Genomic DNA, 230,686 nt, shown 5'->3' on the forward strand with positions numbered 1-230,686 from the left:
TGGCCGCACAGCAGCTGGGTTACGTCTGCCGGATAACTGACACGGACGAGGTGGCGGAATTCATCGGTCCGCGTGGCGACGGCCCGCACTACCTGTGGTTGGACGACCTACGCCGTAGCCTGAACGAACACCCTGCCGACCAGTGGCCGGCGCTCGTCGCGGACTACGTCGGCACGTTTCTCCACGAAGTGGACATGGAATACACAGATCCGCTGGACACCAATGACTTTGCCACGGTGCGGTGCCTGCTCAGGACGCGCCTCGCGCCGGCAGGCGCCGACGCGGGCATCGAAGTCGTCCGCCGGGAGGTCGCACCGGGCATCGTGCAGGTGGCGGTGCTGGGTCAATTCCACACCGCCGTGGCCGTCACGCCCGAGATGCTCGCCGACTGGGACGTAGACCTCGACGAACTCTTCGACCTCGCCGAGGCGAATACGCGCGCCGATAGCAGCCTCGCGGTCGAATGGAAGGGCTACAACGACGCGTACTTCGCTGTGCTGAGCGGCTCGGACTTCGCGAGCGCCCACACACGGTGGCTCGACGACTACCCGGTAGTCGGAATGTACGGTGCGCTTTTCGTCACCTCACACGAGGGAAACGTGTATGTACACCCCATTACCGGACCGGACGCGATGACGGCCGTGATCCTGCTCGGCAAGGTAGCGGCCAACACCTATCGCAGCGAACCGCGACCGGTCAGTCCGGCGGTCTATTGGTGGAGGGACTCACAGATCAGCCTCGCGGCAGGCACCGAGATCGACAAGGACGGCAACGTCGCGGTGCACCAGACACCGGAATTCGACTCGCTGCTGACCAGCCTGGCGGTCACGTGTGATTTCGGAGTGATCCCGGAAGGCGAAGTCGATACCGCTCTCGACGCGCTGGCACGGTACGAGCAGATGTGCGCCTTTTCGGACAACAGCACGGCGCCGCCCGCCGTCCTCGACCTCCTGGCCGAGATCGAGAGCAAGGGCGCGGCCGTCGGATTGATCACGGCCGTCGCGGATGTCCGCGGAGCCGTGTTGCGCACCTGGGGGCCGAGCCGGGGCCGGCATCTGCTTGCCGTTCTGAAGCTGACCAAGGACCGCAGCCTCGCCGTGCTCGACGTCGCGACCGGGCACCTCTACGACCCGCGCGACCGGGTCGATGTCCACGTCACCGTCGGCGCATACGACCACGACAGGAGGTCACTGCCCTACCTCACCGCCGCGCTGCTCGAGGACTTCGTGGTCGGTGCCGCCGACCCCGACGATCCGTTCTTGGTCGTCGCGCACGACGACGGGACCTACATCCGCACGCGCCGCCACGAATGGGTCTATGAGATCGAACATCGGACCGGCTCCGCCTCGGAGCGTTTCCGCGTGTACACGATGCTGCATACTGTGGTCCGCGCCGTCATCTGGGCGTGGGCATGCGGCGACCCATTGTGGACGCGCGCCGTGCAGTGGCGGCGGGTCGATCCCGAAACGCCGGGGATCGAGGCGGCGCATCGGCAGGAAGTCCTGCAGGACGAGCTGTCGTCCACGGCGTCCGGCATGACTGTCGACCAATTGGCCCTCCTCGAAGCGTTTCTGGCGATTCGAGACACATCGCTGCCCGCAACCGAGTCACTCGATCTTTCGATCGATCCGTCCGGGCCGCGCGAGCTGGGGTCGGCCCGCGCCGAGTTCCACACACCAACCACCGAGACAGGCGGGACCGCCGAGCTGATCGACGGGCACGACGACGACCAGGAACCTCCGGAGCAGCACTTCCCGAATCGCAAGGGATAACCAACCGTCTCGGCGACCGTTGGGTCGCCGGCGGTCGCCGCCTGGGCGAGCGTCGATCTCACCGGTGCAAAGACACGCTGTAAAGTCGTTTGGTGACCTGGACCGTCGGCTTCGACCTGGATATGACCTTGATCGACTCCCGTCCCGGCGTCACACGGGCGATCGACACCATCGCGACCGAGTTCGATCTCCCGCTGCGTGGCGTCGAGCTCGCCGACCGACTCGGACCCCCGCTCGACCAGCTATTAGCCGATGCGGGCGCCCCCGCCGATCTCATTCCGGCCCTGGTGGCCCGCTATCGCGCGCTGTATCCGACCGTGGTGCCGTACATTCCGGCCATGCCCGGCGCCGACGCGGCGTTGGCCGCAGTGGCCGAGCGCGGCGGGCGAGTAGTGATCGTCACGGGCAAGCACGAGCCGTTGGCACGGCTGCACCTGGTCGAACTCGGTTGGCAGATAGATCATTTGGCAGGTGATCTCTGGTCGGCGGGCAAGGCCGGTGTGCTGCGCGAACAGCAGGCCGATGTCTTTGTCGGCGATCACTCCGGTGATATGCGCGGCGCGCGGGCCGCCGAAGTGGCGGCTGTCGGCGTCACCACCGGACCATGCGACGCCGACGAACTCCGAGCGGCGGGCGCGGACGTCGTACTGGAGGACCTCACCGAGTTTCCGGACTGGTTCACCGAATTCGAAGCCCGCGCGGTGAGTTGACCACCGGCGATCAATCGCCGGGCGCGGCCGAGGACAGTGCCTGGAATCGCAGGGTGAGACCATCCAGTAACGCGCGCAGGCCGGTTTCGAACGCCGCATCGTCGATTTCGCGTTGCCGCCCCGACAGCAGGTGTGCTTCGTCGAGGTGCGGGTAGTTGCCGCGATACACCGCCGCATCCTCGGGGAAGCCGCCCGCGAAAGACCCCAGGGTGGAACCGGTGACGAAGAACCGCATGAGTGCGCCCACCTGAGTTGCCTCACGTCGCGGCCAGCCCGCCGATACCAGCCCACCGAAGACTGCATCCGCTTGGCGCAGCGCGTTCGGCCGCCTGCCCATCCCCTGATGCAACGCGGGCACCAGGTTCGGATGATCTGCCAATGCCGCGCGATACGACCGGGCCCAGGCTTCGAGCGCGGCGCGCCAGTCGGTGTTGTCACTGAACATCGACAGGTCCACCTGGCCGAGCACCGCATCGACCATCGCGTCGAGCAGGTCGTCCTTGGTGGCGAGGTGGTTGTACAGCGAGGGCCCCCGCACTCCGAGTTCGGTGGCCAGCCTGCGGATGGATACAGCTTCGAGGCCGTCGGCGTCGACCAGGGCCAACGCGGCGGACACTATGCGCTCCCGGCTCAGCAATGGTCGGCGCGGTCTTCCCACGAAAACCTCCTGGTCGATCGGCCCTCAGTGTCGCATGCGAGCCCACAAACTTGCGTTGTTAGTTTATGCCGGGCTAGCCTACAAGAAACTTTCATCGTTAGTTTTATTGGAGTTGCGGTGAACCTGGAACTGTCCGACGAACAGGCCGCGGCACAGCGCATGGCCGCCGACTTCGTCGACCGCGAGATCGCCCCGCACGCAATGCAATGGGATCGCGCCGAATCGGTCGATCCAGCGATCGTGCCGCGGCTCGGCGAGCTCGGATTTCTCGGCCTTACCATTCCGGAGGAATACGGCGGCAGTGGCGGCGACCACCTCGCCTACTGCCTCGTGCTGGAGGAGCTGGGTCGCGGCGACTCCGCGATACGCGGCATCGTCTCGGTCTCCCTCGGCCTCGTCGCCAAATCCATCCACTACTACGGGACCGACGAACAGAAGCGCACCTGGCTGCCCCGGCTGACCACGGGGGCGGCGCTCGGCTGTTTCGCGCTCACCGAACCTGGAACTGGTTCGGATGCAGCACAATTGAGTACACGCGCGGTCCGCGACGGCAGCGACTGGGTGATCTCGGGCCGCAAGATGTTCATCACCAACGGGACCTGGGCCGAGGTCGCGCTCGTCTTCGCGCGCACCGGCGGCGACGGGCACCGTGGCATTACGGCCTTCCTCGTTCCGACCGACTCCCCCGGCTTCACCGCGCGCCCCGTGCACGGCAAGCTCGGGCTGCGTGGGCAGGCGACCGCGGAACTCGTGCTCGATGACGTTCGCATCCCCGACAGCGCGCGACTGCACGCCGAGGGAGAAGGGTTCACTGTCGCGATGGCGGCTCTCGCCAAGGGCCGGATGTCGGTCGCCGCGGGTTGTGTCGGGATCGCGCAGGCGTGCCTCGACGCCGCGGTCGGGTACGCCACCCAGCGGACACAATTCGGCAAGCCGATCGCTGGGCACCAACTGGTGCAGGAACTGCTCGCCGACATCGCACTCGACGTGGACGCCGCCCGGCTGCTGGTGTGGCGGGTGGCAGATCTGATCGACCGCGGCGCCGAGTTCGCCATCGCGTCGTCCAAGGCGAAGCTGTTCGCGAGTGAGGCCGCGGTACGCGCCGCCGATCGCGCCCTGCAGGTGTTCGGCGGTTACGGCTATGTCGACGAGTTCCCGGTCGGCAAGTATCTGCGCGACGCCAAGGTGATGACCCTCTACGAGGGCACCAGCCAGATCCAGAAACTGCTGATCGGCCGAGACCTGACCGGAATCAGCGCATTCTGACGACGTCGGATCCGGCCTCGTCGAAGCACAGAAAGGACCATCGATGAACAGGTTTACCGGCAAAGTGGCCGTTGTGACCGGCGCGGCACAGGGCATCGGCGCGGCCACCGCGGTGCAGCTGGCCGCCGAGGGCGCGGCGGTGGCGGCGCTCGACCGCAACGCCCCCGACAAGACCGTCGAGCAGATCATCGCGGCGGGCGCCACGGCCCGCAGTTATGTCTGCGATGTCACCGATCGCGCCTCGGTGCAGTCCGTATTCGACCAGGTGGCAACGGATCTCGGGCAACCACACATCCTGATCAACAATGCCGGGATCACCCGCGACGACATGTTCTTCCGACTGTCCGAGGACGACTGGAACGCGGTCCTCTCGGTCAACCTGACCGGGGCCTACCACTGCGCGCAGGTCGCACAGAAGTTCATGGTCGCGCAGCGCTACGGCAAGATCGTCTCGCTCTCCAGCCGCTCCGCACTCGGCAACCGCGGCCAGGCGAACTACGCCGCCGCCAAGGCAGGCATCCAGGGCTTGACCGCGACGCTGGCCATCGAACTCGGCCCCTACAACATCAACGTCAACGCGGTCGCCCCCGGCTACATCGCCACCGCAATGACCGCCGCGACCGCCAACCGGGTCGGGCTGACCGCCGAGGAGCACCAGCAGACCGTTGCCGAGCGCACCCCACTCGGGCGAGTCGGGCAGCCCGAGGAGGTCGCCGCTGTCATTGCGTTCCTGGCCAGCGACGAAGCCTCCTATGTCAGTGGCCAAACGCTCTATGTCAACGGTGGAGCCCGCTGAGCAGGCCCGAGTGCGCTATAGCGACCGCCCGGTATGACGAGGATAATGAGCACTTCGATCGACCACGTCGATAGGAAGGAGCCACGGCAATGAGAGCTAAGCCGAACCGCTCACTCACCATCCTCCTCGCGGGTCTGGCAACCGTCGGCAGCATGGCACTGTCCGGTGCCGCGGCAGCTGCCGCAAGGCAGCAGGACCCGACCCCGGCGCCGGAGTGCACAGTAGGCCAGACCCAGGAACAGGGCCCCTACCTCTGCGAGTGCGGACCCGACGGCAAGTGGGTCTGCCTCGAAAGAGGGCACTGAGATAGGTCGCGGCACCCAGCCACGACGTTTCCATTCAAGCCCGATTTGCGGATGCGTGCTCGGCATCCCACTGTTGCCGGGCGGCGGCGATGACGCCTCTGTGCTCTCGCGACCAGTCGGCGAGCACCAGCACCGTCTCGGCGAGACTCCGGCCGGTCGCGGTGAGCCGGTATTCGACCTGCGGCGGGATGGTCGGGTAGGCGATCCGATCGAGGATCCCGTCCCGCCACAGCCTTTTGGTGGTCAACGTCAGCATGCGCTGGAAAATGCCCGGAATCGCTCGCTCCAGTTCGCGGAAGCGACGCACTCCCTTGCTCAACTCCACGATCACCAGCACCGCCCACCGATCCCCCAGCCTGTCGAGGACATCGCGAATCCCACAGTCGTCATCGCCACAGGGTCCTTCGGGAATAGGGCCCGCCGCCTGCGTGCTAACCGCCGTGTTCGTGACTGACATCAGAGTGCCTCCTTATGCCGCCGCCCGTGATTGCGGATGCTGGGTTGTGTTCAGCAACTGCAACATTCGGGAGTGCACCAATGATCCTCGTCACCGGTATTTCCGGTTCGCTCGGCAGCCTGGTCTTCGACGGGCTGTCCGCACTCGACGATCTCACCGTCGCGGCGGGCAGCCGCTCCGGTGATGGCGCCGGCGTACGACACATCGATTTCGACGTCCCTGCCACCCTGGTCGAAGGATTCCGGGAGGTGGACGTGCTGGTGTTCGTCTCGGCCGGTTACGCGGAAGACGACGTGGTGCTGGCCAGACATGACGCAGTGGTCGCCGCCGCGACGACGGCCGGCGTCCGGCACGTCATCTACACCAGCCTCGCGGGTTCCGGTGATCTGATGACCATCGCGCTCCCACACCGATGGACCGAGAAACGTCTGGCTTCGGCACCGTTCGATGTGACGATTCTGCGCAACGGCCTCTATGCCGAGGTTCCGATCGGGTTGGCGGCCGCGGGCGCCGTCTCGGCCGCCGAAACAGGTTTCTACACAGCCGCATTCGGTGATGGACGGGTATCGGTTGTCGCTCGCGACGACCTCGCCGACGCGGCGGTGGGGGTGGCCACCGAAACCAGCCGTGACCTTACGGCAGGTGGTCGCAGCCGACACGCGGGCAAGGTCTACGAACTCGAAGGTGTCGCGACGATCAGCGGGTCCGACATCGCGGCGGTGCTGGCCGAATCGCTCGACCGGCCGGTGAGCTACCGATCCATGTCACTGTTCGATACCCGAATCGCACTGCAGGACTTAGGAATGGAGCCCTACCAGGTCACGAATGCCGTCTCCATGTTCGCCAACATAGGCGCGGGTGCACTCGAGGCAAGCCGGACCGACCTGCTCGACCTACTGCCCGGCGCGCCGCGCGATGTCCGGGCGCTGCTCACCGCGGCCGTGCGAGCTGGCGGATACCAGTCGATTTCGATCACAACGACCCGCTGAGCATCGCTCTCATCGACGAGTCACCGCACCGTCGAGCCGGTCGAACTCACCGCGCGCCCGGCTGGTCACTGCTCGAACGTGGTCACCAGGGCACCGGGCCGAAGCGATCGAAGAATCCACCGGTCGGCCCGTCCGGTTCGATCGACGCCAGGCGGACGATCGCGTCGGTGCCCTCGGTCACCGTTTGGTGGCCTGAGTTGTTGTTCAGATCCGTTGCGGTATAACCGGGGTCGGCGGCGTTGATTCGGATGTCGGGGAGCGCGCGGGAGTACATCGAGGTGATCATGTTCAGGGCGGTCTTCGAAGACGGGTAGGGCAGTCCGAGAAGGGTGGACTCGATGCGGGCCGGGTCGGAGGTACGAGCCAGCGAGCCGATGCCGCTCGACACCATCACGATGCGAGGCCGGGTGGCCGCGCGCAACAGCGGCAGGAATGCGTTGGTCACCGCTACCGCGCCGAAGACGTTGGTCTCGAATACTTCTCGCAGATCGGCCGCCGTGGTCTCGGGCGGGAGTTTGCGGGTGCCGCCGATACCGGCGTTGTTCACCAACACATCCAGCTGTCCGGTTCGTTGTCCGACTGCCTCGACGGCTGCGGCGATCGAGTCGACGGACGTGACGTCCAGGTGAACGAACTCGACGTTCAGCCCGGCGTCGGTGAGGTCGGCCACCGCGGTCTTGCCGCGATCGGCGTCGCGGGCGGCGAGGAACACCCGCCAGCCGAGGCCCGCCAATCTGCTAACGGTCTCACGACCGAGTCCTTTGTTCGCTCCGGTGACCAACGCTGTCGTGGTGGTGGAATTGTCCATGACCCGAGCGTCGCCGCCGCACAGCGGGCCCACCAGGACCGCAGCCTCCTGGGACCAGCGGTACCACCCCGACGTGTGCACGCTGCGGCATGATCGAGGATATGGATCGCACGGAACTCGCCGAATTGCTTCGGCAGGCCCGCGGCCGCATCCGGCCCAGCGATGTCGGGCTCCCCGCGGGCTCGCGCAGACAGGTACCCGGACTGCGCCGCGAAGAGGTCGCACAACTGGCCGGCGTCAGCGTCGACTACGTGGTTCGACTCGAACAATGCCGCGGCCCACGCCCCTCGACCGCTGTACTGGCGGCTCTGGCCAGGGCGCTGCGCCTGAACGACGAAGATCGCGATCTGCTCTTCCAGTTCGCCGGGTCCGTGCCACCACAGGCAGGCCGGATCGCCATGCTGGTCCGGCCGAGCGTGCTGCGACTGCTGGACCGGATGGTCGACCTGCCCACCCTGGTCATGTCAGCTAAAGGCGATGTGCTGGCGTGGAATCCGATGGCGGCGGCACTGCTCGGCGACTTCACCGAGTGGCCGCACGCGCAACGCAACATCATCTGGCAGCAGTTCCTGGGCACCGGGCCACGTCGGGTCGCACCGACCCCCGCCGAGACGCAGGCCGCCGCCGTCCTCTCGGTCAGCAGCCTGCGCAGCGCGCGGGCCCGCTACCCCGACGACCCCGACCTGCTGCGCCTGATCAGCGAACTTTGTTCGCGCAGTCAACGATTCGAGCAGCTGTGGAATGCACGGCCGTCCGAACCATGGCGCAGCGCCACCAAATCGGTCGACCATCCCGAACTCGGGCATCTGGTCCTGGAATGCGACACCCTGCTCGTCCCCGACTCCGACCAGACCGTCATCGTCTACTCCGCCGCACCGGGCACCGCCGCCGCCTCCGCACTGGACCTGCTCCGCATCACCGGCACCCAGCAGTTCACCAGCGGCTGAACTCCTCCCGGTTCCTCGCTGTCCGAGACGGACGCCGATGCCTTCCTCGATACGCGCACCGACGACGCCGAACACGATGTCGTCGGCGATCCGACCGGACTGTTGCGCGACCGAACGGCGATTGCCCAGCGCTACCACGACCTCTTCGACTCGATCGACGAGGGCCAGTTCGAAACCCTGCACCGGTTCCACGGCGCAAACTTCCTCGTCGACGAATCCCACCGATACGGCAGGGCCACCGGAATGTCCCTCGGGATCCCCGGTGGAAATCGGCCGGTGAACTTCCGCGTCCTGCCCGTAGGCAAAGTTCGGCGACGGACGGATCAGCCGGGCGAACGTGTGGGCTCGACGACGCCGCGATCGTGCAGCAGCCGGCCGCCTGGGCATCGGGCGGGCGCGCTGTGGCCGGCTGCCGGCTGCCGGCTGCCGACCACAGCACAGCCGCTTACGCCGCCTTGTACTTGCGCAAGTACTCGCCGGTCAACGAGGTCGGATGCTCGAGCAATGCCGCCGGCGTGCCGGTGAAGACCACTTCACCGCCGTCCTTGCCGCCGTCTGGCCCGAGATCGATCACCCAGTCCGAGTGCGCGACCACATCGAGGTTGTGCTCGATCACCACCACCGTGTTGCCTCGCTCGACCAGCCCGTCCATCAGCGCGAGCAGCGTGTCCACATCCGACATGTGCAGCCCGGTGGTCGGCTCGTCGAGAACATAGACGCTGCCGGTGTTCTGGAGTTGGGTGGCCAGTTTGATGCGTTGGCGCTCGCCGCCGGAGAGGGTGCTCATCGCCTGGCCGAGACTCAAGTAATCCAGACCGACCTCGTTCATGGTGCGCAGCTTGGTATGCAGCGCCTTCTCGGGGAAGAACCGGACGGCCTCTTCGGCCGACATCTCCAGCACGTCCGCGATCGAACTGCCGCGGAAGGTATGTGCCAGCACCTCTTCGGAGAATCGCCGTCCATCACAGGCGTCGCAATGGGTGGTCACCGGATCCATGTAGGCGACCTCGGTGATGATCACGCCGCGCCCTTCACACTGTTTGCACGCGCCCGCGGAATTGAAGCTGAACAGCCCGGGTGATTCACCGGTGGCCTTGGCGAACAGTTTGCGAATGGGGTCCATGAGCCCCAGGTAGGTGGCAGGCGTAGAGCGCGAGGAAGCCGCGATCGCGGATTGGTCCACGAAGATGGCCTCGGGATGGTTGCGCACGAACACATCACGAATGAGGCTGCTCTTACCGGATCCGGCGACGCCGGTGATCGAGGTGAGCACGCCGGTGGGGATCGCGACGGTGACATCCTTGAGGTTGTGCACAGTGGCGTGCTCGATCAGCAACGCACCGTTCGACTTCCGAAACACCTCCTTCACCGTGAACGGCCTACGCAGCCCGGCACCGGTCGGGGTATCGGCCGTACGCAGCTCGGCGAAGCTGCCCTCGAACACAACCTGTCCGCCGTGCACCCCGGCACGCGGCCCGACATCTACGATATGGTCGGCGATCTGGATGACATCGGGATCGTGCTCGACGACCAGCACCGTATTGCCCTTGTCCCGCAACGCCTTCAGCAGATTGTTCAACCGGCCGACATCGCGCGGGTGCAAGCCGACGCTCGGCTCGTCGAAGATGTAGGTCATGCCGATCAGCGTGCTGGCCAGATGCTTGATCATCTTCAGCCGCTGCCCCTCACCGCCGGACAGGCTCGACGTCGCCCGGTCCAGGCTCAGGTAGCCGAGACCGATATCGGCCACCCGCTGCACTGCGGTGCGAATCGCGGCGGCCAGCCCGAGTGCGGCCGGATCGGTGATCTCGTCGAGCACTGCGATCAGATCGGTGATCTGCAAGCCCGACCAGTCGGCGATATTGCGTCCGTTGATCTTCGTCGCGAGCGCCTCGGCATTGAGCCGAGCGCCGTTGCACGTCGGACACACACCCTCGGTGAGGAACTTTTGTATCTGCTCGCGAGTCTTCTCGCTGAGCGCGGAGGTGTCGCGCTGCAACCGGGTGCGGGTGAACTTCGCCGCCACGCCTTCGTAATTCGCCTTCCATGTGCCTTTACTGAAGGTCAGCTCCACCTTGCCGCCGGTGCCGTACAACAGATCCTGGAATTCCTCGGCGCTGTAGTCGGCGAGCTTCTTGTCCGGATCGAACCGGCCGGAGTTGCCGTACAGCTGCCAGTCACCGCTGCCCACCCCATAGCCGGGCAGCAGGATGGCGCCCTCGTTGAGCGACTTGCTCCGATCGACCAGCCGGTCGGGATCAGCGCGCACCGCCTGCCCGAGTCCGTCGCAATCCGGGCACATGCCCTGCGGCACATTGAAGGAGTAGTTGTAGACGAATCCGGCCGAGGGCGTACCGAATCGGGCGAACATGGCTCGCACCATCGAGTAGATGTCGGTCATCGTGCCGACGGTGGAACGCGGCCCGCCACCGACCGGCTGCTGATCGATGATCACCGGCGCGGTCAGGTTTTCGATCGCCTCTGCGTGCGGGCGCTCGTAGCGGGGCAGAAAGTTGAGGATGAACGCGGGAAACGTTGCGTAGAGCTGGCGCTGGGATTCCACGGCAATGGTGTCGAAGACGATGGAGGACTTTCCGGAACCGGAGACACCGGTGAACACCGTGATCTTGTTCTTCGGGATCTCCAGCGACACATTGCGCAGGTTGTGCTCGCTGGCCCCCAACACTCGGATGACATCGGTGGCGGCAACGGAATTGGTCAATGGCATACCGACCACCATGCCATCTGACACCGACAAATTGCCCGGGTCGAAGTGATGAAAATCACAATCATACGGTAAATGAATAACCGGTCACAGTTCTTCACATGGTCCGCGAGCGTGCTGCGCCGACCAGCCGCAAACAGTCGCACCCAGGCACCAGTCCGGAATGTCTTGCCTCGATAGCGATTTCCCCTTCGTGCCGCACCCGTCCGCAGCGGCCGGCGCGGATCGTGATCGACGAGCAGTCGCCGGAGTTACACATCCTTATCGAGGGTTTGCGCAGAATTAACCTGCCGAGAACGTGATCGCGACCGATAGCGCTCGGTCGACAACTAGACTCGCTGACGCGTCTTCGAAACAGACACCGGCTTCACCGGACGAGCGGAGCGGCTCGAACGGCTCTCAGCGCCCGCAGATACCGACAGATCGTCCATGCGTCGCGGCACCATCACGCCGCCGCCCCTGAATTCGGTCGGCAGTCTGTCCTGACCCAGCGACATCGCGGAGACCTCATGTTTCACACCGACCTGAAACCCGCCAGCCACTTGGACATCCGCATCACGACACCCGGCCAACTCGCCTGCGGCACACACGCGAACCCGGCAGCGCCATCGCAAAAGATTCCGCTATCGAGCGATCGCGGGCCGTCCCGCCAGCTCAGCTCGCTCGACGTCCTGCTGCTCAATGCCGAATCGCCCACCATGCTGCTGCACGTCGGATCGGTCACGTTGCTCGAGCCGACCGCCGAAGACAGTGTGTTGACCGTCACCGCATTGCGGGAGTTGATCGCGAGCCGCCTGCACCTGATCGCACCGCTGCGGTGGCGATTGCGCACCATTCCTTGGGGTCTCGATCTCCCCTATTGGGACGACTGCGACACCATCGACCTCGGATATCACGTACGCGATACGCGCCTGCCCGAAGGCTCGACCGACGCGGCACTGGCAGACCTCGCGGCCCGCTTGCACGCGCAGCCGCTGGACCGAAACCGACCGCTGTGGGAATGTCACCTGATCTCGGGACTGGCCGGAGGTCGCCGAGCCATCTACACCAAGGTGCACCACGCACTGATCGATGGTGTGTCGGGTGCCGAAGTGATGGCCGCGGTCTTCGACGTCGTCCCGCAGTCGCAGCCGGTGCCGCCGCCGGCCGACGGGGTCACGCTGGGTCGAACGCCCAACCCTGCCGAAATGCTCGGTCGCGGCATCGCGAACACGATGACCCGCCAGGCCGACCGGATGCGCCTGCCGTTGCGCCTCGGACCGATGCTGCCGAGCGCGCTCGACGATATGCGCAAGGTGAATCCCCGATTGCCCGGCACCGGCCCCAACAGCACCGACCGTTCCTTTGCCTTCGTGTCCCTGCCCCTCGATACCGTCAAGCACATCAAGAACAGCTTCGACGGCACCGTCAACGACGTCGTGATGACGTTGTGCGCCTCAGCATTTCGCCGCTGGTTGATCGACCACGACATACCCGCCGACGACCCCGCCGTTGCCGCGATACCTGTATCGGTCCGTACCCCCGAGCAGTGCGGCACCGCGGGCAATCAGTTCTCCATCATGCTGTGTGAACTTCCGATCGGCGAAGCGAACCCGCAGCACCGCATGAAACTCACCCACGCCGCCATGCTCGCCGCCAAGGAACACTTCCACGCCACTCCACCGGCCCTGCTGCACTACGCCACCGCAGTCCTCCCCCAGATCTTGCACGGTCTGGCAACCCGAATGCTGCTCCGCGCCGCCGCACCCGCACTCCCCTTGGCCAACCTGGTTGTCTCCAACGTGCCAGGCCCTCAGATGCCGTTGTACGCCGCGGGAATTCGCGTGGCAGGTACCTATCCCATCTCCGTACTCACCGACCTGTCGGGCCCGCTCAACATCACCGTCATGTCCTACAACGGCCACCTCGACTTCGGCATCCTCGCCTGCACCGACACCATTCCGGACGTGTGGAAGTTCGCCACCTACTTGAACGATTCGCTCGCCGAACTAGTTCATTAGCCGCGCCCGCGGCAACCGCCATGCGTCAGTCCCAGATCCACAACTGCCAGAACGGCATCGGCGCAGACCCGACCGAATCGACATCCACTGTGACCGTGTAGTCGATGTCCCACTCCCGCAACGCCTGCACGAATCGGATGATTACATCCGGCGGCGCAAGCATAGGATGCGACAGGCTGACGCGGCCCGACACCGAAGTCGAGCCGAATACGTCGCGGCAAACTCTGATCGGCGGTCATCACACCCACGTCTGCACAGCTTGCATGGCGGCAATGATCTCGGAGAGCTTCGGCAACACAACAGGTTTCGCCGGTTCTCGAATCCACCGGAATCCGCCGCGGTCGCAGGGCAATGGAAGGACGACACGGTCACCCCGGACCGTCATCGACACACAGGACCGACTCATCGCTCGTTCGGCAACATCGTCCGGCAAGCAGTTCGGGTAGACGAGTATCGTCCAGCGTTTCCGATGCGGGTGCTCGATCACCGGAATCAGCGACTCGTTCAGATGGCCCAACACTTTCCGCGCGAGTTCCCGTGGGAAGATGACACCGCCCACGAAGTCACACACCTGGAGCAGCACCCAGTTCGACATGACCACAACGGGCAGGTCGTACACGCGCTCGTACAACCAACGCACCTCGTCCAAGGTCCGGTGTTCCTCGAACATCAAAACCCCCTATCACTTGGTATTAGCCGTGCAAGTACGATCGCAAGCGGCCCGGCTTCACCGCACCTCAGAGGCAGGGCATCGATGACCGGGTCTGTGGGCGGGGCGGCCTGCAGTTTCGTCGATCACGGTCACGATTGCCCATCGGAATGGGTAAGTTGCTTTTGCCGGTGGATTCCGTGAGGGGGGCAATGACTACTCAGCGATTAGGGATGAGCCCGCAGGCACGCGGACGCGAGATGGCGCGCGTAGGGCGGCAACTCTGGCAGGAAATCGGGTCCGTCAAAGACGCGGCTGTCGAGTTGATGAACCGCCATCCGAATACGTCCAGCCTGCAGGCGCATCGGTATGCGTGCGGCATCTCTCAAGATCAAGCCGCTGCCCGGTACAACGAGATCACAGACCACCAGACCAGCCTCGGTGGTACCACTATCAACGCATGGGAGACCTGGGCTCGCGGCCGTGGGGGTTCCGGCTCGCCTCCGACTTTCTCCGGCCTCTTGATTCTCGCTGCTGCCTACGGCCGGGGACCACTGGGGGTGGCTGACGAAGACATCTCCCCCATCGACCTAGTCGCCGAGACGTATGAGCGGCTCGCGCCGGAGGATCAGATCTCGCTCAAGAAGCTCACAGGCGTTACCACCTCATCGCCCATTGCTTCCCGATCAGCTGCGAGGCTTGTCGCGGAAGGCAACATAATCGGCACCGACTTCGAACTTGCCGTGCCCACCGTCGAATACGGCAATCCGGCGATTCGGCTGTTCTCGTTGCCGAATCCGCAGCCTGGCCAGTTGTTGAACCTGACATGGGCGACATTTGGTTTCGGGCTCGAACGGCTGATCCACCAGATCAAGAATCTCGGGCGACGGCTCGATGCCGATGCATGTTTCGGCATCAACGAGGCCGGGCTGGTCATGGCGACTTTTCTCGCCTCGGCCCAGTTCAGCCGCTGCCCGATCGGGTACCTCAAGTGCAACAAGAGCCGCGACGACATCACTCTTGATTCGGCATCCGTCTATCCCCAACTACCGAATGTACCGACAATTGTATTGTGCGACTTCGAAGTTAAGCATGCGAACGTAGTCGGACTCATCAGCCGTGAGATCCGCAGTCGCTATCCCGAAGCTGAGATCTACTTCGCGGTGTTCGGAGCAATGACCAAAGCACGTGATCTCGAGGTGGCAAGCTTCGATCACTTGACCGGTGCCGGGATCATGAGAGCTGCTGACTTCGCAGCGGTGTTCATCGCTGCGACCATGAGCCCTCCCGGCATCGAACCGCCCCTGGAACTACGCTGATTCGAGAGGTGATGCACTGTGACGCCCACCCTGCCTCAGCTCGAGCCCGAGCTCGCGCAACACCTTACGAGCATGGTTTCGACGGTGATCGGTGAAATCCGCCCCCGGTTGGTCGAGGGGGCGCTCTCCGGCGAACATGCACAGAGTGCGAACCTTCGGCACAGTGACAACTTTCTGTCCGCTCACGATCTGTGGATGCACGAACGGTATCGTCAGCTGCTCACCGAATTTCTTCCGTCGTTCGTCTACGCGTCCGAAGAAGCGGACCCGCAGATCATCGGTGATGATCCCGATCCGGACCTGTGCGTCTTGGTCGATCCACTCGACACCAGCGAGCTCGCGGTCCGCGCCCTGCACGGCTACACCCACGTCATGGTCTACTCGCGCGCGCTCAGGCGTCCGATCGCGGCAGTGGTCGGCGATATCTTCCACCATCTCCAGCTCTACCTCGCGGTGCGCGATCACACCGGGCGCGATCAGGCTTCGGTCATCACGACCGACGGTATCCTGCATCCACTCCGCCTGGAAGGATCCCCTGCCCTGTCGGAGTCGCTGGTCACCAACTACCTCATGAAGCCGGCGGAACGCTTTCTTCCATTGGCTGAACAGACCGGACTCATCCAAGCCCTGAGCCGACCATCACCAGACGGGAGCAAGCGCGGACGTCTCGGCCTCGACTTCGGGTCCATCGGACTCTGTCATGTTGCTGCCGGATTCACCGATGCGATGATCGAGTTCGCGAAGGGATTCGCGATATGGGATCTCGCTCCAGGCCATTACATCCTCACTGCTGCCGGCGGATCCGTCCTTGACCTGCACGGTGATCTTCTGCCGCTCGACTGCGATTTCGGTACGTTGGCCGATATCGCAAAGGCGATGGGCCATCGACAAAAATTCATCGCCGCCGCAGACATGCCGCTGGCTCGAGACATCGTCGATGCCATCACGAAAGCAGGCGTCGGAAACTCCGAAGCACGCTAACGAAGTAGCTGAATCACCGGCGCGAAGTTCTCCATGCTGTCCTCGAGCACGGTGATATAGCTGATGCCGTACCGCTCGCGGCGATCGCGTAGCCGCTGCGCCATCTCCTCAGGCGTGCCGATCAGTAGGATCGGCAGGTCTTCCGGGCTCTCGGCGACATCCGGCGGCAGTGCGGGACCGAATACCTCCAGCACAGCCGCCCGTTCATGCGGCGGAACGACGCGCTGGACCAGGATATTCAGTTCCACCTGATCTACTCGCGCGCCGAGCAGATTCCGCACGTAATCGATCCGCTCCGCGGTTTCCTCGAGCCCCGCCATCTGCAGCGGCCCACCGTTGCGGGCGGCCGCAGCGCCGGTGAACCCGATGATGTCGGCATGCTTCGCCGCCACGCCGAGCAGCCGGTCGCCCCAGCCCGCAATGAGCATCGGCGGCCCGGACGGCTGTGCGGGGCGCGGCTGATATTCCGGATCGGAGAAGAGCGCACGTAGCGTGGTGACCGTCTTCTCCAGGTGCTCGACACGCTTGCCGCCGCTGGCGAACGGGATGCCCGCCGCCTCGAATTCGGCCTGCACATAGCCCGCACCCAACCCGAGCTCCACTCGACCATCCGTGAACTGGTCCGCGCCCGCTACATCGCGAGCAAGCAGCACCGGGTTGTAGAACGGCGTGTTCAGCACGAAGGTGTTCAGCCGGACTCGCTCGGTCGCCTCGGCCGCCAGAATCATCGCGGGAAAAGGCGCGGGCAACCCGAGATGATCGGCCACTCCGATCACGTCGTAGCCGAATTTCTCTGCCCTACGGCACTTTTCGATCCAATTCGCGCGGGAATCGGGAACCACCATGTTGACGCCGAACCGGAACGGACGTGGCACAGTCATGAGGTCTGTCTACCATCACGATTCGACCGCAGGGCACCGGCGGCTTCCGAATCGCTGTCGGTCCGTGCTGGCAGAGTGTGCACCACTGATTCAGGAGGTGCTCGACAAACATGGGTGACTACTTCGAACGGATCGTCGACATCGAGGTGACCGCTACGGAGGCGAACGCGGTGGCGGCCCGGATGCTGGACTGGATGATTTCCCGACGGCTGCTCACTCGGGAGATGTCCGGTGACGCGATGTACAGCCTCGGGGTGGACAAAGGTTATGTGCCAGGACCGGATTGGGCGCAGGTCACCCAGGAATGGGGCGACTGGATCCCCGGCCCGGTAGCCGTGATCGTCGGGCGCGCCGGCCACTACGGCGGGCAGGGCGAGATCGAGCCGGACTCGGCGGTGTGCCCGCGCTGCCACGCTACGACGGTGATCATCGACTACCCACAGCAGTGGGAAGCCGATCCCGAGATCTGGCGACCATTCCGGAACGGCATCGACGCGTGGGAAAAGACCGGCGTCGGCGCTGCCGCCTGTAACTCCTGCAGTGACGCCATCCCGGTCACCGATTGGCAATGGCCGTCGGGATTCGCTCTCGGCGCACTCGCCTTCGACTTCTGGGGTTGGCCACCACTCACCGACACCTTCATCACCGAGTTCGGCGCACAACTGGGACACCGCATCGAGCACCACACGGGCAAATTCTGACGTATCCATGCCTTCCACAGCACACCTCAGCACGCCACGACGGCCGGTCAACATTGCGCGAGCATGCCTGCCGCAATAGCGATTCCGACGAACGTCACAGCCGCGGCGAACACTCCCAACAGCCGCCGTATGGTGTTCCTTCGCGAACGAGTCAGCGTTCCGACTGTCGATGTCGTGGCGGTGCGCCGCCCCGACCAGCGCCTGACCAGCGTGACAACGGTGACGATCACTGTCGCAATCAGCACGACCGAACCCCTACGCGCCGACAGCGTTTGCCGGCAGAGACCGACGCACCGGCGTTGCGGAGCCTCGTGGCGTCGCGACAACACCGTATTCGATCAGACTCTCCGCGGTGTCCAGCAGTGTTTCCCGGACCGGACGCAGGCTCGGATAGTGACGCGGACGAGTTATCACCACGGCGCACTGCGCGACACCCTGCTTGCCGCCTGTCTCCGGTTGATCGAAACCGAGGGCATCGGCGCGGTGAGCCTGCGCCGAGTGGCCAGGGAGGCGGGCGTGAACACCGGCGCGCCCTATCACCACTTCGTCGACCGCGCCGCGCTGCTCGCCGCACTGTCCACCCAGGGCTTCCAACTACTCGGCAACGAAGTGACGGCCGCCCGCGCGGCCGCGGACACCCCACTGCACGCGCTGACCGCGCTCGCCGAGACCTACGTGCGGTTCTCCCGCGAACATCCCGGACACTTCCGGCTGATGTTTCGCCCTGAACTCTCACAACCCGACAAGCATCCCGACGCCATGGACGCGGGCGACGACGCGTTCACCGTGCTGGCCGACACCGTCGCCGATTGTGTCGCCGCAGGCTTGCTGCCTGCCGACAAAGCCGACACTATCGCCGTCGCCTGGTGGGGCTCGCCCACGGTCTCGCCTCGCTGTGGCTCGACGGGCAATTGGAAAAGCGCTCGGTCCAGCTCGGCACCGAGGCCCCCTGCGCTGGTCGACGACATCCTGCGCACCTTCACCGCACCCATCGCACTCATCGCGTAACGCGCTTGGCAACGTCACACGCCCGAGGACCGAACTGACCTAGAGTGAGTGCCGGATATTTGCTGTTTCGCCCTACGCTCCCCACCTGATTCGAGAGGGAAGACCGGATGACCGCACAGCAGCTCGATCCAGTGGTTCAAGAATTCGTCGACGCGCTCAACCAGAATGACCAGGACCGGTTTTTCGCGGTCCTGACCGATGACGCGTCGATGTCCGACGACGGTGTCGAACGCAACCTCGCGCAGTGGACCGACTCCGAGGTCTTCGGCAGCAGCGGTCGCATGGAGATCGAGACGATCGGGGACGGCGGCATCGAGCTGGTGGCCAACTACACCAACTCGCGCTGGGGATCGATGCGCACCAATTGGCGCTTCACCCTTCGCGACGGCAAGGTCAGCCGATTCGAGACCGGGCAGGCCTGAAAACTCTTGCGGATACAGCCCCGATATTGACAGGCTGACGCTCGTGTTCGTCGCGCCCCGTTACGGTACGGGCTCCCTCGCAGATCTGTTTCCTTCGCTCCTCGCCGGGCTCGGTGTGCCCGGCGAGGTCGACCGGCTCGGTCTCGGCTGCACCGCCGACCGCATCTGCGTGCTCTTGGTGGATGGTCTCGGCGCCGAGGCGCTCGCGGCGAATGCCGACGTGGCGCCGTTCCTGTCGAGTCTCGTCCCGGCCGAGCTCGCGGCGGGCTTCCCCAGCACCACCGCGACCAGCCTCAGCTCGCTCGGCGTCGGTGTCCCACCCGGCGAGCACGGGATCGTCGGCTACCTGATCAACGTTCCCGGCTACGACCGGTTGGTGAACTCATTGCGCTGGCGCTTGCACGGCGAGGGGCCGAAGGTCGACCTGCTCCGCGAGCTCATCCCGGAACAATTCCAGCCCAGCGCAACGGTTTTCGAACGCGCGGCAGCCAACGGCATCACCGTCACACAGGTCGCCCCGCACTATCAGGCCGGCTCCGGGCTCACCCGAGCGGTGCTACGCGGCTGCGAGTTTCGCCCCAACGTCTCGACCGGAGATCTCGTCGCGGGCGTCGCCGACGCGATGCGCGCAGGTGACCGCACATTGGTATATGCCTATCACGGCGACCTCGATACCACCGGCCACGTCCGCGGGCCGTTCTCGGATGCGTGGCTGCTGGAATTGGCGCACGTCGACCGCCTCGCCGCCGCCATCGCCGAACACCTACCCCCGAACGCCGCGCTGGTCGTCACCGCCGACCACGGCATGGTGGAACTCGATGCCCGCATAGATTTCGATAACACCCCACCACTCCAGGACGGTGTCGCCCGCCTCGGCGGTGAACCCCGGGCCCGCCACGTCTACACCACCGCAGGCGCCGCCGCCGACGTCGCCGCGACCTGGCAGGAATTCCTCGGCGCCGACTTCCATGTGCTGTCCCGCGCCGATATCATCGCCCGCGGGTGGTTCGGCCCCACCGTCTCCCCTCCCATCGCCGACCGCATCGGCGATCTGGTCGTCGTCGCCGCAGGTTCCCGCGGCATCATCCGCACCGGCGCCGAACCACTGCAAGCGATGCTGATCGGCCATCACGGATCCCTCACATCTGCGGAAATGAATGTGCCACTGCGCGTTTATCGCACGTGATCGCGCAGTACGGCGCGGTATGCAGCGAACTCGCGGGGCACCACAGCGAACGACCGGCCCGCTTGGCCCTACGCTGGGAGCGATCGACGCGGACATGGCCGCGCGACCAGCTGCCAGGAGGAATAGATGAATGCCACGCTGTCACGGACCGGCCGGACCGGCCTCGGGATCGCGGCGGTCGCGTTACTGCTGGCGGGGTGCAGTGATATCGAGCGAGTGCTCAATCGCGGTGGCGACACGCCCTGCAACGAATACGTCAAGCAGGACCAGGACACCAAGCGGGTGACGATCACCAAGTTCATCAAGGAGCAGACCAAGGATGATCACGAGCCTGCCGGCACCGTGGTCGATGCGACGATCATCTCCGTCGACCTGCTGTGCGGCACGCAGCGCAATGCGGATACGCCGATCAAGAAAGCCGATGTGGCAGGCATTTTCATCACGAAGTGAGTGTGGGACGGGCAGCGTTGCGCCCGACGGCGGACAGGCGCAACGCTGCCCGCGGCCCAACCGGGGTACCGCGTTCCAGCCGTCCTTTGAAGCGCTGGGCCGCGCTCAACCCGCCGTCGATCGTCACGATCGTGCCGCTGGTGTTCGCGGCACGGTCGCAGGCCAGAGACGCAATCATGTCGGCGATCTCCCGTGACCGCGCGGGTCAGCACCGATGCCGACGAGATCGACCCGCAGGCGGCACCGTCGATCCAGGAAATTATCCGCCGATGCTTCCTGACACATGGCTTCGAGCAGCACATCAGCAGCGCGTCGGCGAGCCCGATATTCGTTCGACGCAAGCGTTCTGCATGAATACCGTTCGGGGCTATGCCACCCGCCACTGGATCGACGAGCGCGATCGACACGATACGCCTGCGACCGCTGCGGGCGTCGGATGAACGAGCTATCCGGACCGCGCATCAGGCGATGGCCGACCAAGACGACTTCGGTTTCGCCCTCGGCCTGACATCGACTATGACCTGGCCGCAGTACCTCTCCGCGTTGGACGACTATCGCCGCGGAGTCAACCTGCCCCAGGGCATCGTCGCAAGCACTTTCTTGGCTGCCACCTTCGACGATCAAGTGGTCGGGCGCACGGCGATCCGACACACCCTCAACGCGGCTTTGCGACGTCGAGGTGGCCACGTCGGATACGCCGTCCTCGCTCAGCATCGGCGCCGCGGTTATGGGACCGCCATCCTCGTGCACAGCATCACCATCGCCCGCGCGCTCGGCATCGAGCGCATCCTCGTCACCTGCGACGACACGAACGCCGGCTCACAGCGGATCGTCGAATCCTGCGGCGGAGTCCTGGAATCGGTCGAACCGTGGACTGATGGCACCTTGTTCCGGCGGTACTGGATCGACTGAGGAACGAGTACAGGTTCACCGCATCACGCAATCTCGGTGGTCGGCTGCCGGCGGTCAGAACATGTCGACAACCCACACCTCAAAGTCGACCAGGGGATTGCTCGGATTCGCGGGATCGGCGATCCGGTGCTGCTGGATCACCGTGCCCAGGCTCAGGATGTCGGCACGGGGCGTCTTGAACAACTCCTGGTTCGAGCCGTAGGTGAAGCGGCATCCACCGACCAGAGCCGATTGGGCGATCCGCCGGATCTCGTTCAACGTCACCTCGCTGAGCGGCGAACTACGTACACAGATATCGCTGGCGCATCCGTTGACCAATGTTGAGGTCATCGGTCGACCGCTCGCATGCTCGGGTTCGGTCGCGAAGTCTGTGAAGCCGAGGTAATCGGTCTCTCCCTCGCCGTAGATGTTGATCTTCATTGCGGTACCGATGGGATTGATCGGGCTGCCTAGATGCTGGGCGCGCCCGTCTGGCCCCGGGTTGACCACTCGCGGTGGGGTCGGACACAGTTGGTGAGCATGCGGCAGACCCGCCTCTGTCGGCGAGACGAAGCTGGTGGGCAGTGGGGTCGACTTCTCGAGGACGTCGATTTCGTCGTCGAGACTCTTGATCGTGCCCTTGCCGACGATGCGATCAGCTGAGTCCTGGCCGGGGGCCAAAATACCGCGCGCGTTCTTGTAGTCCTCGACCGCGTCGCCGGTGTCTTGTCCGAAGCGGCCGTCGACATCGAGACCGGCATCGTCGAGCTCGTTGAGCGCGATCTGGATCCGCCGTACGTGCTCGCCGATACCGTTGATTCCCGCACCGATATGCGCGGGATCGGAGACCAGGCAGTTCTCGAGCTGTTGGTCGCGGTCCGGGGAGGTGAACAGCATGCTCTTCAGGCCCATGGTTCGTATCCTTTCGATGCGCTGGTCAGCAGTGAACCCGCGGTGTCAGTGAGAATCCGTTGCGGATTGATCACGGCAAAGTGGCTGGTCGCCCGATTTGGCGTCAAGGCGAAGGGTCACGGTGGTTCACGATCATCGGGACCTCCCACTGGCGTGCGGCGAGGGCCGATGCGATCGAACGCTAGCGCGCTCAGCCCGGTGGAACCCGAGTAGTCCGCTACGCGAATTCAGGGTCCATGAGCGTCGTGCACCGCGTCGGCGAACTTCGCCGTACCAGCAGAGACCACTTGTCGGACTACGTATCTTCGCTGGTGCTGTGATTGAGCTTGCTCTAGTCGCGAGCACGGAGGGAAGAGGCCGGAAAGCCGGTTGCCAGGGCGAGTACGGCGAGTATCTGCGTCACACCGCGCACCGGCTGCCAGTCGCCCGCAGCCGGCGGGCTTGCTGACCGGACGCGATCTCTTGCCTTGTGCGGCTGGAGGTTGAGCGGTCCGAACTCATCGACGCATATGACCCGGCCGTCCATCGGCGGGTTGTCGTACAAGGCCAGGACGCGGTGCATCTCGGCGATGAGGTCAGGATCGGTGGCGGCCAGGCGGGGCTCGAATGCGACGAAAGCCGCTGAGGGAAGCGGTATTCGGGCATACCAGCCCGTGCGCGGGGTCCTGCGGCGTTGCCGTTGTGCGCATGCGAGACTCGTCGCGATGCTCACCTATTTTCAAGCGACTGTCATCGGTGCCGTGCAGGGAGTCACCGAACTGTTCCCGATCTCGAGCCTCGGGCATTCGGTGTTGGTTGCGGCATGGCTCGGAGGTGATTGGCAGAACTTGGTCAGCCCGGGCGAGTCAGCCACGGGCACACCGTATCTGGCGTTCGTGGTGGCCTTGCACGTAGCGACAGCTGTGGCACTGGTCGGCTACTACTGGCGGGACTGGTGTGCCATCGTGACGGGTTTCATCACCACGTTGCGGACCGGGCGCCGCGACACTGTCGCGCAGCGGTTGGCGTTGCTGATCGTGATCGCCACCATTCCTGTCGGTGTCCTCGGGCCGTTGCTGGAACATCCACTGCACGCACTCTTCGCGGCACCGCTCTGCGCCGGCATCTTTCTGATGCTGAATGGTGTCGTGCTGATCGTCGGTGAGGGATTGCGCCGCCGCAATGAGCCGTCGCTGGCGGAATACGGGCGACGGTTCGCCCGACGGGAGGCCCTCATGAGGGTCCTCACCGCGCAAGCGCAAACCCGCCGCCAATCCGACCGGCCACTGGCCGCCCTCGGCATCCGAGATGCCGTCGGTATCGGCTTCGCTCAAGTCGGCGCGTTGCTGACCGGGTTCAGTCGGGCGGGTCTGACCATGGTCGGCGGTCTGTGGCGCGGTCTCGAATACAAGCATGCGGCCAAATTCGCTTTCCTGCTTGCGACTCCGGCGATCCTGGGTGCGGGGGTACTGGAGATACCGGAGCTGATCGGACCGGAGACCGACGGCATCCGAGGGCAGGTGCTGGTCGGTGCCGTTGTATCCGGCTTGTCATCGTGGCTGGCCGTGCGGTTCCTGGAGCGGTACTTCCAGACGCGCACTCTGCTGCCGTTCGCGGTTTACTGCGTGGTCGCCGGGTTGCTCTCGATCGTCCGCTTCAGCTGAAGTCTCGAGCTCCGCCCGCTCCCGTCCATCTATCGCTGTGGTACGACCGAGCCTCAGCCGAGCCGCCTCGCGAGGCATATCGACGCCCCGATCCGGTGTCACAACTAGCTACCGACGTTTGCTCATGCCGCGATAGGGTCGCGATGTGTTTTCGTCACCGCGTCAACCGATTCAGGTGCGCTCAGCGGACGTAGGGAGCGAGGAACCAGGCGACGGGTATGGGCATAGACGACGGCGTTCATGGCCCTGAACACCTGGCCGCCGTCGCCACCGCCGAGCTCAACGGCCCGGCCCACACAAAACGCTCGGCTGGGAAACCCCAGCCGAGCGTTTCGCTGATCTCGTTGCCACCAACAACTAGCGGCGGTGTCGCAACAACCCCTCGAATCCGCCCGATGGGCTCCGGGGTGTCTCTGGTGATGCTCGTCTATCAGCGGCACCGGCCTCGCGGCCGGGCAATCGGAATGACGAACTGGAAGGTGCGAGTCAGAACGAGCAGTCCGCTGGACGTCCTGCCCAGCCGCCCTTCAGGAATCGGATCACGGCACAGAATATGTCCTCCGACAACGATCCGATGGGCGCCGCGGTCGACGCCGCGGACGACGCCGCGACGTTCGGTGCCGCAGCGGGTTCCGCGGTTGCCAGCCCTGCCGGTGTGAGGAGTCCGGCCGTCACAGCGGCAACAACGATGAGCTTCTTCATCTGGTGTCCTGTTCTTAGGGGGTGTCGATCGCGAGCCATGGTTTCATATTCGACCGATCACAGCGCGCGGATCGGAGATGGCCGGAACTCACCCACCCCGGTCGGTGACGCAGGCGGCGGGTCAGGTCAGGGTGTGATGGCGCCGACGCGAGAGCGGCGGGAAGGCATCTCCCGCACCGGCATTCGCCTGGATGAGCGATTGCCTCCACGCACTGGCGGTCATCGTCAGCCACTCCCGCACCAGACTTCAGGGCAGTCCTCACTTGGCGTCCCAATAGCACTCCACCACCGCTGTCGTGAACGGAAACCGCACGGGTGTCGACCCAAAAGCGATCCGGCCCGCGGTCTCTGCCGCCATTGCGATCGTTTCGGCGACCGTCGTGGCCTCCTCCGTCGGGCAGTGCACGATTACCTCGTCGTGCTGAAAGAAGACCAGTTCGGCATGGAGCCCGGCGCTGGTCATCGCATGACGCACGCCCGCCAGCACCAGCAGGGCCCAGTCGGCGGCGCTGCCCTGCACCACGAAGTTACGGGTGAAGCGGCCACGAGCGCGCGCCGCGGAGGTGCTGCCATACCCGCTGAAATCCTGCTCCTGCTGTGTTGGGTCCGCCTCGTCGGGTGATGCGACCGACGGCGGCGGGCAGGTGCGCCCCAGCCAGGTGCGCACCAGGCGGCCCTCTTCGCCGGCGCGAGCCGCGTCGTCGACATACGCCACTGCGGCCGGATAGCGGCGGCGCAGTCCGGCCATGTGCGTGCGGGCGTCGCCGGAGGTCTGGCCGTAAATGGCGCCCAGTAGGGCGATTTTGGCCTGGGCGCGGTCGCCGCCGAAGGCGCGGACCGCCAGATCCGCGTACAGATCTTCGCCGCGACCGGCCACCTCCATCAGACCTGGGTCGCGGGAGACCGCAGCGAGTACTCGCGGCTCGATCTGGTCTGCGTCGGCGACTACCAGACACCATCCCGGGTCCGCGCGTATCGCTCGACGGATCACCTTGGGGATCTGCAGCGCGCCACCACCATTGGTGGTCCAGCGGCCCGAAACCGTTCCGCCGGGCAGATATTCGGGACGAAAGCGGCCGCCGTGTACCCACTGCTCGAGCCAGGACCAGCCGTGTGCGGTGTACAAGCGGTACAGCGATTTATAGGCCAGCAGCGGCGCCACCGCGGGGTGATCGATCTGCTGGAGCTCCCATTTCCGGGTGGAGGACAACGAGATCCCGACGCGGGCGAAGGCTCTGACGATGTCGTGGGGCAGGTCGGGTCGGACCCGCACACCTTCCCCGAAGGCCCGCGACACTTCGTCGGCCAACTCCGCCATCCGGCGCGGTTGCAGCCCACCGGGGAAGCGCTCACCCAGCAGTTCGTCCAGCAACTCGCGGTGGACGTCCGCCCGCCACGGGATCCCGGATCGCGACATCTCCGTGGCCACCAGCATGCCCGCCGATTCGGCGGCGAGCAGCAGCCGCATTCGCTCCGGATGTTCGGTCTTCGCCGTACGGGACAGCTGTCCCGCGTAGACCTCCAGTAGGGCATCGAATTCGTCCGTGCCGGGTGGCAGCGGTACCGGGCCCGACTCGAACAGCGACGGCTGGGTCTCGGCGGCCCGCGCGGGCGTATCCGGCGGGACGGGCAGGTTGTGCAGTCGTGCCCAAGCGGCCGCCAGCGATCGGGCCTGGCCCGACTGGCCCTCCTCATGGCCGATCAGCAAGGCCTCCGCGGCCTGCACGTCGTAGCACCGCTCGACCCGCACGCCTGCCACAACCAACGCGCGGTAGATCTCGGCCGTAGATCGCCAAACCCACCGCTCGACCTCCGGGCGTGAGCGCACCGCCTCGGCGAGCGAGGACTCACGCACTACTGGTCCGGCGGGCCGACCGTCCTGATCGAGTGGACACAGACGCGCACCTCCGTCGTCCGTTTCCGCCACCGCCCATCTCACGCCCCTGAGTCTTGCACCGGGGACATCGGCTTCGACATCTACCTCGGCGGCGGCCTCGAGCCGACCGAACAATCCTTTCGTTCGCCCGGGAGCCAGCGGGCGCACAGTGAACGGCCCGATGACGCGTGGCCGATCCGAAGCCAGTGAACCCGCGCATGAGCGTCGATCGGCCCGAGGGGCGGTGGCTTGGATGAAGGACAGGTGCGGCGGCCGTGGTGGGGCTCAGAATTCACGGGCCCGACCCACAGCCGGATTCGTGTTCCGCGTCCCCGATCGCGGACTCACATGGGCATGCCCGGGAACAACATGTTCCACATGCCCCTGAGCATGTTCATCATCTGCATAAACATCTCGGGCATTACACTCACCTCCTCACACACGGCCCGCTATTTGCTGGTCATGGTCGGCCTACCCGTGATCACCGGGAACATGCGCGCCACGGCGGTCCGGTGGCGATCCGGTCACACCGGCGACCTTCGCCACGCTTCGACGGCGTGTCAGAGTGCGACAGGCCAACCCTCTCGCCATCAGTAACCCTGCGGCAGTCGCCACTCCAGCGGCCCCTCTGGTGCGACACCACGGCATCATTGCCACGATGGGCATCGCTATAACGGGCCGGCGCAAACTCAGCTCGAATGTCTCGAGCCGGCAACCGGTCGCCACGGAACCCGCGCCCACAGCCATATAGGCCATAGTGGACGCAACGGGAAGGAGGAGTGATGACCGAGACCGACCCCGGCGACGGCACGGAACCGGAAGCGATCGCGATCGCGAAACCGATCACCTGGAAGGCGCTCAGAGCCCAGCCGCCCGGCGACGCCGAACGCGAAGCCCTGCAAACGAGCTTGGTCGGCCAGGCCCGCATGGTGCAGCGCAACGGCTGGGACGATTACCGCCGTGCGTGGTCCAGTGGGGAGGTGGCCGGCGTTGCCTACCTGCTCGGTGACGCCACATTGCTCGCCGAGCTCGACGAGACCGAGGGCACGGTGCTGAGCCGGTTCGCTGGAGACCTGTTCGGATTCAATGGTGCCGGCAAGGACATCAAGGCCGGGTTGCCCGCCACTCAGGCATGGTTCGCCGCTGCCCGCGCCCAATTGCGCGACTAGTCCCTCTGATCCGAAAACGACTGCGGTTCGCAGTGCCACGGGGTCCGTTGACGGATCGGCCAACGAAAAATAGCTCTTGCGGTCGCGCATCGCAGGCGACAGGAGGGTGGTGCGAACCAATCCCACAGCCACAACGAGGGGGCAGTATGGGGATCTTGCTAGCCGCGGCCCGCGTTGCGGGCCGTGCCGCGGTGGGCGGGCACCGTGGCGGGATCTTCCGGCCAGGCGTGTTTGGGGTAGCGGCCGCGCAGGTCGGCGCGGACTCGAGGCCAGCCGGTGCGCCAGAAGGATGCCAGATCCGCGGTGACTGCGATTGGGTGTTGCGCGGGCGAGAGCAGGTGCAGCACGATCGGGACGCGGCCATGGGCCAAGCGTGGTGCGTCTGTCCAACCGAAAACTTCCTGCACTTTGACCGCGAGTACCGGCGGGTCGGTCGAGTAGTCGAGGCGGAGGCGACTGCCGGAGGGGACCGCTAAGCGTTCCGGCGCCAGTTCGTCCATATGGGCAGCGTCCGGCCAGGGCAGCAGGCGGCGCAGTGCTGGTCCGGCGTCGATGCGTTCGAGGTCGGCGCGGCGACGGGCGGTGGCGAGTTCGGGGCCGAGCCAGGTGTCGGCGGCGGCGAGCAGTGACTCGTCATCGACCGGCGGCCAGGGGGCACCAAGGGTGCGGTGCAGGAAGTCGAGCCGCTGACGTAAGGCGATCGCATCGGAATCCCAGCGCAGCAGACCGAGTCCGGTCGAGCTCAGTCCACGACGCACCGCGGCGCCGAGCAATTGGCGATCGGGATCACGAATCAGCTTCTCCGACAACATGATCGCCCCCAATCGTTCAACCCGCCTGGCAACCACATCGCCGTCGATCCAATCCACCTCGTCCACGGTCGTCAGCAGACTTGATGCGGCACGGCGGGCCAGTTGTTCATCGGCGACCGCGGCCAACCGTATCCACCCGTCGGAACGACCGGGATCGCGCGTCGCGACACCGACCGCCAGCCACTCCGCGTCGCCTATTCCGGAGCCTGGCGGCAGCGTCACCGCGGTGCCGCCGACCATGAGATAGCTCGCCGACCCCGGGCCGCGGCGTCGCGCCAGCCGCTCCGGATGAGCCAGTGCGACCACGAAAGCCGGATCGTCGACCCCGTCCGGCGCCTCGACCAATCGGGCCAGCCGCTCGACCTCCCGCCGCCAGCGCACCGGCCGCTCGCGCCGCAGCACACGCAGACCGGCCGTGAGATCAACTCCAGAGGTAAGGGTGTCGTCGTCGAGGACGGCGGCGACTTCCGCGGCCGCCCGCCCACCGACCTCGGCCGCCCCGTCCAGCAACGCGCGCGCCAACCGAGGATGCAACCCGATCCGGGCGATACGCCGCCCACGGTCGGTCACCTCACCGTCTCGGTTCACGGCCCCCAACGCGCGCAATACATCCCGGCCTGCAGCCAACCCACCGGGTGGCGGAGCATCCCACCACGCGAGGCCATGGCCATCGACCGTGCCCCAACACGCCAGTTCCAACGCCAACCGCGTCAGATCCGCAGTCCGAATCTCCGGCTCCGGATAGGCAGGAAGCGTGCTGTGCTCATGTTCCGGCCAGCATCGCCACACCCGCCCAGGACCCTCACGTCCGGCGCGCCCGGCGCGCTGCTCGGCCACCGCCGCAGAAACTCGAACTGTCGCCAGCCCGGACAACCCCCGTCCCCGATCGATGCGTGGCACCCGAGCCAGTCCCGAATCCACCACCGCTCGCACCCCGGGCACTGTCAAACTGGACTCCGCCACCGCCGTGGACAACACCACTCGCCGCCGCTGCCCGGGCCGCAACGCATTGTCCTGCCCCGCAGCGGAAAGTCTGCCATGCAACGGAACAACGTCCACGCCATCCACACCGTCCAGAAGTGCTGTCGTCCGGCGGATTTCGGCTGCCCCGGGCAGGAAGACCAGCACATCACCGTCAGTTCCGGCGAGCGCGGACCGGGTGGCGCGGGCTACCTGCGCTTCGACCCGCTCGCGTGGCAACGACGGAACGTAGGTCATATCCACCGGATATGACCTACCCCGAACCGGCACCACCGGCGCCGCACGATCCTCACCCAGCAGCACCGAAAGCCGTTCAGCCGCAACAGTCGCTGACGTCGCAAGCACCCGCAGATCCGGCCGCAACCCAGCCCGAGCATCGAGCAGCAACGCCAACAACAGATCCGCGTCGAGATGCCGCTCATGACACTCGTCGAGCACAACCACATCAACCCCAGCCAACTCGGGATCGCCCTGCAACCTTCGCACCAGTAACCCTGACGTGACGACCTCGACCCGAGTCTCCCGCCCTACTCTCCGATCCCCTCGCACCGAGTACCCGACGGTCTCCCCCACCGACTCCCCCAGCAAAGCAGCCATCCACCCGGCTGCGGCGCGAGCCGCCAACCGTCGAGGCTCGGCCACCAGCACCCGCCCCGCAGTCCCCGACGCCAACGCCAACGGCACCAACGTCGTCTTTCCGGTCCCCGGTGGCGCGACCAGCACAGCAGTTCCGCGCTCGGCCAACGTCTCGACAATTCGATCGAGAACGCCACGGACCGGTAGATCAGGTAGCTCGGGCAGTTTCATTACCAACCAGTCTGCGGCCTCGGCTCCGATCAACGGCGCCCCACCCGCCGGACGGACTGCGATAGGACGCTCCGCATCGTCCGAACGCAGAGAAGCCCCGGTCAGGTTGTTACATCCCCTGAACACGGGATCTCCAGGTCAGGGCCGACACAATCGCGCCGAGAACCTTGATCTTCCAGCTATGGGAAATCACCAGCGACGGGCTGTCTTGGCAACCGCAGAGCCCGCCGGGCCGGGGCCGGGTGAAAATGCTGGGCTGACCGTCGGATCGGTGCGGATGTACGGCATCGATCCGGACACCGGCAAGGTGCGATGGACAACCGATGTCAGCGAACTCCTCGGCTGCCGTGAGCAGGTATTCGGCGGACAGCTCGCCTGCCACGGCACGCCGCGGGGACACCCGCGTCCCCGCGGCGGCCAACTCGGTGCGCCGGACACCACACCTGGCCGGTCTGATCGGCGCTCAGGCGTTGGCACCGCTACGCCCGGGAACGGCACGGGGAACGCTGGTCGAACTACTGCGGCTGCCGTAATGACCGCACCGACATCTGCGCTCCGCACACGCCGTGACCGTCGTGTTTCTGACAACTCGCACCGCCGGTGGCCGGCACATCCGCATGGATAACGATCCGCCGAAGCGCCTCGAGGCGGCTATACAATCCGCGGATACGGCAATATGCTGCCACTCGTGTCGGATTTGCGGATCAGTGAGGTTGCGGCGTTGATGGGTGTCAGCGATGACACCGTGCGGCGGTATATCGATCAGGGTCGACTGACCGCAATCCAGCTGGAGAGCGGCCGTAAGGGCGTGAGCGGCCGCGAGCTGGCGGAATTCCTGCAGGCCAACGCGGAGACCCCGGAGCCGGGAATCTCCGTGGCGGTCTCGGCGCGGAATCGGATGCGCGGGATCGTGACGCGAATCGTCAAAGACACGGTGATGGCGCAGGTCGAGATGCAGGCCGGGCCCTTCAGGCTGGTGTCGCTACTGAGCCGGGAATCGGTCGACGAACTCGGCCTCGAGGTCGGCAGTGTCGCGGTCGCGTCGGTCAAGTCCACCCATGTCGTTGTTGAAGTCCCAGAAAGTTGATGAGGATGAGGATGATTCGTTCCCTGAGTGCGATTGCCCTGACCGGCACCGTCGCGTTGACATTGATCGGCTGCGGATCGGATATATCGTCCGACCCAGCCCCCACCGACAAGATCTCCGGAACAGTGACCGTGTTCGCCGCCGCGTCGCTGACCGAGACCTTCACCGAGTTGGGCAAGCAGTTCGAAGCCGCGCACCCCGGCGTCAAGGTCGTCTACAGCTTCGGCGCGAGCTCGGCACTGGCCGAACAGATCAAGCAGGGCGCACCGGTCGACGTGTTCGCGTCGGCGTCGCCGAAGAACATGCAGCAGGTGGTCGACGCGGGCGACATCACCGCGAAGCCGGTAACGTTCGTGCGCAACCGCCTCGAAATCGCGGTCCCCAAGGGCAACCCCGGCCATATCACCGGACTCCCCGATTTCGGCAAGACCGAACCGAAGATCGCACTGTGCGCCGAACAGGTGCCCTGTGGTGCCGCCGCCAAGACTGTGTTCGAGGTCGCTGGTGTCACCCCACAACCCGACACCCGTGAGGCCGACGTCAAAGCAGTGCTGACCAAAGTCACCCTCGGCGAGGTCGATGCAGCACTCGTCTACCGCACCGACGTCAAGGCCGCCGGCGACAAGGTAGAGGGCATCGACTTCCCCGAGGCCGACAAAGCGATCAACGACTATCCGGTCGCGCCGCTGGCCGAAGCGCCGAACTCCGCGGCCGCCGCCGCATTCGTCACGTTCGTCGGGTCCGACCGAGCCCACGCGGTGTTCACCAAGGCGGGATTCGACAACCCGTGACCTCGACGTCGACGCGGCGACGGACAGCACGGGGGCGACGACCGCTCATTCTCCTGCTGCCCGCCGTCTGCGGCGTGGCGTTCCTGTTGCTGCCACTGGCCGGTCTGCTGCTGCGTGCGCCGTGGCACAGCATGCCCGATCGGCTTTTCAGCGCCGAAGTAGGTCAGGCACTACGTCTTTCGCTGGTGTGTGCGAGCGCTGCGACGGTTGTCTGCCTGGTGCTCGGCATCCCCTTGGCGTGGCTGCTCGCTCGCGGCGAGTTACCTGGGCTGAGGTTCGTGCGAGCTCTGGTGACAGTTCCGCTGGTGCTACCCCCGGTTGTCGGCGGCGTCGCATTGCTGCTGGTTTTGGGTCGACGCGGGATCATCGGCCGCCATCTGTACGAATGGTTCGGCGTCTCACTGCCTTTCACCACCGCCGGGGTGGTCGTGGCCGAGGCATTCGTGGCAATGCCATTCCTGGTCATCTCCGTCGAAGGTGCACTGCGCGGCGCCGACCCGCGCTACGAGGAAGCCGCCGCCACTCTCGGCGCATCGCGCTGGCTGACCTTCCGTCGGGTCACCCTTCCCTCGGTCATGCCAGGCGTGATCGCGGGCGCGGTGCTGTGCTGGGCCCGCGCTCTCGGTGAGTTCGGTGCCACGATCACCTTCGCGGGCAACTTCCCCGGCAAGACGACAACCATGCCGCTGGCGGTATACCTCGCCTTGGAGACCGATCCCGAGGACGCGATCGTGCTCAGCCTCGTCCTGCTCTTCGTGTCGGTGGCTGTGCTGGCGGCGCTGCGGGACCGGTGGACGCGAGGTGCGATATGACCCTCGATGCCGAAATCCGTGTCACCCGAGACAAATTCGAACTCGACGTCACCGTCACCGTGGCAGCCGGCGAAGTCGTCGCGCTGCTGGGGCCCAATGGAGCGGGCAAAACCACCGCGCTGCGAACGCTGGCCGGGCTCACCCCGCTCACCGGCGGCCGCATCCGGCTCGACGACAACGTCTGGGACACACCGCCGAAGCTGTTCATCCCCGCCGAGCGACGCGCGGTCGGCGTCGTTTTCCAGGACTACCTGCTGTTCGCGCACATGTCCGCCCAGGACAACGTCGCCTTCGGGCTGCTCGCCCGCGGGCAGCACCGCCGCGCGGCCCGCGACCGCGCCGAGTATTGGCTCGACCGTGTCGGCCTCGCCGAGCACCTACACGCCAAACCTCGCACGCTCTCCGGCGGTCAAGCTCAGCGGGTTGCGCTGGCCCGTGCACTGGCGACCGACCCGCAGTTGCTGCTGCTCGACGAACCACTCGCCGCGCTGGACGCGAGTACCCGTTTGCACGTTCGCTCCGACCTGGCCCACCATCTCGCCGAGTACACCGGGCATACGGTGCTGGTCACCCACGACCCGCTCGACGCGATGGTGCTCGCCGACCGCCTCGTCATACTGGACAAGGGCGCCATCGTCCAAGAAGGACCGCCCAGCGAAGTAGCGCGCCGACCACGCTCCGACTACGTCGCAAATCTGGTGGGCCTCAACCTTTATCGCGGCACCGCCCACGGCAATACAGTCGACCTCGACGATGGCGGCGCACTCACCGTGGCCGAACCAGCCCAGGGTGCGGTCCATGTCGCGTTCCCGCCCAGCGCAGTGAGTCTGCATCTCGAACAACCCGCGGGCAGCCCGCGAAACGCCTGGCCGGTCACCATAGTCGGGCTCGAACAACACGCCCACACCACCCGAGTCCGCCTCGACGGCTCGCCATCCGTTCTCGCCGACGTCACCCCCGCAACCGTCGCCGATCTGCGTCTGCAGACGGGAGCACCGTTGTGGGCCGCGCTCAAGGCCACCGAAGTCCACACCTATCCAGCGTGACGCACCCCCGCCACGTCGGATTGAATCGGAGACGAACCACGAACGGGTACAGAGGATTCCGGGTGCAAAAGCTAGCCACCGAAACTCCACAGCTGCGCGCCGATCGCCCAGCTGTGGAGTCCGGACCGATCATGTCCTCACCTGATCGCGGCCACCATTGCGTCGCTGATCGACCGCCACACCACACCCACTTCGAGGAACCCCGCTTCCTTCAACTGCAGGCAGTGCCACGCGGCTGGATGTTCCTCGCCCCCGCTGTGCCGGTCGAAAATCGATCGGCTGCCCTCGTGCTCCTCGGCCAAGGCATGGTCGCGAGCCACCGTTGCCCACCACTGATCCCAATCCAGCGCACCCGCGGCACGGGCGCGTTCCTGATGCGCGTCCTGAACAGCCGCATCTATGGCGTTGAGCATGGGAGTCTCCGGATCAGGCATGTGATCGGCATTGACGAATACCCCACCCGGCCGAACCAGCTTCGCCAGATCGGCATATAACCGCGTCACATGTTCACTCTTCATCCAATGTGTCGACGTCGTGGTCAGTACGGCATCGAATGGCTCGTCCTGCAAAAATTCCATCCAACCGGGCTCGGTCAGATCAGCCGTCAGAAACGTAATCCGTGGATCCCCCTGGAACGATCCCCGCGCAATCGCCAGCATCGTCGGATCCACATCGACCGCGACCGATCTCGCTGCTGGAAACCGCGCGAACAATCTCCGACTGATAGTGCCTGTCCCACAAGCCAAATCGAGAATATACGGTGTCGGCCCCACTGCGGCCGCTACCACATCCAGCATCACCCGGAACCGTTCCTCGCGTTCAGGTAGATACAGCTCCTGCTGCTGATCCCAACTACGCTGCCACAACTCCCAGTCCACAACGCCTCCGTATCCAGAATGAACGTCAGACTTGCCGAATAGTGGTATGGCACAAACTTCGAACTGGCCTTCGCCGTATCGCTCCGATTCGATCAGCGCCGCACGGGGCCAGGGTCGTGGCGGCCGAGTCGGCATCGTCGACCAGCACGCCCACTAACCCGCCCGCGCCAACGCCTGTTCGCCTCCAGCACATGGCGAGAGTGCGCTCAGGCCGCGCCCGCTGATACAGCGCGCGCGATCCAAGAACTGTTCATCGTCGAGACCTCTCCTTCACGGTGAGAGAGCAAACGCAACAGATGTTCGCCAACGAAGATATGCCACCCCCGACCCCGAACCGCGCATATCCGGTCACAGGTCGTGGCGGATTAGAGCATCGAGCGATAAACGCCGGCGATAAATTGCCCGTAGGTGGAGTCTCAACCGATTACAGAATCGGTACACGGCACACTGGGCACGCTCGATTCAGCCCGTAGGAGGCCGGGTGGGGCTCGGATGCGGCGGACCGTCGACCACTGCATAGTCGTACGGAACTCGACTGCCTTGAATGGCGGCTTTCGTTCAGGATTCGAGCGTCCGGGCCGGCCCGCGTGCGTTTCAAGTACTCCGGTACCCGCGCCGACGTCGGATCCGTGGCCCAGTATCGACTTACGACATCGTCGTAGCGTCGATGTCGCTTCCGAGTCACTCGGCCGTTGGTGGAGATGAGGTTCCTCGCGGCCGTGCGGACTCGTGCATCGAAGTCGTTGGCACGGCACAACTATCACCGATGGGCTTCATCCGAACATGACATGGGGCGCGCGATGGGCAATGCGAACGGATCCGGGCAACACCACAATTCGGCGCGCCGACAGCACGCAGCTGTTCGCCACACTCTTACGGGCGGCGCTCGCACTGCGCGCAGGAGACGTCGTATCGTGCTCGATCGCCTGCGATCGCGAGTCCGACAGCCGGAGTCGTCGGGAGGCAACACCACCCGACGTGTCACACGGAACTACCCGAAGAAAGTCGATCCATCATGGACACTGAGATCAAGATCAACATCGCAGGCGACTTCGAGCGGTCGCGTGAGATTCTGCGTCTACCGAAAGGCAAACCGCGACGTGTGCGGTTCCTGGAGATCACCAGTGGTCACAGATCATTCGTTCCGCTCCTGGACGCAGGGATCATCCTGCGGTTGCGCAGCGAGAAGAACTCCGACGAATCGAACGTCAAGCTGCGGCCGTGCGTACCGGATCAGCTGGTAGGGCGTTGGACCGCGAACTTCCACATCGATCCGGACTTCAGCTACAAGGTCGAAGGGGACTGGTCGGGTGCGAATCACGTGCTGGCTGCCTCTGCTGTAGCGAAACTCCAGCCAGGCCTCGCTGACCGCGTTGCCGACGGCAATGCCGATCCGACCACGGTCTTCGGCGACATTCAGCGTCAGTTCCTGGCACAGTGCGGCGAGATACCCGACGCACTCCAGCAAGAACTAACTGTGCTCGGCGCGATCGAGGCGACGAAATGGCGGGACGTACCACTCGAAGGATTCGACGTCGGCGACGTGAACGCCGAGCGGTGGATCGTCAACGGATTCGACTTCCTCGAGCTATCGATCCGTGTCGCCGATGGCAACGATCCGGAACCGGTACAGCGCAATTTCGAGGCGGCTGTAGGAGGTACCGGACTGTCGATCAGCGATGTCCGGGAGAGCAAGACCCGGATCATCCTCGAAAGCCTTGCGGAGTCCGCAAGCCGGGTCCACTAGAACGGTGTGGTGAAGCCGCGCCACGGCCGGCTCGACCGCGCAGACGTCGGCGAATGGGCAGCCCACCACGGGCTGACCTCGGCCGCATGGACCTCACACCGGTGCGTCCAGCGGGAGCTGATCCGCCGTTCGTTCGGCGCGGGAGGCGACTACAGCAACGAAGTCGCCGATGCGGTGTGCACTCTCCGCCATCGCATTCCGCCGAGAAGTCGAGTACCGACTACTCGTGTGCGGTCCGAGGTTCGAGCGCACGATCTACCTGACGCGAGAACAGTGCGAGCCCTCTGCCCATTGTTGGACATCCCGACAAGCGTCGACCTGGCACGCGAGCGTCCGGCGCGTGCTCAGGCAATGAGCGAATGCGAGGTGCGACATGGGCCTGAGATCGAATCGCTTCTCCGGCGATCCGGTGTTGGAGCTGTGTTCAACCGGTTCCCACCGGATGATGGAGCCCGAGGAAAACCTTTCCGTCATGCGGGTGCAGGAAGCTTTGCGCAGGTTGGGCAAGGACTCCGGGATACTCGACGGCATCTTCGGCGCCCAGACCGGCGCGGCGGTCACCGAATTCAAGCACGAACAGCACCTGTCGCCAGAAGATCCGGTCGTAGGTCAAGGCACGTCGGGCAAGCTGGATGAGTCGATGTTCAACGATCCCGTCGTCCGGGGTGACGCCGACGTCGGTGAGCTCGCTGGGTTCGTCGCCGAGCATCGAGTGGAACCCTTCGTAGGATTGGAACTCGCGCCACTGGTCCGGGCGCCGTTCAACAGCCAACAGCACGATCTCGGCTTCTCGATGCTCGACAACCTCACCTCCGGCAACTGCCTGGCCATCGTCGCGGCCAGCCGGGCCCGCGGTGTGAACGATCCTCGAATACCAACCGATTCCATCGATATTCTCGCCGGGCTACCCGAGCGAGCATCCGGTGTCACCGTGTCCTTCGCCGACTCCGATGGTCGGCAACGTAGCGCAATCTCCCTGAGCGACAGATTGATTCGTGGCCGCAAATTCTTGACCCACCACCCGGACGGACGGCGAGCGAAGGCCAGCTTCCGTGGCCAGCTCTGCCACGAGCTGACGCACATGCGCAACGAGGGCGCGAACGTGGAGTTCACGCCGACCTTCGATACCGACACCTTCCTCGATCCCCACCTCGCCGCGAGCCTGTCGGGGAACCCCGCGACCCGGACCGCCTTGGTACTCATGCACTTCGTGAACGAAATGAACGCCCGCCACGTTACCTGGATCATCGAGCAGGAGGACGCAGGCGATCCCTTCACCGCGAAGTTCCTGCCGCCGGCCGAACTGTGCGAAGCCGCATTCTTCTACTTCGCCGAGACCGACCCGGAATTGTTCTTCGACAACGGCTACATCGCAAAGATTGTGCAGAGCGGCCATGAGCCGACCTACCAGCAGATCGGCTTATGGCTCCGCCGAGCCGCCGAACTGACCTGCAGTAGCAAGCCGGAGCAGCAGGAAATCAGTGCGCAGCTGTTCCTCGACGCCGCCGACGCGGCAGAGTTCGTCGCCGCCAACCCGAACGAGCCCCGTCCTTACGGCAGGGGCCTGTTCCCCGGACCAGGCGACTTTCATTAAGTCCTGAACCATGAAAGGAACCGTCATGCTCGAGGCAGTGCAAATCTTCTGGTCACCCAGCGGGACCAGCATGCCGTCGCTCGATCCGAAGGCGTTGGTGGACATTCACGATGGCGACACACCGAGCATCCGGATGCCCGTTCGGATGCTATCGATCGACACACCGGAAATCACCGCCGGTTCACCACAAGGCGCGATGGCGGTGGACGAGAAGTTCACTCAGCTCGCAGAGTGGATCCAGCAACGGCCGACCGACGTACCGGTGTCGCGCCGGTTCGCCGATTTCCTGCTCCCCAAACTGTCCACCGGCAAGGCAGGAACCATACAGTTCGCCCAGGGCGCGCAGGCAGCGGATTTCGCCAAAGCCAATGCCGCCCAACGATTGACACGACCTGACGCGACCCTGCGAACACTGTTCGTGCACACCGCGGACACCCCCTTCGATGGCAACGGACGGCTACTCGCCTACCTTGCTCCGAACTACTCGAAGCAGGAACGGGCGACATTGACCCGCGAGCAGCGCTCGACGTTCAACCTCGACATGGTGCGCGCGGGCTGGGCCGCGACGTTCATCATCTATCCATCGATCCCCGGCGAGCTCGACTTGCCCCTGTTCCTCAGCGCCGCCGACGAAGCGGTCACCGCCAGACGCGGAATCTGGGACGAGCCGACAACTATGCCCGCGTACGAATACCGTTGCGTGGAGAGGCTGTACGCGATCACCAAATCGATCATCGTCGACAAGAAGCCGGTACCGGATCCTTTCGCCTGGCGCGACCGATACTGCGCCGACATGCGGACGCGAGTGCTGGTCGGCCCCGAGGACTACTTCGACATCGACCCCACCTACCGGCTCTTCTTCTGGCCGACCGACGTCCGCGCCGCCGTCAGCAGCCTGAACCTGACACCTTCCCCCAGGCTGGTCGGTATCCGATAGCCGGCGTCGCGTGCCCCGACCGTGGTCGTCGGGATCATCGAGATCGGCCATGACTCCGATCCCGCCTCGGCCTTGTCACGATCGCCGAAGAGGATGTGTCCCTTGCGTGACGTTGCCCGGGGAGTCCTACATTCTCCGCAAGTGATTCTGGAATCTCACGAAGATCGGACTCACCAACATTCCCGTGTAGCGTCCGGAAGGTACCCAATCCAGAGCCGTACGGGGGCGACACATGAAGGTCCGCACGTCCCATCCGATTGTGGACGCCGTACTGGATCGACATTGCCGAAAGCTCGGCGATGCGTTGCCGGTCTATCGCAATCATGTACTCCGCAGTCTGAACTATCAGCAGTTGCTGTTGGGCGAGCCGGTGCCCGACACGGCGGCACTGGCGTGGGCCGCGCACGACTTGGGCATCTGGACCGCCGGGACCTTCGACTACCTGAAGCCCTCGGCGGATCTGGTGACCGAACACGCCGCCGAGTTCGGAATCGACGACCTCGACAGCGCGCGACGGATGGTCCTCGACCACCATCGTCTGCGCCGCAACGACGACCGATTGACCGAAACATTCCGTATCGCCGACCGAATCGACGCAAGCGGTGGACTGTTGCGCCGCCCGGTGACTCGCGCGGATGTCAAAGCTGTCGTCGCGCAGTTGCCTTACCTCGGCTTCCATCAGTTCCTCGCCCGCCGTGTCATCACCTACGCGCTGACTCATCCCACCCGTCCGCTGCCCATGGTCCGCTGGTAGATCGACCCGAACGCCACCAAGGAATACCCGACGTGAGCACACGGGAATCCTTCAGCGACGGAGCAACTCACGCGTATTTCGCGCCGCCGGGGTACGGAAAGCCTCTCGAAGGGTGGCCGCCGATGGTTGGGGCCAATCGGTCGACAGCGTGAGGAGCCGGACCTACCCGCGCTGAGGTTCCGAGTCGACCGCGAGACCGGAGATGAGCTGCTCGATCACCGAGCCGATGGCCGCTGTGTCCTCAGCATCACCTTCGGAGTGCGCCAGGTATTGGGCGGCCTCGTCCAGTGCGCCCACGATGACCAGCGCGAGCGGCCGCACGGGCTGGGTTCTGATGCGTCCCGCAGCGATCGCCCCGGCCAAGGCGTTCTCCACCAGACCGATCGTGTGTCGCAGTTCGATCTCCCGCCAGCGGCGCCATCCGAGTACCGCAGGCCCGTCCAGGAGCGCGATCCGTCGCACTTCTGGACTTGCCGACGCCCGCAGCCACGCCAGGCATCCCACGATCAGATCGGCGATCGGATCATCGGACTGCGACTCGGCGACCGCGGCACCGATCACCTCGACCAGACTGCGTTCGAGGTCCTCGAACACCGCCTCGAACAGATCCCGCTTTTCGCTGAACTGGTGATAGAGCGCACCACGACTGACACCTGCGGTCTCGGCGACCGCGACCGTGCTCACCGCGCCATATCCGTACTGGCCGAACAGTTCTCGCGCGGCACGGATCACCGCGGCGCGCGTCGACGACGAGCGCTCGGCTTGGGTTCGACGATCAGCGTTCATAGCGACGTTGAAGTCTAGGGCAGCACCGAATCCCTCTTCGATCCGAGCTACGTCACCCCTTGACCAGCGATACCACCATCCTGGAACATACAGTCATCCTGTTTGTATCTTAGAAGGATTTCGGATTATGTCCGCTACCACCAAAGATCTCTTCGAGCGCTACCACGCCTGCTGGGCCGACCGTGACCCCGACCGCATCGCCGACCTGCATACGCCCGACTCGATATTCCACCTGCACTCCGGCAGCAAACCCGCTCGCGGGCGCGCCGAGATCCGCGCCGCGGCCGCGGAGACCTTCGCCCTGGTCCCAGACCTGACTTTCCACCTGGTCAACCTGCGGGTCGGCGACGACTTCTGGGTGGTCCAGTGGCGACTGTCAGGCACCTCGGCCACCGGCGGCACCGTCGATGTGGACCTCGCGGATGTGGTGCTGATCGAGGGTGGCGCGGTGCGGGAAAAGCACTCCTATGTCGATGGAGTGGCGATGCAAGCCGCGCTGGCCGCTCCCGCTGATCTCACCTGAGCCGGCAGAGCTCGAAGGCGCATTCCGCACACCCACATCTCGAAGCGCGGACCGAGGAGGTGGCGATTACCGCCCGCGACCGTGGGCCACCCCGATCGGCACTGGACCCATCATTCGTTCGGCCTGTGCGCCGTCAGAACGTGATGCCTACCGCCGCCGATGCGTCGATGATCTGCACCGCGAATCCAGACAAGAATCCCGGGGCCCCGGGGTTGGGCAGGCCACGTTGGGCGAGCAGTCCGACCACTTGGTTCTGCTCGTTGATGACGAGAGAACCCGAATCGCCGCGATCGCAGAACGAGGGCGGATCCGTCGGGCGTCGACGAATCTCGTATCCGATAGCACGCGTGCCCCTTCCGAGGATCTGCAGGCCCGTGCTTGTCACCCGCCCGAAGGTGAGTTCGGTGGTCCTACCGCGTTTGCGGACGATATCGTCGCCCTTTGCCCTCGCCATCCCGGAGTAGGTGCCGATGTCGACGATGTTCGCCAGCACGGGTTGGTCGACGGTGAATACGGCGATGTCTTCGGGTTCCGAGAAACGGAACAGCCTGCCGATACGGCGAGAACCGGGCAATGGCGCTTCTGGCTGCCGGATGGGGTCACCTTGATGGACCTCCACGTCGCCGCTTGCGATGACATGCGCGCACGTCACCCCTACCGGGGGGCCGGGAAACAACGTGTCATTGGCCAGGCCGCCGAAGGTACCGGCTCCGGCCTGGATCTCAGCCGCTCCGTGGGCCGCCGCGATCGAGATGCCGCCGATGAGCGGATTCCGTGCAGCGGTATCGATGAGTGGAGCGAGGTCCCGCTCAACGAGCGTCACCGCTGCCGCCACCGGTGATATCAGCCCTTGTAGCGCGACAGGCACATCGCTCAGGTCGCGCACGAGCACCCGGATGACGACATCGTCGGTCAGCTCGAGGTCCTCCTCTCGGTAACCGATGTCGACCCCGACGACTCCCGGAAGGAAGGGCAGCGCATCCTCGAGCACCGCCGTCAGGGCTTCCTTCGCGGCCAGCATTTCGGCAGAGATATCCATGGCTGCCTCCGTTCTGGTTGGTTCGGCCTGTGCCCAGGCGTCGAGCAAGTCCCGCCCGGCGCGCTCGACGAGGAACGACATCGAGGGCAGGTCGGCTTCGAATGCGTTCTGCCAGACCACGATGAACTGTTTCGCCGAATCGTGGCGAGAATTTCCTCGTAGTGCAGAACCCGTTGGGCAACGGGAATACCCGCCTCGGCGATCGCCGGGACAGCACCGGCGGCCTCAGGATCCATTGAGGCGCGAGCCGCGGCGTAGGTTGACGCGACGTTTGCCGCTCGCGAGGCGTCGCCTGCGTCCTCGACAGCGGTAGGAAGTTGATAGGCGCAGTACAGAATCGCCGCCTCGAGGAGGTTCGCCGAGTAGAACATCCGGCCGAAATCAAATCCGGCTTCGCGGAAATCATCCGGCCCCTCGACAGCGGCAATCGATAATGCGATGTGCGGAATAGAGCCGAACAGCGGGAACGAGGTGCTGGTGTCCAGGAGCGCTTGTTCGAGAGCCTGTTCCATCGTGAAATCGGCGGCGCGCAGGGCGGCATACGGAGTTGGAAAAGACATCGCCTGTTCCTTCGGTGAAGGGTTGCACTCAATATCGGCCACCGGCCGAGCACTGTCGCGAGTAACACCTACCTGTATTGCATGCGCCTGCTCCTCGGATGCGGCTGCCACGCTCACGGTCGGCACTGACGCCGTCGGCGACACCGAGTTGGCCGCCGTCGCCGGTCAGGGGAACGGGCTGCTGTCCCCGGCGGCCCGAAGATCTTGCTCAACTACCTGCCCGTTCGGCCTGCGGGCAGGGATCGCGTTGACCGATGAACCCGCCATGCCCGCGGAGGCCGACAGCTTCGTGTGCCCGTTTCCGGGCCGGTGTGATCCGCGGACCGATCCGCGGCGGCCATTCCATCGCCGCTGAGCTCGGCATAGATCTCGACTCCGGCGCTACCGCCGGTCTGCGGCAGGCGCGCCGCTCACCGGCCGCACCCCTTTCGCCGCGGCTATTGCGCCGACACCGGAGGTTCGATGGATTCCTTGCCACCCCTACCTGCAAGATACCGCGCCCGATCGGGCAAATTCTGCCGTACCTGGATATAACGGTTCTATAAATCACAACCAGGAGATTCATCCTCTCCGGCTTGCCGGCAGCACATGTGAAAGGCTGACATTTCCCCGGCTGGAGCCTCGACAGCACATATCGGTCACGAATCGGCATCGCCTATGTGTTCGATTTTCCGTAATGCAATTGGGGTTTCCTCCAAGCTCTGCATCTGAGAAGCTTTCCGCAACTGGAGTTATCTATAGCTATCGCCATCGGTTGTGATGCTCGCCCGGATACCCCGATCGCCTGCATCACGACGCACGAAATCACGCCGTCCACGGCCCACGTGAACAACGATGCCCGCAGATCACCCCTCGGCCGACCGGAGCGGCCCACTTGGAGAACATCATGGTCACCAGAGCTTCCAGCCATTCACTCGATGCCTTCACCGTCATCGGCGGACCGAACCGGGCCAGTGCCCGCAGTCGCCGAGTGCTGCAGCAGCGCAGAATCGATGACGAGCTCGCACCGCTGGGAATACCAGCTCTGGCACTCGGGATGGTGCTCACCTGTGCTGGGTTGGCCCTCCTGCCGCTGATGACAGGGTGGGCCGGCGACTACGGCCCATTGATGGTCTACACCGCCTATATCCTGTATCTGAGCCTCACGGTAGCGCTGAGCGTGTGGGGTGTGCGCCGGATCCGCGACCACCGCAGATCCGTGTACTACATCAACAATGCAGCGCAGAGCGCCCACAGTCGATGATGAAAGGCCCCGTGACCGGCAGCCTGCCTACCACCGGCGGCGGCACGGGCAGTGGTGGCAGTTGACGCGCCAGTTCTCCGGTACCTCTGATCGGCCGCGAGCTCCAGCTGCCGGATCACCCTCCTGCAGGAGGTATTCCCAAATCCGGCAGCCAGGGTGAGTCCGAACATCACGAAGGAACACCGCTGCCGCTCAGGACAAGCCGGCAACTGCTGATCCGGGAGCGATCGGTCAGGAGAAAGACCAGCAGGAAAGCTCTGCCAGCCTGATCTCGGCACTGGCGACCCAGATTGTCAGCGATTTCTGCGTTGCTCCCGCAACCTGGCTGCGAGCCGCGGCGCACCGAGCCTTGGCAATAGTGGTGCGCCACACCCGACTTCGTGCTCCCCATCGGCAGCGGACAAGGTGACATCGGGTTGGGGTGAGAAGTGGGCGTGACATTCTATTATTAGAGGTCCACCGTGTCATCAAGACGTGTTCGGTTATGCCACAATTGAATTCACGGTCGCCGCAGCCTCGGCCCGCGGATTTTGTCTTAGTTCTCGATCCGTCGCGGCACGTGTGTTCAGTGATGGTCAGCGAAGTCGCGCAGGAGCGTGTCGGTGATATCGGGCTCCTCGAGCATGGGGGTGTGACCGCAGTCGAGGATCTCGATCCGAACGTTCGGGACTCGGCGGTAGTCCTGGAAGGACGATGGCTGCCACCGCCGATCTCGCGAGCCGAAGATCACCATTGCCCGCAGGCCGAGATCGGCGAGCCGATCCGGTTCGGACCGTTCTCTGAGGTACGTGTCCGACGCGTCGGACGTCGCAGTCAGGCTGCGGTAGGTCATGCCTCGGACGTCGGCGACGATCTGGTCGGGGATGTGTACGTCGCGGGTGAATGCGGTGCCCAGAGCACTCCGAATGGCGGCATCCGGGAGCAGCGGCCACAAGGGTTGTCCTATCGACGGGATGAACAGCAACTCGCCTGCCGGGCCGTTGTCGGTGAACGCATCCAGGCGCGGACCGGTGTCGATCAGCGTGATTGCGTTCACCAGGTCGCGGCGCTGTTCGGCCAGCGACGTCGCCACATAGCCGCCGGTGGAATGCCCGACGACCATCGCGTCGCGCACGCCGAGTGAATCGAGCACAGCCCCGACTCGGCGCGCCTGCTCGGCCATGGCGTAACCACTGTCCGGTTTGGCCGATCTGCCGTGCCCGAGCAGGTCGATTCGCACCACGTACAGATGTGCCGATGCGGGCATCACCTGGTCCCACCATGCGGCCGATCCGGCCAGCCCGTGCAGCAGCACCACCGCGCGTGCGTTGGGTGTCCCGCTGGAGACAACATGGATGTCTCCGTCCGGAAGGTGCACCATTTGTTCCTGGGAATCGTGCGGTGTGGCGGCCGAGACACCTACCGTGTTGCCGATCAGCAGTGCGGCCGACACGGCGACGATCATCAGCCCGATGTGTCGCCGCCGACTCGACGTTGCGGCGTCGATGGTCTCATCCAATGGGTCCTCCTTCGATTAATGCGTGATGCCACCAACCCTGCTGGGCGACAACGAGATAGGTCTTGAAGAAATGTCAGCGCCTGCGGCAGGCGTGAACCGCTCATACAATCGGCGTATGGCCTGGGAGATCGCACGACCATCGCGGACACCCGCACTGCGCGGCGTCGATATGGCCGGCTTCCGTATTCACGGTGACGGCCCGGCGCAGCTGAGTGCCATTCCCCATCCGGCCGTCACGGTGGTCGTCGAGTTCGGTGACCACTGCTTCGATGTCCGCGACTCGTCAGGCCGAAGTCACTCGGGCAGCCTGGCCCTCGGTCTCTCCGGCAGCGCGGCCCCGGTGCGCTTCGAAGACATCGCGTGTGTACAGGTGCGCCTGTCACCGGTGGTCGCACCCGCCGTCCTCGGGTTCCCGCTTGCCGAGTTGAGCGGGAACGTTGTTGGACTCGATGATCTTTGGGGTCACGACGCAGCGCGCCTGCTGGAGCGCCTGCACGAGATGCACAGCTGGCATGAACGATTCGCACTGGTCGACACGACGCTGTCGGCACGGTTTCGAGACGACCTCCAGGTCGACCCGGAGGTCGCCTGGGCGTGGCGCCAAATCACTATCAGCCGAGGCCGATTCCGCGTCGAGCACCTTGCCGCTCGGGTCGGGTGGAGCCGCCAACGGCTGTGGTCACGCTTCGGCACCCAGATCGGCCTGACACCCAAGCGCGCCGCCATGCTGGTTCGTTTCGACCACGCCATGCACCGATTGGTCCGGGGCCATTCACCCGCTCGAGTGGCGGCCGACAGTGGTTACGCGGACCAGTCCCATCTGCACCGCGACGTCCGCGCGTTCACCGGCACGCCCCCCGCATCCGCAGCCGGCGAACCATGGCTCGCGGTGGACGACAGGGCCTGGCCGTCGAGCTCGGTCGGCTGAGCGAACGTTGCAGTCCGTCAGGGCAAGCGGGGCCAGGCGAAGGCGGTTGATACTCCGGTCGTCGATCAGGACCTGGCGTGACGAGCGTCGTCCTCGGCGAGGGTACTGAAGGCAGGGGCGGTGTGTCCGCCCTCGTCGAACTGGCGACAGTCGAATATGCGACCGCATGCGTCCGGCTACCGTCGGTCAGCCGGCGCGGGGCCTGGCGGCGAATACCTCGTGTATTTCGGTTCCGATCAAACGCGGGTCCTGCTGAGTCTGCGCGGACATGCCCTGCCGACCGAACAGCTCGCAGACTTCTCGCAGGCGGCCGTCGCGATCATGGACTTCAGCGACGACGGCGTGGATACGAGGCCAGTCCGCTTCGGTGATGCCATGCAAGACTTCCAATTCGGCACGCTCGACATCGACTTTGAGCAACCCGATCTCGCTGTCGCGGCAGTGTTCGTCCAATATCGCCGAAACAGTAGTGACCCCGACCTTCAGTGGTACGCCGTCGTGCAGGCCGGTGATGATGAGCGCGATGGCCTTGTCGTCCAAGCCGCTGTTGCGCAGATAGATCTTGGTGGCTTCGTCGTCGGCCTCGCGATCGGCGAAGAAACCGGAGTTCGCCGTTGCGCGCGGATACCAGGTGAACGGCCGCGTGCCCGGCGTGGCGCCGACGGCGATCTGGAGGGAGATCCCATCCGCAACATGCGCGGCAATATTGCGGTACAGGCAACGAAAGGTGATCGGCACGGGCTCGACCGCGATGACCTGAATTCCGGGGCAGGTATCGGCGAACATCATCGCGGTGAGTCCGATGTTGGCGCCGATGTCGAGGACAACGTCGCCGGGGAGAAGGCACGCGGCCGCCCGCCGGTAGAATCCGTGCGTCGCGGTCGTCTCGCCCCACAGCATCCGGGCCTCGGCAGGGCTCGTGCAGGTCACCGTTCTGCCGTCGTCGAGACGCAGTTGCTGCAAAGTGGTCAGCATTGTTCCATGAACCTTTCGAGGACAGGGCCGACGATGGCCAGCGCATGTGGATGGCTCAACTCGAGGTGCCGGGCGTCGACGACGACGTTGTGAATGGCGCCGCTGACATAGGGCCGCCACGTGTGCGCTATAGCGTCGTGGTCCACGTGGTCTTGTCCGGCGGTGAAGAAGACCAGGTCACCGTCGAAGACATCCGGCTGATAACCGGCGGAGATATCGCTCGCGGTTCGGAAGCTTTCCATCACCCGATCGGTCTGTTCGGCGGTGAACAGTCCAGTTGCGACAACCTGATCCCGGATGACGTTCCACGCCTGCTCGTGAGTGGTCGCCTGCAGTTCGTCGCCGAGGTCGAACAACTCCCGCCAGCCGCCGAGCAGGTCGGCCATCAGCTGTCCGGGTGCGGGCCGGCCTGCCAGCGATGTGGCCGGTTGCGATGGTGCACCTGCTGCGCTGTCCAGCATGGCCACGATGCCGACCCGGTCACCGTCGCGTTGCAGCTGTACCGCCACAGCGTGCGCGATCTGCCCGCCCAACGACCAGCCGAGCAGGTGATACGGACCCGTAGGCTGGACTCGGCGAATCTCGGCCACATAGCGTGCGGCCAGTTCGTCGACAGACTCCGCACGTGGTTCGCCGGACACGACGTGCGGATCCTGCAACCCATACACCGGCCGATCCGGATGCAGATGTTCGATGATCCCACCGTAGAACCACGCCAGACCACCCGCCGGGTGCACGGCGAATACCGCCGACTCGGATCCGCTCGCGCGCAGCGCCAGCAGCACCTTCAGGCCGGAGTCGCCTTCGGAGTCGTCGGCCCTGCGCGCCAACGCCTGCGGAGTCGCATCCTCGAACATCCAGGGCAGTTCGATCGTCACACCGCGAGTCCGCAACTCTGTTACCACCATGGTGGCCAGCAGCGAGTTGCCCCCCAGGTCGAAGAATCCGTCGGTCACTCCGACCCGCGGGGTTCCCAAGACCTGTGCGTACACCTCGCTGATCTCTTTCTCGGTATGAGTCCGCGGTGCGACGAACCGATCGACTGCACCATCGAAATCGGGAGCGGGCAATGCTTTTCGATCCAGCTTTCCGTTGATGGTCAACGGCAGATCGGGCAGGACAATGACCACCGAGGGCACCATGTAGCTCGTCAGTACCTCAGCGGCGGCCGCCCGCACCGGGCCCGGATCGATCCGCTGCCCGTCGATGCCGACGACGTAACCGATCAGCTGATCGACGTCGCGCTCGTGGCGGTGCACCGCCGCGGCGGCCCGCGACACCGACGGATGCCGTAACAGCGCCGACTCCACCTCGCCCAGCTCGATCCGGTACCCGCGCAACTGAACTTGTGCGTCGCCCCGGCCGACGTAGGTCAGCTCCGCCCCGCTGCTGGTTTTGCCCCAGCGGCCGACATCGCCCGTCCGATACAACCGGCTGCCGTTCGGATCGAATGGGTTCGCCACGAAGCGGCTCGCCGTCAACGCCGGGGCTCGCAGGTAACCGCGCGCGAGTTGTCCTCCGGCGACGAAGATCTCGCCGCGGACTCCGAAAGGTACCGGCTGCAGCCGGTCGTCGAGCACATACACTCGCAGCCCCGGCAGCGGTGATCCGATCTTGGCTGCGCTCGGGTCATCGACCTCGGCGAATGTCACATGCACGGTCGTCTCGGTGATCCCGTACATGTTGACCAATTGCGGCGATCCCGGCTCGTGCGCGTCGAACCAGCCGGTCAACCGCCCTGCATCCAATGCCTCGCCGCCGAAGACGACGTAGCGGAGCACGAGATCGCCACAGCTGCAACCCGATCCGTGATATCGACGCTCCGCGTCGACGAATCCGTAGAAGGCCGAGGGCGTTTGACTCAACACCGTGACCCGCTCGCGCGCCACCAGTTCCACCAACGCCTCCGGCGATCGGGAGGTGTTGTAGTCGACGACGACCAGCCTGCCTCCGGTCAGCAGGGCGCCCCACATTTCCCACACCGCGAAATCGAAAGCATACGAATGGAACATCGTCCACACGTCGTCGGGATGGAAGTCGAATCGTTCGGCGGCGTGGGTCAACAGCGTGACGGCTTCGCGATGGCTGACGGCAACTCCCTTCGGGGTGCCGGTCGACCCCGAGGTATAGATCACGTAGGCGAGGTTGTCCGGACGCGCGGCCGCCGGTATCGGACAGTCGTCCGGGACCGCGGCCCCGGATTCTTCGATCAGCAGCATTCGTGCCGCGTATTCCGTTACTTCCGTTGCTATGTCAACAGAGGTCAACACCACGGCCGGACGCGCGTCGTCGAGGATGAAGCGCAACCGCTGCGGTGGGTTCGCCATATCCAGCGGCAGATATCCGGCGCCCGCACGCACGACCGCGAGCAGCCCGACGACCAGATCGACCGAACGCGACAACGCCACTGCCACCAGGGTTTCCGGTCCCACACCATGCTCGATGAGCCGAACGGCGAGCTGGGTGGCACGCCGATCCAGCTCCGCATAGGTCAGCTGCGACCTACCGTCGGTCACCGCGACCGCATCCGGCTGCGCCGCGACGCGGGCGGTGAACAGCTCGGCCAGGGTCACATCCGCGACCGCGACGCCGTCGACTCCGGCAGCGGCCAGCACTTCGCGCCGCTGGTCGAGATCCACGATGTCGATATCGCCCACGGCGACAGCCGGATTCACGACCCCTTGTTCCAAGATCCGGGTATACGCGCGTGCGAACCGAATCATCGTCTGCTCGACGTACAGATCGGTGGCGAAGGTCAGTCGTCCTACTATGCCGTCTGGACGCCCCCCCGCACCGAACCGTTCGACGAGCTTGACATTCAGATCCGCGCGGGCCTGGTCGAAGCCGTTCTCGACCGGTTCGACGGTCAGTCCCGCCAGCTCCAACGCGGCCGCGCTGAGATCCTGGACGTCGAGCGTCACCTGATAGAGCGGCATGTGCGCCGTCGACCGCCGCGGATTCAGCGCCTCCACGACCTCCTCGAAGGGCACATCGGCATGGGCGAACGCGGCGAGATCTGTCTCGCGGGTCGCAGCGAGCAGGTCGGCGAACGGCTGCCGCGACGACACCCGCGACCGCAACACCAGCGTATTGACGAACATGCCGATCAGATCGTCGAGTTCGCGGTCGCCGCGGCCGGCCACCGGGGTGCCGATGGCGACATCGTCGACGCCGGCCAGCCTGGACAGCAGCACGGTCAGGGCGGCGTGCAGGACCATGAACACCGTCGCGTTGGCCTCGCGGGCGAGGGCATCGATGCGGGCGTGCAACTCGGCGGACAACTCGAAATCGACCACGCGGCCGCGCATGGACGCCACCGGCGGCCGGGGCAGGTCGGTCGGCAGCTCGAGCAGCTCGGGCAGCCCGGTGAGGCTGTCGGTCCAGAATCGCAGCTGCCGGGAGACGAGCGAGTCCGGATCGTTTTCGTCGCCGAGCACCTCGCGCTGCCACAGCGCGTAGTCGGCGTACTGAATCGGCAGGGGCAGCCAGTACGGTTGTGTCCCTTGCCTACTCGCCTCGTAAGCCATCGCCACATCCCGCGCGAGCGGCATCATCGACTGTCCATCGGCGCAGATGTGATGCACGCAGATCACCAGCACGTGATCACGGTCGCCGACGGCGAACAGTTCGGCTCGCACCGGAGGTGCTTGGGTCACATCGAAGCCCGCCGAGACCACCGCTGCCGCCCGCTCCAGCACACGTTGTTCGTCGACCCAGATCGGCGCCAGAGCCGGTGCGACCTCGTCGACGCCGACAATGACCTGACAGGGCGTCCCGTTGATCATCGGGAACTTGGTTCGCAGCGACTCGTGCCGGTCGATGACCAGCTCGCACGCGTGCCGCAGCGCATCGATGTCGAGCTCGCCCCGCAGCCGGATCACCAGCGGAATGTTGTACGCGCCGACCGAGGCGTCGAATTGATTGAGGAACCACATCCGCTGCTGCGCAGGGGACAGCGGCACCAGAGCCGGGCGGGTGCGCGGGGCAGGCGACACGACGACATTCCGGTCCGCGGTAGCGAGATGCGCGGCCAGTTCGGCGACTGTCGGTGCGTCGAACAGGTCTTGAATACCGACGCTCACGCTCAGTGCCGTGCGCAATCGCGCGACCACGCGCGTCGCCGACAGCGAATTGCCGCCGAGCTCGAAGAAACTGTCCGCCGCGCCCACTCCGCTGACGCCCAAGACGTCGCCGAAAACGTCCGCGATGCGCTGTTCGGCGTCGGTACTCGGGGCGACCCATTCCCGCTGGTCCGGGAATTCCGGCGTGGGTAGTGCCGCCCTGTCCAGCTTGCCGGTCGCGGTCAGCGGGAGCTCGGCGAGTGGCATCAGCACGTTGGGCGTCATGTGCGCGGGCAGACGACGTCGGGCAGCAGCCTTGACCTCGCTCGGATCAATGCGTCCGTCGCCCACCAGATAGCCGACGAGCTGGTCGGTGCCGCGCTCGTCTGTGCGCAACACGACCACCGCGTGGTCGACCCCGGGATGGTCGGACAGCACGGCCTCGATCTCGCCGAGTTCGATGCGTTGACCGCGGATCTTGACCTGGAAATCACGGCGGCCGAGGTACTCCACGGCGTGGTCGGAGGTCCAGCGGGCAAGATCGCCGGTGCGGTACATGCGCGACCCTGCCGCTGCGAAGGGATTCGCCACGAAGGCACCCGCGGTAGCCGCAGCCCGGTTCACGTACTCGCGCGCCAGCTGGATGCCCGCGAGGTATAACTCCCCCACCACCCCGACCGGCACCGGTCGCAACCAGGGATCGAGCACGACGGCCTCGACGCCGCGGATCGGTCCGCCGATCGTCACTACATCGCCCGGGTGTAGCGCACCGCTGATCCCGGCCAGAATCGTGGCTTCGGTCGGTCCGTACCCGTTCAGCAGCCGCCTGCCCGGTGCCCACACCGAGACCAGGTCCGGTGTCACCGCCTCACCGCCGGCGATCAGCACTCCCAACGAATCCATACCGGCCGGTGTCATGGTGGCCAGCACGCTCGGGGTGAGAAACGCGTGCGATACCCGTTGCGCCCGAATCAATTCCGCCAGCTCATCGCCCGCGAACGCGTCCGGTGCGGGCACCACCAGCAAGGCGCCGTTCGTATGGGCCAGCAGTACTTCGAGGACCATCACATCGAAACCGGGACCGGCCGCCTGCAGCACGCGCGAACCGGCGTCCACACCGAAGCGGTCACGCACTACCGCGGAAAAATTCGCCAGTCCCTCATGGGTGACCACGACACCCTTCGGGATTCCGGTCGACCCCGAGGTGTAGATCATGTACGCCGCATCCCGGAGCTGTGGCGTCCGCAGGCGATCGGCGTCGGTGACGGCACCCGCGGACTTCGCCGCGATAGCGGTCTCGGTGTCCGGATCGTCGAGGACCAGGGGGCGCACAGCGTCGAGAAGCAGATCCCGTGATGCCTCGACGGTGAGCGCGACCCGCACACCGGAGTCAACGATCATGTGTGCCACGCGCTCGGCCGGATTGCGCGGATCGATCGGCACGAACGCCGCACCCGCCTTGGCCGTCGCCCACAGGCCGAGCACGAACTCCGTCGACCGCGCCATCGCCAACGCGACGTGGTCGCCGGGGCCGACACCGCACTCGATCAACTGCCGAGCCAGCTGGTTGGATCGCGCATCCAACTCGGCGTAGGACATCGTGCGCCGACCCGAAAGCAACGCTGCAGCAAGGGGATTCACATCCACGCCTGCGACGAGTAACTCCGCGAGCAGCTGCGGCGCCGCGGCACTGCCACCTGAGGCAGGCACCAATTCACGCCGATCGACCGCCGACAGCAGATCGACCGAATCGAGCCGCGCGTGCGGATCAGTCGTGATCGCGCGCAGCACGATGTCGAGCCGGGCGGCTAGACCGGACGCCGTCTCGTCGCCGATGCGGTCCTGCTGATAGCGCAGACGGACGTGCAGTTGGTCGGTATGGTGCGCCTGCACGGTGATCGGGTAATGCGCGGCGTCGCGGCCCTCCGCCGCGACCACCCGCATGCCATCGACGTCGGCGTCGCCCAATCCGCTGCTGTCGACCGGGTAGGACTCGAACACGACCAGCGTGTCGAAGAGGGACACGGCATCCACGGCCGCCAAGATCTGCGGTAGTTCGAGGTAGTGGTGGTCGAGCAGACGGGCGTTGTCGGCCTGCAATCGAGTCAGCGCGTCCTCGATGGTCCGGTCCGGGCGCACCTCCACAACGACCGGAATCGTATTGATGAACAGTCCGATCATCGACTCGACCCCGGACACATCGGCCGGACGACCGGATACCGTGCTGCCGAAAACCACGCGGTCGGCGCCGAGCAGGTTGCTCAATACCACCGCCCAGGCGAACTGAACGATCGTCGCCATCGTCACCGCGTGTGTCCGAGCGAATTCCACCAACTCGGCCGTCGCGTCGCAATCGAGAACGACCGGCAGATCGATCGGAATGGTCGCGGTCGTATCGGTATGCAGGTCGGCGACCAGCGTGGGCTCCGCGACATCACACAGCGCGGCCCGCCACGCCTCGACGCTTCTCGCGCGGTCGCGCCGGTCCAGCCATTCCAGATAATCGAGGTAGGGCGCCGCATCGGGCAACAGTTGCGGCTGTGCGTCCACCGCGTACAAGCCGATCAGTTCACGCCACAGCAGCGGCAGCGACCAGCCGTCGAGTAGAAGATGATGGGCGGTCAATATCAGCCGGAAGTCTTGCGGTCCCACCGTAACGATCACGAACCGCAGCAGCGGCGGGTCAGCCGGATCGAACCCGGCCGCCCGCTCGGCGTCGAGCACCTGGCCCAGATCCGGTGTGCTGCCCGACAGCGTGATGCTGCGCCACGGAATGGCCGTATCGGCCGCAATCACCTGTACCGGAACGCCTTCGGCGGTTCGAGTGAAGGCGGCCCGCAGGTTGCGATGGCGTGCGAGCAGGGCTCGCGCGGCGCGCTCAAGCCGGTGCTCGTCGACAGCGCCCGACAACGTGAGCACTGATTGCGCGATGTAGACGTCGAGGCGGCCCGCGGCGACCTCGGCGTGGAACAGCAGCCCCGCCTGCAGCGGTGCCAACGGCCACACGTCGCTCAATCGTCCGTACCGGTCGGCGAACTCCTCCAGCTCGCGCTGGGTGACATCGATGAGCGGAACGTCGGCCCGCGTAAGTCCCCAGTCCTGGTTCGCGACGGCCGCGATGGCGGTCAGGGCATCGATCCAATCTTCGACGAGTTCGGCCACGTCGTCATGATCGAGCAACCGCGAGGCGTAGCCGACGTACGCCGACAGCTCGGGTCCGGCGGCCGCGTCGACGATGTTCACGTCGATCGTGAGGACCGCCGCCGCAGGCATATCCGGATCGAAAGCGGCCCGTCGGTCGAAAGCTTCGTCGGTCGGAACCCACGGTAGATCCGACAATGCGGTGAGATCGACGCCGATTCGCCCGAGATTGTTGACACTGATCTGTGGTTCCGGCAGGACCGCGAGTCGCTGCGCCGTCTCGGTATTCAGATAGCGCAGCAGGCCGTAACCGATTCCCTTGTCCGGGATGTCACGCAGCTGGTCTTTGACGGATTTCACCGCCGCGCGCACATCAGTGAAATCGACACCACTCAGGTCGAGCGCCGCCGGATATCGAGTGGTGAACCAGCCAACGGTTCGGGAGACATCCGCGCCCTCGGCGATCTGCTCCTCGCGACCGTGCCCCTCCAACAGGACATTCATGCCCGCGTACGCGATGCCGCGGCGACGCCGCCATCGAGTCAGGGCCACGGTGAGAGCGGCAAGCAGCGCATCGTCGACGCTACCGCGCACAGCGTCGGGCACCTCGTCGAGCAACGCCGAGGTCACGTCGGCCGGGAGCGACACGGTCAGCTGGCACACGGTCGACTGAGTGTCGAGCGCGGGATCCAAATCTGCATGTCCGAGTAACGGATCAGGTGCCGAACAGATCCGATGCCACAGCTCGAATTCGCCGGCGCGCGCTGCCGCGGCGGCGATCAACGCCTCCGACCACCGACGCATAGAGGTACCCGGGGCGGCCAACTCGACGGGCCGCCGCTCGGTGATCTGCTGCCACGCAGTCACGAAGTCGGGCAGCAGAATCCGCCACGACACCGCATCGACTGCCAGGTGATGGATCACGATGAGGGCACGAGCCTCCGCGTCGACGCCTGGCTCGGGCAGCAGGCACACGACATGCGCCATCCTGCCCGCCGCCGGATCGAGCCGGTCGAATGCCGTGGTGGACGCCGCCTCCACCACGGCGGTGAAACCGGCGCTACCCGGAGCTTCGCCGGCACCGAAGGTCCGGACGGAGACCGAACCGGCGTTATCGGCAGCGCTCGGTGGCAGCACCTCCCAGTGTTGGGCAACGAGCCGCGATCGCAGCGCATCGTGGTGTTCGACGATCGCCCGCACGGTCGAGAGCACGTCGTCGACACGCGCGTCACGCGGCAGGCGCACCAGCATCGACTGTGCGAACCGAGCCGGTGCCCCGAGTCGCTCGACGAACCAGGACACGACCGGGGTGAACGGAATCTCGCCGACACCACCGCCGGGCAGCTCGTCGAGCGACGGCCGCTCGGCGGCCTGCGCCACCTGCGCCAGTCCGCGAACTGTCTTGCGCTCGAAGATGTCTCGGGCCGTCACGCCGATACCCGCGGACTTCAGTCGGGAGGCCAACTGGATCGACATGATGGAATCGCCGCCGAGCGCGAAGAAGGAGGTTGTCGCGCCCACCGTCGTGACGCCGAGGACATCCGCGAAACCGGCGGCGATCGCGCGTTCCAGTTCCGACGATGCCGCGGCGGCACCGTCGTCGGTGGTGTCGTAGACCGGCTCCGGCAACGATTCTCGATCCACCTTGCCCGTCGAGGTGAGCGGCAGGTGGTCGAGCACCGTGATCGTCGCAGGCACCATGTGGGCGGGCAAGGCGGCCGCCATGTGATCGAGTACCGCGCTCGGATCGGCTACCGCTGCTGGTGCGGCCGTGATGTACGCGGCGAGCACAGGTTGCCCGCCGGGCCCCGTACGACTCACGGTGACCGCGGTGGCGACCGCCGGATGCGTGAGTAGCGCGACGTCGATCTCACCCAACTCGACACGCTGGCCCCGAATCTTGATCTGAAAATCGAGGCGGCCGATGTATTGCAGCGTGCCCTGTGTGGTCCAGCGGACGATGTCGCCAGTGCGATACATCCGTGAAGCCGGCGGACCGTAGGGGTTCGCCACGAACGAACTTGCCGTTACCGCAGATCGATTCAGGTAACCGCGGGCCAGCGCGGCCCCCGAGAAGTACAGCTCACCCGTTACCCCGATCGGCACCGGCCGCAGCCGCGTGTCCAGCACCACCGCCTCCGCACCGCGGATCGGTCCGCCGATGGTGAGTATCTCGCCCGGGTGCACCGGGTCGCTGATCGTGATCACGATCGTCGTCTCGGTCGGACCGTAGACGTGGTGCAATCGCCGCCCGGCCGCCCAGGCGACAATCAGATCCGCCGCCACCTTTTCGCCGCCGACCGCCAACATCCTCAGCGAATCCACCTCGGTAGGGGACATCGTCGCCAACACACTCGGCGTCAGAAACGCATGCGTCACCTGATGTGCTCGAATCAGCGCGGCCAGGTCTGCGCCGCCGAGCACTTCCGGCGGCGATACCACCAGCGCCGCGCCGGCGGCGTGCGCCATCAACGCTTCGAGCAGGACCGCGTCGAAGGCGGGTGCCGCAGCTTGCAGCACGCGCGACGTGCCGTCCACCCGATAGCACTCGCGCTGCTCGGACGCGAAGGCCGCCAGCCCCTCGTGGGTAACCACGACGCCCTTTGGGGTCCCGGTCGACCCCGAAGTGTAGATCAAATATGCCGCATCCCGAATCTGCAGTGCGCGTGGGCGATTCGCGTCCGAGATGGTGTGGCCGGGACGGGCGGCGATATCGGCGGCCGTGCGCGGTTCGTCGAGGACCAGCCAGCGCACGCCGTCCGGGCGGGATGCGCGCGCGGCCGCGACCGTGATGCCGACTTCGGCACCGGAGTCGCGCAGCAGGTAGGCGATCCGCTCCGGCGGATAACGGAGGTCCACCGGCACGAAGGTGGCGCCGGTCTTCGTGATCGCCCACATGGCGACGTGATAGTCGGCCGAGCGCGGCACGGCCAGCGCGATGCACATTCCCGGTCCTGCGCCCAGGGAAAGCAACTGCGCCGCAAGCTGATTGGCTCGGTAGTCGAGTTCTATATAGGTGAGGGTCCGGGTGCCGTCGATCAGGGCGATCGCCGAGGGGGTGGTTGCCACGGCCGAGGCGAGCAGATCGGGAAGCAGCCGCGGCGCGGGGGCGTCGGCGCCGCGCGCCGGGACCAGCCGTTCGGCCTCCTCGGTGCCGATCAACGGGATATCGCCCACCGGCCGGGTCGGATCGCAGACCACTGCATCGAGGACGCGGATGAACTGTTCCGCTAGCGATTCCGCGGTAGATTCGACGAAAATATCTGTGGCATAGATGATTTCGCCCTCGATTCCGGCAATTCGATCACCGTCGTGGCGTTCGGTCAGCAACACCGTCAGGTCGGTCTTGGCTTGGGCGATAACGGGATCGAGCAGTTCGACATCCACGTTCGGCAGCTGGAACCGAGCCGTCGGAGTGTTCTGCAACCCGAACAGCACCTGATAGAGCGGCGTATACGCCGTCGATCGGGGCCGGTCGAGCAGATCGACCAGTCGTTCATAGGGCAGATCCGCGTGCGCGAGCGCCTCGAGGTCGACACCGCGCACCTCTGCGAGGAGGTGCCGGAACGACCTGTCGTCGCGGACCGGTGTGCGTAACACCACGGTGTTGACGAACATGCCGACGAGATCGTCCAGCGCCGGGATGCCTCGACCGGCGACCGGCGTACCGACCGACACATCGTCGGTGTGCGCGGTGCGCGCCAAGACGATGGCCAGTGCGGAATGCAGCACGACGAATACGGTCACGCCCTCTCGACGGGCCAGCCGCACGACCTCGTCGTGTAGCCGCTGCGGTATGCCGAAGCGAACACTGCCACCGACCATCGACATGGTCGCGGGCCGAGGTCGATCGGTCGGCAGGTCGAGCAGCTCTGGGGCGTCAGCAAGAACCTCGGTCCAATAGGTGATCTGCCGCGCGATCACCGACTGCGGATCGTCCTCGGTGCCGAGCATCTCCCGCTGCCACAGCGCATAGTCGGCGTACTGGACTTGCAGTGGTTTCCATTGTGGTGCTTGGTCTTCCACTCGCGCACGGTAGGCGGCGAACACATCGCGAGCCAGCGGCGCCATCGACGAGCCGTCGGCGGCGATGTGATGGATGACCAGCACCAGAATGTGCTCGTCAGGGCCGGTGCGATACAGCTGCGCCCGCACTGGCACCGCTGTCGAGACGTCGAAACCCGTCTCGACGGTCTGCCGGATCCGCTCGCCGAGCACGATCTCGTCGGCGACCTGCTCCGCATCCAGTGCCAGGCCATCGACTACTGTCGCAACATCCCGCACGACCTGACTCGGTTCACCACCGACCATGGGATACACCGTCCGCAGTGGCTCGTGCCGGGCCACCACCTCCTCGAACGCCGCACGCAACGCGTCGAGGTCCAGCGCGCCGGTCAACCTGGCCGCGAAACCGATGTTATAGGCCGACGAGGCGGTATCGAACTGGTTGATGAACCACAATCGTCGTTGCGCCGCCGCCAGCGGGATCGTCGCCGGGCGCGGCCGTGGCGCGAGCGGTATCAGCGACGACCGCGTGCGCTGCGCCAGGCATGCCGCCAATCCGGCGATCGTCGGCTCCTCGAAGATATCGCGGATACCGACCTGGACAACGAACGCCGCCTCGGCGCGCGCGGCGATCCGGGCAGCCGAGAGCGAGTCGACACCGATCTCGAAGAGGTTCGCCCGCACGCTCACCCGGTCGCTGCCCGTAATCGTGGCGACGATATCGGCCAGTGCCGCTTCGCGTTCGGTGCGCGCCGGCACGAATTCCTCGCCATCGTCGAACGTCGGCTGCGGCAACGCAGCTCGGTCGAGCTTGCCGTTCGCGGTGAGCGGCATCTCCTCGAGCACCTCGACGCGGACCGGAACCAGATATGACGGCAGCGTGCGAGCGAGCTGGTCACGAATCGCGCGACCATCGGTCACCGCTCCTGGCACGAGCGTCACGTAGGCGACGATTCGCTCCGAGGTCGCGACAGCAACAGCACGAGCAACCTTCGGCATCGCGCACGCCGCCGCTTCGATGTCCCCCGGCTCCACCCGCTGACCGCGGACCTTCACTTGGAAATCGCTGCGGCCCAGAAAATCCAGCGCTCCAGCCCTCATCCACCGCACCAGGTCACCGGTGCGATACAGCCGCTCCCCCGGCGCGCCGAACGGATGCGCGACGAAGGCTGTGCACGTCAGGTCGGCGCGGCCGTGATAACCGCGCGCCAACTGCACACCCGAGACATACAGATCGCCGACAACGCCGACGGGCACCGGCCGCAGTCGCTTGTCGAGCACGTAGACCCGCATACCGGCAACGGGCGCGCCGATCGGAACCGTCGCAGGGATCGTCACGCCGGGCAGGCAGCGCGCGGCGGTGACCACCTCCGCCTCGGCCGGACCGTACCAGTTCACCACCTCCGCCTCGGTGAACACGCGCGCCGCGGCGTCGACGGTGTGCTGCGCCAGCGCCTCACCAGCGACGAATATCCGCCGGATCGAGGGCAATTCGGCATCGCCGACGGCTTCGAGGAGAACGTCGAGCATCGAGGGGACGAAGTGCACGGTGCTGACGTTTCGGCTCGCGATGCAGTCCGCGAGGTAGGCCGGGTCGCGATGCCCGTCGGGATCGGCCACCACGATGTGTGCGCCGACTTGCAACGGCCAGAACAACTCCCACACGGCGATGTCGAAGGTGATCGGAGTCTTGTAGAGCACCGTGTCGGCCGCGGTGTGCGGCCACTGCTGCTGTGCCCACGCCAGCTGACTCATGGTCGCGGCATGGGTCAGGGCCACCCCCTTGGGAACGCCCGTGGAGCCGGAGGTGAACAGGACGTAGGCGACGTTGTCCGGCCGCAGCGGCGCGCACCGTTCCAGATCCCTGATCGGGGCACCGGACAGCCCGGCCAGATCCAGCCGATCGACTCGAACGGAGGTGAATCCCTCAGGCAGTCCGTCGCCGTCCGCTGATGTCGTCAGCACCATCAGCGGTTGCGCCGCACCCAGCACACCGGCGATTCGCTCGCTCGGCTGATTCGGGTCGATCGGCAGGAACGCGGCACCCGCCTCGAGCACCGCATAAAGCGCTGTCACCAGGTCGACCGAGCGCCGAATGGCCACGGCAACAATGGTTTCCGACCTCGCATTACGCAATATCAGCCATCGGGCCAGCCGATTGACGCGGGCGGCGAAATCCCGGTAGGACAGCGAATCGCCGTCCAGAAGCCGAAGCGCCGGAGCGTCCGGGCTGCGTTCGGCCTGTTCATCGAAGGCGTCCACCAGAGTTCGGCCCACTGAGACGGGGTCGCCGGTGTCGTTCCAACGCTTGAGCACCAGCTGCCGCTCGGTGGGATCGAGTAGATCGAGCTCACCGATCGGCGCATCGGCATCGGTCGCTACACCGTCGAGCAGGCGAACGAACCGGTCGGCGAAACGCTGTGCGGAGTCCGCGTCGAATAGGTCGGTGGCGTAGGTCAGGCGCAGCGTCATGCCGGTCGGCTCGTTGTCGGTCCCGTGGTCCTCCGTCATCATGAGCAGCAGGTCGTAGATCGCGGCATTGTCGCCCGGGTCGATGGTCTCGAAGGTGAGATCCGGAAGTTCCACACGCGCCCGCACCATGTTCTGGTAGGCGAGCATGACTTGGAACAACGGCGTGTGCGCTGTCGACCGTACCGGATTCAGCCTTTCCACCAGCTGCTCGAACGGCACCGAGGCATGGTCGAAAGCCTCGATGTCGCTGTGCCGCACCGCATCCAGCAGGCTGGTGAAGGTCTGACCGAGCGTGACGCGGGTGCGCAGGACCAAGGTGTTGACGAACATCCCGACGAGGGGGTCGAGTGCCCGGTGGCCGCGACCTGCATGTGGCACGCCGATAGCGATGTCGTCGCTGCCGGACAGCCGTGACAGCAGTACCGCGAGTGCCGTGTGCACCACCATGAACGTCGTCGCGCGGGATCGCTGGGCCAGGGACTCCACCCGACTCTGCAGGTCCGCCGGAATCTCGACGTGGATCACCGCACCGCGGTGGGTCTGCTCCACCGGGCGCGGTCGATCGGTAGGCAGCTCGAGCAATTCGGGTGCGCCCGCGAGTCGGGTTCGCCAGTAAGCTATGTCGCGGGACACGGGCGAATCCGGGTCGTCCGGCGAGCCGAGCACCTCACGCTGCCACAGAGAGTAATCGGCGAATTGAACGGTGAGCGGCGTCCAGTCCGGCACATTTCCCGCGGCCCGCGCCCGATAGGCCGTCACGATATCGGCGGCCAGCGGCGCTACCGAATAACCGTCGCAACTGATGTGGTGCACGGCCACCGCGACCACCCAGGCGGTGTCCAACAGCTGGTAGAGCGCGACCCGTACCGGCACACCCTTCGACACATCGAATCCGGTGTTCGAGAATGTGGTCAGCCGACGTGCCAACTCGCGCTCATCGATCCGCTGTGGGCTGAGGTCCCAGCCCGCGACGACCTCGGCCGCGTCCAGCACCACCTGCATGGGCGTGCCGTCGACCGCTGGGTACACGGTGCGCAAGCTCTCGTGCCGCTCGACAACATCCCCGACGGCCGCCGCGAGCGCATCGACATCGAGCACCCCGTCGAGGCGAAATGCCAGTGGCACAAGGTATCCCGGTGAGGCGGGATCGAACTGGTTGAGGAACCACATCCGGGCCTGCGCCGTCGACAACGGCAGCCGGTCCGGTCTCGGTTTCGGCGTCGGGGCGGGCAGACCGGGAACTCCCCGCAGCTGTGCGATGTGCTCGGCCAACTCGGCGACGGTGGGCGCCTCGAACATCATTCGCACCGGTACGGTCGCGTCGACTATGGCACCGATCCGGCTCAGCGCGCGCGTGGCGATGAGCGAATTCCCACCCAGATCGAAGAAGTCGTCATCCGCGCCGACCGTCGGCAGGCCGAGCAGCTCGGCGAAAACCTCGGCGATGGCCTGCTCCACGAGCCCTCGGGGCGCCCGGTATTCCGCGTGGTCGCTCGGATCCGGAGCAGGCAATGCCCGGTAGTCGACCTTGCCGTTCGCGGTGAGCGGGACGGCGTCGATCCGGACGATCGCGGACGGCACCATATAAGCAGGCAGTCGCTCCAACAGGAGACGTCGAATCTGTTTGGTGTCCATTGCCTCTGAGGCGACCACATAGGCGACCAAGCGTTGCTCGTCGCGGCCCGAATGCACCAGTGCGACGGCCGCGGTTACCTGTTCGTGCGCGAGCAGCGCGGCCTCGATGTCGCCCAATTCGATCCGCAGCCCACGAATCTTCACCTGATCGTCGGCGCGGCTGACATAGTGCAGGGCGCCGTCCCTGCCCCAGCGAACAAGGTCGCCGGTGCGGTACAGGCGAGATCCGTGCGCGCCGTCGAGCGGGTCGGCGACGAATGTCGCCGCCGTCAGATCGGGACGTTCATGGTATCCGCGAGCCAGCTGGACGCCGCCCAGATACAACTCACCGGTCACCCCCATCGGAACAGCGTGCAGTCGTGAATCCAGCACATGCACGATGACATTCGACTCGGGAACCCCGATCGGCACCGCGGGACCGTCGATCCCGTCGATGTGATGCGCGGTGACGCTGACCGCGGCCTCCGTCGGCCCATACAGGTTGTCGATGCGCGCGTCGCTGAGATCCCGGAAACGGCGGACGGTTTCGGCAGGCAGCGCCTCGCCGATGCACAACACTCGCCGCAGGTCCGGGAACTGGAGTCCAAGGGCCGTCTCGTGGAACACCGAGAGCAACGACGGCACGAAATCCGCTGTCGTCACGTGATGTTCGGCAATCAACCGTGCCACCGCATCCGGGTCGCCGCTTCCGTTGGGGCCCGCGACAACCAACTTCGCACCACATGATAGAGGGCAGAACAACTCCCAGACCGACAAGTCGAAGGTGACCGGAGTTCGCAACAGCATGACGTCGTCGCCGAGTCGGTAGTGCTCGCGCATCCAGCGGAGTTGATTGACCACCGCGGCATGCGGTACCGCCACACCCTTCGGTACGCCGGTCGAGCCGGAGGTATAGATGACATACGCCAGGTTCTCGGGATGCAGCGGCTCGAGCCGATCGGCATCGGTCACCGGCGACCCATCCCTGCACTCGGCGTCGAGGTCCGCGAACGCCCACACCGGGATGTCGTCGGGCAGATTCGCTTCGTCCAATGGACGGGTGAGCACTGCCCGCGGCCGTCCGGCGGCGAGCACGGCGCGCACGCGATCGAGCGGGTGATCCGGATCCAGGGGCAGGTAGGCCGCACCGGCCGCGTGGATCGCATACAGCGTGGTCAGCAGGTCGACAGAGCGACGCATCGCCACGGCCACAATGGTTTCCGGGCCAACTCCGCGTCCGATCAACACATGCGCCAGCGAATTCACCCGCGCCGCGAACTCTCGGTAGCTCAGTCGCGCGCCGCCTTCGTCGTCGAGTACAGCCGTCCTGTCCGGCGTCGCCGCGGCCTGCGTGGCGAACAGGTCCGCGATCGTCGCAGACGACGGCGGCGTCGTCCCCCCGGTTTCGCGCGCGACCAGCTCGCGCGCCTCGTGCGCGGTCAGCAGCTCGATGTCGCCGACCGCGCAGCCGGGATCGACGACTATCGCACGCAGTAGCAGCACAAATCGGTCGACCATCGACAGGATGGTCGCCTCATCGAAAAGATCTGTGGCGTAACTGAATTCGACCGGGATCTCGCCCGGTTCACCGGCGTGCGACGCGCTGCCGACGAGATTCAGATGCAGATCGTATTTGGCTACGCTCGGATCGACGGTCCTGGCCGACACCGTCAGTCCCTCGAACTGCACCGTGGGAATCTCGATGTTGTGGAACGAGAAACCGACCTGCGTCAACGGCGCGTGTGCCGTGGTGCGTGGCGGATTCAGCACTTCGACCAGGCGCTCGAACGGGATGTCCGCGTGGTCGAAGGCGGCCAGATCGGTAGCCCGGACCTGCTCGAGGATCTGGAGGAATGACGCGCCGGGTTGAATGCGCGTCCGCAGCACAAGGGTGTTGACGAACATTCCGACCAAACGCTCGAGTCCCGGTTCGCCACGACCGGCGATGGGCGTGCCGAGGGCGATATCACCGGTTCCCGAAAGCCGGGCCAGCAGTGTGGCATACGCGGCGTGCAGCACCATGAAGACCGTCACGTCGTGGCGGCGAGCCAGGGCGACCAGGTCACGACCGATCTCGGCGGGCAGTGTCGCCGACACCGTCGCGCCGCGAAACGATTGCCGCGCCGGGCGCGGACGATCGGTGGGCAGGTCGAGCACTTCGGGCAGATCGGCCAGGGCAGCCCGCCAATATTCGACCTGGGTAGCGGCCGGGCAGTTCGGGTCGTCCTCGGTGCCGAGCCATTTCCGTTGCCACAGAGCGTAGTCCGCGTACTGCACCGGCAATGGCGACCAGTGCGGCGCCTCGTGCCGGACGCGGGCGTTGTAGGCGGTCATCAGGTCCGCGGCCAGCGGCGCGAGCGAGGATCCGTCGAAGCTGATGTGATGGACGACGAGGACCAGGGCATGTTGATCGGAGGCGCTGCGCAGCAACGTAATTCGAAACGGCACCTCGTGGGCGACGTCGAATCCGATCGCCGCCGCCGCGGCGATGTGCGCCTCGACGTCGGCCGCCGCCACCTCAACCGGCTCCAGCGCGGGTAGTGCCGCCTGCACCGACACGATCAGCTGATGCAGTCCGCTGTCGCTGTCCGGGTAAACGGTCCGGAGTGCTTCATGCCGGTCGAGCACATCGGCGATCGCCGCATGCATAGCGGCCACGTCGAGGGGTCCCGACATGCCCACGACCAGCGCGATGTTGTACAGCGCCGAGCCCGTGTCGAACTGATTGAGAAACCACATGCGGGCCTGGGCCGGAGACAGCGGAATCCGCGTCGGGCGTTCCTGTGGAATCAGCGGTTCTCGCCCGGGCGCCTCGATGGCCCGCAGATTCTCCGCGAATGCCGCGATGGTCGGCGCGTCGAACAAGGTGTGCAGGGGAATATCGACACCGAACACAGCGCTCAGCCGCGCGGCCACCCGCGTCGCCGACAGCGAATTGCCGCCGAGATCGAAAAAGTTGTCGAGGACACCGACGCGATCGATGCCGAGCACAGCGCCGCACACATCGGCAACGATCTGCTCGGCCGCGTCGCGTGGTGCGACGAACTCGGCGGTCTCGGCGGCGAAGACCGGTGCGGGCAACGCGGCACGGTCGACCTTGCCCACCGATGTCAGCGGTAGCGCGTCGAGCACCGTCACCGCGTCCGGGACCATGTGCGATGGCAGGCGTTGCGCGGTGTAGGCCGTCAGCTCCGCGAGGTCGACGGCATCCCTCGCCAGGGTGACATAGGCGGCAAGCCTGGGTCCACTCTCCGTCGCAACGCTGACTGTCACCGCGGCCGCCACCGCTGGATGTCCGGCGAGGACGGCCTCGACTTCGCCGAGTTCGATGCGCTGGCCGCGGATCTTCACCTGGAAGTCGGTGCGCCCGACGTATTCGAGGCGGTGCTCGGGTGTCCAGCGGGCCAGGTCGCCGGTGCGGTACATACGTGCCCCGACCACACCGAACGGATCGGCTACGAATGCCGACCCGGTGTCCGCGGGTCGGTCGAGGTATCCGCGGGCGAGATGGATACCGGAGATGTAGAGCTGTCCCGTCACCCCGACCGGCGCGGGCTGCAGATTCGCGTCCAGTACCAGGGCCTCGACACCGCGGATCGGGCCACCGATCGTGACACGGGCACCGAAGCACAGTGGATCACTGATCGCGACCATGATGGTGGTCTCGGTCGGCCCGTACCCGTTGAACAACCGACGGCCGGGACTCCACACCGCGGCTGCTTCCGCCGATACCGCCTCCCCACCGGCGACCAGAACCTGTAGGGGATCCACCTCGGCGGGCGACATTGTCGCCAGCACGCTCGGCGTGATGAACGCATGCGAAACCCGTTGCGTACGAATCAGTTCCGCCAGTCTGTCCCCAGCGTAGACATCCGGAGGCGACACCACCAAAGCCGCACCGTTCGGGTGCGCCATCAGCAACTCCAGAACCATTGCGTCGAAGCCAGGAGCCGCCACCTGCAACACCCGCGCAGAACTGTCGATCCGATAGCGTTCACGTTGCTCGGCGGCGAAATTCGCTAAGCCTTCATGCGTCACGGTGACGCCCTTCGGCTCGCCTGTCGACCCCGAGGTGTACACCACGTAGGCCGCGTTCGAGACACGGCAGGCGCGGATCCGATCCGCGTCGGTCACGGCGGCCGGAGATCGCGCCGCGATGCAGACCTCGGTGTCCGGATCGTCGAGAATCAACCGCGCAACCGCGGGCGGGAGTAGGTCCTGGGTTGCTTCCACCGTCAACGCCACCCGAACACCCGCGACCATGAGCGCGACTCGCTCAGCCGGATTCCGCGGATCCACCGGGACGAATGCCGCACCAGCCTTCGCCGCCGCCCACATCCCCACCACGAGTTCCACCGACCGCGCCATCACCAGCGCGACCCGATCATCCGGGCCCGTCTTCCACTCGATCAGCAACCGAGCGAGCTGATTCGACAAGACATCCAACTCCCCGTACGACACCGTGCGTTCTCCCGACACGATCGCCACGGCATCCGGCTCCTGGACCGTCAGCAACTCCGCCAGCACCCGTGGTGCCTCGGCACGACCGCCCGACGCGGGCACCAACGCGGCTCGCTCGCTCGTCGACAGCACATCGACGGCACCCACTCGCTGCTGCGGATTCGACACGACCGACTCGAGAATCCGATTCAGCCGTGCGGCGAATTCCTCGATCGTCCCCCGATCGAACAGGTCGGTCGCATAGGTGATCTGTAGTGCGAGATCATCGGCCGCCCTGGTGTTCTCGGCGACGGCGACAATGATGTCGACCTTCGCCGGTTGCGGTCCAGGATCCAGGATCTCGGCGGTGAGCTCGGACAGCTCCAGGTTCGGGCGGTCCATGTTGTCGAAGGCGAGGTACACCTGGCACAGCGGTTCGTGCGCCGCCGACGGCATCGGATCGACCGCTTCCACGACGCGTTCGTACGGCAGATCGCTGTGGGCGAAAGCTTCGATATCGATGTCTTTGACTCGCGTCAGGAACTCTGCGAACGATTCATCGCCGCGTACCTGGGTTCGTAGTGGCACCGTGTTGACGAACATGCCGATCAGCGGTTTCAGCGCCCGCTCCCCGCGGCCCGCGACCGGCGACCCGATGGTGATGTCCGACGAATCCGACAGCCGGGCGAGCAGAACGGCCAACGCGGCATGAATGACCATGAAGGTCGTGGCGTTCGCCGTGCGCGCCATCCGCTCGATCCTGGCCCAAGCCGCTGCGGGGAGCACGGTGTCGACGACGTCGGTGAGCATAGACGGGCGAGCCGGCCGCCGCCGGTCGGCGGGCAGTTCGAGTAGCCGATTCATGCCCGCCAATTGTGCTGTCCAGTAACGCAATTGGCTGGCAGCGACCGAGTCCGTATCGTTTTCGTCGCCCAGCACACTGAGATGCCAGATGCTGTAGTCGGCGTACTGCACGGTCAGTGGTTGCCAATCCGGGCCGTGTCCCTGCGACCTCGCTCGGTAGGCCACTGCGAAATCGGCCGCGAGCGGCGGCAGCGACGATCCGTCGCAGCAGATGTGGTGCAGGACGACGACCAAGACATGCCGTTGCTCGTCGGTGGACGCGAGCAGAGCGACCCGGATCGGCGGACGTCGGCGCACATCGGTCCCGGTCGAAACCAACTCGCGGATCCGGTTGTCGAGATCATCGGGGCGGGTGCGCTGCGGGGTCGAATCGAGATCGGCAGCGACTTGCTCCGCCGACAGGATCACCTGCGTCCCTTGACCATTCATGGCGGGATAGACGGTTCGCAGGGATTCGTGCCGTTCGATCACGTCGGTCAACGCCGCGCGCAGTGCCAGGGTGTCGAGGTGGCCGGTCAGCTGCAGCACCAGCGGAATGTTGTACGCCGCCGACCCCGGGTCGACCTGATTGATCAGCCAGATCCGGTTCTGTGCGGGCGCCAACGGAATGGGCTCGACGCGTGGCTGCGCCCGCAGGACCGGGCGGCTGGATTGCTGACCCGCTTCGATATGGGCGGCGAGTTGGGCGGCGGTCGGCTTGCCGAATAGGTCGCGAACCGATACCTCGCAACGGGTCAGCTCGGCGATCCGCACGGAGGCGCTGGTGGCGGTGAGCGAATTGCCGCCCAGGTCGAAGAAGTTGTCCAGCACACCGACCGGCGCAGTGCCCAGGACCTCGGCGAAGACGTCGACGATGGCCTCCTCGACGACGGTGCTCGGCGCTACGTACACCGCGACCGAACCGAAGGCCGGCTCGGGCAGCGCCCGATAGTCGACTTTGCCGTTGACGGTCAGTGACAACGCCTGCAGAACGACAATGTGTGCCGGGACCATGTATTCCGGCAGCGTCGACCCGACATACGCGCGCAGCACCTCGGGCTCGCAGACCGCGTCGCCGGCGGGCACGACGTAGGCGACCAGCCGAGCCGCTTCCGTGCCCGGCAGGTGCACGATGACGACCGCCGTCGAGACCGCGCTGTGGCTCTGCAGCGCACTGCGGATCTCGTCCAGCTCGATCCGGAACCCGCGCAGCTGCACCTGATGGTCGGCGCGTCCGCGGTATTCCAACTCGCCCTGACCATTTCGGCGCGCGACGTCACCGCTGCGATAGAGGCGCTCGCCCGGCCGGCCGAACGGGTCGGCCACGAAACGTCCCGCGGTCAGCCCGGGGCGGCGCAGGTAGCCGCGAGCGAGTTGCGTTCCCGCGACGTAGATCTGGCCCCAGGCTCCCAGCGGCGCCGGGCGCAATCGTTCGTCCAGAACATACACGCGCAAGCCCGGCAGCGATGGGCCGATCGTGCTCGGTGCGCCCGGCACGGCGATGTCGGGTGTCAATGGGAGATAAGTGACAAAGACGGTGGTTTCGGTGATGCCGTAGCTGTTGGCCAGCACGGGCAGGTTCGGATTGTGCTCGTACCAGTCCGACAAACCCGCCGGATCGAGAGCTTCGCCCGAGAGAACGCCCAGTCGCAAGACAAGCTCGCCGTCGGGCTCCCCGGCGTCCGCGTATCGCTGTCGCGCGGCCGCGAATTGATGGAACGCCGAGGGTGTTTGGCTGAGAACGCTCACCTTCTCGCGCGCCACCAGGCGTACGACGTCGTCCGGCGATCGCGTGGCGGGGCTGTCCACCACGACCACCCGACCGCCGGTAACCAGCGCACCGAAGATCTCCCACACCGAATAGTCGAATGCGAACGAATGGAACAACGTCCACACGTCGCCGGCGCGTACTCCGATTTCGGCACACGCGTTCATCAGGTATGTGGCGACTGCGCGATGGGCGATCGGCACGCCTTTCGGCCGTCCCGTCGATCCGGAGGTGTAGATGACGTAGGCGACATTGTCGGGGCGCAGCGGACGGGTGCGTTCCGCATCGATGATCGGACCAGCAGCTTCCACACCTGAGTCGTCGTCGAACAGCACCACGGGGACGGCATCGCCGGGCACCTGATCACGCATGCTTCGGTTCGTCACGACAGCGATCGGATCGGCGTCGTTCAGCACGTAGTCGAGTCGATCCAGCGGGTGTGCGAGGTCCAACGGCAGATACCCGGCACCCGACTTCAGCACCGCCAGCGCGACGGTGATCAGATCGGCATCGCGAGGCATCGCGATCGCCACCAGCGATTCCGGCCCGGCACCGAGAGCGATGAGCTTGCGGGCGAACCGGTTCGAGCGCTCGTCGAGCTCACGGTAGGTGAGGGCGGTCGTACCCGACGTGACGGCGACCGCGGACGGGGTGGCCGTGGCCTGTCGCGTCAGCAGATCGACGAGTGTCGCAGCAGTCGCCGCGCCGTCGTGGCCGGCGAGTTCGCCGAGCATGCGCTGCTGTTCGGCGGGATCGACGAGCGGGATGTCGACCAGGCGGGTGTCGACGGGCGAATCCATCATGCGATGTAGGAAGTCGACGAATCGATCGCTGTGCATGTCGAGTTCGTCCTGGCTGTACAGGTTGGCGTTGCCGTGCAATTCGATGAGCAGCGGCGCGGCGGCCCCGGAGCGATACATATTGAGCTGCAGGTCGTCCAGGGCCCCTGACGTCAGTGCGCGGTAGCGGCCGATCGCCGAGCCGAGCCGAATCTCGGAATCGAAGAACAAGATATTGACAATCGGACCGAACGAGGTCGCGGCCGCGTCCAACGCGTTGGAATCGCGGCGTAGATCCTCGAACCGGTAGAGCTGGTGCCGCATCGCCAGGACAAGCTCGTTCACCGATGCGCGAATCAGCCCCGCCACGGTGGTCGTCGTGTCCACCGCGAATCGGATCGGCACCATGTTCGCCAACATCGCGGTCGCGTTGCGCAATCGCATCGTCACCCGTCCGGTCACCGGCAGCGACAAGACGACGTCGTCGGCGTCGGTCATGCGGGCGAGAAACGCGGCGAACGCGGCCACCACCACTTGCGCGGGCGACGCATGCAGGTCGTCGGCGAAACGGTCGAGCATGGCGGTCAACCGCGACGGGAGCGGCCGACCGGCGAAGCGGTCGTCTTCGCTCCACTTCGCCGTGCGACCGGACAGACTCGTTGTCGGCGGCAGATCGGCGACCTTGTCGAGCCAGTAGGCCTTGTCGGTGTCGAACCGGCTGCTCATCCGATATTCGCGCTCCGCCGCGATGATGTCGGCCAGCCGGGCCGCCACCAGCCGGGCCGGCGACCTCCCCTCGAGCAGCGCGTTGTAGTGCTCGGCGATTCGGGTCACGATGTTGAACGCGCCGTAACCATCGATCACCAGATGATGGGCGCGCGCGTACCACAGATACCGGTCCTCGCCGAGCCTGATGAGCCGCGTCGTGACGAGCCGGTCCTGGGCCAGATCGATGATTTTGGTGTTGTAGTCACAGCGCATCCACTCCATCGCCGCCGCGTACGGATCGTCTTCGGGGCTGAGATCCAGCAGCGTTTCGTCGTAGACGATGCTGCGGTCGACGAATTGATACGGGTGACCGCCGGATTCGACCACCCGGACAATGAGAGACTCGGTCTCGTGGCCGGTGTCGTGCACCGCCTTGGTGAAGGCGTCGTAGTCTATAGCCCCCTCGATCTCGACGTAGTGCGCGATATTGACGTTCGGGCCGCCGGGCAGATTGTTAGCGAGCCACATTCCGTATTGCGCCCTCGAAAGCGGAATCAAATCCGGATCTCGGTCGGCAGGCGTGGCTGAAATCGAACTCATCGTCTAACCTCTCCTCGAATTCCGAGACACCAGTGCAGCGCGCAACAAAGACCCGTCCGTGCCGGGAATTTCCCGGAGGCGTATTCTTCCTTACCGATAGCAATTACATCTGGACTTCACTGACGTCGAAGCGAGCGTCCATCCCCTGCCACGGTCATACGCCGGCCGGAGCGCACGCCTTCATTAATGGCAGCCCGAAGTTGTAGCGGCTCTCCGATAAACGATCGGACGTCGCCGCCCGCCATAGGTACACCAACCCCCTGTCCCCAACTTCACCGAGCCGGCACAAGTGTGTAGACATCCAGAAACCCCTGCTCACGCGAGGTTGATGGAGACCTCGCGCGACGTGTCGAGCTACGTACCCTATGTCCGTATTAAAAAGACCTACTTGTCGAAGTGGCCGATTCCCGCGCCCCACCTCGGTTCGAGACCGTGCACGCAGGGACCTTCCGCGCCCGCGATATTTGGAAACCCGTTGCGCCACACCCATCTAATGCTACTAGACACCAGCTTTGATGTCTCGAACTCGACGTGAATCGATGAGTCCCGGGACCGGAAGTGTGATTTTATAGGTCGCGACACCGAACACCGACGCGCCCGCCCGAAAGTCAGATAAATCGTGAGGATGCAATTCGGGCCCTCTTACAGAGTTGGCTGACGATTCCGGTGCGGCGGCTTTCACACAAAGAAACCTGGCCCCAAGCGGCGGGATTGCGGATTGTCAGCGGTCCCGCAAGATGAGATGCGTCGGCAGTGGCGGCCCGGTGAGCCGTTCAGCTCGATGGCACGGTCGGCTGAGGTTCCGGTGCACCACGTTCGACGCTTGCCTGCCCAGATCGGTGGGGCGGTGCATCACAGCGTCGACGTCGCGGCCAGCGGCTGAGGAAGTCCGAGCGCGAAGAGATCTCCCGCAGTCCGGCTCTGGACTTCTCGGCGCGTCGGGCCACCGGAGCGCCGCCAGCCGATGAGAGCGGGCATCGTGTCGATGCGGATCCGACTGCCCGGTGCGACAATCCTGCCCGGCGAAGTTCCGTCAGGCTTGCCGCTGTGGAGAAGAACGCGGGTACACGCTTCCTGTGCCAGAATCCGAAAGTGTCACTCACAAGCGGTATCCCAGGGTCACCGATTTCGCTCGCTGGTCCGATAGATCTGGGCGAACTGCCGCCGCGAGGTTGGTCGGCGATCTCCGTCGTGCAGTGAGTTGCCAAGGTCCTGGTCTCCCCCTTGGCATTGGACACACAAGATCGGGATCGCGTCCGGTGTGTGTGGGGGGCTTTGTCGGTCATGGGGTCGCATGGTTCCCCGATGTTATGGATGCCGACGATGTTGCCCAGGACCCATACACCATCCGGGCGGCATTCGCGGGAGTACACGCAGACGATGTACTCGCCGGTCTAGGCGTCGACACCTACCCACTTACTCGAGCATCGCCCACCGACTGCCCCGCGAATGCGGTTGTCGCGGACCGCACATGGTTCGTGCCGGTCAGCTTGGAACAGGATTCTTGCGACACAATCCCCATTGATGGTTTCGGAGCACTCCTCGAACCCTGGCGGCGGGGCGGGAGCCGGTCGGGCGCCTACTGCTTCCAACGGTGTCTGACGTGGGCAGCCCCCGAGGGGACCGTTCGCTGGGCTCGAGTCGAAGAAGCCAGTGTGTAGTGCGGCTGGCAGATCCGCTCGATTGCCGGTCGGGAAGATCCGGGCAAGCGAATACTGGTGTGTCATGCTTCCCAGCTCGACCCAAGCCGATTCTGCAGCGCGTCTGGCCTGCACGAGACTGCCAGTATGACGAAGCAGGGCAAGAGAAATGCCGAGCGGAACGTCGGACCTGACTCCGAACTATTTCGATGTGGACACGATATCGAGGACTATCATCTCAACTCACCACGCCCAGCACACACTCGAGCGGGCCCAAAAGATCCAGTGATCACCTTTCATGCTTGGACACCTGTATAGGTTTGCTGACTCGAAAGGAAACTGCGACATGAGCGCTCTAGGCACCCCACTCAAAAAGATCGTCGCTACCAGCGCGATCATTGGCGGGGCCGGCATGGCATATATTGGCCAAGCTTCCGCCGCTACCGATCAGGAATGGGACACCCTTGCCGCGTGCGAGTCGGGTGGTAATTGGAGTAGCAACACCGGCAACGGATTTCAGGGTGGCCTGCAGTTCGCGCCGGGCACGTGGGCTGCGTATGGCGGCGCCGCGTATGCACCGACTGCCGACAAAGCCACCCGTGAACAGCAAATCGCCGTCGCCGAGCAGGTACTCGCCGCTCAGGGCTGGGGCCCTTGGGGAGGTTGTTCGGCAGCGCTCGGCCGTTTCCGGTGAGACAGCGGAGCTGTCCAGCGGGTACGACCGAGCCACGACAAGTCGTATCGTCCCGGTTCGCCTGAACGCCGCCTGCTCGGCACACGCACGGCCGATGTCGAACTGCGACTGACCCGCATCTCGACCGCGCTACCGACCGGACTTCGCGCGGCCACCAGCGAGCCCTGAATCCTCATTCCCAGGGAGCGGGGCCGGTCCCGGAGTTCCACGCGGCGAGCGCTCGGTTGTCGACGAGTCGAATGCCGCTGCGAGCAGCCGTCGCGCGGGCGGGCGCAGTGAACGATGCCGTCGCGACCAGGGCGGCGATATCGAATTGGTGCCAGGTCATCAGCCCGCCGACGAGCTGCTGCATCTCTTTGTCACCGACTCGACGTTTGATGTTGTAGCGCTTGGCCTGCAAGATCAGTCTGCGCCCATCCGGAGTCATCGCTTGTACGTCGGCGCCATGGTCGCCGGAACCGCCGGAGACCTCCACCCGGCGACAGCCACCGTCGCGACATAGCGACGCCAACGCATGCTCGAACTGCTTGTCGTTCATACTGTGAAATGGCAGCACGGCGCGAAGGCGCTTGTCCGCGAGCTCTTTCCGCCGTCGGCTGCGCGAGTTCCACAGCAACGCCGTGGTGACGGCCGCGGCGACCGACATCGCGATTGCTGCGATCAGCACCATGAGATTGTCCCGGGCGAATTTCACCACCGGAGCGAGAACTACTGCCCCGGCGACCCCGAACATCAGCAGCAGAGCCGCATTGTCGGAGTGGCGACGTCGTCTTGCCATAATTCCCCCTGCTGAAGACCCGGTGAGTGCTCGGCACATGAACCGTAGCGCGACCCACCGACACCGCGCCCACGTAACGCTCGCGAAAGCTGTCCCGGCACTGCGCTTCAGCCCGTGAGCCGCCCGGCTCGACGCCGCCGAATGCGCGGTGACCGATCCGCTGTTCGAGCCGCTGGGGCGCGATGATCTGCGGGCCGCCTCCGGCCCCGCCACGCGCCCGGCCGAGAGTATGCTTTCGTGCGGGATCCCCTGTGCGACTGCATATTCGTTGCGCCAGCCCCGAGTGCATCGTGTACGGGCAACCGGATCGCAGCCGTCGGTTCCCTGAATTGCCGATGCCGCGACTTGGTCAGTGCTTCGCTGAGTCGCCGAGCCGAGTACTGGGGCTCGCCCGAGCCGGCGAACGCCGATCGCGTGGCGAACGACAGTTGAAACACTCGACCGCCGCTACCGACGAGCTGTGGACAGCGTGTTCCTCGCAAGACCTCCGAGAGCTTTTTCGAAGAAGTTCCACGAGGCACCGCATGGTTGACCAAAGTTGGTCGGATCGAGCTCGGGATTAGGGTCGGTGTGTGATTTCCTTTCGGACCATCTTGGGGGCAATGTATGCCGCCGCCGCGGCTCTGCTCACGCTGCTGATTCTGCTCCCGCAGGTTCGGCTGTATCGGGATGAGCAGCCGGGTACCACCGTTATTTCCCAATTACGTTTTCTCCGTGCGGAATTGGGATCGGGTGCCGGGGAGGAAATGCAGGGCATGTTTCCCGAGGGGTACTTCTTTTCGCACGCACTGTACGGATTGGCGTGGACTGATGTCGCGCGCGGTGACCCCCCGTATCGAGAGGAGGCGCTTCGGGAGGCGCGCTGGGCGCTGCAGCGGTTGGGATCCCCTTCGGGGCGAGCGATTTTCGATGCGAGAATGCGCCCGGCATATGGGGTCTTCTACGCCGGATGGTCCAGCCGACTGCGCGGCGCCGTGATCGAACTCGCCGGTGTCGAAGCACCGGAGACGGCGCAGTTCACCGCCGATTGTGCGGCACTCGCTGCGGCGTTCGATACCGACGGGCCGTTCCTGGCCGCGTATCCGGGCCAGGCCTGGCCCGTCGACAATGTGGTGGCTGTGGCCGCGCTGAGGTTGCACGACCGTATCGTCGGTTCGCGGTTCGAGCCGGTGATCGCCCAATGGCTCACCTCGGTTCGTGCGCAACTGGATCCAGCCACCGGTCTACTGCCGCACCGAACGATACCCGTGAAAGAAGGTGCGCGCGGCTCGTCACAAGCAGTGATCCAGCGGTTCCTGCCCGAGATAGATGCTGTGTGGGCCACACAACAGTACAGCGCATTCCGCCGGTTATTCGTCGATACCCCGCTCGGCCTGCCCGGAGTACGCGAGTATCCGCACGGCCACAACGGCGCAGGCGATGTGGATTCCGGGCCACTCATTCTCGGCGCGAGCGCCTCGGCCACTGTGGTCACCATCGGCGCAGCCCGAGCGCACGGCGATCAAACCCTCGCCGGTCCCATCACGGGCCTCGGTGAAAGCCTCGGCATACCAGTCACTCTCGGCGACTCCAAACGCTACGCCTTCGGCGCCCTCCCCATCGGCGATGCCTTCCTGGCCTGGTCCTTCGCGGCACCGCTTGCCACCATCGCGACATCGTTTCCACCGGTGGTTTCTTGGTGGTGGCGGATACCCTGGCACGCGCTCGCGCTAACGCTCCTCACTCTGCTCTGGTTCCCGATAGTCCGGGAACTCGTTCAACGACGGCGCACGGGTCAGCGCATCATCCGCACCATCTCGCCATCTACTTCCACCGAGTGACAACGCAATAGGTTGTATACGTGGCTCTTTCACCACATGGGAAGGTAACCCAGACCTCGACCTTGCGGTGAGTGCCGCCGAACCATCGCCCCGGGCAGGGAACGCTCAGCCCTACCCGGGGCTCGGTTCGACGTCATCCAGTGTGTGGGCGTCGGCCGCCCGGACGCCCGGTCAGACGTAGGTGTAGGACACCCCGTTGCTGGCACCACCCGAGCCGGTGACGGTGACCTGCACCGTACCCGTCCCCCCGGGGGCGATCGCGGTGAGCTGCGTGCTGGAATTCACCGTGAAAGTGGTCGCGGTGGTACCGAACCGCACGGTGAGGGGGCCGGTGAACCCGGTGCCGGTCACCGTGACACTGGTACCTCCCGAGGCGGGCCCCGTCGTCGGAGAGATCGACGTGATGGTGGGCACCACGACATAGATGTAGGTCGCACCGTTGCTGGTTCCGCCCGGGGCGGTGACGGTGATCTGCACAATGCCGGTTCCGGCAGGCGCGACAGCCGTGATCTGCGTATTCGAGACGACTGTGAAAGAGGTTGCCGCCGTGCCACCGAAGCTGACCGCGGTGACACCTGTCAGATCGGTGCCGGTGAGGGTGACCGTGTTCCCTCCAGTGGTGGGACCCTGAGTGGGACTCACGCTGGTCAGTGAAGGAACCGGGAGATAGGTGTAGGGCACCCCGTTGCTGGTACCACCCGAGTCGGTGACGGTGACCTGCACCGTACCCGTCCCCCCGGGGGCGATCGCGGTGAGCTGCGTGCTGGAATTCACCGTGAAAGTGGTCGCGGTGGAACCGAACCGCACGGTGAGGGGGCCGGTGAACCCGGTGCCGGTCACCGTGACACTGGTACCTCCCGAGGCGGGCCCCGCGGTCGGAGAGATGGACGTGATGGTCGACATGAGTAGCTTCTTTCGAGAGTCAGAGCCCTGGTCCGGCCCTGGGGCAGGGGACCGGGGCAGAATGTGGTGTTGGCATGTTCCGGCCCCGAGCAGGGGACGAGAACCTGGCCGCTGCCATTTGCGGTATCGCCGATGACGTTGCCAGCGGTCAGTAATACGCCTCACCGTTGCCGGTGACGGAGTCGCATTTCGAGTAGGAAGGGTCGCCAGGTTCGCGGTGCCACTTCCTCCAAATTTTTGAATTATCTACATTTCCCTCGCAGAAATTTGACTGGACATAAACCCACCCACAAACATACGTCGACGCAAATCGTCGCGCAATAGTTTCTTTTCGACACATGCCGCATGTCGAAGCAGGTCAGCGGCTGTTTCTGGAGAATTTTCACGAATGTTGACCGCGTTTTTTCATGAATTTTGACGTCGTTTTATCGCGAATTTTAACAGCGCTTCATGTCGAGTCGATCGAGAATGCCGATGGCGTCATCGATGCGCATCTTTTCTGGCTTCGGAATATTTGTTTGTCACATACGGCCAAGCCATCCGATGGATCCGACACCGGGCGCCGCCGAGCCTTTTGCTGAGCAGACACAACGGCAGGTGCCACAGCATCGTCGGCGCGAGTCGGAGCTCGAGCGGGTCAGCGGGGTTTGTCGGTGGGTTCGGGTGGCTTGGCACGGGCATAGCGATAGCTGTGGGTGCCGGTCTCGATGATGTTGCCGCCGAAGGTAAGTCGGTCGATGATGGCGGCGCGGAGGGCGGCGTCGGTGAAGATTTCGGACCAGCCGGCGAAGTCGCGGTTGGAGACGATCGCGACCGACTTCCGCTCCTCGCGTTCAGTTAATACCTGGAACAGCAGTTCGGCACCGCGTCTGTCCAGCTCTGTGTAGCCGAGTTCGTCGATGCAGAGCAGGTCGACACCGCTGTAGCGGGCAATGGTATTGGTGAGCCGTTTGCCGTCGGCGGCTTCGATCAGTTTATTGACCAGCCTGGCGGCCAGGGTGTATCTGACGCGGTATCCGGCTTTCGCCGCCTCGGTGCCCAAGGCGATGAGCAGATGGGATTTCCCGGTGCCGGAGTCACCGATCAAGCACAACGGCAGCCCTTCCTCGACCCAGTCGCAGGTAGCGAGAGCGCGGATCATGGCAGGGTCGATACCGGGATTGGCACCGAAATCGAAGTCACGCAACAGTTTAGAGCGAGGGAACCCGGCGGCCTTGATGAGTCGTTCGGAGCGGCGGCGGGCTGTCAGCTGTTCCGCCTCCAGCTGCGGTTTGCGTTCGCGGACATAGGCACTGACGCGCTGATACGACACATCCCTCATGCCGTGCTCTTCGAGTAGACGGTGATAGATCCGGGTCGCCGTATGACGTTGTCTACGAGGCACATCCAGATCGGCCCGCAGCACATCGTCGATGAATGCCTTGTAGGGGTCCAGCTTCTGTGGTCGCGGCGGATACTCCTTACGCGGCTCGGGCCACACCGACTCCGTCGCGCTGGCCACCGTACGCCACCCGACCCTGTACTTACGCTCGATGGCACGCATGGATAGGCCGGCACGAAGATCCTGGCGGATAGCCGCGTATAGCTCGACTTTCGAGATGTCAGACATGGGCAGGCTCCCCTCGCCCCGCAACCGATAACTACACTATAACCGCTGGTGCCGCCTAAATCCGTGACTCCGAAACGCGCCCGTCAAGATTCGTGAGCAACCGCCGTCACAGTTGATGAACAGCGGACGCCGGCCGAGGTGGCCTCGATACCGTCCTGAGTAGTGGCAGATCGCGTTTCGACCAGGTAGGTCGATGCGTCGAGGCTGCGGCAGCGACGCGGCGAGTCACCACGTGCCTGCCATGCGCAACAGTGTGAACGCCCCGGGCACGCGCGGGCGTGGATGCTCGGCTCGACCGATGCGCCGCCTGGTGGGCAGCGCCGACGTGTTTGCTCGGTGGATCGGCCGGGCCGGCGCGACGATATCGGCGGCGCCTGGTACGACGTTCCGGCCGGCTGACTACGACCGGTAGGGCCGCTCCGACTGCGCTCACGACATACGCCTGCAGGCACATTGCGCGCAGCTGCACAGCCAGTTGACGAGGTGGCGCACCAGGTCCGCACCACCTCCTCATCGTTGACGACGGGCACCCCGAAGCGCCCAGCAGCTGGCCGCTAGCGGCCGTGTAAGTTGCGGTGCCCGGGCGCTACTCGTGCGGCGCGGGCGTTGCCAAGGCCGACTCGGACGCTCTGGCGACGTCCATGTCGATCTCCTGGATCTGGATCGTCACGCCGTCCGGATCGACAACCCGCAAGCTGCGACCGAAGTCCTCGTCGAAGATCTCATGGTCGTAGCCTTGCTCGCGCAACCGGCTCGCGACTACTTCCAGCTTCTCGTCAGTCGCGAACCCGAGTTCGACCGACCCGGCCGGCCGGCCCTTCGAGACGGTGAAGGCGTGCAACCCGACCGCTCCGGCGTCAGCCGAGAGTTGCGCCCACACATCGAGACTCGAATTCGAATCGAACACGAGACCGAGACCGGCGTAGAACTTGCGGCATGCTTGCACATCCGAGACGTACCTGATGGGCAGGACAGTCAGCATCTTTCACTCCTCCTTGGAACCGATGAGACCGAGTATGGGCACAGGTCGCAGGTCGCAGCCCCTTGCTGCGGGGCATCCGCCGGGAATCGACAATTGCGCGGTCGATATGACGGAATCCGTCAGGCCGGCAACCGCCGGGCCAACGCATGGGTTGCGGGTTGCTTGCCTCCAGCGCGCCCACACCACACCCCAGATCACATGGAATCAATCATCTGGAGGACCGGTCACGATGATGAGACGCGGATCGGCCGGGGCCGCTGCACCGTATGCCACCCATCGGCGAGTGCGATTCGGGGCAGTGACGTACGTCAGATCGTCGGTGTTGGTGCGCCGGGCTTCGACGTCGGTCAAGTCTCCGCCGACACCGGTAGAGTCCGGCCGCCCGGTGTGGGAGACCCAGGCCGGGGCGCTGGTACTACGGCCGGTGGCGACGAAGGGGCGATCTCCGGATCCCGGCTTCTGCCCCGCTCACGTCTCACGCAATCCGACCGTTTGGTACGCCGAGTGCTTCACCATCGCGTGCGCCGTTCGACAGTGCTCACCCGCTTCCAGAAGATGGAGACGGCGCGCCGACGATCGGCCCATCACCTCGGCACACGCGGCACAGGTTGCCTTCCCGCTGAGCGCAGCAGCTCGACCGAATCCTCGCCGCCCGACGAACGGTCCACTCACACCGGCGACCCATCCCCAAGGAGGCTTGCCCACGGGCCGAAACTACTCGCCCGCATAATCACTACTTGGGTTCGCGAATGACGCTGACAAGAAGAAATTTTCGTGAAGCGCGCCGAACAGCACAGTGCGGAACTGTCTCAGAAATCTGCACATGGCCGGCCGAGAGCGAATCCACCGGAGGTGGTTGCTACGCCAGGGTGGGGCGAGCTGCTCATCGACCTGACCGTGAGCGCATCCCATGGCAACATTGGCCGACAGCGGACCCCACTCGCGAGCACGCTCGACGGGCAGTGTCGACACAAACCGATGCCGCCTGTCCGAAGTAGGCGGCATCAGCCCCAGCTGGGCGGTGTGGTCGTGAATCCATCAACGGCAATTTTCGTACACAATGAATGGTCAGTGCACCGCAATTACCGAATTCAGCCTGCCTTTTTTCCGCAGATCATATCCTTGCTGAATCCCAAACCAAATGGATCTATGAAGGATTCCCCCGTGCGGCATATCGCATCAGCGAAGTCTTGACTATTGAGATTATCGATCAAATTCGGCACACCACCGTCCGGATTAGGTTTGTCGAGCGCATCGCCGATGCAGCCTGCTATCAGCAAGGTGGTACCAACCCACAGAGGAAGACCAACGAGTCTTCTCAGGACGAGGCCGAGCGTCACTTCTGCACCCGGCGGGATTGTGTCAGCCATTGCCGCACGGGCGTTGCCGCATGTCTGACTCACCTTGCCTGTGTCCTGAGGTTCCGATTTCGTCGGAGGCACCGGCTGCGGTTCAGCCAGACCCCGGCTGTCGATGACGGCATATACCGGCTGCGTAATATGGGCAGATCCGCAGCCGGCTTGAACCAAGTAACGTCCGTTGGGCAATGGTTGCGACTGCACTGTTGCACTTCCGGTCACGTCGAAGCTGAACGGAATCCACTGAATTTCTCCGTCACCACCCACCAGCAAATTACAGGAAGCACCCGCGGCACTCAATTTCAGAATTATTTGCATCACGACAATGCCACCTGGCCGTGTGGTCACCTGAGTAATGCTGCCGTCTGGCCCCAGTGGAGAGATTGCATTCGGACCAACTGGCTCCACACGGTCCGCTGTCGCCGCCGGCGTGGACGCCAGTCCGAAACTGATCGCCAACACTGAACCGACAATGGTTGCAATTACCCGACGCGTCGATATTGTAAATCTCAAAGCTGCGCTCCCCTGATCGAATCCGTCACACAGTGATTGTCCTTCAACGAGACGTTGAGCGTAGCAGCGAAACACTGCACACGGCACAGATCGAGGAACGATCCAATCAAATCTTGACAATGGAAGACAATTAAATCGACTGGCCGGTTCCACATTAGGGGCACAGGGGGATTTTCACGACGCACATTCGGGAAACGGCAGCGCACCGGTCGGTTTCTTCCCTTCCCGCGATCGGTCGAAAGAATCGGCATCGCGTGCGCTCCGACAGCGGGGCACCGACCGGCCGACTCCATGACGCAGGTCGAAGTGCCGAAACACCCCAACCACAACGGCTTTGACGCAAGACGGCGAAGGTCCGATCAATCGGTCCGCCAGTGATGAGAGTGCGATACCACATCGCTCCGACCAGCATGTCCTCCAGCAGCTCGGGATCACACTGCGGCAGATAGCCCGACTGCTGGGCCGCTGTGATGCGGTCCTGGTTCGGTACGCGCAGGGCGTGGTGGATCGCCTGGACCGCGGTGCACGTAGGTGGGTCGCTCCGTGCCGCGCCGACTACGCCGGCGAAGAGCCGCAGCTCCTCGTCACCGAGAACTTCACAAGCACGTACGACGAGAGTGCGCAGATCGACGCGGCACAACCGAGCGGGCACGGCGAGCGGCGACACCGACGGCGTTATCCTGCTGCGCACCAGCCGGTTGACCGAATTGACCGGCCCGCGCGGCATCGGGTGGGCACTCAGCGCGCAGTTTCGCTCGACGACGTTGCCGGGGGCCGCCCGGACACCGCCTTCGATGTAGCCGTGGTGGCGTTGAACGCTGCTCGAGCTGTGAGTTGCCGCCACGATCGGAAAGAGCGGCCACCAGCAATGTCACACTCCCGCGCCGTATGTCGTCTTCCAGTACAAGAGCATCTCGAGAGAGAAGGACACCCATGCTGCCCAAGCAGGAAACCCCCGTGGATCAGGCTCAGACCGCCGACCCCGAATCCATTGCGCACCCGCCGAAATGGAAGTTCTGGCTGTTGACTCTCCTCGGTCTCTACCCCTTGCTGACCGTGCTGGTGACACTCACTGCCCCGGTGGTCGAGCCCTTGCCCACGCCGCTGCGCTTGGCTTGCATTCTGCCGATCGCGGTGGCGGCAATGGTGTGGGTAGTGATGCCATTGCTGACTCGACTTTTCGCGCGCTGGCTAGCGAAATGATGAAACCCATGCGCTCACCACGGGTGCGCACCTGAACCCACCAGGCGGCCTCGGACCCATCGTCCGCTGTGCTGATCTCTGGACGCACTCCTATCTACAGTCTCGGTCAGGTACTACCCCGAACCATTGGAAGGGCTATCTTCGAACGACTTCATCCGCAGCCCAGCGCACACGCAACGAGCTGCGTGCGGAGGGCGTGCACCTGACCAACGCGGCAACCAGCGACCGAACCCCTTCGGATCTGGCCGCCCTTCCTCACGTCCCAACAGTGACAGGTGGTTCGACTGGCCGCCGCAGGTGCGACGAACAAGGAGCTCGCCTCCCACCTGTTCGTGAGTCCCAAAACCGTTGGGAACCACCTCTATCGCGCCTATCCGAAATTCGGAGTCACCAGCCGGGTTGCGCCGGCGCGCCTCCAACGGAATGACCTGCGGGGCCCGTGCCGTGCTCCGCACCCGGCCGAGCAGCACCAACGCCCAGGCGTAACTGCCGAACGAAGCCAGGTTCGCCATTGCTCGAACGGTGTTCCACACCACCCATTTGTCTCGAAGGCCGACCGAACCGCGGCCGGATCCATCTGGCTCGGATCACCCGCGGCGGCCAGCTGATCATTCAGCGGCACATTGACCCCACTGGTAATTGCGAACATCACCACGTTGAACGCGAACCCCGCGAACAACCAGGCGCGCAGCCGATTGTCCGCGCCTCGCCACAGACTCACCACCGCAACGCCACCCATGAAAAGGCTCATGAACAGTGGATTCACGATCGCCAGATTGATGTCTGCATCACCTCGACGAACGCATGATCCCCGCTCCGTTTCAGGCCAGGCATCACCGAATACGCGAAGCCCGCAAACAGCCCCGCCATCAGCCCAGAGACGAGGGTGACGCCACGAGTACGCCGATTTTCCATCTCTTCACAGCTGGTTTCCCTTCCATATCGCCGGTGATCAAGGACGTGAGCGGCTTTCGGTCGCTGACCGCTGATCCGCTGATGTGCTGACCGAGTTCGGAGGAGACGTCACGCTGCGAGCAGCAAGGCAGCGCTGATCAACACGACCACCGCGGTAGCGAAGTGAATACCGAAGGCGACGGCCTTCGGGCCGCCGTTGCGCAGCACGATGGCGGTGTCACCGAACGGTGTGAGTGCGACGGCCAGCATGGCCCAGCCCGCAGGATGGGCTCCGGCGAAGCCGAGTACCGCAAGGCCGATAACACCGGAGGTGATATCGCGCAGGCCCTTGACGGTCAGGTAAGCACCGGTATCGCCGTCGGACCTGGCGGGAACGCCGAAGGCCGCGGCATCGGGCACCGGGAAGAACCGGAGTCCGATGAAGCCGTGGGACCTGACGGGAACGCCGAAAGCCGCGGCCGCGGCATCGGGCACCAGGAAGAACCGGAGTCCGATGAAGATGATCAACAGGTCGAGTAGGATGGCCAGACCGTAAGCGACGGGGGTGAGCACGTTTCTCCTTGTTACTGGTGCTGTGAAATGACGTATGGCCGCACGGCCCGCAGCGGTACGAGGCAAATCTCCGCTGATCTCCTGATAGTCCTCGGCCGTCGGACGCGTGTCGCCCGAATGGGTCGCGGACTCGCCGCGGGTGGATATCGGGCTGCTTGATCGTCGTTGTCGACAAATCTGTCTGGACAGCAAGGCGTTGCCGAGAGTTTCGAGAAGGGGGAACCGACCTGCGGCGGGAAATATGTGGCCGCCGTCGGCGGTGACCGCGGTCATGGCGGCGGGAAAGTATCCCGTGTGACACCGACGGCCCACACCGATAGCGGCGGCCGATCGAACCATCCGGTCATACCGGCCGAGAATCGACCGCACGCTCGGCATGTGTTGGGAGATCGTCCGAAATATGCTGTGTTACAGAAAGATCGGAGATACACCGACCGAGGTTGACAAAGAACAGGATCAAGCCGAGGGTCAGTATGATGTGCCCGATTCCCGCGGTTCCGGCGATGGCCGCGCTGGTGTGTACGCCGAGGATCGTTTGAATGCCATGCACAGTCATGATGGCGACAGTCAGCACGACGCCCACGTTGTAGATCCAGAAAGACCAGCTGAAGAGCTTGCTCGACGAGAGGGTGAACTGCTTCTCCAACACCAGCAGAATCAGGTGGAACAACATGCCGAGCGCAAGAAGGTGGGTGTGCACGACCGCGAGCTGGGTATCACCGACAAAGTCGTTCATCTTGGTGAGTTCGCGATAAACCAGACCGCTGATCACTCCGATGATCATGTAAGTGTGTGCGGCGTAATAGATCTTCTTCACAATGGGCTCCCGGAGTCAGGCAGGCGAATAGCTGCGTGCCGCGGATCACTACGGTCACTGCCGTCACGAAATAGATACCGAAGACCACGCTCGGATGTCATGGTGACGCGATCAGCACTACGCCGAGGACGCCGGAGGACAGATGTCAGGCCGTAGGCGCGTGAGGTGAGCATGGCGTAGAGGACGTCGCAGCGGCAGCAGGCCAGGCGGATGAGGGTGGCAACCCCGCGAACGTCCGGCGCGGGGATCCGGAAGGCACCACGCGGCAAGAAGCCGAGCACCTGGGTATAGAAACCCTCGATCAGCATCGAATTCGCGCCGATCGCCGTGCACCCGGTTCACAGGGAGTGCCGTACGTAGGTCGTAGCTGTGCGAGGAGGAACGAGCTATTAATCGCCACTCCCCGAATCGGCACCGCACAGGGTGTAACAGAAGACGAACGGCTCCGGGCCGTCGTTGAACCAGCCATGGGCGGAACCGTTCTGGATCAGGCAGTCACCAGGGCGCAGCGGCAGGTCGACCCCGTCGTCGGTCCGTAATCGGCCCTCGCCGGACAATACGATCACGAAATCGACGGTCTGAGTGGTGTGTATCCCCTCCTGTGCCTCATCGAACGTAGCCAGCATTCCTGGCAGCTTCGCGTCCGCTTCGGCGACGGCCGCTGCCATGGCCTCGGCAGACACATCCGAAGGAGGCGCGTAGCTCAGCCCCGGAGGAATGCTGATAAGGCCGAAACGGAGCCCGCCGGGGCCAGGAAAGTAGGTCCCGTTCGCCGCGGCCTGCACGTTGGTCACCGGCAGCGTCGGCAAGTCGTCCAACTCCCACATGCGGTGCACCTTCGCCCCCGGCAGCAAAGCGATGGTGATCGGGTCGATATTCGCATCGGATAGGACCTGAGTTTTCCCGGAGTCGTTGTGGCCGATGACTATCCTGCGCATTGCTACTCCTCATACTTTCGCCACATACAGCTGGGATGTTTGCGGCATCTCCTGCCCAGTCACGGTAGAAGCACCGCGCACGGCTCGATTGTCGGTGGACGCAGGAAAGTTGCGGCTACGCGCAACGTTCGCCGGAGCGGTCGGGCAGCCGAGCGCTCCTGAAGCGCCCTATTCTGTCCACATCAACTCAGGGTGTCCGCGAGTGCGGACAGATCACAATGCAGGGAAGGTGCTGTCGGTGGAACACCGAGCCGCATTCGTCGAGTCGGCCACGACGCACGCCGTCACGCCGAATGAACGCACGGACTACTGGGCCGAGCTGATCAATTCGTACCACCGCCGCTTGGGTTACGCCTTCCTGCGCCCACGTGACTTCGAGGGTCGCACAACGCTGCACCGCACCGGCAACTACCAGCTCATCGGATGGGAATCCGACGCCGTAACCTACTACCGCACCGCCGGACTTGTGCGCCGAGACTCCGACGACGACTATCGACTGCTGCTGCCCACCAAAGGACCGGTCGCCGTGTGGACGCCCGGCCAGCACGCACGTATGCCGGCCGGCGTGGGCGTTTTGGTAACCATCGACCAACCGTTCGCGTACTCCATGGTCGATGACAACCGAGGGCTGCTCATGACCATCCCCCGGCGCGAAATCGATCGCCGCCTCGGGCCCCACGGGCTATCCGCCCGGCCCGTGGACTTCACCACCGGGCTGGGACGCGTGGTCGCAGATCTCGCAGGCGGGTTGCTCGCCGAGGGCGCCGCCCTCACCCACCATCAGTTCGACGCCGTGTCCGACCGGTTGGTCGAACTGCTGTGCATGCACATCGTCGGCGACTATCCCACCGCGCCCAACGACCTCGCCGACGTGGAATCCGCAGTCCGCCGATACATCCGCACACACGCCGAGGACCCCGACCTCACCGGCACCACCGTCGCCAACGCTCTTGGCTGGTCCCTGCGCCAAATCCAGCTCGTTCTCCAGCGCGGCGACACCACACCCCGCCAACTCATCAAAGAAGAACGCCTGCAAATTGCCTACGCACGCCTGCGGAATCCGGCTTACCGCCACTGGAGCATCACCACCATCGCGCTCGGACTCGGCTTCGGCTCGGCCAGCGCCTTCAGCACCGCCTTCCGGCAGCGCTTCAACGCGACCCCCCGCGACATCCGCGAGGGTTGAGCAGCAGACCTCCGCACCGACCGACTTGATCTTGGACCGCAGCGTAAGCACCTGGGCGAGTGTGTCCGGAAGTTCATGAGCGCGCGTTGCCGCAACTTTCTTGGGTGCACCGACAACCGGGGCGCGCGGTGTCCCTACCTTGACTGGGTATGAGATCCCGCAACCGTATCTATGCGCACGATTGTCATGGGCAACAACGCAACGTTGCCTGGCGGCTGTTCCGATTTCGGCAAGGCAGCGCACTGCCATCAAGGATGACCGCCGATGGTCATCACGGATGTGGAGATCGTCGTAAGGCTAGTTCCAGGACAGGGCGCCTATCGGCCGGGGCTGCTGCGACGCAGTTGGGTCGAGCAGCGAGGTCCGGTTGTCGAGGTCTTCGACGCGGTTGACAGCGCGGCGGTGAGGATGAATCCTGACGCGTTGCATTTCAGCTGCCGCACCACTGTTCGGGTGCCTGCGACGAAACCCCGAAGGGGGCTGCGCAACGCTGCCCAGAGGGCGTCTCGTGAACGGGCGACGTAGCGCACGGCGCCTCGAGCTGCACAGTTTTCGTACAGCTCCAGGTAGGCGGAGCTGTCATTTGTACCGTCCCACAGGTCCAGGTAGCTGCCTGCGGGCACGGCGTCCATCACGGTGTGGACGATCCGCGGCATTTCCTCGTCGGTGCGGGCAACGGGCTAGCCGAGAGTCGAACCCATGATCTGAACCAACGACCGTATGCAGCGTGGTGTCCGTCGTGCAAGCCCACGGCACGTTACGGCGGATGTGGCCTCGCGCAATGAGCCAGGAACTCGACCCGATGTGGGACTCGATCACACTGATCCGAACGACGCGGACACGCGCGCCGTTCGTGACCGCGAGACCGGAAAGGCCTTTGACCTGAACGACATCCACGTGCTTGGCAACGACGGGATGGCGCTGCAACAACTCGAGAAACCAAGAGCGAGGCAATCGTCGATCTGTTGACGCAATGCTCGAGTGTGGCCCTGCGGACGGGAAGGCGTTCGGCTAGTTGGAGACCGCTGGCCCAACAGCCAACCGGCACATGGTATTCGGCGACGGGACCACGCATCTGCCCCAGTGCCGCGCTGGCCCGACTCGGAGCAGGCATCGCGCTGTTCGCCCTGTTCGATCGGTTCCCCGGCCTGCGCCTCGCATTGTCGCACAAGGATACACGCGATTTCCCGGTGTTCAGCAGAGTGATTCAGCAGCGTTCCCGATCTACCTGGGCAGCTATGAGCTTTCCAGCAATGGGAGCAGTGTGCTGCGGCAATGATGTTCGGCTGGAGGACAATCCAAGCTTGGTTTCGCTGAACCCGGTTGAAAGGAATTGCCTGATATGGGCGAATCGTTGCGGGTCGATACAGACCTACTGCGGGCGCTCGCTCCGGAACTCACCGCGCTCGCCGATTTGGCACACAAAGAGCTGACACAGCTGAAAGCCACGCTCGAGGCTGAAGGCCAGTGCTGGGGCGACGACGAACCCGGCCTGACCTTCGGCGAAACCTACGTGCCGGAGGCAGAAAGAGGGCTGGCCGGCTACGCGAACCTGGTCGACAACCTGCACAGGACCAGCGACGGTGTCGTGGATGCTGCCGACACCTTCCACAACCATGACCAGGACATCGGCAACCAACTCCACATTCTGGAGCGCGCCGGCACCGAATCCGGCTGGCACACGCCCACGACGTCGTTCGATCAACCGATCTGGCCCAACCCTGGCTCATCACCATCAGCGCTGCCCCCGAACGGATCTGCGTCGAATCCAGGACTCCGCACTGACTCCGACACCGACAACCCCAGCGGAACCTCCGGTCCCTTCCCCCGCTACGAACAACCGCAAAATCAACCGGAGCATCCCGACGATGACACCAGACCCGGAAGGCCCGGCGGGCAGTCGATAGACCAGGCGCCCGGCTCCATCGCACCATCGCCTGCCCGGGACTCCGCGCCACCCGACGCAGCGGGCCCCCGATCCGGAAGGCCCCAGCGCACCGCAGTCGCCGGGAAACCCTGGGACACACCGCGGTCAGGGCCCTCAGCAGGCAACACACCGTGGCAACGAAAAGCGGCCGGTACGCCGGGCTTGTCCAGCGGGGCCGGCGCGCCGGCCCCGCGAAGCGCATCCGGCGGTGTTCCACCCGGCCGAGTTTTCCCGCCCCAGCCCGGAACTCCGGCACCGGGCGCGCCACGCCCCGCGAAGCGCACGAAGGCCCGCCGAAGCGCGAAAAGCCGTCGGCCCCAGCCTGTTCCGATTCAGCCGAAGCAGGTCGAGACCGACCAGGCAGCCATGGATGTTGCCCGCGCGCTTGCCGCCAGACACGGCCTGCGGATCGTGGGGTTCGAGACCGCCGGCATTGGGGAACGCACGGTGCTCGAGATCGCGGCGGCCATCGATGACATACTCGGGAAGTACCCATTCCTGGACCTCGGTGGGATCGAGATCACCGAACTCGGCGGCGGCGCGGTGTCCGATGTGAAATGGGATCGAGCTGCGGGATGGATCATTCTCGACCGGACCTCGGTGGCCGACCCCGCCCCGTCGCTCCCCGGATCCGATGAGCCGCCCATGTATTCGACCATCGTCAACGACCTCGGTCGGATACTGGAGGCGACCGCAGGTCCACGCGCGCGGCAGCGAGCGCAGGCGTCATTGATCACCGAATATTGGCGAATCAGCGGGCCGTGGAACCGAACCGACAGGCTGGCCCACATCGTTGCCGGCTACCGGAAGTGGCGCGCACAACTGAACGGCCGCAGCTTCTCGGGCAGTCGGTTCGATTCCCGGGCGGCGCTGATCGAAGCGTTCACCGAGGTCGAACTGCGCGGCGACAAAGCCTGCGGACCGGCAAAAGTGCTGCACCAGTTGGTCGTCGAGAACGCGCGAGGACATTAGGGCGCAGGGTGACAGGGCCACTCTTACCAGGGATCCCCGCGCGTTTGCAGGACATGGCCTTCGGGCACATGCCGAACGCGCGGATCGCTGGAATGTGGCGGGCCGCGGACGCTTGGTCGGATTCGGCCAATGGGCTCGCTGCGGTCCTCGATGGGCTCGAGGCTTCGGAAGCGCGCGCGATGCTGACGGCTGATGGCGTCACCGCTGAGGCGTTACGGTCACAGTATCGGGGGCTCGCCGACGATACGCGACAACTAGCCGAGTTCAGCGACAGCATGGCGAGGCTGTTATACGAGACAGCCACGATGCTCGAACTCGAGCAATACATGGTGCGTGCCATCGCTCTGGTAATTACGGCGCAGTTCGCGTGGGATGTGCTGTTGGGTCCCGCTGGCATCGCGAAGATGGCCACCGATCGAATCGCAGGCGAGACGGCGATGAAGGTGGCCTGGCGCGAGATGCTGTCGCAGCTATGGCGCTTGATCGTGAAGTTCTCGGCGGAGCGTCCACGGCTGGCGATGGTCATTCGTGGTGCGACTATCGGTGGCGCGACCATGGGCGGGGCCCGCGCCTACGCCGAAGGGCTTCAGGTCGCGCACGGGGATCGGAATGGGGTGGGTTGGAAGACGGTCACGGCCGCGGTCTTGGCCGGCATTGCCGGAGGGGCGGCGGGTGCTTCCGTCGGCAATGTCGGTGCAACCAGTGTGAGTCGCTTGGGAGCGAACGTCGTTTCCAAGACGGGGCAGATGGTTTGGCGTTCAGCGGCAGTGCTGACGGCAGGCACCGCGGGTGGCGCGGCCGGTGGCGCGGCGGGTGGTCTGACTGCGGAGGGTCTGACCACAGGAAAGCTAGGGGGCAACAACCTGGCCGAAATGGTGGTGATGGGGATGACCAGCGGCGCGCTCAGTGGCGTGGGCGCTGGAGTGCGGAGCGTACGAGCCGGCGGTTACGCGGGCGCACCGGCCGCTGGGATTGATCGCGCGCGGACGTCGGCGGATGTCACATCACACCTGCGACCCACCCCGCCACACGCCAGGCAACCGCTGACAGGATCAGAAGATGGTCACCTACCTCGACCGAGGTATCGCAGCCCTGAGATGACTGCGATGGGGAAGGCACTGTTCGACAACGTTGGCCGCGACATCGATCTCACAAATATGGAGCCGAGAGCGGCACGCGACACAGCCGCCGATCTCTTGAACAACCGGGCCACCCCACCCGACGGCAAGAGGCCGGCACTTGATTTCGGCAACTTACGGACCCCGACCAACCACGAACTCCTGCGTATGACCCATGACCAGGCCATGGGGGCGGCACGACCGAGCGATCCCGGAGGAGGGGCGACAGCGCACCCGAAAGGCGCTGGCCAGCAACCAGTTTTACCGCCGCCGCAGCGATCGTCACCCATACCGCCCCCATCGGCGGGATCACCTCACTCGCCGCTCGGGCACGGCCCTATCCATCGATCGGCAGTAGTGACACCCCGGAGCACCGTTTTCGCACCCGAGCGCGTTGTTTTCAGACCGAGCGCTCCGACCGGGCACACCAACACCGTCGTGCCGCGCGTCGCCCGCACCGGCTCGGACATGGCCGTGGAAGCCCCCGCGAGCCAACGGGATGTTCCTCCGGCGGCGTGGACGCACACGGCGGAGCCCGACCTCAACGCCGGTAACGACGGCAAAGTTATGGCAAGTCCAGATGAAGCCGGCGGAGTAGCAACTGCCGAAGAGATCGGCGCCGCTGCCGGCGAACAGGCACCGGCAACCGAATCAACCAGCTCGCTGGATAATTCGGTGCATCAGGGCGGGCAAGACGCTACCGGTACGCCCCCACCGAGCACGCACAGCGAGACATCGCCGCACCTGCACGACGGCGGCGGCGAGTTCGTGCCGGCGCATGCCATGCGCGCGGGCCAGCGACACTTCTGCGCACAGGAGGCGGTGTCATACGCCAACAAGCTGATCGGGGGTACGGGCACCGAGCCATCATCGGCCGGTGATCGACAGGTCGGCGCGAAGGGGATGAGCGGTGATCAATTTGCGCGGGAGTTGCACGCGGATTGGCGGCCGGGTGGGTTCAGATCGCTGCAGGCGGTGGTCGACCATGTGCAGCGCACCGGAGATGTGGCTTGTGTCGGCGTGCAGTTCAAGAATGTGGGCGCGCACGCCTTGGTCCTGAGCAGGAATCAGTTAGGCCACGTCGAGCTGCACGAGCGGGTCGGCGACGTGGTCTATGAGCGTTCCGGCGACGTCGCGACCGCATGGGATGTCGATGCCCAGGGACGACGGGTCAGCGACGTGCGCGTACGGCGCGAGAGCGATGCGGTCGGGAATCTGGTGCAGCAGTTGATGCCGCACGTCGACAAGGTCGACGCGATCGTTGTATCCGAGAAGGGGGCGGAGTTCCCGCTACAGCCGGGACAGGCGCCGAAAGGCCATGGGCCACGGGACGAGATGGGGCACCGACCGACCGGTGGGGCCGGCCTCCTCGAGCGACCGTTGTCTCTGCCCGAGCGACCGGCGCCCCCGCCGGTCCGCAACGAACGCGCCGACCTCGCGTTCCGGGCGGCATTCGATCGCGAGCTGGCGCAACTACTGGGTGAGGGGGCGCTGGAAGTTGCACCTTTGCCGCCGAGCCCGACGGCACCGCCGACGCCACGACTGATTCACGAAACGAACGAACCCGCTGCGCATCCAGCGACTCCGCACCCCATCTCCGACACAAACAACCTCGCCGCCCGAGCAGGCGACCCGACAACTGTTCCGGATCACACGTCACCGATACCGCAAGCTCCCATCCTCGACACCGACAATCTCGCGGCACAAACCGCACCGAAGACGGTCCCGGATCCCCCACCCTCGCCGCAGCCGCACGGCACCTCGGACACGAATAGCCTTGTGCCGAACGCGAATACATCGAGCCCTACTCGAGCCGTCATACCGGAGGCGACGCAGCAACCCGCCGATGATCCGAACTACCTTGCCGCACGGTCGGCTGCACCGAAGCCGGCTCCAGAGGTCGGTCCGCTGCCGCGCAGCCCCCAGATAGATCCAGCCGCGCCCCTGAGGGATTCGCCGAATCCGCTCGGCGTGATGAGCGGTCTAGAGGACGGCGACAACGAGGACCTCGACGAGTTCATCTATCCGAAGCCGCACACCGTCCACGATCCCCATCCAGATGACTCTCCGAACCCACCTGGTCGAGAAGTGCGGGAGAATCCGAAACAATCACCTCGGGACCCTGCCCAAATACCGATGCCCGGTGTTCCAGATTCGCCGGAACAGGAGCGGTCCGGGAACATCACGCCACCGATACCGCATGTGCCCGGCCATTCCCCGGCGCGTTTGCCTGCCACACCTGGCGGCGGCCCAGCACCGTTAACGGCTCCCGACAAACCGGAAGATCCGCACACTCCGGTCTCGCCATGGACCAGGACGAAGACCCCTTCGAAGCTCACGCCCGAGCCCCACACCTCCGACCCGCTTGTAGCCCGACCACCTGCATCGACAGAAACGCCTCCGATGGTCCGCAGGACCAATCGCTACGACGCTCCCCCGGACCCGGCAATCCCAGGCGCACCGACTGACCCGACAACCCTGCCCGGTATCGACGATCCCAGCCACAATCCCGATATCAGCGGACCTCCCCTCATCGAAGGCCCCGCACCCCGGCAAAGGGCACCACAGATCAAGCCGGTCGAGCCGGTCGAACGCCGACGCGCGGACCCGTGGGCCAAGGCAACGATGGATGGCGACTCCAACGACGGGCCGCCCAACCGTCGGCGCGATAAGCCGCCGACCGCGTCGGGGCCGACCGCGTCCCAAAGCTCCACGCCGGCGCCGGAGCCTGCATTGCCCGAGGATGCCCCGACCCCCGTGCCAGGATCTGCTGATCGATCCCGGCCACCCGCACCGAACCCGGCCGACCTCGCCAAGTTCCTTGCCGCCAGAAGCAAACGCGCTGCGCCCGACCCTGACCGGCCGCTGCCCGAGACGGACCTGGGGTGGCGGCAGTGGCGCATGGAGGAAGAGCTCAGTCTGGGAATGCGTGCCTACAACTTGCGAATAGCCAGAGAAGCGACGATCGCCGTGCTGGACAGACTGGCTGTTTTGTTGCCTGCCCTACATCCCGAGGCGACCCAGGAGGAGATCGAGGACGCCTTCTACGCAGCCAAGGATAAAGAGGCGGGCGGGATGGTGCCCCGTTCGGTGTCAATGGACAGTCTGCGGCGTACCGGCAATCTGCGTGAGTTGGTGTCGGCTGGGCTCAACGCCATGTACCGGAGCTCGACAGCAGACCGTTCCGTGCATACAACGCTGGACCAAGGTTTGGCGAAACTGATGAACGCGCCCGACTGGGAGTTGAAGGCGGGCGAACTCGGGCTCGATGTCGCCAAGCTCAGCGCGGTCCAGGCGAAGGTCGCGGCACGGGCGAGACTCGCGGGCAAACCGGAACCGGAGCTTGCGCCAGTGCATCTTCGAATTGTCGACAATATCGTCGAAGACGGTGTGCTGCTCGACGAATTCCGCCGCAGCGAGGCCGCACGCAGGCGGCGCTCGGGCGACAACACCGACGACAACATGGCGCGCCAAAGAGCCCTCACCCTGCATGACTTCGCGCTGTTGAAGCCGCTGTCGCCAAATGAAGTGAAGGCAATTCACGGCGAGCTACACCTTTTGCGCAAAGATTTGCTGGATTCCGATTTTCCCCTGCCCCGAGGCAGCCGCGGCCTGGTCGACGCCGCCGCACTGGCGGCAACGCTGCGGGCTGCAGACAGTGCAGTGGTTTACGTACTGCCGCACTACCGCTACGACGCACACGGCCACATGCGCGACGATGCGGGAAACGCCGTTGTCGAGCGCGTCGTCGTCCACTGTTACGAACGTGTTGTGGATCTCGAGACGGCGCTGAGTAGCGACCCACATAGATACGTTGTGCAGCTGACCGCGCGGAACGGCGTGGCAACCTGGGAGTTCGACCCAGAAAGCGATTGGTTCCGCGACGTCGCTATCAAGCGCAGAATCCCAGCGGGAGCAGGATTTTCGGGTACCGACGCAAGGTTGATTGCGCACGTCGACTGGCTGGGGCTGTCGAAGGAGGTACGGCACGCATTCGGCCTCGCGGCACTGGCGTTCGTATGCCCGGAGCACCACAGCGTGTACGAGGCCGTACAGGGCATACGGCTCGGCGGTTACCCCCTGGTCGGTGAGGCCGACTTCCCCAGCCGAGGCGGCCGCGATGTGCGTGCGCTGTACCGGGCTGTCGACAAACTGATCAGCGCCGCGGAACAGCTCGATGGCCTATCGGGCGCCGAATCACCAACTCCCCCGCCCATTCCGCACAAGACAGTCAGCCAGTCAGCCTCTGGCCCCGCGTCGGATGTTGTGATATCCGCCGACTCGCGGACCCCCTGGAGCACCCTCCCGCCCCAACCGGCGACAAACGAGGATCACCCCAAGCCGTCGCCGTGGCGAGGGCCGCACGGAAAGCGGTTCGATCCGGGGCAGCTCAACGCCGCGGGCAACGGTCCAGGGGCGGACGCATTCGGCGAAGGGGCGAAGCCGGTCGGTCCTCTGCGAACGGGGGACGCGCCGCAGACAGAAGCCGTGGTGTCGGGCGGCGGTGGGGGGAATCCGCCGCTGCCCGATGGCGAACGCCGGACCGACACGGAAACCTTCGTGGAGTTCGTGGCAGGCGACGAGGTGGTCGACCTGCTACGCCGAACCGATGAGCTGATCGACCAGCTGACGGCCGGCGCGGCACCGGACACGATTGCAGCGAGCAAGCTGCTCGTGCAGCGGATGGTCGGACTTACCTTCGGGGTCGAAACGGGCGGGCGAGGGCGGGTGTCGGTGCGGGCGAGCGATGGGCCGCTCAGCCCATCGCTCGAGTTCGAGCTGTCAGACGGTGCTGAGCGGCTGGCGTCGTGCTTCGTGCAGTCTCCCGACGAATGGAAGATGGAGGTGCAACATCTCGCACATCGGTACGGCGAGCTGCGCTCGCTGGTGAACAACACCCTGAGGCTGGGCGGGGATCAGTCGACGAAGGTCGGGTTGATGCTGGAAGAGCTTGCCGCACAACTCGACTCGGCCGAGGACGGCTGGTTGCAGATCGGGATCTCTCCGGTCACGGAAAATACGCACGAGTTGTCGGCTTTGCTAGGCAGACGCGCAGCGGTCGGGACCACTCGGTTGACGCTGGAAGTGCCCGCTACTGGGGGAACCGCCGAGGCGGCGGCGCGGATCTCGATAGCGATCGATCCGGCGCAGAACCTGAACACCGTGATCACCAGTGCGCGTGGTGTCGTTCGGGAGCTGACGGCCAGATGGCCGACGGGCCGAGCCGGTATCGCGAGGGACGCGGCTGAGCAAACGCTGCGGGCGGCGGTGGCTCGACATGACGACCCGAATGCGTTGTACGAGTTCGAGATCGTGGGTCACGTCCAGGCGGGTGTCCCGTCTGTCGAGTTCGCCATCCGCGACCCCAGGACCGGAAGGGTGACGGATCGAGGTGACATCTCCGTAGCCGCGCGTGGGCAGGAGTGGTTGTACAGCCCGATGGGGAATGCGGACCTGTGGGAACTCGTGATCGAGCCGGACGCGAACCGGGATCGTGTCGTCCAGGAGGCATTCGAGCTGTTTCGGGACGTCAGCTGGCTGGTATGGCAACCGGGGCAGGAGGATGTGGCGCAACTGCTCGCCGAGATGATGGTCGGCAACGTCGTTGACCGCCCCGGCACCAGCGGCGTGTTGGTAGTGAAGCGGCTGGGGGTAGGTCCCGCCGAGGTCGTCGGGATCGACGTGCATGTGCGTGGCACGCAGGCGCCGGAGTTGAGTCTGGTCGAGCACGCCCATCACCACGGCGTCGAGGTGCACAGCCCGGACAGCTCTACTGCATGGATGGTGCTCCACGATGGGACGCCCGAGTCGGCCGAGCTGGCCGCAGCCCTGGCCGATCGTGGCATCGATCGGTCCGATCATGCTGGGGAGGTGACCGCCGACCCGCTGCCAAGGGGTTTGGATGCTGCGCTCCTGTCGGCGACCACAGAGTTCGCGGATCTGCTGGTGCGCGAATCGCGCAAACGTTCCGGTGGCGACCTGGCGTTCACGGCAGTCGTGGAACTCGGACAAGTCAAGTTGGAGGCCGTCGAACGTTTTCATACTGCGCTGCAGCAGGATTCGGCTCAGGACGATATCGCGGACCGCAACCAGCTGTCGCCACAGGCAGCCGCACCGCAGATCCTGCCGCTCGGTGCACAGGATCTGCCGATCGATGGCGAAGCGGCTGCGGAGGTGAGCGACGATCTGTCGACGGTGGCTGTGGAGGCCATGTTCGAGGATCCGCGGGCGTACCACCTGTGCTTCGATGAACTCCTCGAGACGCAACGGACAGCCATAGAGTTACGGCTCAAAGATCGGCCTACAGCTGAGCTGGTGGCGGCACTCGGGCAGAACCACGAAGCTATCTACCACGAGGCAATCCATCGCTTTCGCGCACTATTGCTCGATTATGCCGAGGCGCGTCCCGAGGCAGCTGCGGAACTGGCGTTGATCGAACGGACTCAACCAGAAATTCTCGAGGTCATTGTCCAAAAGATTGACGATCCCCTCCACCAGAAGCGCATCGCACTGCGATTCCTGCACAGCATGCGGCCGGCCGCTGTCGCGGCCGAGATCGGGGAGGATGAAACATCTTTCAGATTGCGGGAGTACCGCGCCATTCAGCTGGTCGCCGGACTGCTTCGTCGGCACAGAGCCGTGGAATCCGGGAACAGCATGTTCCTCGGCACCGTCCACCGCACCGACCCCGACCACCCACAGTCGTACGCTCTCCGTCGCTCGGTGTACGACTGGGTCGGCAAAACCGCAGGAGGGCCTCGCATAATCGTGGTCGAAGGCCTGCTCAGGGAACCGGATTCGACCGCAAGAGCTGCCCTCTCCAGCCAGCGCGGCGAGATGGCGTTCCTCGCCTTCATCGCCGAAAAATTCGGCATCGAAATCACATCCCTGGAAGAAGACGTGCGCGAGCAGGTCAAGGGCCTGATCGGGCCGGACCGCTCCGCGGAAGAAGTCTTCCTGTATTACGTTCTGCGGCAGATACCGCAAGGCCTCCGGGCACAGAATGTGTCCCGAGCAGGCATCGACGAGCACGTGCACGGCGCCGTCAAAATGTACGACTGGATCCTGCCCGACATCGACCCCTACGCCAAATTCCAAGAACTGCTGACACGCTACTACTCGACGCAAGGATTTCCTCGTCAGTTCAATAAAGACGACCAGGTTTGGCTTGTCGCGGAGACTGTGGATATGGTCGAAGGCGGCTTGACAATCTCCAAAGTGCAACTTGTCGCCGCGGCATGCCACGAACGCAGAGAAATGATGGCCGCGAAAAAGATAAAAGAGCTCATGAGAAAGGACATAGCCGTTCTCGCAGCCTTCGGAATAGTCCATTTCGACCTGACGCGGCGACAAATGGAAGCATTCTCAGGCGACAACGATTACGAACTCGAGTCCGAAGTGCCGCGGCCGGCGGGGAAGGGCGGCGCGCCTCCGAGCCCGGCCGCATTGGGGGTCGACGGGCGGCAGGCACTGGACCTCGATCTAGCGGTCGCGTCCATACCCGGCGGTCTGCAGCCGTGGGTGTTCGCCGGATTCGGTCCAGGAGATGCCGCGCACCCCGAGAAGCCGAATCAGCCGAAACCCACTGCTGACGCTCCCCGGCCCGACGGTCCTCATGCCTCCGACGCGCCCGATGCACCCCGGGCCGGTCGTACTGACGACGAAAGCTCCCCTCCCCCCAGAAAAAAAGGCGCTGTCGCCTTGGATGAGCTCACCGACCGACTAGAGGCGGCGGGCTGGCCGGTAGACAAGATCGATGCGGCCGCACGTACCTTCCTCGCGGTCTGGGTGCACGCCGCACAACGCTACCCAGACGCGGAAACGGTCGCAGCGCGCCTCGACACGCGGATCACGGTCACAGGCGCTGCGGGTGCCAGTGTCCTACGCGTCGAAGTCACCGACACACAGCCCTTCCAACCTCCCCTCGACAACACCGACAGCCTGTCCACTCCTGCACGCTCGGGACAGGCGAGAGGCGCCTCCCACCTCAGCCACGCCTCCGGAGTCGTTCTACTCGGAGACGGCGGACATACGACTTGGTTCGAGTACCGGGAGTCGCAGCCACTGCTCGCAGTTCCACGAATGGACATGGGTCAAGCAACCGTTGCCTTCAGAGCGGGCGGCGAACCAGCGACTGTCGTCGCACCATCAGAAGTGTTGGGTCTATTGCCGGCCGATCAATACGGCTTCCTCGGCGGCTCCGGCGGCAAGGTGACGATGCCCCGCGACGTGGCGGTCGCTCTCCTCAACGCGGCACTCGCACATGGTGAACAACGATCAGGGGGCGCGAACAACACCTACCTGTTCGGGGACTTCGTCGTGCGAGTCCCTAAGGCTGGTGACGGAATCGACTACGTCCTCTGGGATGAGCTCGAACTCCTCGAGGCTATCGCGTCATTCATAGAAGCACCTCGGCTGCTGTACACGGACAAGGACAAACGCTTCCACATCATGCGGCGCATCTATGGCGAACCGCTCGCCGTTGGCGACTACCCGGCGGTCGCCGCAGAGCTCGTGGAACTCCGTAGGCAGTATGCCGGGATTACCCTGGAGGGGCTGCCGCGACTGCCCGACTCGTATCCGAAGACGCCAGAAGACTTTCTGATGATGCTGGCCGAGCATGAGGAACACGTCTACCAGATCCTCCGGGAAAATCCGCGCTACGCTGCGAGGTTCAAGGACCTCGGGCTTCCGGAGTCATTGCTCGAAGGCTTGGCGGAGGTGTTCGCGGAGGCCGAACTGGAACCGTTCATGTTGATTCACGGCGATTTGACCTCCGATAACATCCTGAGAACGCCCGCCGGAGTAACTGTCATCGACTACCGTCTCGCCCGCTACGGTCCCCGCGCTTTCGACACGGCTGTCATTTCGCACAGAAACCTCAGCAATTCCCACGACGTCGCGTGGTTGTTCCCTCGCCTGCTACCGTACTTCTTCTATCTCGACATGAGCAGAGTATTGCACGACTTCGTACGCCTGATCGATGGATTGGACTCCGGCTCAATTGATTACGATAAAGCTCGGACCCTCGCCACGAACGTGTTCATGGCACTCGTCACCGCCGATTCAGCCTGGGGCACCAGCATCAAGGCACATGCGCACGTCTATCTTCGGGATCTGATCGACGAGTCGTTCAAGACGCGACACAACATCGCTACCGCAGGAGAGGCCGGACCCGAAGCACCTGACAGTCTCGACCCGGACGCGCACAAACCGCCCAGACAACGACGGGGCGACCGGGCGATAACCACTGTCGGTGCGCATCACCCAGCCCTCAACGCCGAGCAAGATTCGGCCACTCGGAACGACTTCGCCATCGCTGCTCGGCTGCCGAAGGCGACACAAGACGACGAAAGATGGGCGGTGGTCGAGCAGGTTTTCCTCGAGGATCTGGAGGCATTCGAATACTGCTTCGATCAGCTCACCGAGAAGCAGCAGGAGAGCATACTGCTACGGCTGAACGAGGCCGGACCGCGTGAAGTCCTGGCGGCCCTCGGCAACAACCACAAGAGCATCTACCTCCGAGCCATCCGACGCCTGAGTGCACTGTTGCTCGATTATGCCGAAGCGGAGAAACCGACCGAGAGACGCGACGGTAAGGATATCGATGCGATGAGCCTTCCGGTTCCTGCATTAATTGTTCCAGAGGTCGATGAGTTCCGTTTCCTTACCGTCGACATAGGGCGTCCCATGTCACGCGACAAAGCCTGGGAATTGCGAGAAAAAGCAGTAGCTTCCGGCCAGCATCGATTCGGGAACAGCAACGATGTCTACCTGTACGGTCAGGTCGCCGTCCGCATACCCAAAGCCTCCGCCGACTTACTGGATAAGGCGATCTGGCCTCAGCATCAATTTATCGCCGCAGTTGCTCCCTACACCACACAGATGCCCCAACTGCTGTACGTGGAGTTGGATTCAGCGGGAAAGGTTGTCTTCGAAATCTATCGCAGGGTTTTCGGCGGGCCGGTCGACAGCTTGGCCGCCGCACCGGTCGCCCGGACGATACAACGTTTCCACGAGCAAATCGCACGAGTGCCTCTGCGGAGGTTCCCGCCGCTGCCAGAATATTGGCCCGAAACTCCCGCCGAGTTCGTGCGCATGTACGCCGAGGATGCGGAGAGAGGCTACCAGCGATATCGATCCGTGGAACCGTATTGCACGGTATTCAACTTTCTCAATTTCGGGAAAAGATTGACTGACGGCCTGGAAACAGAGATCCGGAAAATACGATGGGTACCATTCCAGCCGCTCCACGGAGACCTGACCATCGCGAACGTTATCGAACAGATCGGGACCGGCCGACGCAGACGACCGCCGCACGATATCCCGCACACTCATCTTGTCATTGATTTCGACCTTGCCACCTATGGCCCCCTGGACTACGAAAACGCCATCCGTTTCCATCGCAACCCGGGCAGTGGCATGGGGGAACTGCCGCCACACAGTCCGCTCTGGCCGTACGTCGCCTACCTCGACATGGCGCGCGTCTTCCACGATGTCGTGCGTCTGGTCGATGCGGCACGCTCCGACACGATGAACCGCCGTGATGCGGAGAACCTGGCCCGGAATCTGCTCGTGTCACTCGGCAGGACGTACAAAATCTGGGGTTTGTCGACAACGCCACTGCCGACGGTCTCGGAACTGCTCGACATATCGACAGCCTCAGGGCCGACCGACAACGTCGTTCCCGGCTTCCGCCTTCAGTAATGGAACCCGGCCATGTAACGCCAGAATGAGGAGGACTGTATGGCAAACGAGCCGAGCGGACTGACTGCCGAACACCCGCTAGCCCGCGAATTGGCCGTGCAGGGGCCATCCGGGTGGCAACGGGCGGACGCGGTATTCGCGGTCACGGTGGCTGGTGAAATCGGACACCTCGTGTATTCCGATGGCGAGCATGCGATATCGATGAATCCGCCGGAGACGATGCTCGCGGTTGTGCGAGAGCTGCGTGCCGTCGCGGCTGGATCCAATGCGGAGCCGTGGTGGCGGATACTGGTGGTGTTGGCCTGTTCCGGCGAGTTGGAGATCGAATACGACTACGGCGACGAGCCGTTCCCCGCAGGGCAGCTGTTCGGCCCGGAGGCATATCGCGCTGACCTGGAGGCGTACCCGCGTGCCCATGTGCCGGTGTGGTTGTCCGCCTATATCGGTCATGGTGGCCGACAGCGACGTACTCCGCAGGAGGCGGCGACCCAGGCTCGCACCGATCGGGCCGCGCAGGTGTGGGCGGTGTTGGCGGAGAACGAGTTTCCGCCGTTCCCGGTGATGTGGGCGCGGTGGGCGACGGTCGCGGCGGCGTTTGTTGCCGCTAAGTCGGATTGGGGTCCGCGGATGCTGCCGTGGACTGGCTTATTCGAGGGCTCCGCGCGGGGAGGGTCGACGTTGTATGCACTGCCGGCCGGGCGGGCCGTGCTGTCGGGTGGGGTATGGAATGCGCCCACCTTGGAGGCCGTATACAACGGCGGCGCCCCGATGCCGAAACTGTACGCGGGTGCACCGGATTGGGTGACCGACTCGGTACTGGATCCGCGAGCGGCTTCGGGATTGCTGTCGTTCTGCTACTGGTGGGAGGCCGGTCGATGGTATCGAGGGCAGTCACCCGCCGCCGATGATTGCGCCACTGCGGTGCCGGGTGTATGGACGGCCGACGCCGCGATCGGGATCGTATCGAGGTTGGTCGCCGACGATCCGGATGACGTTTCGTCCGATGCGATTTCAGCCTTGATGGCTGCCGCGGAGATGGGTGCGGTCACCCGGGCGACGCTGGTCGAGGTATTCGGCGATGATGGGCGCTTCGATATCGACGGTGCGCTCTATCAATATTCGCTAGCTGGGCTGGTGTCGACAGCACCCGATCAGATGTCAGCGGAAGAGGCGATCGCTCGGGTGCGGGAATACATCACCGGGCACAGGCTGGATACCGAGGGATATCCGTTGTCCCAGTTGGTTGCTGAACGATTCGACGTCGGGTGGATGCTGTACGTGCCGGTGGCCGAGGGAGAAATAGCGTTCGGCCGGGCGATCTTCTACATCGGCGACGACGGGGTGCTCGAGCCCTCGTCGTCTTCCGTCGCTCCTGCGCGTTACATCGCCGACTTCACACAGCGGTTCGCCGACCGCCATGGTTCAGTAGCTTGAACTGAGTCCGAGTCCGAGGAGAGCAGCAGCCGATGGAGCAATGGGAGCGAGATGGGTTGCGCTCGACCAACTTCGGGATGCGCAACCAGGTCGAACACATGCTGGATACGCTCGCTGAGCAGCGTGCGCAGATATCCGAGGTCTACGAGCGGTTGGCGGCGGTGCGGGCTTCGGCGAGTTCGACCGACGGTCTGGTCACCGTGACCGTGGATGGTGCGGGTGTCCTCACCGACGTGCGGTTTGCGCAGGCGGCGTTTCGCAGTACTCCGGAAAGGCTGGGCAAATCTGTCACCGAGGCGGGACGGGCGGCGGCGCGTTCGGCGACCGAGCAGAACGAGGCGATTACCGCCCCGATTGCCGCGGGTGCCGATGCGATGCCCGATCTCCCTGACCTGGTGCCAGGCGCGCCGAGCCTACGAGATTCGGACGATCCTCGGCGCCACGGGCGGTAGGCGGGTGTGCGCCGAGAGCGGATGACGGGATGTTCCGCACCGGGTTCAGTTCCGTACGCCGCGCACAGGCTTTGCGCGGTATACGTGCCCGGCCGGGCCGAAGCGCTCACCACGAGCATGACGACCGGCTGGTTCGGCAGGAGCTGGTATTCGTCCCGGGGTGTCCGACTAGCGCTCTCCCGTCCAGGTCAGAGGCTTTTCGACGTCCGGGTCGTACTGTCCGATCCGCCTTGCATCGACCCGTCTTGGCACGTTCTTGGCACGCTCGATGTCGGGCCAGCAACTCGGCCCAGAAGCTCGCCCGTACATCGAAAAAAAATGGCCGCCGACGAACACCGAATCGTTTATGCTCGCGCCCCTGGCACCCGAGCCGTCAGCGGAGAGTGCCGTCCCCTGTTCGCGGTCTCAGTCAATCACCTTGCGCCAGAATGCTCGGGCGTACCCAGTAGGGGCAGTGACATCGATGGCGATCATGATGTGGGTCTTCGTCTGGATGCGCGTTCGCGGCACGTGCCCGGACGAGTCGGGCGTCGGTGAGCCGGTCCGCCCAGGGCTCCTAGGGCCAAGTCAACCGGCGCGGCAGCGCACCTTCCTCGAACTCGCCGACGCGCAAGCGGTTGCCTCCAGTTCAGGCCAGGGAGAGGAAGAGCTTTTCCATCTTCTTGGTGTCGACGCCGTCGGGGCCACCGGTGGTGAGGCACTGCTGGAGTCCAGTGGCGACAAGCGCGTAGCCGCTGCGGCTGAGGGCCTTGTTGACGGCCGCGAGCTGGGTGATGACGTCCTCGCATTCCGCGCCTTCTTCCAGCATACGAATGACGCCGGCCAGGTGTCCGTGGGCTCGCTTCATGCGGAGGGTCACGGCCTTCACGGCCTCTGGTTCCAGCTGCATCGCGGTCCTCCTTCAGTAGTGCCGATCGGCTGCGCCTGGCGTGCGCACCGATCCAACCCGCCGCGGTCGGCGGCTTTCGTCACTCGCCAGCATACATCCCCCCGGGGGGATGCTATCGTCGGTGAAAACATCCCCCCGGGGGGATGCGAAAGAAGGCGGTGAGAAGTGGTACAGACGGTGCAGAAGACCCGCGGTGCAACGCCCGTATCCGCAGGCCGGTTCGGTCCGCTGGGACGGCTCGGAACATGGGTGATCGACCATCGGAGGCTGGTCACGGCGGCATGGGTGCTGCTGGTGATCAGCTTGGGCGCCTTCGCGCCCATACTGGAGAAGAGCCTGTCGGGCGCAGGTTGGCAGGTCGATGGCTCGCAGTCGGTCACCGTACGACAGTTGGCGCAGGACCACTTCGGCGGGAACGCCAGTCACGCGATCCAGGTGGTGGTGCACAGCACCGCCGGTCCGCTCGACAGCGGTGACGGCCCGGCGGTAATCGCCGCGGTCACGCGGGTGGTCCAAAGCGATTCGCGGATCGCGCAGGTGATTCCGCCGACACCCGGCGCGAGCCTGTCGCCGGACCATCGCACGGCAGTGGTGCTCGCCGGTGCGGGCATCGATACCAACGAGATGGTGCGGGCCGCAACCGATCTGAAGGGCCGGTTGCAGGCGTTGTCGACCGACACGGTGCAGGTGAATCCGACCGGATCGTCACTGTTGTGGTCGGACTTCAACGCAGCCAACCTCGACGCGATGATGAAATCCGAAATGTTCTCGTGGCCGGTCACTTTGGCGATCCTGGTGCTCGCGTTCGGGGCGCTGGTCGCCGCCGGTCTCCCCCTGCTGCTGACCCTCGCCGGGCTGATGGCCTCCGCCGGCTCACTCGTGCTGATCAACCACTTCGTGCCGGTATCCATCTGGGCGATGAACTTCGCGATGATGTTTTCACTCGCGCTCGGTATCGACTACGCACTCTTCCTCGTAGTCCGGTTCCGTGCGGCGCTGATGGGCCGGCACGAGTCGCCACGCGAAGCGGCCGCGGAAACCATGGAGACCGCCGGAAAGGCGGTACTGCTGTCCGGCGCCACCGTCCTGGTGTCGCTGTCGGCGGTGATGCTCGTGCCCTCGCCGTCGTTCCGGTCGATGGCCGGCGGCATCATGCTCTCGGTCGTCTTCGTCCTCGCCGCGACCCTGACCCTGCTGCCGGTCGTGCTGTTCAAGCTGGGAGATCGGATCAACAAGCTATCGCTGCCTTGGGTGCATACCGGTGAGCACCGGCCGCCCACCTTCGCCCGCTGGGGAGAACGGCTGTGGCGCCGACCGGTCGTGTGGGGTCTGGGATCATTGATCGTGCTGGTGGCGCTGGCCGCGCCGGCCGTCGGGTTGAAGACGGCGATGCCGTCGATCAAGGTGCTGCCCGAGAACGCGAGCGCCCGGGTCGGGTACTCGCTGGTACAGCAGGCCTTCGGACCCGGTGCGCCGGGCATGCTGCAAGTGGTGACCAGCTCACAGGATGCCGAGGCCACGAACCGAATTCTGGCAACAGACAAGGAGATCGGTGCCGTGATGCCGATTGTGCCCTCCGCCGACGGTAGCGACTACCGCATGATCGAGGCGGTCCCGAAGGTCGACCCGTCCGACCCGACGCTCACCGCCACCGTGGCTCGCCTGCGGGCCGAGCTACCGACATCCGCACTGGTCGGCGGGGCGGCGGTGGAGAACATCGACCTGAAGCAGCAACTGGATCGCTATACCCCGATCGTGATCGGCGTGGTGCTCGTCCTAGGCTTCGCGCTGCTGCTGTTCGCATTGCAGGCGCCACTGATCTCGCTGCTCGGTACCTCGGCCAGCCTGCTCTCAACTGCCGCCGCATTCGGCGTCGCCCGGCTGGTGTTCCAGGACGGGATCGGTTCCGGCATGCTCGGCTTCGAGCACCAGGGCTTTCTGGACGCCTGGGCGCCGGTGTTCTTCTTCGCGATGATCTTCGCGATCGCCATGGACTACACCGTGTTCCTGCTCGCCTCGGCCAAAGAGCACTGGGAACGCTCAGGCCATCCTCGCGAGGCCATGGTCGGCGCTGTCGCACACTCGGGGCGGGTCATCTTCGCCGCCGGTGGCGTCATGGTCGCAGTGTTCTTCACCTTCGCACTGTCCGGCCCGCTGCCGCCCAAGGAGATGGGCGTGATCCTCGGCGTCGCTGTCCTGCTCGACGCCTTCCTGGTCCGGCTGGTCCTGCTGCCGGTGATGCTGCGCCTGGCCGGGCGCACCGCTTGGGCCACGCCGGCCTGGCTGCGCCGAATCCTGCCCACCATCCACTTCTCGCACGGCTGAATTCGAAAGGAATCCGAATGACAACGACTGAACGCACCAGCAGCCACGGCAAACAGGTGCTCCGCGAACTGACTCCACTGCACCGCGACCTGCGCGAGGCCATCCCCGACGTGTACCAAGGCTTCGGCGAACTGAGCAAGGCCGCGTTCGCCCCCGGCGCGCTCGACCGCAAAACCAAGGAACTCATCGCCTTCGCGATCGGCGTCGTCGAAGGCTGCGACGGGTGCATCGCCTCGCACGGCCAAGCCGCAGCACGCGCCGGGGCGACCCGACAAGAGGCCGCCGAAGCCATCGGCGTCACCTTCCTGATGCACGGAGGACCCGCGACCATCCACGGCGCCCGCGCCTACGAGGCCTTCTCCGAATTCGCCGCAGCCATCGACGCCGGCGAGAACCCCGCCTGATTCAAGGGAAGAGAATCCATCCGTGTGCCGACCCATCCGCTGCAAAACCTGCTCCAAAACCACCTGGTCCGGCTGTGGACAACACATCGCCCAGGTCAAGGCCACAGTCCCCGCCGATCAATGGTGTCCAGGCCATCCGGATGCCAAACGAAGCAGCTGGCTGCACCGAATCCTCGGAAGGTAGGCGAACCCATGCCCCACATGAACATCGACCGCGCTGTGCTCACCCTCGCAGGCACCATCACCCTGCTCGGCCTGACACTCGCGGTGCTGATCTCGCCCTGGTTCCTCCTGCTGACCGCGTTCGCGGGAGCCAACCAACTCCAGGCGAGCGTCACCGGATTCTGCCCTGCGGCAACACTTCTGCGGAAACTCGGGCTCCCGGCCAGCCGCGCATTCAGCTAGCCGAGCACGCTAAAACAGCGAAGACCTCCGGATCCAGGACAGTCATCGAAAGGTGCGTTCATCCGGAGGTCGTCGTGGTGATCTGACGCCGGGCGCGCAGATGAATTGGCGGCGGCCTCGTCCGGCATAGCCACGAAAAGCGAGTTCGTAAACGCGGTTTCGGCCACCCGGCGTGCCCGACCCTATCTGGAAGAGGTGATCAAGCCTCGGATAGGCGCGAGCGTTGCTAGCCGTGGCAATAGACCCGAACAAGCACAGTGTCGGGCAGTGTCTCCAGGTAGCTTTCGATGCCGCCTGGCGGTATCGGGCAGTCGGCTCGTCCTCGTAGGACGGGTTCTTGTCCCAATCTTTATGTCGGCAAACGCCGCTCGACTCGACCCACCAACCATCCAGGGTGAGCACATCCGGCCATGAGAGATTGTGCGTCGCGACATTCAGCAAGGCCTTGGGGCCGCCCGCGCACTCGCCTCGCTTGGGGGCAACACAATGCCGAACTGGTTGGGACCGTCGTGAATCAGCCGAGGATCATCCTCATAACCCGGTCGGACATAGAACCCGGCTCCCTCTCCACCACCCCGAATCCACCATGTGTCCCACATATCTCGCTCCGGAAACCCTTGGTACATCTCGAACGGAGCGAGAGCTCGCGTGATCGCGGCCTCCACGTCATCGATCGCATCCGGCGGCAAGCAGACCGTCACCCCGCGTCGCGCCACAACCACCCCCTCCTGCAGTACCGAGCGCCCCAGGCTACCTCTCGGAATCGACGGACCAGATTCCTGACCACTGTGACCAGTTCGCCAGACGAGTGCCCTGTCATCGGCATGTACCTGCGTTCGGTCGACCGCGGCTCCACTGGCGGAACCAACCCACAAGCGGCATTACCGCGCACTCGAGTCGACTGAAGCTAGCTCGGGAGCTCGACATTGCGGGCCCCGCAGCCCAATGAGCAACGAGAACATATGTCCATAAATAGCGTGGCCAGCTGGGCGAACTCAGTCCCGGCCCTGATCGTGCGCAAGCGGATTCGGCTCTGGTTCATTCGCCACGATCCAGCGACCGGTTGCCGGGACCGCGCACAGGACGAGAATCAGCAGGCTCACGATGATCGGAATGAACAAGAAGGTGAAACCTCTGTTGAAGAGCTGTGCAACGCTCACGATCAGTGCCACCCCTGACGCGAGGATCAACAGGAAACGACCCGTTTTCATGTACGCCAGCAGAAGGAATCCGCCGACGGACCAGGTCAGCCCGATGACGACGGCGACGATCCCCATGACGATCATGTCTGTGTAACCGCCGATCTCTGGATATTCGCGGGCGTGATCTTCGATGCCGGCCACTACATAGAGGGTCCACAGAATTCCGGCGATTCCGGTCAGCAGACCGAGGATCAGCGCGAAGAAGGCTCCGGTGACCGCGGTTGCGCCGTGTGGGGCCGGCGTCGGTAACTCCGGTTGATCGTGCGGATCTTTCACATCCGTTCCCCTCGTCGTTTCGCGCGAACCTACCTCGCCGTGCCGGGAGTTGGCGATGCAGTGGTTCAGTTGTCTTGACCAGCACGACGACATGGCCGTTCGTGTCGGCCGAACCGGCGGCGTTCTCGGGATGGCGAAAGACTTGATTTGGGCCGCAATGCCACGCGGGCACTGGAGTTTCACGCGGGAACCGCCCGGCTCATACGGCTCGCTCTGCACCGCGACCGCATCCAGTTGCCGGTGTGGCTGCTCGCTCTCACTGCGCTGCAGGCATTCTCGGCGTCGAGTGTGTTCGGCCTGTATCCCACCGAGGCCGACCTGCGCAGTTTCGCGATGGCCACCGCCGCGTCGCCGGTCGCGTTGGCCACCAACGGTCTCGTGTCGGGATACAGCGCCGGCGCAGTACTCGCTTGCCAGATCGTCATGCCGCTGTCGCTGGCCGCCGGCCTGATGACCACCCTGCTGATCGTGCGGCACACCCGCCAGAACGAGGAGACCGGGCGCGCCGAGCTCGTCGAGGCCGCCGTGGTGGGCCGGAAGGCACTGCTCACCGCCGCGCTGATGGTCGCGGACGGCGCCAACGTCCTTCTCGGTCTGCTCAATGTGGTCGTTCTGATGGTGGAGGGTTTGCCACTGGGCGGGTCGGTCGCCCTCGGCGCTGCGGTGGCCGGGGCCGGCATCGCGTTCGCGGCGATCGCCGCGGTCACCGCCCAGGTGACCGACAGCGCCCGTACCGCCAACGGATTGGCCGGCGCGGCCCTGGGCGTGGCGTTCCTGTTGCGTGCGGTGGGCGACATGACGGGAACGGTGACCGACGGCGGCACCTAGGGTCGGACCTGCTCGGCCCAGCCGATCGGCGACGCCCACGTCGGCCAGCCAGCCACCACCCGGCCTGATGAGCAGCGAGGCCCCACGAGGCGGTGAGGTCCCGTCGCCGGAACAGCGCTATTCCGACCGCCCCGATGACGACGGCGATCACTACGAGCCAGACCAGTGGAGTGGCTGTGACCTCCGCGGCGGGTACAGCAGGGACGTGCGCGAACGGCGACAGGTTACGGACGGTGTCGGGTAGGCCGAGCAGCGGTCCGAGCAGCCCGAAGGCCAGGCAGAGTGCAAGGACGCCCCAGGAGAGTCCGGTCGACCCGGCGGGGAGGCCGCCGAAGAGGAGTGCGACCGCCGTCGCGACGACAAGGATCGCGGGCACGAAGACAAGAGCCGCACCGATGAGACTCACGACCTGACCGGGCACGTCCCCGATAACCAGACCGAACGCGAGTCCCGTCGCTGCCCCGGTCAGCGTCTGCAGGACCACGATCCCCGCAGTGACCATGCCGATATGCGCGAGCATCCATCGCGGGCGCGAAACCGCTGTCGCGAGAACGGGTTCGAGCCGCCCTGCTGACTCCTCACCGCGCATCCGTAGCAATGCCCGCACGGCGTAGCCGGCGACCGCGATCGCCATCATGCCGAAGATGGTGGCGAGGTAGGCGTCGATCATGTTGGTTGTTCCGCCACCCAGCTGTTCCATCATGTCGGCCACCTGCTCGCCCTCGCCGAGGAAGTCGTCGATCTGGTCGCCGATCGCGCCGTACACGACGGCGAGGACGACGACTCCGAATGCCCACCAGAACAGGATCATCCGTTGCATCCACCACGCCGATCCGACCGCCGTCGGCAGCGAACGGGATGCCCGGGCCGGGCCCGGCCGGGTCGGCACGAGCCCCGAGCCGACGTCCCGGTGCTCCGTGAGTGCGAAGCCGACGGAGCCCACCACGAGTGCGAATACGGCGGGCAACGCCAAAGCTCACCAGGCGTTGTCGTCGTAGAGGACGAACCACCCGCTGGAAAAATGGTGTGGGCCGATGCTTCCCGGGCAGCTGCCCCATCGGCCCACACCCGGAATGCGGTGCGCGCCTCAGGCGTGCAGCGTTCGAACAGTTGCGTCGTGAGAACCGAGAACTCGAGTAGGCCGCCGAGATTCTGAAGTCGGCGTCGGCATACCGAGTCCGCGGGTCGAATGCCAGCCCGCGCCAGCAAATTCAGCGAACCGGATTACCAGCCGAGGTTAGCCCTAAGACCGGGTAGCCGCACCCATGCCGGATACGTCCCACAAAGCATCCGCCACGACCGAGGCCCGGAGCTTTATCGGGACCAGGTCCGCGGTGCACCCATCAGGCGAAGCACCGCTTGCCTACCTCTATGCACGCTGGAGGGTTCGAAAATGTCGAATGACAGGATTTGGACCTGCGACCACTTGACCCCCAGGGAACTGGAATTCGTCGCTGGGTGTCCGGCTGACACCCTCCCGTCCAGGTCAGAGGCTTTTCAACGTCCGGCTGGTGCTGCCATATCCGTGTTGTATCGGCCCGTCTCGGCACGCTCTAGGCACGCTCGAATCAACCCCTCACCGGAGCTCTTTGATGCATCGTCCTTGTTGCTCATCCGCCCGCGTGCGCGGGGAACACACCGAACGTCGCGGCGATGAACCAGCCGCGCCTGACCGCGGACCGGATGAGCGGCCGTCCGCCCACCGGGTTCATGCCGAATTCGCCGTCAACGCCCTCGCTACATCAGCGGCGACTTGTCGGGCGAGCGCCGTCGCAGCGCCTGGTGAATACCAGGCCGCATGCGGGGTGATCACGAGATTCGGGAAGGTGAGGATCGGATCGTCCAGCGCGGGCGGTTCGTGCGGGAGTACGTCGATCGCCGCTCCTGCCAGTTGACCACTGCGCAATGCCGCGCCGAGGGCATCGTTGTCGATGAGTTCTCCGCGCGCGACATTCACCAAATAGGAGCCGGGCGACATCGCGGCCAGTGCGGCGGCATCAACGATCCCCCGAGTCCGGTCGGTCAGCGGGACATGCAGACTCAGTACATCGGACCGGTGCAGCAGTTCAGGCCAGTCGACGAGATCGACTCCCCCGACGACCGAAGCGCTGGAACTGTCCAGCGAGCGACTGCAGACCAACACCGTCATTCCCAGCGCACGAGCCCGGGCGGCCACCGCGGTGCCGACGCGACCCCATCCGTATATGCCAAGCACCGTTTCGGCAATGCGACGCGGCGGCGCCGCGGTCACGTCCCAGCGGCCCGCGCGCACCTCGGCGTCGAGTGCGGCCGTCGAGCGGATGAGCCCGAGGACGCTCGCGAAGGCATGGTCGGCGACCTCTTCGGTGCAGTAGCCCGCGGCACGCGTAACTCGAAGCCCGCGGGCCATGGCCACCTGCACCGGTAGATGGTCGTAGCCCGCCGAGGTGGCCGACAGCACCCGAAGGTCCGGCAGCCGATCCAAATGTTCGCCGGTGAGCGTTGCCGCTTCGGGCCCGACGAGCAAGGCGACAATTCCTGCGCCTGCCGGGATCTCGTCGACCACGGTTACTTGCGCGGTGATTCCACCGACCGCCAACGACTGCTCGAGTACTTCGACCGGGATGAAATCATCGATCACGACGATTCTTTCGATCATTGTGCTGCCTCGGTCTCGGGTAGCGGCGCGGCACCGTCGAGTCCTCGACTTCGCGCGACCCACGCCGCCGTCACGTGGGCTGGCGTTGCCGGTGTCATCAGGCTGACCGCCACGAATGTCGCTGTCGCGCTGGACAGTCCGATATAGACGGGCGCGTTCGCGAGAATGTCACCGGTGACGAAGAAGGTAGCCACCGTGGCTACGGTCCCCACTGCCATCGCGGCCACCGCGGCCACGCCGGTCGCCCGTTTCCAGACCAGCCCGCCGAGGATCGGCACGAGGAGACCGCCGACCAGAATATCGTAGGCAATCGTCAGTGCCGACACGATGTCGCGGATCAGCACAGCGAGTACGACGGCCACCGCGCCGATCGCGATCACGTACCGGCGACTGCCGTCGAGTTCGGAATTCGGTGCCACATCTTGCCGTTCGCTCGCGCCACGCCTGGTGACCAAGACCAATGTCGGCAGTATGTCGCGACGCGCGACGGTCGCGGTCGCGAGCAGCGCACCGGAGGAGGTCGACATCATCGCCGCCACCGCCGCGGCCAGCACGATGCCGCTGAGCCCGACCGGCAAGGTGTGCTGCGCGATCGCGGCGTAGACATCGTCCTTCGCCCCGATCCCAGGCAGCACCGCGGCTGCGGCGAGGCCGATCATCGCGCCCGCAACGCCGTAGAGCAGACAGTAGACCCCTGCCACGACACCTCCCCAGCGGGCGACCCCCGGCGACTTCGCGGTGAAAACGCGCTGCCAAATGTCCTGCCCGATCAGGATTCCCAGGCAATACACGACGAAAAACGTAATGATCGTGCCGATACCGATCGTGGTGGGGTGGAACGCGTCCGTGCTCAGCCGTTCTCGGATTCCGTGGTAGCCTCCGGCCCGATGCCAGGTGAAGGGTAATAGCAGGACGAATATGCCGATCGTCTTGATGATGAACTGCACGATGTCGGTGAGCGTGATCGACCACATCCCACCCATCGCCGAGTAGGCGACGACGATGCCGCCGCCGACTGCGACCGACAGCGTCCGATCGAAACCGAAGAGAACGGTGAAAATCGTCGCGTACGCGATAGTCGATGTCACGGTGAGCATGAGCGTGTAGGCCATCATCACCGCGCCCGACGCGGCGGTGAGGTCTATTCCATAGCGCAGCTTCAACATTTCCGAGACGGTGTAGATCCGCAATTGTTGGATACGGGAGGCGAAGAACAGTCCCAAGAGGAGCACACCCGTGCCGATCGACACCACCAGCCACATACCCGAGATGCCGTACCGATAGCCGAGTCCGACGCCGCCGACGGTCGATGCGCCGCCGAGGACAACAGCGCCCATGGTGCCGACATACAACACGCCGCCAAGTCCGCGACCAGCGACAAGGTAGTCGCTCGCGGTTTCGGCACGGCGTTTCCCCCACCACCCGAATCCGAGCATCGCGGTCAGATACACCAGAATGATCGTGAGATTCACATGCGCTCCATCAGCAGAAGTTGATAAGCAATGGTGATCGACTTCGCCCAACCTCAGGCAAATGGTAGATCCATTTGCGTTGCAATGGGTTTCGATCGAGACGGTACAATACGTGTATCGACATCCCTTCGCGCACAACAGTTCCCATCAATGGGATTGGACTGGGTCAGCGGCTGAATTCGGAAGCAGCTCGCGACCCGACAGCCCGGTCACATCGACCGGCTCAGGCCGAGTACGTCTTCGATTCCAAGATTCGAGCGATACGGGCTGCGCAGAGTGTCATCGCTTCGCCAGGGCGTCGCGGGTCTAATCGTCTGATTAACCGGTCCTGGCACTTGGTGCGGTTACTGCCAACGAGCTCCGTCATGAGGATCGAGGCTGTTGGACTGCCGTCACCGTATTCGGCCGAATGTCGGTGCACCACATCATTCGAACCATTGGGCAGGTACAGCCGCATCACGTGCACGATCGGCAGCCCCATTCCTGGAACCTTGCCACCAACTCGGCCATGGCCGGAATTGTTGCCTCGGTGCGATCGATGCGCGCCGGTGGGTGCTGTTCGTAGAAGTCGCGCTGCACGTCAACGATCTGCTCGACACCTATTCACGCGTCTCGGCACTCGACTTGGGCATGTTTGCCTCGTCCCGCAGCCTGTCAACCGAGCTGGACGTGTACCAACCGAAACCTGCTCAGCATGCGTGTCGGATCTGTTCGCCTGGTTCGGGGGCGGTGCCGAGTAGAGCGGCGCGCAGGTCGAGGCGGTCTTCGAGCCGCGAGAGGTCGCGCCCGGTCAGCTTCTCGATGCGCTCGATACGGTAGTGGACAGTGTTGACATGCAAATAGAGAGCGTCGGCGGTTTTGGTCCAGGAGCCGTTATGGTCCAGGAATGCCGCCAAGGTTTCGCGCAGACCAGCGACACCCGGTTCGGTCAGAGCGCCGAGGACCCGGGCGCTAAATGCGGCGCGGACCGGGGCAGGTACGCCGGCAAGCAGTTCATTCAGCGTCGTCAGGTCCTCGGAGGCAGCTAAGTCTCGGCCGAGTGCGGTTGCGGCCCGGCGTGCATGGTTCGAGCGGATGAGGCTGTCACGGAGTTCTTCGTCAGTGCCTGCGGCCGACCCGATACCGAGATGGAGGCCGCTGCCTGGGTCGCAAGAGTGCACGAGGTCATGGACCGAGCGCAGAAGCTCGTCCGAGTTCGGGATGTCGCCGATGATGGCAACGGCCTGCGCGCCGTGAGTCCCCACGACGAAGGGTTGATCGGTGATGTAGGAGAGCAACTCTCGTAGCGCTGCGTACTGATGCGCCCGGTCGATAGGGCGCCGTCGCGGCAGCGATAACCCGGTATGGGCCCGGCTCGTCGATTCCGCAGGATCGCAATGCCGTTGCCAGCGGTGGGCGTTCGGTTCTCGCGTCATCGAGCTGGACGAAAAGCTCCTCGGCGGCTTGTTGCCGGTCAGCCTCGGCCTCCGTCGACAGATCACGGTAATGACGTAGTACTCGGTCAGTTCCTGCAGTACACGCGGCGGTACCTCCCGCCCGACCGGCATGTGTAGGTACCACTTGTCATACTGCGTATCCGCCGACCCGATCGGCTGATTTGCGCTGTCACCACGGCGCAGACTACCGACGATCGCAGCAGGCGACCACACCACGCACCAGAGGAACGAGCGATAGTCCGCCCGGTCGAAGTCACCAGCGCACACGGTGGACCGCCCAGGTGCGTGGAGATCCGGTCCAGGAGAACACCGGGCATCACCTGATCCCGGATGAGCCGATGCAGCACCTGCCGGACGTCCTCGGGGAGCGAGGAGTGCGGCGAGGAGTCGAGGTCACCCCAACGGCGCAGGTAGATCGCGTCGGTGATCGTTCGGAACGTGGTGTGTGCAGGAACCGCGAGCAGCGCGACACCGTGTTCCCTGCAGGCCCGCACGATCTCGGCGGGAACGCCGTTGTGCCGGACAGCACCCGCGAGCAGGGCCACCGCGCCCGCGTTGGCCAGTGCCGCCACGAATTGGTCGGCTTTATTGCGGCCGCCGCGCGACGTCCACCAGACCAGACCGCTGAGGACGACCTCACCGGATTGCAGGTACGCCGTCGGGTCCTGCAGATCCGTGGCCGTCACCCCGCTGACCTCGTGTCGCAGCAGCGCAGGATCTCCCCACATCAAGTGCAGTCCCAGCGATTCCAGATGAAGCAGGTCATCTACCCGCATGATCCGCTCCTCTCGCGCAGTCCGCCCTGACAGCCGATCACTGAATCGTAGAGGTGTTCGCGGTCCGCACACCCTTGTGCGATCAACCGATAGTCGGCCCCTACCAGCCGACTTTTCCGTAGGTCACAGCCGATGGCACCGGGCAAGCAACCGCATTGAATCGAGCGCACCAATCTGTGAGGACGGTGCCGAGTATGGATCTGAACACTGCGCTGGAGGTGTGTGATGCCCGCACGCACTCCAGCTGGCTCCCCGGAGATGCGTGGCTCGGAGGCGGAACCTACCTGTTCTCCGAACCCCAACCGCACCTGCGCAGACTCTCGTGGAACCGCTCACATCCGGCGGTCATGACCTCGGTGCGTGCTCTCGTCACCGCCGTGGAGACCATGCTGCGCGCGGCCGCGCCCACCCCGACACCGGGTGTTCGTCTCGAATGCCTAGGCGCTGCAAAGCTTTTACGCGAGGGCAGACCGGTCCCGCTGCCGCCACGCCAACTGGAAATCCTGGCGCTGCTCGCGCTGGAGCCCGACGGCTTCACGCCCGAGCAACTGCACGCCGCGGTCTATGGCGACCGCCAGGTCTCCGCCAACACGCTCAAAGCCGATGTCTCGCGCCTGCGCCGGACCACCGGTGGCGAGATCACCAACCGCAGGTACATGCTCACCGGCGCGTTGTCCTGTGACGCGGTCGAGTTGCTCGCCGCCATCGCGGCCGGGGACGCCACCTCGGCGCTGTGGCTCTATCGCGGACCGCTGCTGCCCGGCTCGGACACCCCGGGTGTGGTGGAGTGGCGCACGTATCTGGACGTGGGTGTGCGCACCGTGGCGCTGGCGAGCGATCGTGCCGAGCATGCGGTGGTGCTCGGCGAACGGGTCCCCGACGACATCGGGGTACACGAGCACGCGCTGCGGCTACTCCCTGCCGACGATGTGCGGCGGTCGGTGGTCGCCGCGCGCCTCCACACCGCATTGCACACCTAGCGTCCGCGGTTCGACGCCATCACCAACCTCGCACCAACCTTCACGGGTCATAGTGGCCTCTCAGAGGAAGATTCCGCGAGGAGCACTGCCATGATCTACGCCAAACCGGGGTCCGCAACCAGCATCGTCAGTTACGCCGTCCGCTATGACAACTTTATCGATGGCGACTGGGCGGCTCCCATCGAAGGACGGTATTTCGACAATCCTTCGCCGATCGACGGCGAGATCTTTTGCGCGGTGGCCCGATCGACCGCTGCCGATATCGATATGGCCCTGGAAGCCGCACACCACGCTGCCGAAGGCTGGGCCACCACCTCCGTCACCGAGCGCGCAAATATTCTCCACCGGATCGCCGACCGGATCGAGAACAGCATCGAACCGCTCGCGGTCGCCGAATCCTGGGACAACGGCAAGCCGGTCCGCGAAACCCTGGCCGCTGACCTACCTTTGGCGGTCGACCACTTCCGCTACTTCGCGGGTGCCATTCGCGCACAAGAGGGCAGCATCGCCGAGATCGACGCCGACACCATCGCCTATCACTTCCACGAGCCGCTCGGTGTGGTCGGACAGATCATTCCATGGAATTTTCCGATCCTGATGGCGGCATGGAAGCTGGCGCCCGCGCTGGCCGCGGGCAATTGCGTGGTGCTCAAACCGGCCGAGCAGACACCGGCATCGCTGCTGTTGGTGATCGAGCTCATCGCGGATCTGCTGCCGCCCGGTGTGCTCAACGTGGTCAACGGTTTCGGCGTCGAGGCGGGCAAGCCGCTCGCCGCCAGCCCGCGGGTGGCGAAGGTCGCTTTCACCGGCGAAACCACCACCGGCAGGCTGATCATGCAGTACGCCAGCGAGAACATCATTTCCGGTCAGTCTGGAGCTGGGTGGCAAGAGCCCCAACATCTTTCTGCCCGACGTCATGGCCGCCGACGACGAATTCCTCGACAAGGCCGTCGAAGGCTTCGTGATGTTCGCGCTCAACCAGGGCGAAGTGTGCACGTGCCCGTCGCGAGCGCTGATCCACTCTTCGATCTATGACGAATTCTTGGCCCGCTGCACCGAACGCACCAAAGCCATCAAGGGCGGCAACCCCCTCGACGACACCACCATGATCGGAGCCCAGGCCAGCAACGACCAATACGAAAAGATCTTGTCCTACATCGACATCGGGAGGCAGGAAGGCGCCCGCGTGCTCACCGGAGGGGAAGCACGCAAGGTGGACGGACTGCCCGGCGGGTACTATATTCAGCCAACGATCTTCGAGGGCAACAACACCATGCGGATCTTCCAGGAGGAGATCTTCGGACCAGTGGTCTCGGTGACCCGGTTCGACACCGTCGAGGAAGCAGTGCGCATCGCCAACGACACCCTCTATGGACTCGGCGCCGGTGTATGGACACGGGATATCAACACCGCATACCGGATGGGCCGAGCGATAAAGGCAGGACGAGTATGGACCAACTGCTTCCACGCATACCCAGCGCACGCCGCGTTCGGCGGCTACAAAAAGTCCGGAATCGGACGCGAGAACCACAAAATGATGCTCGATCATTACCAGCACACCAAGAACCTGCTGGTCAGTTATATGCCGACCAAACAGGGGCTCTTCTGATGCAAGACCGGGTCCATCGGGTCGCCATCACCGATCGGGCACGAATCGTGTTGCGGCGGTTGATCGAGCAGAACGGCCCAATGCTGTTCCATCAGTCGGGCGGTTGCTGCGATGGCAGCTCACCGATGTGCTTCCCGGCCCGCGACTTCCGGATCGGCGGCGCCGACGTCCTGCTCGGCCGACTGCCGTGGCACACCGAATTCTGGATCAGCAGTGACCAATACGAGCTGTGGAAGCACACTCGACCTACTGTGGACGTGGCAAGCGGTCGCGGCAGTGGATTCTCCCTCGAAGCGCCGGATGGCGTGCGCTTCGTCGTCCGATCCCGGCTGCTCACCAGCGAAGAATCCGCCGCACTGGCCGCCGGTCCGCCGCCGCACACCGGAGCCGACCGCATGGCCTGACACCGCAAGGACGGGTGACGGTCCGGGGATCCGCAGCCCTTGGCCGGCACCGCACGGCCTCGTCGTCCCGGTGTGCACCGGGACGACGAGGTGCGGATCCCGACGACCTCGCTAGCGACCAGGCAGGAACCGGAAGCTGCGCGCCAGCGTCATCAGCAATCGCTGCCACTTGTCCTTCGAGATCACCGGGGGCGCATCCAGGTTCATGAACCGCGTGAGAACCACGGTCTGCGGTTCGGTGAACTTCAGTAGCCCGTCCGGGCCGTGCCTGCGACCGACTCCAGAGATACCCATACCACCCATCGGCGCCGCGGTGGTGCCCCAGGCAGGCGCGTATCCTTCGTCGACGCACACGGTGCCCGCACGCAGTTGCCGGGCGATCTGCTCGCCGTCGCTCTTGCTCGCCGCCCATACGCTGGCGTTGAGGCCGTACTCGGTATCGTTGGCTAGTCGGACCGCCTCGTCCACGGTGTCGACCGGGTAGATCGAGACCAGCGGGCCGAAAGTTTCGTCGCGGCCGCATTCCATCTCATCGGTCACCTCGGCGAGCACCGTCGGTTCGAAGAACAGCGGGCCGAGATCTGGACGTGCTTTGCCGCCGGCGAGCACCTTCGCCCCTTTGGAGGTGGCGTCGGCGACGTGCTTGGTCACGGTCTCCAGCTGTGCTTCGGAGATCAGGCTGCCGATATCGGCCGAATAGTCGTAGGCGGCACCGAGTTCGGCGGCCCGCACCGCAGCGACGAACTTCTCGGTGAACTCTGCGGCGACCGAGCGCTCGACATACAGTCGCTCGATCGAGATGCACAGCTGTCCGGCGTTGGAGAAGCAGGCCCGCACCGCCGCCTTGGCGGCTTTGTCCAGCTTCGCGTCCTTGGTGACGATCATCGGGTTCTTGCCGCCCAGTTCCGCGGAGAAGCCGATCAGCCTGCGCCCGCACTGCTCGGCGAGCGAACGGCCGGTCGCCGAGGAGCCGGTGAACATCAGATAGTCGCAGGCATCGACGATCGCGGTGCCGACAACGGTGCCCGGGCCGGTCACCACCGCGAGCAGATCGCGCGGCAGCCCGGCCTGGTACAGCAATTCCGCGCTTGCCAAGGACGAGAACGGCGTTTGGCTGTCGGGCTTCACGACAACGGCGTTACCGGCGAGCAGCGCGGGGATCGAGTCACCGATGGACAGCAGCATCGGATAGTTCCACGGTGCGATGACACCGACAACGCCCTTGGGCTGGGTGTGCACCGATGCCCGATTGAGCACGGGGAAAGCGCCGGGCACCGAGTGTGGTTCGAGGAGCCTCGGCGCCGCCTTCGCGAAATACCGGGCGGCGAACATCAGACCCATGATCTCTTCTTGAGCGGCCCACCGCGCCTTACCCGTCTCGGCCTGCACCACGTCCATGAGGAACTCGCGGTGCTCGATGACCAATGTCCGATACCGCTCCAGCACGGCGGCGCGTTCCTTGGCCGATCGCGCGGCCCAGCGGGCCTGCGCTGCCCGGGCCCGGTCGAATGCGGCGGTCACGTCCGCGGCCGTGCCCACCGGCACCGCGCCGAGCGGCTTACCGGTGAAGGTCTCGACGATCGTCTTGGTCGAGCGGGCCTCGGGGCTATCGATTGCCGTCAGGGCGCTCAGACGAGCGAAAACTTCGGCTTCCGGCGCGGGCATCGTTGCCTCCTACTTGTGAGTAACCGCAGATTACACACAATCTACGCCCTCACCTGCCCGAGCCGCACACACTCGACCCGGCTCGGCCGCTGATGTCGCTGATTCGGCGCAATGTACAGGCGTCGTCCCTGCGTCACGGCCGGTCCGAAACTTCGCAGGCTCCGAATAGCTGATGAGCACCGCAGAAGCCAAGGCGTCCACTGGAATTCATGCCTCGACCTCGAGCGATCAGATCAGATCTCTCGTGTCAAATCGAGTCTCGCTCACCGGGACCCGATCGCCGTACGGGTCGGCATCTCGATTACGTTGTGCCGATGTTCAGAGCGAGGCTCGGTGTCCGAACACGGATACTGGCGATCGCGCTCATCCCGAGCCTGACTCTGCTCGTGGTCGGCGTGGGTGCAGCGGGATACCTGGTAGCCCAGGGAAACAAGGCCCAGGATTGGGCGGCGCAGAATCAGAAGGCGATCCCGCCGACCAGGGAGCTACTCGAGGCCGTCCAGCAGGAACGCCATTTGACGATTGCCGCGCTGACCGGCGACGATGCCGTCACGCCGACGCTCGGAGCGGCGCGAATGCGGCTCGATGGCGCACTGCGCGGACTGATCGCGGCCTCCACCGGCCTGCGCGAGATCGATGACTCGAAGATCGGCGACGACGCCGCGAACTTCATGACCCTCGGCACCCAGATAACCCAGGTGCGTACCGCCACCGACGCCGGCCAACTGCCGGTGCCCGACGCGTACATGTTCTACAACCGCCTGCTCGATGTCATCACTTTCGGCACCGAGATCGCCGAGCAGACCGCACCCGACGCCGAGATCGGCGTAGGCATCGCCGACGGGATGCGCATTTTCCTTGCCGTGGAAGCGATGTCGCGCAGTAACGCACTGGCAGACATGATCGCCGATTCGAACGGCCCCACTCCCATTCCTATGGAGGAATACCTCCGGCAGATCGGCTTCTATCACACCGAAGTCGCGAATCTGACGGCCGAACTCGACCAGTCCCAACGCGAGCGTTTGCAGGCACTGACCAACAGCACCGCATGGCAACAGCTGACTGCGGTGGAAAATGCGCTCGCCCAACGCAATACGACCAGCACCGCGAGCTCCGCAGGCTCGACGAACTCCTCGAATTCCGCGAACTCCTCGAGTTCTTCGAGCAAACCGTCGACCACTCCGGTACTGCCGCTGAGCCCGCCCGAATGGCACAACGCCGCCGCCGAGGTGAATCGCGGGCTGATCGACGCCTGGATCGCGCAGAACAAGCAGTCACAGAAACTTGCCGAGGACAAGGCCGCCGAGTCCGCGGCGACCTCCGCATGGGCGGGCGGCGGGGTCATGGCGGTCAGTGTGCTGGCCTTCGTGATCACGCTACTGCTGGCCAACCGCATCATCCGCAGGCTCAAGCGCCTGCGTGGCGAAACCCTCGCGCTGGCCGACGAGCGCCTGCCCGAGACAATGCGGCGGCTGCGCGAGGGCGAAATCATCGATCCGGCTACGGAATCGCCGACCCTCGACTACGGACACGACGAAATCGGCCAGGTGGCCAAGGCATTCGAGCACGCGCACTCTGCGGCCATCGCCGCCGCGGTGAACGAGGCCCGCACTCGGGAGGGCGTGAAGGCCGTCTTCCTCAATATCGCCCACCGCAGCCAGATCGTGGTGCATCGGCAGCTGGAGATTCTCGACGAGGCCGAATCCAGGCAGGAGGATCCGGCCATGCTGGATACCCTCTTCCGGCTCGACCATCTGGCCACCCGGGAACGCCGCAACGCCGAGAACCTCACTATCCTCGGCGGCGGACAGCCCGGCAGGCAGTGGCGCAACCCGGTGCCCCTGATCGACGTGGTGCGCAGCGCCGTCGGCGAAACTCTCGACTACGCTCGGGTCCGGGTCGCCCGACTGCCCGAGACCCATGTCATGGGCAACGTCGTGGCCGACCTCATCCACCTGCTCGCGGAGCTGGTCGACAACGCGACCGCCTTCTCGCCGCCGCAGTCACGGGTCGAGGTGACCGGCAATGTGGTCGGCAAGGGCATCGTCGCCGAGATCAGCGATCAGGGCATGGGAATGTCGGCGACCGACATGGCCAAGATGAACGACATGCTGCGCAACCCACCGGATTTCGGAGTCGCGGCGCTGTCCGCCGATTCCCGTCTCGGCCTGTTCGTCGTCGCGCAGCTTGCCGTCCGACACGGTATCTCGGTCCGGCTCGCGGAGTCCGACTACGGTGGGATCCGGGCCATCGTGCTGATCCCCTCCGCGTTGATCGCCGGCGAAAACTCCCTGCCCGCATCGGAATCCGAGACGACCGACGCCGGCCGCAGACGCCACCACCCGGTGCCGTTTGTAGAATCCTCGGCACCCGCATCCGCCGAACCCGCATCCGCGGTGCTGACCGCACCACCGGAAGCGACGCCGGTGGTGCAACCGCCGCGGCCGACTTTCACCAGCGAGCCGCGGCCGAGCGCGCCGACGCCGCACGCGAGCCCTGACGGCAGGCCCGCGCTGCCGCGCAGGAACCGACAGGCCAGCATCGCCCCACAGTTGGCGCAACCTGCTCCGGTCGAGCCGGTCGCCGAGCCGGGCACCGAGCGCGCACGCAGCGCCGAGCAGGCCCGAGACCTCATGTCCGCCATCGAGAACGGCACCAGGCAGGGCCGCCGGGCCGTACCCGACCAACTGCCGAGGGCTGTGCCCGAGGAGTTCCCCGCTACCGCGGCCGCCGTGCCCGCGGACGAACAGGAAGGCAATGGTGACTTCTTCCAACACCGGTGATCTGAACTGGCTGCTCGACGATCTGGTCGATCGGTTGGCGGGCGTACGTCACGCGGTGGTGCTGTCCACCGATGGCCTGCTGCTCGGCAGATCCACTGCCATGACCCGCGAGGACGCCGAACACTTCGCCGCGATGTCCTCGACCCTCTACGGATTGGCGCGCAGCGCGGGCAATCGTTTCGACGGCGGCGGGGTCCGGCAGGCGGTGATCGAACTCGATCGCGCCGTGCTGTTCGTGACCTCGGCCGGCGACAATGCCTGCCTCGCACTGCAAGCGGCCGAGACCGCGAATCTCGGCATGGTGGCCTATGAAATGAACGTCACCGTCCAACGAGTCGGCACCTACCTGTCCACCCCCGCGCGACTGCCATGACACGTAAGGGTGAGCCGTGGTTCGACGAGGCCGCCGGTCCGCTGGTCCGGCCTTACGCGGTGACCCGTGGCCGCACTATCGGTGCGGGTCACGATCTGGACATGCTCACGGTGGTTGTCACCGCTGATCGCGCGCCCACCCTGCGGCGGGCCGAGCCCGAGTACACCGACATCGTTCGGCTCTGCCGCGTCCCACAGTCGGTCGCCGAGGTGGCGGCCCATGTGAAACTTCCCTTGGCGGTGACCAAGATCCTCGTCGGCGATCTGATCGGCGAGGGACATCTGATCTTCCGGGCTCCGGTACAGCCGGAGGCCGGCCCGGGCGATCTCAACATATTGCGAGCGGTACTCCATGGCATCCGAAAACTCTGACCCACATTTGGCCGCCTCGGTCAAGATTCTCATCGCCGGTGGATTCGGCGTCGGCAAGACCACCATGGTCTCGGCGATCAGCGAAATCGCGCCGCTGCGCACCGAGGAGCTGATCACCGAGATCAGCACGGGGGTCGACGATCTGTCCGGCGTCGAGCAGAAGACCACTACCACGGTGGCGCTGGACTTCGGACGCATCACCATCGACCGGAATCTGGTGCTCTATCTGTTCGGAACGCCGGGGCAGGACCGATTCTGGTTCCTGTGGGACGAGCTGGCCCGCGGCGCGCTCGGCGCCGTGGTGCTCGCCGATACCCGCCGTCTCGGCAATTCCTTTGCCGCCGTCGACTTCTTCGAACGCCGCGGCCTCGCGTTCACAGTCGCGGTGAACTGCTTCGACGGGGCGCCTATCTACACCGTCGACGAGGTGCGCGACGCCCTCGACCTCGACGACCATATTCCGGTGCTGCTGTGCGACGCCCGCAGCCGCGAATCCTGCAAGGAAGTGCTGGTGAATCTGGTGCAGCACCTCATCGAGCGCGCGGGCAGGGCGCGTGTTGCCACCTGATCACCGCCCGGAACCTTCGCCTTCATATCTGGTGTAGCCAGGAAATAAAGAGCAGGGCGCCTGCGGCGCCGAGCACAAGGGACACCGGGATCGGCCACCACGGCCCGGTGCGCCCAAGTAGTTGGTGACTCAATCTCACCTGCAGCACACCGAGTCCGGCCAGTAAGGCCGACCACACGGGCAACAACCCGACTCCGAGTAGCGCATGCACCGCCCAGGCACCGGCCAGGGTCGGTCCGCCCCAGGAATGTTCGAGGTCGTTGTTCGCGATCAGCGGGTAGGCGATGCCGCGCACCGCGGCGACCACGGCAAGAAACGCCAGAAACCACGTCAGCACACAGACCGCGATAGCAACAACCGTGTGCACTGCGGCGCGCAGACCCGACCTGGTGCCCATCGGGAACGACGCACCGAACAGCAGGCGCGGCACTCGCAATCTGACCGCCACCGGCCGGCAGGCGAGCAGACCCGCCACCAATGCGTAACCAGCCCAGCGCAACAACGAGCACACCGATCTCATGTAGGCGACCGTATCGCGGTATACGGTCACCGCGACAGTATGTCGGCGGACGGTGCCCGCAACCGCAACTGATCCGGGTAGCTCAAGCCAATTGTCCGGCGTCGACGAGATCATCGAACAGCAGCTGGTCCACCGGTGGCACCAGAGCGCGATCGGCGTAGTTGAACCAAGCGACCTCTTCGATCTCGCTGCTCGCAGCGAGCGTCCCGCGGTAGTCGGCTGTGTAACAGCTCATCCGCACCACCAGGCCGCTGTCGGGTCCGTGCACCGCCGCCTCGTAGGTGCCGACGTGTGCGACCGTCTCCGGCAGCAGCGCGACGGTCAGCTCTTCCTCGATCTCGCGCAGCAGCGTCTGCAGATCAGTCTCGTCGCCCTCGCGTTTGCCACCGGGAATATAGAAGATGTTCTTCCCGCGCGGGCGTGCGCACAGGATGCGCCCGTCTTCGATACGCACCCACGCGACCGTATCGATCAGCTGTCCCACTCGCCCGTCCGCCACCGCCGCAGCTTAATCCAGTGCGGACCGACCGAGGGATGTCAGCGGACGACAGGGATCATCGAAGCGTCGCGGACGCCAGGGCCGTCGACCGGCCGCAGGTCACGGCCGTGCACTCGTTCCCCGCATGCCGAGCACACCGGCTCCAGCACCGTGACATGGCCGCAGGTTTTGTGCAAGGACTGCACCGGCGGGCCGTCCGGGGCGGCCCACTCGTCACCCCACTGACGCATCGCGGTGAGCACGAGCCAGAGCGACCTCCCTTTGGGGGTGAGCCGGTAGTCGTAGCGGACCGGGTGCTCCTGGTACGCCACTTTCGCCATGATGTCGTGTGCGACAAGGTGTTCCAGACGCTGGGTGAGCACATTGCGCGCGATGCCGAGACGTTCCCGGAAGTCGTCGAAGCGTGTTACTCCCATCAGCGCGTCGCGCACGATCAGCAGGGTCCACCACTCGCCGACCACCTCCAGGCACTGGGCAATCGAGCAGTTCATGTCCTCGAAGCTCGTCCTCCGCATCCCCACAGCATAGTCAGTTGCTTCAGAGAACTCACTCACCTATGGTTCGTTGCATGATGCAACTCACTAAACGGCTCGGCGACGAGTTCGCACTGGCCGAACTCGACTACCGCATCTGGCGGGCACACGTCGACGACAGCTGGCGCGGCTGGACCGGGCCGCACGGCGGCGTCGTCGGTGGACTGCTGATCGAGGTCGCGCGCCACGCGGCAGCAGGCGACTCACCGGTGCGGGCGGTCGACGTGCGCTTCCTCGGCCGACCCGGCGAGGGGACGTTCACGTTCCGGGCGACCGAGCATCCGGTGGGTCGCAGCACCACCGTCGTCGACGTGGTCGCCGATCAGGAAGGTGTGATCGTCGCCTCGGCGGCGGTCACTTTCGGGCGGACCGCGCCGACACAGCTGCCGGAGCGGCCTGCAGCGCCCGCCCCGCAGGTCCCGCCACCCGCCGACTGCCGGAAGTTTCGCCTGCCACCAGAAATCGTGGCCGTCGGCGCTCATTTCGAGATTCGTCCTGCCGCGGGCCCGCTGCCGTTGAGCGGGTCGGACGAGGCGTGGATGTGCGCGTGGATCGCGTTGATCCCCGCGCTGCCGACCGACGCTGCGGTCTTGGCGGTGCTCGCCGATGCGCTGCCGCCCGGCCTCTTCCCCACGTTGACCGCACCGGTCGCCGTGCCCACGGTCACGTTCTCGATGCACCTACACACCGATTTCGCCCGACCGGTATCACCGGAGGTGCTTGTCCGCGCGAGCAATGCCAGCACCGCAGGCGGCTGGTCGGTCGATGACATCGAGATCTGGGACCGCGGCGGCCTGCTGCTGGCAACGGCCCGCCAAACCCGTCGAGTGCTCGGCTGATCGGAGAAGTGATCGTGAATATTGTTGCGCCAACCACAGATCGTCGTGCTGTCGATTCGCGAGTCGTCCTCGCCATCGTGTCGATCGGTGTGCTGCTGTCGAGTCTGGATCTGTTCATCGTCAATGTCGCGCTGCCGGATATGGGCAAGGATTTCGGCGACGCCCAGCTGTCCGGGCTGTCGTGGGTGCTCAATGCCTATGCGATCGTGTTCGCGGCGCTGCTGGTGCCCGCCGGGCGGCTAGGCGATCGCGGCAGCAACCGGACGACCTTCCTGGTCGGTCTGGCCGTGTTCGTACTCGGTTCGGGGCTGTGTTCGGCCGCATGGAATGTCCAGTCGCTGGTGGCCTTTCGGGTGTTGCAGGCGGTGGGCGGCGCCATGCTGACCCCGTCCTCACTCGGCTTGGTGCTGGCCGCGACGCCGGCCGAGCGCCGGCCGATGGCCGTTCGGCTGTGGGTGGCCTTCGGCGGCCTCGGCGCCGCACTCGGCCCGGTGATCGGCGGGCTGCTCGTCGAGATCGATTGGCGCTGGGTATTTCTCGTGAACGTGCCGATCGGACTTGCCGCCTTGGCCTTCGGCGTGCGGCTGCTGCCATGCCCGCGCGGCGACGGCGGGCCCCTGCCCGATGCATTCGGTGCGATCATGCTGATCGGCGCCATCGGCGGGTTCATCCTCGCCCTGGTGAAAGGAGAAGATTGGGGCTGGACTTCGGCGGGCGTGCTCACATCCTTCGCTGTCACGGCGGCGCTCGCGGTCGCATTTGCGATCTCCTCGGCCCGCCACCACAGTCCCGTTGTCGACCCCGCGTTGCTGCGCGCGCCCAACTTCGCACTGATGGTGGCCAATTCACTGTTCTTCCAGATCGCATTCGCAGGCATGCTGCTGTCGGTGGTGCTTTGGACGCAGAACATCTGGGAGTGGTCGGCACTGCGCACCGGATTGGCGATCGCGCCAGGACCCCTGGTTGTGCCGGTCGTGGCGATCCTCGCCGGTCGACTCATCAGCCGCATCGGCGCCGGACCGGTTATCGCCGCCGGTGGTGTCGCCTTCGCCGTGGGCATGGTGTGGTGGGCCACCGCCATCACCCTCGAACCCGACTACCTGGGTGGTCTGCTGGGCGGCATGGTCGTCAGCGGGCTCGGCGTCGGGCTCACCCTCCCCACCGCATTCGCCGCGGGTAGTGCGGGCCTGCCGCCCCAACGGTTCGCCACCGGATCGGCCGTGCTGAGCATGTCCAGGCAGATCGGCCTGGCCGTCGGCGTCGCTGTCGTCGTGGTAACCCTCGGCTCCCCCACCGGACCGCAGGAAACCCTCGACGCCTTCCACCGCAGCTGGTTCGTCACGGCGGCCGTCGCGCTGGCCGCCGGGCTTATCGGATCCGCGGCCAGAATGCCGCGACCCGCTGCCGCACAACCGAATCCGGTGAGCGACCGCGCCACCACCTGACTCGACAAGCGGACGCGGTGCCCGGCATTCCTCGGAAGTGACCGGGCACCGTGTTCGCATCAGCGACTCAGGCGTTGGAATCGCCGCACAGCCAGCGGCAGGAAGATCGCCGTCAGGATCACCGGCCACACCATCGCCATGAGCAGTGCGTGCTGTTCGATCCACGAATCACCGCTGCCCACCGGAGTTCCGAACAGCTCACGGGTTGCGGCGACCGTGGACGAGATCGGATTCCATGCGGCGATCCCGCCGAGCCAGCTCGGCATCAGCTGCGGTGCGACGAAGATACTCGAGATCATGGTCAGCGGGAAGGCCACCGCGAACAGACCACCGGCCGCCTCCGGATTCGGCACCAGCAGCCCGAGCCAGACACCGACCCAGATCAGGGCGAACCGCAGCAGCAGCAGGAGCCCGAAAGCCGTAAGGCCGTTGGCGATTCCACCATCGGGCCGCCAGCCGATCGCCAGCGCGGTGAGCATGAGGATCGCCAACTCCGCACAGGCGACAATCAGGTCGGTGACGCCGCGCCCGGACACTACCGCCGAGGATGCCATCGGCATGGAACGGAATCGGTCGATCACGCCGTTGGTCGCGTCGTACACGACCACCGTCGCAGTATTGATGAACCCGAACGCCATCGTCATCGCGAACATGCCCGGCATCAGGAAGCTCCGGTAGTCGCCGCCGCCGGGCACGCTCATCGCACTGCCGAACACATATCCGTACAGCAGCACCGACAGAATCGGGAACCCGAGCTGCCAGGCGATGTTCACCGGTTGGCGTTGATAGTGGGTCAGCCCACGCCGCACCACATTCCAGCAATCGGCGACCGCCCAGAATGCCCGCGAGTGGGTCGGCGTCGCGGTCACGGCGGTCATCAGGCGGCCTCCTCGGCAACGGTGCGGTATCCGGTCAATTGGAGAAAGACGTCGTCGAGGCTCGGCCTGCGCAATCCGATGTCCTCGACGCCGATCCCCTCGTCCTGCAGAGCGCGTGCTACCTCGGTGAGCGCGGCGACGCGGTCGGCGACGGGCGCGTACACCCTGCGTTCGAGATCGTCGGTCGCCGGCTCCCCCGCACTTACCCTGGCAACCACCTTGGCGACCGCAGGCAGATCGGCGACCTCGGCAGCGACGACCTCGAGGAGATCGGCTCCGACAGTGTTCTTCAGCCCGTCCGGGGTGTCGTCGGCGATGGCCCGGCCCTGATCGATCACGGTGATGCGGGAGGCGAGTTTGTCCGCCTCCTCCAGATATTGGGTAGTGAGCAGGACGGTGGTGCCGTCGGCGACCAACGCCCGCACCGATTCCCATACCTCACCTCGGCTGCGCGGATCGAGTCCGGTGGTCGGCTCGTCGAGGAAGAGCACCTCCGGCGACAGGATCATCGATGCCGCGAGGTCGAGCCTGCGTCGCATACCGCCGCTGTACTTGCCGACACCTTTGTCGGCGGCATCGATGAGATCGAAGCGCTCGAGCAATTCGGTCGCGCGCTGCCGAGCCCGGCGCCGACCGAGATGAAAGAGCCTGCCGAACATTTCGAGGTTCTGACGCCCGGTGAGCACCTCGTCCACCGCGGCGTACTGTCCGGTGACCCCGATCCGCGCGCGCACGAGCCGGGGTTCGCGTGCCACATCGAGCCCCGCTACCTCGGCCCGGCCGCCGTCGAGGCGGACCAACGTCGACAAGATTCGCACGGCCGTGGTCTTTCCCGCGCCGTTCGGGCCGAGCAGCCCGTGCACAGCCCCACGCCGAATGGTCAGATCGAAACCGTCCAATGCGCGCTTGTCCCCATATCTCTTGTCGAGCCCCTCGGCTCGTACCGCGAATTCGTCGTTCACTCTCGCCCTCCGCATCACATTCGTCAGACAACTGGGTACGTTGTACTCCAATTAGAGTACAACGTACCCAATTCTGTGCCAAGCAGATAAGCTGGCACTCATGACGAGCACGGAGGCCAGCGGCAGCGGTGACATCGCCCGCACTCTCGACCTGCTCTGGGACACCGGCACCCGGCCCAGTCGCGGACCCAAACCGGCACTCACACTGGACCGCATCGTCGAAGCGGCGATCGTGGTTGCCGACACCGAGGGTTTGGAAGCACTCACCATGCGCCGCGTCGCCGCCGCGCTCGGCACCGGCACCATGTCGCTGTATCGCTATCTGCCGGGCAAGGCCGAGCTACTCGACGTCATGCTGGATCGGGTACAGCGGCCTACCGCCGACGCCTACCGCGGCGAGGGCTGGCGCGGCGCGCTCGAGGCCTTGGCCCATGAATCCCTTGCCCTCTTTCGCCGCCACCCCTGGCTGCTTCAGGTCAACCAGTCCCGACCGGTGATGGGCCCCAGTGCCGTAGCAGGCATGGAGTTGGTGGTCTCGCGGATCAAACCCATGGGCCTGACCGACCCCGAGTTGGTCTCCGCGGTCATCCTGGTCAGCGACTACGTCGCTGGCGCTGCCCGCACCCAGCTGTATCTACAAGAGGCAGAACGCAAATCGGGCCTGACCGACGCGGAGTTCTGGCACGCCCAGGCCCCGGTTCTCGAACGCGCCATGGCCAGCGGCCACTACCCGGCGATGGCGGCACTATCCAGCGATGCGTTCGATCCCGGCTTCGATCACTTCGGGTTCGGCCTTGCCCGCATCCTCGACGGCCTCGAAGTCCTGGTCGCCGCGCGCGCCGCCGCCGAGTAGCCGCTACTCGACCCGCACCGACGCCAGGTCCTGCCCGCGAGCGGCGGCCAAGTGGTCGGCTGCCGTGGCGAGCCGCTGCTTCGGTGGTGCGACGCCATCGAACATCGTGATCATGAGGTCGCTGTCGACGATTTCCCAGGTGCCCGCGATGTGGCCGTCGACAACCACGATCGGGGAGATCCAGCCCGCCGGCCAGCCAATCGACCGATGGTCGGCGGGCATGCCTCGTTACCCGATCTGCCGAGCACCGGCTACCACGCGATGACCCATCGGCGGCGTCCTACTCAACCGAGAACCCAGCTGCAGATCAACAATCCGGCGGCCACCTCGAGCATTCCCATCATGGTCGCGGTGATCACCCCGAGTAATGCGGTGCGGTTGGTCGCCCTGCGCATCGCACTGGCCGGTGACACCAGCCGCTCGGCCCTGGCCACCACTGCGGTGGCCGCAGCGTTCATGGCATGCACCGGGGTCGCTGGCCCGGCACCGACCAGCGCGATCAACCCACCGAGCAGAGGTTCGGCGCCATGCCTACGCGCGGCCTCGTCATCGGCGCACATTTCGAGCAGCCGGTTGATCTCCTCGGCACCGACCCTCAGCAGCCGCACACGCGGCAGGATCGTCGCCAACCCACGCACGAACGCTGTCAGTGCGCCATGCCTGCCACGCAGGTGCGCGCGCTCGTGCGCGAGCACCGCGGTCAGTTGATCGGGTGCAAGTGTGTCCAATGCGGCACTGGTGACGACGATCGCGTCCGGCCGCCCTGCGACGCAATACGCCTGTGGTTGCGGCGAATCCAACACGACCACACCGAGATCGGGCCGCAAACGTCCGACGAGCAAGACTGCCCGCGCGTGCTCCAACGTGCGCCGACGCATGCGCAGCAGAATCCGGGCCGACCGCCACAGCACCACCACGGTCCCGGCGATCACCACCGCCGCCACCGCGAACGACGCCGTGCGCAGCGTCGGGCTCGCCGCCTCGTTCACCGGGGTCGACAGTGCGTCGACGCACACGCGCACCGCCACATCCGCATGCCAGTATGTGGCGAATTCGACGAGCAACATGCCGGCCGCCAGCAACCACGATCCGAGCGCACCAACGATCGTCACCAGCCAGGCGACCACGCCCAGCCGCGGCGCGGCGCCGCTGCGGGTCAGCCATTGCAGCACCGAGGGCCCGAACAGCGCGACCAGGCCGCCGTACACCAGCAGGCAGAGAGCGACGTTCACGGCGCTTCGGGCGGCTTGTGGGAGGTCAGCCTGCGCAGCGCCGCCCGCAGTCCCGCCGATTCGTCGGCACTGATCCGGTCGACGAAATGGCTGAGGACCAGATCCGAACGGCCGCCGGAACCGAGCGCCTCCAGCATCAGCCGCGCGCTGTGCTCCTCACGGGTGAGGGTCGGCCAGTAGCGGTAGGCCTTGCCCGCACGTTCACGCGCCAGCCAGCCTTTGCGGTGCAGGTTGTCCATGGTCGACATGACCGTGGTGTAGGCGATGTCGCGTTCGGCCGCCAATTCGTCGAAGATTTCGCGGACCGTCGTGGTCTCCGCGTCCCGATCCCAGATGCGGTCCATGATCACCGCCTCCAGGTCCCCGAATCCACGCACTGTGCCGACTCCCTCATCGTTTCTCGACCGACTGACGCCCCAGGATACCGGCTTCGCACGATTCCTACGTAGATAGGCCGTAGATTTGTCAGCGGCGGCCGCGAAAGGTCCTACGCAGATCTTCGACCCACAAATCGGGGATTTCCCACGGAATGAAGTGACCACCGTGGTCGTGGACGGTCAGGTTGACGTGGTTGTACCACTCGGCGCGGTCGCTGTCGAGGAAGCTCTGCACGCGCCGATCGGTGTCGACACCCGGCGGGTTCTCGTAGCCGACGAAAGTGATGCCGGTCGACGCTTCGATCACCGGCTGCCGGTTGTGCGAGGGCGTCCACGGATAGCGATTGTTGTTGGCGTAGGTACGAATCGAGGTGCCGATCGAGTTCGTCACCCAGAAGATCATGGCGTGGGTGAGCAGCTCGTCCTTGGTGAAGACGTTCTCGATGTCACCGCGGTTGTCACTCCATTTCACCCAGCGTTGCAGTATCCAGGCGAGCATCCCGGCAGGCGAGTCGGACAGCCCGACAGCCAGCGTGCTCGGTTCCAGCACATGCGCGGCGAGATGGACCGCGAAGCGACGCTCCATCTCGACGATCCGGTCATGGACATCGGCGGGCAGCCCTTCGGGAATGGGCCTGCCGCCGCTGACGTCCCAGGCCCGGTCGCCCTCGAACAGACTCAGTTTCTGACCGGACCCGATGTGGATCGCAATCAGCTCGTCCGCATACTTATGGCCGAGCTGGCCGGTGACCAGCGCACCGACATCACAGCCCGCCGCCGCGTACACGGTGTGGCCGAGAGTCTCGGTCATGAGGGTGTGCCAGAGGTCGGCGACCTTCCAGAAGTTCATGTCCGGGTTGTTCGGCAGCGGCGTGGAAAAGCCGAAGCCGGGGAACGACGGAACGATCACCTCGAACGCCTCGGCCGGATCACCGCCGTATGCCCCCGGATCCGCCAGCTGGTCGACGACCTTGGACCAGTGCCAGAACGTCCACGGCCAGCCGTGGGTGAGGATCAACGGCGTCGGGTTCGGGCCGACGCCCGTCTTACGCAGAAAATGCACCGGCACGCCGTCGACCTCGACCCGGTAATGCTCGTAAGCGTTGATCGCGGCTTCGGCCTTGCGCCAGTCGTAGCCGTCGCGCCAGTACTCGACGAGTTCCTGCAGGTACCGACGATCAATACCGTAGGACCAATCGTCATTGCCCGCGTCGACCGGCCACCGCGTCAGAGCCAGGCGCTGCCGAAGATCGGCGAGCACGTCATCGGGCACATGGATCGGCGTCGGCGGCAGCGGGAACGGGTCCGCACGGTGCTCCGCAATGGGTTCGTTGCTCAATTGCCTTCTCCCACAGTCGCTTCACCAGATTTTCGCCGAGTTCGACGCACCGAATCGGCAAACACACCGCCATCGTAGTGCCCCGTTCCGATCGCATCGACGGCGGCGACACCAACTCCACAGTTCACAAATTCGAACATATGTGCGAATATAATGCTCGTGTCCGAATCCGCACCCGCCGCTCGATCCGGTAGACCCCGGATCGAGGCGCGCGCGGAAGCGTCGATCCTGCATGCCGACCTCGATTCCTTCTACGCCTCGGTCGAACAGCGCGACGACCCGCGATTACGGGGACGTCCGGTCATCGTCGGCGGCGGCGTCGTGCTCGCCGCCAGCTACGAGGCGAAGGCCTGCGGTGTGCGCACCCCGATGAACGGCGGCGCCGCCCTGCGACTGTGCCCGGACGCCGTCGTGGTGCAACCACGCATGTCCGCCTATGCGGAGGCCAGCAAGGCGGTGTTCGACGTCTTCCGCAGCACCACACCCATCGTCGAAGGCATCTCCATCGACGAAGCGTTTCTGGATGTCGGCGGTCTGCGCCGGATCGCGGGCGCGCCCGTCGATATCGCACACCGACTCCGCGCCGACGTTCGCGAGCAGGTCGGCCTGCCGATCTCCGTCGGCATCGCACGCACCAAATTCCTCGCGAAAGTGGCAAGCGCGGTGTCCAAACCGGACGGCCTACACCTCGTCCCGCCGGACGGCGAACTCGGCTTCCTACACCCGCTGCCCGTCGAAAGACTCTGGGGCGTAGGCGAAGTCACCGCGCGCACGCTGCACGACCATGGCATCACCCGGGTCGGTCACCTCGCCGAGGTCGGTGAACCCGCGCTGCGCTCGATCCTCAGCCCTGGCGCGGCCCGGCACCTGTTCGCCCTCGCGTGGGCCCGCGACCCGCGCCGCGTCGAGACCGGCCGCCGCCGCCGCTCGATCGGCGCCCAACGCGCCCTCGGCCGCCGCCCGCGCCCACCCGACGAAATCGAGGCTTACCTGCACGGCCTCACCGACCGCCTCGGCCGCCGCCTGCGCGCCGCCGACCGCGTGTGCCGAACCGTAGTGCTACGCATGCGTTTCGACGATTTCACCCGAGCCACCCGCTCCCACACCCTCGCCGAAGCGACCGATCACACCGAAACGATCCTGCGCACCGCCCGCGCTCTGCTCACCACCGCTATGCCGATGATCCAGGAACTCGGACTCACCCTCGTCGGCCTCGCCCTCACCAATCTCGAGGACGCCGACGCGGTGCAACTGACCCTCCCGCTGGAGCCACGCGCCACCAACACCCTCGACTCCACCCTCGACGATCTCCGGCAACGCTTCGGCTCCAGCGCCGTCACCCGCGCCGCCCTCATCGGCCGCGGTGAGGGCATCTCGGTCCCCCTACTCCCCGACTGATCCCGATCCGTGGCCTCACACTACGTCGCTGCTGTCGGCCAGCCGCTCAGTCGCACTACAGCCGTTCGATAATGGTGGCGTTGGCGAGACCGCCCGCCTCGCACATGGTTTGCAGACCGTAGCGACCGCCGGTTTGTTCGAGGTGATTGATCATGGTGGCGAGGATTCGCGTGCCGGAAGCGCCGAGTGGGTGACCGAGGGCGATCGCGCCACCGCGGGGGTTGAGTTTCTCGGGGTCGGCGTGCACGTCGTGCTGCCAGACCAACGGGACCGGGGCGAATGCCTCGTTCACTTCGTAGACGTCGATGTCGTCGATGGCCAGGCCGGCCCTGGCGAGCACCTTGCGGGTAGCCGGAATGACAGCGGTGAGCATGAGTAGCGGGTCGTCGCCGGTGACCGCGAACGAATGGAAGCGAGCGCGCGGTCGCAGGCCGAGGGCCTCGGCCTTGTCCTCACTCATGATCAGCGCGGCCGAAGCGCCGTCGGTGAGCGGCGAGGAATTGCCGGGCGTGATCGACCATTCGATCTCCGGAAACCTCGCCTGGAACTCGTCGGCAGCGAACGCGGGGCGCAAACCGGCGAGCCCCGCCACCGTGGTGTCCGCGCGAATCGTCTCGTCCGCGGTCAACGCACCGGCCGCGACGAGCTCGTTATCGAAACCGCCTGCCGCCGCGGTCCGTGCCGCCAGCCGATGTGAACGCGCGGCGAACGCGTCCAGACTCTCCCGATCCAGCTTCCACCGCTGAGCGATGATCTCCGCTGCGATTCCTTGTCCGATAAGACCTTCCGGAAACCGGTGTGCCAGCGGACCTCGGTTCGCGTCCTTGCCCTGCGCGTTGGAGAACATCGGCACCCGGCTCATCGACTCCACGCCGCACGCAATCGCGATGTCATAGGCCCCCGCGATCACACCCTGCGCCGCGAAGTGCGACGCCTGCTGACTGGACCCGCACTGCCGATCCACCGTGGTGGCGGGCACGGTCTCGGGAAACCCGGCAGCCAACACCGCCGTCCGCGAAATGTTGAACGCCTGCTCACCACTCTGCGTGACACAACCACCGATCACATCATCGACCAGCGCCGGATCTAGATCGTTGCGCTCCACCAGCGTCCGCAGCACCTCGGCCAACAGCGTGGCCGGGTGAACTTCCGACAGCCCACCACCCATTTTCCCCTTACCCGAGGGTGTGCGCACCACGTCGACAACGACGGCAGAAGTCATAACTACTCCCTGTCCAAACCAGTGACCATCATGTGAATCACCATTAACTTAGCACCACCATACGCCAATCTCCCGCAACTGCGCACCACCCCCAGGTCCACTACCCCGGCCGAACGGGACATGGCAGCAGCAGGTGCCGAGGGATCAGCGACTTCGCTTCGGGCGCTTGTCCATCAGACGCAGGATGAGGGGAGTGAAGATCAATTGCATGGCCAGTTCCATCTTGCCGCCGGGGACGACGATGCAGTTGGGGCGCGACATGAATGAGTCGTGCAGCATCGAGAGGAGGTATGGAAAGTCGATCACTTTGGGATCGGCGAAACGGATTACCACGAAACTTTCGTCGGCGGTGGGGATGGTACGGGCGATGAAGGGGTTGGAGGTGTCGACAGTCGGCACTCGCTGGAAGTTGACGTAGGTGTGGGAGAACTGGGGGCAGATGTACTTCACGTAGTCGGGCATGCGGCGCAGGATCGTGTCGATGACGGCTTCACTCGAGTAGCCGCGTTCGGTCTTGTCGCGGATGACTTTCTGGGTCCACTCGAGGTTCACGATCGGCACCACGCCGACCAGCAGATCCGCGTGTTGCGCGACGTTCACGGAGTCGGTGACAGCGGCGCCGTGCAGACCCTCGTAGAACAGCAGGTCGCTGCCGGGCGACAGGTTTTCCCACGGCGTGAAGGTGCCCGCGGGCCGGCCGTAGGGTTTCGCTTCCGCGTCATCGTGCAGGTACTTGCGGACCGAGCCGACCCCGGTTTCGCCGTATTCGCGGAAAAGCGTCTCCAACTCCTTCAGCAGATTCGCCTCCTCGCCGAAATGGGAGAAGGTACGGTTGCCGCTCTGTTCGGCCTCCACCATGGCGAGCTTCATCTCGTTGCGGTCGTAGCGGTGGAAGGAATCCCCCTCCACGATCACCGCATTGACGCCCTCACGGCGGAAGATCTCCTGGAAAGTCCGTGTGACGCTGGTCGTTCCCGCACCGGATGATCCGGTGATCGCGACGACGGGATGCTTCACCGACATGGCATTTCCTCGAATCTCAATGGGGGGCAGGCCGGAACAGCGACCGGGAGCCGAACAACGAGCTGTCGAAGCTCGGCCCTTCGTCGGGCTCACTGTGATAGCGCTCGATCCGCTCCACCTCGTTGCGCGATCCGAAGATCAACGGCACCTGGTGGTGCACGTGCTCCGGCGGCACCTCGAGCACGCGATCACCACCGGTGGTAGCCCAGCCACCCGCCTGCTCGACAATGAAGGCGATCGGATTGGCCCCATAGAGCAACGACACCCGCCCCGGCCGCAGCGGCGGCCTTGCGTCGTGCGGGTACAGGTACACGCCACCGCGAGTGAGAATGTGGAACGTGTCGGCGACCAACGACGCCACCCAGCGCATATTGAAATCCCGGCCACGCGGCCCGTCCACTCCGTCGAGGCATTCGTGCACGTATCTACGCACCGGCCGTTCCCAAAACCGCTCGTTCGCGGCATTGATCGCGAATCCCGATGTGTCCTCCGGGATGCGCATCCGCGGATGGGTCAGCACGAACGCGCCGATCTCCCGGTCGAGGGTGAACCCGTCGACACCACTGCCGGTGGTGAGCACCAGCATCGTCGCCGGACCGTAGAGGGTGAACCCGGCGCAGACCTGCCGCACGCCCGGCTGCAGGAAGTCATCGGCCTTCGGCGCCGCGCCACCGCCGCAAGCCCGCGCCCGATCCGGAGCCCGCAGCACGCTGAATATCGTTCCGACGGGAAGATTTACGTCGATATTGGACGAACCGTCCAACGGGTCGAAGGCCAGCAGATACTTACCGCGCCGGTGGATATCCGGCACCGGATGAATCTGCGTCATCTGCTCCGATAGCAGTGCCGACAGGTGCCCCGTCCACTGCGTCTGCGCCACCATGATGTCGTTGGCGATCGCATCCAGTTTGCGGTGCACCGTCAGCGGCAGATTATCCGGCTCCGCCGCGCCGAGCGAGCCGACAATGGATCCCCGCATCACCTGGTTGGCAATGATTTTCGTCGCTGTTGCAACAACATTCACCAGGGCGGAGAACTCGCCGGACGAGCCGGGGTGCCGGTGCTCCTCCTCGATGGTGTAGCGGGTGAGGGTCTTCAGTCCTTCTGGCATGGTGACTCGATCCCGTCAGGCGGGGGCCCTTGCGGTCGGCCCGTCCGGCAGCTCGGTTGTGCTCGATTTGCGGTGCTCCCGGGGCCCTTCGTGGTCACGCACGCTACCGCCTCCGGTCCCGTCGCTCGCCCCGCTGTCACCGAACACGCTGCTGCCTCGGACATCCCGGGTGGTCAGCGTGATCAGGTCGGTCTTGGTGAGCGGTTGCCGCAACTCGACCAGGCGTTTGGCCTGGCGCAGCCGGCACCGATCGAGGGCATTGCGGACACTGCGCGCGTTCGAGAATCGCGGCCTGCGCATCCGCAACTCGACATACTCGGCGAACGCGGATCGCGCGGCCTGGTCGAAGCGAAAGCTTTCCCGGGCCACCATGATCTCGGCGATCTCCAGCAACTCTCCATGGGTGTAGTCGCGGAATTCCAGATGGTGCGCCACGCGCGAGGACAGTCCGGGATTCGCGGAGAAGAATCGGTCCATCCGATCCGCATAACCGGCGAAGATCACCACCGAACTCGCGCGCTCGTCCTCCATCTCCTGCAACAGGATCTCGATGACCTCCTGCCCATAGTCCCGCTCGTTCTCGGGGCGAAACAGGTAATAGGCCTCGTCGATGAACAGCACTCCCCCAGCCGCCCTGGCCAGCGCCTCTTTCGTCTTCGGCGCGGTGTGTCCGATGAATTGACCGACCAGGTCGTCGCGGGTCACGGTGTGCACCTTCGGTTTCCGGATATAGCCGAGGGCATGCAGCATTTCTGCCATGCGCAGCGCGACAGTCGTCTTGCCGGTGCCAGGCCCCCCGGTGAAACTCATGTGCATGGTCGGCCGGGATGCCCGCAGCCCGAAGCGCTGACGGGCCCGATCGATCAGTAGCAGCGCCGCGATCTCCCGGACACGCAGCTTCACATTCGCCAAGCCGACCAGTTCCGCGTCGAGTCTGGCCAGCACTTCCTCGACGTCGTCGCCCGCGATATCGGTCGACAGGTCGAGCACCGCGGTGTCGCCGAGGATCTCCGCGGCGGTGTCGGATGTCGGATCGGGCGGCACCGCCCGCACCGGCCGGGGATCATCGACACCGGGCCGGTGCAGCCGGAAACCGCCGGGCGCCCCGGAATGCTCAACCGCCATACCGCGCCCCCGGACGATCGTTCGTGGCATAGGAATGCAGCCCGTAGATCTGCCGCCGATCGGGCCCTTCAGCGCGGGTGAGCAGGAACCCCGGTTCGTCGGCGGGCCGCTGCACCAGGAAGCTCAGCGCCGTGGTCTGCCTGCCGTAGCGGGCGTCATAGGCGAGTATCCGAATGTAATGTCGCGGAAAGGTTTTCCGGCAGTCATCGACCTCCGCGAGCACACCGTCGGGCTCGTCGAGATCGAACAGCGGCAGCCCCCACATTTCCCAATAGGCATTGCGAGGATGCGGGTCGTCGGTGTACTCGATGGACACCGGCCAGTTGTTCAGCAGCGCGTAGCGTACCTGCGCGGCGATCTCCGCATCGGTGAGTTCGGGCAAGTACGAGAAGGTTCCTTGACGCAGATACATGGCACGTCCTTCGGATATTCGGCCTCAGTGGCTTGCCGTCGGCACGGCGTCGGGTGCATCGGTGGAGGTGTAGTCGAAGGTGACATCACCCCAGGTCGCCAGCGCGACATCCAGGGGGCGACAGGACTGCGCCGCCTTGCGCAACACATCCGGTCCTTCCTTCAACAGATCGCGGCCCTCGTTGCGTGCCTTGACAATCGCCTCCAGCGCAACCCGGTTGGCTTCCGCCCCTGCCGCGATCCCGAGGGGGTGACCGATAGTGCCGCCGCCGAACTGCAACACCACATCGTCACCGAACAGGTCGACCAGTTGATGCATCTGGCCCGCGTGGATGCCGCCGGAAGCCACCGGCATGACCCCCGGCAGGCTTGCCCAGTCCTGGTCGAAGAAGATGCCATTGCCGAGGTTCGCTGGAATATGGTTCTCCCGCAACGTGTCATAGAAGCCGCGTGTGGTGGCCGGATCACCCTCCAGCTTCCCGACCACCGTCCCCGCATGCAGATGGTCGACTCCGATCAGCCTGCACCACTTGGCCAGCACCCGGAAGCTGACACCGTGTGTCTTCTGGCGCGTGAAAGTCGAATGGCCTGCCCGGTGCAGGTGCAGCAGCACACCGTTGCGCCGCGCCCAATGCGACATGGACTGCATGGCGGTGTAGCCGACCGTCAGGTCCATCATGATCACGATGCTGCCCAGTTCCTTGGCGAACTCGGCGCGTTCGTACATGTCCTCCATCGTCGCCGCGGTCACATTGAGATAGTGGCCCTTGACTTCACCGGTCTCGGCCGTAGCGCGATTCACGCCCTCCATGGCGAACAGATAGCGATCGCGCCACCTCATGAACGGTTGCGAGTTGATGTTCTCGTCGTCCTTGGTGAAATCGAGACCGCCCTTACACGCCTCGTAGACCACCCGACCGTAATTGCGTGCGGAAAGACCCAGTTTCGGTTTCACTGTCGCACCGAGCAGTGCCCTGCCGTACTTGTTCAGGTACTCCCGCTCCATCACAGTCCCGTGCGGCGGACCCTGGAACGTCTTGACATAGGCGACCGGAATGCGCATGTCCTCCAACCGCAGTGCCAGCAGTGGTTTGAAGCCGAAGACATTGCCGATGACGGACGAGGTGAGGTTGGTGATCGAACCTTCCTCGAACAGATCGAGGTCGTAGGCGATGTAGGCGAAGTACTCCCCCGGCCGGCCGGGCACCTCATCGATCCGATAGCACTTGGCCTGGTAGCGCGAGTGCGCAGTCAGCCGATCGGTCCACACCACAGTCCAGGTGGCCGTGGATGATTCGCCCGCAACCGCGGCGGCGGCCTCGATCGGGTCGACACCCTGCTGGGGGGTGACCCGAAAGACCGCGAGGATATCCGTGTCCTTGGGCTCATAGTCCGGGGCGTAATACCCCATCGATGCATACGATTGGACACCCGGATCCCAGCGGTCCCGTTCGGTTTTCTCGGCCATCATTCCTCCAGATCCTGAGGGTGTGCCTTGCGATTTCCAGGATGACGGCGTCGGCGACGACAAACAATTTGATTGTTTCTCCGAATACTCAACGGTTTCTTCGAGTTTGGTACCGTCGAATATGGGTATGGTGAGCGCATCTCGGATGGAAACATTCCTGGCTGTGTCCCGCCAGAGCAGCATCCGCCGCGCGGCGGGCCAGCTGCACATCACCGAGGCCGCCGTCTCCGCGGCGGTCGCGCACATCGAGAAGCAACTCGGCGTCGCACTCGTCACCAAATCCGGTCGGGGCATCGTGCTCACCGAGGCGGGGCGGGTGTACGCCGAGTACTGCCGCACCATCCTCGGGCTCATGAAGGAAGCACACGCGGCGGTCCGACACGCCGAGACAGGGCGGCTACGAATCGGAGTCGTCGCCACCGCCGGTGAATACGTGCTGCTGCGGCTGCTCGCGTCGTTCCGCAACCGCTACCCCGACATCGAGCTGAGCTTGTCGGTCCATCCCCGCGATACCCTCTTCCTCGAATTGCATCACCATGAAACAGATCTGGTCATCGCAGGCCGTCCCCCACGCGACACCGGCCTGGTCATCCGCGGCCGCCGAGCTTGCCAACTCGTCGTGGTCGGCGCCTCCGAACACCACCCCGACCCACTGCGCAGCACCTGGCTGCTGCGCGGCCGCGGCTCAGGCACCCGCGACGCCACACTGAACCTGCTCGACCGGCTCGAAATCACGCCGCCCACTCTCACCCTCGGCAGCCACGGCGCAGTCCTTGCCGCGGCCCGCGAGGGCCTCGGCGTCACCCTCATGCACAGCGACGCGCTTGTCGGCGACCTCGAATCCGGTCTCCTGCAGGAACTTCCGGTAGATGGCACTCCGCTCGACCGACCGTGGCACGCCATCACCACCCGAACTCCCACGCCCACCACCCGACTGTTCCTGGCCCACATCCTCGACCCGGCAGAGGTCGGTGCGGCCGCCTTCCAGCCAGGGTGAGGTCACGACATCGTGGCTGCTACGTCCTCGGACCGGCATCCCCGGCAGCCTCCCCACCGGAATGGCGGCACAGACGCCCCTATGTGAGCATGAATCCGTGAGCAACCGGGCGAACCTCGTCAGCGAACAGACAGTGACGCTGGCGATGGACTACGGGCAGTTCCTCATCAGCGGCGGCGCGGGCGATGAAAACGACCGATCTGATTACTACGAAGTGGAATTACTCGACCGAGCAATGGCATCGCAACCGCGTGCGGGAGACGGCATCACGGTTCTGGTGCTCAGCCCGCACCAGAACAATTTCGCCATGGCGGTGACGGTGCAGGTCTGGGACGCGCGCCCACCGGCCGACCGTGACGCGTGGCAACAAGTGTGTGAAGCGCGGTTGCAGGTCGGCGATGTCGGCGCGCTGTTCCTCGAATCACCGACCCTCGACATGATCGTCGCCGCCCAGGTACCCGAGGGCACGTATCTGCTCGAGGTCAGTGGGACCGGTTTCCTGAACTACGGATGGCCGGGCAGCACCACTCCCGGGGACAGCTGGCGAATCCGTCTGTGGCCTGACGACGGCAGCGATCCGTTACCGCCGCAGCTGTGGAGCATGCCCGGTTACGGTGTGCCGGAGAACATTCCGATCCCTCAGCACCCATTGTCGACGTTCGACGGGGAATCGACCTTCATGGTCGAGACCGAGCGCAGCCCTGAAATGAATGCGCACATCGAACTGGAGGCGCATCGGCACGCACTGCCGGAGACCACCCGCGAGCGGCAGGAATAACTCGGCACGTCGAGCGCTCCAAGCGCAGTGCACCTCGGGGTGCGCGGCACTCATATTTCTTCGGTTATCCGTAGGACGCTTCAGCAGCGATCGACTGCCGGCCCCGGGCCGCCCGGCCCGGTGATCTGGTGCCCGAACAGACTGGCAACAAAGAACATAAGTGCATCCATGATTCCAACTCCTCTTCTCTTCCAACCGGAGCGAAGCGACGAATAGACAAGCGGCACAGAGTCATGCGCCTAACCGGCTGGTTATGACGGCCGTCGCATTCGCGATCGGCGGCCAGCGCCTTCTTGATGTGCGCCCGACGTCGGAGGTACTCGAGCTGATCGAAGCGGGCCACACATGACCGGGCGGTGAGGTCCGGGGGCGTGCACATCCCGGACCCCACCCGATCGGCGATCCAGTGACCATAAGGTCGTCGGGTCACGAAGCCTGCTGTGACGATTGTGGACCAAATACGACCTGAGCAGCGGAGTTCGGTGTTACAAGCCGGTGAATTTCCTGTCGCGACGTGAACGCGGGTAGCGGTGTGGCATTCCCCGAGTCCGGCGCAGTGCTGTGCAAGACTGCACGCATGGCCGGCGAGGACTCGCTGATATCGAACGTGTCCGATACCGCCCGTTGGGTGGCGGCCTATCGCGCTGTCGAGACCACGCGACCGGATGCCCTGTTTCGTGACCCGCTTGCCGATCGACTGGCAGGAGAACGCGGGCATGCCATGGCGGTGGCCGCACCACGGATCATGCGCAATGGCTGGCCGGTGGTCACTCGGACCAAACTCATCGACGATCTCGTCGCGACCTCGATCCAGCAGGGCTGTGATCGGGTGTTGAATCTCGCCGCCGGTCTCGATACCCGGCCCTATCGGATGAACCTGCCCGAAGACTTCGTGTGGGTAGAGGCCGACCTGCCGAAGATGACCGCGGAAAAGGACATCGCGCTGGCCGCCGAGGCGCCTCGCTGCACGCTCATTCGTCGCGCTGTGGATCTCGCCGACGCCGATGCTCGCGCCAAGTTCCTCGACGCGGCGCTCGGTCCGGTCGGCCCGCAGGCAATGCCCGCCACCAAGGCACTCGTACTGACCGAGGGTTTGCTGGTGTACCTCGACGAAGGCACCGTCGCCGATCTGGCCCGCGCGTTGACTCGCCCCGAAATCGCCTGGTGGCTGGCCGACATCACCATCGGTATGAAGCGCACGCGCGGGAACACATCGATGTTCGAGAACGCACCACTGCGCTTCGAACCCACGAACGGCATCGCGTTCTTCGAGCGACTCGGCTGGCAGCCGCTCGAGGTGGAGCATCTGCTGGTGCACGCTCGCAAGCTCCGGCGGGCGCCGTGGTTTCTAGTGCCGTTCACCTACCTGCGGCAACCGGACCCACACGCACCGGGTCGGTACCCATGGTCCGGGGTTGTGCGGTTGCGGCACAGCCCGGAGAACTGCGGCATGCGTACGCGACATCCCACCTGAGCTGTCGGTCGGTCGGATCGGCCGCGCACCCCGGTTCACCGCATCGGTGTGCTCCGCCGAGTGCGAGGTCTGGATTCACCCGTTGAGGGCAGGAAGCATGCTGTCGTAGGTGACCAAAGAACCGATCCCACTCCCGATGGTCACGAACGGCACGTCGATCACCCAGATCCCGGCGCCGACCACGTCGTCGGTCCAGCTGTCGGAATCGACGAGGGCCAGGCTGATATCTCGCCCCCCGCATGTGTTCGGACACTAGCGGCGAGAACTTATGAAACCCTTGCGATGGGCAACCTCTCGCGACGCGTGAAGCAATCTGGGCGAACCTGCCACGGCGAGTGCCCTCGCGGACGTAGCATCCCCTCCGTGGCCGATACGATTCGTTCCACCCCTCTGCGGGTCCTGGTGTACAGCAACGACGCCGATACTCGGCGCCAGGTGATGCTGGCGTTGGGCAGACGCCCACACCCGGAGCTACCTGGCCTGGAGTACCTCGAAGTCGCCACCGCACCGGTAGTGATCGACCAGATGGACGCAGGCGGCATCGACCTGGCCATCCTGGACGGCGAGGCGGCGCCCGCGGGCGGGCTCGGCATCGCCAAACAGCTCAAGGACGAGATCGACCGGTGCCCACCGGTTCTCGTGCTCACCGGCCGCCCCGACGACGCCTGGCTGGCCAGTTGGTCGCGTGCAGAGGCCGCCGTCGCGCACCCGATCGATCCGATCCGGCTGACCGAGGCCGTCGTCGCGCTGCTGCGCAAGCGCACCGCGGCCTGACTCGCACCACATCTCCGTAGTCCCGGTGCCCGCCGGGACTCTTTTATGCATCCTGCATTCCGGCGTCCGCCGAAATTGTGCGCAAAGCCCGTCATCGCGGTGCTCGATTGTCACGTGACGACATCTCGATTACCCCCGTGTCAGTCATAAATAGCAGTCGCGAATTCGATCAAACAGCGCCCCGAAACCGCGTTCACGCAGGTGTGCCAGTTGTAGTGTGTGCCCTAGCTCACATGAGCGCGGGCGCGGCATGAGACCCGCTTCAGCAGGTCTCGCTACCCACCGAACCCGTGCTCACCCGACACGCTGACTCCAGCTCGCAGGAGGGGAAGTGCAGTAGTGAATATCGAAATGCCGACGCTTGTGCTCGGCGCGATCGGCGCTGCGTTCGCGGTGTTTTCCATAGTGATGGCCGCCCTTGTCGGCCCGAAGCGCTACAACCGGGCCAAACTCGAGGCCTACGAGTGCGGCATCGAGCCGACTCCGCACGCCGTCGCGGGCGGTCCGGGAAGCATTACCGGACAACGTTTTCCGGTGAAGTACTACCTCACCGCGATGCTATTCATCATTTTCGACATCGAGATCGTGTTCCTCTACCCGTGGGCTGTCCACTTCGATGCGCTCGGTCTCTTCGGTCTTGCCGCGATGGCGCTGTTCATCGTCAACGTCTCCGTCGCCTACGCCTACGAATGGCGTCGCGGCGGCCTCAGTTGGGACTGATACCGCGCGGTCGTATGCACGCCGTCATGTCGACACAGTGGAAGTGAGAAGTAGTCCAACATGGGTCTCGAAGAAAAACTGCCCAGCGGCTTTCTGCTGAGCACGGTCGAGGATTTCGCCGGCTATCTGCGCAAAGGTTCGCTCTGGCCCGCCACCTTCGGTCTCGCCTGCTGCGCGATCGAGATGATGGCCACCGGTGCTGGCCGTTTCGACATCGCCCGCTTCGGCATGGAAGCCTTCCGCGCCTCCCCACGACAGGCCGACCTGATGATCGTCGCGGGCCGGGTCAGTCAGAAGATGGCGCCGGTGTTGCGTCAGGTCTACGACCAGATGACCGAGCCGAAATGGGTCCTCGCGATGGGCGTCTGCGCATCCTCCGGCGGCATGTTCAACAACTACGCCATCGTGCAGGGCGTCGACCATGTCGTGCCCGTCGACATCTACCTGCCCGGCTGCCCGCCGCGGCCGGAGATGCTGCTCAACGCGATTCTGACACTGCACGCAAAGATTCAGGAGATGCCGCTGGGCGTCAATCGCGACGAGGCGATCCGCGCCGCCGAGCAGGCCGCACTGGCATCGACACCGACCATCCGGATGGAGGGTCTGCTGCGATGACCTTCGACTCCCCGGACAACATCGGAACCCCTCCGTCGGAAGAACTCGCGCAGGCCGTGACCGCCGGGCCGGAAGGCACTGTCCCCGAACAAGAGTCGGCCTCGGCGCGCGCCGAGGTGATCGGCGTGCGCCGTGGCATGTTCGGCGTCAGCGGCACCGGCGATACCTCCGGCTACGGCAAGCTGGTCCGGCCGGTGACGCTGCCCGGCAGCACCCCGGCACCCTATGGCGGCTACTTCGACGAGGTCGTCGACGCGTTGCGCACCGCGCTCCCCACCGCGGGTGTCGGTTTCGAGACCGCGATCGAGAAGATCGTCGTGTTCCGCGGCGAGCTGACCGTGCACGTGCGCCGCGAACACCTGCCGACCGTCGCGCTCACACTGCGCAACAACGCCGCACTGCGCTTCGAACTCTGCCTAGGAGTCAGCGGCGTGCACTACCCCGACGACGAGGGCCGCGAACTGCACGCGGTCTACCCGCTCATGTCGATCACACACAACCGCAGGCTGCGCATCGAGGTGTCGGTACCGGACGCCGATCCGCACATCCCGTCGCTGTACAGCGTGTACCCGACCACCGACTGGCACGAGCGGGAAACCTACGACTTCTTCGGCATCCTCTTCGACGGTCACCCCTCGCTGACCCGCATCACCATGCCAGACGACTGGCGCGGCCACCCCCAGCGCAAGGACTACCCGCTCGGCGGGATCCCGGTCGAGTACAAGGGCGCGCGTATCCCGCCGCCCGACGAGCGGAGGACGTACAGCTAATGAATGAAACAGACATTCGGCCCGACGTCGCAGATGACGCCGGGCATGAGTCGGCTGCGGGGGCGGACCCCGCCGTGGTCACGGTCGCGGGACAGGACTGGGACCAGGTCGCCGAAGCACTCGACGGCGCGGGCGAAGAGCGGATCGTCGTCAACATGGGTCCGCAGCACCCGTCCACGCACGGTGTACTGCGCCTCATCCTCGAGATCGAGGGCGAGACGGTCACCGAGGCACGCTGCGGAATCGGCTACCTGCACACCGGAATCGAGAAGAATCTCGAATTCCGGAACTGGACCCAAGGCGTCACCTTCGTCACCAGGATGGATTACCTGTCGCCGTTCTTCAACGAGACGGCCTACTGCCTCGGTGTGGAGAAGCTGCTCGACATCACCGAGCAGATCCCCGAGCGGGCCACCGTCATCCGGGTCATGCTCATGGAACTCAACCGCATCTCCTCGCACCTGGTCGCACTGGCCACCGGCGGTATGGAATTGGGCGCGCTGACCCCGATGCTGTTCGGTTTCCGGGAACGCGAACTGATCCTGGACGTCTTCGAGACCATCACGGGCCTGCGCATGAACCATGCCTACGTTCGACCGGGCGGTCTCATCCAGGACCTACCGGACAACGGTGTCGCGAAGGTCCGTGAGCTGCTCGAGCTGATGCCGAAGCGGCTGCGGGACATGGAGAAACTGCTCACCGCCAACCCGATCTGGAAGGCACGCACCCAGAACATCGGCTACCTGGATCTCACCGGCTGCATGGCGCTCGGCATCACCGGCCCGGTGCTGCGCTCGACCGGCTTGCCGCACGATCTGCGCAAGTCGCAGCCCTACTGCGGCTACGAGACCTACGAATTCGACATTCCGACCACCACCGGCTGCGACTGCTACGGCCGCTATGTGATCCGGGTGGAGGAGATGAAGGAATCGCTCAAGATCGTCGAACAGTGCCTCGACCGGCTGCGTCCCGGTCCGGTGATGGTGGACGACAAGAAGATCGCCTGGCCCGCCGACCTCTCGATCGGCCAGGACGGACTCGGCAACTCCCCCAAGCACATCGGCAAGATCATGGGCACGTCCATGGAGGGACTCATCCACCACTTCAAACTCGTCACCGAGGGCATCCGGGTTCCGGCGGGACAGGTGTACACGGCCGTCGAGTCGCCGCGCGGTGAACTGGGCGTGCACATGGTCAGTGATGGCGGCACCCGGCCCTTCCGGGTGCACTATCGCGACCCCTCGTTCACCAATCTGCAAGCGGTGGCGGCAATGTGTGAGGGCGGCATGCTCGCCGACGTCATCGCGGCTGTCGCCAGTATCGATCCCGTCATGGGCGGAGTGGACCGATGACAGAGATTCTGCTGAAGCTGACTACGCGACCGGAGCCGTATCCGGCCTACGTGCGTGAGCGTCTCGAGGTCGATGCCAAGGAAATCATCGGCCGATACCCGCACCCACGGTCTGCGCTGCTGCCCTTGCTGCACCTGGTGCAGGCCGAGGAGGGCTACGTCACCGGCACGGGCATCGAATTCTGCGCCGACCAGCTCGGACTGACCGGCGCCGAGGTGACCGCGGTGGCCACCTTCTACTCGATGTATCGGCGCACACCCACCGGTGACTACCACGTCGGGGTTTGTACCAACACGCTGTGCGCCGTGATGGGTGGTGACGCCATTCTCGCAACACTGCAGCGGCATCTCGGCATCCAGCACGGCGAGACCACGCAGGACGGTGCGATCACGCTCGAGCACGTCGAGTGCAATGCGGCGTGCGATTTCGCGCCGGTCGTCATGGTCAATTGGGAGTTCTTCGACAACCAGACACCGGAATCAGCTCGAGCACTGGTGGATTCGCTCCGCACAGGCGAGCAGGTGACCCCGAGCCGCGGCGCGCCGCTGTGCACGTTCAAACAGACCGCACGCATCCTCGCCGGATTCCCCGACCAGCGACCCGGCGTGCTGGACGGCGCGGCGGGCGAGGCCACCCTGGCCGGTCTGCGGGTAGCTCGCGAACACAACATGAATCCGCCTGCGCCGCAGCCGAATATGGAGGGCGCCTGATATGACGTTGACTCCGGTTCTCACCCGATACTGGGACGACCCCCAATCCTGGACGATGGACACCTACCATCGCCACGACGGCTACCGGGCGCTGCGCAAAGCCGTGCGGATGGACCCCGATCAGGTCATCCAGACCGTCAAGGACGCGGGCCTGCGCGGCCGCGGCGGCGCCGGGTTCCCGACCGGCATGAAGTGGAGCTTCATTCCGCAGGGTCCAGGCCCCGACGGCACCAGCAAACCGCACTACCTGGTTGTCAATGCCGACGAGTCGGAACCCGGTACCTGCAAGGACATTCCGCTCATGCTGGCCACCCCGCACACGCTGATCGAGGGTGTGATCATCGCCGCCTACGCCATCCGCGCGGCGCACGCCTTCATCTATGTGCGCGGTGAAGTGGTGCCGGTGCTACGTCGTCTGCAGGCCGCGGTGGCCCAAGCCTACGAAGCAGGGTATCTCGGCCGCAATATTCTCGGCACCGGCTACGACCTCGAGCTGATCGTGCACGCCGGTGCGGGCGCCTACATCTGCGGCGAGGAAACCGCGCTGCTGGATTCGCTGGAAGGCCGCCGCGGCCAGCCCCGCTTGCGACCGCCGTTCCCCGCCGTCGCCGGGCTCTACGCCTGCCCGACCGTAGTGAACAACGTCGAATCCATTGCCAGTGTGCCGCCGATCATCCTCAACGGCACAGCCTGGTTCCGGTCCATGGGTACCGAGAAGTCACCCGGCTTCACGCTGTACTCCCTGTCGGGCCACGTCGCCCGTCCCGGCCAGTACGAGGCGCCGCTCGGCATCACGCTGCGGGAGCTGCTCGATTACGCAGGCGGCGTGCGCGCCGGGCATCGGGTGAAGTTCTGGACTCCCGGCGGCTCGTCGACACCGTTGTTCACCGATGAGCACCTCGATGTGCCACTGGACTACGAGGGTGTGGCGGGTGCCGGATCCATGCTGGGCACCAAGGCGTTGCAGATCTTCGACGACACCACCTGCGTGGTGCGTGCCGTGCTGCGCTGGACAGAGTTCTACGCCCACGAATCCTGCGGCAAGTGCACACCCTGCCGCGAGGGTACCTATTGGCTCGTCCAGTTACTCGAGCGCATCGAGGCGGGCCACGGCACCGAATCCGATCTGGACAAGCTGCTCGATATCAGCGACACCATCAACGGCAAGTCGTTCTGCGCCCTCGGTGACGGCGCGGCCAGCCCGATCATCTCCTCCCTGAAGTTCTTCCGCGAGGAGTTCATCGACCATCTGCGCCTCGACGGCTGTCCGTTTGATCCCGCGCGCACGACTGCTTGGGCGGAAGGAGTCCGATGAGTACAGCATCGCGTAGCGATTCGATGGGGGGTGGCGGCCGGGTGACGGGTGGGCCCGCCACTGTGAACACCGATACCAGCGGGCTCGTACCCGCCGATCTGGTGACCGTGACCATCGACGACACCACCGTCAGTGTGCCTGCGGGCACGTTGGTGATCCGGGCCGCCGAACTGATCGGCATCCAGATCCCCCGCTTCTGTGACCACCCGCTGCTCGACCCGGTCGGCGCCTGTAGGCAGTGCATCGTCGAGGTGGAGGGCCAGCGCAAGCCGGTCGCCTCCTGCACCATGGCCGTCACCGACGGCATGGTGGTACGCACCCAGCTCACCTCCGCTGTCGCCGACAAAGCGCAAGAGGGTGTGATGGAGCTGCTGCTCATCAACCATCCGCTCGACTGCCCGGTCTGCGACAAAGGCGGCGAATGCCCGCTGCAGAACCAAGCGATGTCCAGCGGTCGGCCCGAAACCCGGTTCGACGGCGTGAAACGCACCTATCCCAAGCCGATTCCGCTGTCCACGGCGGTGCTGCTGGACCGGGAACGCTGTGTGCTCTGCGCCCGCTGCACGCGCTTCTCCCAGCAGGTCGCCGGTGACCCGTTCATCGAGCTCATGGATCGTGGTGCGCTGCAACAGGTCGGCATCGCGCAGGCCGAGCCGCTCGATTCGTACTTCTCCGGCAACACCGTGCAGATCTGCCCGGTCGGCGCGCTCACCGGCACCAGCTACCGGTTCCGCGCGCGCCCGTTCGACCTGGTGTCGAGTCCGAGCGTCTGCGAGCATTGCGCGTCGGGCTGCGCACAGCGCACCGACCATCGGCGCGGCAAGGTGCTTCGCCGGCTGGCGGGCGACGATCCGCAGGTCAACGAGGAATGGAACTGTGACAAGGGCCGCTGGGCTTTCGCGTATGCCACCGAACGCGACCGGCTGACCACACCCATGGTGCGCGGCTGGGACGGCACGCTCGCACCTGCCTCATGGTCCGAGGCGCTTGCCGCCGCCGCGGAGGGTTTGGCCGCCGCGCACGGTAATGCAGGCGTACTGGTCGGCGGCCGGGTCACCGAAGAAGACGCCTACGCCTACGCCAAATTCGCGCGAGTGGCCCTCGGCACCAACGACATCGACTTCCGCAGCCGGGTGCATTCGGTCGAAGAGGCCGATTTCCTTGCCGCCTGCGTCGCGGGGCAGGGTGTCACCGTCGACTACGACACCCTGGAAAAGGCGCCGATCGTCCTGCTCGCCGGTTTCGAGCCGGAGGAGGAATCGCCGATCGTCTATCTGCGGCTGCGCAAAGCCGCACGCAAGCATGGACTGCCGGTCTACTCGTTGGCCGCCTACGCCTCGCGTGGCCTCGACCGCATGTCCGGCACTCTGCTGCAGGTGATACCCGGCGCGGAGCCGTACCTGCTCGACACGCTGCGCACCAGTGAAATCGCCACCGCGGAAACCTATTCCGCACAGCTGACCGAGGCGTCGCGACTGCTGCGCCAACCGGGCGCGGTGATCATGGTCGGCGAGCGGCTCGCCGGAATCCCCGGCGCGCTCTCAGCGGCGGTCCGGCTCGCCGACGAGACCGGCGCTGCCTTGGCCTGGGTGCCACGGCGGGCGGGCGAACGCGGTGCGGTGGAGGCAGGCGCGCTGCCCGGCCTGCTCCCGGGCGGCAGGCCCATCGTGGATCCGCGTGCCCGCCAACAGGTTCGGTCCATCTGGAACGTGCCCGACCTGCCGGTGACCGTCGGCCGCGACACCGCCGCCATCCTGGAGGCCGCCGCTACACTCGGCGCTCTCGTCATCGGCGGCGTCGATCTCGCCGATCTACCGGACCCGCAGGCCGCGCTCGCCGCCGTCGACGCCGCTCGCTTCGTGGTCAGCCTGGAACTGCGCCACAGTGCCATCAGCGACCGCGCCGATGTGGTGTTCCCCGTGGCCTCGGCGATGGAGAAATCCGGCACCTTCCGCACCTGGGAGGGTCGGGCGCGGCGGTTCGACGCCGCGCTGCACGACTCCACTGTGCGGCGAACCGCGGCCCCCCTCTCGGATCAACGCGTCATCCAGGCAATCGCGGATGAGATGCAAGTGCCGCTCGGATTGCCCGATGCCGACGCGGCCCGCGCCGAACTCGCCGAACTCGGCACCTGGGACGGCCCGCCCGTCGCACCGCCCGCGCAGCGCGCGCACCCGGTGCCCCGGCCCGAACAGGGCACCGCAGTCCTCGCAGGCTGGCGAATGTTGTTGGACCAGGGCCGGATGCAGGACGGGGAGCCGAACCTGGCAGGTATCGCACGCCCGCCGGTGGTACGGCTCTCGCGGGCAACAGCCGCCGAAATCGGTGCCGCCGACAACGATCCGATCAGCGTCGCCACCGAGCGCGGCACCATCACACTGCCACTGATGATCACCGACCTGCCCGACCGGGTGGTCTGGCTGCCGCTGAATTCGCCGGGGAGTTCGGTCTTCGAACAACTCGCCACCCAACCGGGCGGCGTGGTTCACCTGCGACGTGCGGACGAGAGGATGAAGGAACACCGTCATGAGTGATCTGGCTCTGCTCGTCGCGACGCCCGCGGGGCCCTCCGTGGTTACGCGCGCTGCTGCCTACGGGCCCGACGCGTTCGCCCTCTTCGGTCACGACCCCCTGTGGCTTGTGCTCGCAAAGTCCCTCGCTATCTTCGGCTTCCTGCTGCTCACCCCTTTGATGGCGGTGTATCTGGAACGAAAGATCGTGGCCTGGATGCAGATGCGGGTCGGCCCGAACCGGGTCGGCCCCAAGGGCACATTGCAGGCCATCGCCGACGGCGTGAAGATGGCGCTCAAGGAAGACATCATCCCGACGATCGTGGACAAGCCGATCTTCATCATGGCGCCGATCATCTCGGTGATCCCCGCCGTGATGGCGTTCGCGGTGATCCCGTTCGGGCCGGAGGTGTCGATCCTGGGACATCGCACCGCGCTGCAGTTGACCGATATGCCGGTCGCCGTGCTCTACATCCTCGCGATCACCTCGATCGGCGTCTACGGCATCGTGCTCGCCGGGTGGTCGTCCGGCTCCACCTACCCGCTGCTCGGCGGCCTGCGCTCGACCGCGCAGGTGATCTCCTATGAGATCGCGATGGCACTGTGCTTCGCGACGGTGTTCCTGCTCGGCGGCACCATGGCCACCTCGGGCATCGTCAAGGCACAGGAGGGCACCTGGTATGTCTTCCTGCTGCTCCCGTCGTTCCTGATCTACTGCGTCTCGATGGTCGGCGAGACCAACCGGGCGCCGTTCGACCTGCCCGAGGCCGAGGGTGAGCTCGTCGGTGGCTTCCACACCGAGTACTCCTCGCTCAAGTTCGCGATGTTCATGCTCGCCGAATACATCAATATGGCAACGGTTTCCGCCCTGGCGACCACGTTGTTCCTCGGCGGCTGGCGCGCACCGTGGCCGCTGAACATGTGGGACGGTGCCAACTCCGGCTGGTGGCCGGTGCTCTGGTTCACCCTCAAGGTGTGGACGTTCTTGTTCGTGTTCATCTGGCTGCGCGGCACCCTGCCGCGGCTGCGTTACGACCAGTTCATGAACCTCGGCTGGAAGCTGCTGATTCCGGCATCGCTGCTGTGGGTGATGCTGGTGGCCACCGCTCGAGTGTTGGAGGCCGAGGGCTATCACGTCCAGACGCCAGCATTGGTCATCGGCGGGTTGATCATCTCCGCGCTGATGGTCGGCATGTTCCTGCGGGCCGGACGCGCGGACGGCATTCCGCCGCCGCCGGCGGAACCGGGTCCAGAGGTATCCGGCACGAGCGGGTCCACAGTGTTCCTCGGTTTCCCGACGCCGCCGATGCCCGACACCGCGTTGGCGCATCCCATGCCGAAACCCGGTCTGTTCGCTCCGCTTGCCGGATTCATCGTCACCGCATCGACCATGTTCAAGAAGGCCAATACCGAGTTCTACCCGGAGCAGAAGGTACCGACCGCACCGCGCTATCACGGCCGCCACCAGCTCAACCGGCATCCGGACGGACTCGAGAAGTGCATCGGCTGTGAACTGTGCGCCTGGGCCTGTCCCGCCGACGCCATCTACGTCGAGGGCGCTGACAACACCGAGGAGCAGCGCTTCTCGCCGGGTGAGCGCTATGGCCAGGTCTATCAGATCAACTACCTGCGCTGCATCGGCTGCGGTCTGTGCATCGAAGCGTGCCCGACGCGGGCGCTGACGATGACCAACGAATACGAGATGACCGACGACAATCGCGCCGATCTGATCTACGAGAAGGACCAACTGCTCGCCCCGCTGCAGCCGGGCATGACCGCACCACCTCATGCCATGTATCCCGGGACCGACGAAGGCGACTACTACCGGGGCAACGTGCCCGGCGGCGGCGCCGAGACGGAACCCACTCCCCCGAGGCTGCCTGCCACCGCGGGCGCGGAAGGAGGCGCGCTGTGAACACATTGATCCTGGCCGCCGAGCCGCTGATCCGAGCCTCCACCGGTGAGGCCGTCAGCTTCTGGATCCTGGCCCCGCTGGCTGTGATCGGCGCGCTCGGCATGGTATTCGCACCCAAGGCAGTGCATTCGGCGCTGTGCCTCGCCTCGACGATGATCGCGCTCGCGGTCATGTACATAGCTCAGGACGCCCTGTTCCTCGGCGTGGTGCAGATCGTCGTCTACACCGGCGCGGTGATGATGCTTTTCCTCTTCGTGCTCATGCTGGTCGGCGTCGACTCGGCCGAGTCGCTGCGGGAAACCATTCGCGGGCAACGGCTTTCCGCCGCCGCGGTCGGGCTGGGTTTCGGCCTGCTGCTGATCAGCGGCATCGCCAGTGGCATCCGCAACTCCGGAATCACCTACCCGGCCACCGGATTCGCAGGCCGTGACGTCATCGGCGAGCTCGCCGAGCTGATCTTCATCCGCTACGTGTGGGCCTTCGAGCTCACCGGTGCACTGCTCATCGCCGCCACCATCGGCGCCATGGTACTCGCGCACCGCGAGCAGTTCGGCCAGCGGCTCGGCCAGCGCGAAATGTCGCAGCGCCGGTTCCGCAGTGCGGGGGACCCGCTGTATCCCACACGTCGCGCCACCCCGCTGCCCACCCCCGGCGTCTATGCCAGGCACAACGCGGTCGACATCCCGGCGAGACTGCCGGACGGGTCCTTCGAGGAATTGTCGGTCAGCACCATCCTGCGGCACCGTCGCACCAGGGCGCTCACCGAAGCGGCCGTCATCTCGGTCGGCTCGACGAGCACACCCGCCGAGACCGACAACCACGCGCCCGCCGACGATTCCCCACAGAGCTGACCAGGAAGGCATACGGTGAACCCCCAGAACTACCTGTTCCTGTCCGCGCTGTTGTTCACGATCGGCGCCGCGGGAGTCCTCCTGCGGCGCAACGCCATCGTCGTGTTCATGTGCATCGAGTTGATGCTCAACGCAGTGAATCTCGCCTTCGTCACCTTCGCCAGGCTGCATGCCAATCTGGATGGCCAGGTGTTCGCGTTCTTCACCATGGTGGTCGCCGCGGCCGAGGTCGTCGTCGGCCTTGCCATCATCATGACCATCTTCCGCGCCCGCCGCTCGACCTCGGTCGACGACGCCAACCTGCTGAAGTTCTGACATGGACGCGACAACAACTCTCGGACTGCTGCCCGCGCTGCCGCTGGCAGGCGCCGTCATCCTGCTGCTCGGCGGGAAGTACACCAACAGGTGGGGTCATCTACTGGGCACCGTCGCGGCGCTCGCGTCGTTCGTGGTCGCCGGGATGGCATTCTTCAGCATGCGCGACCGCGACAATGCGGACCGAGCCATTCACCAAGACCTGTTCAGCTGGGTACCGGCGCCGGGACTCGAGGTCGACTTCGGCCTCCAATTGGACCAGCTGTCCATCTGTTTCGCCCTGCTGATCACCGGAGTCGGATCGCTGATCCACATCTACTCCATCGGCTATATGAGCCACGATCCGGCGCGACGACGGTTCTTCGCCTACCTCAACCTGTTTCTCGCAGCGATGCTGCTACTGGTGCTGGCCAACAACTACCTCGTGCTCTATCTCGGCTGGGAAGGCGTCGGCCTCGCGTCCTACCTGCTGATCGGGTTCTGGCACGAAAAGCCTTCCGCCGCAACAGCGGCCAAGAAAGCTTTCGTGGTCAACCGTGTCGGTGACATGGGCCTGGCGATCGCCATGTTCACCATGTTCACCACCTTCGGGTCGATCAACTTCGCCGACGTGTTCGGCGCAGCGCCCGCCGCGGGCGAGGGAAAGCTCACGGCGATCGGATTGCTGCTGCTGCTCGCGGCGTGTGGCAAGTCCGCGCAGGTGCCGCTGCAGTCCTGGCTCGGTGACGCGATGGAGGGCCCGACCCCGGTGTCGGCGCTCATCCACGCCGCAACGATGGTCACCGCCGGCGTGTATCTGATCACTCGGTCCGGCCCGATCTTCGACCTGGCGCCCAATGCCCGGCTCGGGGTGGTGCTCGTCGGCGCGGTGACGTTGTTGTTCGGTGCGATCGTCGGTTGTGCGAAGGACGACATCAAGAAGGCGCTCGCCGCTTCGACCATGAGCCAGATCGGCTATATGGTGCTGGCCGCCGGGCTCGGACCGGCCGGCTACGCGGTCGCCATCATGCATCTGCTCACCCACGGCTTCTTCAAGGCCGGACTGTTCCTCGGTGCGGGTTCGGTGATGCACGCGATGGACGAGGAGACCGACATGCGCCGCTACGGCGGACTGCGCACGCTACTGCCGGTCACCTACATCACCTTCGGACTCGGCTATCTCGCCATCATCGGAGTGCCGCCGTTCGCCGGGTTCTTCTCCAAGGACCGCATTATCGAGGCGGCGTTCAACCAGGGCGGCGCGAGCGGTGCGGCGCTGGGCACAGTGACGCTGCTCGGCGCCGGACTGACTGCGTTCTACATGACGCGGGTGATGCTGATGACCTTCTTCGGCGACCGCCGCTGGAAACCCGACACCCATCCGCACGAGTCACCCGCGGTGATGACGGGACCGATGATCCTGCTCGCCGTCGGATCGGTTGCCGCGGGCGGGTTGTTCGTCCTCGGATCGGCGCTGCAGAACTGGTTGGAACCCGTTGTCGGTGCACATCACGGTGAAGAGGCCGTTCCGGCCGCGATCATCACGGCATTCGCGCTGATCGTCGTCGCTGTGGGCGTCGCGTTCGCCTACTACCAGTACGCCCAGCGTGAGATCCCCGAGACCGCACCGGAATCGGTGAGCGCGTTGACCGTCGCGGCTCGCAAGGATCTGTACGGCGACGCGGTCAACGAAGGCGTGTTCATGCGTCCGGGCGCCTACCTGACCCGCGTCCTCGTCTTCCTCGACAACCGCGGCATCGACGGGATCGTCAACGGCACTGCCGCACTGATCGGCGGTCTCTCCGGCCGCATCCGGCGCGTGCAGTCCGGATTCGTACGTTCCTATGCCCTGTCCATGTTCACCGGCGCGGCCCTGGTGGCCGCCGCCCTGCTGGCGGTGAGGATCTGGTGACCGATTTTCCCTGGTTGACCTTGCTGTGGGCGTTGCCCGCGGTCGGTTCTGTTGCGGTGCTCGTGCTGCCCGCCGCTCAACGCACGCTGGCGCGCTGCCTTGCCCTCGGCATCTCGATCGCGGTGCTGGTGATCGGCATCGTGTTGGCGGCGCGCTTCGATCCTGGTGGGGCGCAATATCAGTTCGTCGAGGACCACGAGTGGATTCCGGCCTTCGGCGCCGGATATACCGTGGGCCTGGACGGGATCGCGCTGGTACTCGTACTGCTCACCGCGGCGCTGGTGCCGTTGCTGATCCTCGCGGGCTGGAACGACGAACGCGAGGTCGGCAGCGGCCGCCGCGTCGTGCACACCTACGTCGCGCTCAGCCTGATGGTCGAGGCGATGGTGTTGATCTCCTTCGTCTCACTCGACATCCTGCTGTTCTACGTGTTCTTCGAGGCCATGCTCATCCCGATGTACTTCCTCATCGGCGGCTTCGGACCGCGCAGTGCGGATGTGCCACTGCGCCAGCAGCGGTCGCGGGCGGCAGTGAAGTTCCTGCTCTACAACCTGTTCGGCGGGCTGATCATGCTGGCCGCGGTGATCGGGCTGTATGTGCTCACCGTGCGGGAAGGGCTCGGCGCGGGCTCGGCGGGCACCTTCGACTTCCGCACTGTGGTCACCGCGGCCAACGCCGGGCAACTCGGCGCCGGTCCCGCTGTGCTCAACGCGCTGTTCCTCGGGTTCATGTTCGCGTTCGCGGTGAAGGCCCCGCTGTGGCCGCTGCACACCTGGCTGCCCGATGCGGCGGTCGCGGCAACGCCGTCGAGTGCCGTGCTGATGATGGCGGTGGTCGACAAGGTGGGCACCTTCGGCATGCTGCGCTACTGCCTGATGCTGTTCCCGGAGGCCTCGGGGACGTATGCGCCACTGGTGATCACCCTCGCGGTCATCGGCATCATCTACGGCGCGCTCCTGGCTGTCGGCCAGACCGACGTGATGCGGCTGATCGCTTACACCTCGATCTCGCACTTCGGATTCATCATCCTCGGCATCTTCGCGATGACGAGTCAGGGACAGACCGGGGCGACGCTCTACATGGTCAACCACGGCATCTCGACCGCCGCGTTGTTCCTGATCGCCGGATTCCTGGTGTCGCGCAGGGGTACCAGGGTCATCGCCGAATTCGGCGGGGTGCAGAAGGTCGCGCCGGTGCTCGCCGGCACGTTCTTCATTGCCGGTCTCGCCACTCTGTCGCTGCCCGGTCTCGCCCCCTTCGTCAGCGAATTCCTGGTCCTGGCAGGCACGTTCAGCCGCTACCAGGTCGCCGCCGTCATCGCGACCGGCGCACTCGTGCTCGCCGCGCTGTATGTGCTGTGGCTCTACCAGCGCATGATGACCGGCCCGGTGAAGGAAGGCAACGAGCGCCTCTACGATCTGGTGCCCCGCGAACTCGCTGTGGTGGTACCACTGATCGCCGCGCTGCTGTTCCTCGGCGTCTACCCGAAACCGCTGCTGGACTTCATCAATCCGGCGGTCGGACAGACGCTGACCACCATCGGCCGCCACGACCCCGCACCGTCGGTGCCGTCGCTGCCCGAAGCGGGGGCGACCGGGCACACCGGAGGTGCGCACAAGTGAGCGCCGCCGAGCGTCAACCGGATCGCCTCAGTACCGGCCGTGGCGCGCACTTCGGTGCCGCCTGGCAGGTCGCCACCATGTTCTACGTATCAAGGACGGCATAAGTGACTTCCTACGAATACGGAACTGTGCTCGCCGCCACGGTCCCCGCACCGAGCATCGAGTACAGCAAGCTCTCGCCGATGCTCATCGTTTTCGGTGTCGCGGTGGTCGGGGTGCTGGTCGAAGCGTTCCTGCCGCGGCCGTATCGGTATGCGACGCAGGTGGTGCTCGGGCTCGCCGGTTTGCTGGCGGCGCTGGTCGCCGTCGTCCGTCTCTCGGGCACCCAGGCCACCGCGGTGGCCGGTGCGGTGTCGATCGACGGCGTCACACTGTTCCTGCAGGGCACGATCCTGGTGGTCTCGATCCTGGCGCTGCTGCTCATCGCCGAGCGTGACGCGCAACCACCGGCCGATGGACGTTCGGGTCCCGGCACCTGGAGTCTGGCGGCGGCCACCGTCGGACGCAGCTTGGACGCGTTCACGCCGCAAGCCTCCGCAGTGCCGGGGGGCGCGGGCGAGATGGCCGCCATCCGAGCGGGTGTCGCCACCACCGAGGTGTTCCCGCTGACCATGCTCGCGATCGGTGGACTGCTGCTGTTCCCGGCGTCGAACGATCTGCTCACCATGTTCGTCGCGCTCGAGGTGCTGTCGCTGCCGCTGTATCTGCTGTGCGGGCTCGCCCGTCGCAAGCGGCTGCTCTCCCAGGAAGCAGCGCTCAAATACTTTCTGCTCGGCGCGTTCTCCTCGGCGTTCTTCCTCTACGGTGTCGCGCTGCTCTATGGCCAGGCGGGCACTGTCCGGCTCGGTGGTATCGCGGACGCGATCGCGCAGCATCCGGACAACACCACCCTCGCCATGCTCGGTGTCGGCCTGCTCGCGGTCGGCCTGCTGTTCAAGATCGGCGCGGTGCCGTTCCAGTCCTGGGTGCCCGACGTATATCAGGGCGCGCCGACGCCGATCACCGGATTCATGGCCGCAGCAACAAAGATCGCCGCGGTCGGCGCGCTGCTGCGCCTGCTTCAGGTCGCGGTACCGGCCCTGCGCGACGACTGGCGACCGGTGCTCGCCGCCATCGCCATCGCCACCATGCTCATCGGTGCGGTCATGGCGATCACCCAGACCGACGTGAAGCGCATGCTCGCGTATTCCTCGGTCGCGCATGCCGGTTTCATCCTCACCGGCCTGATCCCCGGCACCCATGCCGGTGCTGCCGCCATCCTGTTCTACCTGCTGGCCTACGGCATCGGCACCGTCGGCGCCTTCGCCGTCGTCAGCCTGGTTCGGGACAGCTCCGGTGCGGAAGCGACCGCCATGTCCCAGTGGGCCGGCCTCGGCCGCCGTTCCCCTGCCCTGGCAACGGTGTTCGCTCTTTTCCTGCTCTCCTTCGCGGGCTTGCCGCTGTCCAGCGGCTTCGTCGGTAAGTTCGCCGTCTTCCAAGCGGCGGCCGCCGGCGGAGCCACGCCCCTCGTCCTCGTCGGTGTGATCTCCAGCGCGATCGCGGCTTTCTTCTATATCCGCGTCATCGTGCTGATGTTCTTCACCGACCCGCCCGAGGCCGCCCCCGCGGTGATCACCCCGTTCCTCACCACCACGGTCGTCACTTTCACCGCAGGAGCAACCATCCTGCTCGGCATCCTGCCCCAGTCGATGCTGGACATCGCCGAACGCGCAGCGACCTTCGTTCACTAGTCACGCACCGACCGGTACCGCCGCACCCGCAAGAAGTGCGGCGGTACTGTCGTGTTCGGGGCGGTTCGCACTCGGCACGTCAGTGCAGGTACGAAGCTCCATTGACGTTCAACACCGCGCCCGAGGTCCAGGTCGCTTCCGCCGAGGCGAGATACCGCACCGCCGAGGCGATTTCCTCCGGCTCGGCGACCCTGCCGAAGGGGCTCTGGGCTCGGACTTCGTCGGTGACGCGGTGCACGACGCGTTCGGTCGCCACGAATCCGGGCGCGATCGAGGCGACCGCGATGCCGTAGGGAGCGAGATAGACCGCCAGTGATTGACCGAGAGCGTGCACACCGGCCTTGCTCGCGCCGTATGCGGGGTGGTCGGGTTCGCCGCGGAACGCGCCCCGCGAGCCGATATTCACGATGCGGCCCGCGACACCACGGTCGATCATGTGTCGGGCCGCGCAGTAGGAGACGTTGGCGGTGCCGATTACGTTGACATCCACGGTCGCGCGCCAGGCCCGCTGCCAGTCGGCATAGTTCGTCTCCGCCAACGGATGCGGGATGTTCACCGCCGCATTGTTGACCAGAACATGCACGGTGCCCAGCCCCGCAACGGCCGCGGCGACGATCGCCTCGGCCTCCTCCGGTGACCCGACATCCCCGCCGACGAGCACATGTCCCGTTCCTGGCAGCCCACGCAAAGTCTCCTCGGCGTCGTCCTTGCCGGTCGCGTAGTGCACCGCCACCCGGTCGCCGATTTCGGCGAACGCGTGCGCGATAGCCCGTCCGATACCCCGCGACGCACCTGTCACCAGAACACCACGACTCATTCGTCCATCACCATCCCCCCAGCCTGCCATCACGACTCGGCGGCGACATAGCCGCGCTCGCCTGCCTCGGCAAAACCGCATGTGATCGGTAGCAGCCCAGCATATTTGCTGGGCCATACGCACCCGGAACGATCGCCCGCGCTGTTGCGGCGTCGAAGCAGACCTCACGGTCGTACTGCTAACGTGGGTCCGTCGTCGGATTTCGGACGACTGGAAGGGCTTGCTTGTTCGGTCGGTGATTGTCGAAATCATCTGTCCCGTAGGGACTGTGAGGTGACGATGGTGAGACTGTGGTCGGCCTCGCCAGAACTCCGGTCCTCGGCACTGACCTCTTTGCCGGGGTCACGATGGTCGGCAACCGCGAGGAAGGGCTGAACGAAGCGATGTGGCGGGAGTCTGTATGTCGATGATCGAAGCGCGCAGCATGCCGTCGAAGCCCCGGCGAACCTCTGACCTCTCTCGACGCACGGGACCGAGGCGCATGCCCGCTGCACCGACCTCGTCGAGTTTCTGATCCATCGTCTGGAGTCACGCCTATGACCAAGCCGCATACGCCGTTGTCGGCCGCGCCCAACGCAACCACGAACGGAACCTGCCCCGTCGCGCACGGCTCACCGATCCGGACCGATGGTCCCCGGGTCTCGCTGCATACTCCGGAATTCGCCGCCGACCCGCACCGCGCCTACCGGGAGATGCGCAAGCAGTTCGGTTCGATGGTGCCGATGGAGCTGGCCCCGGATGTGCCCGCCACCTTGGTGATCGGCTACAACACCGCACTGCGAATCCTCAACGACCCGGACCATTTTCCGGCCGACCCGCGGACCTGGCAGCAGCATGTGTCCGACGACTGCCCCGTCAAGCCGATGATGGAGTGGTATCCGAACGCACTGCGCAACAGCGGAACCGCTCATACGCGCTATCGGCAGGCCTATACCGCCAGCATCGACGGAATCGACCTACACGCCCTGCATTCCACGGTCGAAAAGGTCGCCGTTCCGCTGATCAATACTTTCTGTGAGGCAGGTTCGGCCGATCTGGTGTCCCAGTACGCGTTGCCGCTGGTCTTCGAGCTGCTCAACCAGTTGGTCGGCTGCTCGGCGGAGCTCGGACAGCGAGTCGCGACCGGAATGGCCGCACTCTTCGACACGGTCAACGCCGCCTGGGGCATGCAGACGCTCAGCGAGGCGCTGATGGATCTGATCCAGCTGCGCCGCGCCGAGCCCGGGGACGATGTCACCTCGCGCCTCGCGCACCACCCCGCCGCGCTCGACGACACCGAAATGCTCTCCCAGCTGATCAGCTTCTACGGTGCCGGTATCGAACCGCAGCAGAATCTGATCACCAACACCTTGCTGCTGATGCTCACCGACGACCGGTTCGGCGGCGATGTCCTCGGCGGGAGCCTCTCGACACGCGACGCGCTCGACGAGGTGCTCTTCAACGACCCGCCGATGGCGAACTTCTGCATGAGTTACCCGAAGCAGCCGATCCTCATCGAGAACACCTGGCTGCCCGCACATCAGCCCGTCCTCATCAGCCTCGCCGGCTGCAACAACGACCCCGAGATCCGCGGTGGCGACCGCACCGGCAATCGCTCGCATCTGGCGTGGAGCGCCGGGCCGCACGCGTGCCCGGCCAAGTCGGTGGCGTACATGGTTGTGCAGGATGCCATCGATCAGCTGCTCGACGCCCTTCCCGAGATGCAACTGGCTGTACCGCAGGACGAATTGGTCTGGCGGCCAGGTCCTTTCCACCGGGCGATGGCCGCATTGCCCGTTGTGTTCCCCAAGTCCCCTCCGTTGAACCTGGTGTAAGGATCGCCTGATGGAGCATGAACCGATAGTCCTGGACACAGCCGGTCTCGACATCCAACGCGAGTCCGCCCGGATCCGCGCGCGCGGGCCGGCGGCGCTGGTCGAGTTGCCCGGCGGAGTGCCCGCGTGGTCGGTGACCGACGCGGTGACGCTGCGTAACTTGCTGGCCGACCCACGAGTGTCGAAGGACCCGCGGCAGCACTGGGCGGCATACATGAACGGCGAGATCACCGAGGCATGGCCGTTGCAGCCGTGGGTGGCGGTGGAAAATATGTTCACCGCATACGGCAGCGAGCATCGGCGGCTGCGAAAGTTGGTCGCGCCCGCGTTCACGCACCGTCGCACGGTAGCGCTGCGGCCGCGGATCGAGGAGATCACCGAGAACCTGGTGGCACAGCTCGCGGCGACACCGCGTGGTGAGTCCGTCGATCTGCGTGCGCGATTCGCCTATCCGGTGCCGATCCAGGTCATCAGCGAGCTGATGGGTGTGCCGGACCATCTCGGCCCCAGCATCCACAAGTGCGTCGACGGGTTCTTCGACACCTCGTTCACTCCCGAGCAGGCTCAGGCCAACTATCTGGAGATGTACGGGCTGATCAGCGAACTGGTGGCCTACCGGCGCACGACGCCCGGCGACGACATCACCAGTGTGTTGATCGCTACCCGCGACGAGGACGACGGCTCACAGTTGACCGAGAGGGAACTCGTCGACACGCTGATGCTGGTCATCAATGCCGGACACGAGACCACGGTCAACCTGCTCGATCAGGCGATTTTCGCGCTGCTGACCCATCCCGAGCAGCGCGCCGACGTGGTCGAGGGCCGGGTGCCCTGGTCGGATGTGGTGGAGGAGACACTGCGCTACGAAGCGCCCGTCGCGCATCTGCCGCTGCGTTATGCCGTCGAAGATATCGACATCGACGGCATCCGTATCCCCAAGGGCGACGCGATCCTCGCCTCGTACGCGGGCGCCAGCCGCGACCCGAAGGTGCACGGCGCGACAGCCGACGAGTTCGACGTGCACCGCGCGACCAAAGACCAGCACGTAGCCTTCGGCCACGGCGCCCACCATTGCATCGGGGCTCCGCTCGCCCGCATGGAGGCCGCGATCGCGCTGCCTGCGTTGTTCAACCGTTTCCCTGCCCTGCGTTTCGCTGTGGATCCGAAAGAGCTGGCGCATATGGGCAGCTTCATCTCCAACGGACACGCACAGCTGCCGGTCTACTTGGATTCGGCGCGGTAGGTTACTGGTCGGTGGGGTGCCGTCTCGGGCGACACCCCACTTCTGCGCGAAATCGACTTCCTGACACAGAATCCCCAGGCGCCTCTGACCACGGCAACCGCAGACCGACAGAGAAAGCGGTGGCCTGCGCCGTTCGCAGCGGTCCGCGGTCTCGGACCTTGTTACGTCGGCATGGTCGGCGCGATGCACGAACACCTGTGATATCTCCTGGCAAACAGCCCAGCGACCCGGACCACTGCGCATGGAAGCGTCACTGTTCGTGAAATATGGTGTGCGGCATGATGTTCGGCCGACGGGTCGTTTTCGGGATCTCGGTCAGGGGCCACCGAATCCGGAGGCAGCCGGCCCCGCCGAAGTCAGCACTCAGCCCTGCGGTGCCGGCTTGGGCGGGACTCCATGCCGGGCAAGAACGGCGCCGATTTTATGTCGGCCTACTCACTGCGCCCGCAATACTTCACGCAACCGCGGGGCGAAGGCCGCCGGGTCCTCGACAAAACCTGTGTGGCCGCCCGGGAAGAGCACCGGCTCGACATCGAGCATCTCCCCCAACTCCTGCGAGGTGCGCTCACACAACTGTCCGGCCGATTCCGCGCCGAGACCGATCACGATGCGTGCGGCCGTCGCGCGCAACGCCGCCGAGTCGGGTTCCCATGAGGTGGTTGCGCGGAGCTCGTACGCGAACCAATAAGTCTCGCTCGCCTGCTGCACAGGCTCGCGCTCCCCGCCGAAGATCTGTTCGAGCACCGGCTCCGGCATCTGAATGTTGGCCTGCGCCATGAACTTCCGCCACGCCCCCAAGGTATCGCCGCTCTGATGGGTGGCAATGATTTCCTCGGTTTTCGCTCGCTGCTCCACGCGGTCGTCGAGCAGCGCGACCAACGGCGGCTCGTGCGCAACGACTGTAGTGACCAGATCGGGCTGGGCTTGCGCCAGCGCCAGCGCGGTGACAGCGCCGCCGCTGGAGCCGAACACCACGGCCGGTCCCGCGCCGAGGGAGACAATCAGGCGGGCGAGGTCGTCGGCGCGCAGCTCGGGGGTCGAGTCCTGCTTCGGGTCGTCGAGCACGCTGCCCCGGTGGCCGCGCGGGTCGGTGGTGAGGACGGTGTGATCGGTGGCGAGCAAATCCGCCAGCGGCGCGAAGGCCGCCGCGCCCATGGGCGCACCGACAAGTACGACCAGTGGTCCGGTACCACGCAGCTCGTAATGCAGACGGGCGCCGGGTACGTCGAGAGTGCCGGTAGTGGCGGGTGCGGTCGAAGTCGAGGTCATTGATTCTCCTGGTGGAGTAGTCCTGCGGGTCCATGTGTGTTGACTGGGGCCACACCGAAAACTCATCGGTCATCCGGATATCCCCTGGACAATGCCACTTGAACCTAGACATATTAGGATATAGCCTAGTACTCCTAGCTTAGGAGGCGCCCATGTCCCCCCGTGCCGGCCTCACGGCCGACAAGATCGTCCACGCGGCGGCCGACCTGGCCGACGAGGTCGGTTTCGACAACATCACCGTGTCGGCACTGGCACGGAAGTTCGACGTCAAAGACGCGAGCCTGTACTCACACATCAAGAACATCAAGGATCTGCGCCAGCGGGTGTCCCTCCTGGCCGCCGAGGAGAAGACCACCCTGATCGCCGCGGCGGTCGCCGGCCTCGCGGGACGCGACGCGCTCGCCGCCTACGCCAACACCTGGCGTCGGTATGCACTCGCCCACCCTGGCCGCTACGCGGCAACCCAGATGCCGGTGGACCCCGAGGTGGCGGCCGCCTGGCCCGGCCTGCACCGCGCCATCGACCTGACCTACGGGATCCTGCGCGCCTACGGCCTCGACGAACCCGACCTTACCGATGCGGTTCGCCTGCTGCGCAGCACCTTTCACGGCTACACGAACTTGGAAGCTGCCGGCGGCTTCGGACACTCGCGCCCGACGGAGGCTTCGTGGGACCGCATCATCGACGCACTGCACATCGCACTCGAACAGTGGCCCTCGACCGACAACAAGGAGCAGAAGTAATGCGAAGCGAGATACTGAAGGTCCCTGGCGCGACTCTCTTCTACGAGATCCGCGGCAGCGGCCCGGTGCTGCTGATGCTGCCGGGCAGCGGAGGTGACGCCGCCATCTTCGACCAGCTCGCCGAGCCGCTCGCCGAGCATTTCACCGTCGTCGCCATCGACCCGCGCGGCTATTCACACAGCACTCTCGACGATCCGGAACGCGGAGATCTGACCGCCGAAGTGATGAGTGACGACGCCCACCGCCTCCTCGAACATCTCACTCCCGCAGGCGAAGACGTCTACGTGTTCGGCGGCAGCGGTGGTGCGGTCGTCGCGCTCGATCTGCTGACGAAACACCCCGAACGCCTTCGGCTCGTCATCGCCCACGAACCCCCGATATTCGCAATCCTGCCTGATGCGGCGGCGCATCGCGTGTTCATCGACGAGGTCTGCCTGCTGCTGCGCACCGAGGGTGCCGCCGCGGCGGCCGCTCGGTTCGCGGCAGGGGTCGGTGTCACTATGAAGGGCTTGCCCGACCCTGATGACCTCCCGCCCCGCGCGGCCGGGTTGATCCGCAGGCTCATGGCCAACGGACCGGTAATGATCGAGCACGAACTACGACCGATCACCTCGTACCTGCCCGACGAGTCCGCGCTCACGTCTGTTTCCAACCGCCTCGTCCTCGGCGCCGGCGAGCTGACCCGCGGGAAGCTGCCACACCGCCCGGCCGCGGCCCTCGCCGAGAGACTCGGTCTGCCGCTGACGATATTCCCGGGCGGCCACAGCGGTTTCACCGATGAACCGGCGGCGTTCACACAGCTTGTACTGGACCTGCTGCTGGGCGCCCGCGGCGCCACGAGCTGAGCCGGCCGGGCCCACTGCTACGGCGGTGGGCCGGACTCGGCCTAGGGTTGACGGTATGCGCGCCAGCAAAGGTTTGACCTTCGGCATCTACGCCGCAAGCCAGGTAAGCACCAGCATCGGAGCCCCCGACGATGTCGGGGCGATCGACACACTCGTTACCGCGCTACCCTCCGGCAAACCGTTTGTCGTCCGCGAGTACCTGCACTATCTGGGCGCCGTACCGGAGCCGGAACGCATCGCGGTGGTGGATCCGGAACGTGAGCTACGCAGTCTCACCATGCCCGACGAGTGGTATGTGGACCAGCGCCGCCAACTCGATCTCGTCCTCAGCTATCTGCCGACAACTGCCGACATCCCGGGCTGGCTGGCCTTCATCGACCGCGCCATCCAACGCTACGGCGCAATCACCCGATTCCTGCAGATAACTCTCGAACCCAATTTCCCGATCCCCTGGATCGATGGCAGCTCACCCGCGGTTCTCGACGCACTCACCCATGGCATAGCCCACGCCCGTCGCACACTGAACCGGCTCGGCCACACCCACATCGAACTCGGATTCTCGGTCGCCGAACCGCCCGAATGGCTCGGCGGCGACACCGACTTCTGGCAACACCTGTCCAAGATCCCCATCACACAATTCGCCGACCACGTCGATTACGTCGGCCTCGCCCTCTACCCGGACGCCTTCTCCCCAGTCGCCCCCGCGGGAGCACCAGGCAACCTCGTCGAACTCACCGAACATGCCATCCGCCACCTCCGCGAAACCAGCCTCCCCACAGCACATCTGGATTCCACACCACTGCATATCGCCGAAAACGGCAGCCCCACCGGACCGGACCGCTCCGCCCGCCACCAAGCCGACAGCCTCGAGCAAATGATCGAAACGATCATCGACGCCGCGCCTGTTCACAACATCACCCACTACGAGCTGTTCGGCCTGCGCGACGCCGATTCCGCGGCGCCGGAACCCACCAACCAGCTGGGTATCACCACCGACGACTACCGCCCCAAGCCCGCTTTCACGCTGTACCAAACGCTGATCGAAGAGCACTCGCTACTCTGAAACCACCAGACCTGGTTGCCGCTGGACGTGGCCGCTGGGTCACAGCGCCGCAACCGTGATCGGTGGCCTATCGAGCGAGCATGCGCTGGGACCGGTTTCCCCCATAGGCTTCCAGCTCCGCGGCCCGATGGTGTGGCACCCGATACGAGCAGGTCGGTGACATCCGGAATTTTACGGACCGGAGTGACCTCAGCCATTTCCGACTCACTCGGCCGCCACCTATAAGCAACCAATGGTTGCGCGACACCCGGAAGTCGGCTAGCGTGATACGCAACCAAACGTTGCACATAGAGGAAGCGGGACGAGTATGGAGTACGGCAGCATCGAACGAGAGATCCACGTCGACGCCGCACCTGAGGTGGTCTTCGAGGTCATCAGCAGCCCCGAGCACATCTCGGAATGGTGGACAGACGATGCCGAGATCGAAGCGACTCCCGGCGCAGTCGGTGAGCTCGTCTGGGGCGACCGGACGGAAGTCGCCCCGATCACCGTGGTCGACGCCGAGCCGCCGCGATTGTTCTCGTTCCGCTGGTGCTATCCCGAGGGCAAGGTCGACGACTCCGCCAACTCGATGCTGGTCACCTTCGAGCTCACCCCGTCGGGCACCGGGACCAGAATTCGGCTCACCGAGACCGGGTTCCGGGAGATGGGCTGGGAGGCCGCGAAGTTGGAGGAGCAGTACCGCGAACACAGCGTCGGTTGGGACACCTTCGTGCCCCGACTCGGGGAGTACATCGCGCGGCTGGTGTCGACCCCATGACCGCCGCCGCCGTCGACGACGATCTGTGGTCCGCGGTCGGGGATCCGACCCGTCGGCGGATGCTCGACCTGCTCCTTGCCGACGGCGATGGCACGGCCACCAGCCTCAGTGAGCGGCTACCCGTGACACGGCAGGCCATCGCGAAACATCTCAGCGTGCTCGACCGCGTCGGTTTGGTGCACGCCACGCCCGCCGGGCGAGAGAAGAGGTACCAAGTGGACGAGGCGCAACTCGCTCGCGCGGTCGCACAGCTGTCCTCGGTGGGGGCGGCGTGGGACGCCAGGCTCCGGCGTATCAAGCGGATCGCCGAAGCGATTCAGCGTGGGAAAGACCAGCGCGGCATATAGCCGTGAACTCCTGTCGAATCCGACGAGAACCAGCAATGGAAAGAGGAAACAAAAATGGTGGACATCCTGCACAGGGTTGGCATCAAATCAGATCCGGCCGAGGTCTATCGGGCCCTGACCACCACCGAGGGGCTTGCCGATTGGTGGACGGCTGACACCCGAGGCGAAGGCAATGACGTCGGCGGTGTGCTCCAATTCCGGTTCAGCGCCGGTGGATTCGACATGAAGGTACTCGAGCTCGCCCCGAACAAGCGCGTGCTGTGGGAGGTGGTCGATGGACCCGAAGAATGGATCGGTACCCAGGTGAACTGGGACCTCGATCAGGTCGACGGCTACACCATCGTTCTCTTCGCACACCAAGGCTGGAAGGCGCCGGTGGAATTCATGCATCACTGCAGCACCAAGTGGGCGATCTTCCTGATGAGCCTGAAGTCGCTGATCGAAACCGGAAAAGGCGCTCAGGCTCCCCACGACGTCCAGATCAGCGACTGGCACTGACGGTCTGCTCGATTCGGAAGGGAATCTGGATCTCGCACCGTCGCCGGAGTCACCGACAGCACCTCCACCGACAGCATCGCTGCCGTGGAGGTGGCGTCGTGCGGCGGCCCGGACACAGACGACATTGCGTGAGGGTAGGCATCGGCAGCAGCCCGATCAGCGCGTCCAGGTTCGGGCAGGGTGACCATGACACCGCGGGGAACCGCTACTCACCGGTCGGGATCGGAAGCTGACGGGACCGGCGACAACTTCCATGACCGCCGTGGAAGCAACGATCGACACCTCAGTTGGAGGACTGTGTGACACCGTCGAGCAGGTGCTCGAGTGTGTCATAGGCGGGTGTCTCGATCACATCGATCAGGTCGGTGGGCACCGGGACGTGGTTGTCCGCGATGACTTCGGCGAACGGGGTGGTGTCACCCGTACGGAAGCCGTGTTGTGCGGCGAGCCGCTGCAGCTGCGGGTCGGTCGACAACAGCCGCCCGATCCGGTCGCCTTCGGTATTGAGTGGCACCAGTGTGTGTTTGGACAGCACAGTCGGCGACGGGTAGGTCAGCACCATCCCAGGCTTGACCTGTCCACGCGCTGCGGCCTCGACGAACTGGGCTTCGTAGATCAGTACCAGCGGAGTCGGGCCCATGCCTGCCGCGAGGTACTCCTTGAACGGGCCTTCACTGGAGTTCTCGGTGTAGCCCTGGCGGGCGAACAGCTTCGACACCGCGGGCAGCACGGCCTGCTCGGCGGCGGGACCCTGCACGATGGTGTTGTCATTGGCGACGTAGCTGGCGATGGCCAGGTACATGGCGGCGGAGTTCGAGCTACGCGGATCGGTCGTGGACACCACGATGTTCTTGCGCACCGGATAGGCCGTGTTGCCCGGCAGGAAATCCCACTGGGTATCGGTGCGGGCGAGCTCGAGGTAGCGGGCCATATCGAAGGTGGCGACCGGACCAGGATGTACCACACCCGCCGCGGTCAACAGCTCCGCGATCGGCTGGAAGGTAGCGATCGCCATCGGCGAGGAGAACGGCGTGTATTTCGCGGTGATGTTGCGGGCGCGCTGGATGCGTTCGGCGGCGGGCGCGCTCGATGGGAAAGCGAAATCGTATTTGCTCAAGTCGATCGAGGTGGCGATCTGCCGGGAACCGGCCGGATCGACCTCGATCTTCATACCGTTGCGGGCCAGTGCCTCGACTACTTTCGGGTCGGAGAAGAACGCGATCTTCTCCGACCCGACCACCCCGTGCACGGTGACGGGCGATTGCGTGCCAGATCCGGCGTCCGCAGGCGAATCCGGTTGGCGCACAGCTATTGTCACTACAATGGCGGCGACAACGACGAGCGCCGCGATCGACATTGCCACGAGGCGCTGCCCGGCGAAGACCGAGCCGATGGACTGTCGCAGATCCGTGTTCCACCGTCCGCCGGCGCCCGATTGCACTGCCGAAGAAGCAGATTCGGCCACCGGAATCATCGCACCGTCCGCGGGCGAGGACGGCGTCGCCTCCAGTTCCCGCCGGGCGATGCGTTCGACCAGAATGGGAACGAACTCTCGAACGGGATGGCCCTCGAAGCGACTGCGTGCGGCGCCGACCACGGTCTCGACGCGCTCGACAGGGTAAGTGTCGGTGAAGCTTTCGACCAGACGATCGGTCAATCGACGGATAGCCTGTTCTTCGCGAACGGTAGGAACACCCACCACAATCTCCTCGGCCTCGAATCGGTCTGGAGTCGCGAGAAAGTCACCTGGCCTGCCCGCGCCGCGCCGAACGCTACCGACATTTCCGAGGGTCGACACCGCGGCATTCACCACACTTGGAGACATCGGGCGCGATAGTTCGCGCACCGACGGACTGTCGGAATATCCGGATTCAACGGCCTTTCACCAGTTCAGAGCCTTGTCCGCGTATCGATCTCTGCACCGATCGGGTGTTCACCATCCAGGAGACGGCACCCGCCCGCCGTCACTGGGACACGCAAAGTTCAACGCCCCCATAGATACTCGCCACCAGCCGTTGCCCTGATGTTCGCAGTGCCGAAGACGCCCGCCGCGCCGAGAGACGTCGGGTTAGCGCAGGACTCACCTCTGCTCCACCACAACCCCTTTCGCCATGCCTGCCAGTATCCGACCGCGCCGAGGACGCCGAATCTGGCGATTGCCCACGGTCCGATCAGACCGGTCGCCACGGTGACGAGAAGACCAGCCGCCGATCCGACGTCGCGATACGAGTGGAACTACGTGTCGGTCGTCGGTTCGATCAGGGTGCGCAGGTCGGGCAGATTGCCGATGCGCTGGGTCGCGGGCCGCTGTGGCGCATCGGTCTGCGGTGATCCGGTTTCACGCAGTCGCGCGCGAATCTGCGCCGGTGTCCTGCGACCCGAGCTCGCGGCGGACATGCCCTGGTAGGAGGCAACAGCGCCGACCACGATCGGCGACGCGCTGGAGGTGCCGCTGAAGACATCGGTATACCAGAGGTCCTCGTCCGAGCCGCCCTGCAGGTCGCCGTATCCGGTGGTGGTCACCTCCCGCCCCCAACCCTGGACGTCGATGCGAGAGCCGTAGTTGGAGAAGGCCAGTCGCGACCGAGCTGGTCCGTGATCGCGGCCGTGGAAGCCCGGTGGTGGAGCGCCCGCGCCGACGACGATGGCGCCGGAGTCGGCGCTGCCGTCCCGAAACGGGTTGCGCCACGACATCGGGAAGTCGGCAGGACGCGTGTCGTACAGCGCGTCGTCCAGATTCTCACCCCCGTTTCCGCCGGCCTCGACCACGATGACGCCGCGGCCGATGGCGTAGCGGATCGCGGCGTTGTCGTCGGGCCACCATTCGATCGCGATGTAGCCGCGCTGATCGGGCCGCCCCGCATAGTTGAATCGAGGTCCGGGCCGGTGGAGCTCGAGCAGGATGATGTCTCCGGCGCTCAGCGCATCCGCAGCCGTACGAATCGCGGCCGCGGAGCCCGCTCCCCCGAAGATCGACACCGCTCGGATGTTCGCCTCTGGCGCAATACCGGTGATGCCGAAAACATTCACGTCACCGCTGATCGCACCGGCCACCGCGGTGCCGTGGTCACGCCAACCCAAGTCGGCGGAGGGACTGCCGCCGATCACACCTCCCTGGTTGTCGAGCAAGTCCTCATGGGTGAACCGCCAGGCGCCCTCGACGTCCACGATGCGAATCCCGGTGCCGCGGCCGCCCGGTCGAGTCCAAGCCCAGCGTGCGTTGACACCTTGCGGCGCCGTATCCAGATAGCCTTGGCGTGCTTCGAAATTCGGAGTCACCGGCGGTGCGTCGGTGAGCGAGGGTGCGGCCGCGATGCCCGCGTCGATCGGCGGCGCGATGGGCGGTTCGGCGGGCGGCTTGATGTAGGCGGCGGCCACCGAGTCGTCCGCGCGCAGCCGGGCGGCAACAGCTTCCGGGTCGGCAACGCCGTGCACCGAAAAATAGTTCAGGTAGTCCGCACCCTCCGGCTCCCCCGCGGTGTCGACCAATCTTCGGCGGAGTCGATTGGCGGGCCCGAAGATTCGGACAATCTGAGCACCTGAGGGCAGCAGGTCGGCCACACGCGATTGGGTGGACCGGCTGGGTGTTCAGCGCAATCTCGTCAATAGCCGATGTCGTGCGTTCGGTGACGACGATCAGCTCCGCGCCCGGCCGGGTCGCCCCCGCCTGCGCCGACTCATACGAACTGTGCCGCCGGTGTGTGGATGCCATGCCGCACAGTCAACCAATTGCCCGGCCCGCTCGCCAGCTCAGTTGGGCGCCAACGGAACCCGAGCAGTCTCCGGCAGGCTCACCAGCCCACCGCGGCCACGGCCGACGGAGAGAATCTCCACTGCGCCGAGCACCACGAGCAGACCACCGGCTACCACAGCCAAGACGTCCAGCGAATCGAAGGGCACCACGATCACCACGATCCCGATCACCATCGTGGCCACGCCGAACAGCTCCTGTTTACCGCTGTCGGGCAGCCCATCGTGCCACACCGCCACCGTGGCCTGGGTAACCCCGCGGATCGCCCAGCCGATGCCGACCCACAGAGCAAGCAGCAGTACCGAATTCCCGCTGCGGAAGCACAGCACCGCCAGGCACACCGATAGCGCGCCGCTGACGAAGATCAGCACCCGCAGCGGCATCGCGAACCGCGAGCCGATCGCAATGGTTATCTGCAATACGCCACTGAGCACCAGATACAACCCGAAAAGCAGCTCCGCGATCGCCACCGATTTATGTGGCCACACCGCGATGACCGCACCGAGGATCACCGAGCAGGCACCGGCGACAAGAACCGCCTGCCTCGCCCCGTGAAAGAGCACACCGCCACGCCCCGCACTCTCGTTTTCGGGCATAGCCACATGATATGACCCGCTATGCAGATAACCGTTTGTTTGCGGTCATATTCGCGCGGCCAGAATAATCCCGCGCGTGTCGGTACCGTCCGGAAGCCGCCACGGTGCGGTGACGTGCGGACTCTGCGACACGCCGCCGGAACGGAGAAACCGCTCGACACGCACGATCACACCGTCGGACATGGCGATGTCGGTGCGATCGGCCCCGTCGACCACCGACGCCGATTCCGCGGTCTGCGACACAACATCGGCGGCAGCCACGGTGACCGAAAGATCTGGTGTGTCACTGTTGTTCTGGGCCTGAGGCTGCGCCTCCCCTGCCAACAGCGCCATAAGTTGCGCAACCAGCACCGGATCATGCGTTCCGTCGTAGATCCACCGCTGCCCGAGCACACCGTGCAACGAAGTGCCGATGAGGCCGTTCTCGGCATTCGCGAGCGGGCCATCTCGATAGGTGAGCGGAACAAGGTAGACAGCCGGCTCGACACTGGAACTGTCTGCGATCACCAGGAATTCGATACCAACCTCGCCCGCCGGATCATCGAGGCGGAACCCGCCGGCTTTGCGCAGCCGCGGTGGCCGACCACTCGCGTGATACCAGGTCCGCGTCGGCAACCAGGATGCGAGTAGTTCCAACTTGCCCGGCGACATGGAGGTCTGATGGATAACAGCCATGCCGAACCCTAACCTGATCGCTCGGCGGGCCGCAGGCGGCGACATGTCCGACCGCTCGTCCGGTCGACGCCCACGAGGCGGCGCCTTCGCCGGATGGCACCAGAAAGTGTCGATAGTTAGGGAGATTCGTCGCTCAGCCGACTATTCGGCGACCAGCGAAGCGGCCGCCATGACCCGCCCGGTCAGCTCGACAGAGCGCACTCGGTCGTCGATCCGCGTGGCGTGATGGGCCAGGATCAGCTCGTCGGCGTGGATGGACGCGGCGAATTCGTCTAGGTAGTCACGCACTTCGGCGGGCGTGCCGACGGCGGTGTAGCGGGTCATCGAGGCGAGCTGACTGCCGTTCGGCGAGGCAAGAAACGCATCGATCTCCGCATCGCTGAACCTGCTGCCCGCAGCGCCACGCGACACCATCGCCCGCGCCCGCGCCCGATACGCGATCGTCTTCTGCGCGGCCGCGTCGTCATGGTCCTCGGCCGCGAACACATTGGCTCCGGCCATCACGTACGGTTCGGCCCGCTGATCCGACGGCCGGAAGCTGTCGCGGTAGACCGCGACCGCCTGATGCAGGGCATCCGGTGCGAAGTGGGAGGCGAAGGCATAGGGCAGACCGAGTTGCGCTGCGAGCTGCGCACCGAACAGTGATGACCCCAGAATGTAGAGCGGCACAACCCCTTCCGCCCGCGGAACGGCCTGCACGCCCGGTATCCGCGACCGACCCGTCAGATACCCCTGCAGTTCCAGCACATCCTGTGGAAAGGAGTCCGCCGAATTCGGATTACGCCGCAGCGCGAGCATCGTCTTCTGGTCGCTGCCCGGCGCGCGGCCGAGCCCGAGGTCGATCCGCCCGGGAAACAGTGTCTCCAGGGTGCCGAACTGCTCGGCGATCACCAGTGGCGAATGGTTGGGCAGCATGATGCCGCCCGCGCCGAGCCGAATGGTCTCGGTGTGCGCCGCGACATGGCCGATCAGAACGCTCGTCGCACTGGAGGCGATGGAGGCCATGTTGTGATGCTCGGCGTACCAGACGCGCCGGTAACCGGAGCCTTCGGCAGCCCTGGCCAGCGCGACGCTGTTGTCGAAACTATCGCGCGCGGTCCGACCGGGCGCGATCGACGCGAGATCGAGAATGGATAGTGCGGTGGGCGTCTTCGCGGTGGGCATATTGCCGCCTTTCCTGGGTCAGAGCGCGCGTTGAAGTTGATCGGCGAAGGCGCTGATACGGGAGTCGTCGCGTCGGTAGTAGGTCCACTGCCCCCGCCGTGTGGCGGACAGAAACCCGACGCGCTGCAGGATCGCCAGATGCGCCGACATGGTCGACGCCGACATCCCCGCCTTCCGCTGGAGAAGACCCACACAGACCCCGAGCTCAGCGGTCTCCCCCGCCCGGTCCGGGAAGCTCGCGTCCGGGTCCTTGAGCCACTCCAGGATGCGCAGCCGAGTCTCGTTGGCCAATGCCTTGCACTCGTCGAGCACACACACCACCCTTCGATATTTCGCTAATTAACGAATTTACTCCTCGGCCGCCGCACGGGCACCATGACACCGCTCACTGGCAGGAGGACCTGGCGGCCTGGTGCGATGGTGTCGGTACGGTGGTCTCACGCGCTGTCGGTCCGGGAAGGAAGCCGCCGCACTCCAGCGCGAGCCGACTCACAAAAGCTCGGACTACCCCGGCGCCGTGCTGGTCGGTCGACGAGCGACTGTACGGACTCCTGTACCGCGTAGCCCAGTGCTCGTTGCCACCGGGTCAACCGGCGTTCACCACGTGGGCGGGTCTACAACGCGGGAACCCGCGCGAAACCCAGAGGGGGCGTCGGGTTCGAGCCGGTGCGCAGGACCGGACGGAAGTCGGGGAGGGCGGAGAGAACATCGACGTTGCGGGCCGCGTAGCAGCGGACGCGAGGCAGCGCACGTTGGACCTCGGCGCGTTCGATGGGCTCGGCGTCGATGAAGCCGATGGTGTCCAAGGGGAGGCCGAGGGTTGTTGCGATCCGGACCAGAGAGGAGGACTTACGACCCCAGCCGATCTCGATCGCCGAGAACATTTCATAGAGGCCGTGGCGGTACAGCTTGTCGAGGGTCCGTTCCCGATCACCACGGCCGGCGACGGCATGCCAGATGCCGCGGTCACTCAATACCTGAAGTGCGCGCACAGCCTCGGGGCGCGGTATGTTGCTCGTCGCATCGCACACGACACCGTCCCACAGGGTGTTGTCCAGTTCCCAGACAAGACATCTCAGAGCCGGTCTCATCGGCCTGCCCCTATCGCTCGGTCATCGCTGCCTTCCCGCCGTACCGGGCACCGCAGATGGGTACTGCACACCATCCAGGCACGGCACGTACCGGGCAAGCCCCTGGTTTCTTGGGAGGCCGTTCCGGCTCGGGTGATCCTACCGGCCCCGCCGTGGGTTGCTCCTGTCACAAGCCGTAGTAACGAAGAACTAAACGTTCGTAAATCCTGGCGGGGACGAGGCGGCGCGTCCAGAAGGACATCCGAACGTCGGCGCCGCACAGGTAGGTCTGCCGTGGCCGGGCCGCTTCGAGAATGCTGCGCACCTTTCTGGCGACCGCGTCGGCGGGTTGGCCTGCCGCGAGATATCCGGTGACCCGTTCGAGCACCGCGCCGCGATCGGAGGTATAGGCGTCGATGGGGTCGGCCACGCGCACCGCAGCATCGATGATCGGCGTCACCGTCCAACCGGGGGCGAGCACCGAAACGTGGATGCCGAATGCCGCGGTTTCCATGCGCGCGGCCTCACCGAGGCGTTCGATGGCGGCCTTGGTGGCCGAGTACCAGCCACCGTACGGTTCGGCGACGGCGCCCGCGCCGGAGCTCACCACGATCACCCGACCGTGTCCTTGCTCGCGCATGATCGGCAGCACCGCGCGCAGCACGCGGTGGGTGCCGATCACGTTGGTGTCGAGGATCGCGGCTGCCTCGTCGGCGTCGGTTTCCTCCACCGACCCGACCACTCCGTAGGCGGCGAAGGCGACAACGGCGTCGATGCGACCGAGCCTGGTGTGCGCGGCCCGCACCCAGCTGCCTACGGCCTCGGCATCGCGAACATCGACGACGGCGGTGTCGGATCCCGCGATCCGGTCGCTGCCTTCGACCGTATAGCCCACGCGCGCAAGGTATTCGACGGTCGCGGCGCCCATCCCGTTGGCGGCGCCGGTCACCAGGACCACCGTCATGCGACGCACACTTTCAGCACTTCGGGCAACACCTCGAGCCGCGCGCTGTCGACGATCGTGATCTCGCCGTCGAGTTCGAGCGGGGCGGCGTGCGCCGGGCGAAGTTCGACGACGCTGTCGCGATGGCAGGTCGTCAGCGTCGACGCCGAGAACTTTCCACGGTAGAGCCCCGCGATGAGACGGAGGATTCGGGCGCGGCCCGCGGCCTGCCAGATGTTCACGTCGAACCGGCCGTCGGCGCGGGTGACCGGAGTGTCGTAGTACATACCGCCCGCGAAGTGCACGCTCTTGAGGACGCCGATGTTGGTGATCGGCACGGTGTGCTCCCAGTCGCTGCCGCGCACCTGGATGGGCAGCGGACGGTGCGTGGCGATATTGCTCAACGCGGTCGCGACAATCGCGGCCTCGACATTGCGCGATTTGAGCCAGCCGATCATGCCGCGGGCATGGTTGAACGAATGATTCCCCGCCGCAACGAGTCCCATGCTCGCGTTGAGCAGGAAGTAGCGCACGGCGCGGGTGCCGTCGGGCAACAGCATGGTGGCTTTGCCGACGTCGGCGAGTTCGGCCCGGTCGGCGTCGATACGCACGGGGACATCGGCGACGATGGCTGCCCCGCCCATCGGTTTATGGAAGTCGTTGGAGCTGCCGAGTCCGATGGCGCCGAGGGCAAGCGCTTGCGCGCCGCGCCGTGGTCGGTCGGTGGCCGGATCCATGAGCGCGTTGAGCACCAGATTGACCATGCCGTCGCCACCCGCGGCCACGATCACACCGGAGGTCACACCGTCGGCGGCCTCGATGCGGGCGCGTACCAGCTTCGCGGCTTGTTCCGCGTCACCGGGCATTTCGACTTCCAGGTTCGGATGGCGTTCGCGCAATGCGCGTTCCACCGGCCGCCATCGGTCCAGTGCCGTTCCGGCATGGGACTGTGGATTCAGGACGACGAGCATGACTCCTCCTCGATACCCAGCCACCCGCGTAGCCGGCGCCAGTCCCCGGTGCGGACCAGACCGGTCTGTGCACAGTTCGGTGGAACATCGGATTCCGACGCACCGACCAGGAAAACGGGAATACCGATCCGGGCCGCCGGCGCGTCCTTGGCGGCATCGTTGCCGATCATCACGCACTCCCCTGGTTCGGCGCCGAGCCGCTCCAGGAGTTCGCGATAGAACTCGATGCGCGGCTTCGCGCTGCGCATGTTCTCGCCGCTGGTGTAGAAGGTGAAGCTCTCGGGTTCGTAGCCGCCCCAGCGCAGCCGGGTGGCCACGGTGCTCAGCGGCCACATCGGGTTGGTGGCGACGACTTGCGCTATGTCTTCGGCATGCAACAGGTTCACCGTGTCAGCTGCTTGGGGCTGCGGAAAGAAGCACCTGCGCAAGCGCGTAAAGTCGACCTCGGCCAGTCGATGCAGGCGGCGCGCCGCAAGGGAGCGCTCGATTCCCATCCGTTCGGCCAACAGCCGGATCATCAGATCGGTGTTGGTGTGCTCGGTGTCGTTGGCACGGACGGTCGCCAGCACACCGTTCAGCGTGCGCAGGAACCGGTGCGGTGGCATCAGATCGCGGAAGGCACGCGCCGCCCCCAGCGGCATCAGCACCTGGAACGTGCGCTGGTGAAGACCGACCAGGGTGCCGTCCAGATCCCACAGCACCGTGCGATAGCCGGTCACTCCTGACTATCCATTACCGCTTGGAGGTCGGCGCGGGTCAGGCCGAGTTGTGCCGCGTATTCGTCGATTCCCGGCCGCCCCTGCCGCACCGCGGCAATACCGGCTCTCCCCGCGAGTTCCAGACCGTACGCGGCACCCAGGTCGAACACGGTCTTCGCCAAGGCCGCCGGGAACAGCCAACGACCGAGGTCGCGCTGGAACACCCGGGTGAGCCGGTACGGCGCGGCCACCCTGGCACCGAGGCCCGAGAGCATCGACGGCTCCCGCAGCGAGCTCATTTTCGCCGCTTCCTCGGCGGGAGCCAGCAGTAGATCCGACCACAGCCGCCCGAACGCCGCACGTTTCTCGTGTGCGAGCGCAGTCATGTTGAACTCGGTGTAGGCCTTCTCGATACGTGAGGTGTGTGTCGAGCGGCTGCGTAGCAGAGTATGCAGGTCGGCGGTCTTGCGGGCGGTGTCGTATCGGGTGAACTGGTTGATCCGCGGGGCGATCCGCGCAAGAAGGGCCGCGAAGTCCGGAACCGGAACAAGGCGATGCGTCACCGCGAATGCGTGATAAATCAAGCTTTCACTGCCCGCCTTCGCGATTTCGGCGGCGAGCAGGTCGTAGTCCAGGTCTGATGCAGCATGGCGGGCGAGGTTCCAGATATCGGCGAGTTCGCGGACCCCGGTCTTGTAATAGGGCAGATGAACACCCAAGTGGTGCAGGTTGTCCTCGTTCGACATGGCCCAGGCGGGCACACCGTAGAAATCGATGCGACGCACACGATCCCAGATCGCGGGATAATCGATGCGGTACCCGGCCAAGGGAGTGATCAGGCCCCAGTGTGTGCCGACGACCAGCGTGCCGTCCCTGGACACGAACGACGGGAGGTGATGGGAACGTTCGGCGCGCACTTTCGGTGCCTTGCCCAGGAGCTCGGACGTGGCGAAAAGACCCATCTCGCGATAGATCTCGATGACCGTGTCCACGTGGTCGAGTTCGACGAGGATGTCGAGATCGTTCATCCGCTTGTAGCGCGGATCGTGGTAAATCTCCGAGGAGAAGAGCATGCCCTTCAGCACGACGCAGCGCACACCACGTTCGTCGAAGCGGCGCAACAGTTCCAGCGCACCCTCCAGACGCCGATAATTCGCGGCGGCAATGCGTTCGATGAGGTCGGCGAACCGCACACGCACGCCCTCGGGGACGAGGTGGTACAACTCTTCGGCCGCCAATCGGCGCTGCACCAACGGCACGGTCGCATTGATCCGTGCCAGCTCGAAAACCTCCGACCAGTCGGATATTTCGTGCGCGAGCTTGGCCAGTTCGGCACCCTCATCGGTGCTCGGCGCGGCCAGCGACGCGTGCACGAGCAGCCGTTCGGCGGCACTGCCGCCCGCGGCAATCTCGGGTGCGGTCACATTCTGCCTTCCTGTTCGGGGTGAAAACCGAAGCGACGAGCGACGGTCGAAATCTTGCCCAGCGCGAAGTCCAGCTGGTCGCGGGTGAGGGTGGCCATCATGCTGACGCGCAGCCGTTGCTGGTCGCGGGGGACGGCAGGGAACTCGACGCCGTTGACGAAAACGCCCTCGGCGTGCAGCGCGGCCACCACCGCCGCCACAGCCAGCCGCTGCGGCACCAGGATCGGGATGATCGCGGTCTGCGGATCGACGGCGAAGCCCATGTGGCGCAGTTCCCGCACGAAATAGCCCACATTGTCGTGTAATTGGCGGATGCGTTCCGGGTGTGCGTCGATGAAGTCGATCGAGGCGAGCACCGAGGCGACCACCGCGGGCGCCAACGAGGCCGAGAACATGTAGGAGCGTGCGAAGAAGCGCAGGGTGTCGACCAAATCGGTGGATCCGGCGACAAATCCGCCGGTGGTCGCGAACACCTTCGAGAAGGTGCCCATGTACAGCTCCACCGAGCCGTCGCCCATACCGAAATGCTCGGCGGTGCCGTGCCCGCGAGCGCCGAGCACGCCGGTGCCGTGCGCGTCGTCGATGGCCAACCAGGCGCCGAAGGAATCGCACAGCGCCCGAATGTCGGGCAGCGGCGCGATATCGCCGTCCATCGAATACACGCCCTCGACGGCGACCACGATATTCGCACCCGGGTTGCGCCAACGGATCTGCATCAATCGATGCCGAAGATGCCGAAGGTCGTTGTGGTCGAAGGCCATCGAGCGCACCCGGCCGAGCTGGATTCCGTCATAGAGGCTGGCGTGGCTCTGCTCGTCGTAGAGCAAGATGTCGCCCTTGCGCAGCAGTCCGGTTACCCAACCTACGTTCGCGGCGTAGCCGGAGGAGAACACCAGCGCGGATTCGCAACCCTTGGCCTCGGCGAGGCGTTCCTCCAACCGCCGGTGTACCGAGGTGGTGCCGTTGAGCAGCGGGGGCCCGCCACAGCCGATGCCGAATTCGCGGGTTGCCGCGACGGCCGCCTCGACGATCTCCGGCTCGTTGCCCAGGCCCAGATAGTTGTTGGAACCCAGCATGATCAGGTCACGGACCTCGGTGCCGCCCGGATCGCGTACCTGCACGACGGCTGCCGTGGGACCGGTGATCTCGCGCAAAACAAATCCGGTGCCGCGTGCCCTGGTGACGTAGGGTCGGAATTCGTCGAAGCGCTGGTCGAAGGTGTGGGCAGCGGGATCGAGGTAGTGCTCGAGGCTGAAATTCTCGCCGTGGACGGCTGCGGTGGAGGTCATAGCCCTTCCTCCTGAACGATGGTTGCGGTTCCGGCCTTGCCGTCGAGGATCAGCGTGTCCCCACTGGATACCCGGCGGGTGACACCAGCGACACCGACGACGGTGGGGATGCCCAACTCGCGACCGATAATGGCGGTGTGGGAAAGGACGCTGCCCTTCTCGCTCACCAGCCCACCCGCCGCGACCATCAGGAACACCCAGCCGGGGTCCGTGGTCGAGGCGACGAGGATTTGGCCGTCGATGACGACGTCCGGATCCGGCGTCGTGAGAACGAGCGCGGGGGCTTCGACTCGTCCTGGTGCACAGCCGATTCCGCGCAGCACGGCCCCAGATGCCACGGCAGGGCTCGGGTGATCGAAGGACGGGTTGTTGATGGTGGTCGCGGCGATGCCCGAGGTGATGATCCGGGACGGCAGTTCCTCGGCGTGCCAGACTTCGTGGTCATGTTTGCGGGTCGCCACGATGCGGGCCACGTTGGTATCGACCGCGGTACCGCGGGTCAGTGCCGCGATCTCCTCATAGGTGAGCCAGAAGATGTCGCGCGGCTGTTCGAGCAGACCTGTTGCGTGCATCTGCCTGCCGTACTCACGGAACACCCGTTTGACCAGCCCGAACGAGCGGCTACGGCCAAGGCGCATGTTCTCCCGCTGCTTCACGTGCTCACGGGCTCGAGCCAGCGCGAATCGGAACACCATGCGCCTGCCGAGCTTTCCGCGGAACACCGTGGCAGCGGTGTCTTCGGCCGCACGCCGAATGAGTTTCTCCCGTGCCGCCATGTGGTCGATGTTCTGACCACCGCGCAGATAGTTGCGCAGCATCGGCACCAACCGTTCCGGATGTTCGCCGAGCGGGTCGGTTTCCAGTTTCAGCTCATCGACGGTGCGATCGCCGAACAGGGCGATGTGACGCAGGCAGGCGGCCCTGAAGTCGGTGAACCCGTTCTGCGCCAGCGCTTTCCACACCTGCGGCGCTGCCAGCGGGCCCTCGAACAGCTCGCGCAAGCCCGCATCGTCACCGACGGTGGCGGTCAGGGCCAGTGCCGAGCGAACCGGGTCGACACTGTCGACCCCTTCCTCCCCACAGAACAATTCATTGCGCAGGGTGATCGCCTCCGTTTCGCCGAGACCTTCCCGCTCGAGCAGGAGACCGACGACATGGAACATCTGTTGGGCAATGAAATCGTTGAAGATCTGTACCGAGTACGCGGGGACAAGTTCGTGCAGACAGCGTTCCATCCACTCCAGCAGCGCGTGCGGATCACGTTCCCGCTCCGGTGTTTCCGGTGCGAGCCGACGGTCGAGGTCTGCGGTGAACGCGGCGAGCTCGACAAAGAACGCCCGCAACCTGCGGCGTAGCCGCAACCAGCCGAAGGCGATGATCGCGATGACCCGCAACCGCAGCAGATACATTCGGCCCCGGGCGATGCCACGTTTCGGCGCGGCGGGGCGCTGGTAGCGGTTCTCGATATTGAGCGCCGCTTCCCAGCCTTCGATGGCAAATTCCATTCCGGGGATCTGCAGAAACAGCCGATACCAGTTGCTGATGTTGTAGTAGATGCGGCCGTGGGCGGTGCCGACGAGGTACGGATACAGGCTCGCGGCATTGCGCTCCACGATGGTGTCGGTGGCGCCGAAGTCCCGATGGCAGGCGCGGAAAACCTGTTCGTAGGCGGCCCGCAGAATGGAGAACGTCAGCGGGCTGGACATACCGGGATAGGACTCTGCGACATTGACATTGTCGAAGATGGTTTCGCGCGCGCCGGTCGCGGTGACCGGTCGCGCCTGGAGTAGGAAGAGGGTGCCGTCGTCGTCGTAGGCCCACTCGATATCCTGTGGCGCACCGAAGGTTTCGGCGACTCCGGTGGCGGTGGCGGTGAGCTCGAGCACCTGGACGTCGGTCAATGCGGCGGCGGCGACGGTGTCGGCCAATTGCTCGATCGTGGTGCCGGAACCGGATCCGGCAACGACTCTGCTCTGTTTGTCCGCTATGACCCGTGAGGTGATCGTGTGCGACGCATTGTCCACGAAGAAGGTGTCGCATTCGACGGTGCCCGCAACCACGCCCTCGCCCAGGCCGAGGGCCGCGGAAACCACCGCTTCGGTGGGATCGCCGGTCTGCGGGTTACAGCTGAAGACCACTCCTGATACGGCGCTGTCGACCAGGACCTGAATCAGGACAGCGCAGTCGATGGTCGCGTTGTCCAGACCGCGATGCGCCCGGTAGAAAAGGGATCTCTCCGAGTATGCCGAGGCGAGAACATCGAGCACCGCAGGCGCGACCCCCTCGGGTGCGACGTTCAGGAGGGTGTCGAGCTGGCCCGCAAAGGAGTCCGTTGCCGAATCTTCGCCGCTGACCGACGAGCGCACCGCCAATCGCACTCGGCATGCCGAACCGACAACGCTGACGCGGGTTTCAGACGTCTCCGAAGAGCCCCCTTCGGACCCGAGCGATGTCGCGGAGTGTTCGACGCCGGCGTTGCCGTGCTGGGCATCGGCAGGCGGTGCGACGGTGTGTACCGCGCGGGCCGTCGATCGCGGACCGGGTTCGACGAGCACGTCGAGGGCGGCGTCGAGTTCGGCGTGAATGTCGTCCGGAAAGGTCCGAGCGGTGATCAGTGCGCGGATCGCCGCCGACACCGCGCGCAGCGACGTGGGATCGGTGTGGTCGAGGGTTGCCAGTAGGTCGGCAATGGGGCCGGCGACCGGGGCGAGGATGCGGGCGCACGCATCCTTGCTCACGACCGCGAAGGCTGGGACTCGGTGGCCGGCCGCCAGTAGGCGTCCGAGGTTGGCAGCCTTGGCCCCGACTCGAGCAGCATGCGTTTGCGCAGTGGCCGCGTTTGTCAATGCGGCGGCCTGCACAACCGCGCCGAGAGTTGTTTCGGTCATCGCGCAGCCTCCTGCATCGTCCTGGTGGTCGGGACCGACGACTCGCGTCGGGTCAGCCGCACCAGAACCGGGTCGGGGGTGTTGGAGATTTCCGGGTTCTCCCGAACCCGGATGCCGTTCACCAGTTCGATGTCGTAGCGCGACAGCAGCATCGCGATGCCGACCCGTACCTCCATGAGCGCCATGTGCTGACCTACGCACAGGTGTGCGCCCCAGCCGAACGGGAAGTAGTGGAAGGGCGGACGGGTCTTGGTTTGTGCCTTGGTGAACCGGTCCGGGTCAAAGGTCAGTGGTGAGTCCCAGAATTCGGGCCACCGGTGGTTCACGAACGGGCTGATCACCACGATCGAGCCCGGCTCGAGATCGAAACGGTCGAAACTGTCGCGCTCGAGCACGGTCCGGCTGAACCCCCAGGCAGGCGGATGTAGACGCATGGCCTCGTCGATCGCGTGACCGGTCAGTTCGAGGGATGGCAGCGTGTGCGCGGAAATGCCCCCGACTCTGTCCGTGCCGCGCGGCCGGTCGATGCCGGGTTCGGCCCCCGGTCCTCCGAGGCCCGACACGACACTCACCCCGCCGACACCCGCTACGCCGACACCCGCTACGCCGACCGGCCCGTGCGCGACCGACACTCCACTGGGACCACCGATACGAGCTGTATGGCTCGACCCGGCCCCTCGCTCGGACGACGCTTTCAGCACGGTGTCGATTTCGGCACGGATCCGGCCGAGGACCACCGGATTTCGGCACAGCTCGTAGATTGTCCACGCCATCGCGCCGCCGGTCGTCTCGTGACCCGCCAGCAGAAAGGTCAGTACCTCGTGGCGCAGTTGTTCGTCATCCATGGCATGGCCCGCGTCATCACGGGCCACGAGCAACCGGGCCAACAGCGAAGTCGCGTCGCTTGATCCGGCCTGTCGGTGCTGGTGAACGATGTCGTCGACGACGCGATGCAGCCGGGCGCGCACGCCGGTGAAGCGACGATTGGCGGGTGTCGGCACGCCGGGTGGCAGCCGAACCGGCGCGGCCATGTGGCCCATCACCCACGAAACACCCTCGCGCACATCGCCTTCGATCTGCGGCAGCACGCCGTCGATGTCGGCGCCCATGACCGCACGGCAGACCACGTCGGCGGCGAACCCCATCACCTCGGGGACCAGATCGAACACCTCGCCGTGCGCGGCGAGTGCGTCCAGCCTGGTCAGCATTCGCTCTCCACCTGCCACCATCAGTGGAATCTCGGTCTGTACGTGACGGCGAGCGAAAGCCGGTTTGATCAACGCACGCTGCCGTTTCCACAGTTCGCCGCCGCTGGTGAGCAGGCCGGGGCCGAGCAGGTAGTTCAGGCTCTGATAGCTGATCCCCTTCACATATTTGGTCGCACTGCCGACCAGCACCTGGTTGATGTGCTCCGGCTCGACCAGCAGATGCACATGCTGGTGCGCCAGCCGCAGCCGTACGCTGCCACCGTGAGCCACGGCCTGTTCGTAGAACAGCGTCAGTGGGTCGGTGCGGTATGCGAGATAAGCGCCCAGTGGGTGTCGTAGCGTGGGGCCGTCCAAGCGGCGAACCTTCGACGAAGCAGTCATGCAGCACCCCCGGCATCGATCAGGCTGTCATCGAGCAAGAACAGACGTCGCGCCTCGGCACGCTGCACCTTGCCACTGGTGGTCTTGGGGATACTGCGCGGCGGCACCACCTGCACTCCGGCAGGCAGCACTCCGGTCCGCTTGCTCACCGCGACGCGCACCGCCCTGCGCAGCGCGTCGTGTTGTGCTGCGTCCGAGCCGGATTCGACGATAAGGTGCAGTTCCTCCGACATACCAGCGGTATCGGCGTGACCGACGGCCGCGACACCGCCGAGCCGGACACCCGCCACCTCCTGGGCCGCGATTTCGAAATCGGTGGGCAGATAGTTCGCGCCCCGGATGATGATCAAATCCTTGTGTCTGCCGGTGATACGCAATCGGCCGTCACGCAGGTACCCGATATCGCCGGTGTCCCACCAGCCGTCGCAGGTGGCCGCCGCGGTCGCCTCGGGCAAGCGAAAGTAACCGACCGTGGTCGACGGGCCGCGGAACTGGACGCGTCCGACGATGTCGTCGCCGCACGGGGCCGCATCCGCGTCGACGATCCGTACCTCGGTCCCGTCCACCGGTGCGCCGCAATCCACGATCTGCATCGCGTCCGGGTCGCCAACCGGAATATCCAGCGCCACACCATTTCCGGTCAATGCTTCGCGAGACACCGAGTCGAAGGCCACCGGCAGGTGCGGGCGGGCGACGGTGACCGCCAGGGACGCTTCGGCCATGCCGTAGCAGGGCACCAATGCGTCCTTCGGCAAGCCCCATGCCCCGAAGCGGTCCACGAAGTGCTGCACGGTCGGCGGGTGAATCGGCTCCGCGCCGCAGAACAGGAATCGCCAGCTGGACAGATCCACCTCGGCCATTTCCGCGTCCGGCACCCGTGCCGCCGCATAGCCGTAGGCAAAATTCGGTGCGGCGGTAAGGGTTCCCCGATAGCGACCGACCGCGCGCAGCCAGTCCCCCGGGCTGCGCAGGAACCTGCTCGGCGGCATCAGTACCGCGTCGAAGCCACGGAACAACGGTGTCAGGAAGCCGCCGATGAGTCCCATGTCGTGGTGCAGCGGCAGCCAACCCACCCAGGTATCGGCGCGGCCCATTGCCGCGGCCGTAGCGATCTGCTCGCAATTGGCGGCCACGTTGCCGTGGGTGATCTGCACCCCCTTCGGTGTGCCGGTCGAACCGGAAGTCGCCTGAATGAACGCCAGATCGCCGGGTGCTGGCAGCCGCGGGCGCAGCGCGGGCGCATCCGGTGTGCAGGCCAGCGTGTGCAGTACCGCACCGTCGATCGCGGCCACGGAGTCCGGCATCGGCGCGGCGTTCAGCACCGCCACACTCGCCACGACCGCCGCCGGTTCCAGATAGCCGAGCAGGCGGGTGAACTTGTCCAGGAAGATGTCTGTCGAGCCGAAGCCCCCCGGCGTGGCGACGGCGGTGGGCACCGCACCGAGCAGCAGCGCACCGAAGAATGCGGTGACGAATTCGGGCGAGGTGGGCAGGCACAACATGACCCGATCGCCCGGCCCGACGCCTTCTGCGGCCAGACCCGCAGCAACCCGGGCGGCTGCCGTCGCGAGTTCGTCGTGCCGCCAGCTCACGTCGCGCGTACCGTCGGCGGCGCGCTCCGGGACGAAGACGGTGGCGGGTGCGTCAATGCCGAGTTCGGCATTGGCCAGTAGCGCGTGCACGATGCTGGGTCGCGGCGGCCGCAGCCCGCCGGTCATGACTGGTCCTTCACGTAGTGCACGACCTGTCCGATCGTTTTCAACTGTGCTGCAGCATCTTCGGGAATATCGATCCCGAATGCCTGCTCCAGCTGAATGGTCAGTTCGATGGCTGTCGGAGAATCCAGGCCGTGGTCGATCAGCGGTGTGGACGGATCGAGATCGTCCACCGAGACCCACAGCACCTCGGCGACGATGGCGCGCACCCGCGCCTCGACGTCGGCCGCGGGGATTCCCGCATTATCGCGAGTCCGTGTGTTCAACCGAGTAACTTCCCTTCCCTCACGCAGGCGCGCACCGACTCCTCGATGTCGACACCGTCGCCGGTGTCGATGCGGTGGAATCCCACTTCGGGGAAGGCCGCAGCGAGGGTGTCGCGCACCCGTAGATATCCGTCACGCAGGGCTGCGAGCCGCTCTGTTGTTTCGTGGGCCTCTGTGGGCCCATCCCCCGAGCGTTCAGCGCACCGTGCCGCGGCTTGTTCGGGCGCGGCGTCCAGCCAGAGCACAGCATCGGGCAGTGTGGTGCGAAAGCGGGCGGCCAAACCGGGCAGGGACGCGGTCACGTCCCTGCGGACCAGATCCGCGATTTCCGACAGCAGATCCCAGATATCGGGCGAGCTGCCGAGGCGGGTCGACTCCGACCGCTGCCAGGCCAGGATGTCGGCAAAGGTGCCGGGCCGGTGCCGCTCCAGCACAGCGGCGATCTCGTCCTGTCGGTCGTGGCCGTTCCAGTCCGGACGCGCGAGCGCCATGTACAGCGGTCCGTAGACGAGCAGTTCGATCAGCGGATGCCGTTCGAAGACCAGCACATCCGGCGACCAGGTCTGCACGAAGTGCCGTTCGACCGGGCCGAACAGCGTCATCTGCAGGTACATCGCGGTGGCCTTCATCTCCAGGCTGGAGATTTCGTCACAGCCGACGCTGAATGCCCTGAGCTGCTCGGACAACTCGGTCAGCGGCACGTTCCTGGTGTTGTGGAAGTCGGGGCAGGTCATCGACGCGAAAGACCCGTCCCCGGCCGGTGCGAGCTCGCGCAGTCGGGCCATCACCGAAGACTTGCCCGCGCCGTCGATGCCGACGATGGCGACGCGGCGCGTGGATATCGCGGTCATCGGTCGTCCTCCCGCAGCTGCGCGAGCACGGCCGCGGTGATGTCGGCGGGCGCGGCAGTACCGTCCAAGCGCACCCAGTCGAACTCCTCCGACAGCGCCTCCAGGGCGCTGTGGCTACGGTGCTGGAAGGCGAGGAAGGCCTCCTCGTCGCCGTAGCCGCTTTCGTAGTCACTGCGTAACTGCTTGCGCCCCAGCGCATCCTGCGGACCGACGGTCAGATAGAAGGTGCGGTCGGGCTCCGGGAAACCCGCGGCGAGTTGCCGCAGCACCGTGGGGTCGCCGCCGTGCGCCACCTCGGTGGCAAAGTACTTGTACCAGTACGCGTTCGCCAGCATGATGTCCACGCCACGCTCGGCGGCCAGATCGAACGACAGCTGCATGGCGTGGAACAGAAAGTGCGCGCGACTCAACGGCGACAACAATTTCAGGTAGCCATAGATTTCGGCGGGGCTGCGCCACGGCAGCTTCGAGGAAACCTTCGGGTCGAGGAATGCGTCCCATATCGTCACCGCGGCAACGGTCTGCCCCTGTGCCTCGAATTCCGCGGCGATCCGTGCCACCTGTGTGGTCTTCCCCGAACCGTCACCACCCGCGATGCAGATCAAGCGTTTGCGTGCGCTCAGTTGCTCATCCCTACTGTGAGTCGGGTGCGCCAGTGGCGCAAGTCTTTTCGGTGCTTCTGCGCCGGCATCCAGCGCTGCCTCCGGCACGATCGCCACGGCCGCTGACCGCAGCACCGTTGCGTCGGCCGTCGGCTGATCGACCGGTACTGTCGCGCGCCTGGCCGCCGGGGATGTCGTGGATTGCGCCGCCGATGCGCCCCCCGGGCCGGTGGCCTGCTCCGTCGCGGCCTCGGTGTCGAGCACGCTTACCACACCCGCGCGGCCGTCCACCCGAATCCGTTGGCCCGACCGAACAACCGAGGTGGCACCGGCGACATTGAGCACGGCGGGAATGCCGTACTCGCGCCCGATAACCGCTGCGTGCGAGAGCATTCCGCCGACCTCGGTCACCACCGCCGCGACCAAGCCGAGCGCCGGAGTCCAGCCAGGGTCGGTGAACCGGGTGACCAGGATGTCGCCCTCCCGCAACTGTCCGATATCGGCCAGTGCTGTGATCACCCGCGCGGTACCCTCGGCAATGCCGGGACTGCAACCGAGTCCGGTCAGGTCGCCGTCGCCGATTTCACGGATCGCACCGACGGTGACACCGCCGCCGAGTTCGTGCGGTGGGACGAGGTCGCGATATCCCGCGTACACCGCACGGCGGTACGCGATCTGCGGTGCCAGTACGGCGGCCTCGATACGTCCGGCGGCGAGATCGGTGAGCTCGTGGATGGACAGCTGGAACACGTCGTCGGCGTGCTCGATGGTTCCGGCCGCCACCAGCCGGACCCCGGCCTCGACGACATAGGCACGCACGATCGCGTAGCACTGCGAGGAGAACTCCCGCATCCGTTCGCGCGCAACGAGATAGCTGCGCATTCGATCGACCTGCATGTCCAATGCCCTGGCGTGCTTCAGTCGGGCGATCGGTCTGGCGCGTACCCGCGCGCGCACCGCCGCGAGCTCGTCTTCGTAGCGCCTGCGCTGGTCCACCAGCGTCACATCGGGATCCGCGGGCGGGGTGCGGTGTTCGAGCATCGTCGCGATCATCGATCGCACCCGCTCGGGCGCCTCCGACCAGCGTGGACTGGTGAGATCGAGTTCCGCGTCAGCGTGGAACCCCTGGTCGCTCAGGAACACGTCGAGTGCCGTGGTCCATTCGGCGCTGTCGAGCCCGTGATCGGTGGCCACCCGGTGCAATTCGACGATGCCGCGCTGCAGCCGCATGTGGCTGATATCGGCGAGCCCGCCCATCAGATCGATGGCCGAGGTGCTGACGCCGGTCGCGGCATCGACCTTGTCGAGGAGTTGTTTAAAATCCGTCTGCACACTGGAGTTGTTGTAGATGGTGGTGAAGTAGGTACGTTCGGTGGCAGCGTGGAAGGTGAGCAGGCAATCGGCCAGGTCCGCGACGAAACCAGCCTCGTCGGTGTGCGGCAATGCGTGTACCCGATCCCGCCATACCGCGTACTTTGCGGGCCATTCGGCGGCGAATGCGGCGACCTCGTCGAGCTGTGTGCGGTAGCTGTGCTGCACGGCAAGCGCGACCGGCAGCGCACGGGCAATGGTTTTCGGGTTGTTCGGCGTGCGGACGGGCCCCTCGGGGCCGTATTCGTTGAGCACGCCGAGGTCGTCGTCGAAATGCTGTTCGTCGAATCCAGGGATGCGCCGGAAGCACTTCTTGACCGCGCTGACATTCCAGTAGGCCCGGCCGTAATACATAGCCATCCAGTCGGGTTCGTCGCTCGGGTCCGCGAGCCTCAGACGCTCGAAGAACTGTTGCATCGAGTACTGGAATGCGTTGTCGTACAGAGAGAACATCATCGGCGTGCAAACCCGCGCTGAGACGCCACCGTCACGAAGGTCCGCGTCGGAGAACTGGTCGATGTCGGTGCGCCAAGAGATGGCCGTGATGGCTCGGGCTTGCAACAGCCACAGCTTCCCCGCGCCATCAATGGCCCATTCGATGTCCTGCGGATGATGGCGATGCGCCTGCACCGCGAGCATGAGCGCCGCGAGTTCGGCGGTGGCGGCAGGCGCCAATGCGACGTCTTCGCCGCCCGCCTCGCGCGCCACCACGTCTCCGCCGAACAGACGCAGCGTGTACCTCGTCGGCGTGACGTGCCCGGAGACCAAGCGCTCACCGAGGCCATGGCAACATTCGACCACCGCGTGGTCTTCTATGCCGGTGAGTGCGTCGATGCTGAAACCGACACCGGCACACCGGGCATCGACCATGCGTTGCACGAGCACCGCCACCGGGGCACCGGCCTCGTGGTAGCCGTGCCGGGGCAGGTACGCACTGACGCGTTCGTTGTGCACCGAGTCGCGGCATTGCGTGATGTAGCCGCGCAGCGTTGCCACATCGGTGATGTCCAGAAAGGATTCGTATTGGCCCGCGAAGCTCGCATCGTCGAGATCTTCGAGCACGCCGCTGGAACGCGCGGCGACCGGGAAGCCGCCGAGCGCCTGTACCCAGCGTTGCAGATCCTCGTCGGTGACCTCGGCGAGGTCGAGATCAGCGGTGACGACGAAGCCTGGTGGCACTTCGAATCCCGCGACGATCAATTCATGGAGCGTGCCTGCCTTACCGCCGGCCTTCTCGACCGTGAAATCGGCGGCGCCCAGGTACATCGGGCCCGGTGTCGGGGTGGAATCGGGATGGGGCACGGTGAGAGCTCCTTTCGGAAGCAGAACCGGGCGCACGTCGTGACGGGCGGCGAGGTCGCGGGCAGCGCGCACGCCTGCCGCGGTCAGGCCGCCGTAGGAGGGACTCGCCGTGTGCGGCTCGAAGCCGAGCAAAATGGTTTCGGCCATGCACGCGTAGACGACCCCGCCGGGCAGCCCGGTTTCGGGAAATGGAGGTGTCTGGCCGAGTGGCAGCGCCATACGGCCGCCGGAGACCAGGGTGACGTTCGGACGGTGGGACACCGCGGGATCCACGTCGCCAGGGACCGCGAGATCTACCACGAGCACCCGATGGTCGTCCGCCAGCGACTCGGCGGTGACCATCGGCCGGGCCGAGTTGGTGGCCGTCAGAACGATATGACAGTCGCGCAGCGCGGTCAGGTTTTCACTGACCTCGACTATTCCATCCAGCGTCGCTGCGACCCGGTCGAGTCGTTGCGCCGATCCGGTGCGCCCGATCAGCGTTACCGAATCTGCCAGTGGGGCAATAAGTTCAGCCATCACCGCGCCGATATTGCCGAGCGCGCCGAGGATGCCGATGCGTCGTCGCCCCGGCTCCAGCCGGGCGAGCTCCGCGCGTACCACCTCGTAGGCGGAGGCAGCGGTGAGTGAGTTCCCCGAGGTCACTGTGACGACGTCCTCCACCACGTCGCGGGAGGCATCGGTGACGATGGAGGTGTAGCCGCCGAGCCCGATCACGGTGGCGCCGAGCGCGATTGCCTGCTCCACTGCCTCGAGTACCAGATCGCGCACCCAGGCCCGATGTCCGGCCCGCAGACATTCGATGATCTGCTCAGCGGAAATCGGCACCGCGATCAGGCACACCTCGACCTGAGCGCCGGTCGGCGAGGTCACCGTCTGCCTGGTCAGTTCGAACGGCTCTGCCACCCCCCGCAAGCGTTCGAACAAGGCGGCGAACTGGATATCCGACCATTCTGCGAGTTCGGGAGCGAACCGTCGCAGGTCGGCGGGCTCGGGCAGGTTGGCAAGAAATACCACCCTGGTCGGCGCGTTCCAGTCCCGCGCGACCTCGTGAGTGCGCCGGACCGCGGGCGATGTCCGTTCGGGCAGCGGCCAATTCGTCGTCACCGGGCTCGCCAAGTGCGCGAGCAGGGTGGCGAGGTCGCCGCGATGCAACCGGGCCGCCAGCTCGTCCAGCGCCGTCTCCATCCGAGCCATATCCGACTCCGCGAGGAAGGCCGAGGGTTGGATGCGCAGGGTGGTCGGTGCGGACAGGGTCGGCAGCATTCGGACGTCGTGGGCGTGCAGCAGGTAGCCCGCGACCACGTACCCGAACATCGCCGGATCGCAGATTTCGCGCAGTAGTGCGGATTCCGGCTCCGGAGGGATCAATTCGATGCCTTGCAACAACCCGCGGCCGCGCACTCCCGCGATCGCCCGCGGCCAGCGGCTCGCCACCGCATCCAGGCGGGCCCGCACTCGAGCACCTACGTCGGATATCCGGATCTGGTTGTCGCGCAGCAGGTCCAGTGCGGCATCGGCGACCGCGCACGACAACTCGTCGTCGGCGAACGTGGACGTGTGATATCTGCCGAAATCACCAATCGCCTGTGCGCGATCGACGAGCAGGGCAGAGATCTTCACCAATCCGCCACCGAGCGACTTGGACAGCAGGTAGTAGTCGGCGACTACGCCGGAGGGCGCCGATGCCAGGAATGTCCCTGTCCGGCCCATGCCCGACTGGATCTCGTCGAAAACCAAGGCAGCCGTGTGTAAGTCGGCCAGCGCACGCAGCGCGCGCAGTGTCCCGGCCGGTACCTCGCGGACACCGCCCTCCCCCTGGATCGGTTCGGCGAACACCGCCGCGATCGGCGAGATCGACATCCAGGACCGCACGGGGCGACCTGTGCTGTCGATGACGATTCGGCACACCGACCGCAGCTCGCCTGCGAAGGCCGCGGCCACCTCGCGGGGCGACCAGGTGCCGAGACTGCGTCGTTCGGGTCCCGGCACCACCAGATCGAGTGGCGTGTCGGCCTGCTCGGTCAGGGCGAATGCGCCTGCAGTCTTGCCATGGAACGCGCCGGCCAGCGAGACGAAAAGCGGCCCGCGACGACGCATGTCCTCGATCTCGCGCAGCGACTCGGTGAGCAGCTCGGCCACTGATCGGCGGTCGTCCACGGCGTCGTCAGCCCCTGCGAGGGGGATCGGGCGCACGCCGTGCAGCCCGTCACGACGAACGCGACGCAGGGTGCGACGCAACTCATTCTCGAGATCGGAGAGCGAACGGGCATGTGCCACCGCCGCGTGTCTGATCGCCGCTTCCACGGCTTCCGCGCCCGTAGCACCGAATGTCACCACGTACTCGCTATCGGTGGCCGCGCCGACCGATTCGGACAGTCGGCGGGCCAGCCGGGCCGCACCGGCGCGGACGCTGCCCTGGGACACGAACGGCGACTGCTGATTCAGCCGCGCTGTCGCCACCCGCACCAGTGCCGGATGGTTGTGCCCGAACAATGCTGCGCCGAACCCGCCGACCAGATCCAGTACCCGGGACCCGTCGGCGCGGATCAACCAATCGCCCTCGGCGCCCGGGTAATCCACATCGAGGTGACAGGCGCGCAGGAGCCGGGCCAGGCCGGGGCGGTTGTACCGCGCGAAATCGTCGAACACGTCGGACGCCGAGGGACTACTCGACGCGGCAACCGATAACTGCATACTCGGAGTCACGACCTAGGCGCCGAGTACTGCGCGACGGGCCGCTTGCCCGATCTTCGCTGATACACAGTCGATCACCGCGCGGGCAGTGTGCAGCGTCGAAGCCTCCGCATCGGAGATCTCGATGTCGAAGGCTCGCTCGAGATCGACCACGAGTTCGGCCGAACGGACCGAGTCCAAGCCATAATCCAGCAACGGTGTGTCTATCTCGATCTCGACCACTTGAAGACCGTGCCGAAATAGTTCACACACGCGCTCGCTTATCATCTGCGTCGCCATCATTTCGCATCTCCCGTTGCGCTGAAATCTTCCGCTTCCCCCGTGAGCAGAATGCGAACCGATGGGTTTGCCATCGACTCGCGGTAAATGTATTCCCCCTGGGTAGCGCAGGATTCGGCGCCAGCCGAGACTGCGATCACTTGCCCTCCGATATCGGCAATCGAGACTGTTATGTCTCATATCTCGTCAACGTCCCACAACCGTTATCGACAACATCGGCGCATGCACCCATCAGTACACCGTCGATTTGCGGCCTGCAATCCGAAAACAGCTGCAGCACAGCGAGTCCGACGGATGGGCAACGATTTGGCTAATCACGTCCCACGTCGCGCACGAAACATGGCGTCACGCCCTGCAAACAACAGTCGGAGCCATGGCGTCCGAGATAACAAATTCTGAGATTCTTTGTCACAGATAACCAACCAACTCCGCCACAATAGAGTGGAACATGTCCTCTTTTTGCAGAGTTCGCTGTTCACGCGAGGTTCATAGATCGGCCAGCCACATTTTCATACCAACCCATCGGTATTTTTCAATTGAATTGGGCGCTGACATAATTCGAGAAGATTGCGAAGTCGCTTAACGCCATTTTCACCTCGCTGCCGACCCCCGCCGTCACGGCGGAACGTCCCGCAAACTTCCGGTCCGACAACCGGGTGTGACGGCTTTCATTACTCGCCAGTAGCGCCCATGACGGCTGTGCCCCTTCACAAGGGCACACCGACCGACCCCCTCGCTTTCACAGAAGATCGCGAATCGATCCACGCCCCGCTTCGGACAGTTACTGTGAATGCCCTACACAGCTATCCCGGGGGCAAAGGAGTCGCCAATGTCCGTCGACAGTTCGACCTGGCCGAGTCTGACCTTGGCAGGTCAGCCGATGTCGTCCCCGCTGAAAGATGTCCGGGCGCTATCGCGCCAGATGGTCGGTCACTTCGTGGAAAATGTCATCCCCTGCGGCACACTGCCGGTGGATGCCATCTCCGGGGACGTCACCACCATCACCAGGACCTGCCTCGAGCTCGCGGTCGGCATGCTCGACGGACAAGGCATCCCCGAAAAGCTGCAGCGGCTCCAGGACGCGGCCGCCGGATGGGCACGCGAGGGCGTGCCCATCGACACGATCCACCATTCCATCCACGAGGGCTTCCAGATGGGCCTCGACCTGGTGGTCTCCAACGCGTCCATCAAGGATTACGACAATCTGGTCGACGGCGCCCACATGGTCGTGCAAATACTGGACATGATCACCTCGGCAGTCTCGGTCGCCTATGTCAGGGAACTGCGCGCAGTAGTCAGCGAGCACCACACCGCCGTCCACACGCTCACCTCGGCACTGTTGGGCGGGCACAGCACCTCGACCATGGCGCGTGAATGTGGGATCGCCATCGCCAAGTCGTATGTCGTTGTCGCGGTAGCTATTCCGGCACATCGCGACGAAGGAAACCCGGCACTCGACCGTCAGGTCGTGGCCCGACGCAAACTCCGCCGAGTCCAGGCCGAGCTGGCGACCCGCTGCGGCAACAGCGCACTGTCGCTGCTCAGCGTCGACGGCGGCACCATTCTCATTCCGTCGGCGACCTTCGACAACGAGGGCCTCGACACCCTGGTCAACCAGCTCTCACACGCCGCACAGGTCGGGGTCACCGCGACACTGGTGCAGGCCACCCCCGAACAGATCCCGAACGCCGCCGACCAAGCCCACGAATTGCTCGACATGGTGCAGCGCCTGCAGGCGGTGCCCGGAATGTACCGATTCGACGAGTTGGCGCTCGAGTATCAGCTCACCCGCCCCGGGCCGGGACGCGAATACCTGGGCTCACTGCTCGATCCACTCGACGAGCACCCCGAACTACTGGAAACCCTGCAACGCCACATCGGCAACAACCTCAACCGCCAGCGCACCGCCCGAGTCCTGCACGTGCACACCAACACCGTGGACTATCGCCTCAAACTCACCGGCTTCGACCCCTCCCAACCCTCCGGCCTCTGGTACCTGCGTTCGGCCCTGGTCGCCCGCACCTACCGAATCACCTGATGCCACATCCGCACTTCGCCGGGGTCGTCCTTGTGGATGCGCGGCAACAGTTCGGTGCCCCCTACCAGCACCTGCCAACTCGGCCCGCCACCCGTGGTCGTCCCGCGAGTGCCCGGCACGTGGTCACCGCGTTGCGCAACGATGAAGCAGGCAGCGCGGTCGAGGCGATGGCTACCGATTTCGGCAACTTCTGAACGCCACGACGTGAACCACGTTGCCGCCATCCGATTTCCGCTCGGCGGGTCAACTCCGGACCGTCGGTTCAGTCCGGTGATGTGCGGTCGTGGACGTTGAGCATGTGTTCGAACGCGGCCTGTTGCGGGCTGGACGGGGGGGCGTGTCACCGGATCCCTTCGGCCTGCGCGACGGATATCGGCTCGTGATCGACCGCGGTGAATACATCGATGGACATGTCCTCGTCCCGGTAGTGCGCCAGCGTCGACAAGCCGCGAGTGGTGCACGCGATCGCGTGGACCTGATCACCGGACATCGGGTACTCCGGCACTTTTCGCCGCCAGTGCACGCACAGCACCGTGCCACCGGGCTCGAGGTGTGCGACGGCGCGATCGAACACCGCACGCAGGCTCGCGGCGTCGAGGTAATAACAGACCTCACTGAAAACGATCAGGTCGAATCGCTCGTCGGCCCAGTTCTCGCCGAGTGCCCAGCAGCGGAATTCGACGGCGCCGCGCGCGGTGTAGGGCAGGCGCTCGACCCGAGCCTTTGCCGAATCGAGCGCCTGCGCCACAACATCGGTGCACACCAGCCGATCGCAGCGGGTGGTGAGTTCGGCCGACAGGGTGCCTATCGAGCAGCCGGGTTCGAATGCGTTGCGGTAGCGCGGCTTCGGTAGTGCGGCCATGGCCAGTGCTCGCTTGCGCTGTTCATACCAGCGCGTGGTGAACCCCCACGGATCGGAGTCGCGGGCGCACATGTCGTCGAAATAGCCTGCTGCCAGGCGTGTCTCACTCATACGAAGAACGTTTCCGTCGCGCCGATGAATCGGTCGAGCAGGTGCGGCGGCAGGATCGGTTGGTCGGCGGGATCCTCCGACAGGGCGCTGATCTGGCTGTGGAAGTGCGCGATCGCGCGCGACTTGGCGTTGATGACTGCCTCCGGCAGCGTCAACGTCCGCGCGCGGGTCACGAGGACCACAGGGTGAGCAGGGTTCGCCCAGTGCCACATCCACACCGGAAATTCGAGCAATCGGGTCGCGGTTCCAGCGCACGCCGCGGCCACGGCACGGCCGACTGCTTCGTGGTCGGGGTGACCGTCACGCCGCCAGGTCGTCGCACACCAGCCGCCGGTGCGCCCGCATGCGGTGAGGATTTCTGCGAGCGCTTCGGTCACTGCGGCTTCGTGTGCCGCTACGACGCCGTCTCCGATTCGGAGCCGAATGGGTGGTTCCACACCCAGTTCTGCTGCCGCCCGCAGAGATTCCTGGATACGTAGGTCGGCGAGTTCGGTCGGCGAGTAGGTGGGCGAACCGGGATGTGAGGCTTCTCCGTCGGTCACGGTGACCACTGTGACCGGCAGATCGCGCGCACGCGCCAGCGCGATCAAACCCCCGGCTCCGAGTATCTCGTCGTCGGGATGCGGAGCGACGACGACCAAGTGTCGCCACCCGGCGAGGGACAGTTCGGGGCGACGATGCCGCCACGGCGCCCAGACATCGTCCGGAGTACCGCGAACAGCAAGATCGATCATCTGCTCGGCAACCATGAGAACTCCTTTTCCGCGTAATCACGGCCGCGATCGGCCAGGTATCGCTCCGCATGACTCCGGCGGAGATCGACGGTGAGGTCGGTAGTCACTCCCGAACACCACAGCTCGGCGGGCAACAGCCGCTCTTCATCCCGAACCGGAACGACGAGCAGAACTCGAGCAATCACGCAGGCATCCTCGTTTCGGTCGACGCCCGCGGAACGGGCCCCGTCGTTTCCCGAGTTGCTCATGGTTCCCGGCTACCCCATGACGAGACGAGCAAACAGCCAGCGTCATACGTTGTCAGTCACCGCGCAAGGCAAGCCGCACCGACGAACTAACCCACGATCACCCGAAACCGACGGCGATCTCCTACTGTGAGACGAGTCTTCTTGTTGCACGAGATGCCCGAACCGGCATCGGGTCGAGTCGCAGAGGAGGTCGGGATGGCAACCGAGGTCGCCGAATATGCCAACCCGGCGTGGGCGTGTCATCGCGAAGTTCGACGGCGACGCCACCGCTACTCCAGCAAACGATGCCGTATGCACACGAGTTGTTCCGGTCGGCGGCCGAATCGCTCGGCGCCCGTATGCGTCCGACCTGTCATCGACTCCCCGATCCGAGGAGCACACCATGCCCCACACCGGACACGAAGACTCATCCTTCGAGGCAGTAGTTGCGGCCGCCGACTATCCTGTCTGCGTCGTGACGACGCGGAAAGGCCCACAGCGAGCCGGCTGTCTCGTCGGATTCACCTCCCAGGTGAGCATCGATCCGTTGCGATTCCTCATCGCAATCTCGAAGAAGAACCACACCTTCGAGCTGGCCATGTGTGCCCATCATCTCGCCGTGCACCTGCTCGATCGCGACCAGATCTCACTGGCGGCACTATTCGGTACCGAAACCGGCAACGACATCGACAAGTTCGCCCACTGCGACTGGCATCCCGGCCCGGCCAGCCTGCCGATCCTGGATGCCGCAGCGGGCTGGTTCTGCGGACGGATCCTCGAACGCCAAGACTTCGGCGACCACGTCGGGCTGCTGGTAGCCCCCGAAGCCGGGTCCGCCCCACCCCCACGCACCCGCGCCCTCCGCTACAGCGAGGTATCCCAGCTGCGGCCCGGACACGAGGCGTAGACGTCGGCGTGGCGGCCCGGTGGGCGCGACGACCGGCAGGCGCGCGGCAGGTTTCTGCCGGACGCGAGTTTCTCGATAGTGAATGTTCGCGAGCAGATCGGCGCCAAAGTGCTGTGCATCCCCAGTGGTCAGGCGCAGTATGTTCCTGTGGAGTTGACAACTGTGCGTATCGACAAACCGGACGATCTCAACGTCATCATCGGACAGGCCCACTTCATCAAGACCGTCGAGGACCTGCACGAGGCGTTGGTCGGTAACGGTCCCCACTTGCGGTTCGGGCTCGCATTCTGCGAGGCATCCGGGCCGCGTCTGGTCCGGCACTCCGGCAACGACGACGACCTGGTCGAGCTCGCGACGAAGAACGCACTCGCCGTCGGAGCCGGACACTCGTTCATCGTCTTCCTCCGCGAGGGATATCCGGTCAATGTGCTCAACGCGGTCGAGCAGGTCCCGGAAGTCTGCGGAATCTTCTGCGCGACAGCCAACCCCGTGGAAGTGCTGGTTGCCCAGACCGAGCTGGGTCGGGGAATCGTCGGTGTCGTCGACGGGCTCCCGCCGCTGGGCGTCGAGAATGCCGACGACCAGACAGCCCGCAGACAGCTACTGCGCCAGATCGGCTACAAGATGTAGCAACCCACATCGACGGCGACCGGGCTACCCGAGCAGGCGGAAGTCCGGTGCGGTGCTGTCTCGTCTCACACGCGGGGACCGACCAGTGCGATCGCGGTTTCGACGGCGACGTCGACGATGTCGGCGATCTGGCCGCCGTCCTCGACAGTCGTCGCCATGAGTTCGCGGAAGCCGCCGAGCAGGATCGTCGCCACTTGACGGGTGGGTGGATGCAGGCCAGCCGCAGCGAATTCTGTTGTGCTGGTGAGCTTCTGGATCAGATCGACGAACGCGTCGCCGGTTTCTCGCTGCAGTTGTCTGGCATCCTCGCCCAGCGCAGGGACGACACGAATCCAGCTGAGGGTGATCGTAGGATCCTCCTGCGAGAAGTGGATCCACTCCTCGATGGCCTGGCGTACCTGGGTGCGCCACGGCGCATGCGGGTCCACCGCGGCATCGATCTGCTGGATCGTTTCGGTGTTCCGCTCACTCAGCAGGGCGATGAAGCAGTCCTGTTTGCTGGCGAAGTGTTCGTAGAAGGTGCGGCGCGAGGTACGGGCGTTGCGTACCACGTCGGCGACAGTCGAGTCCCGATAGCCACGTTCGCGCACCGCGACCGCCATACCGTCGAGGAGCCGACGCCGATGTCCCGGCTCGGCCGGGACATCGGTAGAGGTGCGCGGTACGGGCTCGGTACGTGTCACGGGAGTCAGCGTAGTGACTGCTCCCGTCGATCGGCGTCTCGACCGATCCCGGCATGCGGCCGCCGCGCTCCTCATGCGGTGACCTGTTCGGGGCCGTGGCCGAGTTCGACGGCCTCCGTGAATCCGCTACCCTGCGCCGCGCGCCGGTGCGCGAAGCGGATGGTGCCGTCGTCGATACGGCCGTGCCGCAGGGTGATCACATCGTGGCCGTAGCTCATGCCCAGACGCCACGGAGCCCGAGAACCTGCCTTGGGGAATCGGTCGATGGCGCGCAGGACATAGCCGGCCTGGAAGTCGAGCAGCGGGGTCTCGGTGACGGTCGGGTCGGGCCATGGCGTGCTCTCGACGTAGCCGTTGGCATCCATGTGCCGCAACAACCGGCAGACGAATTCGCTCACGAGATCGGCCTTCAGCGTCCAGGACGCATTGGTGTAGCCGATGGTGAACGCGAAGTTGGGTACTCCGCTGAGCATCATCCCCTTGTACGCCATAGTGTTGGGCAGCGGGACTTCGCGTCCGTCGACGGTGAGCCGGAGCCCGCCGAGGGCGAGCAACTGCAGGCCGGTCGCGCTCACCACCACATCGGCTTCGAGTTCGCGGCCGGACTCGAGACGCAACCCCGCCTCGGTGAATCTGTCGATCCGATCGGTGACGACCGAAGCGCGACCCTCGCGGATCGTTCGGAACAGGTCCCCGTCCGGAACCAGGCACAACCGCTGATCCCACGGCCCGTAGGTCGGCTTGAAGTGCGTGTCGACGTCGTAGCCCTCAGGCAGCTGGTCAATGGTCAGTTTGCGGATGAACCTCCGCATCTGCCGTGGCCGCCGTTGGCTGAACTGGTAGATGAACATACCCAGCAGCACGTTCTTCCACCGCACGACCGTGTAGGCACGTCTCGGACCGATCAGCCTGCGCAGTCGGTTGGCAACGGTGTCCTGCGAAGGCACCGGAAAGATGTAGCTCGGCGACCGCTGCAGCATCGTCACATGTTCGGCGGCCTCGGCCATGGCAGGCACCAGCGTCACCGCTGTGGCGCCGCTGCCGATGACGACGACCCGCTTGCCGGTGTAGTCCAGGTCGGCCGGCCAGGACTGCGGATGCACGAGCTGCCCACCGAAGTCGTCGACTCCGGCGAAGTCGGGTGTGTAGCCCTCGTCGTAGCGGTAGTAGCCGCTGCAGACATAGAAGAAGTCACAGGTGAACACCGCGGTCGTGCCCGCGTGCTCGGCTCGCACCGTCCAGCGGGATTCGGCGGAGGACCACGACGCACCGATCACTCGATGCCCGAACCGGATACGCCGGTCGATACCGGCGTCGGCGGCCGTCGCGCGGATGTATTCGAGGATCGCCGGACCGTCGGCGATGGCTTTGGCCTGCGTCCACGGGCGGAAACGGTAACCGAGCGTGTGCATATCGGAATCCGAGCGGACGCCAGGGTAGCGGAACAGATCCCAGGTGCCGCCGAGGGCATCGCGGGCCTCGAGGATCGCGTAACTGCGGCTCGGAAACGCCGCCTGCACATGATGTGCGGCGCCGATTCCCGACAGTCCGGCACCGACGATCAGGACATCCACATGTTCGGTCATGCCCGTGCTCCTGCCTTGCCACGAGCACGCAGCCGACGCTCCACCAGTGCGATCACGTCGTAGTAGCGCGTTGGTGCCACCCGCGCCAGTACATCGAACAGATAGGCGTCCGGGCCGACCAGAATCCGTGATTTCCCCGCCTCGACACCGCGGCATATGATTTCGGCCGCCTTCGCCGGGCTGGTCAGCGCCACGGCCTCGAATTCCGCCGCCATCTGCTCCGGCGTTCGCCCGCGGCCCTCGGGGTCTTTTCGGACCCGAGCATTGCGCGCGATGTTGGTCGTGATGCCGCCGGGATGGACGTTTACCGCGGACACACCGGTCTTCCGCAGCTCTTGGCGCAGCGCGTCGGTGAACCCGCGGACCGCGAATTTCGCTGCACAGTACGCACTTTGATTGGGCATCCCGAGCAGACCGAACACGCTCGAGGTGTTCACGACGACGCCCTCGTCCTGCTCGACGAGAATGGGCAGGAAGGCTCGCGTACCGTTGACCACTCCGTCGAAATTGATCTGCCGCAGCCACTCGTCGTCCTCGGCAACCGCATCGAGCACCGATGAGGAGACCGCCACACCGGCATTGTTGAACACCGCCGCCAGCGGTGCGGTCAGCCAGTCGCGAACCTCGCCTGCGAACGCGAGCTGGTCGGCGGCGTCCCGTACGTCCAGGACACGGGCCAGCACCGGGCCGGTCAACGACGTGGCCGTCTCCTTCAGTCCGATCTCGTCGATATCGGCGATCGCCACGGGCGAGCCTTTGTGTGACAACAACTGGGCGAGACTGCGGCCGATTCCGGAGGCCGCGCCGGTGATCATGACCGGGCGGCCGAACAGCGGCCTATGAGTGCGGGGCATCGGCGCTCCTGGTTTGGGACGTGCGGATATGGTCGTCGAGGAGGTCGACGAGGGTCGGCCATACGCCTGCGGGCAGGTCGTGGCCCATGCCGGGAAGGATCCGGAGACGTGCTCCGGCAATGGAATTCGCGGTAGCCGCCCCTCCCGTCGGGGCGACCATCAGGTCGCGGTCACCGTGCAGAACCAACGTCGGCGCTGTCACGGCACTCAGCTCTCGTGTCCGGTCGCCGGATTTCAGAATGCCGGCGAGCTGACGGCCGACACCGCGAGCCGGAGCCGGGTCGCGATCCCAGGTCGTGGCGGCCGCCGCACGCACAGCGGACTCATCGAACGGATATCCGGCCGACGAGATGTGCCGGTACATTCGCACCGCAAGATCAATATGCTCGGCACGGTTGCGCGCCGGTCGGCTGAACATCAATCGCCAAGTCGACCATGCCGGACGTCCCAGCCGAGCGGCGCCGGTGGTGGACATGATCGATGTCAGCGAGTCGACCCGGGCCGGATAGCGGGCGGCGATGGTCTGCGCGATCATGCCGCCCAGCGACATTCCGATCAGATGCGCGGACGGCAGCCCCAGTGCGTCGAGCAGACCGACCGTATCCGCGGCCATATCGGCGAGATCGTACTGGTCGTGATGCCAATGGCGGCGTAGGAAATCCACCGGGCCCGGCGGCGGAAAACCGAAATGTGTCGAGTGGCCGACATCGCGATTGTCGAAACGAATGACCTGATATCCGCGTGCAACCAGCAGGGCGCACAATCCGTCCGGCCAGTCGTGCGACTGCTGGCCCAAACCCGCGACGAGCACGACCGGAACACCGCCCGCACCCAGTCGCTCGTAGGCCAAGGTAACGCCGTGACCGACCTCGACACTCGGCCCGCTCACGCCGTCACCTCGGTGGCGCGGCCCCGGTCCGAAATCACCTGCTGCGGAGTGCGGCGACGCACCACGGCGCGCCCCTTCCCGGCAGGAACGAGCGCCACCCCGCGAAAGTGCGTCCGTTCGTCCGGCGCGTCGGTCGTTTCGAGCGTGAAATCCCTCAGCAGCGTGCGCAATACGACGTTCATCTCCATGGTCGCGAACGCCGCACCGATGCAGCGGCGCGCGCCGCCGCCGAACGGGATCCAGCTGAACGTGCCCGGGCGCACGCCGACGAACCGATCGGGGTCGAAAGCACGGGCGTTCGGGAAGAGCTCCTCGTTGTCGTGCATCAACCGGATGCTCACCACCACGGTCTGCCCCTTCGGCAGCGTCCACCGCCCCAACTGCATCGACTCGGCGCGCACCGTGCGCGCTGTGGCATCGATGACCGGCCGGACCCGTTGCACCTCGAGCAGCGTGGCCTCCCGCAGTTCCGAGCCACCCGAATCGGCTTCGGCAACGAGGCGATTCAGCACATCGGGGTGGCGGCGCAGTCGCTCGATCGTCCACGCGAGCGTCGTCGCGGTGGTCTCGTGACCGGCAGTGAGCAGGGTCAGCAGCTCGTCCGCGATCTCGATGCGACTCATGCTGGAACCGTCGTCGTATCGAGCTTGCAACATCATCGCCAGCACGTCGTCGCGGTCTTGGATCTGTTCGTCGGCCGAAGCGCGGTCGATCAGCCGTCCGACGATGTCGTCGTACCGGTTGCGGTACGCCGCGAACCGGGCCCACGGGCCGAAGCGGCCCAGCAGTCTCCTCGGAACCGGTACCGCCGCAAGGGCCGACCCGACGAGAACCAATTTGGGAAGTAGCTCGCGCAGTTCGTCGAACTCCTTGCCTTCGGCACCGAATACGGCACGCAGGATCACGTTCAAGGTGATCCGCATCATCGAATCCATCGTGGCGAACTCGTGCTCCGACGGCCATGACGCCATCTCGCGGACCGCTTCCTCCTCGATCAGCGACTCGTACACGGCCAGTCGGCGTCCATGGAACGGAGGTGTCAACAACTTGCGTTGTTTGCGGTGTTCCTCGCCTTCCAATGAGAACAACGAGCCCGGCCCCAGAAACTGCCCGAGGTTGACGGCGACATTGTCGGCGACATCGGCACCCGCGGTGAACAGCGCTTTGACTTCGGCCGGATCGGAAATCACCACCACCCGACCGAACCTGGGCATGTGGATGGTGAAGGCCGAGCCGAAGCGATCATGCGTGCGGCGCCAAGCACGAGAGCGTCCGAAGAGTATCTCCAGGCTCTGCACGATCCGCGGCGTAGAAGGGCCATCCGGAAGTTTCACAGCGGGCATGCGCCCACCTCCTCGCGTGGTACATCTATGTACCAGAATGACGGTACGCCGACGTACCGCTATCGGCAAGGGGCTGACGCCGCCGGCTTGGTGAACCGGCCGTTGCGCTGAAGCCCGCGTAACCGAAGAATCAGCGGCCGGCACCAACTGGCGGATCGGCTTTCCGAGCCGCCCGCCCCGAGGAGCGGTCTGCGCACCCACCCGAATACCCTGTGAGAACACCGACAGTGAGGTGGCGCGATGGTGGAGACGACGGTGATCGGCACGTCGGCGAGAACCCGATGGGACGAGCACGCCGCCTGGCGCGGACGGGTGCGGCGTGCGGAACTTCCTGGCGGCCAACAGGTTTGGGTGGTGGCGGGATACGACGAGGTAGCCACATTGCTCGCCGATCCCCGACTGAGCCTGGACAAGAGGCATGCAGGCGACGGTTATACCGGTTTCGCGCTACCACCTGCGCTCGATCGAAACCTGTTGAACATGGACGGTGGCGACCACCACCGGATCAGAAAGCTCGCCGGACCCGCATTCTCTCGACGTTCCTCCGGAAATCTGCGCGCCGCCGTCGCCCGAACCGCCGCGGCGGTGTTCGCTACGCTGCCCGAAAGCGGCAGCGAGACCGTCGATCTGCTTACTGCCGTGTGTGTCCCGGTTCCGACATCGGTGATCGGCGAACTGCTGGGAATACCCGCCGACCTGCATTCGCGCCTGCGCGAGGCCGCTACCGCCATGGTGACGTTCGATGCCGCGTCGAAAGCATCCGGGCAACGGCTCGTGGCGGCGATCGACTGGCTGACCGCGACATTCGCAACACTGGTCGCCTCGAAGCGCACAGCTCCCGGCGACGACCTGCTGAGCGGGTGGATCCACGCCGGCGACATCGAGAACACGCTGACCGAGGACGAACTGGTATCCCTCGCCTTCCTGATGATGCTGGCGGGTTTGGAGAACGCGGTGCACATGTGCAGCAACATGATTGCCGCACTCCTCACCTCGGACGACGCCGCCACAACCCTCGCCGCGTGGCCGTCCTCCCGTGGCTTGTTGATGGAACGGGCCAATCCACTGCCGTTCGCCATCCGACGATTCGCGGTCACCGAGCTCGTGGTCGCCGGGCGCACCATCCCCGCTGGAGACACCGTGTTGCTGACGCTGTTCGGCGCCGATTCCGATCCGGCCCGCAACGGTAGGCCAAGCCTGATGTTCGGCCATGGGCCCCACTATTGCCTCGGCGCGCAAGCCACCGACCTCGTCGTCGACGCCGTTGTCCCGCAACTGTTCCTGCGGCACCCCCGAGTGCAGCTCGCTGTTGCAGAATCAGCGCTCGAATACCGAACCTCGTGGCGCTCGCACGGTCTGGTCGAGCTGCCGGTGCTGCTCACGCCGCACTAGGCCTTCGGAGGGGCGTCGAGGGCGCGGCCGTCTCGTCGTGCAGGGAGCAGCCACCGCGATGGTCGCCGATGTGAAGCCGGACGATCCGTGCGCGCTCACTCCGGCGGGCCGGGAACGTGCACCGCCTGTCGACGGAGTGCGACGGTAGCGGTCGCACGACCGAAGATATTTCGCCCTCGATGCTTGGCGTCGAGGGCGACGATCGCGCTGGACCGAGCATGGTCGACCGCTTTGATCCGACCGGTGAACTCGATCTCCGCACCGGTCTCCGTGACATATACCGGACTGGTCAACCGCACGTTGAAGGCACGCATCGCACCCGGGTCCCCCAACCAAGAACTGACATAGTCCGCGCCGAGCCCGATGGTGAGCATGCCTTGCGCCACCACGGTTTCCAGGCGCATCAGATGTGCGAGCTTCTCACTCCAATGAATGGGATTGGGGTCACCGGAGACTCCCGCATAGTTCACCAAATCCCCTGCGGTGAGCCGGACCGTCCGCGGCGGAAGCCGATCGCCGACGCTCAGCGAATCGAACGCCACCACGTTCTCCCCCGCGCCACGCCAGTGGTCTTCCGGGCGGGGGATGGTAGGGACGTCGACATGAAGCGGTGGGTTCTTCCGGCGGGGGCCGCCCTCGCGACTGTTGAAAGCAGGCATCAGCGATTCGGCTGCGGTCTCCGCGAGATCGGACTCAACGCTACTGCGCCCCACGATGGCCGTGCGCGAGGTCATGACCGGCTCGTCTCGATGGTTGAAGACCACCTGACGCAGTCCTATGAGATCTCCGCCGAATGCCCGGCGAAACGACTCCAGGCACACCTCGAAGGTCAGGCGGTCGCCCTCGTGGATTGTGGCGTGGTATTCGATCATCTGATCGGTCTGGATCATCTGACTCAGATCGTAGCCGCGCAGAATCGTCGGAAAGATCTCGGAGTAGGCCAGGTGTCCGGGAACGGACGCGAACGTCGGGGGCACCAGCAGACCCCGGTAGCCGTAGGCCGCGGCAATGTCGCCGCGCCAGTGCACGAGGTGATGGTTTCGTACCGCTCGGGCGAACTCACGAACCTTCTCCCGGCCGACCTCATAGTGCTCACTGGCACGGAAAGTCCGCCCAACCATCGAATGTGCGTGGGCTACGGGATCGAAATCTTCGGTACGGTTACTGAACACTGGCGCGAATTTACCTAACTACCAGTGTATATCCGTTGAACCCGGTTGGTTCGTCGTTTCGCGGCGCTGCCGATGTTCGGCAAGACTGCACATTCGGTCGATGGAGCCCTCGTTCCGGCTCGGTGCAGAACAACGTTTCCCACTGCCGAACAGCCCCGGTCAGCCGCAACTCCAGCCGGGCGGCGATGGCCGGATGTGACAGAAATACGTCGTTGCGGCCATCGGCCCGGGCGTCGACGATGGAGTCATGACCTTGATCCACCGCGTCGTCATCGCGGCCTTCCCCGACGTCGACTTGCTCGATGTCGCCGGGCCGGCCGAAGTATTCGCGCTGGCGAACCGCGAGGGTGGCGGGCGAGCACGGTACGACGTGCGGCTGGCAAGCCCCGTACAAGGCGAAGTGCGCACGTCGGCCGGGGTGCGTGTCGTCACCGACCTCAGCTTCGACGAGGTCGAACACCCGATTGATACGTTGGTCGTCCCGGGTGCGGTGGATCCCTTGCCCCATGGTCCGGTGGCGCGGGTCGAGCCGGAGATCGTGCTATGGATCCAGACCGTCGCGCCGCGCACGCGACGGATAGCCTCGGTGTGCGTGGGTGCGCATCTGCTCGCGGCCGCAGGCTTGCTGGACGGAAAGACTGCCACCACCCATTGGTCGACAGCCGACCAACTCGCCGCCGAGCACCCCCACGTTGTCGTGGACCCCGACCCTATCTTCATCCGCGCCGGCCGGATCTGGACCGGCGCCGGAATCAGCGCATGTCTCGACCTCGCCCTGGCACTGGTGGCCGAGGATCACGGCGAACAACTGGCGTTGCAGGTCGCGCGGCAGCTGGTGGTATACCTCAAACGTCAAGGCGGCCAAAGCCAATTCAGCGTGCCGCTGAGTCCTCCCGCGGCCACCCGCCGTGACATCGATGAATTACGAATCTTCGTCACCGAACATCTGGGCGGCGATCTGTCCACCTCGGCGCTGGCGGCCAGGATGTGCCTGAGCGAGCGTCATTTCACGCGCGTCTTCCGGCAGGAAACCGGCACCAGCGCCGTGGTCTATGTCGAGGCATGCCGGGTCGAAGCCGCGCGTCGGCTGCTGGAAACCACCGACCAGCCGCTCGAACGAGTCGCCGCGACGGTGGGACTCGGGTCGGTCGAAACCTTGCACCGCGCCTTCCGCAGGCAACTCGGAACCACCCCGGGCGATTACCGAAACCGGTTCCGCATCGCGACCTGAACGTCGAGTGCAGCACCTGCGCCGCATCCGACGTCCGAATTTCCATACCCCGCACAGAAAGTCGAAACATATGTCGATGAATGCCGTCCGAACCGGACTCGGAGATGACGGTTTTCGTCCTGTTAGGCGTGATGCACGATCGAGGACTTACAGCGTTCCCCCACCGCCGATCACCCACGGGTTGAAGGTGCATGCCAGGTTCGGGTGTCCGACCGGGTCCAACGCACGCAGCGCAATCGACAGTGCGCGTGGCGAATAGAGGATGGTCAGGTGGTCGGAGAGATCTTGTTCGCAACCGTCCTGCAGGGTGATGTTCTGTACCGTCGCACCCGGTCCCGGCTGCAGGAAGGTCAGGTCGTATGGGTTGGTGATCTCGTCATAGCGGGTCCCGACGACCGTGTAGTCGACCCCGGCGACGGTGTCGCCGTTGGCATTCAGCTTGTCGACAAAATCCGAACCGATGGTCTGCTGGATACCTGCGTGGCCGACGAAAATCTCGATGAAGCCGAGGATGTCGATGCCGAAATTATTGATGGCCCTGCCGAGTGCGCCGATCCCGTAGAGGCTGGTGCCGTGGTGGGTGGCGCCGTAGGTGATCAGGTTCTCGACCTTCGCCGCGCCGCCCTCGAACTTTGTGTAGTAGTTCGACATCGTGCCGCCCTGCGAGTGCGCCACGAGATCGACCTCGCTCGCGCCGGTCGTGGCGAGTACCCGATCTACGAATGTCGCGAGTTGTTTCGCCGAGTCCTCGATGTAGCCGGTGCCCATCACCCCGGGTAGCACCGAACCGAGACCGCCGCCCTCGAGCAGGTCGGCGCGACCGTAGTTGAAGGTGAAGGTGCAGAATCCTGCGTCCTTGATCGGCTGGCCCAGATAGGCGAAACCGTTGTACGCGTTCATCCAGGTACCGTGCACCATGACCACCGGACGCGGATGTTCCGTTGTCGGCCGGCAACTCCAGTCGTTGGACCCGGGCGGCGCCGCATTCGGGTGCAGCAGACCGTAGCCGAACGCGGCCAGCCACGAAGTCATCGGCGGTCCGAAGCCGACGGTGTCGGAAGCGTAGCCGCCCGAGGAACCCGAGCTGCTACCCGAGCCGCCATAGCAGTTGCCGGACCCATTCCCCGACCCTGCGCCGCTGCCCGAGGTGCATGCGGAGCCGGAGCCGCCCGCGCTGCCGGAGCCTGCGACCGGCGTCCCTGTCCGGCCGGTGGCGATGTAATCGGCCAAGTTCTGTTCGGTGGGTGCCGCCGGTGCCGCACCGGCGAGCACTCCCGTCACGCTCATCGTGAGCACCGAGATGCCCATCATCACCGCGACGCTCAACGACCGCCCGCTGGTATTTCGTTTCATTACATGCCTTCCTGCAGAACGACAGCGTTCGCGACAGTGCCCAGGGATACCGGGCCACGGCACTGGAACTGGGCCAACGCTAAGACGGTCGAGCGCCGAAACACATGTGACAGAAAGGTATCTGGACACCTCACCACGTCATCCGGTCGCCATAGGGAACCGGCACAGTCCGCACTATCGCGCGAATTGGCCGGGGCCGGGCCGCAGCCCAGCCCGCGTACCGCACGCGGCTGATCACGACAGTGCGTGCGCAGCACCAAAGAATCGAGCTCTTGTCGGTGAGATCTCCACATAGCCGATGAATCACAGAGAAAACGAGACTTCCGGACGAATCATTGGCTTCACGTTTCGTCGCCGTGGGATGCACCTCGATGGCTGATCAAGGAGATTCAGTGCTCGACACGGTGTTGTCGAGCACCCGAACCCGCTTCGGCACAACGTGTTCGGCGGGTCGGGCACTGCCGGGTGCGGTCACAGTGGCAACGACCCGCGCGTACGACAGGAGCAGATATGGGTGACATCGTCGTCGATCGCGCAAATGCTGCGGCTCCTGCGCAGGCACTGCACCGGTATCGATCGGCAGCGCGCTACGTCGTCAGAGATGAAATGATCCGGGAATTCGCACGCGCCGTGCAGGATTATCATCCCGCGCATTGGAGCAAGGAAGCGGCCGCCGCGCTCGGCTTCGACAGTCTGATCGCGCCTGCGACATTCGCCGCGATAATCCTGCAGCGGGTTCAGCACGAAATACTCGACACGCTCGTCACTGGATACGATCCGACCCGAATTCTGCACGTCGACCAGGTCTTCGACTTCGGCAGGCTGTTGGTTGCGGGCGACCGGCTCAGCTGCGACATCTATTTCGAATCGTTCCGGACTTTTGCGGACTACGACGTGCTCGCGATCAAAAGCTGGCTCATCGACCAGGACGGCGCGGTCGTGCAGAGCGCCGACACCGGGCTGCTGACGCGCACGGGCGGCGCGAGACCGAGCCTCGCCGAGACGGTGCGCAAACTCGCCGTCCATGGATACCACCCCGCCGAACCCGAACGGGGGCCCGACGTCGTCGCGGCGGTCGACTCCTTCCGGACAGCTCCCGCATGTGAGCACCGAAAACCACGCACCACAGTCGATTTCGACGCGTTGAGGGTAGGCGCCGAACTGCCTGTCCTGGCGTTCGATCTGTCACTCGGCGACCTGGTGAATTACACCGAGATCACCAGCGACGGCAATCCGGTGCTGTGCGACGAGCAGGACGGCACCCCCGCGGCGGTGCCGACGGTAGCCACGCCCGGCATGCTCACACTCGGGCTCGCCGCGAGCTTCCTGAGCGCGTGGCTGGGTAACCCGGCCGCGGTCACCCGGTTGCGCGCCCAATTCCGGCATTACGCGCACTTCGTGGGCATCCCTGCGCTTGCTACCCGCTCGATCGCGTTCCGCGGACGGGTGACCTCGCTCGATTCCCACCAGCGCAAGGCGACCATTGCCATGGACGCGCAATCGGGTGGCCGCAAGGTCTTCGGCTACGCCGCCGCGGAAGTGCGATTCTCCGAACGGGATTGAGCCGAGGAACGCAATCCGGTCAGCCGTGCCAGACGGCGATGCGAATCCAGTCGCGCGGCCCGATCGAAAGTGCTGGTGTGCACCAGGATCTCATCGGCGCGGGTCCGGGTCACCAAGTGTTCCAACGCCTCCGCGACCTCGTCTTCGGTGCCGTGGATATGGTCGCGCAGCGCCTCGTCGAACATCCTGCGCTCCCGCTCGGTCATCGTCATGGTCTCGATGTGCTCGGGTGGAATAAGCACGGGGAATTCACCACGGGTGCGCGAGTAGACATTCGACCACGCCTCCGGCAGCAACAGCCGGTGCGCCTGTTCGGTGGTGTCGGCGATGACGACCGCGCCCGACACAACAACATACGGCTGCGAACCCCACGGCGTCGGGTGGAACTCGTTGCGGTATTGCTCGATCGCCTCGACCATCCGGTCCTCGCCCGCCACCGCCGCGATCACTAGCGGCAGCCCGAAACGTGCCGCCCGCGCCGCGCCCGCGCCGGTCGCCAACAGGAACGCAGGCACCCGCAGGCCATCCGCAGGCCAGGCGTGCACTCCGTAACGACCGTTGCCGACAAACTCCAGCACCTCGGTGAGCCGCGCATCGAAGTCGTCGGCGTCGCTCTTCCCGTGCCCGAGTGCGCGGCGCACACCATCGGTGAACCCGACCGACCGGCCGAGACCCATATCGATGCGGCCCGGATACAACGACTCCAGTACCCCGAACTGCTCGGCAACCACGAGCGGCTGATGGTTGGGCAGCATCACACCGCCGGTGCCGACCCGAATCCGCGACGTCGCCCCGGCCGCCACCGCGGCGAGCACCGTCGGCGCCGATCCCGCTACGCCCGGCACGCTGTGATGCTCGGAAACCCAGAAGCGGTGGTACCCCCACTCCTCGGCCAGCCGCGCGAACTCTACGGTCTCGCGCAGCGCCTCGGGATGGGTCTGACCGCGCCGAACGCGGGACCGGTCCAAGATCGAGAACTGGACCGACTGAAGTGCCGAAGTCATACCAACGTCAACGCCGACGGCGTCGTCTGATTCCTCAGCACCGCTGACCACGGGCCTCAGGTCAGCCGGATGCGGGCTTCCTTCCAAGAAAGCGGGATGTCCACACGGGTAGCGGTGGAGTCGACGAAGCTGGGGTTGCCCACACGGCCTGCCATGTCGGCGAGCATCTGCGCGTGTGCGCCGCTGCGCACGAAGTTGTTCATCGCCTCCTGGTCCGACCACGCGGACAAGGTCCAGAACGTCTTGCTGAACAGGCGTGCGTCGAGCGTGTAGCCGACACAGCCGGGAGCATCGCGCAGCTGGGAGCGGATCTTCAGCGTCCAGCGCAGGAACCGAACGATATCGGAGTAGCGGTTCAGCGGCAGCCGGGAGGTCAGCACTTGCAACTGCTCCCCGTCGACAGGCTGATGAACTCCGGAGGTCCAGGGCAGGGTCGGCATCGGTGGAGGTCCCGTCATGAGATGGATCGAATGCAACACCGCCTCGGGCCGAGCGCGGAGCGCTCATCAAGATGACATTCGGCTCATCGAACCGCAACTTCAGGCCGAGTCGGGCACTGCTGTCCACTTTGGGCGCGGAGTCTATTTCGGTTCGGGCAACCCGAGCGCGGGAGCAAGCGCGCGCCAAGCACGTGGCAGCTGTGCCTCGAAATCGGCCCAGGTATGCATGCCTGTCTGCTGATACTCCACGGTGACGGGGATTTTCAGCTCACCGAGCCGCGCGGCGAACCGCTCGGTGCACGCGCGCGCTCCCGCCTCCAGCGCTGCGCCCCCACCTGCCAGTTTCAGCGCATCGAGGACGGTCGGCGAGTTGGCCACGGCGACGAGATCCGCGCCCGTCGGCAGGCCGGGCGCGGCCGAGAGATAGATCGTCGTCCCGCGCAGGCCCTCCGCGCCGAGCACACTGTCGTGCGCGACCCACTCCGGCGAGTTCGGCGGGCCCCAGAGATTCTCGACATTGCCGCCGCGCGAGGCGACGGTGATGGTGGTGACGGCGTGCCCCAATGGGTCCGCGGTCGAATAGCATCCGCTCATACCGGCGACGGCGCTGAACCGGCCGGGGTGGCGTTGGGCGAGCATCATCGCCGCCTGTGCACCCATCGACACACCGGCGATTGCCCGCCGCCCATCGGACTTCAACAGCGACTCCGCGATCGGCGGCAGCTCCTCGGTCAGAAAGGTCTCCCACCTGTTCAGCCCGAGCGTGGCGTCGTGGCGGTCCCAGTCGCTGTACATGCTTCCGGCGCCGCCGCTGGTCAATACGACGTCGACCGGTTTGTCCGCGAAGAACTCCGCCGCTTTGCCTTTGCTGAGCCAGCCCGAGGTTGCTTCGCCGTCCACGCCGTCGAGCAGATACAACGTCGGGCGCGGTCCGGTTCCCGTGCCGTGCAATACGTCGACGGTGATGACCCGCCGCATGGCCGCGGAGGCGATGTTCAGACGTTCGCGATGTGGGCCGAGCCGCTCCTGGCTGAGCAGTCCAGTTCTGGTCATCGCAGGATCGATCGGTGGTGGCGTCGCCACCGTCACATTGTCGGCAAGCACGGTCGCAGCACTCACTACGGCGATGGTGACCATCGCCGCCGCAGCAATCGGCACGCGTAAGTTCATCCTGCTGCAGCGACTCGCTCCGCCGGCCGGGCTGCTGCCCGGTCCCGCTGCACTTCGAAATGCCTTGCCTCGAATTCCAACTCGTCCAGGTAGCCGGCCGACACCTCGCGCGCGCGTTCTTCTTCGCCGGATAAGTCGGTGCTGTCGAACACATTCCACGCCCGCGCTAGCGGACGGACCACGACATCGACATCCTGCCGCAGGTCATAGATGCCATTCTTGGCCAGCACGACCGCGTTACGGCAGAAGTTGGGCCGGGTGAGGCCGGGCATCTGGAACTGGGTCACGATATCCGTGGTAGCACGGAACATCGCGTTGGGCATCAGCTCCAGAGCGGCGGCACTCAGGTTGCGATAGAAGATCATATGGAGGTTCTCGTCGGCGGCGATCTGCTGCAGCATACGCTCGACGACGGGTTCTCCGCACGCGGTTCCGGTGTTGCGATGACTGATCCGAGTCGCCAACTCCTGCAACGTGACATAGGCGACCGAGCGCAGAAACCGCGAACCCTTCACTGGTTTCGCGACGCCGGCGGTCATCGCGCCATCCTGGCCGCTGCCACGGCCACCGGGTCGACCGCGCGGGTGACCACCAGGCAGTCGCGTAGCACGATCTCGTGCCGATTCCCCTCGGCCGTCCAGCGCCCGAGCCAGGGGCCCAGGCGCCGTCGAGGCAGAACGAGTCAGCGATCTCCCTGTGATACGACGGCAGGTCGTCCTCGGTGAGCAGATTGGTCACCATCGCGATCCGCGCGACCGCGGAGAGCACCGATTGTCCCGGCTCCCAATCAATTCCGCCCATGGCCGCAAAATTGCGGCCGTCATCCGACGGCACATAGTCGTGCGGATTCCATGGCCTGGCTTTGCGGATGTGCTCATTGAGATTGCGTTCGACGACGGGTTCCAGTTCGCGCAGAATGTCGATATCGGTCAACGCGGTAGTCACTCGGAACTCCTTCGGTTGCCCCCTGAATCGAGGCTAATTCGACAATAGAGTCCGATATTCAGGCTGTACGACCGATTCGGCGATCGTTGGGTGCGGCGGCTACAGAACTGGCTGCCTGCTGGGGATTGTCATAACCTGCCGCGTCGCGTCCGATCGCCTCGGGCAGGTCGGCCATCGGATAGAGGCCGGGCGGGCGGCCCGCCACCAGCAGCCCCTCGAGCAGTTCGTGCCCGCGCGCTGCCAGTTCGGGAATCCGCACAGTGTCGCAGGCGCCCACAGTCGCGGTGACCGGCACCTCGGCGGCCGCACTGAGCAGTTCCAGCACTTCCGTGGTCATGGCAAGCGGGGTATGAGCCGAGGCGCCGTCGATCGGCACCAGCACCGTGCCACCGTCGGTGGACAGCAGCGACAGGGCGCGCGACCCCAGCGGTGTCCCCAACGCGACCTGGACGCGACGCAGCTTGCGCCGTGCCGCGGACGGCCTGGCAATGCCGGGTCTTCGCTCGTCCTCGTGCGGTGGTATCGACAGCGCGACCACCTGGTAGGACGACGCGATGGCGATGCCGGTCTGCTTGGCCAGCTGGGTCACGCCGTAACCGCTGAGCAGGGCGGATACCAGAGTCTGTGCTGCGGTTTGGTGTTCTCTGGCGACCTGGCGGTGCTCGTCGACATAGGCCACCGCAGCCGCCGCCGTAACGGTCTCCAGCACCCGCACCAGTAGTCGAGAACCGGCCACGACCTCGTCGACGTCATGGCCGGCGGCCGTATCGGCGAGGAACTGCATACCGGCTCGGATGCCCTCGTGATACGCGCCGAGGACCGTTTCGAGAGCGACACCTTCGCGGGCCCAGCGGATCGCGGATCCGGTGACCTCGGCCGGTGGCGATCCGCCTGCTGCCGCGGCGACGAGGTTTCTCGCCATAGTCGCGACGTCGCCGTGGGGTGTGCCACGCGCCTGACATCTCAGATGCTCGAGGAGTTTCGATTCCAAGCTCGTGGCGCCCGAGCCCGGGTGTATGCCCACCATGATCGACGATGGTCAATGACCTGGCGCGTCCACATGCGGCGACGGATCGAGAATCGGGAATGTCATGAGCCGATACTCCGACCGTTGGGCGAAATCACAAGCGATCTGCGGACTCTCGAGAAGAAATGGCGATTGCGGCACCGACCTTCGCAGTATCGGAATAGTTGCGACACGCCCGAGATCTCCGACACCATGGCGGAACGCCGGACACAGCGCCGACCGCGCAAAACCGGCATTGCGTGAATGCCACCCCAGGGTCGACCGCGCGCCGTGACATCGTCTGCTCGACTCTTCATCGGTGGACCGGCCGCCGTCAGGGACAAACCACAACACGCCGCCGCCCCAGCAGGTAGATCGCCCTGAAGCGCGGCCGCGCCGCCTCCGTGACGGAGGGTGGGGCGACAGACGGCCACAGGCCGTCCGGTGACCTGTGAGCTGCCCCATGAGGACCGTCTAGGATGTGTGCTTTGGGTCATATCCTCGATACCATCGAGCGCCGCGCCCCGGACGACGAGGTCGGCGGAGCAACGGCGACGGCGAGCGAATTCGAAGGGCATCACCACACATGAGCGGTACGCGAGAGAAGCTGGAGCAGCTGCAGGGCATCCTGGAGCTCGCCCAGGAGCCGGCCGGCGAAGCCGGCATCGCGAAGCGCAAGGCCAAGGAGATACCCAGCGCCCGCGAGCGAGTCCGGATGCTGCTCGACGCGGGCAGCTTCATCGAACTGGGCGCCCTGGTGCGCCAGCCGGGAACACCGGGCGCGATGTACGGCGACGGCGTGGTGACCGGCCACGGCCGCATCGACGGCAGGCCGGTGGTGGTGATCGCGCACGACCAGACCGTCTTCGGCGGCTCGGTCGGCGAAATGTTCGGCCGTAAGGTGGCCAACGCACTCGACTTCGCGTTGAACAATGCCTGCCCGGTCGTGGCGATCAACGACTCCGGCGGCGCCAGAATCCAGGACGCGGTGGCCTCGCTGGCCTGGTACGCCCTGATGAGCCGGCGCCAGGGACCCTTGTCGGGCTTCGTTCCGCAGGTCTCGATCATGCTCGGCAAGTGCGCGGCGGGATCGGTCTACGCGCCGGTCAACACCGACATTCTGATCGCGACCGAGAACTCCTACATGTTCGTCACCGGACCCGAGGTCATCAAGGACGTCACCGGCGAAGCCGTGACCATGGAGGAGCTGGGCGGCGCGCAGGTACAGGCAGGCAACGGCACCGTCCATCATGTCGCCGAGACCGAACAGGCCGCCTTCGACTGGGCCAGGAAGTACCTCAGTTACCTGCCGTCGAGTGTCAAGGAGCAGGGACCGATCGTGAACCCGGGGCTGGAGCCGGAGATCACCGCCTCCGACCTCGAGCTCAACTCCATCATCCCGGACTCCGATCGCGCGGGCTACGACATGCACGACATCCTGCTGCGCCTGTTCGATGACGGCGATTTCCTCGAGATCGGCGCGGCCACCGCACAGAACCTGATCACCGGCTTCACCCGGGTGGACGGGCGCAGTATCGGCGTCATCGCCAACCAGCCGATGGCGCTCGGCGGCGCCATCGACGCCAAATGCTCGGACAAGGCGACCCATTTCATTCGCCTGTGCAATGCCTTCCGGCTCCCGTTGGTGTTCGTCGTGGACACCCCCGGTGTGCTGCCGGGTGTCGAGGAGGAGCGCAACGGCGTCATCAAGCGCGGCGGGCGCTTCTTCCGCGCCGTCCTCGAGTCCACCGTGCCGATCGTGACGGTCGTGGTGCGCAAGGCCTACGGCGGCGGCTATGCGGTGATGGGCTGTAAACAGCTGGGCGCGGACATCAGCCTGGCGTGGCCGACCGCACGGATTGCGGTGATGGGCGCGGAGAGCATGGTCACCATCGTCGGCAAACGGCAACTGGCCCAGGTGCCCGCCGATCAGCGAGCGGCTGTGCGGGACTACATGATCAACCAGTACAACGAGACTGTCGCGACCCCGTGGATCGCCGCGGAACGCGGGTACATCGACGCTGTCATCGAACCGTCGCGCACCCGCCTGGAAATCCGCCAGGCGCTGCGGCTGCTGCGCGACAAGGAATCCACGCTCGAACCCGAGAATCGCAAGCACAGCCTCTTCCCGGTCTAGTTCACCGTGCGAAACCGTCGGTTGTGTTGTGTCACAACGCATACCGGCGGCAGTCGTAGCATGTGCCGATGTTTGATTTCCGCCGTGCGACAGTCTGTTCGAGTGCCTAACGTTATCGATGTGTCAGGCCCGCGTTCGCCGCGCAGCGGCCCGGCACGCGGTGTGCCCGCCGACCTTGTCCCTACCCTTGGTCGGCGGGCACACCGCACCCTGTTCGAATTTCGGCGCTAGCTCTGGTCCGGGCGGGTGCCGTGGTTGCCCCAGGTGAGGCCCACTGTGGCCCATTCGGTCTCCCAGAGTCGCGAGCGCCTGCGGTCGAGTGCGCGTCGCAGTAGGGCATAGCAGCTACCGCAGCAGACGAGCACCGCCAACACTGCGCCGGTGGTGATGAGGACGGCCTTGCTCAGCGCCCGGGTTTCCGAGGGCGGATGGGTGACCCTTCCCGCACTGTCGAGCCAAACCTTGACGGTGCCACCGGTTTTCACTATTCCGGTCGCCTGATAGTCGCTGGTGTGAGTGGTGCCGTCAGGATCGCGCCAGGTCACCTTCGCGGGCGTCATCGGCGCATACAGCGGCGTCTTGCCGACCTCGACGACTGTCGCATCGACCTGGTGCAGCTGCGCCGCCTCCGCTTGCGCGACACGGGTTTCGGTCTCGTAGACCCGGCCGCCGATAGTCATGACCGCCACCGGAACGACGATGATGAACAACAGCAGCAATAGCGCGCCCGCCACCGATTGGAGGCGATCTTCCCATCTGCGCATCGGATTACGATCCAACCCGACGCGCCGGCAAGTCCGACGGACTGCATTCGCTCGCACCGGCCGTGCGGTCATGACGGTGCCTCCTCGTGGTGGATATCGCTGGTCAGCCCGGCGAGAGTGGCGAAGAACCCTTCGATGAGCTCGGGCAGGCTACTGGGATCCGTGCCGAAGGCCCAAGCCTGCAACGCCGCGATGAGCATTCCGGAGCCCACCGCGACGGCCGCGGCCGGACGTAGATCGGATATCGGATCTGTACCCATGCGCGCGGCGATGATGCGCACCGATTCCTGTTGCCCCGCAAGACGGATGCGCTGATAGCCCGCGAACAGTGCGGGCTCGTCGTCGAAGCGCTGGAACAGCTCCCAGCGGCGCACAAGCAGTTCCGCACGCGGGCCACTGTATTCGGCATCCAACCAGTCATGAATGGCATTGCGATAAGCCGCCAGCGGCGGCTCATCGAGCGGCCTGGCGCACAACGCGTCGTTGAACAGGTGCACATCCTGGTCGAGATCGGCGAGCACTGCCTCTTCGATCGACGAGAAGTGCCGACTGAACGTCCGCCTCGTCACACCGGCGCGCACCGCGATGTCCTCCACCGCCACCGAGTCGAGCCCCCGCTCGGTGAGCAAATCGAAGGCAGCAGCCGACAGAGCCGCCCGACTGCGCCTCGTGCGCAGCCTCCGGCCATCCAGGTCGACACCATCGTCGCCAGCCATATGCACAGTTTAGCAGCTAATTGTCCCATAGGGACAATAGTTGGCTCAGCTGTCGCAGAGATCCAGTTCCCGTCCCCGGCCGTTGGCCGGGCCCGACGTTTGCCCACCGAGCCGACGACCATCCCGGCGGCCCTCCCGCCAGTCGTGATGAACGCGGGTTGCCGAACAGGACAGGCCCCGGAGCGGGCTGACGACTGCCACACCTGCCGATTGCTTGTCGTAACATCGTCCAACTCCCCTCGGGCGGAACTGTGAGCTGCCCAGGAAGCCTGGAGCATCACTCGGTCGCAGATTCCGCCACGGATACCGTCTCCAGGGATGACAAGGTCGAAAGGCGGCATCCGGCATGGCCGGCACGAGCGACAAGCTGGAGCACCCGCGCGGCGTCCCGGCGATTGCAGCGGAGCCGGCTGGGGATGGCGAGGCGGGCGCAGAACGGCATTCTCAGCAGGTGGGAACGCGTTCGAGCGTTGGCGGATGTGGACAGCTTCGTGGAGGTCGGGGCGTCGGTCCGGCAGTCTTCGAAAGAGGCCGCGTATGGCGACGGGGTGGTCGCGGGCACCGGCGGATCGCTGGTCGGCCGGTAGTGGTTGTCGCTCATGATCAGACCGTGTTCGGCGGGTCCGTCGGTGAGATGTTCGGCGCAAAGCAGCTCGGTGCGGACACCGGCCTGGCGGTGCCCACCGCGCGGAACGCGGCGATGGGTGCGGTCGGCATCGTCGGCAAGCGCAAAATGGCCCAAGTCCCCGCCGACCAGCGGTCCGCCGTGCGAGACTTCATGATCAATAACTACAACGCAACCGTCGCCACACCTCATGGATCGCCGCCGAACGCGGCTGTATCGACGCCGTCATCGAACCCGCCCGCACCCAACTGGACATTCGGCACGCGCTGCGGCTGCTCAGGGAGAGGAAGCCGGAGCCGAACCACACCCTCGCAAGCACAACCTGTTCCCGATGTGAGACCGCGGTGCCGGACCCGCAAGTGTCCGGCACCGCCCGCCAGAATTGCACGTAGTTGATTACCGATGTCATCGATGTAGTCGCCGAATTCGCGATCGCCCGCACAGCGGTGTGGGATCTGTTGCTGGATCCGCAAACCTATCCACGAATATTCGAAGGCGTCGGCGCCTGCGAGCCGTTGGAGACCGTCGCAGGCCATCCAGTACTGCTGGTGCGGGTCGGTTCGGCCGAGGCCGGCATCCGTTCCCACACCATGCAATTGATCGTGGGTCAGGAACTGGAGAGCTTCGAACTCCGTTTCCCGATGCTCGGCAGCTTCGCCTCGGTGCGGCTGCGTGACGAGCACGGGCAGACCAGGATCTGTGTCACCTATTTCGCGCCGGGCCGAGTGCATCCGCATCTGGCCGAGCTGACCAATGCCGCGATCGTCGATTGGACGAACGCCGGCCTGCGATTGCTCGCCGACCTCGTCCGCGCCGCGCCGACGTCGGTGATCATCAACGGCGAGAACTCACCCATGCGGCTCAGAGTCGGTGTCGCGAAACAGATCATGACCTCGGGGGTAGGTCGCACCTATCGACCGGACACGGCGTGGCGGCAGCTGCGCCGGCTGGCCGAATGGGGATTCAACCTGGCCGGTGGCTACGCCGCCGCGGCCGTGCAGTCCCCGCACCGTGCGGCGGTCATCGACTGCCGCGGGAAGCGCACCTTCGCCGAGATGCACGAACGCACCCAGGCCTTGGCCGCCGCGATGGCGGCAGTCGGACTGACCGCGGGAGACGCGGTCGGGCTGCTGGCGCGCAATCACGCGGGAATGGTCGAAACCATGGTCGCCGCAGGCAAGCTCGGTATCGATGCCGTGCTGCTGAACACCGGGCTGCCCGCTCGGCGGATCGAGGAGATCGTGCAGCGCGACAAGCTGTCTGCGTTGTTCGTGGACGCCGAATTCGATCCGCTCGTCCAGTATCTACACGCCGACATCCCCCGCTACACCACCGACGGCACCCCGCCGACGCCGAACGGAACCACGATCGATGATCTGATAGCACAAGGCCACAAGGACTTTCGTAAGCCGACGCAACCGGGAAAACTGGTCGTACTCACTTCGGGCACCTCCGGCACACCGAAGGGCGCGCGCCGCCCACACCCGAAGGGCTTCGGTACCATCGCCGCCCTGCTGTCCCGGATTCCGTTCCGAATGAACGACACCATGCTCATCCCGGCCCCGCTCTTCCACACCTGGGGCATCGCGGCACTGCAGATGAGCACGCCACTGCGCGCAACGGTGGTGCTGCCGGAACATTTCGACGCCGAGGAGTGCCTGCGCCTGATCGCCGAGCATCGCGTGACGACGTTGATCGCCGTGCCGATCATGGTGCATCGCATCCTCGAGTTGCCCGCACCCGTGCGCGCTCGCTACGACACCTCCAGCCTGCGGGTCGTTGCCAGTTGCGGAGCGCCGCTCACGGCGGCGACGGTGCTGAATTTCATGGACACCTTCGGCGACATCCTCTACAACGTCTACGGCTCGACAGAGGTCTCCTGGGCAACCATCGCCGACCCGGACGATCTGCGGACCGCGCCGACCACCGCGGGCCGACCACCGCTCGGCACCAAGATCGGCGTCCTCGGGCCCGACCGGAAACCGCTACCGGTCGGCGCTACCGGGCACATCTTCGTCGGCAATCACATGTTGTTCGACGGCTACGTCAATGCCGCACCTCCCAGCGAGGCCGACGGCATGCTCGACACCGGCGATCTCGGCTACCTCGATGCCACGGGGCGGCTGTTCATCGCGGGCCGCGACGACGAGATGATCATTTCCGGCGGCGAGAACGTCTTCCCACGGCCGGTCGAGGAGGCGCTTTCCCATCTCCCTCAGGTCAGCGAGGTGGCGGTGGTCGGCGTTCCGGATCACGAATACGGCCAGCGGCTGGCCGCCTTCGTGGTGAAAAGGGAAGGCGCGGGCCTGGATTCGGACATGGTGCGCAGCTACATTCGACACCGGCTCAGCCGCTTCTCGGTGCCGCGCGATGTCACCTTTCTCAACGACCTGCCCCGCGGCGAGACCGGGAAGATCCTCAAACGGCTGCTGGGCGCACCGGACGCGAACGAGGCGACGTAGGCGCACTGCGGTTACTGCTGATCGCCGGTGTCCGACGGCCGATCAACAGTACGTGGCATCCGCTCGCGCAGCGCTTCGAGCAGGCCGATGGTGTATTCGGGCGGCGCGGCGTGCACCGACAGCACGTTCACCACCCGGAGATAGGCATCGAGATCGGCTCGTTTATCCAGGTACAGGGCGCTGGTCAACTGCTGGAGGTAGACGATGTCGGGCAGGTCGGGCTCCGCGAACCGCAGCATGGTGAACGCACCGTCCGCGATCGCAGGTCCGCCGACATGATCGGCGAGCACCTGGACGCTGATATGCGGCTGCGCGGCGAGCTGGACCAGGTGATCCAACTGCCCACGCCACACCGTCGAACCGCCGATCGGGCGCCGCAAGGCCGCCTCGTCGACTGTCACCCAGAACTGCGGCGGGTCACGGCGCGCCAGAATCTCTTGTCGACGCATGCGCAACGCCACCCGTCGTTCGATCGCGTCGTCCCGCTCGTCCGGATGTGCGAGCGTCAGCAGGGCGCGGGCGTAGTCGGCGGTCTGCAACAGTTCGGGCACCGCCCGCGGCTCATAGCACCGAATCAGCCGTGCCGCCTGTTCCAGGCCGAGATAGGTGTCGAACCATTTGGGCAACCAGTCGGTGTCCCGGTGCCACCAGCCCGATGCGCTGGCCTGCTGCGCCAGCTCGATGAATTCCGCCAATTCCTCGGGATCGGTGACTCCGTAGAAGGCGAGCAGATCGACGAGATCGCGCTGCCGGAAGCCGACCCGGCCCAGCTCTAGTCGGCTGATCTTCGAATGTGATCCGCGGATGGCCTCGCCCGCGTCCTCACGGCTGATCCCGCACGCTTCACGCAGCCGGCGCATGCGGCCGCCGAGAATCATGCGCAGCACCGTGGGTCCGCCGTCGGCAGCCACTCTTCCGGCAAACGGGGCGCCATCCCCTTCTCGTAGCTCCGAAGCAGGCATGCTCCGAGTCTGCCATGTCACGACCGTGACTTTCTACGGCCAAAGTGCCTCAATCACACAGATATTCGTGCCCATGCACATGCATCCGAGGCACCTCGAACGCACCGGCCACGCGCCGGTCACCACGCGATTCCATCGTGAGGATCCCACGCACATCTCCGGTCGTACCCGGCATCGCACAATTCCAGGATGATTGCCTCTTGATCGGCGTGTCGGACGAAACGCTGCCCGATCTCGTCACCTACTGTCGCGGATCAGCGCAGCAGCACCTCTGCCGTCGCGCGCCCGAACAGCTTCCTGCCGCCGGAAGTCGCGGTGAGGGCGACGATCGCCGCACGGCGATCGGGATCGAGCGACTTGATCCGACCACGGAACTCGATCCGGCTGTGCTCGGCCTGCGCGACCGGCGCGAACCCGGCGAACCGCACACCGTATTCGGTGACCGCGGCCGGATCGCCCAGCCATTCGGTGAGATACCCCGCGCCGAGGCCCATGGTCAGCAGTCCGTGCGACACCACATTGGGTAGGCCCGCGGCGCGAGCTACCGGGTCGCTGAAATGGATCGGATTCGAATCACCCGATACCCCCGCGTAATTCACCAGATCGCCACGGGTCAGTGACACGACGCGGGCGGGCAGTTCCACACCGACCCGCAGCTGATCGAAAGTGGGGACACTGCACCGCTCCCGCGCCTGCGCCCCATCGGCCGGTTCTCCGCGCAGGTCGTCGAAGCATTCGACAAGTCCCGGATCTGCTGTCGGGAAGGTGCGCCGCTGCGCCGTGCCGAGTCGATCGGCAAGCGCCTGGCCGGTCATGATGACGCCGTCGACCGCCGTCGCGAGGTCGGGCGCGACCTCGGTGCCCGTCCGTGCCACGACCGTGGTGCACGCGGTCTGCAACAGCTCCTTGTGCTGGTTGGTCAGGACATTCTTGGTCACCATGAAGTCGTTGTCGCCGAACTGCCGAAACGACTCGATGAACGAATCGCAGCGCAACTGGTCACCCGCGACAAGCGGCCGATGCATACGGATGGTCTGTTCGGTCTGCAGGACCTGGCTGATGTCGTATCCGGTGATCACCGATTCGAACATCTTGCGCTGCATCAGCAGCCAGACGATCGACGGAAACGTGAGCGGTGCGATCAGCCCGTCGTAACCCAACTCCCACGCCGCCGATTCCTGCGAGTGCGCTGGGTGACAGTCCTGCACAGCGCGGGCGAATTCGCGGATCTTCTCCCGCCCGACCTCGTAGTAGTCGGTCATTCGATAATGGCGGCCGACCAGGGCCTGGGCCTGGTACGACGCCTGATCCGGCCCCACAACTGCAGTGTTGTTCATCGGCCTCCTCCGCCGATCCGGACTTGCACCACACCCGGGCCGAGTCGGCGTACCG

At 65.4% G+C, this 230,686-nt stretch carries 181 protein-coding genes and 6 pseudogenes (1 of these 187 only partly in view); 91 read left to right on the top strand and 96 right to left on the bottom strand.

Annotated elements, in window-relative coordinates; genetic code table 11:
• Positions 1–1,772 carry the 3' portion of a hypothetical protein gene (locus tag AB0M74_RS02110; RefSeq protein ID WP_364900569.1) on the top strand. Its footprint begins 34 nt before the window's first position, so the window shows 1,772 of its 1,806 coding nt (coding positions 35–1,806); the start codon falls outside the window, past its left edge; the stop codon is at positions 1,770–1,772.
• A 92-nt stretch (positions 1,773–1,864) separates the two neighbouring features.
• Positions 1,865–2,482 carry an HAD hydrolase-like protein gene (locus AB0M74_RS02115; protein WP_364900571.1) on the top strand — a complete coding sequence of 206 codons (618 nt, stop codon included), beginning with the start codon at positions 1,865–1,867 and terminating at the stop codon, positions 2,480–2,482.
• A 10-nt stretch (positions 2,483–2,492) separates the two neighbouring features.
• On the opposite strand, the gene AB0M74_RS02120 is transcribed toward AB0M74_RS02115, so the two are convergent.
• Positions 2,493–3,140 (bottom strand): TetR/AcrR family transcriptional regulator C-terminal domain-containing protein, encoded by a 648-nt coding sequence (locus tag AB0M74_RS02120; RefSeq protein ID WP_364900573.1) that lies wholly within the window; start codon positions 3,138–3,140, stop codon positions 2,493–2,495.
• 117 nt (positions 3,141–3,257) lie between these two features.
• On the opposite strand from AB0M74_RS02120, the gene AB0M74_RS02125 reads away from it, so the two are divergent.
• From AB0M74_RS02125 to AB0M74_RS02135, 3 genes are all read left to right on the top strand, one after another.
• Positions 3,258–4,406 carry an acyl-CoA dehydrogenase family protein gene (locus AB0M74_RS02125; protein ID WP_364900575.1) on the top strand — a complete coding sequence of 383 codons (1,149 nt, stop codon included), beginning with the start codon at positions 3,258–3,260 and terminating at the stop codon, positions 4,404–4,406.
• A gap of 43 nt (positions 4,407–4,449) precedes the next feature.
• On the top strand, positions 4,450–5,202 hold the full coding sequence (fabG, locus tag AB0M74_RS02130) for a 3-oxoacyl-ACP reductase FabG (protein ID WP_364900577.1): 753 nt from the start codon (positions 4,450–4,452) through the stop codon (positions 5,200–5,202).
• Positions 5,203–5,291: 89 nt separating this feature from the next.
• Positions 5,292–5,507, top strand: coding sequence for a hypothetical protein (locus AB0M74_RS02135; RefSeq protein ID WP_364900579.1), 216 nt, complete (start codon positions 5,292–5,294; stop codon positions 5,505–5,507).
• A 34-nt stretch (positions 5,508–5,541) separates the two neighbouring features.
• Here the strand turns inward: AB0M74_RS02135 and AB0M74_RS02140 are convergent, their stop codons facing one another.
• Positions 5,542–5,964: a helix-turn-helix domain-containing protein gene (locus AB0M74_RS02140; RefSeq protein WP_364900581.1), complete on the bottom strand. Its 423-nt coding sequence runs from the start codon at positions 5,962–5,964 to the stop codon at positions 5,542–5,544.
• Positions 5,965–6,044: 80 nt separating this feature from the next.
• Between AB0M74_RS02140 and AB0M74_RS02145 the strand changes: the two genes are divergently transcribed.
• A complete protein-coding gene (locus AB0M74_RS02145; RefSeq protein ID WP_364900583.1) occupies positions 6,045–6,953 on the top strand; it encodes an NmrA family NAD(P)-binding protein in 909 nt (302 codons plus the stop codon).
• 82 nt (positions 6,954–7,035) lie between these two features.
• Here the strand turns inward: AB0M74_RS02145 and AB0M74_RS02150 are convergent, their stop codons facing one another.
• The gene (locus AB0M74_RS02150; protein ID WP_364900585.1) at positions 7,036–7,761 is read right to left on the bottom strand and encodes an SDR family oxidoreductase; all 726 of its coding nucleotides are present in this window, start codon (positions 7,759–7,761) and stop codon (positions 7,036–7,038) included.
• A 101-nt stretch (positions 7,762–7,862) separates the two neighbouring features.
• On the opposite strand from AB0M74_RS02150, the gene AB0M74_RS02155 reads away from it, so the two are divergent.
• Positions 7,863–8,708, top strand: a complete 846-nt coding sequence (locus AB0M74_RS02155) for a helix-turn-helix transcriptional regulator (protein WP_364900587.1) — start codon at positions 7,863–7,865, stop codon at positions 8,706–8,708.
• Between the two features lie 445 nt (positions 8,709–9,153).
• Here the strand turns inward: AB0M74_RS02155 and AB0M74_RS02160 are convergent, their stop codons facing one another.
• Entirely contained in the window at positions 9,154–11,436 is a 2,283-nt protein-coding gene (locus tag AB0M74_RS02160) for an excinuclease ABC subunit UvrA (RefSeq protein WP_364900589.1), read from the bottom strand.
• Positions 11,437–11,942: 506 nt separating this feature from the next.
• Between AB0M74_RS02160 and AB0M74_RS02165 the strand changes: the two genes are divergently transcribed.
• Positions 11,943–13,433 (top strand): wax ester/triacylglycerol synthase family O-acyltransferase, encoded by a 1,491-nt coding sequence (locus AB0M74_RS02165; protein ID WP_364900591.1) that lies wholly within the window; start codon positions 11,943–11,945, stop codon positions 13,431–13,433.
• A 25-nt stretch (positions 13,434–13,458) separates the two neighbouring features.
• Here the strand turns inward: AB0M74_RS02165 and AB0M74_RS02170 are convergent, their stop codons facing one another.
• Together AB0M74_RS02170 and AB0M74_RS02175 are read right to left on the bottom strand one after the other, a co-directional pair.
• Positions 13,459–13,596, bottom strand: a complete 138-nt coding sequence (locus AB0M74_RS02170) for a hypothetical protein (RefSeq protein WP_364900593.1) — start codon at positions 13,594–13,596, stop codon at positions 13,459–13,461.
• Between the two features lie 75 nt (positions 13,597–13,671).
• Positions 13,672–14,103 carry a hypothetical protein gene (locus tag AB0M74_RS02175; RefSeq protein WP_364900595.1) on the bottom strand — a complete coding sequence of 144 codons (432 nt, stop codon included), beginning with the start codon at positions 14,101–14,103 and terminating at the stop codon, positions 13,672–13,674.
• Between the two features lie 212 nt (positions 14,104–14,315).
• Between AB0M74_RS02175 and AB0M74_RS02180 the strand changes: the two genes are divergently transcribed.
• Both AB0M74_RS02180 and AB0M74_RS02185 read left to right on the top strand, forming a co-directional pair.
• Positions 14,316–15,401 carry a hypothetical protein gene (locus AB0M74_RS02180; protein WP_364900597.1) on the top strand — a complete coding sequence of 362 codons (1,086 nt, stop codon included), beginning with the start codon at positions 14,316–14,318 and terminating at the stop codon, positions 15,399–15,401.
• Positions 15,402–15,419: 18 nt separating this feature from the next.
• Entirely contained in the window at positions 15,420–16,382 is a 963-nt protein-coding gene (locus AB0M74_RS02185) for an inositol monophosphatase family protein (protein ID WP_364900599.1), read from the top strand.
• Here the strand turns inward: AB0M74_RS02185 and AB0M74_RS02190 are convergent.
• On the bottom strand, positions 16,379–17,263 hold the full coding sequence (locus AB0M74_RS02190; protein WP_364900601.1) for an LLM class F420-dependent oxidoreductase: 885 nt from the start codon (positions 17,261–17,263) through the stop codon (positions 16,379–16,381). The genes AB0M74_RS02185 and AB0M74_RS02190 overlap by 4 nt on opposite strands.
• Positions 17,264–17,373: 110 nt before the next feature.
• Here AB0M74_RS02190 and AB0M74_RS02195 point away from each other — a divergent pair, with 110 nt between their 5' ends.
• From AB0M74_RS02195 to AB0M74_RS02215, 5 genes are all read left to right on the top strand, one after another.
• Positions 17,374–17,964 carry a hypothetical protein gene (locus AB0M74_RS02195; RefSeq protein ID WP_364900603.1) on the top strand — a complete coding sequence of 197 codons (591 nt, stop codon included), beginning with the start codon at positions 17,374–17,376 and terminating at the stop codon, positions 17,962–17,964.
• Positions 17,965–18,357: 393 nt separating this feature from the next.
• Entirely contained in the window at positions 18,358–18,972 is a 615-nt protein-coding gene (locus tag AB0M74_RS02200) for a TetR/AcrR family transcriptional regulator (RefSeq protein WP_364900605.1), read from the top strand.
• 107 nt (positions 18,973–19,079) lie between these two features.
• Entirely contained in the window at positions 19,080–19,394 is a 315-nt protein-coding gene (locus tag AB0M74_RS02205) for a nuclear transport factor 2 family protein (RefSeq protein ID WP_364900607.1), read from the top strand.
• A 43-nt stretch (positions 19,395–19,437) separates the two neighbouring features.
• Positions 19,438–20,580, top strand: a complete 1,143-nt coding sequence (locus AB0M74_RS02210; RefSeq protein ID WP_364900609.1) for an alkaline phosphatase family protein — start codon at positions 19,438–19,440, stop codon at positions 20,578–20,580.
• A 126-nt stretch (positions 20,581–20,706) separates the two neighbouring features.
• Entirely contained in the window at positions 20,707–21,030 is a 324-nt protein-coding gene (locus AB0M74_RS02215; protein ID WP_364900611.1) for a hypothetical protein, read from the top strand.
• Here the strand turns inward: AB0M74_RS02215 and AB0M74_RS02220 are convergent.
• On the bottom strand, positions 21,020–21,208 hold the full coding sequence (locus AB0M74_RS02220; protein ID WP_364900613.1) for a hypothetical protein: 189 nt from the start codon (positions 21,206–21,208) through the stop codon (positions 21,020–21,022). The two genes, AB0M74_RS02215 and AB0M74_RS02220, sit on opposite strands and share 11 nt — an antisense overlap.
• Positions 21,209–21,222: 14 nt before the next feature.
• Here AB0M74_RS02220 and AB0M74_RS02225 point away from each other — a divergent pair, with 14 nt between their 5' ends.
• Both AB0M74_RS02225 and AB0M74_RS02230 read left to right on the top strand, forming a co-directional pair.
• Positions 21,223–21,384, top strand: coding sequence for a hypothetical protein (locus AB0M74_RS02225; RefSeq protein ID WP_364900615.1), 162 nt, complete (start codon positions 21,223–21,225; stop codon positions 21,382–21,384).
• A gap of 15 nt (positions 21,385–21,399) precedes the next feature.
• On the top strand, positions 21,400–21,942 hold the full coding sequence (locus AB0M74_RS02230) for a GNAT family N-acetyltransferase (protein ID WP_364900617.1): 543 nt from the start codon (positions 21,400–21,402) through the stop codon (positions 21,940–21,942).
• A 54-nt stretch (positions 21,943–21,996) separates the two neighbouring features.
• Here AB0M74_RS02230 and AB0M74_RS02235 read toward each other — a convergent pair whose 3' ends face one another.
• Positions 21,997–22,833, bottom strand: a complete 837-nt coding sequence (locus AB0M74_RS02235; RefSeq protein ID WP_364900618.1) for a peptidoglycan-binding domain-containing protein — start codon at positions 22,831–22,833, stop codon at positions 21,997–21,999.
• Positions 22,834–23,537: 704 nt separating this feature from the next.
• Here AB0M74_RS02235 and AB0M74_RS02240 point away from each other — a divergent pair.
• Positions 23,538–24,476, top strand: a complete 939-nt coding sequence (locus tag AB0M74_RS02240) for an undecaprenyl-diphosphate phosphatase (protein ID WP_364900620.1) — start codon at positions 23,538–23,540, stop codon at positions 24,474–24,476.
• Positions 24,477–24,962: 486 nt separating this feature from the next.
• On the opposite strand, the gene AB0M74_RS02245 is transcribed toward AB0M74_RS02240, so the two are convergent.
• On the bottom strand, positions 24,963–25,178 hold the full coding sequence (locus AB0M74_RS02245; RefSeq protein WP_364900622.1) for a hypothetical protein: 216 nt from the start codon (positions 25,176–25,178) through the stop codon (positions 24,963–24,965).
• A 259-nt stretch (positions 25,179–25,437) separates the two neighbouring features.
• Complete coding sequence (locus tag AB0M74_RS02250; protein ID WP_364900624.1) at positions 25,438–27,117, bottom strand: bifunctional 3'-5' exonuclease/DNA polymerase; 1,680 nt, start codon at positions 27,115–27,117, stop codon at positions 25,438–25,440.
• A 719-nt stretch (positions 27,118–27,836) separates the two neighbouring features.
• Here AB0M74_RS02250 and AB0M74_RS02255 point away from each other — a divergent pair.
• Complete coding sequence (locus AB0M74_RS02255) at positions 27,837–28,223, top strand: hypothetical protein (protein ID WP_364900626.1); 387 nt, start codon at positions 27,837–27,839, stop codon at positions 28,221–28,223.
• 158 nt (positions 28,224–28,381) lie between these two features.
• Here AB0M74_RS02255 and hrpB read toward each other — a convergent pair whose 3' ends face one another.
• Positions 28,382–30,823 (bottom strand): ATP-dependent helicase HrpB, encoded by a 2,442-nt coding sequence (gene hrpB, locus AB0M74_RS02260; protein ID WP_364900628.1) that lies wholly within the window; start codon positions 30,821–30,823, stop codon positions 28,382–28,384.
• A gap of 323 nt (positions 30,824–31,146) precedes the next feature.
• Here hrpB and AB0M74_RS02265 point away from each other — a divergent pair, with 323 nt between their 5' ends.
• The 5 genes from AB0M74_RS02265 (at position 31,147) to AB0M74_RS02285 (ending at position 34,559) form a co-directional block, all read left to right on the top strand.
• Positions 31,147–31,356, top strand: a complete 210-nt coding sequence (locus AB0M74_RS02265) for a hypothetical protein (RefSeq protein WP_364900630.1) — start codon at positions 31,147–31,149, stop codon at positions 31,354–31,356.
• 155 nt (positions 31,357–31,511) lie between these two features.
• Positions 31,512–31,910: a TOBE domain-containing protein gene (locus tag AB0M74_RS02270; RefSeq protein ID WP_364900632.1), complete on the top strand. Its 399-nt coding sequence runs from the start codon at positions 31,512–31,514 to the stop codon at positions 31,908–31,910.
• 11 nt (positions 31,911–31,921) lie between these two features.
• Complete coding sequence (gene modA, locus AB0M74_RS02275; RefSeq protein WP_364900634.1) at positions 31,922–32,701, top strand: molybdate ABC transporter substrate-binding protein; 780 nt, start codon at positions 31,922–31,924, stop codon at positions 32,699–32,701.
• On the top strand, positions 32,698–33,513 hold the full coding sequence (gene modB, locus AB0M74_RS02280) for a molybdate ABC transporter permease subunit (RefSeq protein WP_364900636.1): 816 nt from the start codon (positions 32,698–32,700) through the stop codon (positions 33,511–33,513). The genes modA and modB overlap by 4 nt, the downstream gene beginning before the upstream one ends.
• The gene (locus AB0M74_RS02285) at positions 33,510–34,559 is read left to right on the top strand and encodes an ABC transporter ATP-binding protein (protein ID WP_364900638.1); all 1,050 of its coding nucleotides are present in this window, start codon (positions 33,510–33,512) and stop codon (positions 34,557–34,559) included. Before modB ends, AB0M74_RS02285 begins: the two co-directional genes overlap by 4 nt.
• A gap of 137 nt (positions 34,560–34,696) precedes the next feature.
• Here AB0M74_RS02285 and AB0M74_RS02290 read toward each other — a convergent pair whose 3' ends face one another.
• Positions 34,697–35,572 carry a class I SAM-dependent methyltransferase gene (locus AB0M74_RS02290; RefSeq protein ID WP_364900640.1) on the bottom strand — a complete coding sequence of 292 codons (876 nt, stop codon included), beginning with the start codon at positions 35,570–35,572 and terminating at the stop codon, positions 34,697–34,699.
• Between the two features lie 880 nt (positions 35,573–36,452).
• Between AB0M74_RS02290 and AB0M74_RS02295 the strand changes: the two genes are divergently transcribed.
• The 4 genes from AB0M74_RS02295 (at position 36,453) to AB0M74_RS02310 (ending at position 40,469) form a co-directional block, all read left to right on the top strand.
• On the top strand, positions 36,453–37,184 hold the full coding sequence (locus AB0M74_RS02295) for a hypothetical protein (protein WP_364900642.1): 732 nt from the start codon (positions 36,453–36,455) through the stop codon (positions 37,182–37,184).
• Between the two features lie 373 nt (positions 37,185–37,557).
• Positions 37,558–38,778 carry a peptidoglycan-binding domain-containing protein gene (locus tag AB0M74_RS02300; RefSeq protein ID WP_364900644.1) on the top strand — a complete coding sequence of 407 codons (1,221 nt, stop codon included), beginning with the start codon at positions 37,558–37,560 and terminating at the stop codon, positions 38,776–38,778.
• Between the two features lie 25 nt (positions 38,779–38,803).
• Positions 38,804–39,715, top strand: coding sequence for a thermonuclease family protein (locus AB0M74_RS02305; RefSeq protein ID WP_364900646.1), 912 nt, complete (start codon positions 38,804–38,806; stop codon positions 39,713–39,715).
• Positions 39,716–39,947: 232 nt separating this feature from the next.
• On the top strand, positions 39,948–40,469 hold the full coding sequence (locus AB0M74_RS02310) for a hypothetical protein (RefSeq protein WP_364900648.1): 522 nt from the start codon (positions 39,948–39,950) through the stop codon (positions 40,467–40,469).
• A 162-nt stretch (positions 40,470–40,631) separates the two neighbouring features.
• Here AB0M74_RS02310 and AB0M74_RS02315 read toward each other — a convergent pair whose 3' ends face one another.
• Complete coding sequence (locus AB0M74_RS02315) at positions 40,632–41,255, bottom strand: TetR/AcrR family transcriptional regulator (RefSeq protein WP_364900650.1); 624 nt, start codon at positions 41,253–41,255, stop codon at positions 40,632–40,634.
• Between the two features lie 127 nt (positions 41,256–41,382).
• Here AB0M74_RS02315 and AB0M74_RS02320 point away from each other — a divergent pair, with 127 nt between their 5' ends.
• On the top strand, positions 41,383–41,778 hold the full coding sequence (locus tag AB0M74_RS02320; protein ID WP_364900652.1) for a nuclear transport factor 2 family protein: 396 nt from the start codon (positions 41,383–41,385) through the stop codon (positions 41,776–41,778).
• A 133-nt stretch (positions 41,779–41,911) separates the two neighbouring features.
• Here AB0M74_RS02320 and AB0M74_RS02325 read toward each other — a convergent pair whose 3' ends face one another.
• The gene (locus tag AB0M74_RS02325; protein ID WP_364900654.1) at positions 41,912–42,817 is read right to left on the bottom strand and encodes a hypothetical protein; all 906 of its coding nucleotides are present in this window, start codon (positions 42,815–42,817) and stop codon (positions 41,912–41,914) included.
• Positions 42,775–43,419, bottom strand: coding sequence for a hypothetical protein (locus AB0M74_RS02330; RefSeq protein ID WP_364900656.1), 645 nt, complete (start codon positions 43,417–43,419; stop codon positions 42,775–42,777). Before AB0M74_RS02330 ends, AB0M74_RS02325 begins: the two co-directional genes overlap by 43 nt.
• 844 nt (positions 43,420–44,263) lie before the next feature.
• On the opposite strand from AB0M74_RS02330, the gene AB0M74_RS02335 reads away from it, so the two are divergent.
• A complete protein-coding gene (locus tag AB0M74_RS02335; protein ID WP_364900658.1) occupies positions 44,264–44,620 on the top strand; it encodes a hypothetical protein in 357 nt (118 codons plus the stop codon).
• Positions 44,621–45,185: 565 nt separating this feature from the next.
• On the opposite strand, the gene AB0M74_RS02340 is transcribed toward AB0M74_RS02335, so the two are convergent.
• Positions 45,186–46,118 carry an alpha/beta hydrolase gene (locus AB0M74_RS02340; RefSeq protein WP_364900660.1) on the bottom strand — a complete coding sequence of 311 codons (933 nt, stop codon included), beginning with the start codon at positions 46,116–46,118 and terminating at the stop codon, positions 45,186–45,188.
• 115 nt (positions 46,119–46,233) lie between these two features.
• On the opposite strand from AB0M74_RS02340, the gene AB0M74_RS02345 reads away from it, so the two are divergent.
• A complete protein-coding gene (locus AB0M74_RS02345; RefSeq protein WP_364900661.1) occupies positions 46,234–47,046 on the top strand; it encodes a helix-turn-helix domain-containing protein in 813 nt (270 codons plus the stop codon).
• A gap of 186 nt (positions 47,047–47,232) precedes the next feature.
• Here the strand turns inward: AB0M74_RS02345 and AB0M74_RS02350 are convergent, their stop codons facing one another.
• The 3 genes from AB0M74_RS02350 to AB0M74_RS02360 form a co-directional block, all read right to left on the bottom strand.
• Positions 47,233–48,021 (bottom strand): FkbM family methyltransferase, encoded by a 789-nt coding sequence (locus AB0M74_RS02350; RefSeq protein ID WP_364900663.1) that lies wholly within the window; start codon positions 48,019–48,021, stop codon positions 47,233–47,235.
• Positions 48,015–72,452, bottom strand: a complete 24,438-nt coding sequence (locus AB0M74_RS02355) for a non-ribosomal peptide synthase/polyketide synthase (protein WP_364900665.1) — start codon at positions 72,450–72,452, stop codon at positions 48,015–48,017. The genes AB0M74_RS02350 and AB0M74_RS02355 overlap by 7 nt, the downstream gene beginning before the upstream one ends.
• A gap of 852 nt (positions 72,453–73,304) precedes the next feature.
• A complete protein-coding gene (locus AB0M74_RS02360) occupies positions 73,305–73,430 on the bottom strand; it encodes a hypothetical protein (RefSeq protein WP_364900667.1) in 126 nt (41 codons plus the stop codon).
• A 1,008-nt stretch (positions 73,431–74,438) separates the two neighbouring features.
• Between AB0M74_RS02360 and AB0M74_RS02365 the strand changes: the two are divergent.
• Positions 74,439–74,774, top strand: a pseudogene (locus AB0M74_RS02365) (transglycosylase family protein); the annotation flags it as partial.
• Positions 74,775–74,958: 184 nt separating this feature from the next.
• On the opposite strand, the gene AB0M74_RS02370 reads toward AB0M74_RS02365, so the two are convergent.
• Complete coding sequence (locus AB0M74_RS02370; RefSeq protein ID WP_364900669.1) at positions 74,959–75,564, bottom strand: restriction endonuclease; 606 nt, start codon at positions 75,562–75,564, stop codon at positions 74,959–74,961.
• Between the two features lie 572 nt (positions 75,565–76,136).
• On the opposite strand from AB0M74_RS02370, the gene AB0M74_RS02375 reads away from it, so the two are divergent.
• On the top strand, positions 76,137–77,384 hold the full coding sequence (locus AB0M74_RS02375; RefSeq protein ID WP_364900671.1) for a hypothetical protein: 1,248 nt from the start codon (positions 76,137–76,139) through the stop codon (positions 77,382–77,384).
• A gap of 171 nt (positions 77,385–77,555) precedes the next feature.
• On the opposite strand, the gene AB0M74_RS02380 is transcribed toward AB0M74_RS02375, so the two are convergent.
• From AB0M74_RS02380 to AB0M74_RS02400, 5 genes are all read right to left on the bottom strand, one after another.
• Positions 77,556–78,287 carry an IPT/TIG domain-containing protein gene (locus tag AB0M74_RS02380; RefSeq protein ID WP_364900673.1) on the bottom strand — a complete coding sequence of 244 codons (732 nt, stop codon included), beginning with the start codon at positions 78,285–78,287 and terminating at the stop codon, positions 77,556–77,558.
• A 637-nt stretch (positions 78,288–78,924) separates the two neighbouring features.
• Entirely contained in the window at positions 78,925–79,896 is a 972-nt protein-coding gene (istB, locus tag AB0M74_RS02385) for an IS21-like element helper ATPase IstB (RefSeq protein ID WP_364900675.1), read from the bottom strand.
• Between the two features lie 586 nt (positions 79,897–80,482).
• The gene (locus tag AB0M74_RS02390) at positions 80,483–80,878 is read right to left on the bottom strand and encodes a VOC family protein (protein ID WP_364900677.1); all 396 of its coding nucleotides are present in this window, start codon (positions 80,876–80,878) and stop codon (positions 80,483–80,485) included.
• A 1,091-nt stretch (positions 80,879–81,969) separates the two neighbouring features.
• A complete protein-coding gene (locus tag AB0M74_RS02395; protein WP_364900679.1) occupies positions 81,970–82,584 on the bottom strand; it encodes a hypothetical protein in 615 nt (204 codons plus the stop codon).
• A gap of 319 nt (positions 82,585–82,903) precedes the next feature.
• On the bottom strand, positions 82,904–83,476 hold the full coding sequence (locus AB0M74_RS02400; protein WP_364901911.1) for a TetR-like C-terminal domain-containing protein: 573 nt from the start codon (positions 83,474–83,476) through the stop codon (positions 82,904–82,906).
• A gap of 206 nt (positions 83,477–83,682) precedes the next feature.
• Here AB0M74_RS02400 and AB0M74_RS02405 point away from each other — a divergent pair, with 206 nt between their 5' ends.
• Both AB0M74_RS02405 and AB0M74_RS02410 read left to right on the top strand, forming a co-directional pair.
• Entirely contained in the window at positions 83,683–83,952 is a 270-nt protein-coding gene (locus tag AB0M74_RS02405; RefSeq protein WP_364900680.1) for a hypothetical protein, read from the top strand.
• 332 nt (positions 83,953–84,284) lie between these two features.
• Positions 84,285–84,560: a hypothetical protein gene (locus AB0M74_RS02410; protein ID WP_364901913.1), complete on the top strand. Its 276-nt coding sequence runs from the start codon at positions 84,285–84,287 to the stop codon at positions 84,558–84,560.
• A gap of 2 nt (positions 84,561–84,562) precedes the next feature.
• Here AB0M74_RS02410 and AB0M74_RS02415 read toward each other — a convergent pair.
• From AB0M74_RS02415 to AB0M74_RS02430, 4 genes and pseudogenes are all read right to left on the bottom strand, one after another.
• Positions 84,563–84,703, bottom strand: a pseudogene (locus AB0M74_RS02415) (DUF1772 domain-containing protein); the annotation flags it as partial.
• A 272-nt stretch (positions 84,704–84,975) separates the two neighbouring features.
• Positions 84,976–85,419: a DUF4267 domain-containing protein gene (locus AB0M74_RS02420; RefSeq protein ID WP_364900682.1), complete on the bottom strand. Its 444-nt coding sequence runs from the start codon at positions 85,417–85,419 to the stop codon at positions 84,976–84,978.
• Between the two features lie 343 nt (positions 85,420–85,762).
• Positions 85,763–86,236: a DUF2871 domain-containing protein gene (locus AB0M74_RS02425; protein ID WP_364900684.1), complete on the bottom strand. Its 474-nt coding sequence runs from the start codon at positions 86,234–86,236 to the stop codon at positions 85,763–85,765.
• 389 nt (positions 86,237–86,625) lie between these two features.
• Positions 86,626–87,174 carry a cupin domain-containing protein gene (locus AB0M74_RS02430; protein ID WP_364900686.1) on the bottom strand — a complete coding sequence of 183 codons (549 nt, stop codon included), beginning with the start codon at positions 87,172–87,174 and terminating at the stop codon, positions 86,626–86,628.
• A gap of 238 nt (positions 87,175–87,412) precedes the next feature.
• Here AB0M74_RS02430 and AB0M74_RS02435 point away from each other — a divergent pair, with 238 nt between their 5' ends.
• Positions 87,413–88,360 carry an AraC family transcriptional regulator gene (locus AB0M74_RS02435; protein ID WP_364900688.1) on the top strand — a complete coding sequence of 316 codons (948 nt, stop codon included), beginning with the start codon at positions 87,413–87,415 and terminating at the stop codon, positions 88,358–88,360.
• Between the two features lie 317 nt (positions 88,361–88,677).
• Here AB0M74_RS02435 and AB0M74_RS02440 read toward each other — a convergent pair whose 3' ends face one another.
• Positions 88,678–89,016 carry a hypothetical protein gene (locus tag AB0M74_RS02440; protein ID WP_364900690.1) on the bottom strand — a complete coding sequence of 113 codons (339 nt, stop codon included), beginning with the start codon at positions 89,014–89,016 and terminating at the stop codon, positions 88,678–88,680.
• Positions 89,017–89,702: 686 nt separating this feature from the next.
• Between AB0M74_RS02440 and AB0M74_RS02445 the strand changes: the two genes are divergently transcribed.
• Positions 89,703–91,259, top strand: coding sequence for a hypothetical protein (locus AB0M74_RS02445; protein WP_364900692.1), 1,557 nt, complete (start codon positions 89,703–89,705; stop codon positions 91,257–91,259).
• Between the two features lie 1,985 nt (positions 91,260–93,244).
• On the opposite strand, the gene AB0M74_RS02450 is transcribed toward AB0M74_RS02445, so the two are convergent.
• The 3 genes from AB0M74_RS02450 to AB0M74_RS02460 form a co-directional block, all read right to left on the bottom strand.
• Positions 93,245–93,424, bottom strand: a complete 180-nt coding sequence (locus tag AB0M74_RS02450; protein ID WP_364900694.1) for a hypothetical protein — start codon at positions 93,422–93,424, stop codon at positions 93,245–93,247.
• Positions 93,425–93,448: 24 nt separating this feature from the next.
• Positions 93,449–93,616, bottom strand: a complete 168-nt coding sequence (locus AB0M74_RS02455; protein ID WP_364900696.1) for a hypothetical protein — start codon at positions 93,614–93,616, stop codon at positions 93,449–93,451.
• Between the two features lie 2,310 nt (positions 93,617–95,926).
• Positions 95,927–96,133 (bottom strand): hypothetical protein, encoded by a 207-nt coding sequence (locus tag AB0M74_RS02460; RefSeq protein ID WP_364900698.1) that lies wholly within the window; start codon positions 96,131–96,133, stop codon positions 95,927–95,929.
• A gap of 1,623 nt (positions 96,134–97,756) precedes the next feature.
• On the opposite strand from AB0M74_RS02460, the gene AB0M74_RS02465 reads away from it, so the two are divergent.
• Genes AB0M74_RS02465 through AB0M74_RS02475 form a run of 3 tightly spaced genes read left to right on the top strand, consistent with a single transcriptional unit; the run spans position 97,757 to position 104,970 of the window.
• Complete coding sequence (locus AB0M74_RS02465) at positions 97,757–103,084, top strand: hypothetical protein (RefSeq protein ID WP_364900700.1); 5,328 nt, start codon at positions 97,757–97,759, stop codon at positions 103,082–103,084.
• 39 nt (positions 103,085–103,123) lie between these two features.
• Positions 103,124–104,518, top strand: a complete 1,395-nt coding sequence (locus tag AB0M74_RS02470; RefSeq protein ID WP_364900702.1) for a hypothetical protein — start codon at positions 103,124–103,126, stop codon at positions 104,516–104,518.
• Positions 104,519–104,550: 32 nt separating this feature from the next.
• Positions 104,551–104,970, top strand: a complete 420-nt coding sequence (locus AB0M74_RS02475) for a YbaB/EbfC family nucleoid-associated protein (protein ID WP_364900704.1) — start codon at positions 104,551–104,553, stop codon at positions 104,968–104,970.
• Between the two features lie 628 nt (positions 104,971–105,598).
• Here AB0M74_RS02475 and AB0M74_RS02480 read toward each other — a convergent pair.
• Positions 105,599–105,859, bottom strand: coding sequence for a metal-sensitive transcriptional regulator (locus AB0M74_RS02480; RefSeq protein ID WP_364900706.1), 261 nt, complete (start codon positions 105,857–105,859; stop codon positions 105,599–105,601).
• Between the two features lie 249 nt (positions 105,860–106,108).
• On the opposite strand from AB0M74_RS02480, the gene AB0M74_RS02485 reads away from it, so the two are divergent.
• The 3 genes from AB0M74_RS02485 to AB0M74_RS02495 all read left to right on the top strand — a co-directional run bounded on the left by AB0M74_RS02485 (position 106,109) and on the right by AB0M74_RS02495 (position 108,993).
• Positions 106,109–108,184, top strand: a complete 2,076-nt coding sequence (locus tag AB0M74_RS02485; RefSeq protein ID WP_364900708.1) for an MMPL family transporter — start codon at positions 106,109–106,111, stop codon at positions 108,182–108,184.
• A gap of 17 nt (positions 108,185–108,201) precedes the next feature.
• A complete protein-coding gene (locus AB0M74_RS02490; protein ID WP_364900710.1) occupies positions 108,202–108,588 on the top strand; it encodes a carboxymuconolactone decarboxylase family protein in 387 nt (128 codons plus the stop codon).
• 192 nt (positions 108,589–108,780) lie between these two features.
• On the top strand, positions 108,781–108,993 hold the full coding sequence (locus AB0M74_RS02495) for a DUF2892 domain-containing protein (RefSeq protein ID WP_364900712.1): 213 nt from the start codon (positions 108,781–108,783) through the stop codon (positions 108,991–108,993).
• 995 nt (positions 108,994–109,988) lie between these two features.
• Here AB0M74_RS02495 and AB0M74_RS02500 read toward each other — a convergent pair.
• Entirely contained in the window at positions 109,989–110,471 is a 483-nt protein-coding gene (locus AB0M74_RS02500) for a hypothetical protein (RefSeq protein ID WP_364900714.1), read from the bottom strand.
• 147 nt (positions 110,472–110,618) lie between these two features.
• Between AB0M74_RS02500 and AB0M74_RS02505 the strand changes: the two are divergent.
• A pseudogene (locus tag AB0M74_RS02505) lies at positions 110,619–111,296 on the top strand (anibiotic ABC transporter); the annotation flags it as partial.
• A gap of 1,711 nt (positions 111,297–113,007) precedes the next feature.
• Here the strand turns inward: AB0M74_RS02505 and AB0M74_RS02510 are convergent.
• The 4 genes from AB0M74_RS02510 to AB0M74_RS02525 form a co-directional block, all read right to left on the bottom strand.
• On the bottom strand, positions 113,008–113,937 hold the full coding sequence (locus AB0M74_RS02510) for a C-terminal binding protein (protein WP_364900715.1): 930 nt from the start codon (positions 113,935–113,937) through the stop codon (positions 113,008–113,010).
• Positions 113,934–115,409, bottom strand: a complete 1,476-nt coding sequence (locus tag AB0M74_RS02515; RefSeq protein ID WP_364901915.1) for a sodium:solute symporter — start codon at positions 115,407–115,409, stop codon at positions 113,934–113,936. Before AB0M74_RS02515 ends, AB0M74_RS02510 begins: the two co-directional genes overlap by 4 nt.
• A 689-nt stretch (positions 115,410–116,098) precedes the next feature.
• Positions 116,099–116,824: a helix-turn-helix domain-containing protein gene (locus AB0M74_RS02520; RefSeq protein WP_364900717.1), complete on the bottom strand. Its 726-nt coding sequence runs from the start codon at positions 116,822–116,824 to the stop codon at positions 116,099–116,101.
• A gap of 86 nt (positions 116,825–116,910) precedes the next feature.
• Complete coding sequence (locus AB0M74_RS02525; protein ID WP_364900719.1) at positions 116,911–117,621, bottom strand: PucR family transcriptional regulator ligand-binding domain-containing protein; 711 nt, start codon at positions 117,619–117,621, stop codon at positions 116,911–116,913.
• A gap of 194 nt (positions 117,622–117,815) precedes the next feature.
• On the opposite strand from AB0M74_RS02525, the gene AB0M74_RS02530 reads away from it, so the two are divergent.
• The 3 genes and pseudogenes from AB0M74_RS02530 to AB0M74_RS02540 all read left to right on the top strand — a co-directional run bounded on the left by AB0M74_RS02530 (position 117,816) and on the right by AB0M74_RS02540 (position 120,614).
• Entirely contained in the window at positions 117,816–118,601 is a 786-nt protein-coding gene (locus AB0M74_RS02530; RefSeq protein WP_364900721.1) for a hypothetical protein, read from the top strand.
• 90 nt (positions 118,602–118,691) lie between these two features.
• Positions 118,692–120,210: pseudogene (locus tag AB0M74_RS02535) on the top strand (aldehyde dehydrogenase family protein).
• The gene (locus tag AB0M74_RS02540) at positions 120,210–120,614 is read left to right on the top strand and encodes a DUF779 domain-containing protein (RefSeq protein ID WP_364900723.1); all 405 of its coding nucleotides are present in this window, start codon (positions 120,210–120,212) and stop codon (positions 120,612–120,614) included. Before AB0M74_RS02535 ends, AB0M74_RS02540 begins: the two are co-directional and overlap by 1 nt.
• A 111-nt stretch (positions 120,615–120,725) precedes the next feature.
• Here AB0M74_RS02540 and AB0M74_RS02545 read toward each other — a convergent pair whose 3' ends face one another.
• Positions 120,726–122,279, bottom strand: a complete 1,554-nt coding sequence (locus AB0M74_RS02545; RefSeq protein WP_364900725.1) for a succinic semialdehyde dehydrogenase — start codon at positions 122,277–122,279, stop codon at positions 120,726–120,728.
• Positions 122,280–122,593: 314 nt separating this feature from the next.
• On the opposite strand from AB0M74_RS02545, the gene AB0M74_RS02550 reads away from it, so the two are divergent.
• Genes AB0M74_RS02550 through AB0M74_RS02565 form a run of 4 tightly spaced genes read left to right on the top strand, consistent with a single transcriptional unit; the run spans position 122,594 to position 126,374 of the window.
• Positions 122,594–125,062 carry a nitrate- and nitrite sensing domain-containing protein gene (locus AB0M74_RS02550; RefSeq protein ID WP_364900726.1) on the top strand — a complete coding sequence of 823 codons (2,469 nt, stop codon included), beginning with the start codon at positions 122,594–122,596 and terminating at the stop codon, positions 125,060–125,062.
• A complete protein-coding gene (locus AB0M74_RS02555) occupies positions 125,040–125,435 on the top strand; it encodes a roadblock/LC7 domain-containing protein (protein ID WP_364901917.1) in 396 nt (131 codons plus the stop codon). The genes AB0M74_RS02550 and AB0M74_RS02555 overlap by 23 nt, the downstream gene beginning before the upstream one ends.
• Positions 125,432–125,806, top strand: a complete 375-nt coding sequence (locus tag AB0M74_RS02560) for a DUF742 domain-containing protein (protein ID WP_364900728.1) — start codon at positions 125,432–125,434, stop codon at positions 125,804–125,806. The genes AB0M74_RS02555 and AB0M74_RS02560 overlap by 4 nt, the downstream gene beginning before the upstream one ends.
• Positions 125,787–126,374 carry an ATP/GTP-binding protein gene (locus AB0M74_RS02565; protein ID WP_364900730.1) on the top strand — a complete coding sequence of 196 codons (588 nt, stop codon included), beginning with the start codon at positions 125,787–125,789 and terminating at the stop codon, positions 126,372–126,374. The genes AB0M74_RS02560 and AB0M74_RS02565 overlap by 20 nt, the downstream gene beginning before the upstream one ends.
• Before the next feature lie 22 nt (positions 126,375–126,396).
• Here AB0M74_RS02565 and AB0M74_RS02570 read toward each other — a convergent pair whose 3' ends face one another.
• Genes AB0M74_RS02570 through AB0M74_RS02580 form a run of 3 tightly spaced genes read right to left on the bottom strand, consistent with a single transcriptional unit; the run spans position 126,397 to position 127,908 of the window.
• Positions 126,397–126,924, bottom strand: coding sequence for a hypothetical protein (locus tag AB0M74_RS02570; RefSeq protein WP_364900732.1), 528 nt, complete (start codon positions 126,922–126,924; stop codon positions 126,397–126,399).
• A gap of 52 nt (positions 126,925–126,976) precedes the next feature.
• Positions 126,977–127,393 carry an NUDIX domain-containing protein gene (locus AB0M74_RS02575; RefSeq protein ID WP_364900734.1) on the bottom strand — a complete coding sequence of 139 codons (417 nt, stop codon included), beginning with the start codon at positions 127,391–127,393 and terminating at the stop codon, positions 126,977–126,979.
• 38 nt (positions 127,394–127,431) lie between these two features.
• The gene (locus tag AB0M74_RS02580; protein WP_364900736.1) at positions 127,432–127,908 is read right to left on the bottom strand and encodes a helix-turn-helix domain-containing protein; all 477 of its coding nucleotides are present in this window, start codon (positions 127,906–127,908) and stop codon (positions 127,432–127,434) included.
• Positions 127,909–127,961: 53 nt separating this feature from the next.
• Between AB0M74_RS02580 and AB0M74_RS02585 the strand changes: the two genes are divergently transcribed.
• Positions 127,962–128,765 (top strand): thioesterase family protein, encoded by an 804-nt coding sequence (locus tag AB0M74_RS02585; protein WP_364900738.1) that lies wholly within the window; start codon positions 127,962–127,964, stop codon positions 128,763–128,765.
• Positions 128,766–128,779: 14 nt separating this feature from the next.
• Positions 128,780–130,210: an MFS transporter gene (locus tag AB0M74_RS02590; protein ID WP_364900740.1), complete on the top strand. Its 1,431-nt coding sequence runs from the start codon at positions 128,780–128,782 to the stop codon at positions 130,208–130,210.
• A 59-nt stretch (positions 130,211–130,269) separates the two neighbouring features.
• Here the strand turns inward: AB0M74_RS02590 and AB0M74_RS02595 are convergent, their stop codons facing one another.
• A complete protein-coding gene (locus tag AB0M74_RS02595; protein WP_364900742.1) occupies positions 130,270–131,088 on the bottom strand; it encodes an ABC transporter permease in 819 nt (272 codons plus the stop codon).
• Positions 131,088–132,050, bottom strand: a complete 963-nt coding sequence (locus tag AB0M74_RS02600) for an ATP-binding cassette domain-containing protein (protein ID WP_364900744.1) — start codon at positions 132,048–132,050, stop codon at positions 131,088–131,090. The genes AB0M74_RS02595 and AB0M74_RS02600 overlap by 1 nt, the downstream gene beginning before the upstream one ends.
• A gap of 100 nt (positions 132,051–132,150) precedes the next feature.
• On the opposite strand from AB0M74_RS02600, the gene AB0M74_RS02605 reads away from it, so the two are divergent.
• Positions 132,151–132,903: a TetR/AcrR family transcriptional regulator gene (locus AB0M74_RS02605; protein WP_364900746.1), complete on the top strand. Its 753-nt coding sequence runs from the start codon at positions 132,151–132,153 to the stop codon at positions 132,901–132,903.
• 3 nt (positions 132,904–132,906) lie between these two features.
• On the opposite strand, the gene AB0M74_RS02610 is transcribed toward AB0M74_RS02605, so the two are convergent.
• From AB0M74_RS02610 to AB0M74_RS02625, 4 genes are all read right to left on the bottom strand, one after another.
• A complete protein-coding gene (locus AB0M74_RS02610; protein WP_364900748.1) occupies positions 132,907–133,125 on the bottom strand; it encodes a hypothetical protein in 219 nt (72 codons plus the stop codon).
• 62 nt (positions 133,126–133,187) lie between these two features.
• On the bottom strand, positions 133,188–134,135 hold the full coding sequence (locus AB0M74_RS02615; protein WP_364900751.1) for a M56 family metallopeptidase: 948 nt from the start codon (positions 134,133–134,135) through the stop codon (positions 133,188–133,190).
• Entirely contained in the window at positions 134,132–134,512 is a 381-nt protein-coding gene (locus AB0M74_RS02620; RefSeq protein WP_364900754.1) for a BlaI/MecI/CopY family transcriptional regulator, read from the bottom strand. The genes AB0M74_RS02615 and AB0M74_RS02620 overlap by 4 nt, the downstream gene beginning before the upstream one ends.
• 88 nt (positions 134,513–134,600) lie before the next feature.
• On the bottom strand, positions 134,601–135,851 hold the full coding sequence (locus AB0M74_RS02625) for an epoxide hydrolase (RefSeq protein WP_364900756.1): 1,251 nt from the start codon (positions 135,849–135,851) through the stop codon (positions 134,601–134,603).
• A gap of 159 nt (positions 135,852–136,010) precedes the next feature.
• Between AB0M74_RS02625 and dinB the strand changes: the two genes are divergently transcribed.
• On the top strand, positions 136,011–137,249 hold the full coding sequence (gene dinB, locus AB0M74_RS02630; RefSeq protein ID WP_364900759.1) for a DNA polymerase IV: 1,239 nt from the start codon (positions 136,011–136,013) through the stop codon (positions 137,247–137,249).
• A gap of 55 nt (positions 137,250–137,304) precedes the next feature.
• Here the strand turns inward: dinB and AB0M74_RS02635 are convergent, their stop codons facing one another.
• From AB0M74_RS02635 to AB0M74_RS02660, 6 genes are all read right to left on the bottom strand, one after another.
• Positions 137,305–138,471 carry a thiolase family protein gene (locus AB0M74_RS02635; RefSeq protein ID WP_364900762.1) on the bottom strand — a complete coding sequence of 389 codons (1,167 nt, stop codon included), beginning with the start codon at positions 138,469–138,471 and terminating at the stop codon, positions 137,305–137,307.
• 144 nt (positions 138,472–138,615) lie between these two features.
• Complete coding sequence (locus AB0M74_RS02640; protein WP_364900765.1) at positions 138,616–139,494, bottom strand: phosphoribulokinase; 879 nt, start codon at positions 139,492–139,494, stop codon at positions 138,616–138,618.
• A 16-nt stretch (positions 139,495–139,510) separates the two neighbouring features.
• Positions 139,511–140,605 carry a class 1 fructose-bisphosphatase gene (locus AB0M74_RS02645; protein WP_364900767.1) on the bottom strand — a complete coding sequence of 365 codons (1,095 nt, stop codon included), beginning with the start codon at positions 140,603–140,605 and terminating at the stop codon, positions 139,511–139,513.
• A gap of 15 nt (positions 140,606–140,620) precedes the next feature.
• Complete coding sequence (locus AB0M74_RS02650; protein WP_364900770.1) at positions 140,621–141,730, bottom strand: AAA family ATPase; 1,110 nt, start codon at positions 141,728–141,730, stop codon at positions 140,621–140,623.
• Positions 141,720–142,142, bottom strand: coding sequence for a ribulose bisphosphate carboxylase small subunit (locus tag AB0M74_RS02655; protein WP_364900773.1), 423 nt, complete (start codon positions 142,140–142,142; stop codon positions 141,720–141,722). Before AB0M74_RS02655 ends, AB0M74_RS02650 begins: the two co-directional genes overlap by 11 nt.
• Before the next feature lie 24 nt (positions 142,143–142,166).
• Positions 142,167–143,612, bottom strand: coding sequence for a form I ribulose bisphosphate carboxylase large subunit (locus tag AB0M74_RS02660; protein WP_364900776.1), 1,446 nt, complete (start codon positions 143,610–143,612; stop codon positions 142,167–142,169).
• 124 nt (positions 143,613–143,736) lie between these two features.
• On the opposite strand from AB0M74_RS02660, the gene AB0M74_RS02665 reads away from it, so the two are divergent.
• The 18 genes and pseudogenes from AB0M74_RS02665 to nuoN all read left to right on the top strand — a co-directional run bounded on the left by AB0M74_RS02665 (position 143,737) and on the right by nuoN (position 163,948).
• Positions 143,737–144,606, top strand: a complete 870-nt coding sequence (locus AB0M74_RS02665; protein ID WP_364900778.1) for a LysR family transcriptional regulator — start codon at positions 143,737–143,739, stop codon at positions 144,604–144,606.
• Between the two features lie 97 nt (positions 144,607–144,703).
• Positions 144,704–145,384, top strand: coding sequence for a hypothetical protein (locus AB0M74_RS02670; RefSeq protein WP_364900785.1), 681 nt, complete (start codon positions 144,704–144,706; stop codon positions 145,382–145,384).
• A 577-nt stretch (positions 145,385–145,961) separates the two neighbouring features.
• On the top strand, positions 145,962–146,858 hold the full coding sequence (locus tag AB0M74_RS02675) for a class I SAM-dependent methyltransferase (RefSeq protein ID WP_364901919.1): 897 nt from the start codon (positions 145,962–145,964) through the stop codon (positions 146,856–146,858).
• A gap of 438 nt (positions 146,859–147,296) precedes the next feature.
• Entirely contained in the window at positions 147,297–147,632 is a 336-nt protein-coding gene (locus AB0M74_RS02680; RefSeq protein WP_364901921.1) for a hypothetical protein, read from the top strand.
• Between the two features lie 339 nt (positions 147,633–147,971).
• Complete coding sequence (locus AB0M74_RS02685) at positions 147,972–148,352, top strand: NADH-quinone oxidoreductase subunit A (protein ID WP_328402370.1); 381 nt, start codon at positions 147,972–147,974, stop codon at positions 148,350–148,352.
• A gap of 60 nt (positions 148,353–148,412) precedes the next feature.
• A complete protein-coding gene (locus AB0M74_RS02690) occupies positions 148,413–148,967 on the top strand; it encodes an NADH-quinone oxidoreductase subunit B family protein (RefSeq protein WP_364900789.1) in 555 nt (184 codons plus the stop codon).
• On the top strand, positions 148,964–149,737 hold the full coding sequence (locus AB0M74_RS02695; RefSeq protein ID WP_364900792.1) for an NADH-quinone oxidoreductase subunit C: 774 nt from the start codon (positions 148,964–148,966) through the stop codon (positions 149,735–149,737). Before AB0M74_RS02690 ends, AB0M74_RS02695 begins: the two co-directional genes overlap by 4 nt.
• Positions 149,737–151,089, top strand: coding sequence for an NADH dehydrogenase (quinone) subunit D (nuoD, locus tag AB0M74_RS02700; RefSeq protein ID WP_364900795.1), 1,353 nt, complete (start codon positions 149,737–149,739; stop codon positions 151,087–151,089). The genes AB0M74_RS02695 and nuoD overlap by 1 nt, the downstream gene beginning before the upstream one ends.
• Entirely contained in the window at positions 151,086–151,799 is a 714-nt protein-coding gene (nuoE, locus tag AB0M74_RS02705) for an NADH-quinone oxidoreductase subunit NuoE (protein ID WP_364900798.1), read from the top strand. Before nuoD ends, nuoE begins: the two co-directional genes overlap by 4 nt.
• 1 nt (position 151,800) lies before the next feature.
• Entirely contained in the window at positions 151,801–153,114 is a 1,314-nt protein-coding gene (gene nuoF, locus AB0M74_RS02710; RefSeq protein ID WP_364900801.1) for an NADH-quinone oxidoreductase subunit NuoF, read from the top strand.
• A 23-nt stretch (positions 153,115–153,137) separates the two neighbouring features.
• Positions 153,138–155,648, top strand: coding sequence for an NADH-quinone oxidoreductase subunit G (locus tag AB0M74_RS02715; protein WP_364901923.1), 2,511 nt, complete (start codon positions 153,138–153,140; stop codon positions 155,646–155,648).
• Positions 155,641–156,948, top strand: a pseudogene (gene nuoH / locus AB0M74_RS02720) (NADH-quinone oxidoreductase subunit NuoH); the annotation flags it as partial. The gene AB0M74_RS02715 and the pseudogene nuoH, both read left to right, overlap by 8 nt.
• 9 nt (positions 156,949–156,957) lie before the next feature.
• Entirely contained in the window at positions 156,958–157,539 is a 582-nt protein-coding gene (gene nuoI / locus AB0M74_RS02725) for an NADH-quinone oxidoreductase subunit NuoI (protein ID WP_364901925.1), read from the top strand.
• Positions 157,536–158,390 carry an NADH-quinone oxidoreductase subunit J gene (locus tag AB0M74_RS02730; protein ID WP_364900804.1) on the top strand — a complete coding sequence of 285 codons (855 nt, stop codon included), beginning with the start codon at positions 157,536–157,538 and terminating at the stop codon, positions 158,388–158,390. The genes nuoI and AB0M74_RS02730 overlap by 4 nt, the downstream gene beginning before the upstream one ends.
• Before the next feature lie 15 nt (positions 158,391–158,405).
• Positions 158,406–158,705: an NADH-quinone oxidoreductase subunit NuoK gene (nuoK, locus tag AB0M74_RS02735; protein WP_107656630.1), complete on the top strand. Its 300-nt coding sequence runs from the start codon at positions 158,406–158,408 to the stop codon at positions 158,703–158,705.
• 1 nt (position 158,706) lies between these two features.
• A complete protein-coding gene (gene nuoL / locus AB0M74_RS02740) occupies positions 158,707–160,596 on the top strand; it encodes an NADH-quinone oxidoreductase subunit L (RefSeq protein WP_364900809.1) in 1,890 nt (629 codons plus the stop codon).
• Complete coding sequence (locus AB0M74_RS02745; RefSeq protein WP_364900812.1) at positions 160,593–162,218, top strand: NADH-quinone oxidoreductase subunit M; 1,626 nt, start codon at positions 160,593–160,595, stop codon at positions 162,216–162,218. The genes nuoL and AB0M74_RS02745 overlap by 4 nt, the downstream gene beginning before the upstream one ends.
• A gap of 104 nt (positions 162,219–162,322) precedes the next feature.
• Positions 162,323–163,948 (top strand): NADH-quinone oxidoreductase subunit NuoN, encoded by a 1,626-nt coding sequence (gene nuoN / locus AB0M74_RS02750; protein ID WP_364900815.1) that lies wholly within the window; start codon positions 162,323–162,325, stop codon positions 163,946–163,948.
• Between the two features lie 79 nt (positions 163,949–164,027).
• Here nuoN and AB0M74_RS02755 read toward each other — a convergent pair whose 3' ends face one another.
• A complete protein-coding gene (locus tag AB0M74_RS02755; RefSeq protein WP_364900818.1) occupies positions 164,028–164,765 on the bottom strand; it encodes an SDR family oxidoreductase in 738 nt (245 codons plus the stop codon).
• 536 nt (positions 164,766–165,301) lie between these two features.
• Between AB0M74_RS02755 and AB0M74_RS02760 the strand changes: the two genes are divergently transcribed.
• Together AB0M74_RS02760 and AB0M74_RS02765 are read left to right on the top strand one after the other, a co-directional pair.
• Positions 165,302–166,579 (top strand): cytochrome P450, encoded by a 1,278-nt coding sequence (locus tag AB0M74_RS02760; protein ID WP_364900821.1) that lies wholly within the window; start codon positions 165,302–165,304, stop codon positions 166,577–166,579.
• A gap of 10 nt (positions 166,580–166,589) precedes the next feature.
• Complete coding sequence (locus AB0M74_RS02765; RefSeq protein ID WP_364900824.1) at positions 166,590–167,822, top strand: cytochrome P450; 1,233 nt, start codon at positions 166,590–166,592, stop codon at positions 167,820–167,822.
• Between the two features lie 435 nt (positions 167,823–168,257).
• Here AB0M74_RS02765 and AB0M74_RS02770 read toward each other — a convergent pair whose 3' ends face one another.
• Positions 168,258–169,091: an alpha/beta hydrolase gene (locus AB0M74_RS02770; protein WP_364900827.1), complete on the bottom strand. Its 834-nt coding sequence runs from the start codon at positions 169,089–169,091 to the stop codon at positions 168,258–168,260.
• 152 nt (positions 169,092–169,243) lie between these two features.
• Between AB0M74_RS02770 and AB0M74_RS02775 the strand changes: the two genes are divergently transcribed.
• The 6 genes from AB0M74_RS02775 (at position 169,244) to AB0M74_RS02800 (ending at position 173,347) form a co-directional block, all read left to right on the top strand.
• Positions 169,244–169,834 (top strand): WHG domain-containing protein, encoded by a 591-nt coding sequence (locus AB0M74_RS02775; RefSeq protein WP_364900831.1) that lies wholly within the window; start codon positions 169,244–169,246, stop codon positions 169,832–169,834.
• Entirely contained in the window at positions 169,834–170,679 is an 846-nt protein-coding gene (locus tag AB0M74_RS02780; protein WP_364900834.1) for an alpha/beta hydrolase, read from the top strand. Before AB0M74_RS02775 ends, AB0M74_RS02780 begins: the two co-directional genes overlap by 1 nt.
• Before the next feature lie 55 nt (positions 170,680–170,734).
• Positions 170,735–171,742: a hypothetical protein gene (locus tag AB0M74_RS02785; RefSeq protein ID WP_364900837.1), complete on the top strand. Its 1,008-nt coding sequence runs from the start codon at positions 170,735–170,737 to the stop codon at positions 171,740–171,742.
• A 307-nt stretch (positions 171,743–172,049) separates the two neighbouring features.
• The gene (locus tag AB0M74_RS02790; RefSeq protein ID WP_364900840.1) at positions 172,050–172,502 is read left to right on the top strand and encodes an SRPBCC domain-containing protein; all 453 of its coding nucleotides are present in this window, start codon (positions 172,050–172,052) and stop codon (positions 172,500–172,502) included.
• Positions 172,499–172,849 (top strand): winged helix-turn-helix domain-containing protein, encoded by a 351-nt coding sequence (locus tag AB0M74_RS02795; protein WP_364900841.1) that lies wholly within the window; start codon positions 172,499–172,501, stop codon positions 172,847–172,849. Before AB0M74_RS02790 ends, AB0M74_RS02795 begins: the two co-directional genes overlap by 4 nt.
• A 54-nt stretch (positions 172,850–172,903) precedes the next feature.
• A complete protein-coding gene (locus AB0M74_RS02800) occupies positions 172,904–173,347 on the top strand; it encodes an SRPBCC domain-containing protein (protein WP_364900844.1) in 444 nt (147 codons plus the stop codon).
• Between the two features lie 283 nt (positions 173,348–173,630).
• Here AB0M74_RS02800 and AB0M74_RS02805 read toward each other — a convergent pair whose 3' ends face one another.
• The 19 genes from AB0M74_RS02805 to AB0M74_RS02895 all read right to left on the bottom strand — a co-directional run bounded on the left by AB0M74_RS02805 (position 173,631) and on the right by AB0M74_RS02895 (position 199,668).
• Positions 173,631–175,172 carry a three-helix bundle dimerization domain-containing protein gene (locus tag AB0M74_RS02805; RefSeq protein WP_364900847.1) on the bottom strand — a complete coding sequence of 514 codons (1,542 nt, stop codon included), beginning with the start codon at positions 175,170–175,172 and terminating at the stop codon, positions 173,631–173,633.
• Positions 175,173–175,582: 410 nt separating this feature from the next.
• Positions 175,583–176,836, bottom strand: coding sequence for a S8 family serine peptidase (locus AB0M74_RS02810; protein WP_364900850.1), 1,254 nt, complete (start codon positions 176,834–176,836; stop codon positions 175,583–175,585).
• Between the two features lie 261 nt (positions 176,837–177,097).
• Complete coding sequence (locus AB0M74_RS02815) at positions 177,098–177,694, bottom strand: DUF308 domain-containing protein (RefSeq protein ID WP_364900852.1); 597 nt, start codon at positions 177,692–177,694, stop codon at positions 177,098–177,100.
• Positions 177,695–177,739: 45 nt separating this feature from the next.
• On the bottom strand, positions 177,740–178,369 hold the full coding sequence (locus tag AB0M74_RS02820) for a 1,4-alpha-glucan branching protein (RefSeq protein WP_364900855.1): 630 nt from the start codon (positions 178,367–178,369) through the stop codon (positions 177,740–177,742).
• A 141-nt stretch (positions 178,370–178,510) separates the two neighbouring features.
• Positions 178,511–179,533, bottom strand: coding sequence for an LLM class flavin-dependent oxidoreductase (locus AB0M74_RS02825; RefSeq protein WP_364900857.1), 1,023 nt, complete (start codon positions 179,531–179,533; stop codon positions 178,511–178,513).
• 18 nt (positions 179,534–179,551) lie between these two features.
• Positions 179,552–179,845, bottom strand: coding sequence for a metalloregulator ArsR/SmtB family transcription factor (locus tag AB0M74_RS02830; protein WP_364900861.1), 294 nt, complete (start codon positions 179,843–179,845; stop codon positions 179,552–179,554).
• A 302-nt stretch (positions 179,846–180,147) separates the two neighbouring features.
• Entirely contained in the window at positions 180,148–180,624 is a 477-nt protein-coding gene (locus tag AB0M74_RS02835; RefSeq protein WP_364900864.1) for an HAD-IIIC family phosphatase, read from the bottom strand.
• Positions 180,625–180,790: 166 nt separating this feature from the next.
• Positions 180,791–181,567 carry an SDR family NAD(P)-dependent oxidoreductase gene (locus AB0M74_RS02840; RefSeq protein ID WP_364900867.1) on the bottom strand — a complete coding sequence of 259 codons (777 nt, stop codon included), beginning with the start codon at positions 181,565–181,567 and terminating at the stop codon, positions 180,791–180,793.
• Positions 181,564–182,517 (bottom strand): diacylglycerol kinase family protein, encoded by a 954-nt coding sequence (locus AB0M74_RS02845; protein ID WP_364900870.1) that lies wholly within the window; start codon positions 182,515–182,517, stop codon positions 181,564–181,566. Before AB0M74_RS02845 ends, AB0M74_RS02840 begins: the two co-directional genes overlap by 4 nt.
• The gene (locus AB0M74_RS02850; protein ID WP_364900873.1) at positions 182,502–183,236 is read right to left on the bottom strand and encodes an HAD family hydrolase; all 735 of its coding nucleotides are present in this window, start codon (positions 183,234–183,236) and stop codon (positions 182,502–182,504) included. The genes AB0M74_RS02845 and AB0M74_RS02850 overlap by 16 nt, the downstream gene beginning before the upstream one ends.
• The gene (locus AB0M74_RS02855; RefSeq protein ID WP_364900876.1) at positions 183,233–184,639 is read right to left on the bottom strand and encodes a nucleotidyltransferase family protein; all 1,407 of its coding nucleotides are present in this window, start codon (positions 184,637–184,639) and stop codon (positions 183,233–183,235) included. Before AB0M74_RS02855 ends, AB0M74_RS02850 begins: the two co-directional genes overlap by 4 nt.
• Positions 184,636–185,928, bottom strand: coding sequence for a pyridoxal phosphate-dependent aminotransferase family protein (locus AB0M74_RS02860; protein WP_364900879.1), 1,293 nt, complete (start codon positions 185,926–185,928; stop codon positions 184,636–184,638). The genes AB0M74_RS02855 and AB0M74_RS02860 overlap by 4 nt, the downstream gene beginning before the upstream one ends.
• The gene (locus AB0M74_RS02865; RefSeq protein WP_364900882.1) at positions 185,925–188,816 is read right to left on the bottom strand and encodes a PEP/pyruvate-binding domain-containing protein; all 2,892 of its coding nucleotides are present in this window, start codon (positions 188,814–188,816) and stop codon (positions 185,925–185,927) included. Before AB0M74_RS02865 ends, AB0M74_RS02860 begins: the two co-directional genes overlap by 4 nt.
• Positions 188,813–190,405 (bottom strand): cytochrome P450, encoded by a 1,593-nt coding sequence (locus AB0M74_RS02870; protein ID WP_364900885.1) that lies wholly within the window; start codon positions 190,403–190,405, stop codon positions 188,813–188,815. The genes AB0M74_RS02865 and AB0M74_RS02870 overlap by 4 nt, the downstream gene beginning before the upstream one ends.
• Complete coding sequence (locus tag AB0M74_RS02875; RefSeq protein ID WP_364900888.1) at positions 190,402–192,123, bottom strand: AMP-binding protein; 1,722 nt, start codon at positions 192,121–192,123, stop codon at positions 190,402–190,404. The genes AB0M74_RS02870 and AB0M74_RS02875 overlap by 4 nt, the downstream gene beginning before the upstream one ends.
• On the bottom strand, positions 192,120–192,386 hold the full coding sequence (locus AB0M74_RS02880; protein ID WP_364900891.1) for an acyl carrier protein: 267 nt from the start codon (positions 192,384–192,386) through the stop codon (positions 192,120–192,122). Before AB0M74_RS02880 ends, AB0M74_RS02875 begins: the two co-directional genes overlap by 4 nt.
• The gene (locus AB0M74_RS02885) at positions 192,383–193,237 is read right to left on the bottom strand and encodes a hypothetical protein (protein WP_364900893.1); all 855 of its coding nucleotides are present in this window, start codon (positions 193,235–193,237) and stop codon (positions 192,383–192,385) included. The genes AB0M74_RS02880 and AB0M74_RS02885 overlap by 4 nt, the downstream gene beginning before the upstream one ends.
• Positions 193,234–199,209 (bottom strand): aminotransferase class III-fold pyridoxal phosphate-dependent enzyme, encoded by a 5,976-nt coding sequence (locus AB0M74_RS02890; RefSeq protein WP_364900896.1) that lies wholly within the window; start codon positions 199,207–199,209, stop codon positions 193,234–193,236. The genes AB0M74_RS02885 and AB0M74_RS02890 overlap by 4 nt, the downstream gene beginning before the upstream one ends.
• A gap of 15 nt (positions 199,210–199,224) precedes the next feature.
• Positions 199,225–199,668 (bottom strand): acyl carrier protein, encoded by a 444-nt coding sequence (locus tag AB0M74_RS02895; protein WP_364900899.1) that lies wholly within the window; start codon positions 199,666–199,668, stop codon positions 199,225–199,227.
• A gap of 649 nt (positions 199,669–200,317) precedes the next feature.
• Here AB0M74_RS02895 and AB0M74_RS02900 point away from each other — a divergent pair.
• Both AB0M74_RS02900 and AB0M74_RS02905 read left to right on the top strand, forming a co-directional pair.
• Positions 200,318–201,526, top strand: a complete 1,209-nt coding sequence (locus AB0M74_RS02900; protein ID WP_364900902.1) for a helix-turn-helix domain-containing protein — start codon at positions 200,318–200,320, stop codon at positions 201,524–201,526.
• On the top strand, positions 201,526–201,720 hold the full coding sequence (locus tag AB0M74_RS02905) for a hypothetical protein (RefSeq protein ID WP_364900905.1): 195 nt from the start codon (positions 201,526–201,528) through the stop codon (positions 201,718–201,720). Before AB0M74_RS02900 ends, AB0M74_RS02905 begins: the two co-directional genes overlap by 1 nt.
• A 146-nt stretch (positions 201,721–201,866) precedes the next feature.
• On the opposite strand, the gene AB0M74_RS02910 is transcribed toward AB0M74_RS02905, so the two are convergent.
• From AB0M74_RS02910 to AB0M74_RS02920, 3 genes are read right to left on the bottom strand one after another with little or no spacing between them, the layout of a single operon-like run.
• Positions 201,867–202,499, bottom strand: coding sequence for an SAM-dependent methyltransferase (locus AB0M74_RS02910; RefSeq protein WP_364900908.1), 633 nt, complete (start codon positions 202,497–202,499; stop codon positions 201,867–201,869).
• Entirely contained in the window at positions 202,496–203,248 is a 753-nt protein-coding gene (locus AB0M74_RS02915) for a PIG-L family deacetylase (protein ID WP_364900911.1), read from the bottom strand. The genes AB0M74_RS02910 and AB0M74_RS02915 overlap by 4 nt, the downstream gene beginning before the upstream one ends.
• The gene (locus AB0M74_RS02920) at positions 203,230–203,481 is read right to left on the bottom strand and encodes a hypothetical protein (protein WP_364900914.1); all 252 of its coding nucleotides are present in this window, start codon (positions 203,479–203,481) and stop codon (positions 203,230–203,232) included. Before AB0M74_RS02920 ends, AB0M74_RS02915 begins: the two co-directional genes overlap by 19 nt.
• Positions 203,482–203,863: 382 nt before the next feature.
• On the opposite strand from AB0M74_RS02920, the gene AB0M74_RS02925 reads away from it, so the two are divergent.
• The gene (locus AB0M74_RS02925) at positions 203,864–204,367 is read left to right on the top strand and encodes a flavin reductase family protein (RefSeq protein ID WP_364900917.1); all 504 of its coding nucleotides are present in this window, start codon (positions 203,864–203,866) and stop codon (positions 204,365–204,367) included.
• A gap of 147 nt (positions 204,368–204,514) precedes the next feature.
• Entirely contained in the window at positions 204,515–204,997 is a 483-nt protein-coding gene (locus AB0M74_RS02930; RefSeq protein WP_364900920.1) for an adenosine-specific kinase, read from the top strand.
• Between the two features lie 65 nt (positions 204,998–205,062).
• Here the strand turns inward: AB0M74_RS02930 and AB0M74_RS02935 are convergent, their stop codons facing one another.
• The 5 genes from AB0M74_RS02935 to AB0M74_RS02955 form a co-directional block, all read right to left on the bottom strand.
• Complete coding sequence (locus AB0M74_RS02935; protein WP_364900923.1) at positions 205,063–205,680, bottom strand: TetR/AcrR family transcriptional regulator; 618 nt, start codon at positions 205,678–205,680, stop codon at positions 205,063–205,065.
• Positions 205,681–205,751: 71 nt separating this feature from the next.
• The gene (locus AB0M74_RS02940; protein WP_364900925.1) at positions 205,752–207,266 is read right to left on the bottom strand and encodes an NAD(P)/FAD-dependent oxidoreductase; all 1,515 of its coding nucleotides are present in this window, start codon (positions 207,264–207,266) and stop codon (positions 205,752–205,754) included.
• A complete protein-coding gene (locus AB0M74_RS02945; protein ID WP_364900928.1) occupies positions 207,263–208,120 on the bottom strand; it encodes an SDR family NAD(P)-dependent oxidoreductase in 858 nt (285 codons plus the stop codon). The genes AB0M74_RS02940 and AB0M74_RS02945 overlap by 4 nt, the downstream gene beginning before the upstream one ends.
• Positions 208,104–209,009: an alpha/beta hydrolase gene (locus tag AB0M74_RS02950; protein ID WP_364900930.1), complete on the bottom strand. Its 906-nt coding sequence runs from the start codon at positions 209,007–209,009 to the stop codon at positions 208,104–208,106. The genes AB0M74_RS02945 and AB0M74_RS02950 overlap by 17 nt, the downstream gene beginning before the upstream one ends.
• Positions 209,006–210,352: a cytochrome P450 gene (locus AB0M74_RS02955; protein ID WP_364900933.1), complete on the bottom strand. Its 1,347-nt coding sequence runs from the start codon at positions 210,350–210,352 to the stop codon at positions 209,006–209,008. The genes AB0M74_RS02950 and AB0M74_RS02955 overlap by 4 nt, the downstream gene beginning before the upstream one ends.
• A 240-nt stretch (positions 210,353–210,592) precedes the next feature.
• Here AB0M74_RS02955 and AB0M74_RS02960 point away from each other — a divergent pair, with 240 nt between their 5' ends.
• Positions 210,593–211,744, top strand: coding sequence for a cytochrome P450 (locus tag AB0M74_RS02960; RefSeq protein WP_364900936.1), 1,152 nt, complete (start codon positions 210,593–210,595; stop codon positions 211,742–211,744).
• A gap of 95 nt (positions 211,745–211,839) precedes the next feature.
• Here AB0M74_RS02960 and AB0M74_RS02965 read toward each other — a convergent pair whose 3' ends face one another.
• The gene (locus tag AB0M74_RS02965; RefSeq protein WP_364900939.1) at positions 211,840–212,865 is read right to left on the bottom strand and encodes a fused (3R)-hydroxyacyl-ACP dehydratase subunits HadA/HadB; all 1,026 of its coding nucleotides are present in this window, start codon (positions 212,863–212,865) and stop codon (positions 211,840–211,842) included.
• Between the two features lie 298 nt (positions 212,866–213,163).
• Here AB0M74_RS02965 and AB0M74_RS02970 point away from each other — a divergent pair, with 298 nt between their 5' ends.
• Positions 213,164–214,147 carry a helix-turn-helix domain-containing protein gene (locus AB0M74_RS02970; protein WP_364900942.1) on the top strand — a complete coding sequence of 328 codons (984 nt, stop codon included), beginning with the start codon at positions 213,164–213,166 and terminating at the stop codon, positions 214,145–214,147.
• 147 nt (positions 214,148–214,294) lie between these two features.
• On the opposite strand, the gene AB0M74_RS02975 is transcribed toward AB0M74_RS02970, so the two are convergent.
• Positions 214,295–215,500, bottom strand: a complete 1,206-nt coding sequence (locus AB0M74_RS02975; RefSeq protein ID WP_364900945.1) for a lipase — start codon at positions 215,498–215,500, stop codon at positions 214,295–214,297.
• Positions 215,501–216,010: 510 nt separating this feature from the next.
• Here AB0M74_RS02975 and AB0M74_RS02980 point away from each other — a divergent pair.
• Complete coding sequence (locus AB0M74_RS02980) at positions 216,011–217,063, top strand: MaoC family dehydratase N-terminal domain-containing protein (protein ID WP_364900947.1); 1,053 nt, start codon at positions 216,011–216,013, stop codon at positions 217,061–217,063.
• Here the strand turns inward: AB0M74_RS02980 and AB0M74_RS02985 are convergent.
• The 5 genes and pseudogenes from AB0M74_RS02985 to AB0M74_RS03005 all read right to left on the bottom strand — a co-directional run bounded on the left by AB0M74_RS02985 (position 217,024) and on the right by AB0M74_RS03005 (position 221,544).
• Positions 217,024–218,067 (bottom strand): LLM class flavin-dependent oxidoreductase, encoded by a 1,044-nt coding sequence (locus tag AB0M74_RS02985; protein WP_364900950.1) that lies wholly within the window; start codon positions 218,065–218,067, stop codon positions 217,024–217,026. The genes AB0M74_RS02980 and AB0M74_RS02985 overlap by 40 nt on opposite strands.
• Before the next feature lie 56 nt (positions 218,068–218,123).
• Entirely contained in the window at positions 218,124–218,525 is a 402-nt protein-coding gene (locus tag AB0M74_RS02990) for an antibiotic biosynthesis monooxygenase (RefSeq protein WP_364900953.1), read from the bottom strand.
• Between the two features lie 123 nt (positions 218,526–218,648).
• Positions 218,649–219,665 (bottom strand): alpha/beta hydrolase family protein, encoded by a 1,017-nt coding sequence (locus AB0M74_RS02995; RefSeq protein WP_364900956.1) that lies wholly within the window; start codon positions 219,663–219,665, stop codon positions 218,649–218,651.
• Between the two features lie 8 nt (positions 219,666–219,673).
• Positions 219,674–220,622, bottom strand: a pseudogene (locus AB0M74_RS03000) (acyl-ACP desaturase).
• 58 nt (positions 220,623–220,680) lie between these two features.
• On the bottom strand, positions 220,681–221,544 hold the full coding sequence (locus AB0M74_RS03005; protein WP_364900958.1) for a transcriptional regulator: 864 nt from the start codon (positions 221,542–221,544) through the stop codon (positions 220,681–220,683).
• A gap of 670 nt (positions 221,545–222,214) precedes the next feature.
• Here AB0M74_RS03005 and AB0M74_RS03010 point away from each other — a divergent pair.
• Entirely contained in the window at positions 222,215–223,765 is a 1,551-nt protein-coding gene (locus AB0M74_RS03010) for an acyl-CoA carboxylase subunit beta (protein WP_364900961.1), read from the top strand.
• A gap of 227 nt (positions 223,766–223,992) precedes the next feature.
• Here AB0M74_RS03010 and AB0M74_RS03015 read toward each other — a convergent pair whose 3' ends face one another.
• Both AB0M74_RS03015 and AB0M74_RS03020 read right to left on the bottom strand, forming a co-directional pair.
• Positions 223,993–224,529, bottom strand: coding sequence for a hypothetical protein (locus tag AB0M74_RS03015; protein ID WP_364900964.1), 537 nt, complete (start codon positions 224,527–224,529; stop codon positions 223,993–223,995).
• Positions 224,530–224,597: 68 nt separating this feature from the next.
• A complete protein-coding gene (locus tag AB0M74_RS03020) occupies positions 224,598–225,245 on the bottom strand; it encodes a TetR/AcrR family transcriptional regulator (RefSeq protein ID WP_364900967.1) in 648 nt (215 codons plus the stop codon).
• 416 nt (positions 225,246–225,661) lie between these two features.
• Between AB0M74_RS03020 and AB0M74_RS03025 the strand changes: the two genes are divergently transcribed.
• Together AB0M74_RS03025 and AB0M74_RS03030 are read left to right on the top strand one after the other, a co-directional pair.
• Positions 225,662–225,832 carry a hypothetical protein gene (locus tag AB0M74_RS03025; RefSeq protein WP_364900969.1) on the top strand — a complete coding sequence of 57 codons (171 nt, stop codon included), beginning with the start codon at positions 225,662–225,664 and terminating at the stop codon, positions 225,830–225,832.
• A 430-nt stretch (positions 225,833–226,262) separates the two neighbouring features.
• Positions 226,263–228,332: an AMP-binding protein gene (locus AB0M74_RS03030; protein ID WP_364900972.1), complete on the top strand. Its 2,070-nt coding sequence runs from the start codon at positions 226,263–226,265 to the stop codon at positions 228,330–228,332.
• Between the two features lie 11 nt (positions 228,333–228,343).
• On the opposite strand, the gene AB0M74_RS03035 is transcribed toward AB0M74_RS03030, so the two are convergent.
• Together AB0M74_RS03035 and AB0M74_RS03040 are read right to left on the bottom strand one after the other, a co-directional pair.
• The gene (locus AB0M74_RS03035) at positions 228,344–229,294 is read right to left on the bottom strand and encodes a helix-turn-helix transcriptional regulator (RefSeq protein WP_364900975.1); all 951 of its coding nucleotides are present in this window, start codon (positions 229,292–229,294) and stop codon (positions 228,344–228,346) included.
• A gap of 254 nt (positions 229,295–229,548) precedes the next feature.
• Positions 229,549–230,631 carry a fused (3R)-hydroxyacyl-ACP dehydratase subunits HadA/HadB gene (locus AB0M74_RS03040; protein WP_364900978.1) on the bottom strand — a complete coding sequence of 361 codons (1,083 nt, stop codon included), beginning with the start codon at positions 230,629–230,631 and terminating at the stop codon, positions 229,549–229,551.
• Between the last annotated feature and the right edge of the window lie 55 nt (positions 230,632–230,686).

Origin of the sequence: Nocardia sp. NPDC051463 (genome assembly GCF_040681975.1) — a bacterium.
Taxonomy (GTDB): Bacteria; Actinomycetota; Actinomycetes; order Mycobacteriales; family Mycobacteriaceae; genus Nocardia.

Bases quoted from the DNA above. Each gene is read 5' to 3' on its own strand.
- AB0M74_RS02165 (WP_364900591.1), top strand. From the start codon at position 11,943: ATGTTTCACACCGACCTGAAACCCGCCAGCCACTTGGACATCCGCATC.
- AB0M74_RS02990 (WP_364900953.1), bottom strand. From the start codon at position 218,525: ATGACGGGACCTCCACCGATGCCGACCCTGCCCTGGACCTCCGGAGTT.
- AB0M74_RS03015 (WP_364900964.1), bottom strand. From the start codon at position 224,529: ATGCGCAGATGGGAAGATCGCCTCCAATCGGTGGCGGGCGCGCTATTG.
- AB0M74_RS02290 (WP_364900640.1), bottom strand. From the start codon at position 35,572: ATGCCGACTCGGCCGCCACGACCCTGGCCCCGTGCGGCGCTGATCGAA.
- AB0M74_RS02475 (WP_364900704.1), top strand. From the start codon at position 104,551: ATGGAGCAATGGGAGCGAGATGGGTTGCGCTCGACCAACTTCGGGATG.
- AB0M74_RS02795 (WP_364900841.1), top strand. From the start codon at position 172,499: ATGACCGCCGCCGCCGTCGACGACGATCTGTGGTCCGCGGTCGGGGAT.
- AB0M74_RS02840 (WP_364900867.1), bottom strand. From the start codon at position 181,567: ATGACGGTGGTCCTGGTGACCGGCGCCGCCAACGGGATGGGCGCCGCG.
- AB0M74_RS02135 (WP_364900579.1), top strand. From the start codon at position 5,292: ATGAGAGCTAAGCCGAACCGCTCACTCACCATCCTCCTCGCGGGTCTG.
- AB0M74_RS02170 (WP_364900593.1), bottom strand. From the start codon at position 13,596: ATGCTTGCGCCGCCGGATGTAATCATCCGATTCGTGCAGGCGTTGCGG.
- AB0M74_RS03010 (WP_364900961.1), top strand. From the start codon at position 222,215: ATGAGCGGTACGCGAGAGAAGCTGGAGCAGCTGCAGGGCATCCTGGAG.
- AB0M74_RS02845 (WP_364900870.1), bottom strand. From the start codon at position 182,517: ATGCTCGTCGTCCTGAATCCACAGTCCCATGCCGGAACGGCACTGGAC.
- AB0M74_RS02925 (WP_364900917.1), top strand. From the start codon at position 203,864: ATGCCCCACACCGGACACGAAGACTCATCCTTCGAGGCAGTAGTTGCG.
- AB0M74_RS02350 (WP_364900663.1), bottom strand. From the start codon at position 48,021: ATGCTGACCACTTTGCAGCAACTGCGTCTCGACGACGGCAGAACGGTG.
- AB0M74_RS02285 (WP_364900638.1), top strand. From the start codon at position 33,510: ATGACCCTCGATGCCGAAATCCGTGTCACCCGAGACAAATTCGAACTC.
- AB0M74_RS02305 (WP_364900646.1), top strand. From the start codon at position 38,804: ATGCTCGAGGCAGTGCAAATCTTCTGGTCACCCAGCGGGACCAGCATG.
- modA (WP_364900634.1), top strand. From the start codon at position 31,922: ATGATTCGTTCCCTGAGTGCGATTGCCCTGACCGGCACCGTCGCGTTG.
- AB0M74_RS02875 (WP_364900888.1), bottom strand. From the start codon at position 192,123: ATGACCGGCGGGCTGCGGCCGCCGCGACCCAGCATCGTGCACGCGCTA.
- AB0M74_RS02915 (WP_364900911.1), bottom strand. From the start codon at position 203,248: ATGGTTGCCGAGCAGATGATCGATCTTGCTGTTCGCGGTACTCCGGAC.
- fabG (WP_364900577.1), top strand. From the start codon at position 4,450: ATGAACAGGTTTACCGGCAAAGTGGCCGTTGTGACCGGCGCGGCACAG.
- AB0M74_RS02265 (WP_364900630.1), top strand. From the start codon at position 31,147: ATGTCAGCGAACTCCTCGGCTGCCGTGAGCAGGTATTCGGCGGACAGC.
- AB0M74_RS02770 (WP_364900827.1), bottom strand. From the start codon at position 169,091: ATGACCTCGACTTCGACCGCACCCGCCACTACCGGCACTCTCGACGTA.
- AB0M74_RS02865 (WP_364900882.1), bottom strand. From the start codon at position 188,816: ATGACCGAAACAACTCTCGGCGCGGTTGTGCAGGCCGCCGCATTGACA.
- AB0M74_RS02490 (WP_364900710.1), top strand. From the start codon at position 108,202: ATGACAACGACTGAACGCACCAGCAGCCACGGCAAACAGGTGCTCCGC.
- AB0M74_RS02645 (WP_364900767.1), bottom strand. From the start codon at position 140,605: ATGCCAGAAGGACTGAAGACCCTCACCCGCTACACCATCGAGGAGGAG.
- AB0M74_RS02580 (WP_364900736.1), bottom strand. From the start codon at position 127,908: ATGCGGAGGACGAGCTTCGAGGACATGAACTGCTCGATTGCCCAGTGC.
- AB0M74_RS02325 (WP_364900654.1), bottom strand. From the start codon at position 42,817: ATGGATATCTCTGCCGAAATGCTGGCCGCGAAGGAAGCCCTGACGGCG.
- AB0M74_RS02295 (WP_364900642.1), top strand. From the start codon at position 36,453: ATGGACACTGAGATCAAGATCAACATCGCAGGCGACTTCGAGCGGTCG.
- AB0M74_RS02320 (WP_364900652.1), top strand. From the start codon at position 41,383: ATGTCCGCTACCACCAAAGATCTCTTCGAGCGCTACCACGCCTGCTGG.
- AB0M74_RS02980 (WP_364900947.1), top strand. From the start codon at position 216,011: ATGGGTGACATCGTCGTCGATCGCGCAAATGCTGCGGCTCCTGCGCAG.
- AB0M74_RS02895 (WP_364900899.1), bottom strand. From the start codon at position 199,668: ATGAGACATAACAGTCTCGATTGCCGATATCGGAGGGCAAGTGATCGC.
- AB0M74_RS02760 (WP_364900821.1), top strand. From the start codon at position 165,302: ATGACCAAGCCGCATACGCCGTTGTCGGCCGCGCCCAACGCAACCACG.
- AB0M74_RS02805 (WP_364900847.1), bottom strand. From the start codon at position 175,172: ATGTCTCCAAGTGTGGTGAATGCCGCGGTGTCGACCCTCGGAAATGTC.
- AB0M74_RS02680 (WP_364901921.1), top strand. From the start codon at position 147,297: ATGCTGGCGTTGGGCAGACGCCCACACCCGGAGCTACCTGGCCTGGAG.
- AB0M74_RS02650 (WP_364900770.1), bottom strand. From the start codon at position 141,730: ATGGCGGTTGAGCATTCCGGGGCGCCCGGCGGTTTCCGGCTGCACCGG.
- AB0M74_RS02175 (WP_364900595.1), bottom strand. From the start codon at position 14,103: ATGTTCGAGGAACACCGGACCTTGGACGAGGTGCGTTGGTTGTACGAG.
- AB0M74_RS02870 (WP_364900885.1), bottom strand. From the start codon at position 190,405: ATGACTGCTTCGTCGAAGGTTCGCCGCTTGGACGGCCCCACGCTACGA.
- AB0M74_RS02140 (WP_364900581.1), bottom strand. From the start codon at position 5,964: ATGTCAGTCACGAACACGGCGGTTAGCACGCAGGCGGCGGGCCCTATT.
- AB0M74_RS02145 (WP_364900583.1), top strand. From the start codon at position 6,045: ATGATCCTCGTCACCGGTATTTCCGGTTCGCTCGGCAGCCTGGTCTTC.
- AB0M74_RS02970 (WP_364900942.1), top strand. From the start codon at position 213,164: ATGACCTTGATCCACCGCGTCGTCATCGCGGCCTTCCCCGACGTCGAC.
- AB0M74_RS02890 (WP_364900896.1), bottom strand. From the start codon at position 199,209: ATGCAGTTATCGGTTGCCGCGTCGAGTAGTCCCTCGGCGTCCGACGTG.
- AB0M74_RS02695 (WP_364900792.1), top strand. From the start codon at position 148,964: ATGACCTTCGACTCCCCGGACAACATCGGAACCCCTCCGTCGGAAGAA.
- AB0M74_RS02775 (WP_364900831.1), top strand. From the start codon at position 169,244: ATGTCCCCCCGTGCCGGCCTCACGGCCGACAAGATCGTCCACGCGGCG.
- AB0M74_RS02975 (WP_364900945.1), bottom strand. From the start codon at position 215,500: ATGAAACGAAATACCAGCGGGCGGTCGTTGAGCGTCGCGGTGATGATG.
- AB0M74_RS02530 (WP_364900721.1), top strand. From the start codon at position 117,816: ATGGATCTGAACACTGCGCTGGAGGTGTGTGATGCCCGCACGCACTCC.
- AB0M74_RS02820 (WP_364900855.1), bottom strand. From the start codon at position 178,369: ATGGCTGTTATCCATCAGACCTCCATGTCGCCGGGCAAGTTGGAACTA.
- AB0M74_RS02755 (WP_364900818.1), bottom strand. From the start codon at position 164,765: ATGAGTCGTGGTGTTCTGGTGACAGGTGCGTCGCGGGGTATCGGACGG.
- AB0M74_RS02400 (WP_364901911.1), bottom strand. From the start codon at position 83,476: ATGCCGCGCGGGCCGGTCAATTCGGTCAACCGGCTGGTGCGCAGCAGG.
- AB0M74_RS03035 (WP_364900975.1), bottom strand. From the start codon at position 229,294: ATGCCTGCTTCGGAGCTACGAGAAGGGGATGGCGCCCCGTTTGCCGGA.
- AB0M74_RS02825 (WP_364900857.1), bottom strand. From the start codon at position 179,533: ATGCCCACCGCGAAGACGCCCACCGCACTATCCATTCTCGATCTCGCG.
- AB0M74_RS02230 (WP_364900617.1), top strand. From the start codon at position 21,400: ATGCCACCCGCCACTGGATCGACGAGCGCGATCGACACGATACGCCTG.
- AB0M74_RS02920 (WP_364900914.1), bottom strand. From the start codon at position 203,481: ATGAGCAACTCGGGAAACGACGGGGCCCGTTCCGCGGGCGTCGACCGA.
- hrpB (WP_364900628.1), bottom strand. From the start codon at position 30,823: ATGAAACTGCCCGAGCTACCTGATCTACCGGTCCGTGGCGTTCTCGAT.
- AB0M74_RS02370 (WP_364900669.1), bottom strand. From the start codon at position 75,564: ATGGCAAGACGACGTCGCCACTCCGACAATGCGGCTCTGCTGCTGATG.
- AB0M74_RS02690 (WP_364900789.1), top strand. From the start codon at position 148,413: ATGGGTCTCGAAGAAAAACTGCCCAGCGGCTTTCTGCTGAGCACGGTC.
- AB0M74_RS02635 (WP_364900762.1), bottom strand. From the start codon at position 138,471: ATGACTTCTGCCGTCGTTGTCGACGTGGTGCGCACACCCTCGGGTAAG.
- AB0M74_RS02380 (WP_364900673.1), bottom strand. From the start codon at position 78,287: ATGTCGACCATCACGTCCATCTCTCCGACCGCGGGGCCCGCCTCGGGA.
- AB0M74_RS02150 (WP_364900585.1), bottom strand. From the start codon at position 7,761: ATGGACAATTCCACCACCACGACAGCGTTGGTCACCGGAGCGAACAAA.
- AB0M74_RS03005 (WP_364900958.1), bottom strand. From the start codon at position 221,544: ATGGCGAGAAACCTCGTCGCCGCGGCAGCAGGCGGATCGCCACCGGCC.
- AB0M74_RS02390 (WP_364900677.1), bottom strand. From the start codon at position 80,878: ATGCTGACTGTCCTGCCCATCAGGTACGTCTCGGATGTGCAAGCATGC.
- AB0M74_RS02180 (WP_364900597.1), top strand. From the start codon at position 14,316: ATGAGCCCGCAGGCACGCGGACGCGAGATGGCGCGCGTAGGGCGGCAA.
- AB0M74_RS02565 (WP_364900730.1), top strand. From the start codon at position 125,787: ATGGCATCCGAAAACTCTGACCCACATTTGGCCGCCTCGGTCAAGATT.
- AB0M74_RS02300 (WP_364900644.1), top strand. From the start codon at position 37,558: ATGGGCCTGAGATCGAATCGCTTCTCCGGCGATCCGGTGTTGGAGCTG.
- AB0M74_RS02155 (WP_364900587.1), top strand. From the start codon at position 7,863: ATGGATCGCACGGAACTCGCCGAATTGCTTCGGCAGGCCCGCGGCCGC.
- AB0M74_RS02510 (WP_364900715.1), bottom strand. From the start codon at position 113,937: ATGATCGAAAGAATCGTCGTGATCGATGATTTCATCCCGGTCGAAGTA.
- AB0M74_RS02835 (WP_364900864.1), bottom strand. From the start codon at position 180,624: ATGAGACCGGCTCTGAGATGTCTTGTCTGGGAACTGGACAACACCCTG.
- AB0M74_RS02940 (WP_364900925.1), bottom strand. From the start codon at position 207,266: ATGACCGAACATGTGGATGTCCTGATCGTCGGTGCCGGACTGTCGGGA.
- AB0M74_RS02955 (WP_364900933.1), bottom strand. From the start codon at position 210,352: ATGCCCGCTGTGAAACTTCCGGATGGCCCTTCTACGCCGCGGATCGTG.
- AB0M74_RS03040 (WP_364900978.1), bottom strand. From the start codon at position 230,631: ATGAACAACACTGCAGTTGTGGGGCCGGATCAGGCGTCGTACCAGGCC.
- AB0M74_RS02960 (WP_364900936.1), top strand. From the start codon at position 210,593: ATGGTGGAGACGACGGTGATCGGCACGTCGGCGAGAACCCGATGGGAC.
- AB0M74_RS02610 (WP_364900748.1), bottom strand. From the start codon at position 133,125: ATGCCCGCCGACCATCGGTCGATTGGCTGGCCGGCGGGCTGGATCTCC.
- AB0M74_RS02860 (WP_364900879.1), bottom strand. From the start codon at position 185,928: ATGACCTCCACCGCAGCCGTCCACGGCGAGAATTTCAGCCTCGAGCAC.
- AB0M74_RS02445 (WP_364900692.1), top strand. From the start codon at position 89,703: ATGGGCGAATCGTTGCGGGTCGATACAGACCTACTGCGGGCGCTCGCT.
- AB0M74_RS02985 (WP_364900950.1), bottom strand. From the start codon at position 218,067: ATGACTTCGGCACTTCAGTCGGTCCAGTTCTCGATCTTGGACCGGTCC.
- AB0M74_RS02550 (WP_364900726.1), top strand. From the start codon at position 122,594: ATGTTCAGAGCGAGGCTCGGTGTCCGAACACGGATACTGGCGATCGCG.
- AB0M74_RS02190 (WP_364900601.1), bottom strand. From the start codon at position 17,263: ATGACTGTGCCACGTCCGTTCCGGTTCGGCGTCAACATGGTGGTTCCC.
- AB0M74_RS02440 (WP_364900690.1), bottom strand. From the start codon at position 89,016: ATGCCGCGGATCGTCCACACCGTGATGGACGCCGTGCCCGCAGGCAGC.
- AB0M74_RS02640 (WP_364900765.1), bottom strand. From the start codon at position 139,494: ATGTCGGTGAAGCATCCCGTCGTCGCGATCACCGGATCATCCGGTGCG.
- AB0M74_RS02655 (WP_364900773.1), bottom strand. From the start codon at position 142,142: ATGTATCTGCGTCAAGGAACCTTCTCGTACTTGCCCGAACTCACCGAT.
- AB0M74_RS02780 (WP_364900834.1), top strand. From the start codon at position 169,834: ATGCGAAGCGAGATACTGAAGGTCCCTGGCGCGACTCTCTTCTACGAG.
- AB0M74_RS02520 (WP_364900717.1), bottom strand. From the start codon at position 116,824: ATGACGCGAGAACCGAACGCCCACCGCTGGCAACGGCATTGCGATCCT.
- AB0M74_RS02215 (WP_364900611.1), top strand. From the start codon at position 20,707: ATGAATGCCACGCTGTCACGGACCGGCCGGACCGGCCTCGGGATCGCG.
- AB0M74_RS02495 (WP_364900712.1), top strand. From the start codon at position 108,781: ATGCCCCACATGAACATCGACCGCGCTGTGCTCACCCTCGCAGGCACC.
- AB0M74_RS02470 (WP_364900702.1), top strand. From the start codon at position 103,124: ATGGCAAACGAGCCGAGCGGACTGACTGCCGAACACCCGCTAGCCCGC.
- AB0M74_RS02660 (WP_364900776.1), bottom strand. From the start codon at position 143,612: ATGATGGCCGAGAAAACCGAACGGGACCGCTGGGATCCGGGTGTCCAA.
- AB0M74_RS02310 (WP_364900648.1), top strand. From the start codon at position 39,948: ATGAAGGTCCGCACGTCCCATCCGATTGTGGACGCCGTACTGGATCGA.
- AB0M74_RS02195 (WP_364900603.1), top strand. From the start codon at position 17,374: ATGGGTGACTACTTCGAACGGATCGTCGACATCGAGGTGACCGCTACG.
- AB0M74_RS02345 (WP_364900661.1), top strand. From the start codon at position 46,234: ATGGCCTGGGAGATCGCACGACCATCGCGGACACCCGCACTGCGCGGC.
- nuoD (WP_364900795.1), top strand. From the start codon at position 149,737: ATGAATGAAACAGACATTCGGCCCGACGTCGCAGATGACGCCGGGCAT.
- AB0M74_RS02245 (WP_364900622.1), bottom strand. From the start codon at position 25,178: ATGAAGAAGCTCATCGTTGTTGCCGCTGTGACGGCCGGACTCCTCACA.
- AB0M74_RS02480 (WP_364900706.1), bottom strand. From the start codon at position 105,859: ATGCAGCTGGAACCAGAGGCCGTGAAGGCCGTGACCCTCCGCATGAAG.
- AB0M74_RS02605 (WP_364900746.1), top strand. From the start codon at position 132,151: ATGACGAGCACGGAGGCCAGCGGCAGCGGTGACATCGCCCGCACTCTC.
- AB0M74_RS02910 (WP_364900908.1), bottom strand. From the start codon at position 202,499: ATGAGTGAGACACGCCTGGCAGCAGGCTATTTCGACGACATGTGCGCC.
- AB0M74_RS02785 (WP_364900837.1), top strand. From the start codon at position 170,735: ATGCGCGCCAGCAAAGGTTTGACCTTCGGCATCTACGCCGCAAGCCAG.
- AB0M74_RS02205 (WP_364900607.1), top strand. From the start codon at position 19,080: ATGACCGCACAGCAGCTCGATCCAGTGGTTCAAGAATTCGTCGACGCG.
- nuoE (WP_364900798.1), top strand. From the start codon at position 151,086: ATGACAGAGATTCTGCTGAAGCTGACTACGCGACCGGAGCCGTATCCG.
- AB0M74_RS02900 (WP_364900902.1), top strand. From the start codon at position 200,318: ATGTCCGTCGACAGTTCGACCTGGCCGAGTCTGACCTTGGCAGGTCAG.
- AB0M74_RS02405 (WP_364900680.1), top strand. From the start codon at position 83,683: ATGCTGCCCAAGCAGGAAACCCCCGTGGATCAGGCTCAGACCGCCGAC.
- istB (WP_364900675.1), bottom strand. From the start codon at position 79,896: ATGTCTGACATCTCGAAAGTCGAGCTATACGCGGCTATCCGCCAGGAT.
- AB0M74_RS03020 (WP_364900967.1), bottom strand. From the start codon at position 225,245: ATGGCTGGCGACGATGGTGTCGACCTGGATGGCCGGAGGCTGCGCACG.
- AB0M74_RS02675 (WP_364901919.1), top strand. From the start codon at position 145,962: ATGGCCGGCGAGGACTCGCTGATATCGAACGTGTCCGATACCGCCCGT.
- AB0M74_RS02430 (WP_364900686.1), bottom strand. From the start codon at position 87,174: ATGCGCAGGATAGTCATCGGCCACAACGACTCCGGGAAAACTCAGGTC.
- AB0M74_RS02965 (WP_364900939.1), bottom strand. From the start codon at position 212,865: ATGGTTGGGCGGACTTTCCGTGCCAGTGAGCACTATGAGGTCGGCCGG.
- nuoF (WP_364900801.1), top strand. From the start codon at position 151,801: ATGACGTTGACTCCGGTTCTCACCCGATACTGGGACGACCCCCAATCC.
- AB0M74_RS02525 (WP_364900719.1), bottom strand. From the start codon at position 117,621: ATGCGGGTAGATGACCTGCTTCATCTGGAATCGCTGGGACTGCACTTG.
- nuoL (WP_364900809.1), top strand. From the start codon at position 158,707: ATGGACGCGACAACAACTCTCGGACTGCTGCCCGCGCTGCCGCTGGCA.
- AB0M74_RS02905 (WP_364900905.1), top strand. From the start codon at position 201,526: ATGCCACATCCGCACTTCGCCGGGGTCGTCCTTGTGGATGCGCGGCAA.
- AB0M74_RS02540 (WP_364900723.1), top strand. From the start codon at position 120,210: ATGCAAGACCGGGTCCATCGGGTCGCCATCACCGATCGGGCACGAATC.
- AB0M74_RS02315 (WP_364900650.1), bottom strand. From the start codon at position 41,255: ATGAACGCTGATCGTCGAACCCAAGCCGAGCGCTCGTCGTCGACGCGC.
- AB0M74_RS02360 (WP_364900667.1), bottom strand. From the start codon at position 73,430: ATGCCCGCTCTCATCGGCTGGCGGCGCTCCGGTGGCCCGACGCGCCGA.
- AB0M74_RS02595 (WP_364900742.1), bottom strand. From the start codon at position 131,088: ATGACCGCCGTGACCGCGACGCCGACCCACTCGCGGGCATTCTGGGCG.
- AB0M74_RS02800 (WP_364900844.1), top strand. From the start codon at position 172,904: ATGGTGGACATCCTGCACAGGGTTGGCATCAAATCAGATCCGGCCGAG.
- AB0M74_RS02160 (WP_364900589.1), bottom strand. From the start codon at position 11,436: ATGCCATTGACCAATTCCGTTGCCGCCACCGATGTCATCCGAGTGTTG.
- AB0M74_RS02560 (WP_364900728.1), top strand. From the start codon at position 125,432: ATGACACGTAAGGGTGAGCCGTGGTTCGACGAGGCCGCCGGTCCGCTG.
- AB0M74_RS02815 (WP_364900852.1), bottom strand. From the start codon at position 177,694: ATGCCCGAAAACGAGAGTGCGGGGCGTGGCGGTGTGCTCTTTCACGGG.
- AB0M74_RS02790 (WP_364900840.1), top strand. From the start codon at position 172,050: ATGGAGTACGGCAGCATCGAACGAGAGATCCACGTCGACGCCGCACCT.
- nuoI (WP_364901925.1), top strand. From the start codon at position 156,958: ATGCCGAAACCCGGTCTGTTCGCTCCGCTTGCCGGATTCATCGTCACC.
- AB0M74_RS03025 (WP_364900969.1), top strand. From the start codon at position 225,662: ATGGCGAGGCGGGCGCAGAACGGCATTCTCAGCAGGTGGGAACGCGTT.
- AB0M74_RS02885 (WP_364900893.1), bottom strand. From the start codon at position 193,237: ATGACCGCGATATCCACGCGCCGCGTCGCCATCGTCGGCATCGACGGC.
- AB0M74_RS02240 (WP_364900620.1), top strand. From the start codon at position 23,538: ATGCTCACCTATTTTCAAGCGACTGTCATCGGTGCCGTGCAGGGAGTC.
- AB0M74_RS02235 (WP_364900618.1), bottom strand. From the start codon at position 22,833: ATGGGCCTGAAGAGCATGCTGTTCACCTCCCCGGACCGCGACCAACAG.
- AB0M74_RS02545 (WP_364900725.1), bottom strand. From the start codon at position 122,279: ATGCCCGCGCCGGAAGCCGAAGTTTTCGCTCGTCTGAGCGCCCTGACG.
- AB0M74_RS02255 (WP_364900626.1), top strand. From the start codon at position 27,837: ATGACCGAGACCGACCCCGGCGACGGCACGGAACCGGAAGCGATCGCG.
- AB0M74_RS02715 (WP_364901923.1), top strand. From the start codon at position 153,138: ATGGGGGGTGGCGGCCGGGTGACGGGTGGGCCCGCCACTGTGAACACC.
- AB0M74_RS02585 (WP_364900738.1), top strand. From the start codon at position 127,962: ATGATGCAACTCACTAAACGGCTCGGCGACGAGTTCGCACTGGCCGAA.
- AB0M74_RS02665 (WP_364900778.1), top strand. From the start codon at position 143,737: ATGGTGAGCGCATCTCGGATGGAAACATTCCTGGCTGTGTCCCGCCAG.
- AB0M74_RS02355 (WP_364900665.1), bottom strand. From the start codon at position 72,452: ATGAGTTCGATTTCAGCCACGCCTGCCGACCGAGATCCGGATTTGATT.
- AB0M74_RS02945 (WP_364900928.1), bottom strand. From the start codon at position 208,120: ATGCCCCGCACTCATAGGCCGCTGTTCGGCCGCCCGGTCATGATCACC.
- AB0M74_RS02220 (WP_364900613.1), bottom strand. From the start codon at position 21,208: ATGATTGCGTCTCTGGCCTGCGACCGTGCCGCGAACACCAGCGGCACG.
- AB0M74_RS02335 (WP_364900658.1), top strand. From the start codon at position 44,264: ATGGTCACCAGAGCTTCCAGCCATTCACTCGATGCCTTCACCGTCATC.
- AB0M74_RS02765 (WP_364900824.1), top strand. From the start codon at position 166,590: ATGGAGCATGAACCGATAGTCCTGGACACAGCCGGTCTCGACATCCAA.